General features: G+C 64.4%; 230 protein-coding genes, 2 tRNA genes and 1 riboswitch (1 of these 233 running past the window's edge). Of the genes, 110 read left to right on the forward strand and 122 right to left on the reverse strand.

Translation table 11 applies throughout. From position 1 onward, the window contains the following. Nucleotides 1–92 precede the first annotated feature (92 nt). Nucleotides 93–1,388 carry a bifunctional folylpolyglutamate synthase/dihydrofolate synthase gene (locus tag AAG612_RS06905; protein WP_342508655.1) on the forward strand — a complete coding sequence of 432 codons (1,296 nt, stop codon included), beginning with the start codon at nt 93–95 and terminating at the stop codon, nt 1,386–1,388. Between the two features lie 13 nt (nt 1,389–1,401). On the opposite strand, the gene AAG612_RS06910 is transcribed toward AAG612_RS06905, so the two are convergent. Both AAG612_RS06910 and AAG612_RS06915 read right to left on the reverse strand, forming a co-directional pair. Continuing rightward, a complete protein-coding gene (locus AAG612_RS06910; protein ID WP_342508656.1) occupies nt 1,402–2,154 on the reverse strand; it encodes a helix-turn-helix transcriptional regulator in 753 nt (250 codons plus the stop codon). Between the two features lie 4 nt (nt 2,155–2,158). Further along, complete coding sequence (locus AAG612_RS06915; protein WP_342508658.1) at nt 2,159–3,952, reverse strand: AmpG family muropeptide MFS transporter; 1,794 nt, start codon at nt 3,950–3,952, stop codon at nt 2,159–2,161. Nucleotides 3,953–4,463: 511 nt separating this feature from the next. Here AAG612_RS06915 and AAG612_RS06920 point away from each other — a divergent pair. Both AAG612_RS06920 and rsmD read left to right on the forward strand, forming a co-directional pair. After that, complete coding sequence (locus AAG612_RS06920) at nt 4,464–5,222, forward strand: pseudouridine synthase (RefSeq protein WP_342508660.1); 759 nt, start codon at nt 4,464–4,466, stop codon at nt 5,220–5,222. Then, nucleotides 5,222–5,773: a 16S rRNA (guanine(966)-N(2))-methyltransferase RsmD gene (gene rsmD / locus AAG612_RS06925; RefSeq protein ID WP_342508661.1), complete on the forward strand. Its 552-nt coding sequence runs from the start codon at nt 5,222–5,224 to the stop codon at nt 5,771–5,773. The genes AAG612_RS06920 and rsmD overlap by 1 nt, the downstream gene beginning before the upstream one ends. A gap of 88 nt (nt 5,774–5,861) precedes the next feature. On the opposite strand, the gene AAG612_RS06930 is transcribed toward rsmD, so the two are convergent. Then, the gene (locus AAG612_RS06930) at nt 5,862–6,353 is read right to left on the reverse strand and encodes a hypothetical protein (protein ID WP_342508663.1); all 492 of its coding nucleotides are present in this window, start codon (nt 6,351–6,353) and stop codon (nt 5,862–5,864) included. Nucleotides 6,354–6,486: 133 nt separating this feature from the next. Between AAG612_RS06930 and AAG612_RS06935 the strand changes: the two genes are divergently transcribed. After that, the gene (locus tag AAG612_RS06935; RefSeq protein WP_342508664.1) at nt 6,487–8,796 is read left to right on the forward strand and encodes an ATP-dependent helicase; all 2,310 of its coding nucleotides are present in this window, start codon (nt 6,487–6,489) and stop codon (nt 8,794–8,796) included. Nucleotides 8,797–8,959: 163 nt separating this feature from the next. Here the strand turns inward: AAG612_RS06935 and AAG612_RS06940 are convergent, their stop codons facing one another. The 3 genes from AAG612_RS06940 to AAG612_RS06950 form a co-directional block, all read right to left on the reverse strand. Further along, a complete protein-coding gene (locus AAG612_RS06940; protein WP_342508666.1) occupies nt 8,960–10,444 on the reverse strand; it encodes a diguanylate cyclase domain-containing protein in 1,485 nt (494 codons plus the stop codon). An 89-nt stretch (nt 10,445–10,533) separates the two neighbouring features. After that, a complete protein-coding gene (locus AAG612_RS06945; RefSeq protein WP_342508668.1) occupies nt 10,534–11,979 on the reverse strand; it encodes a DEAD/DEAH box helicase in 1,446 nt (481 codons plus the stop codon). A gap of 91 nt (nt 11,980–12,070) precedes the next feature. Further along, entirely contained in the window at nt 12,071–12,631 is a 561-nt protein-coding gene (locus AAG612_RS06950; protein ID WP_342508670.1) for a hypothetical protein, read from the reverse strand. 164 nt (nt 12,632–12,795) lie between these two features. Here AAG612_RS06950 and AAG612_RS06955 point away from each other — a divergent pair, with 164 nt between their 5' ends. After that, entirely contained in the window at nt 12,796–14,238 is a 1,443-nt protein-coding gene (locus AAG612_RS06955) for an FAD-binding oxidoreductase (protein ID WP_342510315.1), read from the forward strand. A 77-nt stretch (nt 14,239–14,315) separates the two neighbouring features. Next, nucleotides 14,316–15,101, forward strand: coding sequence for a SapC family protein (locus tag AAG612_RS06960; protein WP_342508672.1), 786 nt, complete (start codon nt 14,316–14,318; stop codon nt 15,099–15,101). A gap of 195 nt (nt 15,102–15,296) precedes the next feature. Here the strand turns inward: AAG612_RS06960 and AAG612_RS06965 are convergent, their stop codons facing one another. After that, nucleotides 15,297–16,241, reverse strand: a complete 945-nt coding sequence (locus tag AAG612_RS06965) for an N-formylglutamate amidohydrolase (protein ID WP_342508673.1) — start codon at nt 16,239–16,241, stop codon at nt 15,297–15,299. A gap of 99 nt (nt 16,242–16,340) precedes the next feature. Between AAG612_RS06965 and cpdR the strand changes: the two genes are divergently transcribed. The 6 genes from cpdR (at nt 16,341) to AAG612_RS06995 (ending at nt 22,332) form a co-directional block, all read left to right on the forward strand. Then, nucleotides 16,341–16,733: a cell cycle two-component system response regulator CpdR gene (cpdR, locus tag AAG612_RS06970; protein WP_342508675.1), complete on the forward strand. Its 393-nt coding sequence runs from the start codon at nt 16,341–16,343 to the stop codon at nt 16,731–16,733. Nucleotides 16,734–16,830: 97 nt separating this feature from the next. After that, nucleotides 16,831–16,905, forward strand: a tRNA-Val gene (locus AAG612_RS06975). Nucleotides 16,906–17,120: 215 nt separating this feature from the next. Next, entirely contained in the window at nt 17,121–18,353 is a 1,233-nt protein-coding gene (locus AAG612_RS06980; protein ID WP_342508677.1) for an NADP-dependent isocitrate dehydrogenase, read from the forward strand. 218 nt (nt 18,354–18,571) lie between these two features. Beyond that, nucleotides 18,572–20,227 (forward strand): GNAT family N-acetyltransferase, encoded by a 1,656-nt coding sequence (locus tag AAG612_RS06985; protein ID WP_342510316.1) that lies wholly within the window; start codon nt 18,572–18,574, stop codon nt 20,225–20,227. Between the two features lie 62 nt (nt 20,228–20,289). Continuing rightward, nucleotides 20,290–22,080: a cation:proton antiporter domain-containing protein gene (locus AAG612_RS06990; protein ID WP_342508679.1), complete on the forward strand. Its 1,791-nt coding sequence runs from the start codon at nt 20,290–20,292 to the stop codon at nt 22,078–22,080. Nucleotides 22,081–22,143: 63 nt separating this feature from the next. After that, on the forward strand, nt 22,144–22,332 hold the full coding sequence (locus tag AAG612_RS06995; RefSeq protein WP_342508681.1) for a hypothetical protein: 189 nt from the start codon (nt 22,144–22,146) through the stop codon (nt 22,330–22,332). 15 nt (nt 22,333–22,347) lie between these two features. Here AAG612_RS06995 and alaS read toward each other — a convergent pair whose 3' ends face one another. From alaS to smpB, 5 genes are all read right to left on the reverse strand, one after another. Beyond that, nucleotides 22,348–25,014: an alanine--tRNA ligase gene (gene alaS / locus AAG612_RS07000; protein ID WP_342508683.1), complete on the reverse strand. Its 2,667-nt coding sequence runs from the start codon at nt 25,012–25,014 to the stop codon at nt 22,348–22,350. A 181-nt stretch (nt 25,015–25,195) separates the two neighbouring features. Further along, a complete protein-coding gene (gene recA / locus AAG612_RS07005; protein ID WP_342508684.1) occupies nt 25,196–26,257 on the reverse strand; it encodes a recombinase RecA in 1,062 nt (353 codons plus the stop codon). A gap of 126 nt (nt 26,258–26,383) precedes the next feature. After that, the gene (locus AAG612_RS07010) at nt 26,384–28,819 is read right to left on the reverse strand and encodes a hybrid sensor histidine kinase/response regulator (protein WP_342508686.1); all 2,436 of its coding nucleotides are present in this window, start codon (nt 28,817–28,819) and stop codon (nt 26,384–26,386) included. Further along, complete coding sequence (locus AAG612_RS07015; protein WP_342508688.1) at nt 28,816–29,445, reverse strand: DUF2062 domain-containing protein; 630 nt, start codon at nt 29,443–29,445, stop codon at nt 28,816–28,818. Before AAG612_RS07015 ends, AAG612_RS07010 begins: the two co-directional genes overlap by 4 nt. A 176-nt stretch (nt 29,446–29,621) precedes the next feature. Then, nucleotides 29,622–30,104, reverse strand: coding sequence for an SsrA-binding protein SmpB (gene smpB / locus AAG612_RS07020; protein ID WP_342508690.1), 483 nt, complete (start codon nt 30,102–30,104; stop codon nt 29,622–29,624). Nucleotides 30,105–30,223: 119 nt separating this feature from the next. On the opposite strand from smpB, the gene AAG612_RS07025 reads away from it, so the two are divergent. Then, nucleotides 30,224–31,288 carry a succinylglutamate desuccinylase/aspartoacylase family protein gene (locus tag AAG612_RS07025; RefSeq protein ID WP_342508692.1) on the forward strand — a complete coding sequence of 355 codons (1,065 nt, stop codon included), beginning with the start codon at nt 30,224–30,226 and terminating at the stop codon, nt 31,286–31,288. Here AAG612_RS07025 and AAG612_RS07030 read toward each other — a convergent pair. Both AAG612_RS07030 and dapA read right to left on the reverse strand, forming a co-directional pair. Beyond that, nucleotides 31,285–31,533 (reverse strand): hypothetical protein, encoded by a 249-nt coding sequence (locus AAG612_RS07030; protein WP_342508694.1) that lies wholly within the window; start codon nt 31,531–31,533, stop codon nt 31,285–31,287. The genes AAG612_RS07025 and AAG612_RS07030 overlap by 4 nt on opposite strands. Beyond that, nucleotides 31,533–32,414 carry a 4-hydroxy-tetrahydrodipicolinate synthase gene (dapA, locus tag AAG612_RS07035; RefSeq protein ID WP_342508696.1) on the reverse strand — a complete coding sequence of 294 codons (882 nt, stop codon included), beginning with the start codon at nt 32,412–32,414 and terminating at the stop codon, nt 31,533–31,535. The genes AAG612_RS07030 and dapA overlap by 1 nt, the downstream gene beginning before the upstream one ends. A 104-nt stretch (nt 32,415–32,518) precedes the next feature. Here dapA and AAG612_RS07040 point away from each other — a divergent pair, with 104 nt between their 5' ends. The 3 genes from AAG612_RS07040 to AAG612_RS07050 are packed head-to-tail and all read left to right on the forward strand — an operon-like array spanning nt 32,519 to nt 35,483. After that, nucleotides 32,519–34,471 (forward strand): lytic transglycosylase domain-containing protein, encoded by a 1,953-nt coding sequence (locus AAG612_RS07040; RefSeq protein ID WP_342508698.1) that lies wholly within the window; start codon nt 32,519–32,521, stop codon nt 34,469–34,471. Between the two features lie 20 nt (nt 34,472–34,491). Further along, nucleotides 34,492–34,989 carry a transcription elongation factor GreB gene (greB, locus tag AAG612_RS07045; RefSeq protein ID WP_342508700.1) on the forward strand — a complete coding sequence of 166 codons (498 nt, stop codon included), beginning with the start codon at nt 34,492–34,494 and terminating at the stop codon, nt 34,987–34,989. Continuing rightward, nucleotides 34,986–35,483, forward strand: coding sequence for an invasion associated locus B family protein (locus AAG612_RS07050; RefSeq protein WP_342508702.1), 498 nt, complete (start codon nt 34,986–34,988; stop codon nt 35,481–35,483). The genes greB and AAG612_RS07050 overlap by 4 nt, the downstream gene beginning before the upstream one ends. A gap of 78 nt (nt 35,484–35,561) precedes the next feature. Here AAG612_RS07050 and AAG612_RS07055 read toward each other — a convergent pair whose 3' ends face one another. After that, nucleotides 35,562–36,230, reverse strand: coding sequence for an outer membrane protein (locus AAG612_RS07055; RefSeq protein WP_342508704.1), 669 nt, complete (start codon nt 36,228–36,230; stop codon nt 35,562–35,564). 226 nt (nt 36,231–36,456) lie between these two features. Between AAG612_RS07055 and rlmN the strand changes: the two genes are divergently transcribed. From rlmN to AAG612_RS07115, 12 genes are all read left to right on the forward strand, one after another. Continuing rightward, entirely contained in the window at nt 36,457–37,707 is a 1,251-nt protein-coding gene (gene rlmN / locus AAG612_RS07060; protein ID WP_342508706.1) for a dual-specificity RNA methyltransferase RlmN, read from the forward strand. Nucleotides 37,708–37,798: 91 nt separating this feature from the next. Then, nucleotides 37,799–38,350, forward strand: coding sequence for an MOSC domain-containing protein (locus tag AAG612_RS07065; protein ID WP_342508708.1), 552 nt, complete (start codon nt 37,799–37,801; stop codon nt 38,348–38,350). Nucleotides 38,351–38,430: 80 nt separating this feature from the next. Further along, nucleotides 38,431–39,411 (forward strand): acyl-CoA thioester hydrolase/BAAT C-terminal domain-containing protein, encoded by a 981-nt coding sequence (locus AAG612_RS07070; RefSeq protein WP_342508710.1) that lies wholly within the window; start codon nt 38,431–38,433, stop codon nt 39,409–39,411. 109 nt (nt 39,412–39,520) lie between these two features. After that, nucleotides 39,521–40,297 (forward strand): SDR family oxidoreductase, encoded by a 777-nt coding sequence (locus AAG612_RS07075; RefSeq protein ID WP_342508712.1) that lies wholly within the window; start codon nt 39,521–39,523, stop codon nt 40,295–40,297. Then, a complete protein-coding gene (locus AAG612_RS07080) occupies nt 40,294–41,019 on the forward strand; it encodes a cytochrome b/b6 domain-containing protein (protein ID WP_342508714.1) in 726 nt (241 codons plus the stop codon). The genes AAG612_RS07075 and AAG612_RS07080 overlap by 4 nt, the downstream gene beginning before the upstream one ends. Continuing rightward, a complete protein-coding gene (locus tag AAG612_RS07085) occupies nt 41,016–41,768 on the forward strand; it encodes a molybdopterin-binding protein (protein ID WP_342508716.1) in 753 nt (250 codons plus the stop codon). The genes AAG612_RS07080 and AAG612_RS07085 overlap by 4 nt, the downstream gene beginning before the upstream one ends. Before the next feature lie 70 nt (nt 41,769–41,838). Then, the gene (locus AAG612_RS07090) at nt 41,839–42,102 is read left to right on the forward strand and encodes a hypothetical protein (RefSeq protein WP_342508718.1); all 264 of its coding nucleotides are present in this window, start codon (nt 41,839–41,841) and stop codon (nt 42,100–42,102) included. Nucleotides 42,103–42,145: 43 nt separating this feature from the next. After that, a complete protein-coding gene (locus AAG612_RS07095) occupies nt 42,146–43,450 on the forward strand; it encodes a class I SAM-dependent methyltransferase (protein WP_342508720.1) in 1,305 nt (434 codons plus the stop codon). A gap of 84 nt (nt 43,451–43,534) precedes the next feature. Continuing rightward, nucleotides 43,535–43,798, forward strand: coding sequence for a DksA/TraR family C4-type zinc finger protein (locus tag AAG612_RS07100; RefSeq protein ID WP_342508722.1), 264 nt, complete (start codon nt 43,535–43,537; stop codon nt 43,796–43,798). Nucleotides 43,799–43,861: 63 nt separating this feature from the next. Beyond that, nucleotides 43,862–45,115, forward strand: a complete 1,254-nt coding sequence (locus AAG612_RS07105; RefSeq protein WP_342508724.1) for an argininosuccinate synthase — start codon at nt 43,862–43,864, stop codon at nt 45,113–45,115. Between the two features lie 123 nt (nt 45,116–45,238). Beyond that, complete coding sequence (locus AAG612_RS07110) at nt 45,239–45,832, forward strand: septal ring lytic transglycosylase RlpA family protein (protein WP_342508726.1); 594 nt, start codon at nt 45,239–45,241, stop codon at nt 45,830–45,832. A 64-nt stretch (nt 45,833–45,896) separates the two neighbouring features. Continuing rightward, nucleotides 45,897–46,538: a hypothetical protein gene (locus AAG612_RS07115; protein WP_342508728.1), complete on the forward strand. Its 642-nt coding sequence runs from the start codon at nt 45,897–45,899 to the stop codon at nt 46,536–46,538. Here AAG612_RS07115 and AAG612_RS07120 read toward each other — a convergent pair. The 5 genes from AAG612_RS07120 to uvrA all read right to left on the reverse strand — a co-directional run bounded on the left by AAG612_RS07120 (nt 46,486) and on the right by uvrA (nt 53,732). Further along, nucleotides 46,486–47,403, reverse strand: a complete 918-nt coding sequence (locus tag AAG612_RS07120) for a hypothetical protein (RefSeq protein WP_342508730.1) — start codon at nt 47,401–47,403, stop codon at nt 46,486–46,488. The two genes, AAG612_RS07115 and AAG612_RS07120, sit on opposite strands and share 53 nt — an antisense overlap. Nucleotides 47,404–47,677: 274 nt before the next feature. Next, complete coding sequence (locus AAG612_RS07125; RefSeq protein ID WP_342508732.1) at nt 47,678–47,902, reverse strand: hypothetical protein; 225 nt, start codon at nt 47,900–47,902, stop codon at nt 47,678–47,680. Between the two features lie 94 nt (nt 47,903–47,996). Further along, nucleotides 47,997–49,736 (reverse strand): ParB N-terminal domain-containing protein, encoded by a 1,740-nt coding sequence (locus AAG612_RS07130; RefSeq protein WP_342508734.1) that lies wholly within the window; start codon nt 49,734–49,736, stop codon nt 47,997–47,999. Beyond that, a complete protein-coding gene (locus tag AAG612_RS07135; protein WP_342508736.1) occupies nt 49,690–50,670 on the reverse strand; it encodes a DNA-methyltransferase in 981 nt (326 codons plus the stop codon). Before AAG612_RS07135 ends, AAG612_RS07130 begins: the two co-directional genes overlap by 47 nt. Nucleotides 50,671–50,732: 62 nt before the next feature. Beyond that, nucleotides 50,733–53,732 (reverse strand): excinuclease ABC subunit UvrA, encoded by a 3,000-nt coding sequence (gene uvrA, locus AAG612_RS07140; protein WP_342508738.1) that lies wholly within the window; start codon nt 53,730–53,732, stop codon nt 50,733–50,735. 198 nt (nt 53,733–53,930) lie between these two features. Here uvrA and AAG612_RS07145 point away from each other — a divergent pair, with 198 nt between their 5' ends. From AAG612_RS07145 to AAG612_RS07180, 8 genes are all read left to right on the forward strand, one after another. After that, nucleotides 53,931–55,064 carry a lipid A deacylase LpxR family protein gene (locus AAG612_RS07145; RefSeq protein WP_342508740.1) on the forward strand — a complete coding sequence of 378 codons (1,134 nt, stop codon included), beginning with the start codon at nt 53,931–53,933 and terminating at the stop codon, nt 55,062–55,064. Next, the gene (locus tag AAG612_RS07150; RefSeq protein ID WP_342508742.1) at nt 55,046–56,338 is read left to right on the forward strand and encodes a hypothetical protein; all 1,293 of its coding nucleotides are present in this window, start codon (nt 55,046–55,048) and stop codon (nt 56,336–56,338) included. The genes AAG612_RS07145 and AAG612_RS07150 overlap by 19 nt, the downstream gene beginning before the upstream one ends. A 232-nt stretch (nt 56,339–56,570) precedes the next feature. After that, nucleotides 56,571–57,173 carry an SDR family oxidoreductase gene (locus AAG612_RS07155; RefSeq protein WP_342508744.1) on the forward strand — a complete coding sequence of 201 codons (603 nt, stop codon included), beginning with the start codon at nt 56,571–56,573 and terminating at the stop codon, nt 57,171–57,173. Nucleotides 57,174–57,205: 32 nt separating this feature from the next. Further along, nucleotides 57,206–57,742 (forward strand): RNA 2',3'-cyclic phosphodiesterase, encoded by a 537-nt coding sequence (thpR, locus tag AAG612_RS07160; protein WP_342508746.1) that lies wholly within the window; start codon nt 57,206–57,208, stop codon nt 57,740–57,742. Between the two features lie 273 nt (nt 57,743–58,015). Further along, nucleotides 58,016–58,792, forward strand: coding sequence for a lysozyme (locus AAG612_RS07165; protein ID WP_342508748.1), 777 nt, complete (start codon nt 58,016–58,018; stop codon nt 58,790–58,792). After that, complete coding sequence (locus AAG612_RS07170) at nt 58,776–59,429, forward strand: hypothetical protein (protein ID WP_342508750.1); 654 nt, start codon at nt 58,776–58,778, stop codon at nt 59,427–59,429. Before AAG612_RS07165 ends, AAG612_RS07170 begins: the two co-directional genes overlap by 17 nt. 94 nt (nt 59,430–59,523) lie before the next feature. Continuing rightward, a complete protein-coding gene (locus AAG612_RS07175) occupies nt 59,524–61,791 on the forward strand; it encodes a M3 family metallopeptidase (RefSeq protein ID WP_342508752.1) in 2,268 nt (755 codons plus the stop codon). Nucleotides 61,792–61,942: 151 nt separating this feature from the next. Then, nucleotides 61,943–62,779 carry a serine hydrolase domain-containing protein gene (locus AAG612_RS07180; RefSeq protein ID WP_342508754.1) on the forward strand — a complete coding sequence of 279 codons (837 nt, stop codon included), beginning with the start codon at nt 61,943–61,945 and terminating at the stop codon, nt 62,777–62,779. On the opposite strand, the gene AAG612_RS07185 is transcribed toward AAG612_RS07180, so the two are convergent. The 4 genes from AAG612_RS07185 to AAG612_RS07200 are packed head-to-tail and all read right to left on the reverse strand — an operon-like array spanning nt 62,660 to nt 67,138. Continuing rightward, on the reverse strand, nt 62,660–63,406 hold the full coding sequence (locus tag AAG612_RS07185) for an ABC transporter ATP-binding protein (protein WP_342508756.1): 747 nt from the start codon (nt 63,404–63,406) through the stop codon (nt 62,660–62,662). The two genes, AAG612_RS07180 and AAG612_RS07185, sit on opposite strands and share 120 nt — an antisense overlap. Continuing rightward, the gene (locus AAG612_RS07190) at nt 63,403–64,368 is read right to left on the reverse strand and encodes a FecCD family ABC transporter permease (protein ID WP_342508758.1); all 966 of its coding nucleotides are present in this window, start codon (nt 64,366–64,368) and stop codon (nt 63,403–63,405) included. The genes AAG612_RS07185 and AAG612_RS07190 overlap by 4 nt, the downstream gene beginning before the upstream one ends. Next, nucleotides 64,365–65,186 carry an ABC transporter substrate-binding protein gene (locus AAG612_RS07195; RefSeq protein WP_342510317.1) on the reverse strand — a complete coding sequence of 274 codons (822 nt, stop codon included), beginning with the start codon at nt 65,184–65,186 and terminating at the stop codon, nt 64,365–64,367. Before AAG612_RS07195 ends, AAG612_RS07190 begins: the two co-directional genes overlap by 4 nt. Nucleotides 65,187–65,188: 2 nt before the next feature. After that, on the reverse strand, nt 65,189–67,138 hold the full coding sequence (locus AAG612_RS07200) for a TonB-dependent receptor plug domain-containing protein (RefSeq protein WP_342508760.1): 1,950 nt from the start codon (nt 67,136–67,138) through the stop codon (nt 65,189–65,191). Between the two features lie 96 nt (nt 67,139–67,234). After that, a riboswitch (cobalamin riboswitch) is annotated at nt 67,235–67,441 on the reverse strand. A gap of 226 nt (nt 67,442–67,667) precedes the next feature. Between AAG612_RS07200 and AAG612_RS07205 the strand changes: the two genes are divergently transcribed. From AAG612_RS07205 to AAG612_RS07280, 16 genes are all read left to right on the forward strand, one after another. Beyond that, entirely contained in the window at nt 67,668–68,726 is a 1,059-nt protein-coding gene (locus tag AAG612_RS07205) for a cell wall hydrolase (RefSeq protein WP_342508762.1), read from the forward strand. 153 nt (nt 68,727–68,879) lie between these two features. After that, complete coding sequence (locus AAG612_RS07210; RefSeq protein ID WP_342508764.1) at nt 68,880–69,194, forward strand: hypothetical protein; 315 nt, start codon at nt 68,880–68,882, stop codon at nt 69,192–69,194. A gap of 173 nt (nt 69,195–69,367) precedes the next feature. Then, on the forward strand, nt 69,368–71,257 hold the full coding sequence (locus AAG612_RS07215; protein WP_342508766.1) for a putative bifunctional diguanylate cyclase/phosphodiesterase: 1,890 nt from the start codon (nt 69,368–69,370) through the stop codon (nt 71,255–71,257). Nucleotides 71,258–71,467: 210 nt separating this feature from the next. Then, nucleotides 71,468–72,442, forward strand: coding sequence for a malate dehydrogenase (gene mdh / locus AAG612_RS07220; protein WP_342508768.1), 975 nt, complete (start codon nt 71,468–71,470; stop codon nt 72,440–72,442). A gap of 40 nt (nt 72,443–72,482) precedes the next feature. Further along, nucleotides 72,483–73,058, forward strand: a complete 576-nt coding sequence (locus tag AAG612_RS07225) for a hypothetical protein (RefSeq protein ID WP_342508770.1) — start codon at nt 72,483–72,485, stop codon at nt 73,056–73,058. Nucleotides 73,059–73,101: 43 nt separating this feature from the next. After that, a complete protein-coding gene (locus AAG612_RS07230; protein ID WP_342508772.1) occupies nt 73,102–73,635 on the forward strand; it encodes a hypothetical protein in 534 nt (177 codons plus the stop codon). Continuing rightward, complete coding sequence (sucD, locus tag AAG612_RS07235) at nt 73,632–74,522, forward strand: succinate--CoA ligase subunit alpha (protein ID WP_342508775.1); 891 nt, start codon at nt 73,632–73,634, stop codon at nt 74,520–74,522. The genes AAG612_RS07230 and sucD overlap by 4 nt, the downstream gene beginning before the upstream one ends. Before the next feature lie 55 nt (nt 74,523–74,577). Continuing rightward, nucleotides 74,578–74,865: a GIY-YIG nuclease family protein gene (locus AAG612_RS07240; RefSeq protein WP_342508777.1), complete on the forward strand. Its 288-nt coding sequence runs from the start codon at nt 74,578–74,580 to the stop codon at nt 74,863–74,865. 56 nt (nt 74,866–74,921) lie between these two features. Then, entirely contained in the window at nt 74,922–77,780 is a 2,859-nt protein-coding gene (locus AAG612_RS07245; protein WP_342508779.1) for a 2-oxoglutarate dehydrogenase E1 component, read from the forward strand. Nucleotides 77,781–77,786: 6 nt separating this feature from the next. Beyond that, nucleotides 77,787–79,082: a 2-oxoglutarate dehydrogenase complex dihydrolipoyllysine-residue succinyltransferase gene (gene odhB, locus AAG612_RS07250; RefSeq protein WP_342508780.1), complete on the forward strand. Its 1,296-nt coding sequence runs from the start codon at nt 77,787–77,789 to the stop codon at nt 79,080–79,082. Between the two features lie 106 nt (nt 79,083–79,188). Continuing rightward, nucleotides 79,189–80,607, forward strand: a complete 1,419-nt coding sequence (gene lpdA / locus AAG612_RS07255; protein WP_342508781.1) for a dihydrolipoyl dehydrogenase — start codon at nt 79,189–79,191, stop codon at nt 80,605–80,607. A gap of 113 nt (nt 80,608–80,720) precedes the next feature. After that, nucleotides 80,721–82,073, forward strand: a complete 1,353-nt coding sequence (locus tag AAG612_RS07260; protein ID WP_342508782.1) for a serine hydrolase — start codon at nt 80,721–80,723, stop codon at nt 82,071–82,073. A gap of 1 nt (nt 82,074) precedes the next feature. Continuing rightward, the gene (locus tag AAG612_RS07265; protein ID WP_342508784.1) at nt 82,075–82,887 is read left to right on the forward strand and encodes a hypothetical protein; all 813 of its coding nucleotides are present in this window, start codon (nt 82,075–82,077) and stop codon (nt 82,885–82,887) included. Continuing rightward, nucleotides 82,884–83,318 carry a VOC family protein gene (locus AAG612_RS07270; RefSeq protein ID WP_342508786.1) on the forward strand — a complete coding sequence of 145 codons (435 nt, stop codon included), beginning with the start codon at nt 82,884–82,886 and terminating at the stop codon, nt 83,316–83,318. The genes AAG612_RS07265 and AAG612_RS07270 overlap by 4 nt, the downstream gene beginning before the upstream one ends. Nucleotides 83,319–83,354: 36 nt before the next feature. Then, complete coding sequence (locus AAG612_RS07275; protein ID WP_342508788.1) at nt 83,355–84,068, forward strand: PepSY domain-containing protein; 714 nt, start codon at nt 83,355–83,357, stop codon at nt 84,066–84,068. Continuing rightward, entirely contained in the window at nt 84,055–84,825 is a 771-nt protein-coding gene (locus AAG612_RS07280; protein WP_342508790.1) for a trimeric intracellular cation channel family protein, read from the forward strand. Before AAG612_RS07275 ends, AAG612_RS07280 begins: the two co-directional genes overlap by 14 nt. Nucleotides 84,826–84,861: 36 nt before the next feature. On the opposite strand, the gene AAG612_RS07285 is transcribed toward AAG612_RS07280, so the two are convergent. The 39 genes from AAG612_RS07285 to AAG612_RS07475 all read right to left on the reverse strand — a co-directional run bounded on the left by AAG612_RS07285 (nt 84,862) and on the right by AAG612_RS07475 (nt 114,450). After that, the gene (locus tag AAG612_RS07285; protein WP_342508792.1) at nt 84,862–85,614 is read right to left on the reverse strand and encodes a hypothetical protein; all 753 of its coding nucleotides are present in this window, start codon (nt 85,612–85,614) and stop codon (nt 84,862–84,864) included. Between the two features lie 159 nt (nt 85,615–85,773). Beyond that, nucleotides 85,774–86,304, reverse strand: a complete 531-nt coding sequence (locus AAG612_RS07290; protein ID WP_342508794.1) for a hypothetical protein — start codon at nt 86,302–86,304, stop codon at nt 85,774–85,776. A gap of 321 nt (nt 86,305–86,625) precedes the next feature. After that, nucleotides 86,626–88,770 carry a prolyl oligopeptidase family serine peptidase gene (locus AAG612_RS07295; RefSeq protein WP_342508796.1) on the reverse strand — a complete coding sequence of 715 codons (2,145 nt, stop codon included), beginning with the start codon at nt 88,768–88,770 and terminating at the stop codon, nt 86,626–86,628. Nucleotides 88,771–88,837: 67 nt separating this feature from the next. After that, nucleotides 88,838–90,274 (reverse strand): serine hydrolase domain-containing protein, encoded by a 1,437-nt coding sequence (locus tag AAG612_RS07300; RefSeq protein ID WP_342508798.1) that lies wholly within the window; start codon nt 90,272–90,274, stop codon nt 88,838–88,840. Between the two features lie 101 nt (nt 90,275–90,375). Continuing rightward, nucleotides 90,376–90,930: a fasciclin domain-containing protein gene (locus AAG612_RS07305; RefSeq protein ID WP_342508800.1), complete on the reverse strand. Its 555-nt coding sequence runs from the start codon at nt 90,928–90,930 to the stop codon at nt 90,376–90,378. 248 nt (nt 90,931–91,178) lie between these two features. Continuing rightward, on the reverse strand, nt 91,179–91,601 hold the full coding sequence (gene rplQ, locus AAG612_RS07310; RefSeq protein WP_342508802.1) for a 50S ribosomal protein L17: 423 nt from the start codon (nt 91,599–91,601) through the stop codon (nt 91,179–91,181). A gap of 81 nt (nt 91,602–91,682) precedes the next feature. Continuing rightward, nucleotides 91,683–92,741 (reverse strand): DNA-directed RNA polymerase subunit alpha, encoded by a 1,059-nt coding sequence (locus tag AAG612_RS07315; protein ID WP_342508803.1) that lies wholly within the window; start codon nt 92,739–92,741, stop codon nt 91,683–91,685. A 109-nt stretch (nt 92,742–92,850) separates the two neighbouring features. Beyond that, entirely contained in the window at nt 92,851–93,240 is a 390-nt protein-coding gene (gene rpsK, locus AAG612_RS07320) for a 30S ribosomal protein S11 (RefSeq protein ID WP_010411181.1), read from the reverse strand. Nucleotides 93,241–93,299: 59 nt separating this feature from the next. Beyond that, nucleotides 93,300–93,668 (reverse strand): 30S ribosomal protein S13, encoded by a 369-nt coding sequence (gene rpsM, locus AAG612_RS07325; protein WP_029140271.1) that lies wholly within the window; start codon nt 93,666–93,668, stop codon nt 93,300–93,302. A gap of 394 nt (nt 93,669–94,062) precedes the next feature. Then, nucleotides 94,063–94,779, reverse strand: coding sequence for an SRPBCC family protein (locus AAG612_RS07330; RefSeq protein WP_342508809.1), 717 nt, complete (start codon nt 94,777–94,779; stop codon nt 94,063–94,065). Between the two features lie 91 nt (nt 94,780–94,870). Then, nucleotides 94,871–95,515 carry an adenylate kinase gene (locus AAG612_RS07335; protein ID WP_342508811.1) on the reverse strand — a complete coding sequence of 215 codons (645 nt, stop codon included), beginning with the start codon at nt 95,513–95,515 and terminating at the stop codon, nt 94,871–94,873. 74 nt (nt 95,516–95,589) lie between these two features. Beyond that, nucleotides 95,590–96,954 (reverse strand): preprotein translocase subunit SecY, encoded by a 1,365-nt coding sequence (secY, locus tag AAG612_RS07340; protein ID WP_342508812.1) that lies wholly within the window; start codon nt 96,952–96,954, stop codon nt 95,590–95,592. A gap of 105 nt (nt 96,955–97,059) precedes the next feature. Next, nucleotides 97,060–97,602 (reverse strand): 50S ribosomal protein L15, encoded by a 543-nt coding sequence (gene rplO / locus AAG612_RS07345; protein WP_342508815.1) that lies wholly within the window; start codon nt 97,600–97,602, stop codon nt 97,060–97,062. Between the two features lie 95 nt (nt 97,603–97,697). Beyond that, entirely contained in the window at nt 97,698–97,877 is a 180-nt protein-coding gene (gene rpmD / locus AAG612_RS07350; protein WP_010234707.1) for a 50S ribosomal protein L30, read from the reverse strand. A gap of 6 nt (nt 97,878–97,883) precedes the next feature. Continuing rightward, a complete protein-coding gene (gene rpsE, locus AAG612_RS07355) occupies nt 97,884–98,747 on the reverse strand; it encodes a 30S ribosomal protein S5 (protein ID WP_342508817.1) in 864 nt (287 codons plus the stop codon). After that, a complete protein-coding gene (gene rplR / locus AAG612_RS07360; protein WP_342508819.1) occupies nt 98,747–99,091 on the reverse strand; it encodes a 50S ribosomal protein L18 in 345 nt (114 codons plus the stop codon). The genes rpsE and rplR overlap by 1 nt, the downstream gene beginning before the upstream one ends. Before the next feature lies 1 nt (nt 99,092). Further along, complete coding sequence (rplF, locus tag AAG612_RS07365; RefSeq protein WP_342508821.1) at nt 99,093–99,626, reverse strand: 50S ribosomal protein L6; 534 nt, start codon at nt 99,624–99,626, stop codon at nt 99,093–99,095. Continuing rightward, complete coding sequence (rpsH, locus tag AAG612_RS07370; protein ID WP_115493165.1) at nt 99,626–100,021, reverse strand: 30S ribosomal protein S8; 396 nt, start codon at nt 100,019–100,021, stop codon at nt 99,626–99,628. Before rpsH ends, rplF begins: the two co-directional genes overlap by 1 nt. Before the next feature lie 11 nt (nt 100,022–100,032). Further along, nucleotides 100,033–100,338 (reverse strand): 30S ribosomal protein S14, encoded by a 306-nt coding sequence (gene rpsN, locus AAG612_RS07375; protein WP_342508826.1) that lies wholly within the window; start codon nt 100,336–100,338, stop codon nt 100,033–100,035. 41 nt (nt 100,339–100,379) lie between these two features. After that, entirely contained in the window at nt 100,380–100,964 is a 585-nt protein-coding gene (gene rplE, locus AAG612_RS07380; protein WP_342508829.1) for a 50S ribosomal protein L5, read from the reverse strand. Further along, the gene (gene rplX, locus AAG612_RS07385; protein WP_342508831.1) at nt 100,957–101,277 is read right to left on the reverse strand and encodes a 50S ribosomal protein L24; all 321 of its coding nucleotides are present in this window, start codon (nt 101,275–101,277) and stop codon (nt 100,957–100,959) included. Before rplX ends, rplE begins: the two co-directional genes overlap by 8 nt. Beyond that, complete coding sequence (gene rplN, locus AAG612_RS07390) at nt 101,277–101,645, reverse strand: 50S ribosomal protein L14 (RefSeq protein WP_342508833.1); 369 nt, start codon at nt 101,643–101,645, stop codon at nt 101,277–101,279. The genes rplX and rplN overlap by 1 nt, the downstream gene beginning before the upstream one ends. Before the next feature lie 77 nt (nt 101,646–101,722). Further along, nucleotides 101,723–102,022 (reverse strand): 30S ribosomal protein S17, encoded by a 300-nt coding sequence (gene rpsQ, locus AAG612_RS07395; protein ID WP_342508835.1) that lies wholly within the window; start codon nt 102,020–102,022, stop codon nt 101,723–101,725. A gap of 10 nt (nt 102,023–102,032) precedes the next feature. After that, a complete protein-coding gene (gene rpmC / locus AAG612_RS07400; protein WP_342508837.1) occupies nt 102,033–102,242 on the reverse strand; it encodes a 50S ribosomal protein L29 in 210 nt (69 codons plus the stop codon). Further along, a complete protein-coding gene (gene rplP / locus AAG612_RS07405) occupies nt 102,243–102,677 on the reverse strand; it encodes a 50S ribosomal protein L16 (RefSeq protein ID WP_342508839.1) in 435 nt (144 codons plus the stop codon). A 21-nt stretch (nt 102,678–102,698) separates the two neighbouring features. Continuing rightward, nucleotides 102,699–103,394, reverse strand: a complete 696-nt coding sequence (gene rpsC / locus AAG612_RS07410; RefSeq protein WP_342508841.1) for a 30S ribosomal protein S3 — start codon at nt 103,392–103,394, stop codon at nt 102,699–102,701. A 1-nt stretch (nt 103,395) separates the two neighbouring features. After that, nucleotides 103,396–103,773, reverse strand: a complete 378-nt coding sequence (gene rplV, locus AAG612_RS07415) for a 50S ribosomal protein L22 (protein WP_342508843.1) — start codon at nt 103,771–103,773, stop codon at nt 103,396–103,398. Next, the gene (gene rpsS, locus AAG612_RS07420; RefSeq protein WP_342508845.1) at nt 103,773–104,048 is read right to left on the reverse strand and encodes a 30S ribosomal protein S19; all 276 of its coding nucleotides are present in this window, start codon (nt 104,046–104,048) and stop codon (nt 103,773–103,775) included. The genes rplV and rpsS overlap by 1 nt, the downstream gene beginning before the upstream one ends. A gap of 7 nt (nt 104,049–104,055) precedes the next feature. Next, entirely contained in the window at nt 104,056–104,892 is an 837-nt protein-coding gene (rplB, locus tag AAG612_RS07425) for a 50S ribosomal protein L2 (protein WP_342508847.1), read from the reverse strand. A gap of 17 nt (nt 104,893–104,909) precedes the next feature. After that, nucleotides 104,910–105,218 carry a 50S ribosomal protein L23 gene (locus tag AAG612_RS07430; RefSeq protein WP_342508850.1) on the reverse strand — a complete coding sequence of 103 codons (309 nt, stop codon included), beginning with the start codon at nt 105,216–105,218 and terminating at the stop codon, nt 104,910–104,912. Further along, nucleotides 105,211–105,837: a 50S ribosomal protein L4 gene (rplD, locus tag AAG612_RS07435; RefSeq protein ID WP_342508851.1), complete on the reverse strand. Its 627-nt coding sequence runs from the start codon at nt 105,835–105,837 to the stop codon at nt 105,211–105,213. The genes AAG612_RS07430 and rplD overlap by 8 nt, the downstream gene beginning before the upstream one ends. 2 nt (nt 105,838–105,839) lie before the next feature. After that, nucleotides 105,840–106,691, reverse strand: a complete 852-nt coding sequence (rplC, locus tag AAG612_RS07440) for a 50S ribosomal protein L3 (RefSeq protein ID WP_342508853.1) — start codon at nt 106,689–106,691, stop codon at nt 105,840–105,842. Nucleotides 106,692–106,972: 281 nt separating this feature from the next. Then, complete coding sequence (gene rpsJ, locus AAG612_RS07445) at nt 106,973–107,284, reverse strand: 30S ribosomal protein S10 (protein ID WP_010234663.1); 312 nt, start codon at nt 107,282–107,284, stop codon at nt 106,973–106,975. 151 nt (nt 107,285–107,435) lie between these two features. Next, nucleotides 107,436–108,626 (reverse strand): elongation factor Tu, encoded by a 1,191-nt coding sequence (gene tuf, locus AAG612_RS07450; RefSeq protein ID WP_342508856.1) that lies wholly within the window; start codon nt 108,624–108,626, stop codon nt 107,436–107,438. Nucleotides 108,627–108,721: 95 nt separating this feature from the next. Further along, nucleotides 108,722–110,815: an elongation factor G gene (fusA, locus tag AAG612_RS07455; RefSeq protein WP_342508858.1), complete on the reverse strand. Its 2,094-nt coding sequence runs from the start codon at nt 110,813–110,815 to the stop codon at nt 108,722–108,724. Between the two features lie 73 nt (nt 110,816–110,888). Then, nucleotides 110,889–111,047 carry a hypothetical protein gene (locus AAG612_RS07460; protein ID WP_342508860.1) on the reverse strand — a complete coding sequence of 53 codons (159 nt, stop codon included), beginning with the start codon at nt 111,045–111,047 and terminating at the stop codon, nt 110,889–110,891. Nucleotides 111,048–111,055: 8 nt separating this feature from the next. Continuing rightward, nucleotides 111,056–111,526, reverse strand: a complete 471-nt coding sequence (rpsG, locus tag AAG612_RS07465) for a 30S ribosomal protein S7 (protein WP_342508862.1) — start codon at nt 111,524–111,526, stop codon at nt 111,056–111,058. Between the two features lie 183 nt (nt 111,527–111,709). Next, the gene (gene rpsL / locus AAG612_RS07470; protein ID WP_342508865.1) at nt 111,710–112,081 is read right to left on the reverse strand and encodes a 30S ribosomal protein S12; all 372 of its coding nucleotides are present in this window, start codon (nt 112,079–112,081) and stop codon (nt 111,710–111,712) included. A 578-nt stretch (nt 112,082–112,659) separates the two neighbouring features. Continuing rightward, on the reverse strand, nt 112,660–114,450 hold the full coding sequence (locus tag AAG612_RS07475; RefSeq protein ID WP_342508867.1) for an ATP-dependent nuclease: 1,791 nt from the start codon (nt 114,448–114,450) through the stop codon (nt 112,660–112,662). A 566-nt stretch (nt 114,451–115,016) separates the two neighbouring features. On the opposite strand from AAG612_RS07475, the gene AAG612_RS07480 reads away from it, so the two are divergent. Then, complete coding sequence (locus AAG612_RS07480; protein WP_342508869.1) at nt 115,017–115,157, forward strand: hypothetical protein; 141 nt, start codon at nt 115,017–115,019, stop codon at nt 115,155–115,157. A 68-nt stretch (nt 115,158–115,225) separates the two neighbouring features. Further along, entirely contained in the window at nt 115,226–115,546 is a 321-nt protein-coding gene (locus AAG612_RS07485; RefSeq protein ID WP_342508871.1) for a hypothetical protein, read from the forward strand. On the opposite strand, the gene AAG612_RS07490 is transcribed toward AAG612_RS07485, so the two are convergent. From AAG612_RS07490 to AAG612_RS07500, 3 genes are all read right to left on the reverse strand, one after another. After that, a complete protein-coding gene (locus AAG612_RS07490) occupies nt 115,543–116,283 on the reverse strand; it encodes a PilZ domain-containing protein (RefSeq protein ID WP_342508873.1) in 741 nt (246 codons plus the stop codon). The genes AAG612_RS07485 and AAG612_RS07490 overlap by 4 nt on opposite strands. Before the next feature lie 140 nt (nt 116,284–116,423). Beyond that, nucleotides 116,424–117,239, reverse strand: coding sequence for a LysR family transcriptional regulator (locus AAG612_RS07495; protein WP_342508875.1), 816 nt, complete (start codon nt 117,237–117,239; stop codon nt 116,424–116,426). 343 nt (nt 117,240–117,582) lie between these two features. Beyond that, nucleotides 117,583–118,215 (reverse strand): tyrosine-type recombinase/integrase, encoded by a 633-nt coding sequence (locus tag AAG612_RS07500; RefSeq protein WP_342508877.1) that lies wholly within the window; start codon nt 118,213–118,215, stop codon nt 117,583–117,585. A 337-nt stretch (nt 118,216–118,552) separates the two neighbouring features. Here AAG612_RS07500 and AAG612_RS07505 point away from each other — a divergent pair, with 337 nt between their 5' ends. Then, on the forward strand, nt 118,553–119,470 hold the full coding sequence (locus AAG612_RS07505) for an MBL fold metallo-hydrolase (protein WP_342510318.1): 918 nt from the start codon (nt 118,553–118,555) through the stop codon (nt 119,468–119,470). A gap of 6 nt (nt 119,471–119,476) precedes the next feature. On the opposite strand, the gene AAG612_RS07510 is transcribed toward AAG612_RS07505, so the two are convergent. Further along, nucleotides 119,477–119,956: an Lrp/AsnC family transcriptional regulator gene (locus tag AAG612_RS07510; RefSeq protein WP_342508879.1), complete on the reverse strand. Its 480-nt coding sequence runs from the start codon at nt 119,954–119,956 to the stop codon at nt 119,477–119,479. Between the two features lie 177 nt (nt 119,957–120,133). Between AAG612_RS07510 and AAG612_RS07515 the strand changes: the two genes are divergently transcribed. Then, on the forward strand, nt 120,134–120,721 hold the full coding sequence (locus AAG612_RS07515) for a LysE family translocator (protein ID WP_342508880.1): 588 nt from the start codon (nt 120,134–120,136) through the stop codon (nt 120,719–120,721). A 218-nt stretch (nt 120,722–120,939) separates the two neighbouring features. Here the strand turns inward: AAG612_RS07515 and AAG612_RS07520 are convergent, their stop codons facing one another. Then, on the reverse strand, nt 120,940–123,378 hold the full coding sequence (locus AAG612_RS07520) for a TonB-dependent receptor (protein WP_342508882.1): 2,439 nt from the start codon (nt 123,376–123,378) through the stop codon (nt 120,940–120,942). A gap of 246 nt (nt 123,379–123,624) precedes the next feature. Here AAG612_RS07520 and AAG612_RS07525 point away from each other — a divergent pair, with 246 nt between their 5' ends. After that, complete coding sequence (locus AAG612_RS07525; RefSeq protein ID WP_342508884.1) at nt 123,625–125,775, forward strand: TonB-dependent receptor domain-containing protein; 2,151 nt, start codon at nt 123,625–123,627, stop codon at nt 125,773–125,775. Between the two features lie 135 nt (nt 125,776–125,910). Continuing rightward, on the forward strand, nt 125,911–127,086 hold the full coding sequence (locus AAG612_RS07530) for an alpha/beta hydrolase family protein (protein WP_342508886.1): 1,176 nt from the start codon (nt 125,911–125,913) through the stop codon (nt 127,084–127,086). Nucleotides 127,087–127,316: 230 nt separating this feature from the next. Here AAG612_RS07530 and apaG read toward each other — a convergent pair whose 3' ends face one another. The 5 genes from apaG to AAG612_RS07555 form a co-directional block, all read right to left on the reverse strand. After that, nucleotides 127,317–127,715, reverse strand: coding sequence for a Co2+/Mg2+ efflux protein ApaG (gene apaG, locus AAG612_RS07535; protein WP_342508888.1), 399 nt, complete (start codon nt 127,713–127,715; stop codon nt 127,317–127,319). A 115-nt stretch (nt 127,716–127,830) separates the two neighbouring features. Continuing rightward, the gene (locus tag AAG612_RS07540) at nt 127,831–129,114 is read right to left on the reverse strand and encodes a Glu/Leu/Phe/Val family dehydrogenase (protein WP_342508890.1); all 1,284 of its coding nucleotides are present in this window, start codon (nt 129,112–129,114) and stop codon (nt 127,831–127,833) included. Between the two features lie 128 nt (nt 129,115–129,242). Continuing rightward, the gene (locus AAG612_RS07545) at nt 129,243–129,542 is read right to left on the reverse strand and encodes a GIY-YIG nuclease family protein (RefSeq protein ID WP_342508892.1); all 300 of its coding nucleotides are present in this window, start codon (nt 129,540–129,542) and stop codon (nt 129,243–129,245) included. A gap of 57 nt (nt 129,543–129,599) precedes the next feature. Continuing rightward, nucleotides 129,600–130,805 carry a trans-sulfuration enzyme family protein gene (locus AAG612_RS07550; RefSeq protein WP_342508894.1) on the reverse strand — a complete coding sequence of 402 codons (1,206 nt, stop codon included), beginning with the start codon at nt 130,803–130,805 and terminating at the stop codon, nt 129,600–129,602. A gap of 11 nt (nt 130,806–130,816) precedes the next feature. Next, nucleotides 130,817–131,380, reverse strand: coding sequence for a TetR/AcrR family transcriptional regulator (locus AAG612_RS07555; RefSeq protein ID WP_342508897.1), 564 nt, complete (start codon nt 131,378–131,380; stop codon nt 130,817–130,819). A 74-nt stretch (nt 131,381–131,454) separates the two neighbouring features. On the opposite strand from AAG612_RS07555, the gene AAG612_RS07560 reads away from it, so the two are divergent. Next, nucleotides 131,455–131,847, forward strand: coding sequence for a hypothetical protein (locus AAG612_RS07560; RefSeq protein ID WP_342508899.1), 393 nt, complete (start codon nt 131,455–131,457; stop codon nt 131,845–131,847). A 109-nt stretch (nt 131,848–131,956) separates the two neighbouring features. Then, nucleotides 131,957–133,240 (forward strand): phospholipid carrier-dependent glycosyltransferase, encoded by a 1,284-nt coding sequence (locus tag AAG612_RS07565; RefSeq protein ID WP_342508901.1) that lies wholly within the window; start codon nt 131,957–131,959, stop codon nt 133,238–133,240. 76 nt (nt 133,241–133,316) lie between these two features. Here AAG612_RS07565 and AAG612_RS07570 read toward each other — a convergent pair whose 3' ends face one another. From AAG612_RS07570 to AAG612_RS07595, 6 genes are all read right to left on the reverse strand, one after another. After that, complete coding sequence (locus AAG612_RS07570) at nt 133,317–134,399, reverse strand: glycosyltransferase family 2 protein (RefSeq protein WP_342508903.1); 1,083 nt, start codon at nt 134,397–134,399, stop codon at nt 133,317–133,319. A gap of 19 nt (nt 134,400–134,418) precedes the next feature. After that, a complete protein-coding gene (gene recO, locus AAG612_RS07575; protein ID WP_342508905.1) occupies nt 134,419–135,015 on the reverse strand; it encodes a DNA repair protein RecO in 597 nt (198 codons plus the stop codon). Between the two features lie 40 nt (nt 135,016–135,055). After that, nucleotides 135,056–135,292 (reverse strand): hypothetical protein, encoded by a 237-nt coding sequence (locus AAG612_RS07580; RefSeq protein WP_342508906.1) that lies wholly within the window; start codon nt 135,290–135,292, stop codon nt 135,056–135,058. Between the two features lie 109 nt (nt 135,293–135,401). Next, nucleotides 135,402–135,647: an accessory factor UbiK family protein gene (locus tag AAG612_RS07585; protein WP_342508908.1), complete on the reverse strand. Its 246-nt coding sequence runs from the start codon at nt 135,645–135,647 to the stop codon at nt 135,402–135,404. 54 nt (nt 135,648–135,701) lie between these two features. After that, nucleotides 135,702–136,256 (reverse strand): TspO/MBR family protein, encoded by a 555-nt coding sequence (locus AAG612_RS07590; RefSeq protein WP_342508910.1) that lies wholly within the window; start codon nt 136,254–136,256, stop codon nt 135,702–135,704. A 113-nt stretch (nt 136,257–136,369) separates the two neighbouring features. Continuing rightward, nucleotides 136,370–137,110 carry a TlyA family RNA methyltransferase gene (locus tag AAG612_RS07595; RefSeq protein ID WP_342508912.1) on the reverse strand — a complete coding sequence of 247 codons (741 nt, stop codon included), beginning with the start codon at nt 137,108–137,110 and terminating at the stop codon, nt 136,370–136,372. A gap of 53 nt (nt 137,111–137,163) precedes the next feature. On the opposite strand from AAG612_RS07595, the gene AAG612_RS07600 reads away from it, so the two are divergent. The 3 genes from AAG612_RS07600 (at nt 137,164) to AAG612_RS07610 (ending at nt 139,926) form a co-directional block, all read left to right on the forward strand. Beyond that, nucleotides 137,164–137,739 carry a hypothetical protein gene (locus AAG612_RS07600; protein WP_342508913.1) on the forward strand — a complete coding sequence of 192 codons (576 nt, stop codon included), beginning with the start codon at nt 137,164–137,166 and terminating at the stop codon, nt 137,737–137,739. Nucleotides 137,740–138,252: 513 nt separating this feature from the next. Beyond that, on the forward strand, nt 138,253–138,720 hold the full coding sequence (locus AAG612_RS07605; protein WP_342508915.1) for a hypothetical protein: 468 nt from the start codon (nt 138,253–138,255) through the stop codon (nt 138,718–138,720). Between the two features lie 108 nt (nt 138,721–138,828). After that, nucleotides 138,829–139,926, forward strand: a complete 1,098-nt coding sequence (locus AAG612_RS07610; protein ID WP_342508917.1) for a branched-chain amino acid aminotransferase — start codon at nt 138,829–138,831, stop codon at nt 139,924–139,926. A 51-nt stretch (nt 139,927–139,977) separates the two neighbouring features. Here the strand turns inward: AAG612_RS07610 and AAG612_RS07615 are convergent, their stop codons facing one another. The 7 genes from AAG612_RS07615 to AAG612_RS07645 form a co-directional block, all read right to left on the reverse strand. After that, entirely contained in the window at nt 139,978–141,204 is a 1,227-nt protein-coding gene (locus AAG612_RS07615; protein ID WP_342508919.1) for a GGDEF domain-containing protein, read from the reverse strand. Nucleotides 141,205–141,278: 74 nt separating this feature from the next. After that, entirely contained in the window at nt 141,279–142,166 is an 888-nt protein-coding gene (locus tag AAG612_RS07620) for a DMT family transporter (RefSeq protein WP_342508921.1), read from the reverse strand. A 117-nt stretch (nt 142,167–142,283) separates the two neighbouring features. After that, nucleotides 142,284–142,691 (reverse strand): hypothetical protein, encoded by a 408-nt coding sequence (locus tag AAG612_RS07625; protein WP_342508923.1) that lies wholly within the window; start codon nt 142,689–142,691, stop codon nt 142,284–142,286. Nucleotides 142,692–142,754: 63 nt separating this feature from the next. Then, nucleotides 142,755–144,815 (reverse strand): NAD(+) synthase, encoded by a 2,061-nt coding sequence (locus tag AAG612_RS07630; RefSeq protein WP_342508925.1) that lies wholly within the window; start codon nt 144,813–144,815, stop codon nt 142,755–142,757. Nucleotides 144,816–144,839: 24 nt separating this feature from the next. Further along, entirely contained in the window at nt 144,840–145,883 is a 1,044-nt protein-coding gene (locus AAG612_RS07635) for a sensor histidine kinase (RefSeq protein ID WP_342508927.1), read from the reverse strand. A 137-nt stretch (nt 145,884–146,020) separates the two neighbouring features. After that, nucleotides 146,021–147,022 carry a DNA topoisomerase IB gene (locus AAG612_RS07640; protein WP_342508929.1) on the reverse strand — a complete coding sequence of 334 codons (1,002 nt, stop codon included), beginning with the start codon at nt 147,020–147,022 and terminating at the stop codon, nt 146,021–146,023. A gap of 60 nt (nt 147,023–147,082) precedes the next feature. Then, on the reverse strand, nt 147,083–147,589 hold the full coding sequence (locus tag AAG612_RS07645) for a hypothetical protein (RefSeq protein ID WP_342508930.1): 507 nt from the start codon (nt 147,587–147,589) through the stop codon (nt 147,083–147,085). A gap of 239 nt (nt 147,590–147,828) precedes the next feature. On the opposite strand from AAG612_RS07645, the gene yghU reads away from it, so the two are divergent. Continuing rightward, nucleotides 147,829–148,689 (forward strand): glutathione-dependent disulfide-bond oxidoreductase, encoded by an 861-nt coding sequence (gene yghU, locus AAG612_RS07650; RefSeq protein ID WP_342508932.1) that lies wholly within the window; start codon nt 147,829–147,831, stop codon nt 148,687–148,689. 124 nt (nt 148,690–148,813) lie between these two features. Here yghU and argE read toward each other — a convergent pair whose 3' ends face one another. Next, nucleotides 148,814–149,965: an acetylornithine deacetylase gene (argE, locus tag AAG612_RS07655; RefSeq protein ID WP_342508934.1), complete on the reverse strand. Its 1,152-nt coding sequence runs from the start codon at nt 149,963–149,965 to the stop codon at nt 148,814–148,816. A gap of 101 nt (nt 149,966–150,066) precedes the next feature. Here argE and AAG612_RS07660 point away from each other — a divergent pair. Beyond that, nucleotides 150,067–150,141: transfer RNA gene (locus AAG612_RS07660), tRNA-Gln, on the forward strand. 10 nt (nt 150,142–150,151) lie between these two features. Here AAG612_RS07660 and glpK read toward each other — a convergent pair. Then, a complete protein-coding gene (gene glpK, locus AAG612_RS07665) occupies nt 150,152–151,645 on the reverse strand; it encodes a glycerol kinase GlpK (RefSeq protein ID WP_342508937.1) in 1,494 nt (497 codons plus the stop codon). Between the two features lie 170 nt (nt 151,646–151,815). Here glpK and glpD point away from each other — a divergent pair, with 170 nt between their 5' ends. After that, nucleotides 151,816–153,297 carry a glycerol-3-phosphate dehydrogenase gene (gene glpD, locus AAG612_RS07670; protein ID WP_342508939.1) on the forward strand — a complete coding sequence of 494 codons (1,482 nt, stop codon included), beginning with the start codon at nt 151,816–151,818 and terminating at the stop codon, nt 153,295–153,297. Here the strand turns inward: glpD and AAG612_RS07675 are convergent. From AAG612_RS07675 to AAG612_RS07700, 6 genes are all read right to left on the reverse strand, one after another. Next, nucleotides 153,294–154,718 carry a sensor histidine kinase gene (locus tag AAG612_RS07675; RefSeq protein WP_342508941.1) on the reverse strand — a complete coding sequence of 475 codons (1,425 nt, stop codon included), beginning with the start codon at nt 154,716–154,718 and terminating at the stop codon, nt 153,294–153,296. The genes glpD and AAG612_RS07675 overlap by 4 nt on opposite strands. 118 nt (nt 154,719–154,836) lie before the next feature. Next, nucleotides 154,837–155,526: a retropepsin-like aspartic protease family protein gene (locus tag AAG612_RS07680; RefSeq protein ID WP_342508943.1), complete on the reverse strand. Its 690-nt coding sequence runs from the start codon at nt 155,524–155,526 to the stop codon at nt 154,837–154,839. A 160-nt stretch (nt 155,527–155,686) separates the two neighbouring features. After that, a complete protein-coding gene (gene egtD / locus AAG612_RS07685) occupies nt 155,687–156,673 on the reverse strand; it encodes an L-histidine N(alpha)-methyltransferase (protein ID WP_342508945.1) in 987 nt (328 codons plus the stop codon). Continuing rightward, nucleotides 156,673–157,980 carry an ergothioneine biosynthesis protein EgtB gene (egtB, locus tag AAG612_RS07690; protein WP_342508947.1) on the reverse strand — a complete coding sequence of 436 codons (1,308 nt, stop codon included), beginning with the start codon at nt 157,978–157,980 and terminating at the stop codon, nt 156,673–156,675. The genes egtD and egtB overlap by 1 nt, the downstream gene beginning before the upstream one ends. 249 nt (nt 157,981–158,229) lie before the next feature. Continuing rightward, nucleotides 158,230–159,615 (reverse strand): class II 3-deoxy-7-phosphoheptulonate synthase, encoded by a 1,386-nt coding sequence (locus AAG612_RS07695; protein WP_342508949.1) that lies wholly within the window; start codon nt 159,613–159,615, stop codon nt 158,230–158,232. A gap of 92 nt (nt 159,616–159,707) precedes the next feature. Beyond that, nucleotides 159,708–162,725: a M16 family metallopeptidase gene (locus tag AAG612_RS07700; protein WP_342508951.1), complete on the reverse strand. Its 3,018-nt coding sequence runs from the start codon at nt 162,723–162,725 to the stop codon at nt 159,708–159,710. Between the two features lie 175 nt (nt 162,726–162,900). On the opposite strand from AAG612_RS07700, the gene AAG612_RS07705 reads away from it, so the two are divergent. The 11 genes from AAG612_RS07705 to AAG612_RS07755 all read left to right on the forward strand — a co-directional run bounded on the left by AAG612_RS07705 (nt 162,901) and on the right by AAG612_RS07755 (nt 170,758). After that, a complete protein-coding gene (locus tag AAG612_RS07705; protein WP_342508953.1) occupies nt 162,901–163,479 on the forward strand; it encodes a NifU family protein in 579 nt (192 codons plus the stop codon). Between the two features lie 53 nt (nt 163,480–163,532). Next, nucleotides 163,533–164,141, forward strand: a complete 609-nt coding sequence (locus tag AAG612_RS07710; protein WP_342508954.1) for a malonic semialdehyde reductase — start codon at nt 163,533–163,535, stop codon at nt 164,139–164,141. Between the two features lie 74 nt (nt 164,142–164,215). Next, on the forward strand, nt 164,216–164,851 hold the full coding sequence (gene tsaB, locus AAG612_RS07715) for a tRNA (adenosine(37)-N6)-threonylcarbamoyltransferase complex dimerization subunit type 1 TsaB (protein ID WP_342508957.1): 636 nt from the start codon (nt 164,216–164,218) through the stop codon (nt 164,849–164,851). Nucleotides 164,852–164,859: 8 nt separating this feature from the next. Then, a complete protein-coding gene (locus AAG612_RS07720; RefSeq protein ID WP_342508958.1) occupies nt 164,860–165,336 on the forward strand; it encodes a GNAT family N-acetyltransferase in 477 nt (158 codons plus the stop codon). 125 nt (nt 165,337–165,461) lie between these two features. Continuing rightward, nucleotides 165,462–165,905 (forward strand): Ros/MucR family transcriptional regulator, encoded by a 444-nt coding sequence (locus tag AAG612_RS07725; protein WP_342508960.1) that lies wholly within the window; start codon nt 165,462–165,464, stop codon nt 165,903–165,905. 99 nt (nt 165,906–166,004) lie between these two features. Further along, complete coding sequence (locus tag AAG612_RS07730; protein ID WP_342508962.1) at nt 166,005–166,427, forward strand: Fur family transcriptional regulator; 423 nt, start codon at nt 166,005–166,007, stop codon at nt 166,425–166,427. Next, nucleotides 166,399–167,337, forward strand: a complete 939-nt coding sequence (locus AAG612_RS07735) for a lysophospholipid acyltransferase family protein (RefSeq protein ID WP_342508964.1) — start codon at nt 166,399–166,401, stop codon at nt 167,335–167,337. The genes AAG612_RS07730 and AAG612_RS07735 overlap by 29 nt, the downstream gene beginning before the upstream one ends. A gap of 79 nt (nt 167,338–167,416) precedes the next feature. Continuing rightward, nucleotides 167,417–168,085, forward strand: a complete 669-nt coding sequence (gene gntA / locus AAG612_RS07740) for a guanitoxin biosynthesis heme-dependent pre-guanitoxin N-hydroxylase GntA (protein ID WP_342508966.1) — start codon at nt 167,417–167,419, stop codon at nt 168,083–168,085. Continuing rightward, nucleotides 168,082–168,672 (forward strand): DUF1989 domain-containing protein, encoded by a 591-nt coding sequence (locus tag AAG612_RS07745; protein ID WP_342508968.1) that lies wholly within the window; start codon nt 168,082–168,084, stop codon nt 168,670–168,672. Before gntA ends, AAG612_RS07745 begins: the two co-directional genes overlap by 4 nt. A gap of 51 nt (nt 168,673–168,723) precedes the next feature. After that, entirely contained in the window at nt 168,724–170,061 is a 1,338-nt protein-coding gene (gene miaB / locus AAG612_RS07750) for a tRNA (N6-isopentenyl adenosine(37)-C2)-methylthiotransferase MiaB (protein ID WP_342508970.1), read from the forward strand. A gap of 88 nt (nt 170,062–170,149) precedes the next feature. Further along, entirely contained in the window at nt 170,150–170,758 is a 609-nt protein-coding gene (locus AAG612_RS07755) for a hypothetical protein (protein ID WP_342508972.1), read from the forward strand. Between the two features lie 116 nt (nt 170,759–170,874). Here AAG612_RS07755 and AAG612_RS07760 read toward each other — a convergent pair whose 3' ends face one another. Next, nucleotides 170,875–171,510 (reverse strand): RcnB family protein, encoded by a 636-nt coding sequence (locus AAG612_RS07760; RefSeq protein ID WP_342508974.1) that lies wholly within the window; start codon nt 171,508–171,510, stop codon nt 170,875–170,877. Between the two features lie 236 nt (nt 171,511–171,746). Here AAG612_RS07760 and AAG612_RS07765 point away from each other — a divergent pair, with 236 nt between their 5' ends. Genes AAG612_RS07765 through AAG612_RS07775 form a run of 3 tightly spaced genes read left to right on the forward strand, consistent with a single transcriptional unit; the run spans nt 171,747 to nt 173,362 of the window. Beyond that, entirely contained in the window at nt 171,747–172,796 is a 1,050-nt protein-coding gene (locus AAG612_RS07765; RefSeq protein WP_342508976.1) for a PhoH family protein, read from the forward strand. Continuing rightward, on the forward strand, nt 172,797–173,054 hold the full coding sequence (locus tag AAG612_RS07770) for a hypothetical protein (RefSeq protein ID WP_342508978.1): 258 nt from the start codon (nt 172,797–172,799) through the stop codon (nt 173,052–173,054). It begins immediately after the preceding gene. Nucleotides 173,055–173,101: 47 nt separating this feature from the next. Continuing rightward, complete coding sequence (locus tag AAG612_RS07775) at nt 173,102–173,362, forward strand: GIY-YIG nuclease family protein (RefSeq protein ID WP_342508980.1); 261 nt, start codon at nt 173,102–173,104, stop codon at nt 173,360–173,362. Between the two features lie 112 nt (nt 173,363–173,474). Here the strand turns inward: AAG612_RS07775 and AAG612_RS07780 are convergent, their stop codons facing one another. Continuing rightward, nucleotides 173,475–174,383, reverse strand: a complete 909-nt coding sequence (locus AAG612_RS07780; protein ID WP_342508981.1) for an OmpA family protein — start codon at nt 174,381–174,383, stop codon at nt 173,475–173,477. Between the two features lie 317 nt (nt 174,384–174,700). Between AAG612_RS07780 and AAG612_RS07785 the strand changes: the two genes are divergently transcribed. Next, on the forward strand, nt 174,701–175,867 hold the full coding sequence (locus AAG612_RS07785) for an acyl-CoA dehydrogenase family protein (RefSeq protein ID WP_342508983.1): 1,167 nt from the start codon (nt 174,701–174,703) through the stop codon (nt 175,865–175,867). 6 nt (nt 175,868–175,873) lie between these two features. Here the strand turns inward: AAG612_RS07785 and AAG612_RS07790 are convergent, their stop codons facing one another. Both AAG612_RS07790 and AAG612_RS07795 read right to left on the reverse strand, forming a co-directional pair. Further along, nucleotides 175,874–176,365: a GGDEF domain-containing protein gene (locus AAG612_RS07790; protein ID WP_342510319.1), complete on the reverse strand. Its 492-nt coding sequence runs from the start codon at nt 176,363–176,365 to the stop codon at nt 175,874–175,876. After that, nucleotides 176,302–177,045, reverse strand: coding sequence for a hypothetical protein (locus AAG612_RS07795; RefSeq protein ID WP_342510348.1), 744 nt, complete (start codon nt 177,043–177,045; stop codon nt 176,302–176,304). The genes AAG612_RS07790 and AAG612_RS07795 overlap by 64 nt, the downstream gene beginning before the upstream one ends. A gap of 272 nt (nt 177,046–177,317) precedes the next feature. On the opposite strand from AAG612_RS07795, the gene AAG612_RS07800 reads away from it, so the two are divergent. Continuing rightward, complete coding sequence (locus AAG612_RS07800) at nt 177,318–177,905, forward strand: septal ring lytic transglycosylase RlpA family protein (protein WP_342508985.1); 588 nt, start codon at nt 177,318–177,320, stop codon at nt 177,903–177,905. Here AAG612_RS07800 and AAG612_RS07805 read toward each other — a convergent pair. Then, complete coding sequence (locus AAG612_RS07805; RefSeq protein ID WP_342508987.1) at nt 177,880–179,382, reverse strand: sensor histidine kinase; 1,503 nt, start codon at nt 179,380–179,382, stop codon at nt 177,880–177,882. The two genes, AAG612_RS07800 and AAG612_RS07805, sit on opposite strands and share 26 nt — an antisense overlap. A gap of 237 nt (nt 179,383–179,619) precedes the next feature. Between AAG612_RS07805 and ybeY the strand changes: the two genes are divergently transcribed. The 7 genes from ybeY (at nt 179,620) to AAG612_RS07840 (ending at nt 185,383) form a co-directional block, all read left to right on the forward strand. Continuing rightward, entirely contained in the window at nt 179,620–180,102 is a 483-nt protein-coding gene (ybeY, locus tag AAG612_RS07810; RefSeq protein WP_342508989.1) for an rRNA maturation RNase YbeY, read from the forward strand. A 24-nt stretch (nt 180,103–180,126) separates the two neighbouring features. Then, on the forward strand, nt 180,127–181,074 hold the full coding sequence (locus AAG612_RS07815; RefSeq protein WP_425341839.1) for a hemolysin family protein: 948 nt from the start codon (nt 180,127–180,129) through the stop codon (nt 181,072–181,074). A gap of 93 nt (nt 181,075–181,167) precedes the next feature. Then, nucleotides 181,168–182,052 (forward strand): LysR substrate-binding domain-containing protein, encoded by an 885-nt coding sequence (locus AAG612_RS07820; protein WP_342508993.1) that lies wholly within the window; start codon nt 181,168–181,170, stop codon nt 182,050–182,052. Nucleotides 182,053–182,164: 112 nt separating this feature from the next. Further along, nucleotides 182,165–182,755 (forward strand): 2OG-Fe(II) oxygenase, encoded by a 591-nt coding sequence (locus AAG612_RS07825; RefSeq protein WP_342508995.1) that lies wholly within the window; start codon nt 182,165–182,167, stop codon nt 182,753–182,755. A 16-nt stretch (nt 182,756–182,771) separates the two neighbouring features. Continuing rightward, complete coding sequence (locus tag AAG612_RS16310; protein ID WP_425341840.1) at nt 182,772–183,236, forward strand: DUF7684 family protein; 465 nt, start codon at nt 182,772–182,774, stop codon at nt 183,234–183,236. Nucleotides 183,237–183,399: 163 nt separating this feature from the next. Beyond that, the gene (locus AAG612_RS07835; RefSeq protein ID WP_342508999.1) at nt 183,400–183,870 is read left to right on the forward strand and encodes a DUF2141 domain-containing protein; all 471 of its coding nucleotides are present in this window, start codon (nt 183,400–183,402) and stop codon (nt 183,868–183,870) included. 31 nt (nt 183,871–183,901) lie between these two features. Then, on the forward strand, nt 183,902–185,383 hold the full coding sequence (locus AAG612_RS07840) for a carotenoid oxygenase family protein (protein WP_342509001.1): 1,482 nt from the start codon (nt 183,902–183,904) through the stop codon (nt 185,381–185,383). A 110-nt stretch (nt 185,384–185,493) separates the two neighbouring features. Here the strand turns inward: AAG612_RS07840 and AAG612_RS07845 are convergent, their stop codons facing one another. Continuing rightward, on the reverse strand, nt 185,494–185,955 hold the full coding sequence (locus AAG612_RS07845) for a peptidylprolyl isomerase (protein ID WP_342509003.1): 462 nt from the start codon (nt 185,953–185,955) through the stop codon (nt 185,494–185,496). Between the two features lie 110 nt (nt 185,956–186,065). On the opposite strand from AAG612_RS07845, the gene mgtE reads away from it, so the two are divergent. The 6 genes from mgtE to AAG612_RS07875 all read left to right on the forward strand — a co-directional run bounded on the left by mgtE (nt 186,066) and on the right by AAG612_RS07875 (nt 190,405). Further along, entirely contained in the window at nt 186,066–187,526 is a 1,461-nt protein-coding gene (gene mgtE / locus AAG612_RS07850; protein WP_342509005.1) for a magnesium transporter, read from the forward strand. A 101-nt stretch (nt 187,527–187,627) separates the two neighbouring features. Then, nucleotides 187,628–188,017: a hypothetical protein gene (locus tag AAG612_RS07855; RefSeq protein WP_342509007.1), complete on the forward strand. Its 390-nt coding sequence runs from the start codon at nt 187,628–187,630 to the stop codon at nt 188,015–188,017. A gap of 106 nt (nt 188,018–188,123) precedes the next feature. Next, on the forward strand, nt 188,124–188,513 hold the full coding sequence (locus AAG612_RS07860; RefSeq protein WP_342509009.1) for a DUF1489 family protein: 390 nt from the start codon (nt 188,124–188,126) through the stop codon (nt 188,511–188,513). A 50-nt stretch (nt 188,514–188,563) separates the two neighbouring features. Beyond that, a complete protein-coding gene (locus AAG612_RS07865) occupies nt 188,564–188,809 on the forward strand; it encodes a hypothetical protein (RefSeq protein ID WP_342509011.1) in 246 nt (81 codons plus the stop codon). Between the two features lie 135 nt (nt 188,810–188,944). Continuing rightward, the gene (locus AAG612_RS07870) at nt 188,945–189,292 is read left to right on the forward strand and encodes a DUF4168 domain-containing protein (RefSeq protein ID WP_342509013.1); all 348 of its coding nucleotides are present in this window, start codon (nt 188,945–188,947) and stop codon (nt 189,290–189,292) included. Between the two features lie 132 nt (nt 189,293–189,424). Then, complete coding sequence (locus tag AAG612_RS07875) at nt 189,425–190,405, forward strand: DUF2268 domain-containing putative Zn-dependent protease (RefSeq protein ID WP_342509015.1); 981 nt, start codon at nt 189,425–189,427, stop codon at nt 190,403–190,405. A gap of 61 nt (nt 190,406–190,466) precedes the next feature. On the opposite strand, the gene AAG612_RS07880 is transcribed toward AAG612_RS07875, so the two are convergent. The 4 genes from AAG612_RS07880 to AAG612_RS07895 all read right to left on the reverse strand — a co-directional run bounded on the left by AAG612_RS07880 (nt 190,467) and on the right by AAG612_RS07895 (nt 194,332). Further along, nucleotides 190,467–191,429 (reverse strand): hypothetical protein, encoded by a 963-nt coding sequence (locus AAG612_RS07880; RefSeq protein WP_342509017.1) that lies wholly within the window; start codon nt 191,427–191,429, stop codon nt 190,467–190,469. After that, nucleotides 191,426–192,118, reverse strand: a complete 693-nt coding sequence (locus tag AAG612_RS07885; protein WP_342509019.1) for a DsbA family oxidoreductase — start codon at nt 192,116–192,118, stop codon at nt 191,426–191,428. Before AAG612_RS07885 ends, AAG612_RS07880 begins: the two co-directional genes overlap by 4 nt. Continuing rightward, a complete protein-coding gene (gene nudC / locus AAG612_RS07890) occupies nt 192,115–192,927 on the reverse strand; it encodes an NAD(+) diphosphatase (protein WP_342510320.1) in 813 nt (270 codons plus the stop codon). The genes AAG612_RS07885 and nudC overlap by 4 nt, the downstream gene beginning before the upstream one ends. Nucleotides 192,928–193,021: 94 nt before the next feature. Continuing rightward, a complete protein-coding gene (locus AAG612_RS07895; protein WP_342509020.1) occupies nt 193,022–194,332 on the reverse strand; it encodes a serine hydrolase domain-containing protein in 1,311 nt (436 codons plus the stop codon). A 121-nt stretch (nt 194,333–194,453) separates the two neighbouring features. On the opposite strand from AAG612_RS07895, the gene AAG612_RS07900 reads away from it, so the two are divergent. Beyond that, nucleotides 194,454–194,675 carry a hypothetical protein gene (locus AAG612_RS07900; protein WP_342509022.1) on the forward strand — a complete coding sequence of 74 codons (222 nt, stop codon included), beginning with the start codon at nt 194,454–194,456 and terminating at the stop codon, nt 194,673–194,675. A 7-nt stretch (nt 194,676–194,682) separates the two neighbouring features. On the opposite strand, the gene AAG612_RS07905 is transcribed toward AAG612_RS07900, so the two are convergent. Continuing rightward, nucleotides 194,683–195,750, reverse strand: coding sequence for an A/G-specific adenine glycosylase (locus AAG612_RS07905; protein WP_342509023.1), 1,068 nt, complete (start codon nt 195,748–195,750; stop codon nt 194,683–194,685). Between the two features lie 41 nt (nt 195,751–195,791). Between AAG612_RS07905 and AAG612_RS07910 the strand changes: the two genes are divergently transcribed. From AAG612_RS07910 to AAG612_RS07930, 5 genes are all read left to right on the forward strand, one after another. After that, nucleotides 195,792–196,361, forward strand: a complete 570-nt coding sequence (locus AAG612_RS07910) for a DUF721 domain-containing protein (protein WP_342510321.1) — start codon at nt 195,792–195,794, stop codon at nt 196,359–196,361. Further along, nucleotides 196,361–197,053 (forward strand): thioredoxin domain-containing protein, encoded by a 693-nt coding sequence (locus AAG612_RS07915; protein WP_342510322.1) that lies wholly within the window; start codon nt 196,361–196,363, stop codon nt 197,051–197,053. The genes AAG612_RS07910 and AAG612_RS07915 overlap by 1 nt, the downstream gene beginning before the upstream one ends. Before the next feature lie 89 nt (nt 197,054–197,142). Next, nucleotides 197,143–197,925, forward strand: a complete 783-nt coding sequence (locus tag AAG612_RS07920) for a thioredoxin domain-containing protein (RefSeq protein WP_342509024.1) — start codon at nt 197,143–197,145, stop codon at nt 197,923–197,925. A 20-nt stretch (nt 197,926–197,945) separates the two neighbouring features. Continuing rightward, entirely contained in the window at nt 197,946–201,368 is a 3,423-nt protein-coding gene (gene smc / locus AAG612_RS07925) for a chromosome segregation protein SMC (protein ID WP_342509026.1), read from the forward strand. 8 nt (nt 201,369–201,376) lie between these two features. Next, a complete protein-coding gene (locus tag AAG612_RS07930; protein WP_342509028.1) occupies nt 201,377–202,162 on the forward strand; it encodes a nucleotidyltransferase domain-containing protein in 786 nt (261 codons plus the stop codon). Here the strand turns inward: AAG612_RS07930 and AAG612_RS07935 are convergent. The 5 genes from AAG612_RS07935 to rpmF form a co-directional block, all read right to left on the reverse strand. Continuing rightward, entirely contained in the window at nt 202,159–202,647 is a 489-nt protein-coding gene (locus AAG612_RS07935) for a MerR family transcriptional regulator (protein ID WP_342509030.1), read from the reverse strand. The genes AAG612_RS07930 and AAG612_RS07935 overlap by 4 nt on opposite strands. 1 nt (nt 202,648) lies before the next feature. Continuing rightward, nucleotides 202,649–202,972, reverse strand: coding sequence for an integration host factor subunit alpha (locus AAG612_RS07940; RefSeq protein ID WP_342510323.1), 324 nt, complete (start codon nt 202,970–202,972; stop codon nt 202,649–202,651). Nucleotides 202,973–203,082: 110 nt separating this feature from the next. Then, entirely contained in the window at nt 203,083–204,063 is a 981-nt protein-coding gene (locus AAG612_RS07945; protein ID WP_342509032.1) for a beta-ketoacyl-ACP synthase III, read from the reverse strand. Continuing rightward, nucleotides 204,060–205,142, reverse strand: coding sequence for a phosphate acyltransferase PlsX (gene plsX, locus AAG612_RS07950; RefSeq protein ID WP_342509034.1), 1,083 nt, complete (start codon nt 205,140–205,142; stop codon nt 204,060–204,062). Before plsX ends, AAG612_RS07945 begins: the two co-directional genes overlap by 4 nt. Before the next feature lie 31 nt (nt 205,143–205,173). Then, nucleotides 205,174–205,353: a 50S ribosomal protein L32 gene (gene rpmF / locus AAG612_RS07955; RefSeq protein WP_342509036.1), complete on the reverse strand. Its 180-nt coding sequence runs from the start codon at nt 205,351–205,353 to the stop codon at nt 205,174–205,176. 239 nt (nt 205,354–205,592) lie between these two features. On the opposite strand from rpmF, the gene AAG612_RS07960 reads away from it, so the two are divergent. Further along, nucleotides 205,593–205,991: an MAPEG family protein gene (locus tag AAG612_RS07960; RefSeq protein ID WP_342509038.1), complete on the forward strand. Its 399-nt coding sequence runs from the start codon at nt 205,593–205,595 to the stop codon at nt 205,989–205,991. Nucleotides 205,992–206,102: 111 nt separating this feature from the next. Here the strand turns inward: AAG612_RS07960 and AAG612_RS07965 are convergent, their stop codons facing one another. Together AAG612_RS07965 and AAG612_RS07970 are read right to left on the reverse strand one after the other, a co-directional pair. Next, nucleotides 206,103–206,747, reverse strand: coding sequence for an MBL fold metallo-hydrolase (locus AAG612_RS07965; RefSeq protein WP_342510324.1), 645 nt, complete (start codon nt 206,745–206,747; stop codon nt 206,103–206,105). A gap of 116 nt (nt 206,748–206,863) precedes the next feature. Further along, nucleotides 206,864–207,115, reverse strand: a complete 252-nt coding sequence (locus AAG612_RS07970) for a Flp family type IVb pilin (protein ID WP_342509040.1) — start codon at nt 207,113–207,115, stop codon at nt 206,864–206,866. Nucleotides 207,116–207,338: 223 nt separating this feature from the next. Between AAG612_RS07970 and AAG612_RS07975 the strand changes: the two genes are divergently transcribed. Next, entirely contained in the window at nt 207,339–207,731 is a 393-nt protein-coding gene (locus AAG612_RS07975) for a hypothetical protein (protein WP_342509042.1), read from the forward strand. Here the strand turns inward: AAG612_RS07975 and AAG612_RS07980 are convergent. From AAG612_RS07980 to AAG612_RS07995, 4 genes are all read right to left on the reverse strand, one after another. Next, on the reverse strand, nt 207,710–208,369 hold the full coding sequence (locus AAG612_RS07980; protein WP_342509043.1) for a glycosyl-4,4'-diaponeurosporenoate acyltransferase CrtO family protein: 660 nt from the start codon (nt 208,367–208,369) through the stop codon (nt 207,710–207,712). The genes AAG612_RS07975 and AAG612_RS07980 overlap by 22 nt on opposite strands. 77 nt (nt 208,370–208,446) lie before the next feature. Then, nucleotides 208,447–208,641, reverse strand: coding sequence for a helix-turn-helix transcriptional regulator (locus AAG612_RS07985; protein WP_342509046.1), 195 nt, complete (start codon nt 208,639–208,641; stop codon nt 208,447–208,449). A gap of 9 nt (nt 208,642–208,650) precedes the next feature. Beyond that, on the reverse strand, nt 208,651–209,073 hold the full coding sequence (locus AAG612_RS07990; protein WP_342509047.1) for a hypothetical protein: 423 nt from the start codon (nt 209,071–209,073) through the stop codon (nt 208,651–208,653). Between the two features lie 200 nt (nt 209,074–209,273). Further along, the gene (locus AAG612_RS07995; RefSeq protein WP_342509050.1) at nt 209,274–209,960 is read right to left on the reverse strand and encodes a S24 family peptidase; all 687 of its coding nucleotides are present in this window, start codon (nt 209,958–209,960) and stop codon (nt 209,274–209,276) included. 102 nt (nt 209,961–210,062) lie between these two features. Between AAG612_RS07995 and AAG612_RS08000 the strand changes: the two genes are divergently transcribed. Both AAG612_RS08000 and AAG612_RS08005 read left to right on the forward strand, forming a co-directional pair. Next, nucleotides 210,063–210,251 carry a hypothetical protein gene (locus AAG612_RS08000; RefSeq protein WP_342509051.1) on the forward strand — a complete coding sequence of 63 codons (189 nt, stop codon included), beginning with the start codon at nt 210,063–210,065 and terminating at the stop codon, nt 210,249–210,251. Further along, nucleotides 210,241–210,603, forward strand: a complete 363-nt coding sequence (locus AAG612_RS08005) for a hypothetical protein (RefSeq protein ID WP_342509053.1) — start codon at nt 210,241–210,243, stop codon at nt 210,601–210,603. The genes AAG612_RS08000 and AAG612_RS08005 overlap by 11 nt, the downstream gene beginning before the upstream one ends. Before the next feature lie 70 nt (nt 210,604–210,673). Here AAG612_RS08005 and AAG612_RS08010 read toward each other — a convergent pair whose 3' ends face one another. Together AAG612_RS08010 and cysS are read right to left on the reverse strand one after the other, a co-directional pair. After that, nucleotides 210,674–211,612: a D-2-hydroxyacid dehydrogenase gene (locus tag AAG612_RS08010; protein WP_342509055.1), complete on the reverse strand. Its 939-nt coding sequence runs from the start codon at nt 211,610–211,612 to the stop codon at nt 210,674–210,676. Between the two features lie 115 nt (nt 211,613–211,727). Further along, the gene (gene cysS, locus AAG612_RS08015; protein WP_342509058.1) at nt 211,728–213,272 is read right to left on the reverse strand and encodes a cysteine--tRNA ligase; all 1,545 of its coding nucleotides are present in this window, start codon (nt 213,270–213,272) and stop codon (nt 211,728–211,730) included. A 122-nt stretch (nt 213,273–213,394) separates the two neighbouring features. Here cysS and AAG612_RS08020 point away from each other — a divergent pair, with 122 nt between their 5' ends. After that, nucleotides 213,395–213,982, forward strand: coding sequence for a DUF998 domain-containing protein (locus AAG612_RS08020; RefSeq protein ID WP_342509060.1), 588 nt, complete (start codon nt 213,395–213,397; stop codon nt 213,980–213,982). Here AAG612_RS08020 and AAG612_RS08025 read toward each other — a convergent pair. From AAG612_RS08025 to fsa, 3 genes are all read right to left on the reverse strand, one after another. Next, a complete protein-coding gene (locus tag AAG612_RS08025; RefSeq protein WP_342509061.1) occupies nt 213,979–214,656 on the reverse strand; it encodes a nitroreductase in 678 nt (225 codons plus the stop codon). The genes AAG612_RS08020 and AAG612_RS08025 overlap by 4 nt on opposite strands. Nucleotides 214,657–215,050: 394 nt before the next feature. Beyond that, the gene (cobT, locus tag AAG612_RS08030; RefSeq protein ID WP_342509064.1) at nt 215,051–216,874 is read right to left on the reverse strand and encodes a cobaltochelatase subunit CobT; all 1,824 of its coding nucleotides are present in this window, start codon (nt 216,872–216,874) and stop codon (nt 215,051–215,053) included. A 12-nt stretch (nt 216,875–216,886) separates the two neighbouring features. Continuing rightward, nucleotides 216,887–217,540, reverse strand: a complete 654-nt coding sequence (fsa, locus tag AAG612_RS08035) for a fructose-6-phosphate aldolase (RefSeq protein ID WP_342509066.1) — start codon at nt 217,538–217,540, stop codon at nt 216,887–216,889. 59 nt (nt 217,541–217,599) lie between these two features. On the opposite strand from fsa, the gene AAG612_RS08040 reads away from it, so the two are divergent. Further along, nucleotides 217,600–218,241, forward strand: coding sequence for a DUF2490 domain-containing protein (locus tag AAG612_RS08040; RefSeq protein ID WP_342509068.1), 642 nt, complete (start codon nt 217,600–217,602; stop codon nt 218,239–218,241). 9 nt (nt 218,242–218,250) lie between these two features. On the opposite strand, the gene AAG612_RS08045 is transcribed toward AAG612_RS08040, so the two are convergent. Beyond that, a complete protein-coding gene (locus tag AAG612_RS08045) occupies nt 218,251–218,943 on the reverse strand; it encodes a DUF4197 domain-containing protein (protein ID WP_342509069.1) in 693 nt (230 codons plus the stop codon). A gap of 59 nt (nt 218,944–219,002) precedes the next feature. Here AAG612_RS08045 and AAG612_RS08050 point away from each other — a divergent pair, with 59 nt between their 5' ends. The 3 genes from AAG612_RS08050 to AAG612_RS08060 all read left to right on the forward strand — a co-directional run. Further along, on the forward strand, nt 219,003–221,180 hold the full coding sequence (locus tag AAG612_RS08050) for a primosomal protein N' (protein WP_342509071.1): 2,178 nt from the start codon (nt 219,003–219,005) through the stop codon (nt 221,178–221,180). A gap of 31 nt (nt 221,181–221,211) precedes the next feature. Next, on the forward strand, nt 221,212–222,714 hold the full coding sequence (locus AAG612_RS08055; RefSeq protein WP_342509073.1) for a hypothetical protein: 1,503 nt from the start codon (nt 221,212–221,214) through the stop codon (nt 222,712–222,714). 83 nt (nt 222,715–222,797) lie between these two features. Beyond that, nucleotides 222,798–224,126, forward strand: the 5' portion of a protein-coding gene (locus AAG612_RS08060; RefSeq protein ID WP_342509075.1) for a tetratricopeptide repeat protein. Its footprint extends 207 nt past the window's final position; the window shows 1,329 of its 1,536 coding nt (coding positions 1–1,329); it begins with the start codon at nt 222,798–222,800; its stop codon lies off the right edge, out of view.

The following is a 224,126-nucleotide window of genomic DNA, read 5'->3' on the forward strand; positions in this document are numbered from 1 at the left end:
CCCCGGGGGGGGGGGGGGGGGGGGGGGGGGGAAAAGCTGGGCGCGAGGCCCCTCCCCCAACCCCCTCCCCTGAAGGAGAGGGGGCTTACGAAATGAAAGACTTCGCCCGCTCAGACGACCCCGCCGTTCAGGCGCAGCTCGACCGGCTGGCCGCGCTCTCGGTGCCCGATGGACGGCTGGGGCTGGAAACGATCCGCGCGCTGCTCAGCAGGCTTGGCGACCCACAGGACCGCCTGCCGCCTGTGTTCCATGTCGCGGGCACCAACGGCAAGGGATCGACCTGCGCCTTCCTGCGCGCCATGCTGGAGGCGGACGGCAAACGCGTCCACGTTGCCACCAGCCCGCATCTGGTGCGCTATAACGAGCGCATCCGGGTCGCCGGCAAGCTGATCGAGGATGCGCAGCTCGCCGCGCTGCTGGCCGAGGTGCTCGATGCAGGCAGCGACTTGAGCCCGAGCTTCTTCGAGGTCACCATTGCCGCCACCTTCCTCGCCTTCGCGCGCGAACCGGCAGACGCCTGCGTTATCGAGGTCGGCCTCGGCGGGCGCTTCGATGCGACCAACGTGCTGCGCGCGGATGTGCTCGCCGCTTGCGGGATCGCCGCACTGGGGATCGATCACGAACGCTTCCTGCTCGCACCCGAAGAAGGCGTGCCCACCGAACCGATCGCGCGCATAGGGTTCGAAAAGGCGGGGATCGCGAAGCCCGGCGTACCACTGGTGACGCTCTCCTACCCAGAGGGCCCAACGCTCGAAATCGAGAGCGCGGCCCTTTCGCGCGAGGCGCTGCTCGCGATGCGCGCAGAGCACTGGCACGCGAGCAGCACCGAAATCGGGCTGCACTATGCCGACGAGCACGGCGAACTCGCCCTGCCCCTCCCCGCGCTGCCCGGCGCGCATCAGGCGGAGAATGCCGCACTCGCCATCGCCATGCTGCGCCATCAGGACCGGGTGAGCGTGTCGCGCGATGCGATGGCTCAAGGGCTGCGCACCGCCAGCTGGCCCGCGCGGCTCCAGCGCCTCCCCGCCTCTCCGCTGACGGGTGCGCGCGAGGTCTGGGTCGATGGCGGCCACAACCCCGATGCGGGCGAGGCGCTGGCGCGACATTTCTCCGGCCAGCGGCTGCACCTCGTGCTCGGCATGCTCGCCAACAAGCAGCCCCGCGCTTTGCTCGATCCGATGGAAGGTAGTATCGCAAGCATCACCGTTGTGCCCGTGCCGGGGCACGAGCATCACGCGCCCGGGGCTTTCGGGCCGGATGCGAACGCTGCGGAGACGGTCGCCAATGCGCTGGCTGGCCTGCCCGACGACGGCCTGCCGGTGCTTATCGCAGGCTCGCTCTATCTGGCGGGCGACATGCTTCGGCTCAGTGGCGCACTGCCCGATTGAACGGCCACCACAGTCAGTCCGCGCGGGTAAGGAAGACCGTGATCGTGCCCGGCTCTCCCTCGCCCATGAAGCGCATGTCGATCGTTTCGACTCCGCCGACACCAAGGTCGGCCAAACTTTCGAGAAAAGGCCGGTTGGCGACCGAACGGATCGCTGCCTGCCGGTCCTCCGCCGCCACGTGCGCGTTCACCTCGCACAGGGTCGTCCGGCAGCGCACGGCGACAATTCCGACGCCCTCGCGGCCCGTGAAGCGGCGGCCCAGTTCCTTCTGCGTGGTCAGAGCCCAGTCGGCATCGCTGCGCTGGCTTTCAAGCTGCTGGCGCAGCGCCATGCCGGGCTCGGCGAGCGGGGGCAGCCCCTCGTCGACGACAGGCTGGGGCTCCCCGCTGGAAAGCTGCGTCAACGCGACGAGCGTGGCGGTACCGAGTGCGAGAATGGACATGATGAGCAAACCTTTCGTGGTCGGCCACCCTGCCGGGATTGGCGAGCGGCGCAGCCCCTCGTCCACCAGCCCGGCATCATCCGGAACCACAGAAAGGTTGTCACAGGAAATTTGTAGGTCGCTCGGAAAGAGCGCGCGCGCCAGATCCCGGCTGCTCTGCGCGCCGGTTTTGCGGCGTGCGCTGCGCAGCCTCTCGTTCACCGCATTCTCGGTCAGACCGAGTTCGACGGCTGCCGTCTTGATCGTGTGCCCGGCGGAGAGCAGCTGGAGAACCTGTGCCTCGCCGTCGTTCAGCTTGGCAAGATCGTCGGGCGAGAGCGACAAGCCGCTATTCCGCCGGAGCGGCCTCCGGGTCGGGCGGCGGTGCATTCTGCGCCCGCCCCGAACGCGCCTGCCGCACCCACTCGATGATACACAGCACCACCGCGAACATGCCGATCAGCGTCGTCAGGATGAACACGTCGAAATAGCCGCGCTCTTCGATCATCTGGCCCAGCGCGCCGCGCCCCAGCGTGCCGACCAGCAGCGTCAGCGAGGACAGCAGCGCATATTGCACCGCCGAATATCCGCGCGACACGATGCTGGAGAGGTAGGCGACGAAGGCCGCCCCCGCGATGCCGACCGCGATGTTCTCGCCCGCGATCGCCATCATCAGCGTCGCCAGCCGCTCGTCACCGCCGAGTGCCGAGACCAGCCGGGTGAAGCCGATCGTATCACTCACCGCCTGGACCCGCACGCCGCCAATGGCGAGGTCGGCGTAGAGCAGGTTGGTGATCGCGGCGAGAAACGCGCCGAGCGTCAGCGTCAGCATCCGGCCTATCGCCGTCAGCATGTAGCCGCCCACGGCGAGGCCGAGGATCAGCGCGCCGACGCCGAAGAACTTGGAGGCAACCGCCACCTCGTCCTTCGTATATTCCAGCTCTCCGAGGTAGAACGGATAGGCAAAGGTGCCCCAGATCGCGTCGGTGATGCGGTAGGTCAGGACCAGCGCGATGACGATGATTATCGCCCAGCCGAGTCGCCCGACAAGGTCGGTCAGCGGCAGGACCAGCGCGCGGTAAAGGTGGTCCATCGCCCGGTCCATGCTGCTGGTCGCGGCGTAGGGCGACATGGTCTTGCCGGTCTGCGTGGTCGGCTCCGAACCGTCGAAGGTCGCGGGGATGACATGCTGCCCGCCGCGCTGCACGCGCACGAGCCATGCTGCGATCAGCGCGGGCACCACGACGGTCGCAATCACGATCAGCGGGCCCATGTTGCTGATGAACTCTACCGAATCGGGCCGCGCGTCCGGGTTGCTGGTGAGCGACCGGACCATGAAGATGCCGACCGTGACGAGCGCCCAGCCCCACAGCACGCCGACCGCGGCCAACGCCCATGCCCGGACGCGGGGCACGATCTGCCCGGTGACGCGCAGGCCATGCGGATCGGCGAGGTCGTGATCGTCCGCATCGAGCGTGGCGGAGGCATCGGTGTCGGGCGCCCACAGGCCGGAAATCCCGACCAGCAGCATGATCCCGCCCATTGTCAGGTAAACGGTTGGCCAGTCGGTCCGCTCCGCCATGAACAGCGCCAGTGCGCCGCCGACCAGCGCGGCGATGCGATAGCCCATCTGGTAGACGGTGGAGAGGATATCGATCGTCGCCACCTCGTCCGCCACGTCGACGCGCCATGCGTCGATCACGACGTCCTGGGTGGCACTGGCGAAGGCCGCGAGCCCGGCCAGCAGGCTGAAGAGGGCGATGGTCTCGTTCGAAGGCGCGATGAAGCTGAGCGACACCAGCGCTACCCCGATTATCATCTGCGCGGTGACGATCCACTGCTTGCGCTTGCCCAGCCTGCGCAGGCCGGGAATGTCGACCCGGTCGAGCGCGGGCGACCAGAGGAACTTGAAGGCATAGGCAAGGCCGATCAGCGAAAAGACGCCCATCGTCTCCAGATCGATCTCGCCGGAATCGGAGAGCCAGGCGTAAAGCGTGCCCAGCACCAGCGCATAGGGCAGCCCCGCAGCGAAGCCGAACAGCAGCATATAGGCCGTCTTGGCCTGACCGAGCGAACGCAACACGGTGCGCCAGCCCGGCTTCTGATTTTCGGCCCGAGTGGTGTCACTCTTCGCATCGGCCATGGGAACCCTCCTGAAATCGTCGGGCCTTCTGTAGCCCTTCTTCGTCCGGCCCGCCTAGCCCTGATAGGCACTCTCCCAAGCTACCCCTCGCCCGCAGCTCCATCGTGCAGTGCGAAAAGTTCGCCATGATTTCAGTCCATTCTTTGCGGAGCCGGAATTTTTGGGAGTTCGAAGGTTACTTGCGCCGCAATTGGGGATAAAACTGCTGCGGGATGGACAGGGGCGGTGCGCTATGGGGACCGAGAATCGGGGGCTTACCTTCGGGCGAATTCATTGCTGGTTGCGGGGACACAAGATAGACCGCCACCGCGTATGGTACGACGGGTTCGATCATCGCACCACCTGTCGGCGCTGCGGCACCCCGCTGATAAAGGGCCTGGAAAAATGGCGCCCCTTTGCTTCCGATACCGATCTGGATCCCCGCCGCAAACCGCACCCGCATTACTCCGAGACCGGCATCTAGGTCGCAATTCGGTTGGAGGATTGGCGGCGCGCCGTTAAGCGGGCCTGCATGACCGAAACGGAGAGAACCGGCGATCGCATCGCCAAGCTGCTGGCGCGCGCAGGCGTGGCAAGCCGCCGCGAGGTGGAGCGCATGATCGCCGACGGACGCATCGCCATTAACGGAGAGACGGTCGAGACGCCCAACACCCTGCTCGAACATCTGCGCGGTGTGACCGTGGACGGCAAAGCCGTCGCCAAACCGGAGCCAACGCGTCTGTTTGCCTTTCACAAGCCGACCGGGCTGCTCACGGCCGAGCGGGATCCGAAAGGGCGGCCGACGATCTACGATGCGTTGCGCAATGCCCTGCCCAAGGATGCGCCGCGGGTGATGCCGATCGGGCGGCTCGACTTCAATACCGAAGGGCTGCTGCTGCTGACCAATGACGGCGAGTTCAAGCGGTTGCTCGAACTGCCCGCCAATGCGGTCGAGCGCACCTATCGCGCCCGCGCACACGGCGCGGTCAGCCAGGAACAGCTCGAATCGCTGATCGAGGGAATCACCATCGATGGGGTCCATTACGGCCCGATCAACGCCAACCTGGAACGCCGCACGGGCGCGAACCAGTGGATCGAACTGACGATTACCGAAGGCAAGAACCGCGAGGTGCGCCGGGTGCTCGAACATCTCGGGCTCGAGGTGAACCGGCTGATGCGCACCGCCTTCGGGCCGATCGCACTAGGCGATCTGCCCCGCGGTCAGGCTGTCGAGGTGCCCAGGCAGGATATCGGCCGCTTCCGCTCCGCCGCGAAGAAAGACAAGCGCTGATGCGGATCGTCGCTGGCGATTGGCGGGGGCGCTCGATCAAGGCCCCGCAGGGGGAGACGACCCGCCCGACGGCGGATCGCACGCGAGAGACGCTGTTCAACATGCTGGCGAGCCGTCTCGGCAGTTTCGAAGGGCTGAGCGTGGCGGACCTGTTCGCAGGATCGGGCGCGCTGGGGCTGGAGGCGCTGTCGCGAGGATGCGCCTCGTGCCTGTTCGTCGAGGAAGACAAGCGCGCGATAGACGCGATCCGCGCCAATATCGCGGCGCTCGATGCCCGGCCCCGCTGCTCGATCCAGCAGGCGTCGGTGCTGCGGCTGGGGCCCGCCAAGGTCCCCCACGACCTTATCCTGCTCGATCCGCCATACGACACCAATGCAGGCGTCGTCGCGATCGACCGGCTGGCACGGCTCGGCTGGATCGGCCCCGCGACGCTGGTGTCTCTGGAGGTTTCCGCGAATGCCGATGTCGCCATCCGCAGCATGGAGATCGAGGCCGAACGGAAGGTCGGCAAGGCCAAGCTCTATCTGCTCCGCCTGGCGTCCGCCACTTAGCCGAACCGGAGCCCAAACATGCCAGTGGCAGCACCCGGACTTACCGAATGCTGCCACCTTGCAATTGTCTTGATCGTTAGCGTGGCGCTTAGCGTGCGCCGCGATTGATGCAGTTATCCTGCTCCATCGGCTCGCAGATCGGCAGGTTGGCCGGCGGAGGACCTTCATCGCCCGGCGTGGGCTGGACCACCGCATTGCTCTGGTAAGTGATCCGACCGCTGGTCGATGTCGTCGACGTCTGCGTAGCTGGCATGGAGCCGGAAAGCTGCGAGTTGATCGATTGCCAGGCGGCGGTGCGCTGTGCCGGCGCCATCTCGACGATGCGCACGCGCTGTTCGTTATTCAGGCTATCCCACCAGATCTTCTTCTGGCTGTCGTTGAGCGTCCAGTAATATTCCTGGGCTGCCTTAGGCCATGCCTGATAGGTCATGCGGTTCTCCGCCGACCAGTTCATGTACATGGCTTCCTGCGCATCGGTCATCATGTAGGACTCTGCCTCGTTATGATGATCGGCGAGCGCCGGAACTGCGGTGAGTGCGAGGCCGCAGGCGGCAGTCGAAGCGATAATCAGCTTTTTCATGTCTCTGTCTCCTTTTTCCCTCGTCCTTGCCCAACCAACGGGACCTCCGGGGCGAAGTTCCGAATGCGGTGGACGCATCGAAAAGCGCGCCTTGCCCCCTCCCGCTGCGTTCCCTACTTGTTCGGGCACAGCCATGAATAATGCTTTCCCCCTTGCCGAAGCCGCCGGAGATACGGACATTCCGCCCTATGCCGCGCGGTTGAACACCCCCCAGCGCGAGGCGGTGCTGACCACCGAAGGGCCGGTGCTGATGCTGGCGGGCGCGGGCACGGGCAAGACCTCCGCCCTCACCGCAAGGCTGGCACACCTCGTCGCCATGCGGCTCGCCTGGCCCAGCGAAATCCTGTGCGTCACCTTCACCAACAAGGCCGCGCGCGAGATGCGCGAACGCGTAGGCCGCCATATCGGCGATTCGGTGGAAGGCATGCCCTGGCTCGGCACGTTCCACGCGATCGGCGCGAAGATGCTTCGTCGCCATGCGGAGCTTGTCGGCCTGCAATCGAACTTCACGATCATCGATCCGGACGACCAGCTGCGGCTGTTGAAGACGCTGATCTCCGAGGCGGATCTCGACGAAAAGCGCTGGCCCGCGCGCCAGCTCGCCGGGCTGATCGACCGGTGGAAGAACCGCGGGCTCAACCCAGGCGATCTCGATACGGTCGAGAACGAATCCTATGCCAACGGGCGCGGTGCGCAGCTCTACAAGACCTATCAGAAGCGGCTGCAGGCGCTGAACGCGTGCGATTTCGGCGACCTGCTGCTCCACATGCTTAACATCTTCCGGCAGCATTCGGATGTGCTGGCGCAATACCAGAACCGCTTCAAATACATCCTCGTCGACGAATATCAGGACACCAACCAGGTCCAGTACCTGTGGCTGCGCCTGCTCGCGCAGACTCGCAAGAACATCTGCGTGGTGGGTGACGACGACCAGTCGATTTATTCGTGGCGCGGCGCGGAAGTGGCGAACATCCTGAAGTTCGAGAAGGATTTTCCCGGCGCCAAGGTCATCAAGCTGGAGCAGAACTATCGCTCCACCCCGCATATCCTTGGCGCGGCGTCGGGCCTGATCGGCGAGAACAGCCAGCGGCTCGGCAAGGAATTGTGGACCGAGGCCGACGGGGGCACGAAGGTCCGCGTCATCGGCGTATGGGACGGGCCCGAAGAGGCACGCCGCGTCGGCGAAGAGATTGAGAGCCTCGAACGCTCCGGTGTGGGCCTCGACGAGGTCGCGATCCTCGTGCGCGCCCAGTACCAGACCCGCGAGTTCGAAGACCGCTTCATCCAGATCGGGATGAACTATCGCATCATCGGCGGTTTCCGCTTTTATGAGCGCGCCGAGATCCGCGACGCCCTCGCCTATCTGCGGGTCATCGCGCAGCCGGCCGACGATCTCGCATTCGAGCGGATCTACAACCAGCCCAAGCGCGGCCTCGGCGCGAAGACGCTCGAGAAGATGTACCAGCATTCGCGGCGCACCGGCATGCCGCTGGCCGCTGCAAGCCTCGATCTGGCGGATAGTGACGAACTGCCCGCCCGGGCGCGCGGTACGATCGGCGCCTTGATGCGCCAGTTCCTCCAGTGGCGCGAACAGGCAGACAGCCTCGCCCCCGCCGAACTGCTGCGGCAGGTGCTGGAAGAAAGCGGCTACCAGGCAATGCTCGAGAACGAGCGTTCGGTCGAAGCCAAGGGTCGGCTGGAAAACCTGTCCGAACTCGTCCGCGCCGTGGAAGACTACGAGACGCTCGGCGACTTCCTCGAGCACGTCGCGCTGGTGATGGACAACGAGGCCAACGCCGAAGAGGCGAAGGTGACCATCATGACCATCCATGCCGCGAAGGGGCTGGAGTTCGATCACCTGTTCCTCGTCGGGTGGGAGGAAGGCGTATTTCCTTCGCAGCGTTCGCTCGACGAAGGCGGTCTTGCCAGCCTCGAAGAGGAACGCCGCCTCGCCTACGTCGCGATCACACGGGCGAAGAAAGCGTGCACGATCCTGCACGCCGCGAATCGGCGCATCTACGGCCAGTGGACCAGTTCGATCCCCAGCCGCTTCATCGAGGAATTGCCCGACGACCACGTCGAGAGCGAAACCACCATGTCGGGCGGCGCTTCGCTATGGCGCGCGAACTGGAGCGAGAGCGACGATCCCTTCGCGCATGTCACGCGCGACCGGCCCGATCGCTCGCAAAAGCGCGGCCCTGGCTGGCAGCGTGCCCTCGCGACCGGATACGAGACGAAGCCTGCGCGGCTGCAAGAAAGCCGCCGCTCGGCTGCCAGTTTCGCGGCCAAGCCGCGCACCGATGTGGCGCTGGGCGCGCGCGTTTTCCACGACAAGTTCGGCTATGGCACTGTGATGAGCCAGGAAGGCAACAAGCTGGAAATCGAATTCGAGACCAGCGGGACCAAGCGCGTGATCGACAGCTTCGTCAAGCTGGCGGACTGATGTTCGATCTGCTGGACGTGTTTGACTTTCTGATCCGCGGCCTCAAACCACCTATCGGCAAGCATTAGGGATGGTGGGTGCTGTGGGCGCCACTCGCTGGCCTGTGTTTCGCTGGCATCGCGTTTCTTGCCTGGATTGTGGCAGTGCTCTTGGGGCTGGTCGATTAGCCCACTGCGCGCAGGTGCGGCTTGGCGCGCACCCTATCGCCCGCGATCGCATCGGGGCAGATTGATGCCGTACCACGCTCGGCTCGCTTGGCCTGGTATAGTGCATGATCCGCGCACCGCAGCAGAGCGCTGCGCTCGTTATTGTTTTCGGTCAGCCAGGTCGCGCCGATTGTCGCGCTGACGATCAGCGGTTCGCCTTCGCGCACGACCTCGAAACGCAGTCGGCCCAGCAGGGCCGACAACGCGCCTTCAAGATCGGCGAGCAGATCGGCGTTCTCGATCACCATCACGAATTCATCACCGCCAAGGCGCGCGCAGAACTGGCCGGTAAAGGGCTCGCTAACCAACTGCGCGGCGACGTCCGTCAACACATGGTCGCCCGCTTCATGGCCGAACCGATCGTTCACCTCCTTGAAGTAATCGAGATCGATCAGCAGCAGCGCCATGCCGGTACGGGCCTTGCGCGCATTCTCCAGAAGATCGTCGAGATACTGGTTCAGCCGCGCGCGGTTCGGCAGGCCGGTCAACTCATCGACATGGGCTGCGGTTCGAAGCCGCGTCTCGAGATGGTAGCGATCGGTAATGTCCTGGATCACGCCGATCATCGCGACCGGCGTGCCTTCTTGCATTTCGATCTCGCCTTGGGTGTGGACCCGTTTGAGCGTGCCGTTGGCATCGCGGAAATCGAGTTCGAGATCGTAGGGCGTGCCGTTTTCGCGGCATTCGCGAATGGCGGCCTCCATGCGCGCGCGGTCGTGCGGAAGGAAGAATTCCAGCGCGCTAGCGAGAACCTTCTCGTCCGCGAAATCGACCCCGTGAATTTCGCACGTCTGCTTTGACCAGAACACTTCATCGGTCGCCAGGTCGAGCCGCCAATGGCCAATTTGTGCCATCTGTTCGGCCAGCTCGAACTGACGTTGCGTACGGCGCATCTCTTCGAACAGGTCCTTGCGCTTGACGAGAGCACTGTTCGCCAGCCTCGCATCGAGACGCGTCCGGAACAGCGATTCGATCACAAGGGCCAGTTGGCGCAGCTCGGCGAGTTCGGACCCGGTCGCCACCCGCGGCGTATCGTCGATGACGCATAGCGTCCCGATTGCAGCGCGGGCACCGTCGATTTCGGGACCCTTGAGCGGAATGGTCGCGAAGAAGCGCAATTCGGGCATTGCGGCAATCTCGGCCCGGGCGCCGAACACGCGATGCGCCTGAAGATCATCGACCACGATTTCGCGATCCTGTTCGACGGCGACGGCGCAGAGCGAACATTCGCGCGCGATCTGGTCGGGATCGAAGTTCTCGCGTGCCTTGAACCACTGGCGACGGGTATCGATCAGCGAGATATAGGAAGTGCGGCAACCGAATATGCGTCGCGCTGCCCGGACAATGGCGTCGAATTCCTCTTCGGGCGCGGTATCGAGAATCTCCAGCGCAGCCAGCGTCCGCTGGCGCAGCGCCTCGACGTGAATTTCTTCGGTCGACATTTGGGCATCCCTCCTGCGCGGGAGCGATGCACGATGTTGGTTAATACCGGCCTAAGCCGCGCGCAAAAACGCCTGCCGGGGCAGTGCGGTCAGAGCGCGCTGACCGATAGGAAATCGGGCTTCGGCCCGTTCCACTCACCGGCCGGGATCACTTCGCCGTCGCCGTCGCGGCGACGCCCGCCACCACGCCCGCGGCTCGGCTTGTCGTCGCTCCTGCGTGCGGAGTGCGAATCGTCGCTCTTGCGCGGCGCACGCGAACGCTTCGGCCGATCATCGTCGCGGTCGGCTTCCCGGCTTTCGGGCTGGTCGGTACCGCGCTTCTCATCTCGATCGTCGTCTTTGCGCTGCGGCTTGGCCTTCGGCTTCGACTTTTTCTCAGCCTTGTCTTCCGGCTTGCCCTCGATCAGCTCGACCCGCACGTCTTCCTTGCCGAACGGCTTGATCTTCGTCTCGGTCAGCTTTTCGACATTGGCAATCGCCTCCGCATCCTCTTCGGTGACGAAGGTGAAGGCACGGCCCTTGGCCCCGGCGCGACCCGTGCGACCGATCCGGTGGACGTAATCGTCCGGATGCCAGGGCGTGTCGAAATTGAAGACATGGCTGACACCCTTCACGTCGAGCCCGCGAGCCGCGACGTCCGAAGCGACGAGGATATTGATGTCACCGGACTTGAAACGGTTGAGCTCGGCGATCCTGCTCGACTGGTCCATGTCGCCATGAATCTCGCCGCTGGCAAAGCCGTAGCTCTGCAGGCTCTTGTTGACTTCGCGCACGGTCGTTTTGCGATTGGCGAAGATGATCGCGGTCTCGACCAGATCGTTGGCGAGCAGCCAGCGCAGCGTCTCGCGCTTCTCACGCGGCTTTACGGGGATCTTGAACGCCGTGATGTTCTCGTTGGTAGAGGCCGCGCGACTGACCTCGATCCGCTTCGGGTTCTGCAGGAACTTCTGCGCCAGCTTCTCGATCGGCGGCGGCATCGTCGCGCTGAACAGAAGCGTCTGGCGCGGCTCGGGCAATTTCGAACAGATCGTTTCGATATCGGGGATGAACCCCATGTCGAGCATCCGGTCGGCTTCGTCGATCACCAGCAGCTCGCAGCCGTTGAGCAGGATCTTGCCCCGCTCGAACAGGTCCATAAGCCTCCCGGGGGTGGCTATGAGGACGTCGACCCCTTCGTTGAGCGCCTTGATCTGGTCGCCCATCTGCACCCCGCCGATCAGCAGCGCCATCTGGAGGTCGTGATCGGCCCCGTATTTCTCGAAGTTCTCTGCCACCTGTGCGGCCAGCTCGCGCGTCGGCGCAAGGATCAGGCTGCGCGGCATCAGCGCGCGGCGGCGGCCGCTGGCGAGGATATCGATCATCGGCAGCACGAAACTGGCGGTCTTGCCGGTCCCGGTCTGCGCGATGCCGATGATGTCCTTCATCATGAGCACGGGCGGGATGGCCTGCTCCTGAATTGGAGTAGGCTCGGTGTACCCGGCGGATTCTACCGCCTGCAGCAATTTATCGGAGAGGCCGAGATCGGCAAATTTCATTCAGGTTTCCGGATGTGGTGATGATCGCGGACCAACCCACGACAGCGCGCGCGCCTTCGCGCAAAGCCCGCCAAATGTCAAGAAAATGCGCCTATTCGGCGGGGACCAGCTCGCGAATGCCGCCGATCTTGCAGGTCGCGCCGTTCCGCGCCTTGAGCGTATCGCGTCCCACACACAGCTCGCCATCCTCGGTCGGCTCAAGATAGAAACCGAGATAGAAGTCGCGTGCATTGCACGATTTGCGCAGTTGCGCGCGGATCATCCGCTTGTCCGACAGGTGCAGGACCAGATCGCGCGAAGAGACCGTCTGCACCGCCACGATGCTGCGCGCAGGCAGGCAATTGCCGATCTTGCGCTGATCGTACCGTAGCGGAAGGACCCTGCGCCAGTCGGCTACGAGTTCCTGCGAATTGGGGCGCCGGGGGGAGACGCGAATCATGATCTCCTGCCGGATACGCACCTGCCTCGCCTCGCGATCGGTTCGCCAGGCGTCCGCCGCGAGCCAGCCGGGTGCCGGACGCGGCCTGCTTTCGATCGGCGCCTCGCCCGTATGCGCAGCCGCTTCGATAGCGAACGGCGGAAGGGGCATCTCGCCCTTGCCCGCCGGAGCGAGGGCTAGCGCTGGTGCCAGAAATGCGGCGATGAAAAGCATATTATCTGCCGTCTTCCCTAGAGGTGTATCGCTCTACCGACCCACCCGGTTCGATCGTCCCGAGCGCATGACATAGGCCCGGCGTTTGAATGTCGGCTTAATTGCGGCGGGGCCGCCCGCCAATGCTCTGGCAATTCGTCGTCCCGGTGTGGCATGGCGATCACATGAGCGATGCCTTTATCGATGCCGCCGCCAACCTTCTCGGGCCGCGCGGCCTCACACGCGATGCGCAGATTGTCGAACCGTGGCTGACCGATTGGCGCGGGCGCTATACCGGCCGCGCGCTCGCCCTCGCCTCCCCCGCGACCACCCGCGAAGTCGCCGATCTGGTTCGGCTGTGCGCGCAGCATCGCGTGCCGATCGTGCCGCAGGGTGGCAATAGCGGCATGTCGGGCGGCGCCACGCCGGACGAAAGCGGCAATGCGCTGATCCTTTCGCTCAGGCGCATGGACGCAATTCGGCGGTGGGACGATGACGCCGGACAGGTCGTGTGCGAGGCCGGCGTCGTCCTGCAGACGCTGCACGACGCGGCGGCAGAGCGGCGGCTGCGCTTTCCGCTGACACTAGGCGGCAAGGGATCGGCAACCATCGGCGGGCTGGTTTCGACCAATGCTGGCGGCACGCAGGTGCTGCGCCATGGCACGATGCGCGCGCAGGTGCGCGGCATCGAGGCCGTGCTGCCCGATGGCACGGTGCTCGATAGCCTAGCCGCGCTGAAGAAGGACAATCGGGGGTTCGACCTCAAGCAGTTGCTGATCGGGTCCGAAGGGACGCTGGGGATCGTCACCGCCGCCACGCTCGCGCTGTTACCGCAGATCGCGGCGCGGCGAGTGATGTATGTCGGCGTGCCCTCGGCCCAGCATGCCCGCCGTCTGCTCCTGCTCGCGCAGGAGCGCGAAGGCGATGCTCTCGAAGGGTTCGAGATCATGCCCCGCGTCGCGCTCGAATCGGTGCTCGCCTACGAGCCCTCGGCCCGCGATCCGCTGCACTCGCCGCACACCTGGTACGCACTGCTGGAACTGGTCGCGGACGAAGCTCGCGCTGGCGATCTCGAAACGCGCGCAACCGCGCTGCTGGAGACGGCGCTGGAGCGCGATCTGGTCGAGGACGCAACCATCGCCGCCAACGAAACGCAGGCCGAGGCCCTGTGGGCCTTGCGCGACGCGATCTCTTCGGCCGAGCGGGCGCATGGGCCGGCCCTGCAACACGATATCTCGGTCCCGGCAGAAAAAATGCCCGACTTTATCGATACCGCCAGCGCCGCCATCGAAGAAGCCTTTGCGGGCACCAGCGCGCTCGCCTTCGGGCACCTGGGCGACGGCAACGTCCATTTCCATGTCCGCGCGCCAGAAGGTGCGAAGGCCGGTGAGTGGGAGCGCGCCGAGGGCAAGGCGATCAGCGCGATGGTTCACGATCTGGTGACCGAATGGAACGGGTCGATTAGCGCAGAACACGGTATCGGCCAGGTCAAGCGCGACGAGCTGGAACGCCTCGCCGACCCGGCCACGCTGACCATTCTGCGCAGCGTCAAGCAAGCGCTCGATCCGCTGGGATTGATGAATCCGGGCAAACTGGTCCCGCTTGCCAGCGACGCGCCCGCCGCCTAAAGGCCCGGTTTCTCGCTGAGGGAGCGGTGCGATGGCACGCGCCCCCCGACTTTTCAGCCCGCTTGACGGAGAGACCGATGGCCAGCGCGCCGCAACAGCCCCAGCTTCCCATGTTCTATCAGGACCTCATGCCGCTCAACACGCGGGATCACATGAAATTTCGCAACCGTTTGCGCGAATCGGCTCCCTGGCTTGCGAACCAGCATGTCGTGCCGCTGACGGCGGACGAATTCGTCCAGGCCGCGCGTCATTACCCGATCATCTTTTCGGCAGGCGAAAACCCGCTGCCGCTTGCCCTGTTCGGCCTGAACGAAGGCGTGAACACCTTTTTCGACGACAACGGCAAGATGATCGATCCGGTCTATGTGCCGGCCTACGTCCGCCGTTATCCGTTCATTCTCGCAAAGCTCTCTTCGGAAAACGAAGATCTGTCGCTCTGCTTCGATCCGACTGCGGATTCGGTCGGTGAATTCGACCAGGGCGAACCTTTTTTCAACGAAGACGGTTCGACCACCGATCAGACCAAGGCGATTCTCGATTTCTGCGAAAAGTTCGAACAGGCTGGCGCGCGGACCAAGTTGCTGACCGACGAACTGCAGAAGCACGACCTGCTGATGGACGGCGAAGTCGGCATCCAGCGCAACGACGCGCCCGACCAGCCCTATCTCTACCGCGGCTTCCGGATGGTGAATCAGGAGAAGTTGCGCGAGCTGGACAAGGATGTGCTCGAAAAGTGGAACAAGGATGGCATGCTGCCGATCATCTACGCGCACATTTCCTCGCTTGAACTCATGCGCACGATTTTCGGGCGTCAGGATCAGCAGGGCACCGTGCCCCCGATTCCCGAGCAGCCCGCCGGTTGATGCGGTCATTCCCGAAAAGGGGTTTGCGCGGCGTCTTGACAATGTTGCAGCGCACCCCAAATCGGGATCGTCCGGGCGGCCCTCCCCCCTCATAGCCGCCCCGGATAGGCGCGCTTTCGAGCGCGCTTCCTCCCTGAACCTTGGCCACCTCGTGCATCGTGCACGAGGTGGTTTTTTCTTGTCCGGAGCCCGCGCCTATTCGGCGGCGAGCGGCAGGCCCTGCTCGCGCCGACCGGACAGGATTTCCTCCGCCAGCGTGCCGACGAGATCGGCTAGCAGGCGTGCGAGCGCAGGCATGCGAGCGCTCTCGCTCTCGAAACGGGCATCGAGATAGAGCGACCGACACACCTCCATCTGCACGGCATTGATGCCCAGCGCGGGCTTGCCATGGCGATCGAGCACATAGCCGCCTGCATAGGGCCGATTGTGCGCGACGCCGCGATCGAGCGTGCCGAAGAAATGCAGCGCACGCGCGGCGATCCCCTCTTCGCAAGAGGCGCCGAAACGGTCGCCGATCACGAAGTCGATAGGCCGTTCGCCCGGATGACGGGGGCGTATCGGGGGCATCGAATGCAGGTCGATCAGCAGCGCAACGCCCCATACACGGCGAATATCGTCCAGCGCACGGGCGAGGGCACGATGATAGGGCGAGTGAATACCGACGATCCGGTCGGATACGTCTTCGCGTCGGAGGGGCCCACGCCAGATTTCGCCCACCCCCGCGACCCGGCGCGGGATGAGGCCGAGCCCGCTGCGCGCCCGCCGATTCGCACTGGAATGCTTGCGCTCCGTCGGCGCGCCATCGCCCACCATCGACCAGTCGAGATCGTCCGCCGCGCGATTGAGGTCGAGCATGGCGCGCGGTGCATGCGCAACCAGCGACGCGGCGCCAACCTGATCCGCAATCGCTAGCGCCACCCGGTCGATCAGTCGATCCTCGAGCCGTATTTTCGCGACGACCGGATTGCGCATGTTCGATTCGATCTCGGCGGGATAGGCGCGCCCGCCATGCGGGGCTGCAATCAGCACCGGAAGCCGCGCATCACGCACCCCCGCAAGGGTAAAGGCCGGCGCCCCGCTGCCCGGGATCATCCCACCCCGAATTTTGCGCTGCGAATCGTTGCCCAAACCTGCCTCCATCGCCGGAACGCTGGACGCTGGGAAAGTGTGTGTCAAAGCAGGGCAAGGGCTTGTCGCGCCAAAGATTCCTTAAGGCCCGCACGCTATAGGAAGACGTCTATGAGCGAACCCACAGCATTTCGGCGGATCCTCCTGGCGGAGGACGAAGAAGCCATGCGGACCTATCTGGCCCGCGCCCTCGAAAAAGCCGGCTACGCAGTCGATTCGGTCAACTGCGGCACCGCCGCGATCCCGCTGCTCGAAAGCGGCGGATACGATCTGCTGCTGTCGGATATCGTGATGCCGGAAATGGATGGTATCGAGCTTGCGCAGCGCTGCAACGAGATCAGCCCGGATACGAAAGTGATGTTCATCACCGGCTTCGCGGCGGTCTCCCTTCGGGCGAGCGCCGACCAGCCTACGGCCAAGGTTTTGTCCAAGCCGTTCCACCTGCGCGACCTGGTGCTGGAGGTCGACCGCACCTTCGCCGACGCGCGTGAGGCGCGGCTTTAGAACGACTAACGCGGGAGCAGGAGCAAAAGCTCTTGTAACGGTGACCCAGCGCGGCTATCTGGCGCGTCCGCCGTGACAGCGGCATTCCCCATGGTGCGGGCGTATAGCTCAGGGGTAGAGCACTATGTTGACATCGTAGGGGTCGGAGGTTCAAATCCTCCTACGCCCACCATTGGGGTTTTCGGGATGAGGCGTCGCAGGGAGCGGCGCCTTTTTTCGTTTCTCCCTCCATTCCCTGTCCGTGCCGCGCCCAGGCAGCCGCGCGATGATCACCTCACCTCCGGGGAACGCTTTGCGTCTGCGATCCTTGCACGCTCATCACCCTCTGCTAAAGCCGCGCCAGATTTTACCTCCATCCAGAAACATGCGGACCTACAGGGACGAATAATGGCAAAAATTCAGGTCAAGAACCCGGTTGTCGAAATCGACGGCGACGAAATGACGAAGATCATCTGGCAGTGGATTCGCGAGCGGCTGATCCTGCCCTACCTCGATATCGACCTGAAATATTACGATCTCTCGATCGAGAAGCGCGACGAGACGGACGACCAGATCACCGTCGATGCGGCCAACGCGATCAAGGAACACGGCGTCGGTGTGAAATGCGCAACGATCACCCCGGACGAGCAGCGTGTCGAGGAATTCAGCCTCAAGAAGATGTGGGTCTCGCCCAACGGCACGATTCGCAACATCCTGGGCGGCGTGGTCTTCCGCGAACCGATCGTGATCGACAACGTGCCGCGGCTGGTGCCCGGCTGGACCGACCCGATCGTGGTCGGCCGCCACGCCTTCGGCGACCAGTATCGCGCCAAGGACACGCTGATCCCCGGCAAGGGCAAGCTGCGCCTCGTCTTCGAAGGGGAAGATGGCGAGAATATCGACATCGATGTGTTCGAATTCCCCAGCCCCGGCGTCGCGATGGCGATGTACAACCTCGACGATTCGATTCGCGACTTCGCGCGCGCCAGCTTCCAGTACGGCCTCGACCGCAAGTGGCCGGTGTACCTCAGCACCAAGAACACCATCCTCAAAAAGTACGATGGCCGCTTCAAGGACCTGTTCCAGGAAGTGTTCGACGCCGAATATGCGGACCAGTTCAAGGCCGAGGGCATCACCTACGAACATCGCCTGATCGACGACATGGTGGCCGCCGCGCTCAAGTGGAGCGGCAAGTTCGTGTGGGCCTGCAAGAATTACGATGGCGACGTGCAGTCGGACATCGTCGCGCAGGGCTTCGGCTCGCTCGGCCTGATGACCTCGGTGCTGATGACGCCCGACGGCAAGACCGTGGAAGCCGAAGCCGCCCACGGCACCGTGACCCGCCACTATCGCCAGCACCAGGAAGGCAAGGCGACCTCGACCAACCCGATCGCCAGCATCTTCGCATGGACGCGCGGCCTCATGTATCGCGGCAAGTTCGACGAGACGCCCGATGTGGTGAAGTTCGCCGAAACGCTAGAAAAGGTCTGCATCAAGACGGTCGAAAGCGGCCAGATGACCAAGGACCTGGCGCTGCTGATCGGCCCGGGCCAGAGCTGGCTGACGACCGAGCAGTTCTTCGAAGCGATCGTGAACAACCTCGAAACCGAGATGAAGAAGCAGGGCCTCGCCCGCGCGTAATTGCGGAAACTGCGCTTCCAGCATTACGTAAGCCCCGGCGCCTCATTCGCAGGCGTCGGGGCTTTCTGTAGGCGGGCGGTCAACCCCATGGCGAATATTCCCGCCGAGCCTTGCGCCCAAACTCATCCCAGGCAGTTCGGAACCGCGCGGCACTTTTGAAGCCTTTCCTTGTTCAGGCACTAGTGCCTATTGCACCCGATTTTACAGGAGACGATCCGATCGCCACTACCGCCAAGACCAAGGCCCGGCTCGAAGTCCGCCAGGCGAAGCTCAACGATGTGCGCGCGATCGCGGATCTGGTGCGGCGCGCCTATGTCGATCTTCCACCCTACACGCTGGGCGAGATCCGCGGGCAGTTGAACAATTACCGTGAAGGCTGTTTCGTCGCCAAGCTGGACGGCGAGATCGTCGGTTACTGCGCGTCGATGCGGCTGAAAGCCAATGTGGCGCTATCGGACCACACCTGGGACGAGGTGACCGGCAACGGTTTCGGATCGCGCCACGACCCGACCGGCGACTGGCTCTACGGCTACGAGATGTGCGTCGATCCGAAGGTGCGTGGGACGCGCCTTGGACGGCGCCTCTACGAGGAACGCCGGTCGCTTGCCGAGCGGCTCGACCTTGCAGGCATTGTCTTCGGAGGCCGGATGCCCGGGCTGGCGAACGCCATGCGCCGCAAGCGCAATAATGCCGAGGGGCCGCAGGATTACCTCGACAAGGTAATCGACAACAAGATCCACGACCCCGTGCTACGCTTCCAGCTCGCCAACGGGTTCGAGCCGCAAGGCATTCTTGAAAACTACCTGCCCGAAGACAAGAAATCGAAGGCCTTCGCGGTCAAGATGGTCTGGCGCAATCCATATGTGGACGCCGACGCGCCGCGCAAGCACCGCCTGCCGCGCGATGTCGAAAGCGTCCGGATCGCAACCTGCCAGTTGCAGGCACGCGCGGTTTCCGGGTTCGACGAGTTCATGCGTCACGTCGAATATTTCGTCGACGTCGCAGCGGACTACGAAAGCGATTTCATCCTCTTCCCCGAGCTGTTCACTTTGATGCTGCTGAGCGCGGAGGAAAAGGAACTGAGCCCGATGGAAGCGATCGAGGCGCTGAGCGACTATACCCCGAAAATTCGCCAGAAACTCTCAGAACTGGCGCTCAGCTACAACATCAACATCATCGGTGGCTCGCACCCGACGCGGATGGACGATGGCGACATCCACAACGTCGCCTATGTCTGCCTGCGCGACGGATCGATCCACGCGCAGGAGAAGATCCACCCCACCCCCAACGAAGCCTACTGGTGGAACATCAAGGGCGGCGACAGCATCGACGCCATCCCGACCGATTGCGGCCCGATCGGCGTGCTGATCTGTTACGATAGCGAATTTCCCGAGCTTGCCCGCCGACTGGTCGACGAAGGCGCGCGGATCATCTTCGTGCCATTCTGCACCGACAGCCGCCAAGGCTACATGCGTGTGCGCTATTGCGCGCAGGCCCGCGCGATCGAGAACCAGTGCTTCACCGTGCTCAGCGGGAATGTCGGCAACCTGCCCAACGTCGCAAACATGGATATCCAGTACGCCCAGAGCTGCATCCTGACGCCCTGCGACTTCCCCTTCGCGCGCGACGGCATTGCTGCCGAGGCGAGCGAGAATGTGGAAACGCTGACCATCAGCGACGTGAATTTGGCGGATCTCAGCTGGGCGCGTGCCGAGGGCACGGTGCGCAACCTCGCGGATCGCCGCTTCGATCTTTATCAGATCGAGTGGGACAAGCGCGTTGGCCAGGTCTCCCCCCGCATCGGCGAGGACGAGTTCGAAGCAGCAGGCCAGGACAGCAAGCCGGTCGGTCCCAAATCTCCGGGTGGTGGCTAACGCCGCACAATTAATGCGCCTGCGCCCCTTCATTGCGGGCGCAAGCTTGCTAAGGTTTCAGCGTGGCGGGTGAACTTGAACCGACAACAGCGATTTCGGATGCGCTGGTGATCCTGGGCGCGGCGGGGATTGTGATCCCGCTGTTCGCTCGGTTTCGCATTACACCCGTCATCGGCTTTCTGCTCATCGGGATTCTCGTCGGGCCTTACGGCCTTGGCGCGCTGACGCCCGAAGTGGCGTGGCTCACCCATGTCACGATATCCGAACCGGACTCGCTCGACATCTTCGCCGAGTTCGGGATTATCCTGCTGCTGTTCACCATCGGGCTGGAATTATCGTTCAACCGGCTGTGGCAGATGCGCAAGCTGGTGTTCGGTCTCGGCGCGCTGGAATTGCTCATCATCGGTTCGTCCATCGCGATGGTGCTTGCGATGATGGGGCAGTACTGGACCGGTGCGATGGCGCTGGGCCTCGCGCTCGCCCTGTCCTCCACTGCCATCGTGTTGCCGATTTCAGGCACTGCGTCTCCGGTCGGCAAGGCCGCGCTCTCGATGCTGTTGTTCGAGGATATCGCGATCGTTCCGATCATCTTCATGCTCGGCGCGCTGGCACCCTATGCGCAGGCTGACGGACTGACCGGCATCTGGACCACCTTGTGGCAGGGCGCTGCGGTGATCGCGGTGCTGCTGATCGCGGGCCGCTATGTCCTGCCGATCCTCTTCGCGCAGGCCGCCCGTACCAAGAGCCCCGAGGTATTCCTCGCCGCGACGCTGGTGGTTGTGATCGGCGCCAGCCTTGCGACAGGGGTCACCGGGCTCTCGCCCATCGTCGGCGCACTGATCGCCGGACTATTGATTGCGGAAACCGATTTCCACGGCGAGGTCGAGGCGATAATCGAACCCTTCAAGGGCCTTGCGCTGGGTATCTTCCTCATCACCATCGGGATGAGCATCGATCTGGAGGCGCTGAGCGACAATCTCGGCATCATCCTCAGCGCGGTCGTGCTGGTCCTGACCTTCAAGGCCGTGGTGACTGGCGTGCTGCTTCGGATGATGGGCGCGCGGCGTAACACCGCGACCGAAACGGGCATCCTGATGGCGAGCCCGTCGGAAACCACCCTGATCGTGCTGTCCGCCGCCAGCTCGGCAATGTTGATCCAGCCCGGCACGACCCAATTCTGGCAGATCGTAACCGCAATCGGCCTGACCGTGACCCCGTTGCTGGCGCTTGTGGGCAGGTCGGTGGCGCGCCGGGTGGATCCGGTGCCCGATCCCACGCAAGACGAATCCGCGCCGGTGGGCCGGGTCATCGTGGTCGGCGGGGGGCGTGTCGGCCGCTTGGTGGTCGATATGCTGCGCGTTCACGACAAGCCCTACGTGGCCATCGAATCCGACGCCGACCTGGTGATGCAGAACAAGCGCGCCGGCTACAACGTTATCTATGGCAACGCCGCGCGGCTCGAGAACCTTCAGGCGTTGCGGGTACAGGATGCGTCGGCGATCGTGCTGACGATGGATGCTCCGGTGCTTGTCCAGCGGCTGGTGGCGCGCCTTCGCAAAGCCTATCCGGACTTGCTGATCGTCAGCCGCGCGCGCGACGCCGCGCACGCCGCTGCGCTCTATCAGGCAGGCGCCAGCCATGCGGTGCCCGAAACGCTCGAAAGTTCGCTCCAGCTATCCGAAGCGGTGCTGGTCGATATCGGTGTCGCGATGGGCCCGGTGATTGCCTCGATCCACGAAAAGCGGGACGAGATGCGCGTGCAGATACAGACCGATGGCGCACTGGAACATGCGCCCAAACTTCGCACCAGCACGGCATCGCCCAGCACGTCAGCAGCCGCACCTGCCGATTAGTACCGACGTCGTTCTCGGACCTTCTGCCCTGCCCAATCATTGGTAAGGAAAGGAGAAAATCTTATGTCCGATATCGATCCGACCAAGCCGATTCCCAATGACGAGAAGTTCAAGCCGCAAAATGTCGAAGGCAATGGCAAGATGAAGCCGTCTGCGCGACGCGATGCTGCGAAGCCCGCCGACACGGATGGCCAGGGCCTCAACCGGGGCAGCGAGGCCGATGCCCGGCGTGCGGGCAGCGGCGCGCGCTAATCGCCCCCACGGCGTCTAGACGCCGACTGCTTCGCGCATAGCATTGCGAACAGCATCCAGAGCGGCCTCGGCGTTTTGTGCGTCGGGGCCGCCGCCTTGTGCCATGTCGGGACGCCCGCCGCCACCTTTCCCGCCCAGTTCGGCCACTCCGGCACGCACCAGATCGACAGCGCTGAAACGTTCGGTCAGATCGTCCGTGACTGCGACGGCAAATGCCGCCTTGCCTTCATTGGTCGCACAGATTGCTGCCACGCCCGTGCCGATCCGCTGCTTCGCTTCGTCGAGCAGAGGCCGTAGTTCCTTGGGGTCGAGCCCTTCGACGATCTGCCCAGAGAATGCGACATCGCCGACCTTCTCGACCGCCGAAGGCGACGCGGTGCCCCCACCGCCGCCCAGAGCAAGTTGCTTCTTCGCAGTGGCGAGATCCCGCTCGAGCTGCTTGCGCTCTTCCAAGAGCGCCTGAACCCGTGTCGCGACATCCTCCGGCGTCGTGCGCAGCGCCGAGGCGGCAGACTTCAGTGCTTCGTCGCGTTCGACCAGCCAGATACGCGCCGCTTCGCCGGTCAGTGCTTCGATCCGGCGAACGCCGGAACTGACAGCACTTTCGCTGACGATCCGGAACAGCTGGATATCGCCTGTCGCCTCGACGTGCGTGCCGCCGCACAGCTCGACCGAATAGTTGCGGCCTTCGTCACTGGCACGACCCATCGACAAGACGCGCACCTCGTCGCCGTATTTTTCGCCAAATAGTGCAAGTGCACCGGCCTCGACTGCCTCGTCAGGCGACATCAACCGCGTGCCTACTGTTTCGTTAGCACGGATTTCCGCATTCACCTCGGCCTCGACCGCAGCAATATCCGCTGCCGTCAGCGGTGCAGGGTGGGAAAAGTCGAAACGCAGCCGGTCTTCGGCAACCAGCGACCCTTTCTGCGTGACATGCTCGCCGAGGCGGTTGCGCAGTGCCGCATGAACGAGATGGGTGGCCGAATGGTTTGCGCGGATGCGGTCGCGCCGATCCGCGTTGATCGACATCCGCACTTCGTCACCTACCCGCACTTCTCCGGCCTCGACCGTGGCGTGATGGGTATGCAGGCGACCAAGCGGTTTGCCCGTGTCCCGCACCGCGATCCGCAGGCCCTCATGCGTCGAGATCGTTCCGCTGTCGCCCGACTGGCCGCCGCTCTCGCCATAGAAGGGCGTCTGGTTGGTGAGGATGGTTACCTCGTCGCCGGCGGCGGCAGACGCAATCTCCGCGCCATCCTTGACGATGGCGATGACCCGCCCCTCACCCTGGGTGGCGGTATATCCGGTAAACTCGGTCGCCCCCTCGCGTTCCGCGATCGCGAACCAGACCTCGCTGTCGGTCGCTTCGCCACTGCCTTTCCAAGCTGCGCGCGCCGCCTGGCGCTGGTTGGCCATTGCTGCGTCGAAGCCTTCGCGGTCGACCGAGATGCCCTGAGCACGCAGCGCGTCTTCGGTAAGGTCGTACGGGAAGCCGTAGGTGTCGTAGAGTTTGAAGGCGACCTCGCCGTCCAGTTCGTCGCCCGCGCCAAGCGACTGCGTCGCGTCATCGAGCAGGCGAAGCCCTTTGTCGAGGGTTTCGCGAAACCGCGTCTCTTCACGCTCGAGCGTTTCTTCGATCAGCGTCTGGCCGCGAACGAGTTCAGGGTAAGCCTGGCCCATCTCGCCGACAAGCGTCGGCACGAGGCGATGCATCAAGGGCGTTTGCGCGCCGAGCAAGTGGGAATGGCGCATCGCGCGGCGCATAATCCGGCGCAGGACATAGCCGCGGCCTTCGTTCGAGGGCAGCACCCCGTCGGCGATCAGAAATCCGGTTGCGCGCAGGTGATCGGCGATAATCCGGTGGCTCGCAATGGTCGCGTCGGTGGCGGCTTCATGCAGCTGCGATTCGGCCGCGTCGATCAGGGTCCTGAAGGTATCGGTGTCGTAGTTGTTATGGACGCCCTGCAGGACGGCGGAGATCCGCTCGAGCCCCATTCCGGTGTCGATGTTACGGTTGGGAAGTTCGCCGACGATCTCTCCGCCCCGTTGTTCGTTCTGCATGAACACGAGGTTCCATATCTCCACGAACCGATCGCCATCCTCGTCGGGTGACCCCGGAGGGCCGCCGGGGATGTGATCACCGTGATCCCAGAAGATTTCCGAACACGGGCCGCATGGGCCATCATCGCCCATTGCCCAGAAGTTATCCTTGGTCGCAATGCGAATGATGCGATCTTCCGGCAAGCCGGCGATCTTTTTCCAGAGCGCGAAAGCCTCGTCGTCGGTGTGGTAGACCGTCGCAAGCAGCCGGTCCGGGTCGAGGCCGAACTCTTTGGTCAGCAGCGTCCAGGCCTGCTCGATCGCCTGTTCCTTGAAATAGTCGCCGAACGAGAAGTTGCCGAGCATTTCGAAGAAGGTGTGGTGCCGGGCCGTATAGCCGACATTGTCGAGATCGTTGTGCTTGCCGCCAGCGCGCACGCATTTCTGCGCGCTCACGGCGCGCGGCGAAGGCGGGGTTTCCAATCCGGTGAACACGTTCTTGAACGGGACCATGCCGGCGTTGACGAACATCAGGCTCGGGTCGTTGTGCGGAACCAGTGGGGCGGAGGCCACGCGGGCATGGCCCTTCTCTTCGAAGAATTCGAGGAAAGTCCGGCGGATATCGTTGGTGCTCGTCATAGGGTGCGAGTTAGGCAAGAACCGCCGGATCGACAAGCGTTCGCGCGCATTACCTCGCGGTTCGCCCGCAGTCGCAGCAGACAACGGAAAAGCCGGCCGCGATGCCTCCTGAAAGGAGCTTTCGCGACCGGCCATCCGGGTTTCCGGGCACTGTCTTCGCACCCGCTTGAGAAGAAAGCGATCAGTCCTCCGCGTCAGGACCGACCATCATCTCCTCGGCGACATCGTCGGTCTTGCCGCGGATCGCAGCCTCCAACTTGTCGCAAATTTCGGGGTTTTCCTTGAGGAAGGTCTTCGCGTTCTCGCGGCCCTGGCCGATCCGGGTGCTGTCGTAGGAGAACCACGAGCCAGATTTTTCCACGATGCCGGCCTTCACGCCGAGATCGAGAATCTCGCCGATCTTGGAGATGCCCTGGCCATACATGATGTCGAACTCGACCTGCTTGAACGGCGGAGCGACCTTGTTCTTGACCACCTTGACCCGCGTGGAGTTGCCGATGATCTCGTCGCGATCCTTGATCTGTCCGGTGCGGCGGATGTCGAGCCGGACGGATGCGTAGAACTTGAGCGCGTTGCCGCCGGTGGTGGTTTCGGGATTGCCGTACATCACGCCGATCTTCATCCGCAGCTGGTTGATGAAGATGACCATGCACTTGGAACGGTTGATCGACCCGGTGAGCTTGCGCAGGGATTGGGACATCAGGCGCGCCTGCAGGCCGACATGGCTGTCGCCCATCTCACCTTCGATTTCGGCGCGCGGCACAAGCGCGGCCACCGAGTCGACCACCAGCACGTCGATCGCGTTCGAACGTACCAGCGTATCCACGATTTCGAGCGCCTGTTCGCCCGTGTCGGGCTGCGAGACGATCAGTTCGTCGATGTCGACGCCCAGCTTGCGGGCGTAAACCGGGTCCAGCGCGTGCTCCGCATCCACGAAAGCGACGGTTCCGCCAGCCTTCTGGCATTCGGCCAGCACATGCAGCGCGAGCGTCGTCTTGCCAGAGCTTTCGGGCCCGTACACCTCGATCACGCGGCCCTTGGGCAGCCCGCCCACGCCGAGTGCGATGTCGAGGCCGAGCGATCCGGTCGAAATCGATTCGACGTTCATCGCTTCCTTCGAGCCCAGCTTCATGGCCGAACCCTTGCCGAAAGCCCGATCTATCTGGGCGAGAGCGGCATCGAGCGCTTTCTGACGATCCACGTTGGTTTCCTTGTCCACCAGCTTGAGTTTCGCAGCAGCCATCGCACGCTCTCCTTCAGGTTCCTAGGGGGGCGATCCCCTTATCGACATGAGCAGCTTGTACTGCGTATGTTCCGAAAGAACAAGTGGGGAACGTGATTTTTCTCAAGAACCCGAAAAGCTAGGTTTTCAGGCGTTAGCGGCGCTCAGGACCTCGCCGACTTTGCGCGAGATCTGTTCCACGCTGAACGGCTTGGCGATGAAATGCATGTTATCGATGCTGATTTCGTTGCGCAGCGTTTCCTCGGCATAGCCCGACATGAACAGGATCGGGATGTCGGGCTTCAGTTTGCGGATCGCACGGGCCATCGCGGGCCCGTCCATCCCCGGCATGACGACGTCCGACACAACCAAATCGAACTCGCCTCCATTGGCGATTTCGGCCAGGCCATCCTCGCCATCGGGCTGCGCGGTGACCGTGAAGCCCGCGCGGACCAGCGCGCGTTCGGCGACGGCACGCACCATGTCCTCGTCTTCGACCAGCAGCACGCGTCCGCCGCTGGACCATGCGCGCGCTGGCTCCTCGGCTTCGCCGCGGCGCCCTGCTCCGGCGGCGGCCCCGTGGTGGACCGGCAGATAGATTGCAAAGAGCGCGCCTGCGCCCAGTCCGTCGGCGGGGCCGACATTCTCGGCATGGATGTAGCCGCCCGACTGGCGGATAATGCCGTAAACGGTCGACAGCCCCAGCCCCGTGCCCTTGCCCTGCTCCTTGGTGGTAAAGAAGGGATCGAAGATCTTGCCGATCACCGTCGGGGGAATTCCGCCTCCGGTGTCGCGCACCAGCAGCGCGGTATATTCGCCCGGTGCCATATCGATCGCGTGGCTGCGGGTTTCCTTTACCGTCACCTTGCGGGTCGACATCGCCAGCGTGCCCGTACCATCACCTTTGGCGGCCATCGCATCGCGCGCGTTGACCGCGAGGTTGACGATCACCTGTTCGAGCTGCCCCGGATCGGCGCGGACCGGGCCGAGATCGCGATCGTGCCGCACACGGAACTCGATCTTCTCGCCGAGCAGGCGCTTCAACAGCTGGCTCACCTCGGAGACGACATCGGGCAGCTGGAGGACCTCGGGCCGCAGGGTCTGCTGGCGACTGAAGGCGAGCAGCTGTCGCGTAAGGCTCGCCGCCCGGTTCGAATTGGCGCGGATCTGCTGGATATCGTCGTAGTCGCTGTCGCCCGGCATGTGGCGCAGCAGCATCAGGTCGCAATAGCCGATGATCGCGGTCAGCACATTGTTGAAATCATGCGCGACGCCGCCCGCCAGCTGGCCGATCGCCTGCATCTTGGTCGCCTGTGCCATCTGACGCTTCAGCTCGGTTTCCTCTTTCGAATCGGCCAGTGTCAGCAGCACCGCCGGCTCGCCCATCCCGCGCATACTGGCGAGGCCGACCGAAACGGGCTCTTCGGGCGAAGAGGCCAGCCGCACGGCGACATCCCCGCTCGCCAGCCCGCCCTTGCCGAACCGGCGCACGGCATCGGAAATCGCGCTCTTGTCCTCACGCACCACCAGGTCCGAGGGGAAAGTCGGCAGGCCCTTATCGGGCCGCCCGATGGCGCGCAGAAAGGACGGGTTGGCGAACAGGAAGCGACCGTCGCGGTCGGTCATCGCAAGGCCCAGCGGCAGCGCCTCGATCAGCTTTTCGAGCTTGGGCGTCGCATCGCCAGCGTGATTGTCGGCCAACGCGGCATGCGCCTCTATCAGCAGCATCAGCGAAGGCGCGTCCTGCGGGCCCGCCAGCCAGTCTTCGCCTGGATTGTTAAGTGAAACGTGGATCAGCTGGTACGGCTCTCCTTCGCGTCCCGCGCGGGCGAAGAAAATGCGCTCTCGCTCGTCGAGCCGCAGGAAATCGGCAAAGTCGCGGCCTGCCAACGTCGCAGTAGGATCGCCCGCCGCACATTCGGCAAAGGCGGGCGATGCCGCACGCACGACTCCTTCGGGCGAAACCAGCGCCGCGACGACGCCCGCCCGGTCGAGCATCTTGCCCAGCGGCCCGGCGACCAACTGGCCCACATCAGTGGCGAGATCTTCGCTCGATTCGGGGCGGAAACGCCAAACGAGGTGGTCTTCGCCGCGCCCCGCGCGCTGCGCCTCGACCTCCCAGCGCAAGTCGTCTCTTCCCAGTGTCAGATGCGAGGCATGCGCGCGTCCTTCGCGCCACGCTTCGCGCGCGGTCTTCAACAGCGCTTCGTCCGCGTCCTCTTCGCTCAAGGCCAGATTGGGCGGTGCCTTCTCTACGCCGAAGCGTGAGGAAAACGCGGCGCTGGCGCACACCAGCCGGTTCGCGCGGTCGGTAATCGCGACCAGCACGCCGGGCTGATCGATCGCCGCGAGGGTCACGCTCCAGTCGGGCGGCGCGAGCGCGTCGACCTCGCTCCCGCGCGCTTTTCCGCGCAGAAGAACGAGCAGCGCCATCAGCGTGGCGAGCCCGCCAGCGTAAGCGGCAGTAAGGATCGGCAGCCCGCTCAGCAGCCAGACCGCGCCGATGCTGACAGCGAGCGCCAGCAGCAAGACGACCCAGCCGAGCGGCGTGCTGTTCTCGGCAGGCTCGGCAAAGGGGCTCATTCGCCCCCGCTTTCGTCCGCCATGCCATCTGCCGGAGCGTCGTCGACCCGTGCCTGGCGAGCCACCGCGAATCGCCTCAACCGCCGCTTGCGCCGGCGGCCCATGGCAAACCGCCAGAACCACTTGGTCAGGAAATAGCCGAGGGGGGGGAAGATAGCGGCGAACAGCATGAAGCCGAGCACGGTGGCCCCGGCGGCTTCGAACAATCCAGGGACGGACCACAGCGCCTGCGGCTGCATCAGCGCCTTGCTGGTTTCGGGTGCGAAGCTCAGCACCTTGTGGCCCGTGCGGTTGGCGGCCCAGAGCCAGAAGGGGAAGGTGAGCGGATTGGTGACCAGCGTCACTCCGCTCGCGATGGGGACATTGGCGCGCACGGTAAAGGCCATCACCAGCGCGAGGAAAATCTGCCCGACAGGGATGACGAAGCCCGCAAACAGGCCCAGCGCCACGCCGCGCGGCACGTTACGCCGGGTGAAGCGCCATAATTCGGGGCTCAGGAAACGATGCGCGATGGGCTTGAGGAGGCGGTGGGTCGCCAGCCATTCGCGATCGGTATAGCGCCGCACATAGCCGAGCACGGCGGAGCGTGCGTTCGGCTTGTCGAGGCTGTCTGATCCCTGGCTCATGGCGCGTCTTCGATGATGGTGACCGGTGGTGCGAAGGGCAAGCCGAGACGCACGAAAATCGGGAGAGAAAATCGACGAGCCATCTGCCGGACCCGACTAGCGCGGAGAGCATGGCCGGTACGTTAATCGATCGCCCCGCTCACCGCAAAAATCGCGCGCCCCGTCAGCGCCTCGCGTCAGCCACGCTCCCGCATTATTCGCGCCTTGTCGCGCTGCCAGTCACGATCCTTGAGGTAATCGCGTTTATCCTTGGTCTGACGTCCCTTGGCGAGCGCCAGTTCGACCTTCGCGCGGCCCTGACCGTTAAAGTACACACTAAGGGGCACAAGCGTCATTCCCTTGCGCTCAACCGCACCAAGCAGCTTTTCGATCTCTCTTTCGTGCAACAGCAGCTTGCGCGGGCGCTTGGGCTCGTGGTTCAGGCGGTTGCCATGGGTATATTCGGGGATGTTGGCATTGATGAGCCACGCCTGCCCGTCGCGCACCTCGGCATAGGATTCGGCAATCGCCGCCTCGCCCGACCGGAGCGACTTCACCTCGGTGCCCTGCAGCGCGATGCCCGCCTCGAACTTCTCTTGCACCTCATAGTCGAAGCGCGCGCGCCGGTTCTCGGCGACGACCTTGCGCTTGTCGAAGGTGGTGGGTTTGGGGCGAGCCATAAGGGGGCGCGATGTAGGCGCGTCGTGCGCCAATTGGAAGGGTCGGCGCAGCAATGCGCTGGGGGATGACGCCGGGTCGCCGCTTGCGCAGCGCGCCATGCCCGTGGCTATGCTGGGAGATGGACCAGCCCGAACCCTTCGCCATCCACGATGTCGAGATTGCGCCCGGCACTGCGGAAATCCTCAAAATCCCGGTCAGCCAGCAGGTCACCGGGCTTGAGGCGTCGCTGGCACTCAAGGTGCTGCACGGCGCGAAGCCCGGCCCGGCAGTGTTCGTCAGCGCGGCGATCCATGGGGACGAGATCGTCGGGACCGCGATCATCCAGCGGCTGCTCGACCACCTGATGCCCGGCGCGATGGCGGGCACGCTGATCCTTGCCCCGGCGGTCAATATCTACGGCTTCGCCTCGCACAGCCGCTACCTGCCCGACCGGCGCGATCTCAACCGCAGCTTTCCGGGTTACGAGAACGGCAGCCTCGCCGCGCAGCTGGCGCATACTTTCCTCGAACAGGTGATCGACCGCTGCTCGCTCGGCATCGATCTGCACACCGCCGCGGTGCATCGCTACAACCTGCCGCAGATCCGCATCGCCTCGGGCAGCCCGTACCTCACCGAACTGGCGATGGCCTTCGCCCCGCCGATCATCATCGAAAGCCCCTTGCGGCCCGGATCGATGCGCGCGCTCGCGGCGGATCGCGAGGTGCCGATGCTGCTGCTCGAAGCGGGCGAGGCGCTGCGGTTCGACCGGCATGCGATCAGTGTCGGCGTCCACGGCGTGCTGCGCGTGCTGGCGCATATCGGGATGCTCGAACGGCACGGCGGAGCGGACCAGGTGGAAGTGCCGATCCGCGCCAACCGCTCGACCTGGGTCCGCGCGCCGAGGGGCGGCGTCTCGCGCCGCGTGCGAAAATCGGGCGACATCGTGAAGCAAGGCGGCCTGCTGGCGGTGGTCGGAGGCCTGTTCGGCGAGGACGGGATGGAAATGGCGAGCCCGGTCGATGGCGTGGTGATCGGCCATGCGACGCTGCCGGTGGTCAACCAGGGCGATGCGATGTTCCATGTCGCGGAGGTCGAGACGCCGGATCGCGTCGGCAAGGATGCGCGCAGCATCGTGGAAGCAATGGCGGTCAGCCAGCCGCCCCACCCGCCGACGACGCTGCTGGACGAGGACGAGGTGCTTTAGGAGACGACGAAGACGTCGAGCGTGACAAGCACAACACCGCTTGCCATCACGAACCAGCCGCCGCGTTTGATCTTCGAGGGATTGCGAAGTTGCGGGTAGGCTTCGAGTTCACGGCGTTCTTCGAAATAACGGTCCTTGCCGGATTGCAGACGTTGCTGCGCATCCCTTGCCGACTTTGCGGCAGTGAACACCGTAAAGGCGCCCATCAAGATCAACGCGATTCCGAACCAGCCAGACGTGCCCATCACACCAGCCCCGCATGCTCCAGCGCCTTGTCGACGGCATATCGCGCCGCCTCCGAGCACGCAGTCAAAGGCAGCCGCACTTCGTCGGTCATCCAGCTCTGCGTGCGCGATAGCGCATATTTGACCGGCGCGGGGCTCGAATCCTCGAACATCGCATAGTGCAGCGGATACAGCCGGTCGTTGAGTTCGCGCGCGCGTACCAGGTCGTTATCCGCGCAGGCCTGCTGGAATTCGGCGCACAGCTTGGGCGCGACGTTGGCGGTCACCGAGATGCAGCCCGATCCACCCGCGGCGTTGAAGGGCAGCGCCAACTCGTCATTGCCCGACAGCTGGCAGAAATCTCTGGAGATGCCCATGCGGTGGTCGGCGACGCGCGACAGGTCCTCGCTCGCGTCCTTGATCGCGATAATTACGTCGGGGAATTTCTCCGCCAGCTCGCAGACCGTTTCAGGCAGGATGTCGGTCACCGTGCGGCCGGGCACGTTGTAGAGCACGATCGGCAACTCGCCATGTTCGGCCAGATGGCTGAAATGCGCGATCAGGCCCGCCTGGCTCGGCTTGTTGTAATAGGGCGCAACGCACAGGCCTGCGGTCACCCCCGCCTTTTTCGCGAATTTCAGATGCAGCAGCGCGTTGTTCGTATCGTTGCTGCCGCACCCGGCGATGATCGGGACGCGGCCAGCCGCCTGCTCCACGCACAATTCGATCACCCGGTGGTGTTCGGCATTGGACAGAGTTGAGGCTTCGCCGGTCGTCCCGCACGGCACCAGCGCGGCGCTGCCCTGCTCGATTTGCCAGTCGACCAGCGTGCGAAAGGCGGCTTCGTCCAGCGTGCCGGCCCGAAACGGGGTTACCAGCGCCGGGATAGAGCCTGAGAACATTTGAAGCGCTCCTGCATTGGGACTATATAAGGGGCGACAAACACGGGGTTTCGCACCCTGTTCCACCCATTCGTTCAGTGCCTGATAAGGAGCCAGTGGCCATAATGTCCAGCATGACCCGACTTCCCTTTCTGGCGCTTGCCCTCGTTTCCACCACCTCGATCACCCCGCCTGCATTCGCCCAGGATGCCGCAAGCTGGGACCGCGCCCGGGTGGAGCTGATTGCCAGCGCCCCGACGCAAATGGCGCAGGTCATCGATCGATGGGAATACCTGATCGAGCAGCGCGAGCTGCCCTTCACCGAATATGCGAGCTTCCTGCTTGCCTATCCCGATTTCCCGCAGGGCGACCGGCTGCGCGAACGCGCCGAGAACCGCCTCGACGAAAGCGTCGCCTCGCCCGAGAGCCTGGTGGCCTATTTCGACGCCAATCCGCCGGTCACAAATGCCGGCAAGGCACGCTATGCGCTCGCGCTGGCCTCCGTATCGCGCCCCGAAGCCGCCGAGGTCGCGCGCGAGGCGTGGCGTGGCGGGCAGATGAGCGCGACGAGCGAGCCCTATCTGCTCTCGCTCTTCGGGTCGCAGATCACCCCCGCCGACGACGATGCGCGGATGGATGCACTGCTGTGGCAGAGCTCGCTCGAAGCGGCGCAGCGCCAGATCAACCGCGTGTCGCCCGCAAAGCGCAATCTGTTCACCGCGCGGCTTGCGCTGATCCAGGGCTATACGCCCGAGAGCCAGGGCCTCGCCACGCCGCCCGATGCCAATCAGGACCCGGGCTATATTTACAACCTTGCGAAGTATTACCGCGAAAACGGCCAGCTGCCGCAGGCGATTTCCCTGCTCGCCAACCGTCCGTCCTTCGCCAAGCCCGCTTTCGACCCCGAAGATTTCGTCGGCGAGGCGCTGCGCGTGGCGCGCGGAGCAGGCTCCGATCCTTCAGCGCAGATCGCGGCCAAGGTCGACGATCTGTTCGCGCCCGGTACCGATATCAGCAAGGAAGCCTATCGCTTGCGCGACGACTATACCTCGCTGATGTGGCTGGGTGGGACCAACGCCTACTGGAACCTCGGCCAGCCGGGGCGCGCGGCCCCGCTGTTCTATCGCTACGGCGCGGCGGCACAGACCCCGCAGACCCGGTCCAAGGGTTTCTACTGGGCGGGCCTCGCCTCCGAACGCGCGGGCGAGAGCAGCGAAGCGACCCGCTATTACGAGATGGCAGCGCGCTATTCCGACCGTTTCTACGGCCAGCTCGCGCTTGCCAAGCTGGGCCGCGAAATGCCTTCGCTGGGCGGCAACAGCGTCGCCCTGCCGACTGCGGAGCAACGCGCCGCCTTCGAACGTGCGCCGCTGACCAATGCGGTGCGCGAAGTGGCGCGCGGCGCACCGTGGCGCACGGGCATCCAGTTCTACCAGGAAATCTCCGATCAGGCCGAAACGCCCGAAGAGCACGCGCTGGTCGCCGAACTGGCGCGCGAAACGGGCCGCCGCGATCTCGCCGTCAATGTCGCCGAGGCGGCGGCTGCCGATGGCCACCGGGGCTTCGTGACCCAGGGCTTCCCCACGATGACACCTCCCGGCGGGGCCAACTGGACGATGGTCCACGCGATCTCGCGGCAGGAAAGCCAGTTCGCCGCCAACGCGATCAGCCATGCCGGCGCACGCGGCCTGATGCAGCTGATGCCCGCTACTGCGCGTGAACAGGCGGGCAAGCTGGGCCTTGGCTATAGCCGTGACAACCTGATCGCGGACCCGGTCTACAACATGCAGCTCGGCAATGCCTATTTCGCCCGCATGCTGGACTATTATGGCGGTGCCTATCCGCTCGCCATCGCGGCCTATAACGCCGGGCCGGGCAACGTGAACAAGTGGCTGCGCGCCAATGGCGACCCGCGCCAGGGCGGGATCGACTACGTCACCTGGATCGAGCGAATCCCGATCTACGAGACCAAGAACTACGTCCAGCGCGTGATCGAGAATGCCGCCATCTACGAGCAGCTCAATCCGAACCGTGCGATGACGGGCCGCCCCCGGATGGCGGGTGACTTCCTGCGCTAAGGCAGGCTAGTCTGCCGGGCATGGCTGCAGACAATCCGATCACGCCCGCCGGATATTCGGCAATGAAGGCGCGCTACGACCACCTGCTCGGCACCGCGCGGCCCGAGATCGTGGAGATCGTCAGCTGGGCTGCGGGCAATGGCGACCGCTCGGAAAACGGCGATTATATCTATGGTCGCAAGAAAATGCGCGAGATCGACCGCGAGCTGGCGCATCTCGCCCGGCGAATGAAGGCCGCGCGGGTGATCGATCCGGCAGACCAGCCCAACCGGGACCGCGTGTTCTTCGGCGCGACGGTTACCCTGGTGGACGAGGACGACCGCGAGAAGGTGCTCACTCTGGTCGGCAACGACGAGGCGGAGGCGAGCGAGGGCCGCATCGGCTGGGGCTCCCCCATGGCGCGCGCGCTGCGCGGGGCCGAAGTCGGCGATACCCGGATGGTCAAAGGCCCAACGGGCCTGCGCGAGTGGGAAGTGCTGAGGATTTCCTATCCCGACAAGTCGAGTCAAGCAGCATGAAGCGCGCCGCAATCCTGATCGCGACTGCGGTAAGCCTGCTGGCGGTTCCCGCGCCGATCCTCGCCCGCGCGTCGCTCGGCGTGTTCGATGACTGGGGCGCCTTCCGCGATCCGCGCCTGCCGCGCTGCTACGCCATATCGAAGGGTGAACGCACCCGGGGCACGCGCGATTTCGAGCCTTATGCGACGGTCGGCACCTGGCCCAGCCGCAAGATCCGCAACCAGGTCCATCTTCGCCTTTCGCGGCGTCTGGCATCGAACGGCACGGTCACCTTGCGGATCGGCGGAGACACCTATCGGCTCACCGCTGGCGAGGCCGATGCCTGGGCACAGGACAAACGCATGGATGCGGCCATCGTCGCGGCCATGCGCGCGGGCAGCCGGATGAGCGTGATCGCGACCGACAGGGGCGGCAACCGCTTCACCGATCGCTACAGCCTGTCGGGCGTCGCCACCGCGATCGACGCGGCGAGCATTGCCTGCGCGCGGGATTAGCCCTCGGTAGAGTTCAGACACAAAAAGGGCGCGGCCATTGCTGGCCACGCCCTCTCGTCAGTCGATATCGGACTACGCTTAGAAGCGCGCGCCGACGCCGACCAGAACCTGGTGACGGTCCGTATCGACATCGAAACGCTCGCTGTCTGGCAGGGTGCCGTCGAAATCCACCTCGGCCTTCGAGTAGTTCGAATAGCGATATTCGACATTCGCAAAGAGGTTGTTGCCGAAGGCATATTCGAGACCGCCGCCAACGCGATAGCCATCGAGGTCGTAATCGTCGTTGAACTCGGTCGTGCCGTCATTGCTGCGCACGTTGAGCTTGGCGTTGGTGTAGCCGCCCTTGGCGTAGAACATCATGTTCGGGTTGGCCTTCACACCGATGCGTCCACCCAGATAGAGGTCGCGACCGGCCGAGACGTTGCCGAAGCCGAAGCCTTCGAAGTCGCCGTCGTCGAAGTCGGTATCGGCGGTCGAGCCTGCGAATTCGGCTTCGGGGCCGATCACGACTTTGCCGAGATCGACGTCGTAGCCGACGCTCGCGCCGTAGAAGACGCCTTCCGCGGACTGGTCGTTGTTGTCGTTGCCATCGTCATCGATCGAGCTGCCGGCCTTGAGCTGGTCGTAGCCCGTCGTCGCCTGCACGCGCAGGCCGCTGAACGGCGTGTCTTCACCAACCTGCGCTGCGGCAGGTGCGGCCATCGCAACGAGCGAGCCGGTGGCGAGGAGTGCAAACATCTTGGTCATTCTGATTCTTCCTTCTTTCAAGTGCCGCCTGCGATTGCGGCACGCAGAGAAGGAATGTGCGAGGGCACCGCGAAGTTTCATTAACGTGACACAACAAGAAACTGTGGCATACGCGCAACAATCGTTCGTCCAACAGCCCCGATCGAGCGACGAGCGACAGGAACGAACGTGTGCCGAGCGGGGGTGCTGGAACTGAACGCAGAAAACGACTATGTGCCGCTCTCTCATGGCCGATACAGACCTCATGCCCTCGCCCGGACATATCGATCCGGTGCCGACCCCTCGCGACATCACGCCGCGCGCCGATGGGCGCGTGGACCTGATCGGCCTGCCCAAGCGCCGCATTGCCGAACTGTTCGAGGCCGCCGGGCTCGATCCGAAAGCCGCCAAGCTGCGCTCCAAGCAGGTGTTCCACTGGCTTTACCATCGCGGCGTGACCGACTTCGATGCGATGACCGATATCGCCAAGACGATGCGCCCGTGGCTCACCGAACGGTTCGTGATCGGCCGCCCCGAGGTGGTCGAGGCGCACCATTCGACCGACGGCACGCGTAAGTGGGTGCTGCGGACAAGCGACGGCAATGATTTCGAGATGGTGTTCATCCCCGATGCGGATCGGGGCACGCTGTGCATCTCCAGCCAAGTCGGCTGCACGCTCAACTGCACCTTCTGCCACACCGGCACGATGCGGCTGGTGCGCAACTTGACCCCGGGCGAGATCGTGGGCCAGGTGATGCTGGCACGCGATGCGCTGGGCGAATGGCCCAAGGGCCGGATGGATGTCGCCGAGGTCGAGGACGAGGCCGAATATACCGCCGATGGCCGCCTGCTGACCAACATCGTGCTGATGGGCATGGGCGAGCCGCTGTATAATTTCGACAATGTCCGCGATGCGATGAAGCTCGTGATGGATGGCGACGGGCTCGCCCTGTCGAAGCGCCGCATCACGCTTTCGACCAGCGGCGTGGTGCCGATGATGGCGCGCTGCGGCGAAGAAATCGGCGTGAACCTCGCCGTGTCGCTGCATGCGGTGAACAAAGAGGTGCGCGACGAGATCGTACCGCTCAACCGCAAATACGGGCTCGAAGAACTGCTCCAGGCCTGTGCCGATTATCCCGGCGCCAGCAACGCGCGGCGGATCACCTTCGAGTACATCATGCTCAAGGACAAGAACGATAGCGACGAGGATGCGCGCGAACTCGTCCGCCTGCTCAAGAAGTACGATCTGCCGGCCAAGGTGAACCTGATCCCGTTCAATCCGTGGCCCGGCAGCAATTACGAAACCTCGCTGCCCGAACGCATCCGCGCCTTTTCGGACATTGTCTTCGAAGGCGGGATCAGCGCGCCCGTCCGCACGCCGCGCGGGCGCGACATCGGCGCGGCCTGTGGTCAGCTGAAGACCGCGGCGGAAAAGAAGAGTCGCGCCCAGCGTGATCGGGAAGCGGCGGAGGCTGCAGCAGAGGTCGGCGCCGCGTGAGCTGGATCGTCGAGGCGATCTGCGCGGGACGCGCAGCCTCGCTTCGGGTGGAAAGCACAGCGCGATTGCCAAGTCGCCGCTCGATGGCCCGGTGGAGATCGGGCTCAGCGGCATTGCGGGAGACGAGCAGGTCGATCGCCGTCACCACGGTTTTCCGGCGATGGCCGTCCATCTCTACCCCGCCGATCACTATGCCTGGCTGAGACGCCAAGTCGGCGAACTGCCCGTGCTGGCTTCCGCAGGGGGCTTGGGCGAAAACCTGTTCGTCCATGGCATCGACGAAACCATGGTCTGCATCGGCGGTCGTTACCGGCTCGGCACCGCAATCCTGGAAGTCACCCAGCCCCGCCAGCCCTGCGCCACGATCGAGCGCCATCTGGGCCGCAAGGGCATTGTAAAAGCGGTCGTCGAAAGCGGGCGGTGCGGGATATTCTTCAGAGTGATCGAGCCTGGCCTGGCTGAAGCCGGCGACATATTGAATCCGATAGAGCGAGGCGAAACCGTCTGGCCTGTGCGGCGCGCCTTTCACCTCGTTTATGGTGGAGGCAAGCCGGATCGCAGCGAGCTTCAAGAACTTGCCTGCCTGCCCCGCGTTTCCGATCGGCTGATCCGCGACATTCGCCGTAAGCACCCTGCCACCTGATCGGCTCGGTCAGCGATCGGCATCTTGAAAAGAGCCACTCGAGGTGTAACACTCCAATAACACACCAAGGGAGGTTCTGCTTGCGTACGTTTCTGACAATTCTCGCCGCGTTCGGCCTGGGGCTCTCGACCAGCGCCGCGGCCGATCCCGGCCCCCCGGTCGCCCCGACCGAGATCATGGTCGGCGACGAACTGCCCTATGCTTTTTTCGCCACGCCCGAGGGTGAGGGCCCCTTTCCTGTCGTGATCGTGCTCGGCGGCAGCGAAGGGGGCGACATGGGATCGCGCAGCTCGGCCCCACGTTTCATCGAACAGGGCTACGCGGTGCTGGGGCTGCCCTACTACTCGCCCGGCTATCTTCCCCCCGCTCGACAGCTGCCCGAACTGCCCGAAGCCTTCGACTCGATCCCGCTCGAAAAGCTGGCCATCGCGCGCGACTGGCTCCGGGCGCGCGGTGATGTGCAGGGCGATACCATCGGGCTCTACGGCGTTTCCAAGGGGGCGGAATTCGTGCTTGCCGGTGCCAGCCGAATCGACGGATTTGCAGCCGTGGTTGCGATCGTGCCCAGCGATGTGGTCTGGGAAGGCTGGGGCCCGCAGGCGAAGCCGGGTGAGGTCAGCAGTTTTTCGTGGCAAGGCGAAGCACTGCCCTTCGTGCCCTATCTCGGCATGGAAGAAGAGTTCGCGAAATACGCGATCCCCGGGGCAGTCGTGCGCCTGCGCACACCGCAGGACGCCGGACGCCGCGCCAATCCCGAGCGCGTGCCAGCCGCACGCATTCGCGTCGAGGAGATTGACGAGCCGGTGCTCGTCGCGGGCGGCGATGCCGACAACACCTGGAACTCGGGCGGAATGGCGCAGAATGTCGCCGAACGCCGGGCCGAAGCAGGCGGGCTGGAAACGGTCGCGCTGATCTATCCGGACGCAGGCCACGCGCTGTCGGGCACCGGCGTCCAGCGGACCGAGGGCGAGTTCCGCTACGACGAAGCGACGCTTGCCGCGCAGCGGGAAATCTGGCCCGCCACGCTCGCCTTCCTCGCCGAGCACCTGAAGGGCGATTGAGCGTCGAAAGCGCGCGGACGGGGTGGTCCTCGGCTCGATTTCCAAGACGTTTCGAATGTCCGTATCGAACGCTCTTTAATCCGACGCGACAGTGTGGTCTTATCGCACAGTGAAAAGACCCGCCGTCCTCGTCACCGGAGGCGCCCAGCGCGTCGGCGCGGCTTTCTCGCGGGCGTTCGCCGCTGCGGGCTGGCATGTCATTATCCATTACCGCTCGTCCGGGGACGCGGCCGCCAAGCTCGCAACCGGGCTTCCGTCGGCGGAAACCGTGCAGGCGGACCTGGCGCAGGACGGCGCGCCCGACCAACTTGCGCGCAGCATCGCCGCACGGATGGGCGACTGGCGGTGCCTCGTCAACTCGGCATCGGTTTTCATCCCGGACGATGTCACCGCGCTCGATCCCCAAACATTCGACACCTCGATGCGCGTCAACGCCCGCGCCCCCGCCCTGCTCGCGCAGAGCTATCTCGCGCATGCCCGCGCACCCGGTGGACGCCGGGTGATCCAGGTGACCGACCAGAAGCTGGCCAATCCCAATCCCGATTTCTTCAGCTACACCATGAGCAAGCATGCGCTCGACGCGACGATCCGGATGCTGGCCCAGACGCGCGACAATGGGGGTGCTGCGCGCAGCGAAGACCGCGTCTACGGCGTCGCGCCGGGAGCCATCCTCGCCAGCCACGACCAGAGCGAGGACGAGGCGGAGCGATCGCACCTGCTCAACCTGCGCCGCCGCAGGACCACGCCGCAGGACGTGGCCCAAACGGCGGTGATGCTGGCGCAGGGCGATCTGGCGAGCGGCGAGACCGTATTTGTCGACAGCGGCCAGCACCTGCTAAACCAGCCGCGCGACGTGATCTATCTGGAACGGGAAGGTGTGCGATGAGCTTACGCAAGTCACCGCGGCATTTCATCTCGACCCGCATCTGGCACTGGATCAACCTGATCGCGATCGTCGTCCTGTTCATGAGCGGGCTCAATATCTCCAACGCGCACCCCTATCTCTACTGGGGCAACTACGGATTCACTCCCGAACAGGCGTGGCTCGAAGTGCCGCGCTTCCCCGGCTGGATGACCATTCCGGGGTTCTACAGCCTCGCCAAGGCGCGCGACTGGCACCTGCTGATGGCCTTTCCCTTTGCCTTCGGCCTGCTCTTCATGTGGATCGCCATGCTGTGGAACGGCCATTTCCGGCGCGACCTGAAAACCGGCAAGCGCGAATGGCGCTGGTCCGCTATCCGGCAGGATATTGTGCAGCACCTGCGCTTCGATTTCAGCCACGAGGGCAGCGGGAAGTATAACTTCCTCCAGAAACTGGCTTACGGCGGCGTGCTCGGCATCCTGCTGCCCGGCATGATCCTCACCGGTCTCGCGATCAGCCCCGGGATAGAGCCGACGCTGTGGTGGCTGGTCGATATCCTCGGCGGACGGCAGAGCGCACGCTCGATCCATTTCCTGTTCGCCTGGGGCCTCGCCGGGTTCTTCGTCCTGCACGTGCTACTGGTGCTGCTGACCGGGCCGCTCGGCCACTTGCGCGCGATGACGCTGGGCGGCGAGCACGAGCCCACCAATCCGCCCTTCGCCAAACCCAAGGGAGATGCGGCATGAGCTTGCTGATCGAACGCCGCACCGTGTTGCTCGGCTCGGGCGCCATGATGCTGGGCGCGTGCTCCAAAGTCCACGAGAGCGCACCGGGACAGCGCCTGTTCGATGCCGTGGACGATTGGCATCAGGGCCTTCAGCGCAGCCTCACCGCGCGCAATGCCCTCGCCCCGGAGTTCTCGCCCGAGGACATCTCGCCCACATTTCGCGGCAACGGTTCCACCGATCCACAGAACGACGGCTATCCCGAACACGCCGCGAACAACTTCGCCGACTGGCGCTTCACGGTGAGCGGGCTCGTCCAACGCCCGCTATCGCTCTCGCTCGACCAGATCATGCGACTGCCCCAGCGCACCCAGATTACGCGGCACGACTGCGTGGAAGGGTGGAGCGCGATCGGCCAGTGGACCGGCCCGCAGCTTTCCACCTTCCTCGATCTGGCGGGGCTGCGCGACACCGCGAAGTACATCGTGTTCCGCTGCGCCGACGATTATACGCGCGGGCGCTATTACGAGAGCATCGACATGATCGACGCGCTCCACCCGCAGACGATTATCGCCCATCGCCTGAACGGCGAACCGCTGCCGATCAAGAACGGCGCTCCCCTGCGCGCCCGGGTCGAGCGCCAGCTGGGCTACAAGCATGCCAAGTATCTCACCGGGATCGAAGCGGTCGCGTCGCTCGACAGTATCGGGCTCGGGAAAGGCGGGTATTGGGAAGATTACGGTGGCTATCAATGGTACGCCGGGATGTGACCGGCTTGTCCGCCAAACTCCCTCCCGGTATCAGCGCGGCCTATTCACGCAATCGGGAAAAAGGCGGATCATGGCCCAGAGTTGGAGCGACGAAGAGGTACGGGTGCTGGTCGGCTGGACAGCGGACGATCTCGGCGCAAGCATGATCGTGAGGCTGGAGACGGTCAATAATCTGCCCGAAAGCGAGGACGATGTGCTGGTCTCGCGGATGGTCCTGAACAAGGATCAGGCCGTGCAGCTGGGGAACATGCTGTACGAGCTATCGGGCAAGCTGCCGCCCAAGATGGCCAAGCCGTCGCGCCTCGAAAAGATGTTGTCGCGCAAATCCGACTGACTATCGCCCCGAAAAGGACAATCGCGAAGGGTATAAGCACCTCATGTCGAGCAAGACGAACACCGCCGATCGGGCCGGCAACTCCGGCTCGCGCGGCCCCGCAACGCTGTTGCTCAGCCGCTATTTCGAAAGCCTCATCACGTTCGGCAGCCTGGCGGTGGAATTCGCCGATGGAACGCGCAAGCGCTTCGGCGAGGCGACGCCGGAACTTGCAGAAGTCGCGGTCCGCTTCGCCGATGAACGCGTACCGCGCGAAATCCTGCTCGACCCTGCGCTGGGCGCTGCCGAGGCTTTCATGGATGGCCGGCTGGTAATCGAGCGCGGCGATGTGATGGGGCTGATCACGCTATTCGCGCGCAACGCCCCGTGGGAGGCAGGGGCAAGCTACACCCGGCCAAGCACGATCAAGAAGATCGCCAACCAGATCGCCTTCCGCGGCGAACAGCTCAACAATGCGGTGCGCAGCCGCGCCAATGTCTCCCATCATTACGACATCGGCAACGATCTCTACCGGTTGATGCTCGATGTCGAGCACATGCAGTATAGCTGCGGCTATTGGCCGGACGACGACATGACGCTGGGCGAGGCACAGGAGGCGAAGCTGGCGCATATTGCCGCCAAGCTGGCGCTCGAGCCGGGCCAGCGCGTGCTCGATATCGGCTGCGGCTGGGGCGGCATGGCAATCTTCCTTGCCTCGCGCGCAAATGTTCACGTCACCGGCATCACGCTGTCGGAAGAACAGGCAGCGCTGGCGCGCGAGCGGGTGGCGGCCGCCGGCCTTTCGGACAAGGTCAGTATCGAACTGGTCGATTATCGCGACCATGCGGATGCGGGCGCGAAGTACGACCGGATCGTGTCGGTCGGCATGTTCGAGCATGTCGGCCAGCCGCAGTTCGACGGCTTCTTCCGCTGCACGGGCAAGATGCTGAAGACCGACGGAGTCATGCTGGTCCATACCATCGGCCGGATGGGTTCGCCCGGGTCGACCGACGCCTTCACCCGCAAATACATCTTCCCCGGCGGCTATATCCCGGCGCTGAGCGAAACGCTCGCCGCGAGCGAGAAGGCGCGGCTGATCGCGACCGATGTCGAAACGTGGCGGCTGCATTACGCCCGCACGCTGCGCGCATGGTACGCCAACAGCGAAGCCCATCGCGATCGCATCGTGGCGATGTACGACGAACGTTTCTATCGCATGTGGATGTTCTATCTGGCGGGAGCGGCAGCGTCGTTCGAGAATGGCGCGATGTGCAACTACCAGATCCAGTACGCCCGCCACCGGCACGCCCTGCCCTACACCCGCGACTATATGGGCGCGGCGGAGAAAGGCTTGCTGGCGAAAGGTTAGTCCGCCCGCACGCCTGGCCAACCGATTGAAATTCGGGGGTTCCGACCCCACATCGGCCGCTTCGGAAGCTCGAAGGAAAAGGCCATGGCAGGCGGATGGACGCGCGACGGCGCGGTGCAGGATCAGATCGACGACACGGTGTCGGACGCGGTGAGCGCGGCGCGCTCGCGCATGCCGAGCGGCGAGAGCGAGCAGTGGTGCGTCGAATGCGGCGAGGAAATTCCCGAGAAGCGCCGCGTCGCGCTGCCCGGAGTAAAGCGCTGCGTTCACTGCCAGTCGGGCCGGGATGCCGCGACCCGCAGCGCCGGCATCAATCGCCGGGGCAGCAAGGACAGTCAGCTGCGCTGACGCCAGACGCATCCGGCAGTAATCCGCGTTGCGCGTCTCGCAACCCGCTGCTAGCCGCGCCTCATGAGCAGCGAAACCAAGAACAACCGCCCGCATAACAACAAGGTCGTCCTCGCCTATTCGGGCGGCCTCGACACCTCCGTCATCGCCAAGTGGCTCGAAGTCGAGCGCGGACTGGAAGTCGTCACCTTCACCGCTGATCTCGGCCAGGGCGAAGAGCTGGAGCCCGCACGCCGTAAGGCGCAGGCGATGGGCATTCCGGACAAGCACATCTTCATCGAGGATTTGCGCGAGGAATTCGTGCGCGACTTCGTGTTCCCGATGATGCGCGCCAACGCCCGCTACGAAGGCGACTACCTGCTCGGCACCAGCATCGCCCGCCCGCTCATCTCCAAGCGTCTGGTCGAGATCGCACACGAGACCGGCGCCGGCGCCATCGCGCATGGGGCAACCGGCAAGGGCAACGACCAGGTTCGCTTTGAGCTCAGCGCCTACGCGCTCGCCCCCGATGTGACCGTGATCGCCCCGTGGCGCGAGTGGGACCTGACCAGCCGCACCGCGCTGATCGCGTGGGCCGAGGCGCACCAGATCGAGGTGCCCAAGGACAAGCGCGGCGAGAGCCCGTTCTCGACCGATGCGAACCTCCTCCACACCTCGTCTGAAGGCAAGGTGCTCGAAGACCCGTGGGAGGAGACGCCCGACTACGTCTACTCGCGCACGGCCAACCCCGAGGATGCGCCCGACACCCCCGAATACATCACGATCGCCTTCGAACGCGGCGACGGGGTTTCGCTCAATGGCGACGCGATGAGCCCGGCCGAGCTGCTGACCGCGCTCAACGATCTGGGCCGCACGCATGGGATCGGGCGGCTCGATCTGGTAGAGAACCGCTTCGTGGGCATGAAGTCGCGCGGCATGTACGAAACGCCGGGCGGCGAGATCTACGCCCGCGCGCATCGTGGGATCGAGCAGATCACGCTCGATCGCGGGGCGGCGCACCTCAAGGACGAACTGATGCCCAAATATGCGGAGCTCATCTACAACGGCTTCTGGTTCAGCCCCGAGCGCGAGATGCTGCAGGCGGCGATCGACCACAGCCAGGCGCGTGTCACCGGCGAGGTGCGACTCAAGCTGTACAAGGGCAATGCCGACGTCGTCGGCCGCCGCAGCCCGCACAGCCTCTATTCCGAAGCGCACGTCACATTCGAGGACGATGCCGGCGCATACGACCAGCGCGATGCGGCAGGGTTCATTTCGCTCAATGCCTTGCGCTTGAAATTGCTCGCAAAACGGGACCAGCGTACGCCGGAGGGCTGAATTCGGGCAACAATCGACAAGGCCCGCGAAAGGTCCGAAGCTATCGGCCCAAATGTGGCGAAAGCGCGGCGAGCTGCCTGCGTCCATGTTCCGCTTTAGGATTTCCCGTCTAAATTTCCTGACATGGACGGGAAACACAACACCCTTCGCCGCGCCGCGCTGCCCGGGCTTGCCCTGGCCGTACTCGCCCTGCCGCTCGTCGGCGCGATCGCGCAGGACGCGCCGGGCCAGCAGGCACTGGTGGCCAAGCTTGCGTCGCCGGTCGAGCCTGCGAAGCTGACCGACGAGATCGTGCCTGTCGCAGCGGCCGAGCCTGACTTCGAAGTCAGCTTCGCACGCTTCGACATCGATCCGCCCGAGCCCGCCGTCGGCCCGCGCGCGGTCGACCTCGGCACCTTCGATCCGCCGGTCGAGGCCGAGCCCGACCTCTGGCGCAGCGGCGTCGCCTCCTATTACGGCCGCCGCTTTCACGGTCGCCGCACCGCCAATGGCGAGCGGTTCGACATGAATGCGATGACCGCCGCGCACAAGACGCTGCCTTTCGGCACCAAGGTGCGCGTCACCAATCCGCGCACGGGCAAGAGCGTGGTGGTCCGCATCAACGATCGCGGGCCCTATGCCCATGGCCGCGAGATCGACGTCAGCCGCGCCGCCGCCACCCAACTGGGCCTGATCCAGCGCGGCCATGGCACGGTGGAGCTCGCGCTGGTCGACTGAGACCGCTTGCCCTGCGCGCCCCGCCCGGCATAATGCGCCGGGGTTTTTCGGGGGGCACGGCGGCATGAATCCGCAATTCGACTACATCTTCGAGCTTTTCACGCTGCTCATCAGCCTCGCCGTGGCGGAGATGCTGATGGGCTTCTCGCGCATCCTCAAGCTGCGTGCGCGGCGCAAGGCGGGGGTCGATCCCACCGCGATCGAGGTCCGCGTGGGCTGGCTGGTCCCCATGCTCGGCCTGCTGGTGCTGGTCGACCTCGCGACGTTCTGGAGCATCATCTGGTCCATGCGCGGCGTGCTCGACATGCGGATGGCGACGATCTTCGGCGTCCTCGTCCTGATCGGCGGCTACTACCTCGTCGCGACGCTCGTCTTTCCCGACGAGCCCGAGCTATGGCCCGATTTCGACGCCTATTTCTGGCAGCAGAAGCGCTGGGTGGTGGGCGGCATGCTGCTGATCAACCTCGCCACGGCCACCGCCTCCTTCCAGCTGGGTGCGCAGACGCAGGAACAGGGCGAGCTGATGGCGCAGGCCGCGCAGCAAAACCCGCCATTCGCGATCGCCATGCTGATCCTGCTGTTCAACTACCCAGCCTTCCTATGGCTGGCGTTGACCAAGGGGCGGCGGCGCAGCATCGTGCTGATGGTCTTCTTCACCCAGCTGTTCTTCGCTGCCACGTCGTGGGGGATCGAGGGGCTCTTGTAGCCGCGCGCGCGCCCTCGTGGTTGGGGCGCGCACCCACCGATGCCTGCGCCCGATCGCGTCGCTGCCCGGGTGCGTTACCCGACGCTCCTGACACACCTGACACAGTGTCCTGGGACGAAAAGATTCCGCCCACGCAGGCGCCTTGCGAACGAACCTGCTGTTGCCCGGCGTCGGGTAAGCAGGCCGCGTGTTCGCCTGCATCCTCCACCGACGACCCACGCGCGTCTGCGGGCGCTTGCTCCGGCTCCGCCGCGCCCCCGCCGTCCGGTACGGGTTCGGCTTCGTCCTCATCGGGTTGCGGCGCGTCCCGCGCCTCCTCCCGCTGCTCCTCGACGCGCGTCCCGGTGTCGTCCTGCGCCGCCCCGCCCGCGGCGACGAAGGTGATCTCCCTCGCGCTCTCCAGCGCGTTCAGCGCGCGCTCGAAATCGGCGGGCGAAGCGCCCTCCCCGTGCCGCTCGGCCAGCCGGTCGAGCCGCGCGAGGTGCGCGAGCAACAGGCGCGAATCGTAGCGGCGGCGCGTGGCGATCGCCTCGCCATGGTAATAGACCGTCTCCTCCACCCCGTTGATCGCGCGGTCGGCCAGCACCGCCTCGACCTGCGGCCGTGCGAGCAGCAGCGCCGCGTCCCACAGGTCCGCGAAGCGCGGGCACGCACGCCGCATCCGGTACACGGTGGAGCGCGAGACGCCCGTACGCCGCGCGGCGGCGAGCACGTTGCCGCACTGGGCGAGGCAATCGAGGAAGAAGGCCTGATCCTCGCGCGCGAATTGCGGCGGCGCGTCGTCCCCGCCGAAGCGCGGCAGGCAGGCGAGCGGATCGGGCATCCGCGCGCGGGTGTCGGTGGGGCGGCGATCGGCGGGGGTCATGAAGCGGTCCTTCATCGGGGGTGAGGGACCGATCCATCTATACGCGTGACGGCGTGTAGGACAGGTTTTGCAAACTGCGCGCCCATCCCCTCCCCCTCTCGTCGCCCCGGACTTGATCCGGGGCAAGGCTGCCTTCGCTCACTGCAAGGATAGCCGAACAGGCGAGCCGAAGCCTAATCCTCAAAGGCCTGCCAACAGGCAATGGTAGCGCAAGAGAGAAGCCTAAGCCCGGATCAAGTCCGGGCCGACGATTGAGAGAATGCAGCGAGAGCCCCTACCGCCCCCGCAAGTCCTCCCGCACATGGACCTTCACACTCACCGCACGCCCGAGCAGCACCTCTTCATTGCGCATATGGCGCAGCAGCTGTGCAGGCGTGGTCGAAGGCCGCTTCCCGATCCGGCCCGCATCGACATGGGCCTGCCACTCCTCATACGCGACACGCGCCGAGAGCGGCGGCCCGCCCATAAGCTCGGGGTGTTGTGGGGAGGGTTTGGACATGGGGCTGCCTCTCGGGTTCGTGGGTGGGGACCGGGGAGGCTAGTGGGGGAGAGGGGTGTAGGACAGAGGCTATTGTAGTCCAAAAATTCTGAAGTCACTTCACCTTTGATCGCAGTATTGTCGCCAAATCTGCATATTGAGATGACTTATAGCTCTTAAAATCGACGCTATTAATCCCGCCGAGGTTCAAATTAGATGGAACACCGCTGAATTTTCCGTCAGCAATGAGCTTTCTAAGAAGAATTATCAGTCCATTCACGACGGTCACCGATAGTATCCCCCCATCATCTCCCACGAGTTTCCACTTTCCTGAATCTAGCGCCGTTCTGCATTCGGCCAAGAAACCGCTGATAGTTGATACACAAAAATCGATATATGCATCTAAATCGTCGTTTGTCGCTGTGCCATCAGCGAACCTCGCCTTGGCGTCATTCTGATCCCAGATTGAAAATAGCGAGTCATTCCCGCTCCTCTTTGTTAACGGCTGAAGCCCATAAGCGACGATAGATGCCGTCTTTATCCTACCGGAGTCTAAGCTACTCCGAGCTAACCTTCCCGCCAGTGGTTGCGTAACAGCCAGACGATTCACAACAACACGGGAAACAGAGATTGGTTTAAACGGATCCAAGAGAACCCATATCGCCTGAATAATATCCGAGGCCGCGCTGGCTTGGGTAGAATTAATCTCCAGAAATAGCCCCGCCTCGAACCTCTCGCGCTCCTGATCCTTCATGCCAGACGGATAAATTATCCCCGTTGCCAGTAAATTTTGCTGAAGCCTATACTTATCTATTTTTTTGTCGGGCGTTATGTCGGCATAGTAAGAAAAAACTCTATGCTGACCATCGATTATACCAACTGAGTTTCCACGCTTTTTCAATTTGAGCGTTGCAGGGGTAGGCTTCGAAATATCCTCGTCTGACAGCACATGGCCGGATACGTCTTCAATCTTCGCATCGGCAGGGAGTGTGATGACGATATTATTTGCAAACACCCTCTCCTTTTCGCGAAGGTGAGCTCTTATCGCCTTTATCTTGGAAGGAATAATTAGGCGTTGATATAGATTCAAAGAGTCGCGCCAGCCGTTTCTTCTTAGGACGTATGCGCGTCTAAGAAGGGCATCCGGATCTATATAGAAGGAGACGATCCGAAATCCATCCGGAAAATGGGACTGCTCTCTTGGAAGTAGTAGGGCCTGGTAATCATCCTCCGGCGTGGTCGTCGAAATCACCCCATCCTGCCCAACGTTATTAGGGTCCACTCCCAAGAACTCAAGGACTTCTTGTCTAGCGGAAATTTTTACAACCCTAGTAAGGTTATTAAAATAGCTTCTTTCCGCCAAAGACATGAATTTGCTCGATTTGAAGAGCGCCTTATGATGATCCTCTAGAGAATCGATAGATGCGTATATTATGCGCACCTCAAGCTGTTTCGGAGTGTAGTTTACGTCACGGAACCACTCATCCAAGCCTGTAGATTTCTTACGGAAGAACTCTAGAAATTTAACCGGATTTTCGGCGATCTTGCTGTGTACACCGCCCTTTCCTTTGGCGTGCTTTGCTAGTCCCGCTCCACTACTACGAGTATATTCAGCCAACACGACAACGTTTTCGAAAACAAAAATATCGTCAAGCTCGCTCTTCAAACCCTCGAACTCGAAATGAACCCCATCAACAGGCGTAATTCTCGAGAATCCAATACGTTCGAAAATCACACGATGGGAACGCAGGAATGAGCGCTCGCGCGCCCTTTCTCTCCTGCGTTTCGCCAACTCTTCTTTTGACAGCTTAGGCTTCGGTAGTTTCCTTACCGATTTCTTCGTTCCCTGCGCCAAGATCCCCCTCCATGTCTTGCCTCCACTCTTCTGGAAGAGTGGAAACCCGCTCTCCCGGCTTTGGAGTTCTCGGTTCCATCCCTGAACGTCGAAGAATCAATCGCCCCTCGCGTGCAAGCTCAAGCCTTCTATTCGCGTCAGCAGCATAGCCATCGATAATCTCGAAGCCCAACCCAACACGATTATGCAAATCAGCACATATGACAGAAGTGCCGGTCCCCACAAAAGGATCTAGAACCACGTCTCCACTGTCGGTCATTGCCAGAACACACCGCTCCACGAGCTCGCTTGGAAATTGGCAAGGGTGGTCAGCAACCTTCTCAGGGTGGTTAGCTTTCACATTCGGAATATTCCAAACCGGCTCCCCAAAAAACGCGCTTTCCGGGTCGAACTCCCAATAATCTGACGGGTTCTTACCTCGGGGATTCCCACTAGGCTTTCCCGCCTTATCACCTTTGCTGGCCGAGTGTCTTTTGCCCGGATAAAGCTGCTTAACCCGAATTGGGTCGAGATTAAATTTGTATTCACCGCCCTTTGTAAACCAAAGGATTACCTCGTACCGTCCGGACAGCCGTTTTACCGCATTATATCCAAAATTATATCGCCATATGATGCGATTTCTGAAAGTCAGACCAATCTCAATTAGGAATGGATAGAACTCATAATCTAAGGGAACCAGAATTCCATCCCTGACATGCGAACCCAGCTGCAGACAAAGACTTCCGCCGTCTACAAGCGTACGCTCTACTTGCTGCAGAATCTCCTTGAGCCAAGCACTATATTCGCTAAATTTCTTGGGGTCATCTTTTTCGTAGGACTTGCCAATATTGTAAGGTGGGGAGGTGACACAAAGCTGGACTGAATTGTCTGGGATTTGAGCAAAAAGATCGAGCGCATCACCGGCAAAAATTTTGCTACCTGATAAATTCATCATCTAAAGCACCCAGCCCTAATTAGGTTGTAAACAGCAAATGCGATGGCAGTTTGCAAGCACAACTAATCCGCCGGCTCCTTAGCGTGCGCGTCGCTACGCTCTAGCATCGGTTTCAGATAGTGGCCGGTGTAGCTCGCCTCGGTCGCGGCGACCTCTTCTGGGGTGCCCTCCGCCACAATCTCCCCACCCCGCACACCGCCATCCGGCCCAAGGTCCACCAGCCAGTCAGCGGTCTTGATTACATCGAGATTATGCTCGATCACCACGACCGAGTTCCCCTGGTCGACCAGCCGGTGGAGCACTTCCAATAGCTTGCGCACATCCTCGAAGTGCAGGCCGGTGGTCGGCTCGTCGAGGATATAGAGCGTCTGCCCCGTACTGCGCTTGCTCAGCTCCTTGGCCAGCTTCACCCGCTGCGCCTCGCCGCCCGAAAGCGTGGTCGCCTGCTGGCCGACCTTGATATAGCCCAGCCCCACCTCGTTCAGCATCGCCATCTTGTCGCGGATCGGGGGGACCGCCTTGAAGAAGCTTTCCGCATCCTCGATCGTCATGTCGAGCACGTCGGCGATCGAGTGGCCCTTGAACTTCACCTCCAGCGTTTCGCGGTTGTAGCGTTTGCCGCCGCATTCCTCGCAGGTGACGTAGACGTCGGGCAGGAAGTGCATCTCGATCTTGATCAGGCCGTCGCCCTGGCATGCCTCGCACCGGCCGCCCTTGACGTTGAAGCTGAAGCGGCCGGGCTTGTACCCGCGCGCCTGGCTTTCGGGCAGGCCGGCGAACCAGTCGCGGATCTGGGTGAAGGCGCCAGTGTATGTGGCAGGGTTACTACGGGGCGTGCGGCCGATGGGCGACTGGTCGATCTCGATCACCTTGTCGCAATATTGCAGGCCGGTGACCTTGTCGTGCGCGCCTGCGATCACCCGCGCGCCGTTCAGCTCGCGCGCGGCGGCGGCGTAGAGCGTGTCGATGGTGAAGCTCGACTTGCCGGAGCCGGAGACGCCGGTGATGCAGGTAAAGGTGCCCAGCGGCAGCGACGCGGTGACGTTGTTCAGGTTGTTGGCGCGCGCGCCGTACACGGTCAGCTTGTGCCCGTTGCCCTTGCGGCGCGTGGCCGGGACTTCGATCTCGCGCGTGCCGTTGAGGTAGGCTGCGGTGAGCGACCTCTTGCTCTTGAGCACTTGCTTGAGCGTGCCTTCGGCCACGATCTCGCCGCCGTGGACGCCCGCGCCCGGGCCGAGGTCGACCACATAGTCGGCAGTGCGAATCGCGTCCTCGTCATGCTCGACCACGATCACCGTATTGCCGAGGTCGCGCAGGCGTTTCAGCGTTTCGAGCAGCCGGTCATTGTCGCGCTGGTGCAGGCCGATGCTCGGCTCGTCGAGCACGTAGAGCACGCCCGACAGCCCGCTGCCGATCTGGCTGGCGAGCCGGATGCGCTGGCTTTCGCCCCCACTCAGCGTGCCCGACTTGCGGTCGAGGTTGAGGTAGTCGAGGCCTACGTTGTCGAGGAAGCCCAGCCGCTCGTTGATTTCCTTCAGGATCGCGCGGGCGATCTGCTGCTGCTGGTCGGTCAGGCGTTCGGGCAGGTTCTCGAACCACACCTTCGCGTCGCCCACGCTCATCTGCGACGGGGTCGCGATGTCTATCGCGTCGTCGCCGGAGCCGGGCGTCCCGCCGATCTTCACCGCCAGCGCCTTCTCGTTCAGCCGCTTGCCGCCGCACGTCTCGCACGGCTGCGCGGTCTGGAACCTGGCCAGCTCGTCGCGCATCCACGCGCTCTCGGTCTGCAGCAGGCGACGGTTGAGGTTGCCGATCACGCCCTCGAACGGCTTGTTGCCCGTGTACTGCTTGCGGCCATCCTTGAAGGTCAGCGGCACGCGCTTGCCCTTGGTGCCGTAGAGGATGACGTCCTGGTTTTCGCGCCCGAGATCCTGCCACGGGGTGGTCAGGTCGAAGCCGAATTCCTTCGCCAGACTGGCGAGCACCTGCATGTAATAGGGCGAGGGCGGATTGCTCTTCGCCCACGGCATGATCGCGCCCTGCTTGAGCGTCAGCGCCTCGTTCGGCACGACCAGCTGCGGGTCGAAAAGCTGCTTCTCGCCGATCCCGTCGCACGTCGCACACGCACCCTGCGGCGCGTTGAAGGAGAACAGCCGCGGCTCGATCTCCTCGATGGTGAAACCGCTGACCGGGCAGGCGAACTTCTCGGAGAACACGATCCGGTTGGCGGGCACGCCTGCGCCCTTGAGCTTTTGCCCATCCTGAGTCCCAGCGGAAGCTGGGACCTCGTCCGGTTGCGCTCCACCGCCTGAGGTCCCAGCCGTCGCTGGGACTCGGTCGAGGTCCGCGAGGTCCACATAGGCCAGCCCCTCGGCCAGCCGCAGCGCGGTTTCGAACGAGTCCGCCAGCCGCGTCTCGAGCCCTTCCTTCACCGCGAGGCGATCGACCACCACTTCGATGTCGTGCTTGAACTTCTTGTCGAGCGCGGGCGCGTCTTCGATCGGGTAGATCTCCCCGTCGATCCGCACGCGGGTGAAGCCCGCCTTCTGCCACTCGGCCAGTTCCTTGCGGTATTCGCCCTTGCGCCCACGCACCACCGGCGCGAGCAGGTAAGCCCGAGTGCCTTCGGGCAGCGCCATCACCCGGTCGACCATGTTGGAGACGGTCTGCGCCTCGATCGGCAGGCCCGTCGCAGGCGAGTACGGCACGCCCACGCGCGCCCACAGCAGCCGCATGTAGTCGTAGATCTCGGTGACGGTCGCCACGGTCGAGCGCGGGTTCTTGCTCGTCGTCTTCTGCTCGATGCTGATCGCGGGCGAGAGCCCCTCGATATGCTCGACATCGGGCTTCTGCATCATCTCGAGAAACTGGCGCGCATAGGCAGACAGGCTCTCGACATAGCGCCGCTGCCCCTCGGCATAGATCGTATCGAAGGCGAGCGAACTCTTCCCCGAGCCCGAGAGCCCGGTGATGACGATCAGCGAATCCCTCGGCAGGTCGATATCGACGCCCTTGAGGTTATGCTCGCGCGCACCGCGCACGGAGATTTTGGTAAGTGCCATAGGGCGCGTGTTCCGGAAATGTTCGTTAGGGTCAATGGCGTGAAGCCATAAGATGTAGCCGACCGATCGCAGATTCAACGATCGCCCCGAGGGTATCGACCATCATAATAGAACTCATTTCGCCCAGTTTATTTCTTCCGCTTCAAAAATACATGAAGTTGATGTATGAGGCTGGAAGGGGTCGGGGGAGAAAATCCGATGCTGCGTATAAGTCAAATGCTGTGGGTGTTCGCATTTGCGGCTTTCAACGCGACGGTAGCGGCGCAAGCCGGCGGGCCGGACGAGATCACGGTCTTTGAAGAAAACGACGTCATCAACCCTTTCAGCGAAGGGACAGACCGTTTCTACACTCAGGGCCTTCGGATCGAATGGTTTGACCATCATCGCAAGGCGGACGATGATTTTCTTCCCGCAGTCAGCAACGAAGCCTGGTGCAGCCTTTTGTGCGGAGATGGCGGAGATCGCGCGACCTTCCATTCCGGCTTCGCCATCCAGCAAACGATGTACACGCCCGAACGGATCGACATCGCGAGACCTCAGCCTTTCGAGCGGCCGTGGGCGGGTCTGTTGTCGGTTTCGCGTATCGCCCGCGCCACCTACCCGTCGTCCCACGGTGCGACACGTCGCGATACCATCGAGGTGTCGCTCGGCGTAACGGGGCCCCCTTCGCTTGCTGGCGACACCCAGATCTGGTGGCACGATGTGATCGGTGCTCAGCGACCGAACGGATGGGAAAATCAGATCGGCACCGAGCCGATCTTGCAGACCCGCTACGAATCGAGCCTGCGCTGGCCTCGGGAGAGCGGGGGCAATGCGGATTTCGTCGGCCGGGTGGGCTTCAATCTCGGCAATGCGCTGGTTTCGGCAGAATCGGACGCAATATTTCGGATTGGCTGGAACCTTACCGGGTTCGGGCCAAGTTCGATCCCCGGACCCAAGTCCTTCACTCTCCCTAACGCAGAGGCCCGTGCAAAAGTGGAGGACAAGAGATCGAGAACGAAGCGATCTGGTCGCGCGTCGGGGGCTGCTCCAAACGGCAACAGACGGACAAAATGGTTCGACAGCGGCAACCTTTTCGTGCGGGGCGGGCTCAGCGTAATCGCACACAGCATCGTCCTTGATGGCAACACCTTCGCAACGAACGACATCAGGATCGACCGCAAACTGCTGGTGCCCGAAGTGGCGATCGGCGCGCAGCTCAACCTGGTGGACGGGTTCTGGCTGACGGGGCAATTCGTCCATCGCGGCAGCGAATACCAGAGCATTCGTGGGCGTGACGCCGATCCGCAGGAATTCGGAGCGATCACGCTCGCATGGATCAGGCCGTTTTAGGAACCCCCAACAAGACTCAGCCCGATGCCCCGGGCCTATTTGGTGGAGAGAATGGGATGAGAAGAGTTTCGACAGGGCTGGGCTTTGCTGCCGCGCTAGCTTTCGCAGTCGTCCCGATATCCGTGGCACAGGCCGAGGATCAGGACGCGGCTGACGATAGCAATGCCGATGAGAAGTCCCCCCTCGAAGAGTTGACCGATTTCCTGAAGGCGCTTCAAGACGTTCGCGGGACTCAGACAAATCAGGTTACCGGCGACGACGAGAAAACCGGAAATTTCGAAATCCAGTTGCTCGGCATGAGCGCCGGAGCGAGCATCGCTAAGACTGTCGCAGACAACGCTTGCGAGAGGATAAATTGCGAAAAAGGGGAAAAGAAAGTTCTTGTACTTTCTCAGGGTGAGAATTTCTACTTCGGCCTGCCCAGTCGTATTGAAAAAATAATGGACGAATTGGTCGCTTCCGCTCCCGTTAAGGATGGGCCGAACGGACAGAAACTCATGCCCGACGAAACTCCGGTCACGAAGGTTTTCGGCGGAGACTTCATCGCAGCATTCGGTGCAATCACCGCCCTTTTGCGAAGCGATCGCACCCTCAAGGAACTCGCGATAAGCTCAGTATCGGCCCGTATGCTGGCTGACGCGGTAGCAGCCAATATCAGGGGTAAAAAAAGGAAGGTCACTGCCATCACTCTGGCCGGGTCGCCCGGAATCAGGTTTGACACTCACCAGACCGGTGACGGCGACTCGATCGCACTGCGAATGATCGAGAAGTACGGCGAATTACTGGACCTGCGAAGCGCCCTGTCGAGCTACGTCAAAACAGACGGTCTCGGTGATGAAGAGGTTAAGGAGATCACCGCTTGGCTCGAGAGCTTCAAGGCATTCAATGACGAAGCCATCGCTCTTACAGATGGCAAGCAAGCGCCATTGATCGTCGCAATTGAGACCGCCGATATCGAGCAAGATCTCGACTACATTCTGTTTGTCAATCTGCCGCTCAAGGGAGGAACACGCACCCAGTCCACCAATTTCGGGACCACTGTGCTCGGACTCGATCCCTATCGGGTGACAGGAGGCCTCGGTGCCACCTACCTGCTGTACGAGACACCGGCCAATGATCGGGCGGTACCCGTTGCCTGGGGCGCAATTACCTGTTCGACCGACGAACTGCGTCTGGATCAGGTGAGGGGAGCAGACTTCACCAAAGATAAAGAAGCGCGTTGCCAAACGGTAGGCCGGGCTCCCCCAGAAGAAGACAAGAAGAAGGAAACGTAACCAAAGAAGAAACCGACTGACAGGCGGCGCCGGAACTAGATTCCTCGAAATACTCATGCCGCCCCCCCGGCTGGCGCCATACACCTGTTTCAAAGCCCTCAAGTGATCGATATGACGAATCGATCGATGTCGAGCGCTCGCTATCGAGCGCGGCAATCTGGTCTCCACCCCGGAACCACCCTGCCACCCATCCGCTGATCCTTCGAAAGCCAAACTCGAAGGACCCACCCCCATGAACGTACTCGTCTCCGGCGCGACCGGGCACACCGGCCAGCGCCTCATCCCCCAGCTCATCCTAGCCGGCCATTCGCCCATCGCCCTCGTCCGCGACGGCTCCGACACCTCAACCCTCCCCGAGGGATGCGACACGCGCAAGGGCGACTTGACCGACCTGCCCGCCGATGTCTGCGAAGGCATCGACGCAGTGATCTTCGCCGCGGGATCGGGCAGCAAGACCGGGCCGGACATGACCGACAAGGTCGACCGCGATGGCGCGAAGGCGCTGATCGAACGGGCCAAGGCCGCAGGCGTGAAGCGCTTCGTGATGCTGAGCGCGCGCGGGGTGGACGATCCCGATCCGGACTCGGACCTCTATCACTACGCACTCGCCAAGAAGGCGGCTGACGAGCATCTGATCGCCTCGGGCGTGCCCTATGCGATCATCCGCCCCGGCGCGCTGACCAAGGATGATGGCAAGCGCGACATCCGCCTTGGCGACGATGTCGAAGGCGACGGCACCACCGCACGCGGCGACCTCGCCGCAGTGCTGGCGCGCGCGGTGGATGATGCTGCGCTGGAAAACCGCATCGTCCCGATGGAATCGGTCGGTATTTGACCTGACGCGCGGGACGACGGACAGAGGCTGCCATGCACCGCCTATTCGTCGCCCTGCGCCCGCCCCCGGAAATCCGCGATGCGCTGATCGATACTATGGAAGGTGTCGAGGGCGCGCGGTGGCAGTCGGACGAGCAGTTGCACCTCACGCTGCGATTCGTGGGCGAGGTCGACGTGGCGCAGGCCAATGATCTGGTGAGCGCGCTGGAGGCCGTCACTGCGCCGCCCTTCACGCTGCAACTGCGCGGGCTGGGCACGTTCGTGCACAAGGGACGCGCCAGTGCGCTATGGGCGAAGGTGGAGGAGAGCGAACCCCTCGCCATTCTGCATCGCCGGGTCGAGCGGGCCTGCCGCGCTGCCGGGCTGGCACCCGAAACCCGCAAATTCGTGCCGCATGTGACCATCGCGCGGCTCAACGCCTCGACCAGGCCGATCGGCGGCTGGCTCGCCACGCACGGGCGGCTCGCACTGCCTGACTGGCGGGTCGATGCCTTCGCGCTGTTCGAAAGCCGGTTGGGGCGTTTCGGTTCGGACTATGCCCCTGTCGCGCGCTTCGCGCTACGCGACTGACGCCGGGTCCACGCAGAACCGCCATTCGCGAGCCCGCTTCGCTTCAAACCGTTGGACTCGCCGGACGAGTTGCGGACCCTATCGCGTGCCTGCCCGTTGATGGGGTGAAGGCGGCGGCGGTGCGCACTCCCCCTCCCTCCCCCAATCGCGCACCGCCGTTGCCCACACACCAGAAGAACAACCGCGAGGTACGCGGGCGTCAGGAGCAACAGGGATGATCGCCATAAAGGCGACAGGCAAAGCAGGTCGCGTCGAACGCCGGGATGGCGGACGATGAGCGGTACTGCATCCTCCCTCGGCGCTCCGCGCGACCATTCCGGCCCCTCGATCGCCCGCCGCCAGCGCGATCAGCGCGCCCGTTTGCGCTCGATGCGCAAGTCCGACAGTAGCGAACGCCGCCGACGTTGGCGCAAACGCCTGCTGCGGCGTGCGCCCATTGCAATCGCGGCGGTCTCGGTCGCGGCGGGATCTCTGGGAGCCTATGCCCCATCGCAAACCGCGAGCGACATTGACGGATGGTCCTACGAGACGAACCTCAAGACCAATCCCAACTTCACGCGCATGAACGCCTCGCTCCTCACCACAAGCGAGAAGATGCACAAGGCGCTCGCACAGGAAGAAGGCATTCGCCTGACCGTCTATCGCGATGTCGCAGGCTATCCCACGGTCGGGATCGGGCACCTCGTGCTACCCGAGGACAACCTGCGCGTCGGCGACCGGATTACCAGGCAGCAGGCCATGGCCTTCCTCAAGGCCGATCTCGCAAAGGCGGAAGCGGCGGTGGCCAGCGTGGTCGGCGATCTGAAGCTCTATCAGCACGAATTCGATGCGCTGGTCGATCTGGCCTATAATGTCGGCGAAGGCACCCTATCTCCCCGCAAGAGCCCGGCGCTGAACCGGGCCATCGAACGCAGAGATTATGACGGGATTGCACAGGAACTCGATTACCGTTTCGCCGACGGGCAAGTGGCTGGCGGGCTCGTCCACCGGTCCGAACGGCGCGCGCAGATATTCCTCGAGGCGAATTATGCGGATGTCCGCCCGGGCTAGGCTGGCGATCTTCGCCGGCGCGCTCGCGCTCGCCGCATGCACCCCCGCCACCGATGGCACGAACGGCGAAACCGTGGCCGAAGGCGGCGCCGTTGCAGCGAGCGAAATCGGTGAGGCGCAGGATAATTGCCTGCTGCTCGTCTGGCAGGAGCAGGAAAGCCGCAACGAACAATTCGATCTCGCGCACGACCTCGCCAACGGGGGCGCGATTTCTTGCGCGACCGGCACCAGCGCCAGCCAGTTCGACACCGCGCTCGCCGCCATCCGCGCCGCCGCGAGCAGCCAGGACAAGGCCGCGATCCTCGATGCGACCGGCCTCCCGCTGCTCTATATCGACAAGGACGGCAATCGCCGCGAGTTGACCGATCCCGACGATGTCGACGCCGCCTTTTCGGAAGTGTTCGACCAGGAGGTGCTGCAACTGCTGCGCGAGGTCGACCTCGATGCGATCACGGTGGTGCCCGACGAGGGCGCCTTCGTGCAGCTCGGCTCGGTCTGGCTGGTGGTCGAGCGCAATGGCGGCCGCCCCCGCATCGTCACGGTCAACAAGCAGGCGCTGGGCGAAGCCGCCGAGGCGGTGCGCGAAAGGGCGCAGGCAGGCGGGGGAACCGAAGCTCCCGCGAAATCGTCCGAATAGAGCATGAACAATCGGCCAGCCACTGTTCAACTCCACGCTGCTAGGCCATGAGCCAACGCAATTTTCATCGATAACCAAACCGGAGACCCGCAGAATGCGCATTCTTCTCGCCACCGCCGCAAGCCTCGCCTTGAGCGGCGGTTTTCACGGAGCGGCCATAGCCCAGACAAATACCAGCACCACCGTCACCACGCAGGATAGCCTCGAGGGCGCCAACTATTTCGAGCTGGAAAGCAGCCTGCCGTTCAAGGCGCCCGATTTCGATGCGATTTCGGAAGACGACTACATGCCCGCTTTCGAGAAGGCGATGGCGATCCAGAAGGGCGAAATCCAGCGGATCGTCGACAATCCCGCCCAGCCGACGTTCGAGAACACGATCGTCGCGCTCGAAAAGTCGGGCCGCATGCTGAGCCGCGTGGGCGCGGTGTTCTTCCATCTCACCGGCACCAACACCAATGATCGCCTCGACGAGATCAATACCGAGATCAGCCCCAGGCTTTCCGCGCATTCGGACAGCATCGTCCTGAACCCCGAACTGTTTGCGCGGGTGAAGGCGGTGTACGACAATCGCGCAGCTATGAGCATGACGCCCGAAGACGCCAAGCTGTTGGAAGAAACCTACAAGAGCATGGTCCATGCGGGCGCGGAACTGACCGACGCCGAGCGTGAGCGGGTCAAGGAAATCAACACCGAGCTTTCGACCGTCACCACCGAGTTCGCGCAGGAAGCGCGCAATGCGATGGCGGATCAGCCGGTGTTCTTCGACAGCCGCGAAGATCTGGCCGGCCTTTCCGAAAGCGACATCACCTCCGCCGCCAAACTGGCCGAGGAAGAAGGCCAGCCCGGCAAGTACGCGATCGCGCTCCAGAACACGACGCAGCAACCGCTGCTGCCGAGCATGGAAAACCGCGCCGCGCGCGAGAAGCTGTTCATGGCGAGCTACCACCGCGCCGACGGCACCACCGATGTCGACACGCGCGAACTGGTCGCCAAGATCGTCGAACTGCGCGCCGAGAAAGCCGCGCTGTTCGGCGAGCCCGACTGGGCCAGCTACACCATGTATGACCGGATGGTCGAAAGCCCGCAGGCCGCACTCGACTTCATGGGGCAGATGGTCCCCGCGCTGGCCGAAACCCAGCGTCGCGAAGGCGCGCTGCTGACCGAGAAGATCGCCGAAGAGGGCGGCGATTTCGAGGTCCAGCCGTGGGACTGGTATCGTTATGCCAACCAGATCAAGGCCGAGCAGTACCAGGTCGATGACGACGAAGTGATGCAGTATTTCCAGCTCGACAAGGTGCTGGAAGACGGCGTGTTCTACATGGCCGAGAAACTCTACGGCCTGACATTCGAACGGCGTACCGACCTGCCCGTCTATCACCCCGATGTGTGGGTCTACACCGTGAAAGACCGCGACGGTTCGGATCTGGGCGTGTTCTACTTCGACCCGTTCCAGCGCCCGTCAAAGCGCGGCGGTGCATGGATGAGCAACTTCGTCGACCAATCCTATCTGTGGAACGAGAAGCCCGTCATCTACAACGTGCTCAACATTCCCAAGGCGCCGGACGGCGAGCCGCAGCTGGTCAGCTTCGACTGGGTGAACACCGCCTTCCACGAATTCGGGCATGCGCTGCACGGTTTCTTCGCGGATCAGACTTATCCCAGCCTTTCAGGCACGGCGACCGCGCGAGACTTCGTGGAATACCCGAGCCAGGTCCACGAAATGTGGGCGACCTACCCCGAAGTGCTGCGCAACTACGCCAAGCACGTCGATACGGGTGAAACGATCCCGACCGAGCTGGTCGACAAGATCGAGGCATCGTCCAAGTTCAACCAGGGCTACGACTTCGGCGAAGTGGTCGAGGCCGCGCTGCTCGACATGAAATGGCACGCGCTCTCGAAAGCAGAGGCTGCGGCGATCGACACGCCGGAGAAGGTCTCTGCCTACGAAGACAGCGCGCTGCGCGATCTGGGGCTGGAGGTCGATCTGGTGCCGCCGCGTTACCGCACGACCTACTTCAACCACATCTTCTCGGGCCCTGCAGGCTATTCGGCCGGGTACTACAGCTATCTGTGGACCCAGATGCTGGACCGCGACAGCCGCGCTTGGTTCCTCCAGAACGGTGGCCTGACGCGCGAGAATGGCGATCACTATCGCGAGACCGTGCTCAGCCAGGGCGGCACGCGCGATTATAGCGAGATGTATCGCGACTTCGCAGGCCGCGATCCGGATGTGCAGTACATGCTGATCGCGCTGGGCCTGGCGGAAGAACAGCCCGGCACGCCCGAGCAGACCGCCGGGGACTCCTCCGACGGCAAGCTGCCTGCCGGGGCGGTGGACGGCGGCGCATCGAGCGCAAACTAGGCGCGCGGCGCTTCGGCGCCCGCACTATCCGATTGAGGAAAGGCCGGGTCTGCGCACCCGGCCTTTTCATTTCGACCAAAGACATGGTTCGACCTGCCTCATGCTGTATTGGTGTATTAGATTGCTAAACCAGCAGCGGAGGGAAAGTTGCATGAGATGGGTTGGAATTGCCGTCGGTTCGATCGCACTGGCGGGGGCGGCACCGCTCATGGCCCATGGCATGAGCGCGGAACAGGCGCGCCAGACGCTCGATGCGAATGCGCCCGGCCTGCTCGAAGCGAACGACGTGCCGAGCGTGGCGGTCGGTTATATCGTGGATGGCGAGGTTGCCTGGACTGCGGTCTATGGCGAGCGTGCGCCGGGAGAACCCGCCGACGCGAACACGCTCTACAATATCGCCTCGCTTACCAAGCCGCTGGTGGCGGAGACCTTCCTGCGCATGGTCGCCAGGGACACGCTCGACCTCGATACCCCGCTGGCGACGCAGTTCGTCGATCGCGACCTCACCGACGACCCGCGCGCGCAGAAAATCACGCTGCGCCACGCATTGTCGCATCGCACCGGTATTCCCGACAACTGGCGCGATCGCATGGAGGGCGGCAAGCTCCGCCTCGACTGGGAGCCGGGCACGCGGGCACAGTATTCGGGCGAGAACTACGTCATGGCGGCCCACTATGCGACGGCCGCGATCGACACCCCGCTCGATCGCCTTGCACAGCAGGCCCTGTTCGTTCCGTTCGGGATGAACGACACCTTCTTCACGCCCGTCGAGGCATGGCAGGGCCGGGTCGCAGGCGTACCCGAACGGGCGCGGCGGGGAGGTTTCTCGCCGCTTCGCCTGACCGATAACGACGGCGGTTGGGCGCGCCTACCGCGTCACCGCCAGCACCCGCGCGCCTTCTTCGCCCAGCCAGTGCGCGTCCACGCCGAAGACCGCGCGCAGGTTCTCGGTCGAGAGCGCCTCGGCAGGCGGGCCGTCGGCGTGTAGCTTGCCATCCTTCAACAACAGCACCCGGTCCGCGATTTTGTGCGCAAGCCCCAGATCGTGGGCCACCGCGACCACCCCCCTGCCCTCGTCAGCCTGAGTGCGAAGATGCCGGGCGAGCGAGGCCTGAAACGCAAGGTCGAGCGATGCGAACGGCTCGTCCGCGAGGATGAAGCGCGGTTCGCCCGCCAGCACCCGCGCCAGCAGCACCCGCGCCCGCTCGCCACCGGAGAGCGTCGAGACCGGGCGATCCGCGAAATCCTCCAGCCCCATCGCCGCCAGCGCCGCATCGATCGGTTCGCGGCGTGCATCGCCATGCGCCAGCCGACCGAGCGAGACGAGATTGCGGACCGACAAGTCCCAAGCGATCTGCGGCTCCTGCGGCAGGTAGCCGATCGCGCGCGCGCGGGTTCGCGGATGCATGTCGTGCATGCGATCGCCATCGAGCAGCGCCTCGCCAGCGGACGGCACCAGCGCCCCGGCCAGCAGCCGCAGCAGGGTCGATTTGCCCGCCCCGTTGGGCCCGCAAATCGCGGTCACCTGCCCCTTGAGTATCCGCGTGGATACGCCGTGCAGCCGACCGTCCAGCGCAAGGTCGCGCACGTCGATCGCGGTCTTCTCATGCGTCATGTCAGACCCAACCCGCCGCCACGGCGCAGGCGCAGCAGCAGCCACAGGAAGAACGGCGCACCGATCAGCGACAGCGCAATGCCCAGCCGCAATTCGCTGACCAGCGGCAGCATCCGCAACACGCTGTCCGCCACCAGCACCAGCAGCGCGCCGCCAAGCGCGCTCGGCACGATCAGCGAGGACGGGCGGCGATCGGTCAGCGGGCGGACCAGATGCGGCACCATCAGGCCGACGAAGCCGATGATCCCCGCGACCGCCACACCGCTACCGATGGTCAGGCCCACGCCGAGCACCAGCAGCAGCAACAGCCGTTCCATGTCCACGCCCATCGAACGCGCCGCATCCTCGCCCAGCGTCAGTGCATCGAGCGCGGGTGCGGCGCGCGTCAGGATCGCGATGCCCAGCAGCGTCATCGGCGCGGCCAGTGCGACGTCGGCCCAGCTGCGATCGGTCAGCGCGCCCATCAGCCAAGTCACGATTTCGCTGAGCGCCCAGGGGTTGGGCGCAAGGCTGATCACGAGGCTGGTCAGCGCGCCCGCGAGGCTCGCGATCATCAGCCCCGCGAGCGTGAAGAGCGCGATCCCGCCGCCCCTGCCCGCCAGCAGCGCGAGCAGCGCCATCGCGCCGCCGGCGCCGACCAGCGCGAGCATGGGAAGGAGGAGACCGCTCGCCGTGTAGCCGAAGGAAAAGCTCAGCACCGCGCCCAGCGCCGCTCCGGGCGCGATGCCGAACAGGCCCGGATCGGCGAGCGGATTGCGCAGGTAGCCCTGCATCGCCGCCCCCGCCGCGCCGAGGCCCGCGCCAACGGTCACTGCGAGCAGCGCGCGCGGCAGCCGCAGTTCGGTGACGATGAGCAGCGCGCGTGCTTCGTCGAGCGAAAGGATGGCGGCGCGCCCCGCGACCAGCGACAGCGGGATCGCGACCAGCAGGCATACGAGCAGGATTGCCGAGGCGCGGCTCATGTCTGCTCATCCCGGATCGCGGCGAGGCGCTCGGCGGCGCGGATCAGGCTCGGCCCGCCGCAGAAATAGAGCTGCGGGGCAAACTCGGCGCGCCGCGTCGTCAACTTGCGCAAGGCGGGGTGCTGGAGCGTGCGCGATTCCTCGTCGCCCGATGGACCTGCGTGCAGCAACAGCTCGGGCGGGTCGATCAGCACGGCTTCCAGAGGCAGGCGGTCGCCCTGCCCCAGCCCGCGCGTCGCCGCGGCGGGTTGCAGGCCGACGCGGCGCATCAGATCGACCACCAGCGCCCCCTCGCCCGGCACGATTCCGCCCGGCTGCCACAGGATCGTCTGCGGGCCTTTGCTGTCGGTGGGAGGCGCGGCGGCGGCCAGCGCGGTTTCGATCCGTGCGACCAGCGCTTCGCCCGCCTGCGCTTCGCCGACCGCATCGGCCAGCTCGCGCACCTGCGCGAGGTTCTCCTCGACGCTGTTCGACATGCCCAGCACCACCACCGGAATCCCGAGCTGGTCCAGCGCGGCGCGGGTCGCGGGCGGCAGGAAGCTCGACGCGACCGCCATATCCGCATGGGCCGCGAGGATTTCCTCCACCGAGCCACTCGTGGCGGGCCAGCGGCGCGCCTCCTCCACCGGCATCGACCCGGCGGAGGGATCGTGGCTGTAGTGCGAGACCGCGACGAGCTTGTCGGGCGCGACCTCGGCGAGGATCGCATCGCTGCACGGGTTGAGGCTGACGATGCGCAATTGCCCCTCGGCGGGCGGCTCGGCCGGAGCCGAGCACGCTGCCGCCGCTAGTGCGAAACCTAGCGCGAGGCCGCGCATCGTCACAGCCCCACCCGGACTCCGGCAAACACCCCGCGCGGCGTCTGGTTGTACCCGGCGGCGGTCTGGTAATCCTCGTCGAAGACATTCTCGACCCGGCCGAAGAGCTCGACCGGGCGCTCGCCCGCAACCAGCCCCAGCGGCACCGCGACCCGCAGGTCGAGCACCGTGTATCCATCCAGCCGTCTCACGTTTGCCGCATCGTCGAAGGCCCGGCCCACGATCCGCAGGTCGCCGCCGATCACCGGCACGCCGACACTCTCGGGCGCAAGCGCCCAGTCGACCGACAGAGTGCCCGCGTGCTGCGGACGGCGGGCCAGTTCGTTGCCGAAATTGGCGGTGCCCTCGCTGCGATCCACGGCCTGCGTATAAGCATAGGCCGCACGCAGCATCAGGCCGTCGAACGGCGATGCGCCCGCTTCCACCTCGATCCCGCGAGCGCGCGCCTGCGCCACGTTATCGTATGTTCCGAAGGGCCGGTTCTCGCAAATGCCGGTGAGCGGCGCCGAGCAGCCGATGAAGCCGATCAGGTTCTCGCTATCGCGCTGGAACGCCGTGACGCTGGCATAGACCGGCGAAATCCGCGTGCCGTAGGCGATGCCCAGATCGTAGCTGGTGCTCTCTTCAGGCTGGAGCGTCGCATTGCCGTAATCGGAGAACAGCTGGTAGAGCGACGGAGCTTTGAAGCCCTCGCCCACGCTGGCACGCAGGCGCAGTCCGTCCGCGATTTCATAGGTCAGGTCGCCGCCGAAGCTGGTTGCGCCGCCGAAATCCTCATGCTCGTCCTGCCGCACGCCGACATGGCCCGAGAGCCCGCGAAACTCGATACCGAGCTGCGCATATGCACCGAAAATGCCGGTCTCCTCTCCGGTCGCCGCCCCGTAGGAAACGCTCTCGTATTGCGACCACAGGTTCTCCGCCCCGAAATTGACGATCAGCGGCCCGATCGGGCGCCATTCGCCGCGCAGTTCGACGCGTTCGGATTCGCCATCGCTTTCGAAGGTCGGCGCAGCGCCCGCACTCGGCAGGTTGTCGCGCTGCGTGTCCGAAAAGCTGTAGGCACCGCGCAAGTAGAGCGGCCCGCTATCGTAGATCGCGCCGATGCTGCCCGACTGCTGGCGCGTTTCCTGCACCTCGAAGGTGTCGGCCAGCGCGTAGGTGGGCGCAGGGAAGCCGTCGACCTCCAGCGTGCCCTCGGCATAGCGGTAGCTGCCGAACAGTTCGAACTGGCGCGAGATGTAGGCACGCGCGCGCAGGTTGCCCGCGAATTGATCGTACCCGTCGGCCTCGGTCCCGTTCGCAGCAGCGGAGAAACCGTTGGTGGTGAGGTAATTCATCGATCCGCCGATGAAGCCGATATCGCCCGCGATCCCGCCCTCGACGCTCGAAGAAACGGTATTGCGCGACCCTGCCTCGACCGATCCGGCAAGGCCGGTGCGTTCGATCGTGGAGGCGACCAGCACGCCTGCGAGGGCATCCGCCCCCCAGACGACCGAGTTGGAGCCGCGCAGCAGCTCGACCTTCGCGAGGTTGCTGGCCGAGAGCGTGCCGAAATCGAACGCGGTCGACGGGGCGGCCGTATCGGCGACGCGCACCCCGTCGATCAGCACGAGCAGCTGGTCGCTGGCCGCGCCGCGCACCGAAACCCCGGTGGTCGCGCCGAGCCCGCCATTGCGGTTGATGGTGACGCCGGGCACCCGCTGGAGAACGCGCGTGAGGTCGGGCCCCTGAATGTCGGCGATTTCCTCGTAACCGATCACCGTTACCGGCTGGCCGGAATCCTCGACCTCGCTGGGGTTGCCGGTGACCGTGACCGTAATCGATTCTTCGGGCGTCTCGTAGGCATCCGAAGCCAGCACGAGCGGTTCGTCGGCAGGGGGCGCCGCATCCTGCGCAAAGGCAGGCGCCGTCAGACCCAGGATCGAGCCACCCAGAAACAGAAATGTACGCATAATTCCTCCATCACAAGCATCACTGTCGCTCATGACGGAAGGCGTGGAATGACCCCGCGCCTTTCCTCCGCTGCCCCGGTGCACCCCGCCCGTGGCTCGAACGACGCATCGCGGGCAGGTCTCCTGGCTCCCGGATCGCTGGTCGCTCCCGCCTTCCCGCCAGCCCCGTAAAGGGCGCAGCAGTGGCCTGGTTGGGGCAACCTCCCCGGTCACAGTTGCGGGGGCAGCCGAGGCATTGGACCTCGTTCCCTCTTAGGCGAACGGCCACTGCTGACCGGTCGCACCTGCGATACCTGGCCGCCCTTAGAGGCTTGGTTGCGGGCGCGCAACATTGCGGAGACATAGGCAGGCTGGCGTTAACCCTGGCTCTTAACGCTTCGCACCGGGGTGTCCCGTTAGAATACGGTGCGCCCGGCCGACCGCGCATCGCGAAACCTTAACGCCTAGGCTGGGAGCGCCCCCCGCTCCGCCCCAAGTCAGGACCCGCTTGCCCCACCTCCGCCGCCCGAAACTACAGACGAAACGCCCCGTGCCCGCCCGCAAGGCCTGGCGCGGCGTGGCCGTGCTGCTGGCTGCGGTAGCCATTCCGGGAATGGCGGCGCAGGCGGAGTGGCGCCTGCCCGAAATGGCCCCGCAGGCGAGCGAGATCGTGGCCGACAGCCTGATCGAACCGCTGCCCTTCGAACAGCCGGGCGCGAGTTTCCCCGGATCGGCGCTCTATTTCCTCGCCGATCCGCCCGCTGCCGCCAGCACCGCGAATGTCAGCGTAGAGCCCGGCAAGGGGATCAACCCGATCGAGGCATGGAACGGCGACCCCGACGCGGCGATCGCGATCCAGTCGGCAGGCCCAGCCGCGCGCGGCTTCGTGAGCCGGGGTACGGGCATCGACAAGGCGCGCGCGCTCGATTGCCTCGCCAAGGCCGTCTATTACGAAGCGGCGAGCGAGAGCGAAGGCGGGCAGCGCGCGGTGGCGCAGGTCGTGCTCAACCGCGTGGCGCACCCAGCCTATCCCAAGACGGTATGCGGCGTGGTCTATCAGGGATCGCAGCGACGCACCGGGTGCCAGTTCAGCTTCACCTGCGACGGGTCGCTGGCGCGCAAGCCCTCGGCAACCTACTGGGCGCGGGCGCTCGCGGTGTCGCGGCGCGCGCTGTCAGGCCAGGTCTACGCGCCGGTCGGGCTCGCGACCCATTATCACACCACCTGGGTCAACCCGTACTGGGCCCCCAGCCTCGCCCATATCGGCACCATCGGCGCGCATCGCTTCTATCGCTGGCCCGGCGCGGCGAGCCGCCCCGACGCGTTCAGCGATTTCTACAGCGGAGGCGAGCCTTCGCCCGCGCCCGCCCGGGCTGCACAGGCAAGCGAGCCCGCCCCCGATCCGGTCGCCATCGCGCGCGAATACGAGGCGGGGACCATGACAGCCGCCACGCCCGCCGCCGATACCGAACGCGCCCGGTCGGAGCAGGGCACCGCACCCGCGCAGCCGCAGTCTCCCAGGCAGCAAAGCCAGCCCCCGCGCGAGGGACCGGGCAGCGTCCGGCCCGAATATTCCAATAGCGGGCAGTGGATCGCCCAGCCCAACTGAGCCGTCGTCGAGGAGGCCACTTTCCCGGCAGGTCTCCGGATAGCGACGCCGTGGTTAATTGGCGGAAACCCTGATTATCCGCGAAAGATTCACGCGCAGCACGCTATTGCCGTCAGCATTGATCCCATCCCCCAACGCAGGATCCCCATACGCATGCATCGTGGCCTTGCCCCCAGCCGCCCCACCTATCGCCTCTCGCAGGGCGGCCCCCTGCCCGTCCGTATCCCCGAACCGGCCAACGACAACCTCGCCCCCGGGCGCGAGCCGCAGAGCGAAGAGGAAATCCACGCCGCGCTGACCCATTTCGCGCAGCATCATCTGAATGCCGCGCGCGACGCGCATGCGCGGGCCCGCGCCGCACTGGAAACGGGCGATCAGGCGGGCTTCGATTTCTGGGCCAATGTCTGCCGCGCGCTCGACCGGAGGCTGGCAGGAACGCTCTGCGCTGGATGGGGGAGCGCCGTCTGAGAGGCGGATCGCCCGAACATTTTCTAGCAGGGCGCGGATTTCCGGGCACCGGCGTGGTAACGCGCGCGTTAAGCATTTCGTGACGGTTAATGCGTACTCCGGTCGTCACGATGATGCCGTATAAGATCCGGGCCGCCTTTGCGAAATGGCAGCGTCTGCTTTCGGGCGACGAAATGAGCGAACGCGCCAGGCGCACGCTCGTATCGAGCCTCTATACCCAGCCTCTCAGCCTCGCAGTGGGTGCCGCCATCGGCATCGTGACGGCCGTCGTGACCGCGTTCTTCGTGCCCACCACGCCAGTCATCGTCGCGGTGGTCGCCATGACGGTCATCGTGATCGCGCGGGTGCTTGCCTCCTATGCGTTGGCAACGACGACCAGAGCGTCTACCCGCATGCTCGAATTGACCTTCGAGATCGGTGCCTTCAGCCATGCCCTGCTGTTCGGCCTGCTGGGCGCCATGACGATCTATTACGGCGCGCCGGTCGAGGTGGAAGTGATGATGGTCTCGTGCGCGCTGTGCTATGGCATGGGCATCGCCTCGCGCAACGCCGGTCGGCCGATGATCGCGCTCGGCCAGATGCTGCTCAGCTTCATCCCGGTCATCATCGCCTGCCTGCTCGACGGGTCGATCGCGCTGCTGATGCTCGGATTCTCGATCCTGATCGCGATCCCGTCGACCGCCAGCGTCACTTTGAACGTGCAGCGCGTGCTGCACAATTCGATCGCGTCCGCCCAGACGAGCGAGCGGCTGGCCCGCAAGATGGAGGTCCTCGCGCATACCGACATCGTCACCGGCCTGAGCAATCGCGCCGGGTTCAACGATCTGCTGGTCAGCCACCTGATGCAGATCGACCCGCAACAACCGCTGGCGCTGTTCTGGCTCGATCTCGACCGCTTCAAGGAGGTCAACGACCTGCTCGGCCACCAGATCGGCGACCGTGTGCTGTCCGAAGTGGCCCGCCGCCTGCGCGACAGCCTGCCCGAGGGTGCGGGGATAGCGCGCTTCGGCGGTGACGAGTTCGTGTTCTTCTGCAACGTCCACCATCGCAGCCAGTGCGAAGCGCTGGCTAGACGCATCCTCGAACAGATCATGCGGCCGATGCATTTCGACAAGGAGCGGATGGAGCTCAGCGGTTCGATGGGCATCGCGCTGATGCCCGACGACGGGACCGATGCCGATCGCCTGATGCAGGCCGCCGATCTCGCGCTGTATCACGCCAAGCTCGGCGCGCGCGGCGGCCATCGCTTCTTCGACCCGTCGATGACCCGCGAACTCGCCAGCCGCCGCGAGATCGAGGCCGAGCTGCGACAGGCGATCAAGCGCGACGAATTGTCGCTGTTCTACCAGCCGATCGTCGATCTCGAAACCGGTCGCATCCGCTGTTTCGAGGCGCTGCTGCGCTGGTTCCACCCGATCAAGGGGGAGTTGCGCCCGGCAGAGTTTATTCCGGTGGCCGAGGAAACCGGCGTGATCGTGACGCTGGGCAACTGGATCACCCGTCAGGCGGCCCTTGCCTGCGCCCAGTGGCCCGAGGACATAAGCGTCGCGGTCAACCTTTCGCCGCTGCAGATCAAGGCCCCGGGTGCGGTGCTGGCGATCGAACAGGCCCTGCGCGAGGCGAAGCTCGACCCTTCGCGGCTGGAGCTGGAAGTAACCGAAAGCCTGTTCATCGAAGACAGCGTACAGACGGCCGCCTTCATCGAGGAACTGGCCGCCAAGGGCGTGCGCTTCGCACTCGACGATTTCGGCACCGGCTATTCCTCGCTGTCGTACATCCACAAATTCCCGTTCTCCAAGATCAAGGTCGATCGCTGCTTCGTTTCCGGAGAGGACGCGGGCCCGCGTGCGCATGCCATCATCCGGGCGGTCGCCGCGATGGGGCGTGGGCTGGAGATGGAGATCGTGGCCGAGGGCCTCGAGGAACAATGCCAGGTCGAAACCGTCCGCGAAGCCGGCTGCACGCTTGGCCAGGGCTATTTCTTCAGCCGCGCGGTGCCCGATTATCTCGCTGCGATGCTGCTGGCGCAGGACCGCGATGGCGACGGACTGCGCGCTGCGTGAGACGAGAAATGCGGTTGAGAAGCATTATCGCAAAAGCCTGACTTCTGCGTTCTTTTGCCGGTTGCAATCCCCCCATACCGGGCCTAGGTCCACCGCCAGAAAGCGGCCTTTTGCGCGTAATCCCTCGGGGACGCCGATGGAGCGCATAGGGCCCGCGATACGTTACTGGACTCCCTGGCGTCCCCGGCAACCCAAGGACTGATACCCCCCATGGCCAATTCCGCAGGACGCAAGAAAATCGCCCTCATCGGCTCCGGCATGATCGGAGGCACCCTCGCCCATCTCGCGGCGAAGAAGGAAATGGGCGACATCGTCCTGTTCGACATTGCCGAGGGCATGCCGCAGGGCAAGGCGCTGGACCTGTCGCAGTGCGGCCCGGTCGAAGGCTTCGATGCCAAGATCACGGGCACCAACGATTATGCCGACATTGCCGGTGCGGACGTCATCATCGTCACTGCCGGCGTGCCGCGTAAGCCCGGCATGAGCCGCGACGACCTGCTCGGCATCAACCTCAAGGTGATGAAGGCGGTCGGCGAAGGCATCAAGAACAACGCACCCGACGCGTTCGTGATCTGCATTACCAACCCGCTCGACGCGATGGTCTGGGCGCTGCGCGAATTTTCCGGCCTGCCGCACAACAAGGTGGTCGGCATGGCGGGCGTGCTCGATAGCGCGCGCTTCGCGACCTTCCTCGCGTGGGAATTCGACGTGTCGGTGAAGGACGTGAACGCCTTCGTGCTCGGCGGCCACGGCGACACGATGGTGCCCGTCACCAGCTACACCACGATCAACGGCATCCCGGTCAACGACTTCGCCAAGATCAAGGGCGTCGATCAGAGCCGCATCGACGAAATCGTCGACCGCACCCGCAAGGGCGGCGGCGAGATCGTCGGTCTGCTCGGCAACGGCTCCGCCTACTACGCCCCCGCCACCAGCGCGATCAGCATGGCCGAGGCGTATCTGGGCGACCAGAAGCGCATCCTGCCCTGCGCCAGCTATGTCGAGGGCAAGTACGGCCTCGACGGTCTTTACGTGGGCGTCCCCACCGTGATCGGCGCGGGCGGCACCGAGGACGTGATCGAGATCGAGCTGTCGGACGAAGAAAAGTCCAACCTCAAGGTCAGCACCGACGCGGTCGAAGAGCTGCTCGAAGCCTGCAAGGGGCTGGATAGCAGCCTTGCTTAGGTTTGGCTCTCTCCTGCCAATTGCCCTTGCAGTGCCGTTGGTGACTGCACGCAGCGCCGCTTCCGAACCAAGTCAGGAAGACCTTGCGGCTGCGGCGGCGGCCGACGCGGGAGCGCTCGAAGCATTTGACGAGGCTTGCCTTGGGGAAGGCGACCTGAGCGCGAGCCTTCCCAAAGCCAAGGAAAATGGGTGGGTCGAATTCACCCCTCCCGCCGAGAGCATGATGGGTAAGCACCGAGAGATGCTCCGTGATGGCCCTGCTTTCGACCGGCCCGAGACCGCATTCCTGCGAAAGAACTCCAATCGAGCCGAGATAGCGATGTGGGAGACGACGACCCTGTCGGGCTCGGATTACATCTTCGAGTGCGAGGTTGTTGAGGCAGACGCGGCGGAACTTGATCTCGCGGCCCTGGAAGCTTGGGCTGAGGTGCCGATAAAAGAACGCCAGATAGATGATAGCCCGGTATATTATGACTTGGAGGGTGGTCGTTTCTCCGACGGTCTCGGCGGCAACGCCACCGCCTATTTTTCCGCAAATACTTCAGAATACCAGACACTTCGCGGCTTGATTGTATCGACCAATCGCAGCAGCTTTTCAGAAGAAGAGGTAAACTGATGTCCAGCCTCGCAACCAAAGACACCAAGGTCGTCACCCAACAATGAACGCCCCCACAAAATTTCTTATTCTCGGACCGCTCGTTGCTCTCGCCGCAGCGCCCGCTGCCGCAGCGGAGGACGAAGTCGCCACCCCCGCGCAGATCGCCGAGGCGATCGATGCGTGCGAGGCTGTCACCAGCACCGACAAGGTCGAATTCCGCCGCCTCGAAAGCCTCGGCTTTCCGACCGCGGAAAAGCGCGGCGCCAACCGTGGGCGCAACAAGGTGATCGGCGCACACCAGAAGCCGGGCAACCCGGTGCTGGTGGTGATCGCGGACGAGCAGGTCGAGAACAAGACCTGCCTTGTGCGCGTGAAGCTGGCGCAGACGACCGACTATGCGCCGACGCTGCAGGGCCTGTCGGAAATCATCGGCATGCCCGTCCGCGCCGAAGCAAACAGCTATTTCTGGACCCTCGAAGGGCACGAAATGCGCGTCGATCCGGCGGGCGACGCCAAGGAACCCGTGGCGCGATTCGAGATTTCCGCCACCCAGACACCCGCAACCCCCGCCGACCAGCAGGAGACGGCCGAATGAGCATCCTCGTAGACAAGAACACCAAGGTCATCACGCAAGGGATGACCGGCGAAACCGGCACTTTCCACACGCAGCAGGCGCTCGATTACGGGACGCAGATGGTCGGCGGTGTCACGCCCGGCAAAGGCGGCACCACGCACCTCGGCCTGCCCAACTTCAACACGGTGAAGGAAGCCGTCGCCGAAACCGGCGCGACCGCCAGCGTGATCTACGTGCCGCCGCCCTTCGCCGCAGACGCGATCTGCGAAGCGATCGACGCGGGCGTGGAGCTGATCGTGACGATCACCGAAGGCATCCCCGTGCTCGACATGGTGCGCGCCAAGGCCGCGCTCGCGGGCAGCAACTCGCGCCTGATCGGTCCGAACTGCCCCGGCGTGCTGACGCCCGGCGAATGCAAGATCGGCATCATGCCGGGCTCGATCTTCAAGAAGGGCAGCGTGGGCGTGGTCTCGCGCTCGGGCACGCTGACCTATGAAGCGGTGCACCAGACGACCAATGCGGGCCTCGGCCAGACGACGGCTGTCGGCATCGGCGGCGATCCCGTAAACGGCACCAACTTCATCGACGTGCTCGACCTGTTCCTCGACGATCCGGAAACCGAGAGCATGATCATGATCGGCGAAATCGGCGGCAGCGCCGAAGAAGAAGCCGCGCAGTTCCTCGCCGACCAGAAGGCCAAGGGCCGCTGGAAGCCGACCGTCGGCTTCATCGCGGGCCGCACGGCGCCTCCGGGCCGCCGCATGGGCCACGCAGGCGCGATCGTCTCGGGCGGCCAGGGCGGCGCGGACGACAAGATCGCGGCGATGGAAGCTGCCGGCATTCGCGTGGCGCAGAGCCCAAGCGAACTGGGCACGACTTTGGCCGCGCTGCTGAAGGAAGACGCCTGACGCCAGCGTGTGAGCCCCAGCTGAATGCTGGGGCTCACACCGCGAGGAGGAACGCTTGAGGGAGGGCTTCGTCTATATCCTGACGAACCGGAAAAACGGAGTTCTCTACATCGGGTCGACGAATGATCTTGCGAGACGCCTCGAACAGCATCGGGCTGGAAGCGTGCCCGGCTTTGCAAAGAAATACCAATGTCGGCGCCTCCCATGGTTCGAACGGTTCGATAATATCCACGATGCCCGCGTCGTGGAGCGGCGGATGAAGGCTTGGAAACGCGACTGGAAGATCGAGCTGATCGAGAAGACCAACCCGGGGTGGTCGGATTTGAGCGATCGCTTGGTCTAGGACGTACTTGACGGAAGGAGGTCCCAGCATTCGCTGGGACTCAGAAGTGACAAAGAATGGGTAACGAAAACCAGTCATTCCTGCCGGAGCTCGGCGATCAGGACGGTGCGCAGCAAGGGCCTAGTTGGGCCAACCCGCGCTGGCCGTTGACCGATTCGGCGAGCGAGACCGACCTTACGCAGGCACTCGACCCGACCGCGATGAAACTCGCGGTCAAGCAGGCGGCGCAGAAGGCGGGCAAGCCGACCGACGAGGCGAGCATTACGCAGGCCGCCGAAGACGCGATCCGCGCCATGCTGCTGATCCGCACCTTCCGCGTCCGCGGGCACCTTGCCTCCGATCTCGATCCGCTGGGTCTGTCCAAGCGCGATTTGCCCGACGATCTGAAGCTGGAGTGGCACTTCCCCGAAGATGCGATGAACCGGCAGATCTATGTCGGTGGCAATCTGGGCCTCGACTGGACCACCCCGCGCGAGCTCTATGCCTGCCTCAAGGCCAATTACTGCGGCAAGGTCGGCCTCGAATACATGCATATCTCCGACGTGGAGGAGCGCCGCTTCCTGCAGGACCGGATCGAAGGCCCCGAGGCCGTCATCCAGTTCACCCCCGAAGGCAAGCGCGCAATCCTTTCCGCGGTGATCCGTGGCGAGGAGTTCGAAAACTTCCTCGGCAAGAAATACGTCGGCACCAAGCGTTTCGGGCTCGACGGCGGCGAAGGGATGATCCCCGCGCTCGAAGCGGTCATCAAGTATGGCGGCCAGATGGGCGTGCGCGAGATCATCTACGGCATGGCCCACCGCGGCCGCCTGAACGTGCTCGCCAATGTGATGGCCAAGCCGTACCGCGTGATCTTCCACGAATTCTCCGGCGGCAGCGCCAATCCGGAAGACGTCGGCGGTTCGGGCGATGTGAAATACCACCTCGGCACCAGCACCGATCGCGAATTCGACGGGATCAAGGTTCACATGAGCCTGGTGCCCAACCCGAGCCACCTCGAAGCGGTCGATCCGGTGGTGCTGGGCAAGGCCCGCGCGCAGCAGGCGTTCCGCGACGATCTGGCGCAGCACGAGCAGGTGCTGCCAGTGCTGATCCACGGCGACGCGGCCTTCGCAGGCCAGGGCATCGTGTGGGAGACGCTCAGCTTCTCCGGCATTCCCGGCTACAACACCGGCGGCGTCATCCACTTCATCATCAACAACCAGATCGGCTTCACCACCAGCCCGAAGTTCGCGCGTTCCTCGCCCTACCCGAGCGATGTGGCGAAGGGCGTGCAGGCGCCGATCCTGCATGTGAACGGCGACGATCCCGAAGCGGTCACCTTCGCCTGCAAGCTGGCGATCGAATACCGTCAGAAATTCCGTCGCGACATCGTGATCGACATGTGGTGCTACCGCCGCTTCGGCCACAACGAGGGCGACGAGCCAAGCTTCACCCAGCCCCAGATGTACGATGCGATCAAGCAGCATCGCAAGATCAGCGTGATCTATTCCGACCGCCTGCTGAGCGATGGCGTGATCGAGGACGGCTTCGTGGAAGAGCAGCGCAAGGACTTTACCGCGCATCTTCAGGAAGAGTTCGAAGCGGGCAAGAACTACAAGGCGAACGAAGCCGACTGGTTCGGCGGTCGCTGGGCGGGCCTCAACAAGCCGGTCGATCCGGAAACCGCGCGTCGCAACGTCGAAACCGCGCTTCCGAAGAAGCTGTTCGAAAGCCTCGGCCGCACGCTGACCACCGTGCCCGACGATGTCAGCATCCACCGCACGCTGGGCCGCGTGCTCGATGCCAAGCGCGAGATGTTCGAGCATGGCGAGGGCTTCGACTGGGCGACCGGCGAAGCGCTGGCCTATGGCAGCCTCGTGACCGAAGGCTACGGCGTGCGCCTGTCCGGCCAGGATTCGGGGCGCGGCACGTTCAGTCAGCGCCACGCGGTGTGGCACGATCAGAAGGAAGAGGGGAAGACCTACATCCCCCTCACCACGCTCCCGCACGGCAAGTTCGAGGTCTACGACAGCCCGCTATCCGAATACGGCGTGCTCGGCTTCGAATACGGCTTTGCCCTCGCAGACCCCAAAACGCTGGTTCTCTGGGAAGCGCAGTTCGGCGATTTCGCCAACGGTGCGCAGATCATGATCGACCAGTTCATCGCCAGCGGCGAGGTCAAGTGGCTGCGCGCCAACGGGCTCGTAATGCTGCTGCCGCATGGCTACGAAGGCCAGGGGCCGGAGCACAGCTCCGCGCGGCTCGAACGCTTCCTGCAATTGTGCGCGAACGACAATATCCAGGTGTGCAACATCACCATGCCGCACAATTACTTCCACGTGCTGCGGCGGCAGATGCTGCGTCCGTTCCGCAAGCCGCTGGTGATCATGACGCCCAAGAGCCTGCTTCGCCACCCGATGGCAAAAAGCGCGGCGAAGGACTTCATGGGCGACAGCCAGTTCAAGCGCATCCTTTCCGATACGAAGGAGATCGCGGAAGAGAAGGTAAAGCGCCTCGTCCTGTGTTCGGGCAAGGTCGCTTTCGACCTGATCGAACGCCGCGACGAGGAAGAGCTGGACGATGTCTCGATCGTGCGGATCGAACAGCTCTATCCCTTCCCTGGCGACCCGCTGGCGGATCGCATCGGGCGGATGAAAAATCTCGAAAGCATCGTGTGGTGCCAGGAAGAGCCGCGCAACAATGGCGCATGGTTCTTCGTAAACGAGAGGATCGAAGCCGCGCTCTCCAAAGCCGGCAAGGACGGCATGCGCCCCAGCTATGCAGGCCGCGAAGAAGCCGCATCGCCCGCCACCGGCCTCGCCAAGCGGCACCAGGCGCAACAGGAAGCGCTGGTCACCATCGCGCTGGGCCTCGCCGATGGCGGCGCAGCCAAGCGCGCGCTCAAGAAAACCGAACTCGCCGAAAAGAAGGTCTGACGAAACATGGCTACCGAGATCACAGTCCCCCAACTCGGTGAATCGGTCACCGAAGGCACCATCGCCGAATGGCTCAAGCAACCCGGCGATGCCGTGGCTGTAGACGAACCGATCGTCAGCCTCGAAACCGACAAGGTCGCGGTTGAGGTGCCCTCTCCCGTCGCAGGCGTGATCGAGGAACTGCGCGCCGAAGTGGGCGACACGGTGGAAGTGGGCGCAGTGCTCGCCACCGTCTCCGAAGGCGGTGCCCCTGCCGCCAAGGGCGACGAGGCCAACCGCGATCAGGGTGCCGGAGAACCCGGAGGCGGCAAAAAGGGCGCGGAACCTGCCAAGGCAAAGGACGCTGACAGCGGGCAGGCCGCTTACGGCAACCACGACGAGGGCACCGGAGAAGGCAACCAGACGCTCTCCCCCGCCGTGCGCCGCGCTGTGCTGGAATACGGGGTCGATCCGAGCAGCATCAAGGGCACCGGCAAGGACGGCCGCCTGACCAAGGAAGACGTGATCGCGGCGGCCCAGTCGAAAGAGGGTGGGAACAAGGGCGATAGCGCTTCGCCTGCGCCCTCGCCCTCTTCTACGCCTGCAACCGTCTCGTCTGGCGAACGCCGCGAGGAACGCGTGAAGATGACGCGCATGCGCCAGACCATCGCGAAACGTCTCAAGGGCGCGCAGGACAACGCCGCGCTGCTGACCACGTTCAACGATGTGGACATGAGCGCGGTGATGGAAGCGCGCGGCAAGTACAAGGATCTGTTCGCCAAGAAGCACGACATCAAGCTCGGCTTCATGGGCTTCTTCGCCAAGGCCGCGTGCCTTGCGCTGAAGGACGTGCCGGCTGCCAACGCCTACATCGAAGGCGACGAGATCGTGTACCACGACTACGTCGATATCTCCGTCGCGGTGTCTGCGCCCAACGGCCTCGTCGTGCCCGTGATCCGCGATGCCGACAAGAAAGGCTTCGCGCAGATCGAGAAGGACATTGCGGACTTCGGCGCGCGCGCCAAGGACGGCACGCTGACGATGGAAGACATGAAGGGTGGCACCTTCACCATCTCCAACGGCGGCGTGTTCGGTTCGCTGATGAGCACCCCGATCATCAACCCGCCACAGAGCGCGGTGCTGGGCCTTCACCGGATCGAGGATCGCCCCGTGGCGATCGACGGTAAGGTCGAAATCCGCCCGATGATGTACATCGCATTGAGCTACGACCACCGCCTGATCGACGGACGCGAAGCCGTGACTGCGCTCAAGATCATGAAGGAAGCGATCGAAGATCCGACCCGGATGCTGATCGACCTGTAAGACTATTTGCCGTCACCCCCGCGAAAGCGGGGGTCCCGCTCCCTATATCGGGAGCACAACGGAGAAGGTGGGATACCCGCCTTCTGGGGGATGACGAGAGAAGAAAATGGCTGACCACAACTACGATTACGACGTCCTTGTCATCGGCGCTGGCCCGGGCGGCTATGTCGCCGCGATCCGCGCCGCGCAGCTGGGCCTCAAGACCGCGTGTGCCGAAGGGCGCGAGACGCTGGGTGGGACCTGCCTCAATGTCGGCTGCATCCCCTCCAAGGCGATGCTGCACGCATCGGAATATTTCGACGCGGCCAAGAATGGCGCGATGAAGGAGCTGGGCATCGACGTCAGCCCCAAGCTCAATCTCGACCAGATGCACGCCCAGCGCCGCGACGCGGTGAAGGGCCTGACCGGCGGGATCGAATTCCTGTTCAAGAAGAACAAGGTCGACTGGAAGAAGGGCTACGCCACCTTCCAGGATGCGCATACGGTTAAGGTCGGCGACGAGACGGTCACCGCGAAGGACATCGTGATCGCGACCGGTTCCTCGGTCACTCCGCTGCCGGGCGTCGAGATCGATAACGACAATCACGTCGTGGTCGACTCCACTGGCGCGCTGGAACTGCCCAAGGTGCCCAAGAAAATGGTCGTCATCGGTGGCGGCGTGATCGGGCTGGAGCTCGGTTCGGTCTGGCGGCGTCTGGGTGCCGAAGTCACCTGCGTCGAATTCCTCGACGAAATCCTTCCCGGCATGGACGGCGACATTCGCAAGGAAGCGCGCAAGATCTTCAAGAAGCAGGGTATCGAGTTCAAGCTCGGCACCAAGGTCACCGGTGTTACCGTCAAGGGCAAGACCGCCACGCTGACGCTCGAACCCGCCGCGGGCGGTGACGAAGAGACGATGGAAGCCGATTGCGTGCTCGTCTCCATCGGGCGCAAGCCGAACACCGACGGCCTCGGCCTCGATGCGATCGGGCTGGAAACCAACAAGCGCGGCCAGATCGAAACCGATCACGATTTCCGCACCAAGGTCGATGGCGTGTGGGCCATCGGCGACTGCGTCCCCGGCCCGATGCTCGCCCACAAGGCCGAGGATGAAGGCATCGCGGTGGCAGAGAACGTCGCCGGGCAGACCGGCATCGTGAACCACGCGATCATCCCGAGCGTCGTCTACACCTGGCCCGAAATCGCGGGCGTGGGCCTGACGACCGAGGAAGCCATCGAGAAGATGGGCGGCGACAAGAAAGCGGTGAAGGTCGGCAAGTTCCCGATGGTGGGCAACAGCCGCGCCAAGACCAACCACGATCCCGATGGCTTCGTGAAGGTGATCGCCGAAGCCGAGAGCGACCGCGTGCTGGGCGTGTGGGCGATTGCCGTGCCCGCCGGCACGATGATCGCCGAAGCCGCGCTGGGCATGGAATTCGGCGCGACATCGGAAGACATCGCCTATACCTGCCACGCCCACCCGACGCATTCCGAAGCAATGAAGGAAGCGGCGATGGCGGTTCAGGGCAAGCCGATCCACGTCTAGGGCTCTGCTCCGGCGCGCCGCCCGACCGCCCGGCGGCGGTGGCGCGCCGACCAATGACATTGCACGGCCTCCCCTGGTGTCTTAAGGCATCAACACACTAGGGGAGATAAATCATGTTCCGCCACACCATCGCGGCCGTTGCCGTTCTGTTTGCCACGCCCGTCCTTGCGCAGGATGTCGAGCGGATGGACGAGGTCGTGTCCGCCGATGCCGACCAAGGCACCTTCATGGGCGCCGCACTGGTCGCGATCGGCGACGATATCGTGTTCGACGAGGCCTATGGCAGCGCCAATCTCGAATGGAACATCGCCAATACGCCCGCAGCGAAGTTCCGCATCGGCTCCGTCACCAAGCAGTTCACCGCCGCCTCGATCCTCCTGCTGAAGGAACGAGGGCTGATCGATCTCGATGCGCCGGTGAAGACCTACTGGCCCGACGCGCCACCAGCGTGGGACGCGATTACCGTGCGCAACCTGCTGCAGCACACATCGGGCATCACCAACGTCACCAATCTGGACGAGTTCGCGACGGTCAAATTCCTGCCGACGACGCGCGAGGAGCTGATCGCAAGGTTCGCGGACAAGCCGCTCGAGTTTACGCCCGGCGAGAAGTGGGACTATTCCAATTCGGGCTACGTCCTGCTGTCGGCAATCGTCGAGCAGGTCAGCGGGCAGGACTATGCCGACTTCGTGAAGGCGAATATCTTCGATCCGCTGGGGATGGCCGACACCGCGATCGACGTCACCGCCGACATCGTGCCCCGGCGTGCATCGGGCTATGCCCCGTCGGCGGACGGCATCGTCAACGCCGAATATGTCAACATGGCGATCCCGACTGGCGCGGGCGCGCTCTATTCCACCACCCACGACCTGCTCAAATGGCAACGCGCCCTGTTCGGCGGACGCTTGCTCGAGCCGGCAAGCCTGACCGAAATGACGGGCCCCGGTGTCCCCGCGATGGCCGGTGCGACTTACGGTTTCGGCGTGCTGCGCACCGAGGACGAGGACGGCACGATGATCTGGCACGGCGGCGGGATCGAAGGGTTCAACGCCATGCTGATGCACGATCCCGATCGCGACATCACGGTGGTCGTCCTCGCCAATCTCAACGGTGGCCAGGCCAACGATCTGGGTCGGAGCCTGCTGCAGCTTGCGCGTGGAGGCGAAGTCATCCTGCCTAGCGAGAGAGCGGCAGCCGAAACCGACGTTGCCGCGCTGGATGCCTACGAAGGCACCTATGCTCTCAGCCCCAGCTTCAAGATCAAGGTCTTCGTCGAGGATGGGAAGCTGATGACCCAGGCAACCGGACAAGCCGCTTTCGAGCTGTTCGCGCAGGAGGGTGAAGAGGATTTCTTCTTCCTCAAGGTCGTCGATGCGCAGCTGCGCTTCAATCGCGACGCCGCCGGTGACGTCCGCTCCCTGACGCTCTATCAGAACGGGCAGGAAATCACCGGCACCAAGGAATGAGATGAACCGACTGCCTGCCCTGCTTGCGTTGGCGATACCGACGCTGGCGGGGCTCGCCTACATGGCGCTGTTCGGCGCGCCGGATGCGTATCCGATCGTCAACGGCGCAGCGCTGGTCCTCGCCGCGCTGATCGTGCTGATCGGCCTGCCCGAGTTCGGCGAACGGGCGCGCCGGATCGCGAGCCTTCTATTGCTGGTGCTGTTCGCCTTGCCGCTGGTTACCGGGCCCAGCGTGAACGACATTGCCCGCTGGCTGCCGCTCGGGCCGTTCATTCTCCATGCTGGCATGCTCACCATCCCGGCGCTCGCGGTGCTGGCGGCACGCGAGCCCATGCTCGGCCCGGCCGCCCTCGTGGCCGCGATCGTCGTTGCGCTGGTCCAGCCCGATTTTGCCAGCGCCTTCGCACTCACCGGCGGCGCGATCGGGCTCTATCAGGTACGGGCGGACTGGCGGGCCGGTCTCGTCGTCATTCTCGGCTTTTTCGCCGCGATCTCGGCTGCGTTGCGCGGCGAACTGCCTCCCGCCCCGTTCGTGGAGCGGGTGTTGCACGATGCCACCAACGCATCGCCAGCCATCGCTGCGCTGCTTGCCCTATCGCTACTGGCATCGGTCCTGCTGATGCTGTTCGGCACGGGCTTGCCTCGTTCGGCCCGTTACCCGCTGGGCATGAGCCTGTTCGGCTTCCTTGTCGCAGCGCTGATCTCCAACTACCCCACCCCCCTGGCAGGATACGGCGCGGCCGCGATAATCGGCTTCGCGCTGGCCCATGCCATAGCCTTCGCCCTGCCCGATCCCAACGAGGCACCCAAATGACCATTCCCCCCTTCCACCTCGCCTTTCCGGTCCACGATCTCGACGCGGCGCGAAATTTCTACGGCGCCCTGCTCGGCTGCCGCGAGGGGCGATCGGACAAGGACTGGATCGATTACGACTTCTTCGGCCATCAGATCGTCGCCCATGTCGCACCCGCCGCGGTCGCCGCGCGCGCGGCTGGCGAGGATCGCAATGCGGTCGATGGAGAGGCAGTGCCGGTCCCCCATTTCGGCGTCGTGTTGCCGATGGACCAATGGCAGGCGCTGGCCGACCGGCTGACCGAAGCGGGCCTGAAGTTCATCATCGAACCGACCGTGCGCTTCCGCGATGCGCCGGGCGAACAGGCGACGATGTTCTTCCGCGATCCCAGCGGCAATGCGCTGGAAATCAAAGCTATGGCAGACCCCAAGAAACTCTTCGCCACGGACTGATTGTGCCCCGCAGCGCGGCGCGATAGAGGCGCGGCCATGGCTCGCCCCCGCATCATGCAGCGCCTCGCGCGATGGCACATCTGGCTCGGTTGGCTGATCGGCCTGCCGCTGCTGATGTGGACGCTGACCGGGCTGGTCATGGTTTCGCGCCCGATCGACGAAGTGCGCGGCGAACACCTGCGCGCCGAAGTGGTCGAGCGTGCCTTGCCCGCCCAGCTCGCCCTGCCTGCAATCCCCGAAGGCCAACCGCGCCCGGTCGAGGTGACGTTCGTCACGGGCACTCAAGCACCGGTCGCCCTCGCCCGTTTTGCCGACGGCACGACGCGGCGCTTTTCAGGAGAGACCGGTGCGGTGCTGCCCGATCTCTCTGCATCCGATGCCCGCGACGTGCTTGCACGAAGCATCGTCACCGACAGCCCGCTGGTCGAGGTGCGCAAGTTCGACGCCGACGAACCACCGTTCGATTTCCGCCGCCCGGTCGACGTCTGGCGCGCCGAATACGGGGACGGCACGCGGGTCTATATCGGGCGCGCGAGCGGCGAAGTGCTGGCGGTGCGCACACGTTTCTGGCGTGTCTTCGATTTCATGTGGGGCCTGCACATCATGGATCTGCAGACCCGCGAGGATAGCAGCCACCCGATCCTGATCCTGTTCGCCGCACTCGGCGTGCTCGGCTCGCTGATGGGGATCGTCCTACTGTTCAGACGCCGCAAGGTCCGGCGCAGGGAGTCCATTCATGCCGGTCGCTGAAGCTGCGGTGATCCTGACGCCAGTGCTCGACTGGCTCGATCTGATCGGGGTCGCGGTGTTCGCGCTCTCGGGCGCGCTGATCGCTGCGCGCGAACGCCAGACCTTCGTGACGATGAGCTTCTTCGCGCTCGTCACAGGAGTCGGTGGCGGCACGGTGCGCGACCTTCTGATCGATGCGCCAGTCTTCTGGGTCAAGCACCCCTGGTACTCGATCGTATGCATCGCGATGGCGCTGATCGTGTGGAACACGCCGACCCGCTGGTGGCAGGGCAAGCTGTTCGACTATGCCGACGGCATCGGTCTGGCCGCCTATTCTGTGCTCGGGTCGGCCAAGGCGATGAGCTACGGCCTGCCGCCCGTATCGGCAGCGATCATGGGGATCATCACCGGCATTGTGGGCGGCACGATCCGCGATGTGATCGCCGGTCGCCCGTCGATCCTGATGCGGCCCGAACTCTATGTGACGGCGGCTGCGCTGTCGGCATCGCTGTGCAGCTTCGGGATGTGGCTGCTCGAGCCGCGCGGCGTCTTCGACTGGACGATCTGGGCGGTTTCCGCCCTCGCCGGGATGATGCTGCGGAGCGCGGCGATCCGGTTCAATCTCGGCCTGCCCGCGTTCCACGAGCGCGAACGGGCGAGTTCTCGCGAGACCGAACTGGGTGCCGAAGCTCTGGCCGAGGCAGCTGCCGAGCCCGAAGTCGACGGGCTCTATTTCGAAGAGGCGGAGTTGGCGGACGAAAAAGGCCCCGGAACCTGACGCTCCGGGGTCTTCTACAATAACTGACAGCAGGGCCTAACGGTAAGGCTCGGCCTGCGAATAGCCGTCGTCGTAATCGTCGCCATAGCCGTCGTCGCCATACGCACCGGGGTCGTATCCATCATCGCCGGGAATAGGGCCGCCCGGGTAAGCTGGCTGCGCACGGCTGTCGGGCGTGGAATAGGTGCCCGCGCGCGCCCGCGCATAGACGTCGTCCGAGTACTGGGGGTCCGAGTAGCCCGGGTCGCCATAGACATCGCCACCCGACTGATAGGACACCCCGCCGCGCCCGTAATAGATGTTCGTTACGCGGCCAGCGCCGGTGACATCGCAGCTGAAATTCGTTCCATTCGCGAGCGTTCCGCTGACCGAATAGCCGGTGCGGGTGCGCCCGACATTGTCGACCGAGCCGATCCTCTGGTCGCGCTCGACCCGGTTGACGCAGGAATCGACCGCATTGTCGAACGCGTCATCGGAAACGTAGTCCGTGTCGTAGCGCTCGCTGCGGTCGTTGCTGCTGTTGTTGCTGGCCGCGAGGATCGCGAAGACCCCGCCGATGATCGCCGCGCCTACGAGGATATCGCCCACGTCGGTCCGGTCGCGATGGCGGCGGTAGCGGTAGCGGCTGCGATGGTCGGCCTCGTCCGCTCCATCGTTGAGCACGGTTTGCACAGCGTAGTCGGTCTGCACGGCAGGCGCCCCGACACGCGGCATGTCCGCCGCCTGCACGGGTGAAAGAGCCATCGCGGCAAGCGCGCATCCGGCCGAGAACTTCGCGAGATTGGTCATTTCGAACACCCATGCTGTGTCACGCGAGATGACGGCAAAGGGCCGGTTCGGGTGACGTTGTGCCAAAAAAATAGGCGGCCAGCCCTGTCAAAGGGCTGAACCGCCTTCCCCTGTCGCCTTACCCACCAGATGATTTGGCAGGCGTGACGAAAGCCTGTGTCAGATGCGGTTCAGTCCACGAATGCCGCGATAGTCGATGTCGACCACCCGTCCGCGACGGATCTGGCAGCTGAAGCGGCCTTCGTCGCCCCGACGGTTGTATCCGCGACGCTGGTCACGATAGCCGCGTTGGCCCTGGACTTCGATCCGGCCGGTGATGTTCCAGCCCCGGCGCGTATCGCGCACCCGGTTGATGTCGACGACATTGGCATAGCGATAGCCATTGCGCTGGGCGGTCCGTTCGGCGACGCGCACGCACTTGTCGATCGCGCGGCGCGGATTGCCGTTGGAACGGTAGTAATTGTCGCGGTAGCGGTTGTCGCGATACCGATCGCGGTCACGATCGCGGTTCGAGGCCGAGGCGATCGCCGCGATGCCGCCGATGATGATCGCGCCGGCGATCACTTCGCCCGCGCTGATACCGTCGTTGTCACGATCGCGATAGCGCTGGGCTTCGGCCGGGGCGGCGGAAGTGATGGCCATGGCACCCGCAGCTGCGGTGCACAGGGCGGCCTTGGTGAAGTTTAGCATACTGGGTCTCCTCACGGTGGGTGCCGAGCGCGATTGCCCGAACACCAACTGTTCTAGGGACCCGCCAGTGAGGTGGGACTGAATTGCTACGAAAGCACTTGTTAATACAAACGGCGACAAACCTGAACGAATAAAAAGCTCGGTTTTCCGTCGTAATTCAATCGCTCGCGCGCTGCCAGCCGCTCAAGAAGCGGCTATTCGTAACAGAATGCGAAATCGCATCTGCAGCGTCGGTTCAGCCGGGGTAGCCGCGATCGGGTGCCTGGTGGCTCGCGGTAGCTGGCATGGCGGCGAGCCCGGATAGCCCCGCCGCCGCTGCCCTCATTCGCTCAGATCAAGGCCGGTAAACGCCGCGAGGAAGGCGAGAATGTCCGACGCTTCCTCGATCGCCTTGTCGGTCGGCTTGCCCGAACCGTGGCCCGCGCGGGTCTCGATCCGGATCAACTGCGGCCGCTCGCCCAGCTCCGCCGCCTGCAGCGCCGCGGTGTATTTGAAGCTGTGGCCCGGGACCACGCGATCGTCGGTATCGGCGGTCGTCACAAGCAGCGCGGGGTAATCCACCCCGTCCTTCACGTTGTGATAGGGCGAATAGGAACGCAGCACGCGCCAGTCCGCTTCCTTGCTGGGATAGCCATAGTCGTCGACCCAGTAGCGACCGGCAGTGAACTGGTCGAAGCGCAGCATGTCCATCACGCCCACTGCGGCATTGCCCGCCGCGAAAAGATCGGGCCGCTGGTTGGTCACCGCGCCAACCAGCAGGCCGCCGTTCGATCCGCCCTGAATGGCGAGGCCGTCTTCGGGGGTGATCCCCTCGGCGATCAGGTATTCGCCCGCCGCGATGAAATCGTCGAACACGTTCTGCTTGTTGTCCAAGCGTCCGCCATCGTGCCACGCCTTGCCGTACTCGCCGCCGCCGCGGATATTGGCCACGGCATAGGCGCCGCCGGCTTCGATCCATGCGAGGCGCGAGGGGCTGAAGCCCGGGGTGAGCGAAATGTTGAACCCGCCGTAACCGTACAGGAGCGTCGGAGCGGCATCGCCGCTTTGCGCCACCGCCTTGCTGCGGACGAGGAACATCGGCACGCGGGTGCCATCCTTCGAGGTGTAGAACTTCTGCTCGACCACGAAATCGTGCGGGTTGAAGGCAACCTCGGGCTGCGCCCACACTTCGCTCTCACCCGTTTCCACATCGTAGCGATAGACGGTCGACGGGCGGTTGTAGCTGGAGAAGGAATAGAAGGTCTCGCTTTCGTCCGGCGATCCACCGAAGCCGCCCGCGCTGCCGATGCCCGGCAGGGCGACCTGCCGTACCGGAGTGCCGTCGAGCGCGAAAACCTCGATCAGGCTCTTCGCATCCTTGAGGTAGCTGGCGACCAGATGCCCGCCCACCAGCGAAACGCCGCCGAGCGTTTCCTCGCGTTCGGGAATGACGGTGGTCCACTCGGGCTCGGCAGCCGAGACATCGGTCTTGACCACCTTCTTGAGCGGCGCGCCGTCGTTGGTGACGAAGTAGAACGCGTCACCGGAATTGCCGACATAGCTGTAGTTGTTGTCGAACCCGGGGACGAGCACGCGCGGAGTGGCGCTTTCGTCCTCCAGATCGATCAGCGTCACCTCGTAGCGATCGTCGGTGCCGCTGGAACTGGTCACGATCAGCCAGCGACCATCGTCGCTCACCTGTGCGGTGTGGTTCAGTTCGGGCTGCTCGGGCGTTTCGTAGATCAAGCCGTCCTGGGCCTGCTCAGTCCCCAGACGATGGAAATAGACCTGCTGGTTGGTATTGAGCGCCTGGAAGGTTTCGCCCTCGCCCGTGGCGGGGAAGCGGCTGTAGTAGAAGCCGCTGCCGTCCTTCGCCCAGTCGAGGTTGGAGAACTTCACCCATTCGATGGTGTCATCCATCACCTCGCCGGTCGCGACGTCCATCACCTTGACCGTGCGCCAGTCGCTGCCGCCATCCTGAATGGCGTAGAGCAGCTTCGAACCATCTTCGGTGATGGCATAATCGGCGAGCGCGGTGGCCCCGTCGTCCGCCCAGGTATTGGGGTCGATCAGCACGCGCGGCTCACCATCGAGCCCGTCGCGCACATAGAGCACCGACTGATTCTGCAAGCCGTCATTGCGGGTGTAGAAATAGCGTTCGCCCTTTTCGGTCGGCAGGCCAAAGCGCTCGTAGTCGGTCAACTGCGTGATGCGCGCCTGAAGCTTTTCGCGGCCCGGCAGGCGGTCGAGGAAAGCATTGGTGACCTCGTTCTGCCGTTCGACCCAGTCGGCAACCTCGGAATCGACGCGGACGTCGTTCTCGAGCCAGCGATAGGGATCGGCGACCTGCTCGCCGAATTGCTCGTCGACCACGTCGCCGCTGCGCGTTTCGGGATAGTCAGGTACGGTCAGGTCCTGCGCCGATGCGGGGGTTGCGCTGGCGACCAACGCGGTGGCGGCTCCGGTAAGGAGAATGTTGCGAAGCATGATGGGGGCGTCCTCTCGTCGCTGAAATCCGGGTTCTCTATCTAGGTCGCGGCGGGCGGCGTGCAACTCACTCGAGCGAGGCGAGTACGTCGCGCGTGAAGGCGACGATATCGAAACGGCTGCCGGTCGGGTCTTCGCCGCGGCGCACGATTACGACGTCGCGACTCGGCACCACCACCACGAATTGGCCGCGATTGCCCATCGCTGCAAAGGTATCGGCGGGGATGCCCTCGTGATTGTTGAACAGCCACCAGCTCGCGCCGTAGCCGAAACCATTATCGGGCTGCGGGCCGCTGGGGGTGGAGACATATTCACGCCAGTTCTCGGGCAGCAGACGTTTGCCATCCTGCGTCACGCCATCGTCGAGATAGAGCTGGCCGAGCTTCGCGAGGTCTTCTGCGGTCGCCCAGACCTGGCTGGAGAGGATGTAGTCGGTGCCCCAGTCCGTCTCCGCGACCGTGCCGGTCATCCCGATATCGGCGAACAGATCGGCGGGGTCGTAGCTGTCGAAGGTGTCCTCTATGGCCTTCACCGCCATCAGCGTGTCGTTGTTGGCATAGCGGAACACGGTGCCCGGCTCGTGGAGCAACGGCCACCCGGTCGCGCTCTCGGCCACCAGCGCGCCGCCCATGTAGAGCGGATCGGTGCGGTTGCCGGGCGTATCGCTATACCGGCCGGAGGCCATGCGCAGGAAGTTGTCGATGGTGATCTCGCGCCGGGCGTCCCACCGCCAGTCGTCGAAGGCGAGCGCATCGGTGACCTTCGCATCGCCCCGCTGCACCGCCGCACCAATCAGCGTGGCGGCGATGCTCTTTGCGACCGACCATGTGCGCTGGGGCGTATCGGGACCGAAGCCGGGGGCGTATTGCCCCTGCCCGATCACTCCATCGCCGCGGTCACCGTGGCGAAGCACCACGGCGGTCGTCCTTGCGCCATCGCCATAGTCCGGGGTGAAGGCACGTTCGATCACCTTGTCGAGCGCGCTCGGCTGTTCCTTCGTCGTGCCATCACCCGTTTCGATCGCCACCATCGGGATAGTGAGCCCGCCACCCATCTGCGCCGTGCCCGGGTTCGCCTGCTTTTCACCCGGTATGGGCGGCACGCGCATCTCGGGCATCGGCGCATCGAGCCCGATGGGCGCGAGCCGGCAGCCCGAATCGTGCGAGCCTTCGGCGAAGCGCGGCGGCATGTCGTCCGCCCAGTCCACCTGCACCAGCGCGACGCGCCCGGCGGCATCGGGCAGGATCGTGTAATCGAGATCGCCGATAATATCGGCAATGCGCGGATAGACCCCGGTCAGCTCCCATTGTTCGACACTCTCAGGCGTCCGCTCCACCCCATTGCGCTGTGCGTTGGCGAGCGCGCTGCACAGGAACAGCGCCTTGTATCCTGCCGCGAGCGCGCGATCGTAGCGTGCGTCGAGCTGGTCCTGAGTGGTCGTCTGGGCGGCGAGCGTGGCAGGCAGGGCGAGAGCCGCTAGCGCGGCGAGGCTGGTCCGGATCATGGCGAGGCACTGTGCCACAGGTGGCCGCAAAGAAAAGGGATTGGCGCCCGAGGGAAGCCGAAGAATTCTCGGCGCAGCCCCGCGCTTTTGTTTTAGCGGGCTTAGCTGCGGGGCGGGATAAAGCCGTCGATCACGTAGACCACGCCGTTCGACGCCGATTTCGAGATACCCGTGAGGCGCGGGGCATCGTCCCCGTCCCCCACGAGGATTTGCCCGTCGACTTCACGCAGAAGGATCGGCTTGTCCGTGACGCTCGTCAGTTCAAGCGAACCGCCATTGATTTCGAGCGCCGTATCGAGGTCCTCACGCGCGATCGCCCCGGTCGCAATGTGCGTGCTCAGGATAGCGATGACGCCCTCACGCCCCTCTTCGCTCCGCAACCGCTCCAGCTCACCCTCGGGCAAGTCCTCGAAAGCCTCGTTGCGGGGGAGAAAGATGGTGTAGGCGCCAGCCCCACCGAAAGGATCTTCCAGCTCGGCATTGCCGATCACCTCGCTGGCAATCGAAAGCGCGTCGATGGTACCGATCACGGCGCCCAGCGTGCTGTCGCCCGCCTTCGCGGTGGTCTGTTCGCCTTCGCCCGCCGCATCAGGATCGCTGCACCCTGCAAGCAGGAGGGTCAGTGCGCCGAGAGCGAACCCGATCGTCCTTTTCATCGTCATCCTCACATCAAGAGGCAGATCGCTGCCCCGCCGGGCAGGCCCGCCGATTGCCTCCATACACATAGCGGTCGCCATAGCGATAGGGCGCTGCGAACTCCCCGACCCGATTGCGGCACGCACCGCGCTATGCCTCGGGAATGATGCCAAGCGATCCGGGCTGCTTCACCTACGAATGGCGCCCACGAAAAAGGGCCGCGCGGCACATGCCGGCGGCCCCCTTGTGTGTTTGCTGCAACGTCCGCTTACGCGTCGTCGAATTCATCCTCGTCGGTCATCACCGGGCCGCTATCCTGGCCCTTGGCATCTTCGTCGCGGTCGACGAATTCGATGATCGCGAGCTGCGCGCTGTCGCTGGCACGATAGCCGGCCTTGATGATGCGCAGGTAGCCACCTTCACGATCCGCATAGCGCTCGGCCAGAACGTCGAACAGCTTCTTGAGCTGCGTTTCGTCCTGCAGGCGGCCCATCGCGAGGCGACGGTTGGAAAGCCCGCCACGCTTGGCCAGCGTGATCAGCTTTTCGGTATAGGGGCGCAGTTCCTTCGCCTTGGGCAGCGTGGTGAGGATCTGCTCGTGCTTGATCAGCGCGGCCGACATGTTGCGGAACAGGGCCGTACGGTGGCCCGACTTGCGGTTCAGCTTACGCTGCGAAATTCCGTGACGCATTCTCTTTTCCTTCGTTTGTAAGGGGCCCGTACGAGGTAGCCCGGTACTGGCGGCGCTTCGGGTGCGCCGCCGGAACCCATGTTAGCCGAGCAGCTCTTGTTCGAGCTTCTTGGCCATTTCCTCGATGTTCTCCGGCGGCCAGCCAGGGATGTCCATCCCGAGGCGCAGGCCCATGCTGGAGAGCACTTCCTTGATCTCGTTGAGCGACTTGCGGCCGAAATTCGGCGTGCGCAGCATCTCGGCTTCGGTCTTCTGGACCAGATCGCCGATATAGATGATGTTGTCGTTCTTGAGGCAGTTGGCCGAACGCACCGAGAGTTCCAGTTCGTCGACCTTCTTGAGGAGGTAGCGGTTGAGCTGGTTGGCGTCCGATTCCTGCGGCTCTGCGGCCATCCCGATCATCGGGCTGGAGGGCTGCGGAATGCCATCTTCGAAGTGGACGAACAAAGTCAGCTGGTCCTGCAGGATGCGCGCGGCATAGGCCACGGCGTCTTCAGGGGTAACGGTGCCGTCGGTTTCGATGGTCAGGTTGAGCTTATCGTAGTCCAGTTCCTGGCCCACGCGAGCATTCTCGACCTTGTAGCTCACCTGCTTGATAGGCGAATAGAGCGAGTCGACCGGGATCAGACCGATCGGCGCGTCGGCCGGGCGGTTCTGCACGGCGGCGACGTAGCCTTTGCCAGTATCCGCGGTCAGTTCCATGTTGAGGTTCGCGCCCTCGTCCAGCTGGCAGATCACGAGATCCTTGTTGAGGATTTCGATGTCGCCCGAAACGGCGATGTCGCCCGCCTTCACGGCACCCGGACCGGTTGCGGAAAGCTGCAGGCGCTTGGGGCCTTCGCCTTCCATCTTGAGCGCGATCTGCTTCACGTTCAGGACGATGTCGGTCACGTCTTCACGCACGCCGGCGAGGCTGGAGAATTCGTGCAGCACGTTCTCGATCTTGATCGAGGTGATCGCGGCACCCTGGAGCGACGAAAGCAGAACCCGGCGCAGCGCGTTGCCGAGCGTCAGGCCAAAGCCACGCTCGAGCGGCTCGGCCACGAAGGTCGCCTTGCGCTTTTTGTCGGAGCCTGTGTCTTTCAGTTCGAGCGAGGTGGGCTTTTTCAGTTCCTGCCAGTTCTTGGTGTTGACGGCCATGGATGTCCCCTAGGAATTCAAGATCGGCTGGGGCCGGACACTTTCGGATGAAAGCGCGTCCGGCCCAAAAATGGTCGGCGGAGGGAAAGGCTCCCACCGCCGGGCAGGATCAGACGCGGCGCCGCTTGGACGGGCGAACCCCGTTGTGCGGGATCGGCGTCACATCGCGGATGCTGGTGATGGTGAAGCCCACCGCCTGCAGCGCGCGCAGTGCGCTTTCACGACCCGAACCCGGGCCCTTCACTTCGACTTCGAGCGTGCGGACGCCGTGTTCGGCGGCCTTCTTGCCCGCATCGTCGGCAGCGACCTGCGCGGCATAGGGCGTCGACTTGCGGCTGCCCTTGAAGCCCATCATCCCTGCGCTCGACCAGCTGATCGCGTTGCCCTGCGCATCGGTGATGGTGATCATGGTGTTGTTGAAGCTGGCGTTCACATGCGCGACGCCGCTGGAGATGTTTTTCCGCTCGCGGCGCCTAACGCGGCCTGGTTCGCGTGCCATTGGTAATTCCCCTTAAGGAAAGAAGTCAGAAGAGAGACGAAGGAAGCGCTGTTACGCGCTTACTTCTTCTTGCCGGCGATCGGCTTTGCCTTGCCCTTGCGGGTGCGCGCATTGGTGTGCGTGCGCTGGCCGCGAACGGGCAGGCCGGCACGATGGCGCAGGCCGCGGTAGGAACGAAGGTCCATCAGACGCTTGATGTTCATCGCGGTCTGACGGCGCAGATCGCCTTCCACCGTATGCTCTTCGTCGATCGTTTCACGGATCCGCAGCACTTCCTCGTCGGTGAGGTCCTGCACGCGGGTCTTGTGATCAATGCCGAGCTTGTCGGCGATCTCGACGGCCTTGGTTCGACCGATTCCGTGAATATAGGTAAGCGCGATGATCACGCGCTTGTTGGTGGGGATATTGACCCCGGCAATACGAGCCACTTACTTCTCCATGCTCCACAGAGAGCTTACCGCACCCGATCGGGCAAGGTGCCTCTATCTCATCGCTAGTCTCATCGAACCGCCGCGGCCCCGCCATCCTTGACGGACAAAAACCGGCAGGCACAAAACCGGGCCGGTGATGCAGGGATGCATTGGTTCGGACGAACGGCGCACATAAGCGCAAGGAGACGCAGCGTCAACAGCTGCGCAAGAATAATCGCGCGACCAACGAATGGTCCGCGTCGATTGCTTCGATATTCGGGAAATTACCGTGCGCAGCGCCCGCTGTCAAAACCTGCGTCGGCGTTTTCCCTCAGCGGAACAACTGGAACACGCTGTCAGAAGCGGCGCCGCGCCCCGCATGCTGTCGCCTGAAACGATTCGGCCCGCAGGCCTAGCGCCCCTCTCCGGGCTCGAAGGGGGTTTCGCCATCCTCGTCCGCGTCTTCGTCTGCGGCGCTGTCGCCTTCCTCGGCATCGGGCCCGAAGGCTGCGTCGAAGTCGCTCGCGCCGGCCTCCTCGTCCTCTTCGGCCATCGCACCGCCGAGTGCTTCGGCAAGCCCCATCGCCTGTTGGCCGATGACACCATCGACCGCTTGCGAAATCGCCGGGATTTCGAATCGCATGGTCCCGCCGACGACATACTCCCAGACGAATCGGGTCCCGGTAATGTCGCCTTCGTCGCCCTCGATCGGCTGCATGGTGATGGTGAGCACGCCGTCGACCGGCTCGCTCTGCAAAGGCCCCAGCGCGCCGCGCATGCGCAGCACCTTGCGCGGCACGGCCTGCACCACGACCATATGCTGCGCACTCCCTTCGAGGCCGAAGCTGTCGTCATCGTCCTCGGCGGGCATTGTCTCACAGAAGCAGCCGCCCGCCTGCGGGGTGAGGGAAAGGTTCGATGCATCGGCGGACCACGTGTGGCTGTCGTTCCACCAGTCGGCAGGCGCGATCAGCGCGAGCCAGGCATCCTTTGGGGGGGCCGCGACTTCGACCGCGTGGCGGCTGACGAAATGCGTGTCCGAGCTTTCGACGACCTCGCCCTGTGCCGGCGCGGCCAGCAGGGCAGGTGCGACAAGCATCAGGGCGGCGGGGCGGGTGAAACGGATCATCGGTGCGGCTCCCAGGCGTGCGTCGGCACTCATGCCGCAAGCTATTCCACGAGCGGGGACGAAAGGGAACCGCCCGCGAGCGGTCCCGGCGCTATTGCAGGAGCGAATCGATGCTCGAGGAAACCTCTTCGATCGAGCCCATGCCATCGACCCGGGCAACCAGCCCACGCTCTTCGTAATAGGGCAGGATCGGCGCCGTTTCGGAGCGGTAGACGCTCATCCGGTGACGCACGGTTTCCTCGTTATCGTCGGGACGCCGCTTGAACTCGGTGCTGCCGCACTTGTCGCACACGCCTTCGACTTCGGGTTGCTTGTGGCGATCATGGTATCCCTCGCCGCACTTGGCGCAGGTATAACGCCCGGTGATCCGATCGACGAGCGCTTCCTCATCGACCTGCAGCTCAATCACGCGGCCCAGCTTTCGCTCGTGTTTGGCAAGCAGCGCATCGAGCTGTTCGGCTTGCTGGCGGGTCCGCGGATAACCATCGAAGATCGCGCCGGTATCTTCCGCCATCGCCGACAGCTCATCGTCGATCAACGACGAAACAATATCGTCCGAAACGAGCCCGCCCGCATCCATGATCGCCTTGGCCTGCATGCCGACGTCAGTCTGCGCCTTCACCGCAGCGCGCAGCATGTCGCCGGTCGAAAGCTGACGCATGCCGTATTGTTCGACCAGACGATGAGCCTGCGTGCCCTTGCCCGCGCCGGGAGGTCCGAGAAGAATGATGTTCATCGCCTATCCCTGTAGCCGCGATGCCCCTGTGGCAAGGGCACACCCTGGCACCCTTCCACATTATCGACGCGGGGCTATCGCATCCGGCCCTTGAGTTTGGCCTTCTTGATGAGGTCGCCATACTGGTGCGCCAGCAGGTGCGACTGGATCTGACTGATCGTATCGACCGTCACGTTGACCACGATCAGCAGGCTGGTGCCGCCGAGGAACAGCGGGATGCCGGTCTGCGCGATCATGTATTCGGGAACCACACAAACCACGGTGAGGTAGGCCGCACCGACCACGGTGATCCGGGTGAGCACGTAGTCCAGATATTCCGACGTGCGCTTGCCGGGACGGATGCCGGGAATGAAGCCGCCATTGCGCTTCAGGTTTTCCGCCGTCTCCTCCGGGTTGAAGACAACCGCCGTGTAGAAGAAGCAGAAGAACACGATCAGGACCGCATAAAGCAGCATGTAGATCGGCTGTCCGTGCTGGAGGTAGAAGTTCAGCGTGTTGATCGTCTGCCCCGCGGTGCTGTCCGGATCGACCGAATTGCCCGCGAACTGGCTGATCGTCAGCGGCAGCAGCAGCAGCGAACTGGCGAAGATCGGCGGGATCACACCCGAGGTGTTGATCTTGAGCGGCAGGTGGCTGCGATCCGCCTGCATCATGCCGCGCTGCGTGGCGCGCTTGGGATACTGGATCAACAGGCGCCGCTGCGCACGCTCCATGAAGCTGATGAACAGGATCAGGGCGACGATCATGACGATGAAGCCGATGATGATCCCGGCACTGATCGCACCCGTCCGACCGCCTTCGAACATGTTGCTCGCGAAGCTCGGGAACTGGGCGACGATGCCCGCCATGATGATCAGCGAAACGCCGTTGCCGATCCCGCGCGCGGTGATCTGCTCACCGATCCACAGCAGCAGCATGGTGCCGCCGACGAGGCTGATGACCGCGCCGATGCGGAACATGATGCCGGGGTCGACGACCGCCTGCAGGCCGCTCTGCGCGCCGTAGCTTTCGAGCCCGGTGGCGAGGAAGTAGCCCTGGATGACGCACAGGAACACGGTGCCGTAGCGCGTGTACTGGTTGAGCTTCTGGCGCCCGGTGGCACCTTCCTTCTTCAGCGCCATCAGCGTCGGGTGCAGCGCCGAGGCCATCTGCACCACGATCGACGCGGTAATGTAGGGCATCACGCCGAGCGCGATGAGACTCATGCGCTCCAGACTGCCGCCCGAAAATGTATTGAACAGATCCAGCACGCCGCCGCGCGTCTGGTCGTAGAGGTCGCCCAAAATCTGCGGGTTCACGCCAGGCAACGGAACGAAGCTGAGGAACCGGAAGACGATGAGCGCCACAACCGTAAACCAGATGCGCTGGCGCAGCTCGGTTGCCTTGGAGAAGTTGGCCAAGCTGAGGTTGGACGCGAAATTATCGGCGCGTGATGCCATGGGAAATCATCGATCCTGCATATGTCAGCGGCCACTGCCGCTCCCGTCGCGCAGTAGATAGGGTGCGGACAGGCCCTTGTCGAACCCCCGCACCCCAAATGTCTGTTAACCGGCTTTCTTGCCCGCCTTGGCGGCCTTGTTGGCTTCCGTACGAGCCGACTTCTTTTCGCTCTCGGGCTGAGCCGCAGCGATCACTTCGACCGAACCGCCGGCCTTCTCGACCGCTTCGATCGCGCCCTTGCTGGCACCGGCGACGACGAACTTCGCCTTCGCGGTAAGTTCACCCTTGCCGAGCAGGCGCACGCCATCCTTGCCGCCACGCGCCAGGCCTGCGGCCTTGAGCGCTGCGTGGTCGATGTCCTTCTTGGCATCGATCTTCTTGGCGTCGATGAACTTCTGGACCATGCCCAGGTTCACTTCGGCATAATCCTTGCCGAACGGATTGTTGAAGCCGCGCTTCGGGATCCGCATGTGGAGCGGCATCTGGCCGCCTTCGAAGCCCTTGATCGCAACGCCTTCGCGGCTCTTCTGGCCCTTCTGGCCGCGAGCGGCGGTCTTGCCCTTGCCCGAGCCGATGCCCCGGCCCACGCGCATGCGCGACTTGCGGGCACCTTCGTTGTCTTTGATGTCGTTGAGTTTAAAAGCCATGTTGCACTCGCTTTCGCTTTTCTTCGCGCTGATAAAAATGGAAACGGCCCGCTACTATGAGCGGGCCGCCGCCGTCAATGTATGTTGGTGAAGGCTTAGCCTTCCACCACCTCGACCATGTGCGGCAGCTTTGCAATCGCGCCGCGCACTTCGGGGGTGTCTTCCAGTTCGACCACCCGGTGCATCTTGCCCAGGCCTAGGCCAATCAGGATCTTCTTCTGCGATTCGGGGCGCCGGATGGGCGAGCCGATCTGCTTGAGCTTGATCTTAGCCATCGGTGATTACTCCACTACAGCCGCGGCATCTGCCTCGGCTTCCGCTTCGCTCATGCCCGGATTGCCGCGCGACAGCAGGTCGGCGACCTTCTTGCCGCGACGCTGAGCGACCGACTTGGGCGAGCTTTGATCCTGCAGCGCGTCGAACGTTGCACGGATCATGTTGTAGGGGTTCGACGTGCCGACCGACTTGGTCACAACGTCGGCCACGCCGAGGCTTTCGAACACGGCACGCATCGGACCACCGGCGATGATGCCGGTACCCGCAGGTGCCGAACGCACGGTCACCTTGCCCGCACCGAAACGACCCTTGCCGTCGTGATGCAGCGTGCGGCCTTCCTTCAGCGCGACGCGGATCATGTGCTTGCGCGCAGCGGCCGAAGCCTTGCTGATCGCCTCGGGCACTTCGCGCGCCTTGCCGTGGCCGAAGCCAACCCGGCCCTGGCCGTCGCCGACCACCACGAGTGCGGCGAAGCCGAAACGCTTACCACCCTTCACAGTCTTCGAGACGCGGTTGATGTGCACCAGCTTCTCGATGATGCCATCGTCTTCTTCCTGACGACCACGGTTGCCATCGCGACCGCCACGGCCGCGCCCACGGCCACCACCATCGCGGTTGCCGCCGCCGCCACCGCGACCGCCACGGCCCTGCCGCTCGCGCGGTTGGCCTTCGGCGCCCTGTGCGGGGCTCTGGTTGTCGGCTGCTTCGGAAGGCGTGTCGGCAATGGCCGGCGCTTCCTTCTTCACACCATGATCGGTTTCCGCTTCGGCGACGCCACTGGCGGCCTTCGCCTTCGCGACCTCGGGCGTTTCCGGAACGCCCGGAGCCTGCTCCGGGGTTGCTTCGGTGTTGTTTTCGTCAGCCATCATCAGAACTCCAGCCCGTTTTCGCGGGCGGCATCGGCCAGCGCCTTGACGCGGCCATGGAACAGGAACCCGCCGCGATCGAACACGACCGTGGTCACGCCCGCCTTCTTGGCGGCATCCGCGATATTCGAACCGACCGTCTTGGCGGCGTCGATATTCGCGGTCGAGCCTTTCACGCCCAGCGTCGATGCACTGGCGAGCGTCTTGCCCGCCGCATCGTCGATGATCTGCGCGTAGATGTGCTTGCCCGTGCGGTGGACCGACAGGCGCGGCTTGCCGCCGGCATGCTTGCGAAGCGCGGTGCGCACGCGCTGGCGGCGGCGTTCAAAGAGAGAAAGCTTTGCCATCTTACTTCTTCTTCCCTTCCTTGCGGAAGATATACTCGCCCTGGTACTTGATACCCTTGCCCTTGTAGGGTTCGGGCTTGCGCCAGCGGCGGATTTCGGCGGCGAACTGGCCAACGGACTGCTTGTCGATACCGCTGATGATGACCGTGGTCTGGTCGGGCGTCTGCACGTCCAGGCCCTCGGGCACATCGAGATCGACGTCGTGCGAATAGCCGAGCTGAAGCTTGAGCTTCTTGCCCTGCGCCTGCGCACGATAGCCGACGCCCGAGATCTGCAGCGTCTTGGAAAAGCCCGCCGTCACGCCCTCGACCAGGTTCGAAACCATCGTCCGCTGCATGCCCCAGTGGCTGCGCGCGGGCTTGGTGTCGTTGACCGGGTCGACCGCGATCGAGCCGTCTTCCAGCTTGTACGAAACGAGGTCCGACAAACCCATGGTGAGCGTGCCCTTGGGGCCCTTCACCGACAGGACGCCGTCGTCGATCTTGGCTTCGACCCCGCTCGGGATCTCGACCGGACGTTTACCGATGCGGCTCATCAGAACACCTCCGCCAGCACTTCGCCGCCGACGTTCTGGCTGCGCGCCTCGGCATCCGAGAGCACGCCGCGCGGCGTCGAGACGATGGTGATGCCAAGGCCGTTGCGCACCGTCGGCAGCTCGCGGCTGGCCGAATAGATACGCCGTCCCGGCTTGGACACGCGGGCGACATGCTTGATCGCAGGTTCGCCTTCGAAATATTTCAGTTCGATCCGCAGCGCCTTGTGCTTGCCGCTGTCGTCTTCGCTGTAGCCACGAATGTAGCCTTCGCGCTGAAGCACTTCGAGCACGTTCGCGCGCAGCTTGGACGCCGGCGACAGGACGGAGTCCTTCTTCGCCTGCTGGCCGTTGCGGATGCGGGTGAGCATGTCACCCAGGGGATCGGTCATTGCCATCTATCGATTCCTCACCAGCTCGACTTGGTCAGGCCAGGGATCAGACCCTTGTTGCCCAGGTTCCGCAGTTCGATACGGTTGATGCCGAACTTGCGGTAATAGCCACGGGGGCGACCGGTGGTGGAGCAGCGGTTGCGGACCCGGGTCGGGTTCGCGTTGCGCGGAATTTCGGCCATCTTGAGCCGGGCCATCAGGCGCTCGGTCTCGTCGGCGTCCTTATCGTCCGCGATAGCCTTAAGCTTCGCGTACTTGTCCGCGTACTTCTTGACGAGAGCCTTGCGCTTCTCGTTCTTGTTGATGGAACTCAGTTTCGCCATTGGACTTAAGCTCTCTTACTTCTTTGCGTTGCGGGGGCAGCTCACGCTGCCTCCTTCTCTTCGTCGGCCTTCGTTTCGGCCGGGAACGGGAAACCGAACAGGCGCAGCAATTCGCGTGCTTCCTCGTCGGTCTTCGCGGTGGTGGTCACGATGATATCCATGCCCCGGACCTTTTCGATCTGGTCGTAGGAAATCTCGGTGAAGATGATCTGCTCCTTCAGACCCATGGCGTAGTTGCCACGGCCGTCGAAGCTCTTCGGGTTCAGACCACGGAAGTCGCGAATGCGGGGCATTGCGATCGTCACCAGACGGTCGAGGAATTCGTACATCCGGTCGCGGCGCAAGGTCACCTTGCAACCGATCGGCATGCCTTCACGCAGCTTGAACTGCGCGATCGACTTCTTCGCCTTGGTGATGACGGGCTTCTGGCCCGCGATCAGCGCCATTTCCTCGGCTGCGGTCTGGACCTTCTTCTTGTCCTGGCTCGCTTCGCCCACGCCCATGTTAAGCGTGATCTTTTCGAGCCGCGGGACTTCGAGACGGTTCTTGTAGCCGAACTTCTCGGTCATAGCCTTGACGATCTGGTCGTCGTAGCGGGCCTTCATGCGGGGGGTATAATCAGCCATCGATGGTCTCTCCGGACTTGACCGCAACGCGCACTTTCTTGCCGTCGCGCTCTTCGATACGCACGCGGGTGGGCGCGCCGTCCTTGGGATCGGCGACCGCCACCTTGGCGATGTGCATCGGCGCTTCGTAGCGATCGATGCCGCCCTGCGGGTTCGCCTGGCTCGGCTTGCGGTGACGGGCGATCATGTTGACGCCTTCTACCACGACCTTGCCTTCCTTCGGCATGACCTTGGCGACCGTACCGGTCTTGCCCTTGTCCTTGCCCGAAAGCACGACGACGTTGTCGCCCTTCTTGATCTTCGCCATGCCCATTACAGCACCTCCGGTGCGAGCGAGATGATCTTCATGAAGCCACGGCCACGCAGTTCGCGGACCACCGGCCCGAAAATACGGGTGCCGATCGGCTCTTCGTTCTTGTTGACGAGCACCGCTGCGTTCGAATCGAAGCGGATCACGCTGCCGTCGGGACGGCGCACGTCCTTGCGGGTGCGCACGATCACCGCGCGGTGAACGTCGCCCTTCTTCACTTTCGCACGCGGCTGGGCTTCCTTGACGGAAACCACGATCACGTCCCCGACACTCGCGAAACGACGCTTCGACCCGCCCAGCACCTTGATGCACTGGACGCGCTTTGCGCCGCTGTTATCCGCGACGTCGAGATTGGACTGCATCTGGATCATCGATCCGGTTCCTTCTCTTGGCTTGTCGGGACGGCTCCCTTCCAGGGCGCCCGACAGTTCCTTCGTCTAGTTCGTTGTCAGCTGTTGCTGGCGTCGGCCGCTTCTACGTCCAGATCGGCTTCCACCGCCTGCACGCCGCCCGACACGACCCGGTCCTTCACGGCCCAGGTCTTGGTCTTCGAGATCGGCTTGGTTTCCTCGATCCGCACGATGTCGCCGAGTTCGTACTCGTTCTTCTCGTCGTGGGCGTGGTACTTCTTCGAACGACGGATGATCTTCCCGTAAAGCGGGTGCTTCACCTTGCGTTCGACCAGCACGGTCACGGTCTTGTCGGTCTTCGTGGAAGAGACCGTACCGATGAGAATACGCTTGGGCATGGTCTACTCCTTACGCCTTTGCCGCCGCGGCGCGCGTGCGCTCGCTCTGCAAAGTCTTGATGCGCGCGATCGTGCGGCGGACTTCCTGAACGCGAGCGGGACGCTCGAGCTGGTTGGTCGCTGCCTGAAAGCGCAGGTTGAACGCTTCGCGCTTGAGCTCGGTAAGCTCCGCGCTCAGCTGGTCGTCGCTCTTCTGGCGAAGGTCTTCGGTGTTGCTCACTTATTCGCCTTTCAGATGCGACTGGTCGCCGAGACGTGCGACAACCTTGGTCTTGATTGGCAGTTTCATGGCGGCACGTTCGAACGCTTCGGCGGCCAGCGGGCCGGACACGCCGTCCAGTTCGAACAGGATACGGCCCGGCTTCACGCGCGCGGCCCAATATTCGACCGAGCCCTTGCCCTTACCCTGCCGGACTTCGGCAGGCTTCTTCGACACGGGCACGTCGGGGAACACGCGGATCCAGAGGCGCCCCTGGCGCTTCATGTGACGCGTAATCGCACGGCGAGCAGCCTCGATCTGACGGGCAGTAATACGCTCGGGCTCGAGAGCCTTCAGGCCGTAGGACCCGAAGTTGAGCTCGGTTCCGCCCTTGGCAGCGCCCTTGATCCGGCCCTTGAAGGCCTTGCGGTACTTGGTGCGTTTGGGTTGCAGCATGGTTCTTTCCTAATCCTGCAATCAGCGCGCCGGACGCACGCCGGAAGTCTGCGCTTCCATCATGAGGCGGTCCTGCGCGGTCGGATCGTGCGCCAGAATCTCGCCTTTGAAGATCCAGCACTTGATACCGATGATGCCATAGGCGGTCAGCGCCTCGGCTTCGGCATAGTCGACATTGGCGCGCAGCGTGTGAAGCGGAACGCGACCTTCGCGATACCATTCCACGCGGGCGATCTCGGCACCGCCGAGGCGGCCACCGCAGGTGATCCGGATGCCTTCGGCACCCAGACGCAGCGCGGACTGCACGGCGCGCTTCATCGCACGGCGGAAAGCCACACGACGCACGAGCTGATCGGCAATGCCCTGCGCGACGAGCTTCGCATCGATTTCCGGCTTGCGGATTTCAACGATGTTGAGCTTCACTTCGCTCGCGGTCATCTTCGCCAGCTTGGCGCGCAGCTTTTCGATGTCCGCACCCTTCTTGCCGATGATGACACCGGGCCGTGCGGCATAGATCGAAATGCGGCACAGCTTGGCCGGACGTTCGATCACCACCTTCGAGATCGCAGCCTGCGGCAGCGAGTTCACGATGTGCTTGCGGATCTCGATGTCTTCCTTGAGCAGCTGCGCATAGTCACGCCCTTCGGCGTACCAGCGGCTGTCCCAGGTGCGGTTGATCTGCAGGCGCAGACCGATCGGATTGCTCTTCTGACCCATCTTACGCTTCCTCTTGCTCGCGCACGACGATGCGCAGGCGGCTGAAGGGCTTCAGGATGCGGGTCGACTTGCCGCGACCGCGCGTATGGAAGCGCTTCATCGTGATCGATTTGCCCACGCTGGCTTCGGCGACCACCAGGGCGTCGACGTCCAGATCGTGGTTGTTTTCGGCGTTGGCGATCGCGGAGGCGAGCACCTTGCTCGCGTCCTTGGCCATCGCCTTCTTCGAAAAGGCGAGAATGTTCAACGCCTCTTCGGCCTTCTTGCCACGGATCAGTTCCGCAACGAGGTTCAGCTTCTGGGCGGAGCCACGGATCGTGGTACCGACAGCCAGCGCCTCGTTATCGGCGACGCGGCGGGGAGCTTTCTGCTTGCTCATCAGCGCTTGCCTTTCTTGTCGGCGGCGTGACCCGGGAAGGTGCGCGTGGGCGCGAATTCACCGAGCTTGTGACCGACCATCTCTTCCGAGACGGACACGGGAATGAACTTGTGGCCGTTGTAGACGCTGAACGTCAGCCCAACGAACTGCGGCAGGATGGTGGAGCGGCGCGACCAGGTCTTGATCGGAGCCTTAGCGTTCTTGTCCTGCGCGTCCTCTGCCTTCTTGAGAAGGCTGAGTTCCACAAACGGACCTTTCCAAACGGAACGTGCCATGATGCGATTACCTCTTCTTCTTCGCGTGGCGCGAACGGATGATCATCTTGTCCGTCTGCTTGTTCTTGCGGGTACGGGCGCCCTTGGTCGGCTTGCCCCACGGGGTCACCGGATGGCGGCCACCGCTGGTCTTGCCTTCACCACCGCCATGGGGGTGATCGACCGGGTTCTTGGCGACACCGCGGGTCAGCGGGCGACGGCCCTTCCAGCGCGTGCGACCGGCCTTGCCGAAGTTCTGGTTCTGGTTGTCGGGGTTCGAAACCGCGCCAACCGTGCCCATGCAATCGGCCCGCAGGTAACGCTGCTCGCCCGAGTTCAGACGAACGATGACCATGCCGCGGTCGCGACCGACCAGCTGCACATAGGCACCTGCCGAACGTGCGATCTGGCCACCCTTGCCCGGCTTCATCTCCACATTGTGGATGATGGTGCCGACCGGCATGCTACCCAGCGGCATCGCGTTGCCCGGCTTGGTGTCGACCTTCTCGCCCGCGATCACCTTGTCGCCAACGGCGAGGCGCTGCGGTGCGATGATGTAGGCCAGCTCTTCGTCGGCATACTTGATCAGTGCGATGAAGGCGGTGCGGTTGGGATCATATTCGATCCGCTCAACGGTGCCTTCAACGTCCCACTTGCGACGCTTGAAGTCGATGTAGCGATACTTCTGCTTGTGCCCGCCCGCGATACCGCGGCTGGTCACGTGGCCCTTGTTGTTGCGACCACCGGTCTTGCGCTTACCTTCGGTAAGCGCCTTGACCGGCTTGCCCTTGTAGAGGCCGGACTTGTCGACCAGGATCAGGCCGCGACGGGCCGGGCTGGTCGGTTTATAGTTCTTGAGTGCCATGGTCCTGTCCTAGCTCCTCAGATGCCGCTCGTGACGTCGATGGAATCGCCGTCCTTGAGGGTCACGATCGCCTTCTTGGTGTCGTTGCGACGGTAGGGCTTGCCCCGCCAGCGCTTGACCTTGCCCTTGCTGACGATGGTGTTCACGCCTGCGACCTTCACGTCGAACAGCGCTTCTACCGCGTCGCGGATCTGCGGCTTGGTGGCATCGTTCGACACCTTGAACACGACCGCATTGTTTTCGCTCGCAAGCGTCGACTTCTCGGTGATGTGCGGTGCGAGGATCACGTCGTAGTGCCGCGCGTCGATTGCGTCTTTCTTAGCCATTGAAACGCGCCTCCAGCTTTTCGACCGCGTCCTTGGTGAGGACCAGCGTGTCGTGCTTCAGGATGTCGTAAACGTTGGCGCCCATCGCCGGCATCACATTGATGCCATGCAGGTTGGCCGAAGCGCGGGCGAAACCTTCGTTCACGCTCTCGCCGTCGATTACCAGCACCTTGCCGTTCCAGCCCGCCTTGTCGAAGTGGGCCTTGAGAGCCTTCGTCTTGGCGTCCTTCAGTTCCAGCGAGTCGACGACGACGAGGCCGTCCTTCGCCTTGCTGCTGAGCGCCATCTTGAGGCCGAGGGCACGGATCTTCTTGTTGAGCGACATGTTGAAGTCACGCTTGCGCGCACCATGCGCCTTACCGCCGCCGATGAAGATCGGTGCGCCGCGGTCGCCGTGGCGAGCGCCGCCCGAACCCTTCTGCGGGCCGAACTTCTTGCCGGTACGGGCCACGTCCGAACGCTCACGCGTCGGGCGTGCGGTCGCACGGCGGTTCCACAGCTGCCAGGTGACAACGCGGTGAAGGATGTCGGCACGCGGCTCGACCCCGAACACGGCATCGTTCAGCTCGATATCGCCCGACGCTTTACCGCCGTCGATTTTCTGTATCGCGATCTTCACGATCAGGACTCCTTGCCCGAATTGTCTTCAGAGGTGCCGCCGTCGGTCTCGGCGCCAGCATCCTGCTGCTGCATCAGCTTTTCCTGCTGCTCGGGCGTAACCTCGGTGTGAACCTCGTGCTCCGCCGCGCTTTCGACCAGGCCCGCATCCACATCTTCCGACTTCGTTTCGTCGGCGTTGCGACGCATCGCACCGGGGAACGGAGCATCCGAAGGCATCGGCAGCTTGACCGCGTCGGCAACCAGCATCCAGCTGTTCTTCGCGCCGGGCACCGAGCCCTTCACGAAGAGCAGGCCGCGATCCGTATCCGTGCGGACGATTTCGAGGTTCTGCTGCGTGCGCAGACGGTCGCCCATGTGGCCGGCCATCTTCTTGTTTTTGAAGACGCGGCCCGGATCCTGGCGGTTACCGGTCGAACCATGCGAACGGTGCGACAGCGAAACGCCGTGCGTCGCGCGCAGACCGCCGAAGTTCCAACGCTTCATGGCACCCGCAAAGCCCTTGCCCTGCGTATAGCCCTGCACGTCGACCTTCTGGCCCGCAATGAAGTGATCGGCGGTGATCGTCGCGCCGACGGGAAGGAGGCCTTCCTCGCTCTCGACGCGGAATTCCGCCACCTTCATCTTCAGGCCCACTTCCGCCTTCGCGAAAGCTTCGCGCTGCGGCTTGTTGACATTCTTTTGCTTTGCCTCGCCCGAGCCGACCTGAACGGACCAGTAGCCGTCGCGGTCGTGGGTGCGGTTGGCGGTGACCTGACAACCTTCCAGAGCAAGCACGGTCACGGGCACGTGCCGGCCATCCTCCTGGAACAGGCGGGTCATTCCGACCTTTTTGGCGATTACGCCAGTGCGCATCATAAAACTCCTAAACAGAGGCACCCCGGCCCATCCGGGGTGCGTGACAGGCCGGTTTCAACCGACCCCAGCCCAAGTTTTGATGCATCGCCCCGTCCGGGCTGATTGCGCGCCTAGGGAAAGGAGCGCGAGACGGGGGACGCAGCCCGGCCAAAGTCGAACGACCTGTCCGGCGGTATCCCGATGTCTTGCCGGGCCTTGCGGCCTGGCGGGGCTATCGAGCGCCCCGAAACTTCCCTGCCCGCTTAACGTCCGGCAGGAGGACGGAGAACCCGGCTCGGTTAGGCGAGCTTGATCTCAACGTTTACACCCGCGGCGAGGTCCAGCTTCATCAGCGCGTCGACCGTCTGGGCGTTGGGCTGCACGATGTCGAGCAGCCGCTTGTAGGTACGCACCTCGAACTGCTCGCGCGACTTCTTGTCGATGTGCGGGCCGCGGTTCACGGTGAACTTCTCGATGCGCGTCGGCAGGGGAATAGGTCCACGGATGAGCGCGCCGGTGCGGCGTGCAGTATCCGCGATCTCGCCCGTTGCCTGGTCGAGCACGCGGTGATCGAAGGCCTTGAGGCGAATACGGATATTCTGTGCGTCCATGTCCTAGTCTACCGATGCGAAAGAGCCAAGGGAGGTCCACCTCCCAAAAAATAAAGAACCGCCCCACCAAACCGAATGCTTCGGTGAGGGGCGGCCCTCGTGAAATCTGACCGGCGGAGGAGCGAATCCCCCGCCGGTGCAGGCGCCTATATTAGACGGTGATCTTGCTGACAACCCCCGAACCGACGGTGCGGCCACCTTCGCGGATTGCGAAGCGCAGGCCTTCATCCATCGCGATCGGCGCGATCAGCTTGACCGAGATGGTCACGTTGTCGCCCGGCATCACCATTTCCGTGCCTTCGGGAAGAATCACTTCGCCGGTCACGTCGGTGGTGCGGAAGTAGAACTGCGGGCGGTAGTTGGCGAAGAACGGCGTGTGACGGCCACCTTCGTCCTTCGACAGCACGTAGACCTCGGCGCTGAACTCGGTGTGCGGCGTAACCGAACCGGGCTTCGCGAGGACCTGACCGCGTTCCACGTCTTCACGTGCAACACCGCGGATCAGGGCACCGATGTTGTCGCCGGCCTGGCCCGAATCGAGCAGCTTGCGGAACATTTCGACGCCGGTCACGGTCGTCTTGGTGGTGTCCTTGATGCCGACGATTTCGACTTCGTCGCCAACATTCACGATGCCGGTTTCGACACGGCCGGTCACAACCGTACCACGACCCGAGATCGAGAACACGTCTTCGATCGGCATCAGGAACGCCTGGTCGACCGGACGGTCGGGCTGCGGGATGTGCTCGTCAACGGCCTTCATCAGCTCGATGATCGAATCCTTGCCGATGTTGTCGTCGCGGCCTTCGAGAGCGGCCAGAGCCGAACCCTTGATGATCGGAATGTTGTCGCCATCGAAGTCGTACGCGCTAAGCAGCTCGCGAACTTCCAGCTCGACGAGCTCGAGGATTTCCTCGTCGTCGACCTGGTCGACCTTGTTCAGGTACACGACCAGCGCGGGCACGCCGACCTGACGCGAGAGCAGGATGTGCTCACGGGTCTGCGGCATGGGGCCGTCGGCAGCGTTCACCACCAGGATGGCGCCGTCCATCTGCGCCGCACCGGTGATCATGTTCTTCACATAGTCGGCGTGGCCGGGGCAGTCGACGTGCGCGTAGTGGCGGTTCTCGGTTTCGTACTCGACGTGCGCGGTCGAGATCGTGATCCCGCGCTCACGCTCTTCGGGAGCCTTGTCGATGTTGGCGAAATCGACGGCGGCGCCGCCGTAGACTTCCGCCATGACCTTGGTGATCGCAGCCGTCAGCGTGGTCTTGCCATGGTCAACGTGACCGATGGTGCCGATGTTGCAGTGCGGCTTGTTGCGCTCGAATTTTTCCTTCGCCATGTCTCTCAATACCTCTGTCTTAAATGGTAATTTGTGCGGGGAAGAAGGCGGCGCCCGCTCAAAATCAGGCGCCGCCCCTAAACCGATCGCTCGCCTTAGGCAAGCTTCTCCTTGACCTCGGCTGCGACGTTCGCGGGCACTTCATCGTAGTGCGAGAACTGCATCGAGTATTGTGCGCGGCCCTGGGTGAACGAGCGCAGCTCGTTCACGTAGCCGAACATGTTGGCCAGCGGCACGAATGCCTCCACCGCCTGCGCGTTACCGCGGGTGTCGGTGCCCTGGATCTGGCCACGACGGCTGTTCAAGTCGCCGATCACGTCGCCAAGATAATCTTCCGGGGTGATGACTTCCACCTTCATCACCGGCTCCAGCAGCTTGATGCCTGCCTTCTGCGCGGCTTCACGCATCGCACCGCGACCGGTGATTTCGAATGCCACCGTGCTCGAGTCGACGTCATGGTACTTGCCGTCGATCAGCTCGATCGTGAAATCGATGATCGGGAAGCCGACCAGGTGACCGCTCTCCGCCTGCTCGCGCATGCCCTTCTCGACCGAAGGAATGTACTCGCGGGGGATGTTGCCGCCCTTGATCTGGTCATCGAAGATGATGCCCTGGCCACGTTCGCCGGGGACCACGCGGACCTTGGCTTCACCAAACTGGCCCGAACCACCCGACTGTTTCTTGTGGGTGTAGGTCACTTCGACTTCGCGGCCGAGCGATTCGCGGTAAGCCACCTGCGGCGCACCGACATTGGCTTCGACCTTGAATTCGCGCTTCATGCGATCGACGAGGATGTCGAGGTGAAGCTCGCCCATGCCCTTGATGATCGTCTGGCCCGATTCGTGATCGGTGCTGACGCGGAACGAAGGGTCCTCGGCAGCCAGGCGGTTGAGCGCGACGCCCATCTTTTCCTGGTCGGCCTTGGTCTTGGGTTCCACGCTCAGCTCGATCACCGGCTCGGGGAATTCCATCCGTTCGAGAATGATCGGGTTCGACGGATCGCACAGCGTATCGCCGGTCGTGGTGTCCTTCATGCCCGCGATGGCAACGATGTCGCCAGCGAACGCCTCTTCAATGTCTTCCCGGTTGTTGGAATGCATCAGCAGCATGCGGCCGATCTTTTCCTTCTTGTCCTTCACCGAGTTGAGCACCTGGCCCTTGGCCAGCTTACCCGAATAAATGCGGGTGAAGGTCAGCGAGCCGACAAAGGGGTCGTTCATGATCTTGAACGCCAGCGCCGAGAACGGCGCATCGTCGGACGACGGGCGCGATTGTTCTTCATCGCTGTCGGGCAGCACGCCCTTGATCGCCGGAACGTCGAGCGGCGAAGGCATGTAGTCGACCACCGCGTCGAGCAGGGGCTGCACGCCCTTGTTCTTGAACGCGGAGCCGCACAGCACGGGCACGAATGCGCGCGCCATGGTGCCCTTGCGGATCAGGGCCTTGAGCGTTGCCGCGTCGGGCTCTTCGCCTTCGAGATACTTCTCCATCACGTCGTCGTCCTGTTCGACGGCGGTCTCGATCAGCTTCTCGCGATATTCGGCGGCCTTGTCCTTCAGGTCGTCGGGAATGTCGACATAGTTGAATTCCGCGCCGAGGCCTTCGGATTCCCACACGATGCCGCGATTGTTGACGAGATCGACCACGCCCTGGAGATCGCTCTCTGCGCCGATCGGCAGATAGAGAACCAGCGGCGTCGCGCCGAGGCGTTCAACGATGCTGTCAACGCAGTAATAGAAATCGGCGCCGGTGCGGTCGAGCTTGTTGACGAAGCACATGCGCGGGACGCCGTACTTGTCGGCCTGGCGCCACACGGTTTCGGACTGCGGTTCGACGCCGGCGACGCCGTCAAAGACCGCCACCGCGCCATCGAGCACGCGCAGCGAACGTTCGACTTCGATGGTGAAGTCGACGTGCCCGGGGGTGTCGATGATGTTGATGCGGTGCTTTTCGCCCTTGCCGTCGTTGTTCGCCCAGAAGGTGGTCGTCGCGGCGGACGTGATCGTGATCCCGCGCTCCTGCTCCTGCTCCATCCAGTCCATCGTCGCGGCACCATCGTGCACTTCGCCGATCTTGTAGGACTTGCCGGTGTAATACAGAATACGCTCGGTCGTGGTGGTCTTGCCGGCATCGATGTGCGCCATGATGCCGATATTGCGGTAGCGCTCCAGCGGATAGTCGCGGGCCATTGTCAATTCCTCGAAAGGTCAGAGTGAGGGGGAGCCGGGTAAGCCGCCCCCATATGGGGTTTTGTGTGACCGGTTAAAGACGGCCATCGACGAGCAGGGCCGCCAGCGCCACCAGCGCCGCCACGATCCCGGCCGAGACGCCGATCCTCGCCGCCCGCACCTGCTCCGAAGAGTCGGGCGAGCGCAGACCGGCGACGAAGCCGAAGCGCAGCTGGCGCAGGCGGTCGCTCACGCGCGATCCTACCAGCGGTAGTGCGAGAAAGCGCGGTTCGCGTCCGCCATGCGGTGCGTATCTTCGCGCTTCTTCACCGCGTTGCCGCGATTGTTCGCCGCATCCATCAGCTCGCCCGAGAGGCGCGCCGACATCGTGGTTTCGGGGCGCCCGCGCGAGGCGGAGATCAGCCAGCGGATCGCCAGCGCCTGCGCACGTTCGGGACGCACTTCGACCGGCACCTGGTAGGTCGCACCACCGACACGGCGGCTGCGGACTTCGACCTGCGGTTTGATATTGTCGAGCGCGGCGTGGAACAGCTCCACCGGGTTCGCCTTGGCCTTCGCTTCGACCGTGTCGAGCGCGGTGTAGACGATCTTCTCGGCGACAGCCTTCTTACCGTCGTACATCATGTTGTTCATGAACTTCGACAGCACCAGATCCTTGAACTTGGGATCGGGCAGGATTTCGCGCTTCTCTGGGCGACGACGACGACTCATGTCGTTATTCCTTCTGTTGGGCCCTCCCCATGCCGTCACCTCGAACTCGTTTCGGGGTCCAGTTTTCGGCGTGGGGCGGACCTTTCAAATCACATTGCACACGTCACAGCGGAGGAAGGCTGGATCCTGAAACTGCGGTCGCCCGAGGGCGACCTTTTCAGGATGACCTACCCCCCGGACAGGTCACTTCGGCCGCTTGGCACCGTACTTGGAACGGCTCTTGCGGCGATCCTTGACACCCTGCGTGTCGAGCACGCCGCGCAGCACGTGGTAGCGCACACCGGGAAGGTCGCGCACACGGCCGCCGCGGATCAGCACGACCGAGTGCTCCTGCAGGTTGTGGCCTTCGCCCGGGATGTAGCTGATGACTTCGCGCTGGTTGGTCAGGCGAACCTTGGCCACCTTGCGCAGAGCCGAGTTCGGCTTCTTCGGGGTCGTCGTGTAGACGCGGGTGCAAACGCCGCGCTTCTGCGGGTTCTGCTCCATCGCAGGGACCTTCGACTTGGCCTTCTGCGGCGTGCGGCCCTTGCGGACCAGCTGGTTGATGGTGGGCATTAAATTCTCTCTTCGTTCGTTATCTGTGGCGACGGATTGTCGCCACAGGGTCACCTCATCCGGGCGCAAAAGTGGTGCCCACTTTTGCATGATGAGGTTCCGGCGCTCTCAGACGAACAATACGCCTGCGGGAGCCACCTCATCCGTTCGTGCTGAGCCTGTCGAAGTGCGAATGGATCGCGCCACGCCGGCCCGGCTGGATGGCTTCGCGCTTGCGATCGAATGGAGTGTATCGGGGCCGTGCCAAGCGCCCCATAAGGGAGGCCGTTCGTCCTGAGCCTGTCGAAGGGCAACGGCCTCTCGACTGGCAGGCGAAACATCGCACGAGCCTGAAACGCTCCACCCGAACGCGCCCGCAAGGGACCACCCGGATTACTTTGACGGCTGCCCGCTTCCTTCTTGCGCGAGTCCCAGCGAAAGCGGGGACCTCCACGCGGCCCGGAAAAACAAATGAGGCCATCGCGACTCGCGACAGCCCCGGGACAAAACCGGCAATGTTCAGCTCTATAAGCCTTGGCGGGGCTGGGCCTCGCCTCGGTTGGTGGTGCGCTTAGTTGGATTTGGGGTGGGGGTCAAGACTAGTCCGGCGGGGCTGTCACTGCAAATTTCTCAACTTGGTCGATGAGCATCCGCATATCATCAGGAACCTCATGGACGTGCATGACATCAACAATTCCCGATGCGGAAACACTGACCTTATAAGTCGGTTGAAGCTGGGAATTAAGCCACGCCAATGCCTCTTTTCCAGGTATCAACTTTAAGCGCTCCTTAGGATCGCCCCATCGCGCGTCAAATTCTTCCAGCGCCTCCTGTATCAGCGTCGCCTCATGAGCCGACCGACGCTTACGCTCGTATGCCTTGTATCGCTCAGTAAACTGACTCAAAACATAAGACTTCTTCTGAGTACAAAACTGATCAAGCAATTTTTCCGCCGAATCTGAGTAATTGGTGACCACCCCACCCCTACTACGTCGCTCCTCAATCCTTTTTTCGATCAACCTATCAATCGCGGTCGGGACAAGAACGAAGTTCTCAATTTCCTTACACGGATGAATCCTGCAAAACTCTGAGATTTCGGAAAGGTTTTTCCACACCTCCTCGCATTCAGCATCTCCTCTATAATCCCGATCTAGTACGACACCACACAGGACAGTCCGACCCAACGGATGCTCCATGCCTTCCTTCAGGCTTCGAACTTTTTCAGGATTGAATCCTTCTGTTGCCACGACGGCAAAATCGGATCGCACAGCAATGCGCCTCTTGGACAGCTTCCGCGCAAACTGCCCAAGAAGCTTAAAGTCCAAGCCTTCCACGAACAAGACGCGCCTAGTCTTAGCCAGCTGCGTCAATATTGGATTCGCAGACGAGCCTAGCAGAGCAAACACCCCACCAAGCTCAAGGGGCGAACGAAGCCTCTTAGCCCGTGGTCTCTCCTTCGACACCAAAACGATATCGTCGGTTTCACACTCAGAAATAATCTCGGTTGAATGTGTCGCCAAAAGAATATCCGGCCCAAGCCCCTTCAATATTTCAACAAGCTGCCGCTGGAGATCAGAATGAAGGTATACATCGGGCTCATCTATCAGGAATATCGAAGATCCATGCGATTGAACTATATGCGTAAGCATCTGACACCAGACCTGAAAGCCGAAGCCTGACCAGAATATTTCTCGATCTTTTCGATTTTCAGGACAATACATGTACAGGTGAGGCTCGCCATCTCTTGGCGCAATCTCCGGCTTTTGAATGCTCATCCCGGGCCATGTGGCCTCGACAAAGCCGCGGAAATCGTCAAACTTTTCAGGAAAATGGTACCAAATATTCCTGAAGTTTCGGGATGCCTGATAATTTAGCAACGCGCGACGAGCGGTTTCCTTCTTAAATAGCTTTTCGTGGTGATCCACCGGACTAAGGATTGGCGCGAAGCCAACTTTGCATCTGAAATTTTTCGCAAATGTTGCTGGAGAGGCGCAGGGTCGCCCCTGCGCATTCGGAATGAGGTAGCAAGATTCTCGTTCGGGAAAATATAACGTCAGCGTATTCCCGTTGTGCAGATAGAAGACAATCTGTGCCGGCTCTTCGTCGTGATAATCAAAAAAGATGTTTTCCTCTGCGACAAATGCGTTCCGCAGGTCGAATGAATGGCCAAGTGCCCTTCCGTTTGGAGCAGGAACCATTTCGGCCTTCTTGCTATTAGCCTTACGCATGGCCTCTGCAAGTATGCGAAAAGCCCCGACAACGGTAGATTTTCCAGCATTGTTCGGGCCGACAATTACGTTAAATGGCTTCAAGTCTATGCGAAATCGCTCAAACGCTTTAAACCGCGTGAATTCTATTCGAGTAAACCGATCAACGTTGTCCTGTGCCATGGAGGTTAACTACTCGTTGGCGGCGTTGTGAAAAAGCCAAAAGGTTGGTTTCACTGTGGAGTAATGAAGAAAGGGAGGGCTGTCCTACTCCCCTGCAATCTGCAATCTGCCTGCGGCTATGCCCGCAGATGAGTCTTTCGATGGGTCCGCCGAGGACCGTCGCCCGAACACGCGCGTTTGTTTGTTTGGCCTCAAGCGCCGGCGCTCGCATCCGCTCGCTTGGCTACCGCGCCATACGGCGCGACGGGCGGTCGCCCTTGCCTCGCCTGCGGCTCGGAAGTCAGCGCCATGACCGTAAACAAGCGCAAGATACCCCGCCAGGCGACCTCCGCCGTGGCCTGGACCGGCGATCCGCCCGAGGACGACGATCCGCTGCTGGCCTTTGCGCCCTACCTGCACGCAGCTCCGCGCGGCAACTCGATCACGCCCGAGCGGCAGCGGCGCCCTTCGACAGGCTCAGGACAGGGTTTGTCGCGACGCTCGCGGCGACGGGGATCGTCACGCAGGCGGCGCGCGAGTCATCTTTCTGCCTACCGCTCCGCTACATAAGGCGACGCGGCAAGAGCATGGAGGCGCTCTACCGCCTGCGCGCCAAGCCGGGGGCGGAGGGGTTTGCCGGCGCGTGGGATGCGGCGCTGGAGCACGGGGTGCAGCGGCTGGAGGATTGTGTGCGTTTTTTTGCCAGGCCTACCGCTTCCGCTGCTTGAGGCCTGTTGCGCGCGCCAAACGACATTCGCAGAAACGAGGGATTTTTTTGCCCATAACAGTGTGTCAGGTGTGTCAGGCGACCGCCCTCAAGCAGCGGAAGCGAAGCTGGGCATTAGCCTTACCGGTAGGGCAACCAAGGACTCACAAGCCCGACAACGCGCTGCTGCGCTTCCTCCTCCGGCATCGCCTGCCCGCGCGCTACGCCGCCGACAGCCATGTCGCGCCCGGGCATCCGCTCTACGAACGCATCCGTGAAGAGGTGCTGGAGCCGAAGCGGCGCCAGAGGAAGAGAGACGAGGCGGCGATCTTTGCGTCGATCGATGCGAAGCTCGCGAAGATCCGTACGCGGCGCACCGCAGCACGCGAAGAGAGGGCCGGATCCGTCTAGAGGAAGCGGCGCAGCGGGATCGGGGCGTTGGCGGGCGGGCCTTCGACCGGGTCCGGGTCCGGCTCGCCGTCGGGCGCAGAGGGCGGGTCGGCGCCCTTGCCCGGCGCCACCGGATCGGTCGGCACGCGGCTGGCGGGGCCGACTCCTTCGAGCAGCTCCATCAGCCGGGTCGGCGGCAGCGGGCGTTCGAAGCGGATGCCGGTGATGCCGTCCTCGGTCCGTACGACGCTGGCATTGTGCAGCGCCTGGCCGCCCAGCTCGATCGTGCACAGCGTGCCGGGGGCGATGCCCTCCAGCCCCGTCACCGCGATCCCGGACATGGAGATATTGTGCATCTCCGCCCAGCAGCCCGTGCAGCCCGACCAGATGCGCACCTGCAGGCGTGCGGGGACGCGCGTGGCGCGCGGGCGGGGCACCTCGATCTTGTGCGCGGGGCCGGAAAGGTTGGCGACGCCGATGCGGTTGCCATCGACCCACGCGACCCGCGCCTCGACCGGGTCGATCCCGTCCCACCAGTAGGTGACGTGCGTGCCGGGATCGACGTCCAGCAGCGCCTCGAACATCGCGCCGCCGTTGCTCATGTTGCGCAGGATGGCGGGGTGCGCGACGCCGTCGAGCATCACGCAGCAGGTGCGGAAGGTCGCGATCTGGCGCTCGTTCTCGCGCCGATCGGCGGGCGGCGGCGTGGGGGAAGAATCCCGATGCGGAAAATCCACGATGTTGACCGGCTTCGACATTCTTGCGCAAGGCCCCGAGTGTTGCTCCGGGTCCCGGCTTAGGCAGAACATCCCTACCGATTCATGTGCGAGGATGGTTAATGGCGCGGTAGGAAGTGCGATTTCCGCCGGGGAATCCTGCCGCGAAGCTCGGCAGGGGCTCAGAGCGTTGTCTTGAGGTAGTCGACCAGCGCGCGGACCTTCTTCTGACGCCACTGCGGCGGCGGGGCGAGCAGCCAGTAGGATCGGCGACCGTCCTCGGGCCCCTGCGCAACCGCGACCGTGCCCGCCGCGATGGCTTCGGCGGCGAGCGCATGCGGCACCCGCGCGGCGCCCATCCCCGCGACCACGCAGGCGAGCGCCTGCCCCGCGCTGCCAACCGCGATGCACGGTTCGCCCGCGGCCTCGGCCCCTTCGTCCCGCCCATCCCCGGGCCAGCCGATCGTGCGGCCCTCAGCCTGCGGCGCGTTCTTCGGCGCCACGGTGACCCACTCGGGCCGGGTCAGCTGTTCGCCGGGGCAGTCGCCCGGCCCCTCCGCCAGCCAGATCGCGAGGTCGAGATTGGCTTCGGAGAAATCCGCCTTCTCCCGCTCGCGCAGCTGGAAGCGCACCCCGGGCTGCCCGGCCTGAAACGCGGCGAGGCGCGGGGCGAGCCAGTGTTCGAGGATCCCGCGCGGGGCGGCAATGGCATAGCGATCGACCGACTGGCCCGCCTGCATCGCCGCCACGCTTTCCTCGAACCGCAGGAAGCCGTCGCGCAGCGCGTCGAGCCCCGCGTGCCCTTCCTCGGTCAGCTCCAGCCCCTTGCTCGTCCGGCGGAACAGCACCGTGCCGAGATGATCCTCGAGCGCGCGGATCTGCTGGCCCACGGCAGCCGGCGTCACCGCCAGCTCGTCCGCCGCCTTGGTGAAGGAGAGGTGCCGCGCGGCAGCATCGTAGACGCGAAGGGCGTTGAGGGGCAGGAGCGTGCGCTTCATATCGCGCCAACCGCTAGCCAGCGAGGGCGCGTGCGGCAAGCCGGGTTACGCGAACGGGGCGCCCGGGCTGCGCGAGAGCGCGAACCCGGAGCTTGCCGAAGGACATCGATTCAGCGCGCGCTATTGCGAACTGTGGGGTGTGAGCAGCCTCTCGATACCCGCGCTCCGCGCGGCGGCTTCTGGGCCGGTAGCGGCCTGACCGGTTTAAGGCGCGACAATGGGCAAAGCTGCCGTTCGGTGGTGCAGATGCCTTAGTCAGCAGCTCCCCACGACGGTGGTACGGTTTTGCGAGGCAGCTGCCCCAAGGCGGTCGACCAGCGCCGTTGGCCGACTGCTTAATGCATCAAATTTCGGTGCGCTCTGCCAAGAGCAAGGCGTCTTCGACATCGACGCCGAGATAGCGAACCGTGTTCTCGATCTTGCTGTGGCCCAGCAAAATCTGGATAGCACGAATATTGCCGGTGGCCCGATAGATCATCGCCGCTTTTGTCTGGCGAAGCGAGTGCGTCCCGTATTCGGACTTCCGAAGCCCGATTGCAGTCACCCATTCATCGACGAGGCGGGCATACTGGCGCGTGCTCATGTGCCTCGCAGGATCGACGCGGCTGGGGAAGAGATAATCGCCCGTTGAACCGCCCCGTCGCTCCAGCCAAGCTAGTAGTGTCGCTCGCACATCGGCAGTAATCTCAAACTGCACCGGTCGACTGGTCTTTTGCTGAATGACAATCGCACGATTGCGGATGTCAGCGCCGGCAACCACGTCGCCAATCTTGATCTTCACCAGATCGCAGCCGCGTAACTTGCTGTCGATGGCGAGATCGAAGAGAGCCTTATCCCTCAATCGGCCTTCGCGATCGAGGTGGAAGCGAATTGCCCATATCTGCTTCTGCGTTAGCGGTCGCTTCGTTCCAACATTCTTACCAGCGTTCCATGCCACACGTCCCTGAATGGCAGAGTCAAATCGTGAATATCCCATCGTTCATCTCCTTGGCCGATATTAGCCAAGGAGGTAACGCTGAGAGTGGCGCCATTTTGGGCCGGAGCGAACAGTCTGGCTTCAGGTGGTCAGCACGTAAGGCTTCTTACCCGACTTGACACATGCCCGAACCCCAATGCCAAATTCGACGAGTTCATCCGTCGCCGCTGGACGAAGGCTGTGTGCCATCGCTGGTTGGCATCGATCGCCAGGTCGCGGGAAGGGTATCGAAAGCCCTTCCTGCTCAAAGCGGCACGTGATGGGCCGTTTGTCTTGGCACGGGAACATCGCTCTTCGCCCCGGTGTTAACGACAATAGTGGTTACCGATTGGAATTGATGTTGCGCCTCGTTTTTTTGTTTTTCGCCAGTCTGTTCGTTATCGGCGCTTCCTTCCTCTTCCAGATCCCCGTCGCACACGCGCAGGACCTCGAGGCAAGGGCGATCGAGCAGGTCGATGAAGACCTCTACCGATGGACCGCCGGCCCCTATCATTCGGTCTTCCTGGTTCACGATGCCGGGATCGTGGTAGGCGACCCGCTCAGCCGGGATGCCGCGTCTTGGCTGCGGACCGAACTCGCCGAGCGGTTTCCTGGTCTGCCAGTTACGCATGTCATCTATAGCCATAGCCATCCCGATCATGCCTATGGCGGCGAAGCGCTGGATGATGGACGCACGCAATTCATTGCTCATGAACTGGCCGCACAGACTTGGAAGCTGAATCGCGCCAAGGTTCGCATGCCGGATATCACCTTCGCCGACACCTTCTCGCTGGATCTGCCCGGGGGCAGTAATGTCGAACTGGCCTACTGGGGCGCGAACAATGGCAAGGGCTCGGTCTCGATGCGCTTTCCCGCGCAGGATGTGCTGCATGTCGTCGACTGGATCGTGCTCGGACGCATGCCCTATCAGTCGCTGGATGGATATGACATCCTCGGCATGATCGCATCGACCCGCGCCGTGCTGGCAAGGGTTCCTTTCGAAACATTCGTGGGCGGGCATGCGGACATCGGTTCGCGCGAGGACGTGGAGTTCTATCTGGGCTACATCGAAGCGCTGCATGACGGTGTCCTGACCGGCATCATCGAGGGACGCTCGCTGGAGGAAATCCAGAAAACGATCGATCTGTCGCGCTGGTCATCGCTCAAGCAGTTCGATGCGTGGCGCGACGCGAATGTGGAAGGCGTCTATCGCCAGCTGATCGACGATCATTATCTCGACATGCGACCGGAGATCGAAGAACCGGCTGTCTCGTAAGAGAGACTAGGTTTCCCGGCGCGCTCCACGAATGGGCAGTTCGGGACCTGACTTGATTTCGCGGAGAACGATCGAGGATTTAAGCGCGGTCACTCCCCCCGTGATGGCGATAAGGCGGTCGATCAGATCCGCGAGCTCGCCAAGGTCGCTCACGGCCACTTTCAATATCAGGTCGACCTCGCCACTTTGCATGAAGCATTCCAGCACTTGAGGCGTGTCACGTACCCAGCGCTGAAAAGCGTCGTTCTGATCCCGCGTATGTTCGCGCAAGCCCACCATTATGTGTGCGAGGATCGCGAGACCAAGGCGCTCGCGGCTCAATATCGCCACCGTCCGCTCAATATGGCCATCGCTGCGAAGGCGGTCGAGCCGACGCGCACATTGGCTGGCGGAGAGATGCACATGTTCAGCAAGCTTGGCGTTAGTCAGGCTGGCGTCACGCTGGATCGCATCCAACAGGCGGAGATCATAGGAATCTAAAGTCACCTACGCTCCATGCAACAATTTCGCATGGGAATCTATTAATCTGCGTGTTTGACGCATCTTTCGAGTAATCGACTAGGATAATCGCGGCCTATCACCGGGCGGCTGCACATATCATCGCAGACCCAACCTCAAGGACCTGCCATGATAGTGATCCCATCCGACCTTCCCGCCTTCGTAATGGCATCTTTGGTGCTTGCATTTGTGCCGGGGCCCGACCTTGTGTTCGTACTGACCGAATCGATGGTTCGCGGGCGCAGAGCAGGTCTGTTGGCGACCGCTGGCCTGTGCAGCGGACTGATCGTGCACACCGCCGCCGTCGCACTGGGCGTGGCTGCGCTGGTTCAGGCATCGCCCACCGCCTTTGCCGCACTGCGCTATCTCGGCGCAGGCTACCTCCTCTACCTTGCCTGGCGGGCCTTCCGCACAGCCAGCATGCCGATAGGAGAGAAGGAAGCGGGGAGCGTAGTCGACAGAGCAATCTACCGACGTGCCGCCATCATGAACGTAACCAACCCCAAGGTATTGATCTTTTTCCTCGCATTCCTCCCGCAATTTGCGGAGCCAGCGAGGGGAAATGTGGCAGGGCAAATGATGGTGCTCGGCGCGATCTTCATGGCATGCTCTGCCCTGTGCTTCTCGCTCGTGTCGTGGATGGCGCATCCCGTCGGTGCCTGGATCAGGCGCGCACCCATGCGCCAGGCCCGCCTGAATCAGGGTGCGGGGCTGATTTTCGTGGCGCTGGCGGTGAAGCTGGCCTTCATTTGACACGACGCAGAGGCAATTCCGCTTGGCCGATGGGATAGATGATAGTGCAACAAAGGCCAGTAAAAGCCCTTAACCTGTGGCGGCGCGACGATGCGTGGCCATAGGTGCCAAACCTACAGACAAAGCGCGCGCAACCTCGCTATGCCGACCCTTTTCGAGTCAGTTGGAGAGCCGGGCAGCGCCAAATCACGCGCCCGGCCCTCCAACGCAATCCAGCCTTAGAAGCTGGTGCGAGCGCCTATAAGGACGACACGGCCGGGCGCGATCGTGGTGGTCGAGCGATCCGAGTCCTGGTCTTTCAGAACGTTGTCGACCTGGCCGAACACGCTCAGCCAGTCGTTGACCGGCATCTCGCCGCGCAGGTTCAGGCGCCAAAGCGTCGGAACGTCGACGTAATAGTCTCGCGTCGTGGGCCGATCGGGCTCCAGGCCGTACTGGGCGCGGGTTCTTGCCGCGCCGTCCAGTTGCCGCCGAGGACCAAGCCAGAATGCGTTTGCACTTACGCTTCCGCCCAGCACCGAAACCGTAGCGGTTACCCCAGCGATAAACTTGGGCACGCTGAGCCGCCGGTCGCCCTCCTGGTAGAGCGGATCCTCCTCGTCCTGATAGAAGTTGCTGAGTTCCTTGATCCGATTGTCGATGAAGGTCAGGTTGCCGCGAAGGGACAAGGGACCGAAGGATGCATTGCCCTCGAATTCCCAGCCCTTGTTCGTGACGACCCCGAAATTCTGATACTGTGCGACCCTTGGACGCAAATCCACTGGCATGATCAGATCGCGGCCTTCTTCGTCGAAGCGCGTCGCCGACAGGGTGCCGATACCGGCCCACGTGAGATCGAAGCCGGCATCCCAACCAACTTTCCTCTCGGGACCGACATCGGGATTGGGCAGATAATAGACATTGAAACCATAGCCGCCGTTGATCGCCCTTTCATCGATCGGCGGGCGAACGCTTTCGCCCCATTGTCCGCGCAATTTCAGGGTGGCAGGCCCCTCGTCGAACACATAGGCAAGCCCCACGCGAGGCTGGAACTGGCTGGTTTCAGAATCGCCCACAAAGCGGATGCCATTGTCCACCCGGCCTGCCAGCGTCAGGTAGGCCTGGTTGCGAAAACCGAGTTCGGCAATGCCGAAATAGCCGAAATTGTCCCAGCTATCCGCGTGATTATCGACGAACTGGGCGGTCGACAGGTCGGGCTTCCCATCCACGTAGGTGAACGAATTGATGGAAAATTCCCGGTCCTTGTAGAATACGGCGTCCGCACCCGCCGTCATCTTCAGGTCGAAATCGCTGCTGATGTCGAGATCGTAAACCGTCGAGTAGCGAAGCGTCCGGCGGGTATAGTCGGTATTCTGGTAATAGTTACGCGTCTCGCTGTAGCCGCCTTCGTACCCGAAAGACTGCTTGTCCTGACCGAGAGTGACGGTGTGCTGCCAGTTCGGCGCCGCCTCGTAGTTGAGGGTAAGCGCGACCAGCGTCTCGGTCATCGGGTAGTGGAGGCCCCGTTCCTTATCGCCGGGCTCACGGTAGCGCAGGCAGGACGCGGTGTCCGCGCGGTTCGGCAAGGTGCACGAATAGGAAAAGTTGGCGGTGTAGAGTTCGCGGGTGTTGTGGAACGCACTCAGGCTGGCAGTGAACGGTCCGCGCCGCGCGCGGATGCCGCCGGAAAATGCCAGGCTTTCCGAATCGTAGCGCTGCGCCCATTCCCCGATGGACTGATAGCTCGCGCCCAGCCGATAGCCGAGATCGTCGTCACCGCCCGAAAGCTGAACCGAGTGGTCATGCACGTAGGGCGTGACGCCATCGGGCGTGTAATCGCTGTCCATGACACCGACTGATGCCTTCGCATCGACGCGCAGGCGACCGTCGTTGCTGCCTTTCTTCGTAACGATCTTCATCAGGCCCGTCGCGCCCTCGGCACCATACATGGTGCCCGCCTGCGGGCCGCGAACGATCTCGATACGCTCGATCGTCTGGGGGTCGAGGGTCGACAGCAGTGTCGGCCGGGCAAGTTCGACGCCGTCGATGAAAATCTTCATGTAGTCGCCGTTGAGGTCGCTGGTGCCGTAGTTCCAGGACGTCTCGCCACGCGTAATGACCTGCGTGGTCCAGTCGTTGAGCCCGGAATTGAGAGCGAACACCCCGGCGAATTCACCCCGAAGCAGGTCGGTCATGTTCCTGATCTGCTTGCGCTCGATATCCTCGGCGGTGATGATGGATACCGGTGCCGAAGTGCTCCTCTGGGTGCTCAGGGCATTCCCGGTCACGACGATGACATCGGCGTCCGCGCCGGAAATTTGCGCAATTTCCAAATTGGCGATCGCCCCTTGCGTATCGGAAACGCGTACCGTTCGCTCACCTTCGACGAATCCCGACCGGCGGAACGAGACGGTATGCTCGCCCGGAGCAACCCCGATGATGCGGTACGTACCATCGGCCTCGCTCTCTGCGGTGTAGCGTGTGCCATCCACCGATACCTCGACGTCGGCCAGCGCCGTGCCATCGGCCGCGTTCGTAATCCGACCGGAGATCGTGCCCGGGTCGGCAGCGACGGTCTGTGGCCCCTCATCCGACAGCTCAGCTTGGGATGGGGAGGTTTGCGCGCTGGCGCCCGAAGCGAAAAGCGCCAGCGAGAGCGCCACAATCGAGCACGACACGCCGGTGCGCACTGCGCGACCGAAAACCGTATCGAGGGCTGTCGCGTGGGCGGCGTTCCTGGCGGCCTTGCGCCGGTTTGAGATATTATTATGTAACGTCAGTTGTGACAACGTCGATCCCCATTCTGGCTGGTCAGATGCACATTCGCACCGGTCATGTGCATCACATAGCCGGTGAATTGATGGTTGTAATGAGATAACGTCTCCCTTAGGCGGCGCTCTCCAGCCACACAAGGGATAAATCGAATGTTTCGCACCGCGCTGCTCAGTTCAGCCGCCATCACGCTGACCATGACCGCTCCGGCTTTCGCGCAGGATACTGTTGCGACCGGTTCGGCTTCCTCCACGCCCGAGCAGGACTCGGCGGATCGGACAGGCCTCCATGATGTTGCGGGCGAGGAAATCATCGTCACGGCACCTTTTGCACGTGCGCAGACCGATGTTTTGTCGGGCACTTCGGTGCTTACCGGAACCGAGCTCACGCGCGAGCTTCGCCCCACCGTCGGCGATACGCTGGCGAGGCAGCCTGGCGTGTCGGCCACCAGCTTCGGCCCCAACGTGTCGCGCCCTGTTCTGCGCGGGTTTCAGGGTGAGCGGATCCGTATTCTGACCGATGGCATCGGCAGCATCGACGTGTCGAACACCTCGGCTGACCATGCCACGGCGATCAATCCGTTGACCGCGGAGCGGATCGAGGTCTTGCGCGGACCGGCATCGCTGTTGTTCGGTTCATCGGCGATCGGCGGCGTGGTGAACGTCATCGACAACCGAATTCCGCGCACCGTACCCGCCGCGCCCGCGCATTTCGACGTGATTGCCACTTACGGCAGCGCGGCTGACGAAACGTCGATCGGCGGTGTGATCAACATACCGGTGACCGAGAACATCGTGTTCCATGCCGATGGATCCTATCTCAATACCGCCGATCTGCGCACCGGCGGCTATCTCTATTCCCGCCAGATTCGCGCCGAAGCGGCCGAGCATGCGCGCGAATTCGACGAACCCGAACTTCTCGAGGAAGCCGAGGAGCGGGGCAAGCTGGCAAACAGCGCCGCCGAAACGACCGAAATCTCCGGTGGTCTGTCCTATATTGGTAGCGGCGGCTCGATCGGTTTCGCCGTGACCCGCTATGACAACCTTTACGGTGTGCCGGGGCGCTTCGAGCTCGAAGGCGACCATGGCGGCGGTGGCGGCCATGATCACGATCACAGCGGCGTCCGCCTCGACTTGCAGCAAACGCGGGTCGACGTTCGCGGCGAACTCGAAACCGGCGATGGCTTCATAGAGCGGATCAGCGTCCGCGCAGCCAGAGCCGATTACCAGCATGACGAAATCGAATCGGACGGCGGCATCGGCACGAGCTTCTTCAATGAAGGCTACGAAGGTCGCATCGAGGCCGTGCAGTCGGAACGCGATGGCTGGACTGGCGCGATCGGTGGACAGTTCTTCATCCGCGATTTCGATGTGGAGGGCGAAGAGAAATTCCTGCCCGCCAACAAAACACGTCAATTCGGCATCTTCACCCTGCAATCGAAGGATTTCGGAGCGTTGCGGGCGGAAGCAGGCGCCCGGTATGAGCATAGCAATATCGACGCAGATGCGGATGCCGACCTCGGCAATGGAAACATCGCGCGCAGCTTCGATGCTTTTTCCTTCTCTCTTGGCGCGAGCTACCCGCTGATGGACGGGCTGCGCATCGGCCTCAACGGCTCGCGCAGTGAACGTGCGCCCTCGGCAGAGGAACTCTTTGCCAATGGTCCCCATATCGGGACGCAGGCATTTGAAATCGGCGATCCGGATTTCGAGAAGGAATCGAGCTGGGGGCTTGAGGCAACCCTGAAAGGGCAAGGCGAAGGCTATCGCTTTGCCTTGTCCGCCTACCATAACTGGTTCGACAACTATATTTACGACTATCAGCCGGGCACGTTCGCTGATGGCCTACCGGTGTTCCAGTACGCACAGGCCGATGCCCGCTATTACGGACTGGAGGGCGAGTTCTCGGCGAGGCTTGCACAGGTCGGCGGCACGGAGATCCGCGGCGACATTCTGGGCGACTATGTCCACGCGACGATCGACGATTCCAACCCGGCTCCGCGCATTCCGCCGCTGCGACTGCTCGCAGGGCTGGAGGCAAAGGCCGAGAAATTCGGCGCTCGGGTCGAGGTGGAGCATGCATTCGAACAGGACCGCGTTGCCGAATACGAGACCACGACCGACGCCTATACGATGGTCAACGCATCGATTGTTTGGACGCCAATGGCGGACAATGCGACCAGCTTCATCCTGTCGGCGAACAACCTGCTCGATGTAGAGGCGCGGCGGCATGCGAGCGTGCTGAAAGACTACGCCCCGCTGGCGGGACGCGACATACGTGTCACCGCTCGCTTCCACTTCTGACGGGCAAAGATGTGGCGCCGACCGATGGCGGTCGGCGCCATGAAGGGCCGTTCCTGGAACCGGATTGCCTCTGAAACGCGATTGCCTTTGGGCGCTTGTGGCACATTGCTTCCTTGGTAATCCGGAACCACCCGGTTGGGTTTGCTGGACAACCATTCGCGCACGAGGGGCTTGGTGTTCATCGAGGCGTTATTGTCACCTTCGCGAAAGAGTTTTGCGGCCATGACTTCACGAGTGGTCGCGTCGCAGGCGCGTCGGGAAAGGTCGTCGATTTCAGCGCGCAGAGTCGGATTGCAGCTGTGCGGTTCCATCTACCTTGCATGGATGCTCTGGACGCTCATCGTGGGTATGGGGTTTTTCGCGGCTCATGCTTCCGTGCCCGATAAAGCGGATATGCCTTTCACTTCTGTCGAGCGATACGAACTGCCGTTCGAGACCCGCGTCCAATGGCTTGATTTCATTCGCTCCGGACCGGGGGGAGAGAAAGCGGCCGAGGAGTACGCCACGGCTTTCCCCGATGATCTCTACAGGCGAGCGGCCACCAGCACCGATGCCGAGATATACCGTATTCAATACCGAAGCGACGATTTGAGCATTCGCGGCTTCATGGTCGCGCCGCGCGATGCCGGGCCACACCCGGTCATCATTTTCAACCACGGCGGAACGATGCAATGGGGCCGCATCGTTCTCGCCGATCTGCTCGAATTCGTCCGCCTGGCAGAGCGTGGCTACATCGTCTTCGCCTCTGCCTACCGCGGCGAAGGCGGCAGCGACGGAGAGCCGAGCTTGGACGGCGGTGCCACACGCGATGTGCTATCGCTAATCGAGTTGATCGACCATGTGCCCGCCGCCGATGCAGACCGTATCGGTGTCTGGGGAGCGAGCCGGGGCGGGAGCCTTACCTACGATCTCCTTGCCCGAACGGACCGGATCGATGCTGCCATCATTCAGGCCGGGCCGACCGATCTCGTCCACGCGCCGCGACGCGCCGAGTTCGACGAACACGTCTATCCCTTTACGATCGCCGACTACGAGAGCGACAAGGATGGAATTCTCGCCGCGCTCTCACCGATTGAGTGGCCCGAGCGCTTGTCGCCAAGAACGCAGATCCTCCTGCTGCACGGCACTGCGGACGAGAGGGTTCAACCGGAGGACACAATCCGCATGGCGCTGGCACTTCAAGGTCTTGGCCGACCATATCGCCTCAAAATTTACGATGGCGGCTCCCATTCGCTCATCGAGAACTGGAACGACGTCCGTGCAGAGATGGACAGCTGGTTCGACCGCCATCTAAGAACCAGCGAGAAGTAATTATAGGGCGCGACGATCGCTTACGACCAAGATTGGCGCGTAAAGCTGCTATCCCCGGTTGGCTGGGTGAATGACCGCTTTCGGGCCTCTGCGATAAACGGTGGAACGACCAAAATGGGGGCGCAGAACGGTCGCAGGTTCCGACTTCGCTCTCCCTCGCCCCGCGATTGCTTCGTCCCGACCTGCGGCGGCCGGACCTCGCAACGACGATTATCGAGCGCGCCCCCGCCTCAATGCGCCGTCGCAGGCGCCGCCAGCGGGAAGAAGGGGATGCGCACCTCGATCGGCGATCCGTCCTCGCGGTGGAAGGTGTAGAAGCCTTCCATCGAACCGAACGGCGTCGTCAGCGGGCAGCCCGAGACGTAGTCGTGGCTGCGGCCAGGCGTCAGCACCGGCTGTTCGCCGACCACGCCTTCACCATCGACATGACGGACCAACCCTTGCGAATCGGTGATCCGCCAGTGGCGGGTCATCAGCTGCACCCGCTCGCGCGAAGCGTTCTCGATCCGAATATGATAAATCCAGAACCACTTGCCGTTCGCGGGATCGCTCTGCTCAGGCAGAAAATTGACCGAGACGCGAACGGTGATCTCGTCGGTCGTGGCGGCATGATCGAACAGGTTCTTCATCGTGATTCGGGAGCGTAATGGGATTCGGGGCGAGGGCAAGGCGGCGCGCCCCACCTTGCCCACACCTGTTGCGCCAAAACATCAGGCACCAGGCGAGAGGGGGCCCGCCCATCGGTTACCCCTGGCCGAAATCCGCGCGTGTGCCGTGGGCAGAGATCGCGGCGCACAGGCGCTTCAACGCTACCGCATAGGCGGCGGTGCGCATGTCGGTGTCGTGGTCCTGCATCACTTCGCGCACATTATCGGCGGCGTCGGCCATGGTATCTTCCAGATAATCGTCCACATCGTCGGCGCTCCAGTCGATGCCCTGGCGGCCCTGCACCCACTCGGCGTGGCTGATCGTCACCCCGCCTCCATTGGCGAGGATATCGGGCACCACCTCGATTCCTGCATCGGCCAGCGCCTTGTCGGCAGCGGGTAGCACCGGGCGGTTGGCAAGCTCGACGATCGCCTTGCACTTGAGCACCTTGGCGTCGTCCTCATCGGCGATCACCCCGCCCAGCGCGGCGAGCACCAGCACATCGCATTCGGTAGTCAGCACTGCCTCGGCATCGTCCGAGGATTGCGCGCCCTCACCCTCGCCGTCTCCGGCGTAAGCGGTGACCTTGCCTTCTTCGTCCTTCGCCTTGGCCAGCGCGTCGATATCGAGCCCGTCGGAGTCGCTCACGGTGCCCGAGGAATCGGCGACCGCAACGATTTTGTGGCCGGCTTCCTCGGCCGCATGCGCGAACCAGCGGCCGGCATTGCCGAAACCCTGCAAGGCGATCGCCAGCGAGCCGTCCTCGCCCAGCCCCACCAGATCGCGCATCTCCTCCAGCGCGATATGCGCGCCGCGTCCGGTCGCGGGCGTGCGCCCGGCCATGCCGCCGAGCGCAACCGGCTTGCCGGTGAAGGCATGCGGCTGGATCGAGCCCGCGATCTCGGAATATTCGGAGACCATCCACGCCATCTCGCGCTCGCCGGTGGCGACGTCGGGCGCGGGCACGTCGCGGTCGGGCCCGAGGATTTTCGCCATCGCGCGGACATAGCCGCGCGCCACACGCTCTTTCTCCATCGTCGAGAGGTCGTGCGCATCGACCTCCACGCCGCCCTTCCCGCCGCCGAAGGGCAGGCCCATCAGCGCGCATTTCATGGTCATGAGGAAGGCGAGCGTCTCGACCTCGTCGAGATGGACGCTGGGGTGGAAGCGGATGCCGCCCTTGGTCGGCCCGAGCGCGGAATTGTAGCGGCAACGCCACCCTTTCAGCGCCAGCGCCGAGCCATCGTCGCGCCGGATATTGACCGAGGCAGAGAGCGTCTCGATCGGGTTTTCAAGGTGGGCGACGACCTCTTCGTCGAGGCCGACCAGCTTCGCCGCGCGGGTCATCCGCCCCTGTGCCGCCTTCAGATATTCGCCCATCGCCACCGTCTCCTGTCGTTTGGTCTCACCCCAAACAACGTGAGCGCACGCGCGCGTTCCGGCGGGTGCCTAAAGGACTATGGTCTATCCCCCTCGTCACCCCGGACCTGATCCGGGGTGGTGCTTCTTCAGAGGAGCTTGTCGAAAAGATCGTCATAGTTCGGATTGCCCTTCTCGATCAGATCGAATTTCCACGCCCGATGCCAGCGCTTGAGGCGTTTTTCGTGCGCGATGCAGGCCTCAATGGATTCCCCATGTTCTGCCCACACGAGCCGGGTGAGGCTGCGACGGGCACAATAGTCGGAACCCATTCCGCTGCGATGCTGCATGACCCGATGCGACAGGGCGCTCGTCACCCCCACGTAGAGCGCACCGCGGTAGCGATTGGCCATGATGTAGACCCAGCCACCTGATGACGCTCTATCCATGGAGAAAGTCGAAGACAGCACCGGCCCCGGGTCAAGCCCGGGGCGACGTGGAGACTGTCAGAGCCCCACCGCCTTGAGCGCCCGGTCCATGTCCTCGCGCAGGTCCTCGATATCCTCCAGACCCACGTTTATCCGCACCAGCCCTTCGGTCACGCCCATCTCGGCACGGGCTTCCTCGCTCATGCCGGCGTGGGTGGTGCTGGCCGGGTGGCAGGCGAGGCTGCGCGAATCGCCGATATTGTTCGACAGGTCGATCAGCTGCAGCGCGTCGAGCAGCGCATGCGCCTTCTCGCGGCTTTCCAGATCGAAGGCGAAGATCGGCCCCGTCGCGCGCATCTGTTCGAGCGCGAGCGCATGGCGCGGATGGCTGTCGAGCCCGGGGTGGAGCATGCGCGGCACGCGCGGTTCCATCATCCGGCCCAGCATCACCGCATTCTCGCTCTGGCGGAAGGCGCGCAAGGACAGCGTCTCGAGCCCCTTGTGGACCACCCAGGCGTTGAAGGGCGAAAGGTTGGGCCCGGTGTTGCGCTGAAACGGCAGCAGCACCTCATCGATCCATTGCTTAGTCCCGCAGACCGCGCCCGCGAGCACGCGGCCCTGCCCGTCCATCAGCTTGGTCGCGCTGTAGGCCACGACGTCCGCGCCGTAGTCCATCGGCTTTTGCAGCGCGGCGGTGGCGAAAGCATTGTCGACCACGGTGGTGATGCCGTGCGCCTTGGCCAGATCGCAGACATGCTGGAGGTCGACGATGTCGAGCGTGGGGTTGGCCGGCGTTTCGAAGAAGAAGACCTTGGTGTTGGGCCGGATCGCGGCTTCCCATGCGTCGTTATCCGCGCTGTCGACCACCGTGGTCTCGATTCCGAAGCGCGGCAGAAGGTGGTCGACCAGCCAGCGGCACGAACCGAACGCGGCGCGCGCGGCGACGCAGTGGTCGCCTGCCGAAAGCTGGCACAGCAGCGCGGCGGTCATCGCGGCCATCCCGCTCGCCTGCACGCGGCATGCCTCAGCCCCCTCCATCAGCGCGATGCGTTCTTCGAGCATCGCGACGGTCGGGTTCTGGAGCCGCGAATAGGTCATCCCCTCGGCCTCGCCCGCAAAGCGCGCGGCGACTTCGGCCGCGTTGTCGTAGGTATAGCCCGAGGTGAGGAACATCGCCTCGCTCGTCTCGCCATGCTCGGATCGCCAGGTGCCTCCGCGCACGGCCTGCGTGGCGGCACGCCATTGCGAGGTGACGGAGCGGTCCATTCCGGTGGTCTTCTTCATGGGGCTAGCGCTTAGGGCGGCGACAGGTCGCCCGCAAGCAGCGCATCGCGCGCAGTGCCCGTATGGCCGACCGCGCCGAGCATCAGCGATCCCTCCATGAGCGTGAGCAGCAGCCGCGCGCCGCCTTCGGGATCGGGATCGTCGGCGGGCATCTGGCGGATGAGCCAGTCGAGCTGGCGCGCGATCATTTCCTGCGCGGCCACCTCGTAACCCGGCAGATCGCGCGCGGCGCCAGCGACGATTTCCCACCACAGCACCATGAAGGGGCGCATCGCCGGATTGGCAGCCTGCGCCATCACCCGGTCGAAGCATTCGCGCCGGGTCGCGGGCCGCGTATCGCCCAGCGCCATGTCGAGCGCCGCAGAATAGATCCCCGCGATGTGGTCGAGCAGTTCGACGATCAGCGTTTCCTTGTTGCCGAAATGATAGACCAGCATCCGGTCGCTGGTCCCCGCAGCCTTGGCGAGCGGACGCAGGCTCGCCCCGCCCAACCCGTGTTCGAGCACGTGCGCGGCGAGCCGCGGCAGCAGGGTTTCGCGGGAAAGCTTTTCGGAGCGGGAGGGTGCTGGGGACATTTCTCTCTTGTAGCGCTCGCTACATTTCACTAGGGCGAAGTGTAGCAAGTGCTACACAACCGGGGAATTCCATCATGACCGCGCTCGAAATCGTCTGGATCGCAAGCCTTATCGGTGGAAGCCTCGGCCTCCTTACCATCCTCGCCGCCAAGCGCGAGACTGGCAATGCTGCCCTCGCTGCGCTTCTTTGCGGGGCATTCGCGGCTTATACGGCCGCGCAGATCGCCAGCGAGGGCGTGGTCGGTTTCTACACCAACCATACCGCCAACCTCACCGGGTTGCAGGTGTGGATCGACCTGATCATGTGCGCCGTGCTGGCAATGTTCTTCATCGCGCCGCGCGCGCGGGCGGCGGGGATGAACCTGCTGCCGTGGGCGCTGCTGGTCGGCTGCACCGCCAGCATCGGCCTGCTCGCGATGGTCGCGCGGCTGTTCTGGCTCGAACGCAAGGCACAAGCTGGCGGTTGACCCGCGCGCGGGGCGTGGCGCTTCGGCAACGCTCGCGAGGCATCGGCACCACCAAAGGTATCAGGCGCGCTTGATGGGCGGACCAAGCGCCCCTAACCCCGCAGCCACGATGACCGCCGAGCGCGAACAGACAAGCGACCCCTTGCTGGCCTGTCTCGGCCTGACATTGGCGTTTTTCCTGCTCTGCCTGTGGCGGCTGTGGCTGCCGAGCGGCGCCTATTTCGACGAAATCCACTATCTTCCAGCCGCGCGCGACCTGCTGAGCGGCGCCGAGTATCGCAACCCCGAGCATCCACCGCTGGGCAAGGAGATCATCGCGGCAGGCATCGCGCTGCTGGGCGACAATGCGGGGGGCTGGCGGATCTTTTCCGCACTGGCGGGCGCGCTGGGGCTGTTCGCGGGGATGCGTGCGTTGTGGCATGCGAGCCACAGGCGCGATGCGGTGCTGGCCTATGGGGTGTTGCTGGCGACCGGTTTCCTGCTGTTCGTCCATGCGCAGATAGCGATGCTCGACATCTTCATGGTCGCGTTCTTCCTCGCCGCGCTGTGGCTGTTCGCGAGCGCATGCCGTCAGCGCAGCGTGGCCCGTGCGCGGATCGATCTGGGCCTGGCCGGGATCGCGCTGGGCCTGTCGATGGCTGCCAAATGGAACGCCGCGCCGCTCGCCCCGCTGCTCGGCCTGTTCTTCCTCGCGATGCGGCTCGACGCGCTGCGTTTGCGCGACACTTTTACCGATGAAGATGCGGGCCCATTGCGCGGGGTTTCGCTGGTCGAAGCAGCGCTGTGGCTCGGCGTGCTGCCGCTGGCGGTCTATTCGGCGACCTTCTGGCCTGCCTTCCAGGTGGAGAACGGGCCGTTTGCAGGAATGGACCTGTTCGGCGCGCATCTGCACATGCTCGAACTTCAGGAAAGCGTGAAGCAGGCGCACCCCTACCAGTCGACCTGGGGCCAGTGGGTGCTGAACAGCCGCGCGATCTGGTATCTCTACGAGGTGACCGACGGCACGCAGCGCGGGGTCATGCTGATCGGCAATCCGCTGACCATGTGGCTCGGGCTTGCAGGCCTCGCATGGTGCGGCTGGGCGGCGCTGGCTTCGCGCCGGGGCGATGCGGCGGCGGTCTTCGTCCTCTATGCGCTGAGCATCGGCTTCTGGATCGTCGCCGCCAAGCCGATCCAGTTCTACTACCACTATTTCCTGCCGAGCTGCTTCCTGCTCGCGGGGCTGGCACTGGCGATCGAGTGGCTGAAGGCGCGCGGGATCGGCTGGGCATATTGGGCGGTGCTGGCGGGCAGCGTGGCGGTGTTCGCGTGGTTCTACCCGATCCTGAGCGCCGCCGAGCTGGGCGACGTGCAGGCGTTCAATACGTGGATGTGGCTGGATGGGTGGAGATAGTTTGACCGGTGCCGGGTGAGGGCTTGTGGCGGGCGCAGCCGCTGACGAAGGCAGCTGGGAACAGACGCCACATTAGCTAAACCCTCCCCCACACAAACCGGTTCGACAGCGCGTAATTCCACACCGCGCCGACCACGATGCCCGCCAGCGCGGCGAGCACCCAGCCCACCCCGCGCATTTCGAGAAAGCTCGCCAGCGCGACATTGGCGAGCGCGCCGATGGCGCAGGCCGCGCAGAACACCGTCCAGCCGCGCAGCCATGCGGGCACGGTCTTGAGCCGCTTGTCGCGGTAGGTCAGCCAGTTGTTGAGCCAGAAGTTGAAGGTCATCGCGGCGAAGGTCGCGATGGCCTGCGCCTTCCAGAAAGTGGCAGTCATGTCCGGGTAGAACAGCGCGAGGATCGCCATGTGCACCAGCACGCCCACGCCGCCGACCGTGCCGAACAGCATGAAGCGCGTCGGGACGATCTGGCCGAGGTAGCGCTCATACAATCCGACGAGGAATTCGAACGCCACCGCGCGGTCGAGCTTGCTTGTCCCGCTGCGCCGCTCGCCGAACCGCATTGGCACCTCGGCCACGCGCAGCCGCTCGGGCGAGACGGAGAGGATATCGAGCAGGATCTTGAAGCCGATGCCCGACAGCCGCGGGGCGAGCGCGCGCACCCGCGCGGTCTCGATCAGGAAATAGCCGCTCATCGGATCGCTAAGCTCGACCCCGGTCAGGATCCGCGCGAGCCGGTTGGCGAGGCGCGAGCCCTTTTCGCGCCGCGCGCTCGACAGGCCATCGGCACTGGCTCCGTCCGCAAAGCGCGAGGCGACGACCAGATCGGCGCCTTCGAGCATTTCCAGCATCTGGGGGATCAGCGCGGGGTCGTGCTGGTGGTCGGCATCCATCACCGCGATCACCGGCGCAGGCGTCGCGCAGGCCCCTTCGATCACCGCCGAGGCGAGGCCGCGTCGGCCGATCCGCTGGAGCACGCGCACGCGCGGGTTTGCCTGAGCCAGCGCGCGCGCTTCGTCCGCCGTACCATCGGTGCTATCGTCGTCGACCACGATCGCTTCCCAGTCGAGCCCGCCTAGCGCCTCGCCCAGCCGGTCGACCATGGAGCCAAGGTTCTCGCGCTCGTTGAGCGTGGGCAGGATGACCGCGATTTCCGGCACTTGCGCTTGCCTCGCCCCTCTATGCTATCCGCGCCAGCCGCTCGAGCAGCCGACCGCGCGCGGCCATAGCATCGCCCCGCCGGTCGGCAAGCAGGTAGCGTTCGAGCGCGGGCGCGATCCGGCGCAGCGCGTCGAGCGTTTCGGGAAGTTCGCCCGGCTCGGGTTTCAGACCGCCATAGCCCAGATCGCGCAGCAGCAGCGCTTCGTAGGATAGCAGTGCGGGGGCCCAGCCGCGTGCCGAGGGCGCATGGCAGATCGCATCGAGCAGACCGCCCAGCGCCTCGTACAGGCGGGGATAGGGATTGCGCTCGGGCAGCGCGGACGCGGTGAGCGCGGTGACCCACAGGATCGCGGCGGCGGGCAGCGGTTCATTGAGCCATGGCGCACGGCTGGTGACCAGCTCGACCTTGCCGAAGGGCAGCTGGCTGGCGGAGCGCGCGCGGATATCGGCCTCCACGACGTTGCCGGGGATCACCACGGGCCGCAGCCGCCGCCCCTGCCCGCCCGCGACATAGGCCGCGACCATGCCTGCCTCTGCGGTCAGCGCGCGCAGGATCACGGCGTTCTCGCCATGCGCGCGCGCCGCGAGAACGATGGCGGGGGCCTTCAACTGCATGACGGCTAGCTAGGCAGAGCGCCCGGCGATGGGAAGCGGTTTACCCCGCCATCGCTTCCTTGGACGCCTTGACCGCCATCGAGCGTGCGCGGCCCATCGACCAGTTGGCCTGCATCCGCACTTCGGGGTTGGGCGCGCACCAGATTTCGCCGGTGGCATCGATGGCGGTCACCCACAGCAGGTTGTGTTCCTGCCCGTAATCGATGACGCCGAGCGCATAGCCGTCTCCCTTGCCGAGGACATGGAGCGGGATCGGGGGATCGAGTTGTGTAAACATGGCGCGAAGACCTCTCTTGCGGCAATTGAACGCGCAAAAGGGTCGGGCGCACCCGATCCATCATTTGGTAGATTTCGATGTGAGTCAGGCGCTTTTACGCCAGCGCGGTTTACTTGCGCTTGGCTTCCAGCGCATCGAGCCGCTTGGCCAGCGCGTCGTTCTCGGCGCGGGCCTTGGCGGCCATTTCCTTCACCGCCTCGAATTCCTCGCGGCTGACGAAGTCCAATCCGCCGACGGTTTCCTTGATCCGCTCGCGCGCGCCTTCCTGCGCCTCGCGCGTCATCCCGGCGAAGGTGCCCGCGGCACCGTTCACCAGCTTCACGAAATCGGCGATCATGGGGTTCTGGCTCTGCATAAGCTCAGAAATGGCGTGCGGACCCCGGTTTGTCCAGAGCCCGCAGCGCGCGCCTTACAAATCTATCCGCTGCACCGCGCCGGTGGTGTCGGCGCCGTCGGCTTCGGGGTTCATCTGCTGGATCTCGTAATTGAGATAGCCCGCGAAGATCGACCAGGCGAGATACGGGATCAGCAGCACCGCCGCGAGTTTGCGCACCCGGGCAAACAGGATCATCGTGATCAGGATCATCACGTTGAGCGCGGCGATCAGGTACAGCGCATAGGTAATCTCGTGCTGGCCGAAGAACAGCGGGGTCCACGCAAGGTTCAGCGCGAACTGCACGATGAAGGCGACTATCGCGATCCCGCGACCCTTCGCGCCCCAGGCCGAGCAGACCAGCGCAAAGGCGAGGCCCATCATCACGTAGAGAATGCCCCACACGATCGGGAACAGCTGCGCATCGGGATAGAAGTCGGGCTTGGCCAAGGCAGCGAACCACGGGTCGCCCTCCCCCGTGCCGGCAAGCTGGCCTGCCAGAAAGCCGAGCAGCACGATGGCGGGCACGATGAACAGTGCCCAGCGAATGAAACTGGCGCGCAGTTGCGCGCGCGAAGCCAGTGTCGTCATTGATCCTCCCGACGGAAAAGTGCGACTCGCCTTGTCTCGCCCCTCCCGCAGCGACAAGCAAGGTGGCAGACCCATACCGAATTGGCACGGCGCTTTCACCTTTTGCTAACGCTTTAGTCGCCTCTTTTTGCAGCAATAAGAAATTCGATGTTTCCCTTGGGCCCCGTGATCGGGCTTTCGACGATACCCTGGACGACCCAGCCATCGTCTTCGAGCCAGCCGCGCGCCTCTTCGCAGACTCGCAGGTGCAGCGCGGGATCGCGCACCACGCCGCCTTTACCGACCTCTTCGCGCCCGACTTCGAACTGCGGCTTGATGAGCGAGACGAGCTGGCAATGCGGCGCGGCCAGCTCCAGCGGGCGTTCGAGCACCTTGGCCATGCCGATGAAGCTCGCATCGCACACGACCCAGTCGCAGGGTGCATCGATCTGCTCGGGCGTGAGGATTCGCGCGGACGTCTGTTCGAGCACGGTCACGCGCTCGTCCTGCCGCAATTTCCACGCGAGCTGGTTGGTCCCGCTATCGACCGCGAACACCCGCGCCGCGCCGCGTTGCAGCAGCACATCGGTGAAGCCGCCTGTCGAGCTGCCGATATCCATCGCGGTGGCGCCCGCGGGATCGAGCGCGAAGGCATCGAGCGCGTGGGCGAGCTTCAGCCCGCCCCGGCTGACCCAGGGATGGTCGCGTCCGCGCACCTCGAGCGGAGCGTCGCTCGCCATCGCCAATCCGGGCTTGGCAATCTTGCTCTCGCCCGAAAAGACCACGCCCGCCATCACCAGCGCCTGAGCCCGGGCGCGGCTTTCCGCCAGCCCGCGCTCCACCAGCATCTGATCGACCCGCATCTTCTTTGTCATGGGAAGCGCATTAGCCATGGACCCCCATCGGCTCCAAGCGCATTAATAGCGGTATGAACAAACCCCGCATCGCCACCCCCGCCCGTATCGCGCTCGCCCTGTCGCTGCTTGCGGTGACCTGCTGCCAGACGCCCGAGCCGCCGCCGCCGCCTACACCCACGCCCGCGCCCCCTGCCCCCGTCGCAACGCAGGCGCCCGCGCCCAAGCCGGTCCCGGTCGAGCGCAACTGGATCGACCGTCCGCAGACGCCGGGCGACTGGAGCTATGTGGAAGAGCCGGGCGAAACGCTCGCGCTGTTCGGATCGCCCGGTGCGATCAAGCTGGTCTTCGCGTGCGACCTCGACACCCGCAAGGTGAGCATGGTGCGGCCCTTGTCCGCCATCGGTCCGGGCGATGTCGCGATGCGGATCAGCGCCGAGACGACCTCGCGCCCGCTGATGGCGGCGCGCGTGGCGGGCTCGCCCGGACAGGCCCCGGCGCGGGCGATCGCGACGCTCGACGCGCGCGATCCGCTGCTCGACGCGATCGCGATCACGCGCGGGCGCTTTGCCGTGGAAGTGGAAGGCGAGCCCGGCCTCTACGTGCCCGCCTGGGCCGAGGTGACGCGGGTGATCGAAGACTGCCGCTGACGACAGCGCGCCCCAGACCTGAAATCCGCGCCCTGAAATCCGCGCCCTGAAATCCGCGCCCTAAAGTCCGCGTCCTGAAAACCGTATCCGGGGGATGGCGAATTCCCTGCCGCCCCATCGCTTCGTGTGGGCGACCGGGGGTCTTTTCGCGAGCGCACAATTATGACGGGGAAAAAGATATTTACAAGGCTTGTGCTGGCGAATCAGGTGACTCACAAAGGGTCTTGAGAGCGGCGGTGCACGACGCTTCTCGGCCCCCGGTGATACGGTGCGGGTCTTGGCTTACAAGCGCGAAAGGAGGTGATCCGATGTCTCATGGTTCAGCAGAGAGGTCGGCAAGTTTCCGCGCGAGGCACTATCGGTAAAGTCGCATACCTTTAGAGGCTTCGTGAGCGGCACTTCCTGGCCGCTGACCATGCGAAGGGCAGTACTCCGACGGGCAGTGCTGCCCTTCACATTTTTGGGCAGCACGATAAGATTCGCATCACGCAATGGGCCGGAGGAAGTGAACACATGGCGATTTTTGTTGGGATGAGCGCAGCGGCGCTGGCGATGGCGCTGCAGGCACACGGCACCGGCCCGCAATTCGACACCGATACCGAAGCAGCGACCGCGCCCTGCGTCGGGGGATATGGCGAAGATAGCACTCCGACCGCTGCCCAGTGGCAAGAGATCATCGCCTGCGTCTTCGGCAACACGGCAGCGCAGATGGATGCCCAACTGCCACAGAAGATCGACGAGATCACCACACTGGTGTCGGTCTCTTCGAACGGCCCGACCTTCAATTACACCTACGTGCTTGATGTCGCGACGGCAGAGGTCGGGCAGGCGAACATCGACTCGCTCGAAGCCGCGACACGGCAGAATGCCTGCACCGAGCCATCGATGAAGCAGACGATCGGCCTCGGCGGGGCGTATTCCTATCGCTGGGTCGACCGGAGCGGCACGCAGATCACCACCCTGCGCATCGACGCCTGCTGACGCGCAACTTATGAAAAGTTTACAGCCAAGTTTCTGAAATTTTTTGCCAGACCCCTTGCCCCATCCGGCCCTTGGCAATAACGGCCTCCTCCACAGGAGAACCCACCAATGGCCGACGCGCCGATGATCGATTTCGCACACCTGCCCCACCCCGCGCCGGTGCCGTCCGCAACCCGCGACCAGGCGCTGGCTGATCCCGGATTCGGATCGCTGTTCACCGATCACATGGTGACGATTGCTTTCGATCCCGAGCATGGCTGGCACGATGCCAAGCTTTGCCCGCGCGCGCCGATCCCGCTCGATCCGGCAGCGGCCGTGCTCCACTATGCGCAGGAAATCTTCGAAGGGATGAAGGCGTACCGATGGGAAGACGAAACAGTCGCGCTGTTCCGTCCGCTGGAAAACGCCCGCCGCCTCAATGCGAGCGCCCGGCGCATGGCGATGCCCGAGCTGCCCGAAGAGCTGTTCATGGAAAGTCTGCGGCTGCTGATCGAGACCGATCGCGACTGGATGCCCACGGCCGAAGGCAGCTCGCTCTACCTGCGGCCCTTCATGTTCGCCACCGAGGCGTTCCTCGGCGTGCGGCCTGCGCGCGAGTATCTCTATTGCCTGATCGCCAGCCCGGTCGGCAGCTACTTCAAGTCGGGCGTGAAGCCGGTCGACGTTTGGGTGAGCCGCGATCACACGCGCGCGGCGCCCGGCGGCACGGGCGCGGCCAAGACCGGCGGCAACTACGCGGCCAGCCTCAACCCCCTCGCCGTAGGGGTCGAGAATGGCTGCCAGCAGACCGTGTTTCTCGACGCGATCGAGAAGAAGTGGGTCGAGGAACTGAGCGGGATGAACCTGTTCTTCGTGTTCAAGGACGGCAGCGCGATCACCCCGCCGCTGACCGGCACGATCCTGCCCGGCATAACCCGTGACAGCCTGATCCAGATGCTGCGCGAAGAAGGGCTGCAAGTGCGCGAGGAGCCCTATTCGATCGACCAGTGGCACGCCGATGCCGAAAAGGGCGACCTGGTCGAGAATTTCGCCTGCGGCACCGCCGCGGTCGTCACCCCCATCGGCAGCGTCAACGGCCCGGACGGGAAATTCGTGATCGGCGATGGCGGGACGGGGCAGCTCACGCAGAAGCTGCGCGACCAGCTTCTCGGCATCCAGATGGGCACCGCGCCCGATCCGCATGGCTGGGTCGTGAAGCTGGACTGAGTACGCCAGGCGGGGCGAAGCCCGTAGCGCGCTCAGGTGCTTTTCTTGAGCTTAGCCGGCAAACCCCGGGGCGCCCACACGGTCCGCCAGCCGCACGACGTTCCGCCCCGCAGTCTTCGCCGCATAGAGTGCCTCGTCGGCGCAGTCTATCAGCGCATCCGTGGACGGACCGACCTTCTTTCGCATCGCCACGCCGATGCTCACGGTGATCGATACGCGTCCGCCGATTTCGAGCGCGACGGGCCGCTGCGCCACACTGTGCCGCGCCCTCTCGGCAAGGCTCAGCGCTTCCTGCTCGGTACAATGCTCGACCACGGCGACGAATTCCTCACCCCCGACACGGGCCACCGTTGCGCCGGATGTCACGAACTGTTTCTCGAGCTCCTTCGCGACCTGCTTCAGCGCGCGATCGCCTGCGGTATGCCCATGGGTATCGTTGAATAGCTTGAAGCGATCGACGTCGATCATCATCACCGCCAGATCCTCGCCATTGATCACCGACGCGTGAAAGGCAGTATCGAAGATCCGCTCGAAATAGCGGCGATTGGGCAGGCCGGTCAGGTCGTCGCGGTGCGAAAGCTCGCGCAGCTGCTCGTTCGCTGCAAGGAGACGCTCCGAGGCGAGCCGCCCGCGTATGGCATAGAGGAAATTGCGGTCCTTCAGCGTCGCGGTACGGAACGGCACGGTGAGCGCGACGAGACTGATCGCAGAAAGATAAGCCAACACCCCGAAGGCTTCTTGCTCGGCAGCGGGCGGCAACGCCGCCCAGATGGCCCACATCGTCGCAACCGAAAGGAAGGCCATAAGGGCGATCGATGCCACCCGCAACGGCAGGATTACGGTTGCCAAGACGACGATCATTGCCGCCCCCATGACATAGCCGCCCTCCGCTGAGGCACCGTTATGCATCCCGATATATCCTGCCACGCCCGCGTAGCACACGACCGGCAGGATCGAGGTCCAACGCTGGATCACCCACCCCCCTCGCAGCGCGGCATAGATTGCGACACAATACGCGGGAACCACCAGGCCGAGGCGCAGAACCAGGCCCTGTTCGAAGATCTGCGGGCCATTCGTATAGTCGAGCGGCAGGCACAGCAGGCAGGAGATAAGCGCAATTGCATTGATGAATGCCAGCTCGCGCCGGCGACGCGGCGCCTGTTCGGAACGCCACATCTCTTGCAGGACGGCAGGCCATCTGCGGAAGGGCAGGCTCTGGTCGGCAGCCTGCTCGACCATGGCTTCAATATCGTGCGGGAGTTTGGGGTCGGGCTTCACAGCCGAAAGATTACGCGCGAGTGGTTAATATGCCCCTTTGACCCGTCAGAATTGCGACGGGGGCTGCCCCGAGCCTACAGACGCGAGCGGACCAGCAGCCGCTTGGTAAAGGTCTCGCTCGGCCGCAGCACCAGGATCGCGACTCCGGCAACGGCAACCGCGCCGCCTACCAGCAGGGGCACGCCGACCGAATCGCCGGTCAGCCACGCGCCGAGCGCCACGGTCATCAGCGGGTGGAGCAAGGTGAAGGGCACCACGAGGTTCGCGTCATGCTCTTTGAGCGCGTTGAAGTAGATGACGTGCGCGTAGACCGATACAACCAGCCCGGCGAAGATTAGGCAGCCTAGGACCTTGAGCGGATTGGCCATCAACGGCTCGACCGGGGCGGGCTCGGTGACGAAGGCGAAGGGCAGCAGCACCACGAAGGAGGCGAGCGCGGACCACGCCTGCAATGGCTTTCCGCCGACGTCGATTTTCTTGACGTAGACCGACCCCAGCGCCCCGACGAGGCATGACAAGGCGATCCAGCCGAGCCCGGCGGAGCTTTCCCAGCCCGAGGGCGAAGCAATGGCGATCACCACCCCGAGGATCGCCAGCGCGATGCCGACACCGCGCCGCCAGCCGACGTTCTCCCCCAGCAGCACGATCGCCAGCAGCACCGTCATCGGCGCACCCGACAGGCTGACGATGCCTGCGGTGGAGGGGCTCGCATTGGCCAGCCCGATGGCGAAGAGCGCGAAGGACCCGCCGCCGATGGCCAGCCCCACGGCGCTTACCAGCGGCCAGTTCCTGGGCAGTGGGCGCAGCAGCGGTGCCAGCACGATGACCGTCAGCAGAGCGCGCAAGGCGGCGTAGAAGATGGGCGGCATGCCCAGGTCGTCGACCGCGACCTTGCTGACGACGACATTCAAAGCCCACAGCAGGTTGACGAGGATCAGGAGCGCGATGGTCCGGGCGGGCATTCGCGGCCCCATAGAGAGCGTCGCGGGTCGGCGCAAACCCTCAGATTGCACTAAACCGCGCCGATCTTTCGACCGACCGCGTGGCTGCTTCGGACGCCCGGATAAGCGGGCTTGCGGCTACTTGCGTTTTTTCGTCTTGTCGCGCGGCTCTTCGGGCGGATCGAACAATGCGGCGGCGTCGGCCTGATCCTGCAGAATGCGCGAGCGGGTTTCGAGGAAGCGCCGTTCGCTGTCGGTCATTTCGCCGTCTGCGGCGTAGGCCGACGCGAGCAGCTCGATCTGGCCCTGCTGCCGCCGGAGCGAGCGCCGCTCGCTCCGGGTAAGTTCGCCATTGTCGCGGCGCCGGTCGATCTCGGAGTCGTTCTCGCGCAACTCGCGCGCGACCGCGACGGTGTTTTCGTCGGGGCCGTCAGCCACGGGCATCGGGTCGAAGGTGCCCGTCTGCGGGGAGGACGTGTCGCCCATGCTCATGCACGCGCCCAGCGGGGCCGCGAGAGCGATCAGCAGGAAATGACGGGCTTTCATATCTGTTCTCCCCTTGCCGATATGCTCTGCCCGAGCGCCTGAATTGCGGATGAATTGGCCGCGTCAGCCTTCGGGCACATTGTCCCGCAGCTGCGCCAACCACACGTCGGCCACCGCATCGCTCGGCGCGCGCCAGTCGCCCCGCGGGGATAGCGCCCCGCCCATTGAGACCTTGGGTCCGTTGGGCATCGCGCTGCGCTTGAACTGGCTGAAACCGAAGAAGCGTTGGCAGAACACCTCCAGCCATTGGCGTATCTCGCCGAGCGAGTAGGCGCGCTTGCCATTGTCCGGAAAACCGATCGGCCATTCACCGGCGTCCGCGTCTTTCCAGGCGTGATACGCGAGGAAGGCGACGTGGCTGGGCGACTGGCCGTAGCGGGCGATGTGGTGGAGGAAGAAGTCGTGCAGCGCGTAGGGGCCGATCTGATCCTCGGTGCTCTGGATCGCGCCATCCTGACCCGCCGGGACCAGCTCGGGGCTGATCTCGGTCCCCAGCACGTCGTCGAGCACTTCGTTGAGCGCGGGCGTGAACTGGTCGGTCTCCATCATCCAGCGCATCAGGTACTGGATCAGCGTCTTGGGCACGCCCGAGTTGACGCCATAGTGGCTCATCTGGTCGCCCACGCCATAGGTACACCAGCCCAGCGCCATTTCGGAGAGATCGCCGGTGCCGATCACGAAGCCCTTGTGATGGCCTGCGAGGCGGAACAGGTAGTCGGTTCTGAGGCCCGCCTGCACGTTCTCGAACGTGGTGTCGTAAACCTCTTTCCCGGCGGCATAGGGGTGGCCGATATCCTCCAGCATCCGCTCCGCCGCGGGGGTGATGTCGATCGTGTCGGCGGTGATCCCCGCCGCTTCCATCAGCAGAATCGCGTTGTTCTTCGTCCGGTCCGAGGTGCCGAAACCCGGCATCGTATAACCGCGAATGGTCGTGCGCGGCAGGCCCAGCCGGTCGCAGGCGATGCACGCGACCAGCAGCGCATGGGTCGAATCGAGCCCACCCGAAATGCCGAGCACGAGCGACTTGGCGCCAGTCGCCTCGATCCGCCGCATCAGCGCATCGACCTGGATGTTGACCGCCTCGTAGCAATCCTCGTCCAGCGTCTTGGGGTCGGCGGGGACGAAGGGGAAGCGGCGTACGGCGCGCAGCAATTCGCGGTCGCCCGGCTTATGGTTATGTTCGAAGCGCACCCGGCGATACCAGTCCTCGGGGCGGCCCGCGGCCTCCGCCGCGTCGTGGAAGGTGCCGTTGCGGGTGCGATCGTTGACGATGCGCTGCGTATCGATGTCGATCGCGCACAGTTCGGCCGTCAGGTCGAAGCGCACGCTCTCCTTCACCAGCGCCCCCAGTTCGTAGATCACGCCCTGCCCGTCCCACGCGAGGTCGGTGGTGCTCTCGCCATGCCCGCTCGCCGAATAGGCGTAGGCGCACATGCCCCGGCTGGAGCTGGACTGGCAGTGCGAGTGCCGGTCCGTCGCGCGCCCGATGGTGACGGGCGAGGCGGAAAGGTTGCACAGGATATGCGCGCCCGCCATCGCGGCCATCATGCCGGGCGGTTGCGGAGCCCAGAAATCCTCGCAGATTTCCATTCCGAAAGTGAAACCGGGCAGATTGTCCGCCGCGAAGATGACATCCGTGCCGAAGGGCGCCTCGTTCCCTGCGATCGTCACATCGAGCCCGTGGCAGTTGCGGCCATGGGTGAACTGCCGTTTCTCGTAGAATTCGCGGTAATTGGGGAGGTAACTTTTGGGCACCACACCCAGCAGGCGGCCATCAGCAATAGCGAGCGCGCAGTTATACAGCCGCGCACCGCGCTGGATCGGGGCGCCGACCACCAGCACCGTCGTCAACCCCGCGCTTTCCTCGACAATCCGGCCGATCGCCGCTTCCGCCGCGTCGATCACCGCCGCCTGCAAATGCAGGTCGTCGATCGCATAACCGGTGACGCACAGCTCGGGATAGACGGCGAGGTCCACGCCCGCCTCGTGCGCGTGGCGCGCCTCCTCCAGGATACTATCGGTGTTGCCGGTGACATCCGCAGGGCGCACGCGCGGCGTGCAGGTCGCGACGCGCACGAAGCCGTGCGTGTGCAGATCGTAGAAGGGGTGCGCGCGGTCAGCCATTACAGGCCAGCGGCTGTGCCCCGCTCACGCGCCCGACACAAGGGGGACGCCCCCGTTCTTGTCGCTGGCGGATCGAATCCGCGTCAGGCTGACCCGGCAGCCGCGCTCGCCCACCTCGACCGAATGATCGGCCTCGGCCTGGTTGGCAAAGGTCCGCATCAGGCTCTGGCCGAGCCCGCCATCGGCATCGCTTGCCGCGCCCGTGCCCGCGCCATCGTCGCGCACTTCGAGCCGCCAGTCCGCTGCCGTGCCGTCGAGCAAAATGTCGAGCGTGCCCTTCCGCCCGTCGCCGAAGGCATATTTCGCGGTATTGGTCAGCGCCTCGTTGAGGAACAGGCCGACGGCGACCGCCTGTTCGCGCGGAAGCGAGATCGGCGCGATCCGGCGCGTCACGGTCACGTTATCGTCGAAGGAGGCATCTACTAGATGGTCGATGACGTCGCCGAGGTAGCTGTCCATGTCGATATCGCCCTCCTGCCGGTCGGCCTCGTCGACGGCGAGCTGCGCATAGGCGCGGCTGAAAGAGAACACGCGGTTGGCGGCATCTTCCAGCGCGGCGGCGGCGGCGGGATTGTCCTGCCGCCGCTTCTGCAGTTCGATCATGCTGGCAACCAGTGCGAAGTTGTTCTTCGTGCGGTGCTGCAGCTCGGCCATCAGCCAGCGCCGACGATCGAGCGAATCATGCAGCTCCGCCTCGCGCACGCGCACGGCCCTGCGAAACACCTCCGCCAACACGACGACCACGCAACAGGCGAGGAAATTGATGAATACCCGAGCCGGATCGCTTTCCTGCGCGAAGGCGAACGACCAGCTGTCAGGCAGCACAACGTACCATGCCCACAGGAACGATGCGATCAGGCACACGATCCCAGCCCACAGCCGCCCGAACAGCGTGGCAATAAGCACGGTGGGATAGACGAGCGCAAAGGGCCCCGAAGTAGGCGCGATCATGTCGATCAGCGTGCGCAGCCCGATCATTGCGACCGCAAGCAACAGACCGAAAACGATCTGTGGGACAAGCGGCGGAACGCTTGCCGGTAAGAAATTCGCCGCGTCGATCGCGGTCATCTTGTGGTTGGGCAACTGCGCTCTCTTCTCAAGCCATGGGGCCGTGCCGGGTCTTCGCCACACGAATGGGCGGAGAGCTTTTAGCACCCGCCAGAAAAGGAAGCGACTGATCTATATCAAGTCCGCGAGCAAAAGAGTCAGGCCGCCACCAGATCGGCAATGGGCGGAGCGTCTTCCAGAAAGGCGATCAGCCCGCGCTCTTCGCGGCCGAGCCACCTGGTGGTACGGGGCAGGATCAGGTCTTCGCGCCATGCGCCCTGCCGACCCATCAGATCGAACACTGCAGGGTGGATATAGCTCTTGCGGGTGATCGCGGGCGTATTGCCCAGCCGCTCTGCCACGTTTTCGGTCACGGTCTTGATCGTCAGATCGTCCTTCGCGCCCGCCAGCATGCCAAAGGCCATCACGCTTGCGTGCCAGGTGCGGAAGTTCTTCGCGCTGAAAGCACCGCCCATCGTCTCGCGCAGGTAGGCGTTGACGTGGCTCGAGGTGACATCGCGCACCACTTCCCCATCGTCGAGGAAAGAGAACAGGTCCTGCCCGTCGAGATCCTGCATCTGCCGCACGATCTTGGCGAGGTGCGTGTCGGTCAGTTCGAGGTCGCGCTCCTTGCCTGACTTGGCGCGGAAGCGGAACCGCAGCGTCTTGCCGCGCACGGTCACATGGTGGCTCTTGATCGTGGTCGCGCCGTAGCTGCCATTGTCGCGCGCATAGGCGTCGTTGCCGACGCGGATCGCACCGAGATCGAGCAGGCGCACCACCCCGGCCAGTGCGCGCGGCAGGCCCATGTCGCGCGCGCCCAAATCCTCTGCCACGCGCTTCCTCAGCAGCGGCAGGCGGTTGCCGAAGGCGAGGCAGCGGTCGAACTTCTCGCTCTCGCGCGTGGCGCGAAATGCGGGGTGATAGCGATATTGCTTGCGCCCCTTCGCGTCGTATCCGGTGGCAAGGATATGGCCGTTGGGCGCGGGGCAGAACCAGCAATCGACATAGGCCGGGGGCAGCGCGATGGCATTGAGCCGCTTGCGCTCTGCCGGGTCGCGGATCAGCCCGCCGTCGGGGTCGTAATAGGCCCAGCCCGTCCCCGCACCCTTGCGGGTGATGCCGGGCAGGCCATCGTCGACGAAAATGAGCTTTTCCATGAGGTTACGTCCGCAGTTGGCTGCTGCATGGACGACTCCCACAAGGCCCGGCGGTTCCCGCTATTCGCTGTTCGCCTTCAGCGCGGCGCAGGGGCTTGGGTATTTCTGCCCCTTGAAGGAATAGCCCATCGGATAGGCGACCGGGCGGCCGTCGATGCCGTTCTTCATCTGCTCGCAATCCGCCATGGCGAGCGCGAGGTCGCCGGCATCGCGGCGCTCCGCGATCTTCGCAGCGCTCTGGTCGCGCGCAACCTTGCGCGCGCGCTCCGCAGCGATTGCGCTCTCGACCGTGGTTTCGCTGTAGCGATCCTTGTCCCGCGTCCTCAGCGCGCCGCTGGCGAGCAGGGTCTTGCCGTACATGAAGCCAGTGAACATCGTGCGGTCGGGGTAGTCGCCCTCTTCGGACAAGGTCGCAGCGATCCGCTCGATCCCGGCCTGGTCGTCGATCGCCGGTAGCGGCGTTCCCGTCTCCTGCACGGCCTCCGCCCCCGGATCGGCCTCCGCCACCGAGCCACCGCACGCAGCGACCGGCGCCACCATCAGCGCGACAACGAACATAGGCTTCACGAGTCTCGTCTCCTCTGGGCAGCGGGCTTCGTCCGGCAGGCTAGCGAGTGGATCGGCGAGCGCATCACACAAACCCCGTTAGGTTTGGCGAAATGGCGCGCGAGGGGCGGGCGGAAAAGGAATCATTGTGCGCCCGTCAGATCATCTTGCCCGTCGATCCGCCGCGCCGCGCTTGCGGTTCCCCCGCCCGCGCCCACATGCACTCCCGGACGGGTCGCACCGCAGTCAGGAGCATTTTCATGAGCCAATATACGCCGCCGAAGGTCTGGACACACGACGCCGAGAACGGCGGCAGGTTCGCCAATATCAACCGCCCGACCGCGGGCGCGCGCGAGGACAAGGTGCTGCCCGCGGGCCAGCACAAGTTCCAGCTCCACTCGCTCGCCACGCCCAATGGCGTGAAGGCGACGATCATGCTGGAGGAATTGCTCGAGGCCGGTCACGCGGCCGAGTATGACGCCTACACGATCAATATCGGCGAGGGTGAGCAGTTCGGCTCCGGCTTCGTCGCGATCAACCCCAACTCGAAGATCCCCGCGCTGGTCGACCGGACGGGCGAAGCGCCGATCCGCGTGTTTGAAAGCGGCGCGATCCTGCTGCATCTGGCGGAGAAGTTCGACGCGTTCCAGCTCACGGGGCCGAAACGCGCCGAAATGCTCAGCTGGCTGTTCTGGCAGATCGGCAGCGCGCCCTTCATCGGTGGCGGGTTCGGCCACTTCTACGCCTACGCGCCCGAGAAGTTCGAATACCCGATCAACCGCTACGCGATGGAAACCAAGCGGCTCTTCAGCGTCGCCGACGAGCGGCTCGGCGAAGCGCGTTTCCTTGCGGGCGACGACTATACCATCGCCGATATTGCGGCCTTCGCGTGGATGGCACCCTTCGTCGAAGGCAATATCTACGAAGACGCGAAGACCTTCCTCTCGATCGACGAATACGAAAACGTCGCGCGCTGGGTCGGCGAAATCGGCAAGCGCCCGGCGGTGAAGCGCGGGCGGATCGTTAACAAGGTGTGGGGCGACGAGAACTCGCAGCTGCGCGAACGCCACTCGGCAGCGGATTTCGAAGGCAAGGTGCTGGAACCCAGCAAGCCGGAATAGGCATCTCCTTTCTCCCCATCGTCATCCCAGCCCCCGAGCCGGGATCCCGCTTTCTGCAGGAGTTGCTCCGATAGAAGCGGGACCCCGGATCAAGTCCGGGGTGACGAATAGCCTTTCGGCTGGTTCAGCCCAACCGATCCGCCAACCGCGCCATGAACGCCGCGCCCTTTTCCAGTTCGGAAAGCGCAATCCACTCGTCCGGCTGGTGCGCCTGTTCGATCGAGCCGGGGCCGCAGATCACGGTCGGGAAACCCGCCGCCTGGAATTGCCCGCCCTCGGCAGCGAAAGCGACCTGACCGGGCGCGGCATTCTCCCCCGTCAGCGCGCGGACGAAGGCCACCGCGTCCTCGCTGCCCGCTGGCGTCATCGGGGGCGTGCTCGCATGCTGCTCCACCCGCACGCCCGCTTCGGGGAAGCGTCGCTTGAGCTGCGCATCGAGCTCGGCACAGCGCGCCTTGAACGGAGCGAGTATCGCCGCCGCATCCTCGCCGGGCGGGCAGCGCAGATCGAACTGGAAACGGGCGTGCTCGGCAAGGATGTTGGACGCGGTGCCGCCCTCCATGATGCCCACCGTCAGCGTCGCCTGCGGCGGGTCGAAACCGTTGTCGGCGTCGGCGCGCGCACGCAGCTCTTCGGCCAGCGCCAGCAGATCGTGCATCAGCCCGATCGCGACCGCATTGGCCGAAATCCCGTGATCGACCAGCGAGCTATGCGCCGCGTGTCCGCGTACGGTGACCTCATGCACCGCGATGCCTTTGTGCCCGGTGATGATGCCCATCAGGCTTGGCTCGCCCACGATGGCGAGGCGCGGCGCAGGGATCGTCTCCGCCATCCGCGCGATCATCGAAGGCGCGCCCTTGCAACCGACCTCCTCGTCGTAACTCAGCGCAAGATGCACCGGCAGCCTGCCCGCCACGAAGCGCGGCACGAATGCCAGCGCAAGGGCGATGAAACCCTTCATGTCCGCGACCCCGCGCCCGAACAGCCGCCCGTCCGCCTCGCGCACCGTCCACGGATCGCTGGACCACGCCTGCCCGTCGACCGGCACGACGTCGGTATGGCCCGACAGGATCACCCCGCCCTCAACCGCAGGCCCGCAGGTGGCGAACAGATTGGCCTTGCGCCCATCCTCGTTCGCCACCCGCTCGGACGCGACGCCATGCTGCGCAAGGTAATCCTCCACCCACTCGACCAGTGCGAGGTTGCTGCCCCGCGAGGTGGTGTCGAAGCCGACCAGCGTTTCGAGGATGGAGCGGGCGGTGGCGAGATCGGTCATGGCAGAAGGTCTAGCGCGAGAGAGTCTCCATGCCACCCCTTCACATTGTGGCCCCTTCACATAATAGCAATCGTCGCTATAGGGGCGGTCCGCCTGCATGTTGGGGTGTAGCCAAGTGGTAAGGCAGCGGTTTTTGGTATCGCCATTCGCAGGTTCGATCCCTGCCACCCCAGCCAGGCTTTCCGCCTAGCCGCCGCCCGAGAAGCGCTTGGTCGCTGCGATGGCATCCTGCCATCGGGCGAGCTTGGCCTTTCGAACGTCCACCTCCATCGCAGGTGCAAAGCGCGCGGCTTCTCCGCCTTTGCGTGCCGGACGAAACTCCGCATCGATCAGCCCGGTCGCGCGCCCGGCGATATAGGCCGCACCCACAGCGGTCGTTTCCAGATTGGCGGGACGCTCGATCGGCACGTCGAGGATGTCGGCGAGGAACTGGCACATCCAATCGTTGCGGGCCATCCCGCCATCGACCCGCATCGTGCCCGCCTCCATCCCGTCGCTCGCCATCGCGGTCATCAGGTCGGCCGTCTGGTAGCCGACCGATTCGAGCATCGCGGTCGCGATCTCCGCCGGGCCGGTCGAGCGCGAAATGCCAAAGATGCTGCCGCGCGCATCGGGCAACCAGTGCGGTGCGCCCAGGCCCGTGAGCGCAGGCACGAAGACGATGTCGGTCTCTTCCTCCAGACTGCGCGCCATCGCCTCGCTTTCGGACGAGGTTTCCACGATACCGAGCCCGTCGCGCAGCCACTGCATCCCCGCCCCCGCGATGAAGATCGAGCCTTCCAGCGCATAGGCCAGCTCGCCGCCGAGCCGATAGGCGACGGTCGAAATCAGGCGATGCTCCGATCGCACGATCTCTTCGCCGGTATTGAGCAGGATGAACGCGCCGGTTCCGTAAGTCGCCTTGGCCTCTCCGGGCACGAAGCACTGCTGGCCGATCAGCGCCGCCTGCTGGTCGCCCGCGATCCCGCGAATGGCGATCGGCGCATCGCTACCGGCGAGCTGCGCCATGCCGAACTCGGCATCGCAGTCGCGCACTTCGGGAAGGATGCCCGCCGGGATGCCGAACAATGCGAGCAAATCCTCGTCCCATGCCATGGTGCGGATGTTGAACAGGCTGGTGCGCGAGGCATTGGTCACATCGGTCGCGTGGACCTTGCCACCGGTCAGGCGGCACAGAAGAAAACTGTCGATCGTGCCGCAAGCGAGGCGCCCTTCCTCCGCCGCAGCGTGCGCGCCGTCCACATTGTCGAGCAGCCAGGCGACCTTGGTGGCAGAGAAATAGGGGTCGAGCAGCAGGCCGGTGCGCTCCGCGATCAGCGCCTCCGCACCATCCGCGCGCAGCCGGTCGCATTGCGGCGTGGTGCGCCGGTCCTGCCAGACGATCGCATTGTGGATGGGCTCGCCCGTCTCACGGTCCCACACCACCACCGTCTCGCGCTGGTTGGTGATGCCCAGTGCCTGCACCGCGAACCCCTTGTCCGCCGCCGTGCCCAGCGCCTCACGCGTGGTGTGGAGCGTCGCGCGCCAGATTTCCTCGGCGTCGTGTTCCACCCAGCCGCCGGACGGATAGATCTGCCGCAGGTCCTGCTGGCTGGTCGCGATCACCTCCATCGTCCCGTCGAACACGATGGCGCGGGTGGACGTGGTGCCCTGGTCGATGGCGAGGATGGCAGGTTTCATGAGCGTATTTCCGGATTGGCGACGTGGGCGCATTGGTCGATCAAAGGCGGCCCAATGGCAAGGGCAGGGGCAAGATTGGTCCCAAGGCCCCCTTCTTGCGGGCGATGCGTTGCCCTATCTGAGTGGAAAGCCCCAGGACCGGCCTCGACACGAGCCAGCGAGCAGAGACAATGCCCAATCCCTCACCCACCTACGACATTGCCATCATCGGGGGCGGCATCAATGGCTGCGGGATCGCGCGCGATGCGGCCGGGCGCGGGGCGAGCGTGCTGCTGCTGGAAGCGGGCGATCTGGCGCGCGGAACCTCGTCCGCCTCGTCCAAGCTGATCCACGGCGGGCTGCGCTATCTCGAACATTACGAGTTCGGCCTGGTGCGCGAGGCGCTGGGCGAGCGCGAGCGGCTGTGGGCCATCGCGCCGCATATCATCTGGCCGATGCGTTTCGTGCTGCCGCATGTGAAAGGCCTTCGCTCGCGCTGGCTGCTGCGGCTGGGACTGTTCCTCTACGACCATATCGGCGGGCGCGAGAAGCTGCGCACCGCAAAGAGCGTGGATCTGCGCAGCCACGAAGCGGGCGCGCCCCTGAAGCCGGAATTCGCGCACGGCTTCATCTATTCGGATTGCTGGGCAGACGATGCGCGGCTGGTGGTATTGAACGCGCGCGACGCAGCGAACAACGGCGCGGATATCCGCACGCAAGCCCGCGTCACGCATTTCGAGCGCGAGGGAGAGCGGTGGCGCGTCGAGGCGGGCGGAGAGACCTTCCACGCCCGCGCGCTTGTCAACGCCGCCGGGCCTTCCGCCGTCAGCGTGCTGGGCGAAAGCGACATCGAGGAAGATCGACGCATGCGGCTGGTGCGCGGATCGCATATCGTGACGCGCAAGCTGTTCGATCACGCATTCTCGTACTTCTTCCAGCTGCCCGACGGACGCATCTTCTTCGCGATTCCCTACGAGGAAGACTTCACGCTGATCGGCACGACCGATGCGGATCACGAGGGCGACCTCGCCGATGTCGAGGCGAGCGAGGCGGAGATCGCCTATCTATGCGAGGGCGCGAACCGCTTCTTCAGCCGGTCGATCACGCCCGAAGACGTCGTATGGAGCTTTGCCGGCGTGCGCCCGCTGGTCGACGATGGCTCGGGCAAGCCCGAGGCGGCAACGCGCGGCTATCAGCTCGCGCTCTCACCTGAAAACGAGGGCGCGCCGCTGCTCAACGTCTTCGGCGGCAAGCTGACGGTCTATCGCCATCTCGCCGAAGACGTGCTCGGCAAGCTTTCCTCGCGGATGGAGTTTTCCCAGCCCGGCGCATGGACCGCGACCAGGCCTCTACCCGGCGGCGATTTCCCGGCGGGCGAGGCCGATGCACTGATCGGAAAGATAGCCGCGCGCTATCCCTTCTTCGATGCGCGCACCCACCGCCGCCTCGCGCATTCCTACGGCACCGACGCCTTCGCGGTTTTTGGCGACGCTGCGAGCCTGGGCGACTGCGGCGAGCATTTCGGCCACGGGCTGACCGCGCGCGAGGTCGAGCATCTCGTCAGCCGGGAATGGGCGCGCACGGCAGAAGATATCCTGTGGCGGCGGACCAAGCTCGGGCTGCGTCTCGACACCGGTGAGGTGGCTGCGCTGGAGCGCTTTCTGGCGGCCTAGGACGCGGGCTCGGCACCCTTGGGCAGCGGCATGACGAGGCGGAAGGCGGTGCCGTTCTCGGTTGGCACATAACCGCCATCGGCGTGCAGCTGGGCGGACAGCGCCTGGACGATCCGCATGCCCAGCCCCGTCCCGTCCGGCGCACGCCGCGTCGAATCGATGCCGACACCATCGTCTTCGATGGTCAGCGTCAGATGATCGGCTTCGACCCGGGTGCTCAGCGTGACCGTGCCCTTCTCGCCGGCGGGGAACGCATATTTGGCCGAATTCATCGCCATCTCGACCACGATCAGCGCCAGCGGCACCGAATATTCGACGCCCAGTTCCACCCGCTCTCCCGCATGTTCGAAGGCGTAGCGGACATCGCCCTCGGCATGGCCGATCGACTGCACCACATTGGTCAACAGGTCTTCGAGATAGCCAACAATCTCGACCCGGTCGTGCGCGCTGGTATCGTACAGCCGCTCGTGCACGCGCGCGACGGTTTCGACCCGGCTGCGCGCCTCGCGCAGGTGCCTCGCCAGCACGTCGTCGCCCATCCGCTCCTGCAGCTTGAGCAGCGAGGTGATGATCTGCAGGCTGTTCTTCACCCGGTGATTGACCTCGTGCAGCAGCGCATCCTTGGTCTGCAGCGCGGTTTCAAGATCGCGTTCCATCTCCTTGCGCGAGGTGATGTCGAGCGAGGCGAGGAACACGCGCTTGGCGGAATTGCGCATCGGGGTGATCGTGGCCACGAACCAACGGCGCACGCCGTCGGTTTTCCAAGGATATTCGACGATCGTCGGCTCCGCGGACGCCTGCGCGCGGCGGAAGCCCTGCATGATCCACTCGGAAAACTCGTCACCCACGATGGCGCGGCCCGACTGGCCACACAAGGTCTCCAGCCCGAAGGCCGTCGCCATCCGTTGATTGCCCATCACCAGCTTGAAATCGTCCTCCTCCACATCGATCACCGCAGTATAGACGCCCGCAGTTTCGAAGAAGGCGCGCACGGTTTCTTCGCTCTCTCGCAGTTCGTTGCGCGCGTGCATCGTCTCGGTCATGTCGCGGATGGTCAGGACCGCGCCAATCTGTTCACCCGCCTCGCCCAGCAGCGGCTTGGCGCTGCCCACAGCCCAGATCTCGGTGCCGTCTGGCCGACGGATGATCCATGGCACGTCGAACACTTCCTCGCCCCGCACCGCGCGCGCCAGCGCCAGGTCTTCGAACGGGTGGGGATCGCCCTCGACGGTGAAAAGATGATAGCGATCCGCGTAGTCTTCCGGCTCGACATGCAGATCGGCCACGCCATGCATGTCGCGCGCCGCATTGTTGACGTAGCGGATGGCGCCCCTGACGTCGGCGACGATGATCCCTTCCGCCAACTGGTCGAGGACGGGGGCAGAGGCGAGCTGGTCGAGATCGAAAATGGTATGCGGCATCAGTGGGCGCTATTCCTGGAACAACGTCCTTCGCGCCACCACTCGCAACCGGACAAATCGCGGCGCGGGTATCACAAGCAGGCGGGTTGCGAAAGTTCTTGTGAAGCCGGTGCGCCGCCTAGTCAGCGGAGGTGCCGGTGGTCCCGACCTGCGCGTCCTGCGGATTGTTCGGCACGAGGATCAGCGTGCCTCCTTCCACCCGCCACTGCGCCAGCCGGCTAAGCAGGTTCATCCCGATCACGTTGGTTTCGCCGATATTGGGCGCGATCACCGCGTCGAGCCCGAAGGCCGCGACATTGCCGAAGCGCAACTCCTCCACCGTCGTCGTGCCGACCGAGATCGTGCCGTTGGCGGTTGTCATCATCACCGGCAGGCGGTCCGCGCGCGGTTCCAGCCCTGCGGCGCGCGCGGTCGGCTCCGAAATCGCGGTCAGCGTCGCGCCGGTATCGACGAGGAAGCGCGCGGGCACGCCGTTGACCTCGGCGTTGAGCCAGTAGTGCCCGTCGGGCGCCAGCTCCACGCGGGTTTCGCCGCCGACCACGCTCTGCTCGGCGAGGCCGACATCGGACATCGCGACATCGAAGCGCGGGTCGAGCCGCGCCAGTTGCAGCACGATCAGCACCAGCACGCCGCACAGCACCAGCGTGCTGCCGGTACTGAGCAGGCGACCGATGAACAGCTCGCGCCTGGCCAGCGCGCCGCCCAGCCAGCCGAACAGCAGCGCCGCAACCGCGATGACAAGCAGCCCGCTCTGCGGGATGCTGCCGATAGTCGCGGCGAGCTGGTCGAACACGGGCTTGATGTCCATGCGCGTCATATAGTCGCTTGCGCCGGACTATTCCATGAATGAGGGTTGCTTGCCTGACCACTGGTCGACGTTCCGTTCGTGGTGAGCCTGTCGAACCGCGAACGTTGCGCTGAGTTCGCCCTTCGACAAGCTCAGGATGAACGGGAAGGAGCGTCGGTGCTCACGGCGCGTTGCTGGCCTCTCTCGCCTCGGCGAGAACGACACTGAAGCGCTCCTCGGCGTCGAGCCACCGTCCAACCGGTGTCCAGCCGCCTGCCAGCAGCTGCTTGTCCGCGCTGCGCCGGTCGAACTTGTGGCTGTTTTCGGTATGGATCGTCTCGCCCGCCTTCATCGCGAAACGCTCGCCCGCGATCTCGAAGGCGATGGCCTCACGCGCGACGAGGTGCATTTCGACCCGTGCATACTGATCGTTCCAGCGTGCGGCATGTTCCAGCTTGTCGATCGGAATGGTCCCGTCAAGCTCGCGGTTGATTCGCCGCGCGAGGTTCAGATTGAACTCCGCCGTCACCCGCCCGGCATCGTCGTAGGCTGCTTCGAGCACGCTCTGGTCCTTGATCAGGTCCATGCCGACCAGCAGCATCGAACCTTCGCCAAGCGTCTCGCGCATGGCGCGCAGCAGATCGGTCGCGGTGCGCGCGACCATGTTGCCCAGTGTGCCGCCGGGGAAAAAGCCGAGCTTGGCGAGATGCGCGACCTCATGCGGCAGCTCGACCCGGCGCATGAAGTCCGCTTCTACCGGATAGACCGGCAGGCCGGGGAACTTCGCGGAAAGGTCGGCCGCGGCGGCGCGCAGGAAATCGCCCGCAATGTCGAGCGGGACGTAAGCAGCGGGGCCAATCGCCCGAAGCAACGCAGGCGTCTTGACCGACGAGCCGCTGCCGAATTCGACCACCGCGCGCCCCGATCCGATCGCCTTGGCGAAGTCCGCTCCGCGCGATTTGAGAATCTCGGTCTCGGCGCGGGCCGGGTAATATTCGGGCACCTGGGTGATGTCTTCGTACAGCTGCGATCCCGCATCGTCGTACAGCCAGCGTGCTGGGATCGCCTTTTGCGGCCCCCGCATCCCTTCCAGCACATCGGCACGAAAGGCCCGGTCGACCCCGCTCTCGTCGAGGTCGACCAGTTTCAGCCCTGCATTATCGGTCATCAGATATCCTTCGCGAGCCTGAGGCCGGTGAATTGCCAGCGCTGGTGCGGATAGAAAAAGTTGCGGTAGGAGGCGCGCGAATGGCCGCGCGGCGTCGCGCAGCTGGCACCTTTCAGCACGAACTGCCCGCTCATGAACTTGCCGTTATATTCGCCAACCGCGCCCGCGGCAGGCTGGAAGCGCGGAAAGGGCAGATACGCGCTGCGGGTGAATTGCCAGCAATCGCCGAACAGGCCGTCCGACCCGACGGGCTGGGGCGGTCCTGCCGCATCAAGCTGGTTGCCTTCGTCGGGTTCGTGGGCAGGCGCCTCCTCGGCGTGCTGGCCGCGCGCAACCGCTTCCCATTCGAACTCGGTCGGCAGGCGCGCCTTGTCCCACTGGGCACAGGCCCAAGAGGCAAAGGCATCGGCCTCGAAATAGGAAATGTGGGTGACCGGTGCATGCGGATCGCGCGGCTGCCATCCGGCAAGCGTGAAATGCTCCGCGCCCTTATCCGCATCGCGCCAGTAAAGCGGCGCGCCCACGCGGTTGTCCTGCACCCATGCCCAGCCATCGGAGAGCCACAGGGCAGCATTTTCGTAGCCGCCATCGGCGATGAACGCGTCCCACTCGGCATTGGTGACGAGCGTGTCGGCAAGCGCGAAAGGTTCCAGCAGCACGCGATGGCGCGGGCTCTCGCAGTCGAAGGCAAACGAGGCGTCTTCTCCGGCACCCTCATGGCCGATGGCCCCGATGCCACCGGGGTGCCCGGTCCAGCCACGCTCGCGCGCCTGTGCCCGCGGTAGCTGTGCATCCCACATCGCCGGGCCGAGAGGGTTCTGGAACAGCGCGTGCTTGATGTCGGTCAGCAGCAGTTCCTGATGCTGCTGTTCGTGTGCGATGCCCAGCTCGATCAGTGGCGTGAGCGCCGGATCGTCGAGCATGGAGGCCATCACGTCGGTCACATGCGCGCGCCAATCGAGCACTTCGTCCAGCGTTGGGCGCGACAGCATTCCGCGCGAAAAGCGACCGATCCGGTCGCCTTCGGCCTCGTAATAGGAATTGAACAGAAACGCCCAACGCTCGTCATGCAGCGCGTAGTCGCTGCGGTGGTCGCGCAGCAGGAAGGTTTCCCAGAACCATGTCGTATGCGCGAGGTGCCACTTGGCGGGCGAGGCGTCTTCCATCGACTGGATGGTCGCGTCGCTGTCGCTCAACGGCTCGACGAGCGCCTCGGTCAGCGCGCGCGTCGCATGGAAGCGCTCTGCGAGCGAATTGTCCGCACCCACCGGGTGGGGCGAAACGGAACGTGATTGGGACTGGGCCACGGGTCCTCTCCTGCCGGGCAAGCAATCCTGACTCACCTTGAGGAAAGGAACACACGAAGGAAACCCCGGTTTCCGGAATTATCCTTTGCTTGGACCAAAGCAGGTGGTGGGAGGGGCTTTTGCTGGGGGCCGTCAGCCGCCCAACCGGTTTACCTTCTGACCGCCCGCCCCGCCTCCCCACCCGGCCACCATATCCTGGGTGTACCCTTGGTGGCCGGGTGGGGAGGCGGGGCGGGAGACCGGAGAAAACTAAGCCGCCGCAGCCGCGCGATCGACCTGCGGTTGCAGCATCTCGGCAATCGCGAAGGCCAGTTCCAGCGCCTGCCCCGCATTGAGGCGCGGGTCGCAGTGCGTGTGGTAGCGGCTCGAAAGCTCGGCATCGGTGATCGCGACCGCACCCCCGACGCACTCGGTCACGTTCTGACCGGTCATCTCCAGATGGACCCCGCCCAGATAGCTGCCTTCGGCACGGTGGACCGCGAACACGCTGCCCAGCTCGGTCTTGATCCGGTCGAAGGGCCGCGTTTTGTAGCCGCTTTCCGACTTGACCACGTTGCCGTGCATCGGGTCGCTCGACCACACCACCGGATGCCCTTCGCGCCGGACGGCACGGATGAGGCCCGGCAGGTGCTTTTCGACGATATCGTGGCCGTAGCGGGTGATGAGCACGATCCGCCCGCTCTCGCGGTTGGGATTGAGCGTATCGAGCAGCTTGAGCAGCACATCCGGGTCGAGGCTCGGCCCGCATTTGACCCCGATCGGATTGCGGATGCCACGCATGAATTCGACATGCGCGCTACCTTCGAACCGCGTGCGGTCGCCGATCCAGACCATGTGCGCGCTGGTGTCGTACCATTCGCCATTATTGGGATCGCGGCGGGTCATCGCCTGCTCGTAAGGCAGCAGCAGCGCCTCGTGGCTGGTGTAGAAGGTGGTGCCCTGCAACTGCGGAATGTCCGACGGATCGACCCCGCACGCGGCCATGAAGTCGAGCGCTTCGGTGATCCGGTCGGCGGTCGCGACGAACTTTTCCGACCAGGGCGAGCGGCCCATGAAATCCAGTGTCCAGTCGTGCACTTGGCGCAGGTTGGCGTAGCCGCCGCCGGCATAGGCGCGCAGCAGGTTGAGCGTGGACGAAGCCTGATAATAGGCGCGCACCATGCGCTGCGGATCGTTGCGCCGCGATTCGGGCGTGAAGTCGATGCCGTTGATATTGTCACCGAAATAGCTCGGCAGGGTAACGGCGCGCCCGTCTGCATCCTTCTGCGTCTCGGTATCGCTGGAACGCGGCTTGGCGAACTGGCCCGCCATGCGGCCCACCTTCACCACCGGCAGCGATCCGGCGTAGGTCAGCACCACCGCCATCTGCAGGATCACGCGGAAGGTATCGCGAATCGTGTCGGGCGCGAATTCGGCGAAGCTTTCCGCGCAATCGCCGCCCTGCAGCAGAAAGGCCTCGCCCTTCTCGACCCGCGCGAGTTCGCTTTTCAGCGCATCGGATTCGCCCGCGAAGACCAGCGGCGGGCAAGCGCCAAGCTCTGCCTCTGCCTGGGCGAGCGCAGCGGCATCCTCATAGCGCGGCAGGTGCTTCGCTTCGAAATTCGTCCAGCTGTCGGGGCTCCAGTCGGAAGCCATGGCAATCAATCCTGCGAGTTCTTGTCTGACGGTCCACGAGGGAGTGGCGGCTCGAACCGTACCACGCAAGCTTATTTCTCTTTACCGCCCCCTTACGGAACTTGTGTTCCCTCGGGCACGATCGCGATCTCCAGCGGCGCGCGCGCGCCGAGGTATTTGGCCGCCAGAGCCTGCATGCGTTCGGGCGTGGATTGCGAATAATCGTCGAGCAGCGAACCGATGACCCGCAGGCGCTGGGCATCCCGGGTCGAGCCGCGCAGCTGCCACATCCAGAAGCCGTTGCCGGTGGTCGCGCGCAGGATCGTCTGGCGCAGCGGCTCGGTCACCCGGGCCAGTTCGTCGGCATCGGGGCCATTGGCCGCCAGATCCTGCACGATCTCGTCCGCCGCGGCGTAGAAGGCGGGCAGGTCCTCGGGGCGCAGCTGGGCGAGCGCGATCAGCGTGCCCCCGCCAACGTCGTCCATCGGCCAGTCGACCCGCACCTGCGGGGCATAGCTGGCACCCGCCCGCTCGCGCATTTCGTCGAACAGGCGGTTCATGACGAGCTGGCCGAGAATCTCGAGCTGCCGGCCTTCCGAGATGTCGGTCAGACCGCTGCCGACCGGCCACGCGACCACGGCCGCCGCTTGGTTCGCATCGCCGCGATGGTAGAGCACCTCGCGCGCGCCAGCCTTGGGCGCGCCGGGGCGCGCGGCGAAGCTTGCGGGGTCAATCGGTGCGCGGGGCGGCAATGCGCCGAAGCTGGTCCGCAGTGCCTTGATCGCGACGTCGCGCTGGAAATCGCCGAAGATCAGGACTTCGATCTCGCCCTTGTCGAGCAGCGGCTCCCACACTTCACGGAAGCCTTCCGCACTGGTGGCCTCGATCATTTCCGGGGTTGGCGTCGCGAAGCGCAGGTCGCCGCCGCGGATGATGGTTTCGAGATCGCGGTTGAGCAGGCCTGCGGGGCTGGTGACATAGGTGTCGTAGGCCAGGCTCGAGCCCGCCTTCGCACGCACCACCGGCCGCTCGTCCCACTCGGGCAGCGCGAGCTTGGCCGCGAACAGATAGAGCTGGTCGGCCAGATCCGCCTCGCGCGTATTGGCGGAGAAGGTGAACGCCGCCTGCCCGACGGAGAAATCGAAGCCCAGCTTGCGGCCCGTCGCCAGCCGGTCGAGATCTTCCTGATCGAGCCCTGCGAGGCCCGAGCTTATCAGCGCGGTTTCGCCAAGCGTGATATAGGCTGCATCATCGGCGTCGAAGGCGCGCATGCCTGCACCGAAATGCACGTTGACCGCGACCCGGCCCGGCTCGGCGCCATTGGGCCAGAGCAGCGCGGTAACGCCATTGGCAAGCTGGACCCGCTCGATATCGAGCACCCCGAGGGATCGGGCCGAAAGAACCTCGCCGGGTTCGCCGAGCGAGGGAAGCTGATCGAAATCGACGGTGCTTGCCGCGATCCGGGCCGATCCATCGGCTTCGACCGGGGCGGCCAGTTCGGCGCGCAGGGCCTGCGCGCTCGCCTCGCCATCCTGCGGCGTCACGTAGACCGCGCGAACGACCTCGCCTGAAAACAGAGCTTGCGTGCGCTCGAGGATCGCGGCGGGGGTCACCCGCTCGCGCATGCCGCGAAACACGTCGAGCACGGTTTGCGCTGAGGCGACCGTTTCGCGAATGTCGACCGCACCGATCAGCGTGTCGGCAAGGTCCGAGCCCGGTTCGACCTGCGATTCCTCGACCCCGGCGACGAAGGCGACGTCGAACTCGGCGATCTCGCGCGCCAGCTCTTCCTCGGTCGGCGGATTGGTCGTCGCGTCGGCGATGACCGCGCGCACGTCGGCCAGCGCAGCCTGCCAGTCTTCGGTCAAGGGCGCGAAGCTGACGAAGGTGGCGTCGGTGCTGCGGCTCACATCCTCCTGCTCGACCTGCGCATAGAGATAATCGCCCCCGCCGCGGGCCCGCGATTCGAGGCGCCGGTTGATGAGCGACTGGGCCAGCGCGTCCATCAGCAGGCCCTCATTATAGGCAATCGTGTCCTGCACCGGCTCCCATTCGCGCAGCCACGCGAAAGTCAGCGAACGCGGCAGGTCGGCTTCGACCAGCACCGACGTCTCCCCCACCGGATTGGCGGGATCGGCGCCTGCCGGAGCCACGGGATCGCCGAAATCGGGTTGCGGGGACACATCGCCCGCGACCTGCCAGTCGCCGAAATATTTCTCGATCAGGCGCGCGAGCGCGACCGGATCGGTATCGCCGGCAACCGCGATCACCGTGCCCTTCGGACGATACCAGCGCTCATGAAACGCCTCGACCGCTTCGGCTTTCGCGCCCAGCAAGGTTTCCTCGGCGCCGATCGGCGGGCGGCTGGCGAGCAGCTGGCCGTGGAACAGGGTCTCGCGGCTCTCGCGCCCCACCCGCTCCGCCGCGCCTCCGCGCTCGCGCTTTTCGGCGAGCACGATGGGCACTTCGGTATCGACATTGGCCTGGCTGAGGACGGGAGCCTGCACCATGCCCGACAGCAGGCGAAAAGCTTCGTCGAGCTTGGCGGGATCGGCTTCGGGCAGGTCGAGCTGATAGACGGTCTGCGTCGGGCTGGTCACCGCATTGGTGTCGTTGCCGAAGGTCGCGCCCAACCGCTGCCAGGTGGGGATCGTCTCGCCCACTCCGAGATAGCGCGACTGGCGGAACAGCAGGTGTTCGAGCAGGTGGGCAAAGCCGCGTTCGTCCTCGGCCTCGTACAGCGAGCCCGCGTCGATGCGGATGCGGATCGAGACCTGTTCGGGCGGCACGCCGTTGGCGCGGGTCGCATAACGCAGCCCGTTGTCGAGCACGCCGAAGCGCCACTCGCGGTCGACCGGGATATTGCTGCCTTCGTAGAGCCACGGCGTCTCGTCGGGCGACTGGAGCGATGCGGGCTCCGCTGCGGCCGACGGTTTCGTGGAGAAGTCGGTCGGGTGCGGCTGAACGGTCGCCGCATCGGCGGGATCATTGGCGGCCTCGGCCTGCGGCGGCTCGGGAGGGGTCCTGACCTCGTCTTTCGGCCCGAAGATCGCGCAACCGCCCAGCAGGATCGGAAGAAGCAGGGCAAGATGCCGCCCAGTGGGGCGAGGGGCGCGGAAGGCTGGATTCATAAGACAGGCCTATAGGGGGCGGAGAAGTGAAGGTCGGGTGAATGCGCGCCCAATGTGGTGCGCCCCGTCCGAAGCAAAAGCCGAAAGCAAAAGTGGCGCGGGCCGGATCGCGGCTCCATTCGAGGACGGTCGACCGCTTGCCGCGTTCCCACCGCACCCCTACATCGCACGCATCATGTATATAGAAACCGAAACCACGCCCAATCCCGCCACGCTCAAGTTCCTGCCCCAGCGGCAGGTGATGCCCCAGGGCACGCGCGACTTCGCGAACCCAGAGGATGCCGAGGCAAGTCCGCTCGCTCAGGCGCTGTTCGACACGGGCGAGGTGACCGGCGTGTTCTTCGGCCACGACTTCGTGTCGGTAACCAAGGGCGAAGGCGCGCAGTGGACCGAGCTCAAGCCGCAGGTCGTCGCCGTGCTGCTCGATCATTTCGTGTCCGAGGCACCGCTGTTCCACGGCGGCACTGCTGCCGGGATCGCGGTTCCGGCGGAGGATACGCTGGTGGTGGAAGAAAACGCGGACGACGCGGACATCGTCGACCAGATCAAGGAATTGCTCGAAACCCGTATCCGCCCCGCAGTGGCGGGCGATGGCGGCGACATCGCCTATCGCGGGTACAACAAGGGCATCGTCCACCTGCAGTTGCAGGGCGCGTGCGACGGCTGCCCCTCGGCCACCGCGACGCTCAAGCACGGGATCGAAGGCCTGCTGAAACATTACGTGCCCGAAGTCGTTGAAGTCCGCGCGACCTGATCGCGCTGACACCCCGACAGCCGGATACCCCCAGACAGAAAGCCTCCGCACCTATGACCAAGCAGTTCCACGGCCACACGCTCTCGCACGAAGCGCTCGAGCAACTCTTCCTCGAAGCGCGCAGCTATAACGGCTGGCTGGAAAAGGATGTGTCCGAGGATCAGATCCGCAAGGTCTACGATCTGCTCAAAATGGCGCCGACCTCGGCCAACCAGCAGTCCGCGCGGTTCGTGTGGTGCCGGTCGGACGAGGCGAAGGACAAGCTCGCGAGCCACGCGATGGACGCTAACAAGGACAAGATCAAAACCGCGCCGTGGTGCGTCATCATTGGCTACGACATCGATTTTCACGAACATCTGCCCGAGCTGTTCCCGCATACCGATGCCAAGAGCTGGTTCGAAGGCGATGTCGAAGGCCGCATTACCCAGGCCAAGCGCAATTCCGCGCTTCAGGGTGCCTACCTGATGCTGGCGGCGCGCGCGCTCGGCCTCGATTGCGGGCCGATGTCGGGCCTCGATCTCGACAAGGTGACCGAAGACTTCTTCGCCGACCAGCCGCAGTACCGGGCCGACTGGGTCTGCTCGATCGGCTATGGCGACAAGGAATCGATCTTCGATCGCAGCCCGCGCCCCGACTTCGACAAGTTCAACCGCATCGACTGATCGCGACCCTCCCGCGCGGCCACCGCCCGGCAGGGGTCTTGCGCGGGCTATGCGGCTGGGGCATCGCCGCAGGCATGCGGATGCTAGGCATAGAGACGGCGAGCGAGGCCTGCTCGGTCGCGCTGTTCGAGGACGGCGCGCTGGTCGAGCGCGATCACCGCGTCCTCGGGCGCGGCCACGCCGAACAGCTGGTGCCGATGATCGCAGGCCTGCCTGACAAGGGCCGCGCCGATGCGATCCGCGTATCGCTCGGCCCCGGCAGCTTCACCGGTGTGCGGATCGGCATTGCGACCGCCCGCGCGCTGGCATTCGCATGGCGGGCCGAATTGCTCGGCTACCCTACCCTCGCGCTGGTCGCGGCAATGGCGCTGGCCGACCGCCGCGAGCCGGTGACGGTCTGCGCGACCGGCGGCCACGGCGAGTGGTTCGTGCAGGATTTCGATGCCGCGGGCGCCGCCACCTCCGAACTCGAATCGCTACCGCCCGAAGCGGCCGCCGCGCGCCCGGTCCACGAACATATCGCAGGCTCGCAGGCGCAGGCTCTGGCAGAACGTCTCGCATCTCCGGATAGCAGCGTGGCTGTCGATCTGCTGCCCGATGCGCGTGCAATCGCCGTGCTGGGCACCTCGCACTTCACCCCTGGCCTCGCGCCGATCTATGGCCGCGCGCCCGATGCACGGCTGCCCGCCAGCCCGGTGGCCCCGGCATGACAGGCCCCATGAACGACGCCGCGATCGACGCGATCATGCGGATCATGGACGCCGCATTCGACCCGCAATGGGGCGAGGCGTGGAACCGCAACCAGCTTTCCAGCGCGCTGGCACTGGCCAATACCCACGCGACCCTTATGACGATGGATGGCACCGCCCCGCTCGACCCGATCGACGCCGTCGGCTTCGCGGTGGTCCGCGCCGCGCCGGGCGAAGAAGAGATCCTGCTGATCGCCGTCGCGCCGTCCGCACGCCGCCGGGGGCTTGGCTCCGCGCTGCTCGCAATGCTGGTCGCGGCGGCCAATCTGCGCGGGGCGGAGCACCTGTTCCTCGAAATGCGGGAGAACAACCCGGCACGTTCGCTGTACGAACAGCACGGCTTCACCCCTATCGGCCGTCGGCGCAACTATTACGACCTTGGCGACGGCGCGCGAATGGATGCGATTACGTTCGGTCTCGATCTGGAACAGACGTTAAGGTCTTGAACACCAATAACAGCCGAAAAAAGAATTGAGACACCATTGCATTTCGCAAGTGAATGCGACAGGGGATTTTGCGTATGCAGCCCATCCCCCAGGGTCTTGCATATGAAAAACCCCAGAGGAATTTGATGGAAGACCAAGATCTCGAAATGACGCAGACGCTGATCGCGTTCACGTCCAACATTGTCGAAGCATATGTCGCCAATAACTCGGCCGAGCTCGACGAAGTCCCCGTGCTGATCAACAATGTCTATTCTGCCCTGTCCGGCCTTTCGGCTGCGGGCGAGCAGGAAGAGCCGCGGCCCGAGCCTGCGGTGTCGGTGCGCGCTTCGGTGAAGCCCGACTACCTGGTGTGCCTCGAAGACGGCAAGAAGCTGAAAATGCTCAAGCGTTATCTGCGCACCAATTACGACATGAGCCCCGAAGAATATCGCGAGCGCTGGAATCTGCCGAGCGATTATCCGATGGTCGCCCCCAACTACGCCGAAAAGCGCCGCGAACTGGCAAAGAAGATCGGCCTTGGCCGTGCGCCCGGCCAGAAGCGTGGTCGTCGCAAGAAAACCGCCGAATAATCCACTTCTCGCCGGTCGATCGGGAAAAGGCCGACCGGCGAGACTTGAGTGGTCCGCCCCTCCCGCCTATGCCGATTGGCGAAAGCTTGAGGATTGCGCGTGCCCCATAAAATCGATCTCGAACAGCTCTGTGCCGACAAAGGCCTGCGCATCACCGAACAGCGCAAGGTCATCGCACGTGTCCTTTCCGACAGCGAGGATCACCCCGATGTCGAGCAGTTGCACGCCCGCGCGTCGAAGATCGACCCCAAGATTTCCATCGCCACCGTCTATCGCACCGTCCGCCTGTTCGAAGAGGCGGGTGTGCTCGACCGGCACGATTTCGGCGATGGCCGCGCCCGTTACGAACCTGCGCCCGAAGCGCACCACGATCATCTGATCGACGTGGAAAGCGGCAAGGTGGTCGAATTCGTCGACCCCGAGCTGGAAGCGCTGCAGAAACAGATCGCAGAAAAGCTCGGCTATCGTCTCGTCGACCACCGGATGGAGCTTTATGGCGTCCGCCTCGAACGCGACAACTGACCCCCGCACCGACTGGGAAACGCGGCAGGCCGCCGCGCGCGGCGAAAAGACGCCGATCTCCTTCATGGGGTGGGTTCGCCTATGGACCCGCACGATCACGCTGGTGATCGTGATGCTGCTGTTCGTTGTCCCGCTCTACGTCACCCGCATCTTCACCTACGGATCGCCGTGGCCGAAATGGTATCTCGCCATCGCCGCCTGGATCGTGGGCGCACGGGTGGAACGACGCGGCACGCCGCTGCGACGCGACGTATTCTTCATCGCCAATCATGTCAGCTGGGTCGATATTCTGGCACTGGCCGGCGCCAGCGGCACCGCCTTCGTCGCCAAGGCGGAACTGGCCAAGGCGCCGCTCGTCGGCTGGTTGTGTTCGCTCAACCGCACGGTCTTCGTCCAGCGCGAAGACCGCTTGCGCGTGGCGGACCAGATCAATGCACTGCGCGAGGCGTTGATGGACAACTGGTCGGTCACCGTCTTCCCCGAAGGCACCACGACCGACGGGCATTCGCTGCTCCCCTTCAAATCCTCGATGCTGAGCGTGCTCGAGCCGCCGCCGCCGGGGGTGCTGGTCCAGCCGGTGGTGCTCGATTACGGCGCGATGGCCGAATGGATCGGCTGGATCGGCGAGGAAGATGGGCTCAACAACTTCAAGCGGGTGATGGCGCGCAAGGGCACCTTCCCGGTCAAACTGTTCTTCCTCGAACCCTTCAGCCCGATCGAGTTCCGCGGCCGCAAGGCGATCGCCACCGAAGCACGCGTGCGGATCGAGGAAGCCTTGCGCGAAACGATGGGCCACGAACTGCGCCCGTTCGACCACGACGTCGCGCCGATCCGTTATAGCAAGGCCAAGCTGCCGCCTGTCGCTGCACCGGTCGACCGTGCCGACCCGGAGGACCCTCCGGCGAGCTGACCGGGCTGCCCTGCGCGCCGGGGTTTCTTAGCGAAGGTTGATTTCGCAACCGCTTGCAGGGCGGCGTGTTGTGGCTCCCATGGATGCCAACACCGTAATCGACGAACGGGTCGAACAATTCGAAGACGTCATCAAGGGCCCGGACTTCCCCTGCGTGGGTGCCAAGTCGGCGCTGGCGACGGGGAACATGGAATTCGTGCTCGCGCGCGATCTCACCAGCGCGTGGAACGACCTCAAGATTCACGAGGCGCTGATGGCGTGGGCGAAGCGCGATCTGCCGCCCGAGCAGTTGCGCAGCCTCGTCGTCATCTTCGACGGGCCGCTCGATCTGGACGAGGTGCAGTTCGAGCACGCGATGTGGGAGCGGATACAATCGCTCTCCGACAAGGACGAGTGGCTGTCGCAAAAGCCCGACCCAACCGTCAGCAGCAACCCGGCCGAGCCTGACTTTTCGCTCAGCTTCGGCGGGCAGGCATTCTTCGTGGTCGGCCTGCACCCCAATGCCTCGCGCCCTGCACGCCGCTTCCCGAAACCATCGCTGGTGTTCAACCTGCACAAGCAGTTCGAATGGCTGCGCAATAGCGGGGTTTACGAGAAGATGCGCCAGCGTATCCTCAGCCGCGACAAGTCGCTCGCGGGCGATCTCAATCCGATGCTCGCCCGCCACGGCGAGAGCAGCGAGGCACGGCAATATAGCGGGCGCGTGGTCGAAGACGACTGGGCGTGCCCTTTCAGGGGTCGCACATGAGCGAAACAATCGAGATTCCACCGCGCAGCGGCACCGCCTTCGTCGTCGCCAAGGGTCAGGCCTTCACCGTGATCGACCCGCAAGGGACGCAGGTGTCGGACATGGTCGCCTATGCGCAGGGAGACGTGCGCGAGGTCATGTCTAACGGGCGCACTTTCGATTACGAGGAAACCATCCACCTCACCGCGGGCAACCGGCTGTGGTCCAACCGGTCGAACGTGATGCTGGAGATCGAGGAGGACAGCCTCGGCCAGCACGACTACCTGCTGACCCCGTGCAGCGAGGATACGTTCCGGCATTTCTACCCCGACAAGCCGGTCCATCGCGGATGCATGGGCAATCTCGCCGAAGCGCTGGCACCCTACGGGATCGAGCGCGACGCGATCCCGACCGCGTTCAACGTCTTCATGAACGTGCCGGTCGATGGGGCCACGGGCACCCTGTCGGTCGATCCGCCCGCCAGCAAGCCGGGCGAGGCGGTGCGCTTTCGCGCGAAGATGGATCTCGTCATCGGTCTGACCGCCTGTTCGGCCTATGCCTCGAACGGCGGCAGCTTCAAGCCGATCCATTACCGGGTTGAGGGCTAAGAAGGCGGACGATTGAAGCGCGTTGCAAGATGCAGTAAATGCGCGCTTCTCATGAAACCGACTGAAAAACCCAAGACCTACCGGGTCAAGAGCTTCGGCTGCCAGATGAACGTCTATGATGGCGAGCGGATGGGCGAGCTGCTCGCCGCGCAGGGCATTACGCCCGCGCCCGATGGCGAGGACGCCGATCTGGTGGTGCTCAACACCTGCCATATCCGCGAGAAGGCGACCGAGAAGGTCTATTCCGACATCGGCCGTCTGCGGCGCGACGACGGCACCAGCCCGCTGATCGCGGTCGCAGGCTGCGTCGCACAGGCCGAGGGGGAAGAGATCATGGCCCGCGCGCCTGGCGTCAGCATGGTGGTCGGCCCGCAGGCCTACCAGAACCTTCCCGCAATGCTGGAGCGCGCCACGAACGGCCAGCGAAGCACCGAGATGGACCTTGCTGCCGAAGCCAAGTTCGCAGGGCTACCGGCGCGCCGCACCGCGCCCCCTGCGGCCTTCCTCACCATTCAGGAAGGGTGCGACAAGTTCTGCACTTATTGCGTGGTGCCCTATACACGCGGCGCGGAGATCAGCCGTCCCTTCGCCGAGCTGGTTTCCGAGGCACAGCGGCTGGTCGAAGGCGGTGCGCGCGAGATCACGCTGCTCGGCCAGAACGTCTCCGCCTGGAGCGGAGAGGACGCCAAGGGCCATCGCACCGGGCTAGCCGGGCTGGTCCGCGAGCTGGCGAAAGTGGATGGCCTCGCGCGCATCCGCTACACCACCAGCCACCCGGCGGACATGGATGAAGAGATCATCGCCGCGCATGGCGAGATCGAGAAGCTGATGCCCTTCCTCCACCTGCCGGTGCAGGCGGGCAATGACCGCGTGCTCAAAGCCATGAACCGCAGCCATACGGTCGAAAGCTACCTCAAGCTGATCGAGCGTTTCCGCGCCGCGCGGCCCGACCTCGCGCTCTCAGGCGATTTCATCGTCGGCTTCCCGGGTGAGACCGAGGCCGAGTTCGAGGACACGCTGAGCGTGGTCGACGAAGTGGGTTACGCGCAGGCGTTCAGCTTCAAATATTCGCCCCGCCCCGGCACGCCTGCCGCCGGTATGGACGGACAGGTTTCGACCGAGGTTATGAAAGACCGGCTCGCCCGCTTGCAGGATCGCCTCAACCGCGATCAGCACGCGTTCAATACGGCGAGCGTCGGGAAAACGTGCGAAGTGCTGGTCGAACGCAAAGGCAAACTGCCGGGCCAGTGGCTCGGCAAGTCGCCCTGGCTGCAATCGGTGTTCTTCGAAGATGCGGATGTGCGGATCGGCAATCTCGTATCCGTCGAACTGGCCGAGGCTGGCCCCAATTCGCTGCGTGGCAGGCCGCTGATCGGCGCGTTTGCGTGACGCCGCCGTTCTGGCAGGATGGATACCGGCTGGTCGAAGGATTGCCCGACCCCAGCACGATCGTTCGAACGACGGAGACCAATCCGCAATGACACGGGGCGACGCCGATCCGACCGAAGCCTGCGAGGCTTTCTGGCGGAATGGCTATCACGTGTTCGAAGGCCTCGCCAGCCCGTCGCAGGTTGCCCTGATGGCGCGCGGCATGGAGGTTGCCGAATCTCGCGGCGACTTGCTCGACCAGACCTATTCGAGCGCGTCCGACGCTGTCGGTGCCTACGGGCCGGTGCCGGGCGAAATGTTGCTGCGTCATTGTCGCAGCCGCGTCGAGGCGGTGCTGGGGCGCGAGTTGATCGAGAATTATTCGTACTGGCGACGCTATAACAGGGGATCGGTCCTGCGCCCCCACAAGGACCGGACAGGGTGCGAAATCACCGTGACCGTTACCATCGATACGCCGGGGGGCGGCAAATCGTGGCCTATCTGGCTCGTCGATCTGGAAGGATCCACCCGAGCGATCGACCTGCCGCCGGGAGCTGGCCTGGCGATGCTCGGAAGTCAGCTGCTCCACTGGCGAGAACCTCTTGCGGCGGCCTGGCAAAAGCAGCTTTTCCTGCATTACGTAGTGAAGGATGGCGAATTCGCCGACTATGCGCATGACAAGAGCGGCACCAATCCGCTGATCCGGACGGCCGTCTGATCCCGATCCGGTCGCGGAGCCGAGCCAGGGCGCGCTGTCGCAATCCGGCCCGCCCAAACGAAAACGCCCGACCCCATCCTGGAGCCGGGCGCTTTGCACCACTCAACCGGTAGCAATCACCAGAAGAAGTTGTCGTACACCACCAGCACGCGGCCGTTGCGGGTGTCGATCAGCAGGACGTCGTTGCCGTAGCGGATCCAGCGCTGATAATAACGGCTGGGCTGCGGCAGGTAGTAGTCGTAAGGGTCGATCCAGTAGCGCTGGCCCAAGAAAACGCTCGCGGAGAGCAGGCCACCGACCCGGACCGGGCGGTAGTAATAGCCGCGCGGCGCGTAATAGGCTCCGCGCCGGAAGGCCTGTCGCTCCGCCTGACGATAGGCGCGCCAGTCGCGATAGGCACGGCGGGCCTGGCGCTGGTCGCGGCGGACGTCCTGGCGATATTCGCGCCGGTCCTCCCGGCGGTCCTGTCGCCAGTCGCGCCGATCATCGCGGCGATCATCGCGTACGTCCCGGCGATCATCGCGCCGGTCTTCGCGGCGATCCTGTCGCCGGTCGCGCTGCTCGGCGCGGCGCTGCTGCTCCGCATTGGCGACCTGCGCGGCGATACGATCGCCCATCGAACCCTGATTGCCGGCACGCAGCTCACGCGCTTCGGCCTGCGGGCCTCTGCGATTCTCGGGACCACGCTGGGCATTCGCCGCGGTCGGCAGGACGAGCCCCGCGGCCACCGCCAACATCACAAAATTACGCATCACGGTAACTCCTGAAACATGCCCGCGATCGAGCATGCATTCATATTTAATCCGTTCAATATGAACGAATGGTCGCTCGATCCGTTCATCGAGAGAGGCTTTTGCAAATATTTTCGGTAGGCCTTCCGATGACACTCGCGTGACTTTCCACCGGGGCGAATGGCGCAAGCGCTTGCCACCCTTCCCCCACAGCCTACACTCCCGACTCGCAACCCTGTCATGCACGAAGGAGACGCATGGGCCGCAGACCTACCCGCGCGGAAACGCCAGCGCTTTCACAGCCGCCGCACCCCACCCGCGAGGTGCGCCGTGCCAAGGTGGACATGGAGTTCGAGAATCAGTCGCTCCTCGTGCCGCTGTTCGGGCAGTTCGACGCGAATCTGGTGCAGGTTGAAAACCGCCTGTCGGTGTTCATCTCCGCGCGCGGCGACAAGCTGATGATCGAAGGGCCCGAAGATTCGGTGGCCCGCGCGCGCGACGTTCTGCAGGCGATGTACGACCGACTGGCGCTGGGGCAGGACCTGGACGAAGGCGCGATCGAGGCGATCATCGCAATGACCAACGAACCCACGCTCGACGGGATCATCAAGGGCCGCAAGGCGGGCGAGGATGGCGGGCCGCCGATCATGATCCGCACCCGCCGCAAAACGATCGTCCCGCGCAGCGCGGTGCAGGCGCATTACATGCGGTCCTTGAGCCGCGACGATATCATCTTCGCACTGGGCCCCGCAGGCACCGGCAAGACCTACCTCGCGGTCGCGCAGGCGGTCAGCCAGCTGATCTCCGGCAGCGTGCAGCGCCTGATCCTCAGCCGCCCGGCGGTGGAAGCGGGCGAGAAGATCGGCTTCCTGCCGGGCGACATGAAGGAGAAGGTCGATCCCTTCCTGCGCCCGCTGTACGACGCGCTGTACGACTGCATGCCGCCCGAACAGGTCGAACGGCACATCGCCAGCGGCGTGATCGAGATCGCACCGATCGCCTTCATGCGCGGGCGTACACTGGCCGATGCTTTCGTGATCCTCGACGAAGCGCAGAACACCACGCGTGAGCAGATGAAGATGTTCCTCACCCGCTTCGGCCAGAACGCGCGGATGGTGATCGCGGGCGACCCGCGGCAGGTCGACATCCCCGGCGGCGACCGCATGAGCGGCCTCGCAGACGCGGTCGACAAGCTGGAGGGGATCGAGGGCTTCGGCACCATCCGCTTCACTAGCGCCGACGTGGTACGCCACCCGATCGTCGGGCGGATCGTGGATGCGTACGAGGGGACGGGGGCGGAAGGCTAGTTGCGGTTCCTGCTCTTTAATTTGTGGTTTATTACCGCATCGCTGGGCATCGGCATCGTGCTCTGGCACGTTCTCTTTGGTTTCTTTCCCACGCTTTCCTTTCCAGCCGCGATCGCTCTGGCGACGATTTCGCTGATCGCGTATTTCGCCCTCTATGGCTTGGAACGGCCATGCGGGCACTCGACCGTGCTGAACCGACGGTGGTATTGGTTCACGCCAATTGGGAAGCGCTGCCCGGTGTGCGGGGACGAGCTATGACACCCTTCAGTCGTCACCCCCGCGAAGGCGGGGGTCCCGCTGACTGAATGAAGGGGGGCTGGGTATACCTCATGGCCGACCGCTATCGCGGCACGGTATATATCGGCGTGACGGCGGACCTTGCGGCTCGCGTTCACCAGCATCGCAACGGAGAAGGGTCGGATTTCGTAAGACGGTACGGGCTCACCCGACTAGTCTGCGCCGAGCACCATGACCGGATCGAGAATGCCATCGCGCGCGAGAAGGCGATGAAGAAGTGGCGGCGTGAGTGGAAAATCCGCCTGATCGAAGAGCAGAACCCGGACTAGCTCGACCGGTTCGGGGATATTCTGTGATGGTGAAAGGAAGCGGGATCCCCGCCTTCGCGGGGAGGACGGGGAAGGAAAAGGGGCGGACCTTGCAGCCCGCCCCCACCATCCCTCAGCCGCCCATCCCGTCGACAGCCTTGCTGACAAGGATGTTCACCGCCACGCGGCGGTTCTGCTGCTTGCCGTAATCGGTGCTGTTGTCCGCCACCGGGTCGGCCTGCGCCATGCCCGTCGGCGTGAGCATCCGGTACGGCTTCCAGCCGCATTGCTGCTGCAGGTAGTTGACCACCCGCTCGGCCCGCTTCTCGCTCAGCTCCTGGTTGATCTCGTAGCTACCCGTGGAATCGGTGTAGCCGACCACCAGCAGCAGCGCGTTGTCCATCGCGTCCGCCTGAGCGGCGGCGCTGCACAGCTGCGACTGCGCCTGACCCGACAGGGCGTATTCGCCGGTGTCGAAATAGACGTTGGTCGTGCCCTTGACGTTGTAATTGTCGATATCGGCCACGCGCCCGCGCAGCGCCTCGGTCGCGGCGGTCTGTTCGGCGAAGCCCTGTTCGGTTCCGCGCTGGATCATCGCTGCGGTCTTGAGATCGCTGCTCTTCATGCTGATCCGCTGGGCGATCAGGCCATCCTCCCACTGCACGGTGCGCACGGTGACCGGCACGCCGTTAAAGAGCTGGTTGTCTTCCAGCGAGGTTCGACCGAGCCCAAGGAAGCCGCCGCGTGCCTTGATCTCGGTGTCGTCGGCCACGAACAGCACGGTCCGCGATCCGTCCTCCGCCGTCACCTGAATGCGATTATCGCTGCGCGCGGAGATGAAGCCGTCGATCTCGGGGCCTTCGGGCAGGCCGGAAATGTCGGCAGGCAGGTTGCCGGTGACGGTCAGCGTGGTCTCTTCCTCGGCGAGCTGGGACCATTGCTCCTGCGCCGAAACGCTCGCCGGAAGGGCAAGGGCCGCAATCCCGCAGACGAGCGCGGCCTTGGTGGAAGTGAAGGTGGCGGTAAAAGTGCTTTTCATCATTGCGACTCCATCGGTTGTCGCCCGCGCGCCGAACCCGGCCCGCGAGAGTGGAGCCGGTCACCCCTTGATGAGAGACCGGCGAGTGAAGCCCCCGTCAGTGTGGTGACGAACGTCGACTGACAGGCACACGCAATGCCGCCTCCTGCCGGGCGGTTCCGGGCAGGCTCGATCGAAAGCGCAGATTTACGATGGCGCGAGGCGTCGCAGGGACGGGCCGAAGCGATCGCACGGCTTCGGTGCGGGGCAAGCGACGCTTTTCCCGCGCGGCAGGATGTGGCTTAAGCGGGGAAGATAGAGTCGCAACAGGACCAACCGCCTTGCCCATTCCCGCCGCCCGTAACGACTACCCCGAAATCCGCGATGCGGTGCGCGCGCTGGTGCGCGGCTTCGGCGACAGCTATTTTCGCGAGAAGGACGACGCGCGCGAATATCCGCAAGAATTCGTCGAGGCGCTGACGAAGGAAGGCTGGATGGCCGCGCTGATCCCCGAGGAGTTCGGCGGCGCGGGGCTTGGCCTCACCGAGGCCAGCATCATCATGGAAGAGATCAACCGGGCAGGCGGCAATTCGGGCGCGTGCCACGGGCAGATGTATAATATGAACACGCTGCTGCGGCATGGCAGCGAGGAGCAGAAGGCGCAGTTTCTCCCCGCGATCGCCAGCGGCGCGCTGCGTCTGCAGAGCATGGCGGTGACCGAGCCGACCACCGGCACCAACACCACCGACCTGAAAACGCGCGCTGTGCGCAAGGGCGATCGCTACGTTATCGACGGCCAGAAGGTGTGGATCAGCCGCATCCAGCATTCGGACCTGATGATCCTGCTCGCCCGCACCACCCCTCGCGAGGAGGTGAAGCGCAAATCCGACGGGCTCTCGATCTTCCTCGTCGATCTGCACGCCGCGATCGGCAACGGCATGGAAATCCGCCCGATCCGCAACATGGTCAACCACGAAACCAACGAGGTGTTCTTCGATGGGCTCGAGCTGCCCGCCTCCTCGCTGATCGGCGAAGAGGGCAAGGGTTTTCGCTACATCCTCGACGGGCTGAACGCCGAACGCGCACTGATCGCGGCCGAATGCATCGGCGATGGCTACTGGTTCGTCGAGAAGGCCGCCGAGTACGGCAGCGAACGCGTGGTGTTCGACCGGCCCATCGGTCAGAACCAGGGCGTGCAGTTCCCCATCGCGCAGGCCTATATGGAAGTGCGCGCGGCGGACCTGATGCGCTACGAGGCCTGCCGGTTGTTCGATGCTGGCGAGGCATGCGGTGCGGAGGCCAACATGGCGAAGCACCTAGCCGCCGAAAGCAGCTGGAAAGCCGCCAACGCCTGCATGCAAACCTTCGGCGGTTTCGGCTTCGCGGCGGAATATGATGTCGAGCGCAAGTTCCGCGAAACGCGGCTCTACCAGGTCGCGCCAATCAGTTCGAACCTGATCCTGAGCTATGTCGGCGAACATATCCTGAGCATGCCACGCTCGTTCTGACGCGCGTCAGGCGCGCGACACCAGTTTGAGCGAGGGCGCACGCGCGGCCGGTACAGCGAGATAATCGCCAACCGCCGCGGCCTCGCACCGATTGCGGCCCCGTTCCTTGGCTTGGTAGAGCGCCTGGTCGGCCCGGCGCAGCACCGCGCCCATCGGCTCTCCCGGCATTGCTTGCGACAGGCCGATGCTGATGGTCACCGCCTCCGATTCGGCAAAGGTGAGGCGCGAGATCGCCAGCCGCATGCTTTCGCAACTGTGCAGCGCCGATGCCTCATCCTTCGGCAGCAGGGCGACGAATTCTTCCCCGCCCAGCCGCGCCAGCCGGGCGGCGGATGGTCGATTGCGATCGAGACAGGTGGCGACCGCCCGCAGCACCTCGTCGCCGACATCGTGGCCAAACCGGTCGTTGAACTGCTTGAAGCGATCGATGTCGATCACCGCGACGGCGACCGGTTCATCCCCGTCGTCGGGCGCCTGTGCGTCGAACCACTCGTCGATCGCACGCCGATGGGCAACCCCGTCAAAGCGTCGGAATTCGCCTGTTGCTGCGTGTTGTGAACCACTTCCTGCAACAGGCCGATCAGGATCACCAGGCCCCCGGCGATCATCAACACGCCGCTCGTCGTCTGCGAAATCACGGCATACAGCGTGCTGGAATACTCGGACTCTGTCTGGCCGTTCCCCAGATAGAGCGCGCCGAACGCCTTCAGCGGAAAATGCACCATCCACAGCAGGAACAACAGATAGAGCATGGAGTTCAGCGGCGAAGGCGTTGCATGCCGTCGGGTGGTATAGGCACACAGGGCGGACCCCAGGGCATACCAGCCCTGGAACGCCAGCAAGTGCATCAGATCATCGCGGGGCGCACCAAGGCTCAACAGACGATAGGTAAACCCTGCCAAGACGATTGCCGCCGCCACTTTCCACATCGGTTTGCGACCATAGTAGTGCGACAGGGCAAGCGAAATGCCGACAAGCCCGATCAGGAAGGCGGTGAAACCCACCAGCCGCATCGCCTGCTCGGGCGCGCCGAGCCAGACACACAGATTGGCGACCGGCTCGGCCATGCCGAACAGAAAGCACAGCGCGAACCAGCGCGCCTTCCGGACGATCGGATGGGCATGCGCAACCGCCATGAAACCGGCGACGAACATCACCGCCACCAGCAGGTTCATCATCAAGGGTAGTATTGCCTGTGGCATCTGCTCGGACGCTGTCCGCACCTCCCGGTTGTGCCGCATCATGCGGGCAAAGCGAGTGCATGGTGTGAGCAGACTTGCTTGAGATCGGGTAAATCCGGGGCGCAGAACCTGGCAGATGCAACACGCGCCGGAGCCCGCTCGCTCGCCCGACATCCCGCTATGCCGCAGCTATCATGCGCCAGAGAACCCCTTTGCGCACGAATATTGCTTTCTCGGAACAAGGGCTTCGGCCAGCCCCTTCTTTAGACATGAGCATTTCTGGCCCAACCGAGTCCCCACCCCATCACATGCCCAGCCGCCGCGAGCGGTTGCGCACATTCATGCGACTGAAGTCGCAGCGGCGCTATCTCATCGCGGGCGTCGCGGCTCTGGGAGTGTCGACAGCCGCCTTCGCGGGTGCCTTCGCCAACGAAAGCGCATCGCCCGATGCGGTGAAGCTCGGCGCCGGTAAAGCCAGCATCGAAGCGGAACCGGTCGCAGCTTATCGACCGCTACCCGCACGATCCGCGGGGCCAGCGCCGACACCCTCGACGTCCGAAAGCCCGATGGCCGATGGCGAAGCGAGTTTTTATGGCAATGAGCTGGCCGGCAACCGCACCGCCAGCGGCGAAATCTTCGATCCGCAAAAACTCACCGCCGCGCACCGCACGCTGCCCCTGGGCAGCAAGGTCCGCGTGACCAACCCGCGCAACGGCAAGACCGTGGTCGTGCGGATCAACGATCGCGGGCCGTTCCATGGCAACCGCGTGATCGACCTGTCGACCGCTGCCGCGCGCAGCATCGGCCTGATCCGGTCGGGCACGGGGCGCGTCAATCTGGCTTTGCTGGTGAACTGACACCGCCCGGTGCACCGCCCGGATCGTCACGACATTCCAGCATGACCCGCAGTTCGCATACGACGCCACCGGGCTCGTACCGCAGGTCGACCTGCGTGCCGCGTTTGGACGTGATGCCGCTGCGGATCAGCCGGGTGCCGAACCCCGGACTGTCGGGCGGCGTCACTTCCGGCCCACCCGCTTCGCTCCACGTCAGCGAAAACTGATCGCAAACCTCGCCGTCCATCCGCGTCTCGGCGACCGCCCAGTCGACCGTCACCCGCCCTTCCTCGTTCGATAGCGCGCCGTATTTGATGGCGTTGGTCGTCAGCTCGTGGACGATCATCGTCAGCGCCAGCGCGACCTCGGGACTGAGTTCGAAATCACCGGAGCCGCGCAGCTCGACTCGCCGCAGGTCTTCCCCGGCAGCCGCCTCCACCGTCAGCGCCACTACATCTTCGACCTTCGCCGGGCTCCAGCTCGACGCGGTCAGCAGGCCGTGCGCGGCAGCGAGCGCCTGCAGCCGCGCCTTGTAGGTCGCCATTGCACCTTGCGCCTCGTCGATCCCGCGAAAGGTCTGCTGCGCGAGCCCCTGCACGACGGCGAGCGTATTTTTCACCCGGTGGTTGAGTTCCTGGATGAGCAGCACCTGGCGATCTGCGTATTCGACCTCTTCGGTCACGTCATTGCCCTGCACGATGATGCCGGTCACGTTCCGTTCGGTGTCGAAGATCGGCTGGAAGACGAAATTGAGCACCCGCCTGCTTTCCGCCGGGCTGTTGCTCCCTTCGAGTACGACCGGTTGACGCCTGCCGAAATAGACCTCTCCGGACGCGTAGACTTCGTCCAGCACGCCAATGAAGCCCTGGTCCACGACTTCGGGCAGGGCCTCGTGCACAGGAAGACCAACGATATCGGTCCTGCCAACCAGGTGGAGATACGCGGTGTTCGCCATCTGAAACACATGGTCCGGCCCGCCCAGAACCGCGACGAAACCGGGGGCCTGGTTGAAGAATTCGAGCATCCGCTCGCTTTCCCGCTCCAGATCGCGATTGCGCGCCTGGATCGCCTCGGCTCGCCGCACCAACCCCATCTCGTCGCGCAATTGGCGCAGCTTGTGCAACTCGGTCACGTCGACCGTATGCTGCAGGATGTATTGCAGCTTGCCATCCCCGTCGGTCACCGGCGTGTGCGTCGCGCTCCAGTAGCGGGTATCCATCGTCCCGTCCGGCCGGGCGATATCGTAGCGGATCAGTGCGATTTCATCCGCCTCTCCCGTATCGAGGACGTGGCGCAGCGATTCGTCGAGCTGGCGGTAGCTTTCCGAAGCGGGATCGGCGGGGAAGGCATCGAACATGCGCTTGTCGGTGATGTCCTCGCGCGAACGCATCGTCACCGCGAGATAGGCCTGGTTCATCCAGACGAGGCGCAGGTCGCGGTCCATCAGGACGTACGGATTAGGCGATATCTCGGCCAGCTTCAGGTCAACGATGTCCAAGCTTGCCTCTCCGCCCACAGGCACAATCCAGATCCGCCGTCTACAGCAAGCGCTGGCCGCGAGTCACGCAAACACTGTGCCCCAACGCTCGCCCCGGAAACGGCGGGCATGCCTCGGCGTTCCTGCCGTTGTCTCAGCATGTTTCGCGATGGTTCGGAGAGGGTGCCGGACGATTAAGTCTTGCACGGCGGGGCAGGTGTGTCAGGCGCTCGTCGCAGGCGACGAACGGAGCGATCGATGCAGCTTGAGATCGAAGTGAAATTCTGGCCCGCCGCCGATTGGGCCACGATTGCGACTCGCGCGGCCGAAGCCGCCGCGTCGGTCGAGCCAGCGCTCGGCAATCCACGCCTCGAAACGAGCATCCTGTTTACCGACGACGAAAGCGTGCACGACCTCAACCGCGACTGGCGCGAGAAGGACAAGCCCACCAACGTGCTCAGTTTCCCGATGCTCGAGCGGGACGAATTGCTGGCGCTGCAGGCCGCCGGCCCGCCCGTTCTGCTGGGCGACATCGCGCTGGCGCACGGGACTTGCGCGCGCGAGGCGGACGAGAAGGTCATCGCGCTGGAAGCCCATGCAACCCACCTTATCGTGCACGGCCTGCTTCATCTGGCGGGGCTCGATCATGAAATTTCCCCACATCATGCCCGGGAAATGGAAGCGCTGGAGGTGAAGGCGCTTGCGAAACTGGGCCTGCCCGACCCATATGGGGACGCTTGAGAAACAGGAGAGCATTTCAGGGCCATGCCCGAGACTGATAGCGATAGGGGTACTGGCGCAGGAGATGCGGACAGTAGACGCGGGCTTTGGCTCGCGATGCGCAGATTCTTCGATCAGAATGGCGGCGAGCGCAGCTTGCGGCGCGAGATCGAGGACAAGATCAACGAGCGTGATCGCGAAGAGGGGAACGACGACGACGCCGACGGCGATTCGCCGGGTGACGGCGACCTGTCGCGCGAAGAGCGCGAGATGGTGCGCAACCTCCTGCATTTCAGCGAGCACGACGCGGACGATGTCGCGATCCCGCGCGGTCAGATCATCGCGGTCGAAGCCAGCGCATCCTGGGCCGAGCTGCTCGAAGTGTTTACCGAGCACGGCCATTCGCGCCTGCCGGTCTACCGCGAGCAGCTCGACGATGTGATCGGGATGATCCACATCAAGGATGTCTTCCCGTACCTGACCGGCGGCAAGCCCGCACCCGCCGACTGGACCAGCCTGATGCGCCAGCCGCTCTACGTGCCGCAGAGCCGCGGCGCGCTCGACGTGCTGGCCGACATGCGCGGCAAACGCATCCACCTCGCCATCGTGGTCGACGAGTTTTCGGGCACCGACGGGATCATCACGATCGAGGATCTGGTCGAGGAAATCGTCGGCGAAATCGAGGACGAGCACGACGACGCTGCGGAGGAATGGATCCAGCAGCTGGGCGAAGGGCTGTGGGAAATCGACGCGCGCGCCGAACTGGAAGACATCGCCAAGCAGATCGATCCGGCGCTGGCCGAGGTCGAGGAATCGGTCGACACGATGGGCGGCCTCACCTTCATCCTCGCCGAGCAGGTTCCGCAGGTCGGCGCGCAGGTCGAACATCCCAATGGCTGGATGATCGAGGTGATCGAGGGCGACGAGACTCACGTGAAACGGGTGCGCCTGCATGCTCGCCCCGAAGCGGCCACCGCAAGCGAAGAGGAATAGCGCGAGGCATCGGGCAAGGTGCGTTTCGCGCAACACCCCCCTAGCCCAAAATAACGCTTTTGTGCGGCGCGGCAATTTGCAAAGGTCGCCGCAATGGCCAATCGTCGCTTGCCTCCGTTGCGTTCGCTCGAAGCGTTCATGTACACCGTCCGCCTCGGCTCGGCCCGGGCGGCGGCGAACCAGCTCAGCCTCAGCCCTTCGGCACTCAGCCGGCGGATCGCCACGCTCGAAGAATTCATCGGCAAGAAGCTGTTCACCCGTGCGCGCCAGGCGATGCAGCTGACCGACGAAGGCGCGGCGTTCCACGAGGCGGTGCTGCCGCATTTCGAAGCGCTGGCCCGGGCGGTGGAAGGCCAGTCCGAAAGCACCTCGCTGCTGCGCCTGCGCCTTGGCGTGCTCCCGCTGTTCGGCACCCAGCGGCTGTTCCCGCGCCTCGCCGAACTGCGCCGCCTGCACCCGATCCTGCACATCGACATCGATACCGGTCCCCATCTGGAGGACCGGGTGGGCGATGTGCTGGACGCCGCGATCATTCTCACCCGGGGCCCGTCGAGCGGTCTGCATGCGGTGCGGCTGGATGAAAACAAGGTGCACGCTATCGCCAACCACGAACTGGCGAGGACGATCGGGTCAGTGCCCGATGCGGAGGTTCTGGCGAAGCAGACCTTCCTGATTCACAATGAGCTGCCCGAAAGCTTCACCGCGTGGAAAAGCGCGCTGCACCTCAACGATCTCGAACCCGCCGCGATCGACCATTACGATTCGGGCCAGCTGATCCTCGAGGCTGCGGCCCAGGGGCTCGGCATCGCGATCATGCATGACGATCACCTGCGCCGCGCGTCCGATTCGCGCCTGACCGACCTTTTCGATATCGAGGTCGACAGCCCCTATTCCTACTGGTTCGTCTGCAAGCCCGGCGCGCTGGAAGAACGGCCCGTACGCATGTTCCACGACTGGCTCGTGAAGGCCGGGCTCTAGCGCGCAAAGGGCGGACGCTGTCCGCTCTCCGCCTCTTGCCCACGCGCACACGGCGCGGCATAAATGCGCGCCAAACATCTATGGATTTGGGGAGGTTAGGTTGGAAGCGACCATGTTCCGCCGCGCGCGCGATCTCGATGGAAAACCGATCGGCGTGGCCGAGGATTTCATCACCGAGGCTGAGCGCAAGCAGCTCTTGTTCTTCGCCACCAATCCGAATGCGCCGTGGGAATACGAGCTGCCCAAGGGCGACGTGTGGAACGGGCGGATGATCAACCCGAAGAGCATGCCGCCCAAGGTGCTCAAGCTGATGGCGAAGATCCGCCGCCGCGCCGGCAAGCACATCGCGAAGGATTACGGCATCGAGCAGCCGATTTACGCCGATACGCTGCAACTGGTGCGCTGGCGGCCGGGCGACAACCAGGCCCCGCATGCCGATTGCGAGCAGCCCAACGGACGCCCCAACGAATTCCCGTGGCGCGCCTTCGCCTCGATCATCTATCTGAACGACGAATATGAAGGCGGCCGGATCCACTTTCCCAAGCTCGGCATCGAACCCGAAATCAAACCGCGCACGCTGGCCTATTTCCCCTCGACCGCGAGCTACCTCCACGGAGTCAAGGAAATCACCAGCGGCATGCGTTATACCTTCAGCTGCTTCTACACCTTCGACGAGCGCATGCACGACGGGCACAAGATGTGATTGGCGGGCCGGGTTCGTGACGCCGGTATATGTTCATGTCCGCCCCGGCGAAGCGATGCCGGATCTGGGGCCCGAGCCGTACCTTCTTCTGCTGGTCGCCGAACATAGCGTGGAGCAAGGATGGCGGAACGACCTGTCCGACACTCTCGTGGCTACTGGCTGTCTGTATTTTTGCGCATGGGGAGTCGATTGCAGCATTTGGCATGATTGCGTCGATGGGGCCGTGCTCCAGAAATTCGACTTCGAGGAGGAACCCGACGAGGAGTCGGTCTGGACCACCTGGCACGAGAACGAGCCACTAGAAGGCGCAATGTGGTTCGCCCACCATTGTGCCAGCCATCCACATGTTGCGCTGAAGCGCTCCTATATACTGCATCTCGCCGAGAGCGCAGATGCCGAGCGAATGCTTGCCCGCTACGATGCTGCAATCCACGCGCCGCTCGATGAAGAAGGCAATGCGCCGTGGGAACGCGATAGCTAGAACACGCGCCTGGCACACCATTTGCCAGTTCACGTATCGCGAATGGGCCATTGGCGCCCATCGGCGCATGCGGGCGTCCATTTCCGCATAGGGGCGCGACAGGCGCATCCGGCGAACGCATCTTCCGGTGCATCGGCCACTTCCGGTCACCAGGAGATCCATCATGCGCCTCGTCACCCTCGCAATTGCATCCACCGCCATCGCCCTGATCGCGCTGCCTGCCACGCAGGCTCCTGCTCTGGCACATGCCGCACAGACCGAAGCCGCGCCGGATCGGGCAGCTACGCTGACGATCACCTTCACCGGCTACTCGACCGCCGAGGGTAAGATTCTCCTCGGCATCTACGACGAAGCAGGCTGGAACGGCGGAGAGCCGGTGCGCGGCGGCACAGTGGATCTTGCCGCAGGTAAGACCACAATCACGATCGAAGGGCTCCCAGTCGGCCGCTACGGGATCAAGGCGATCCACGATGCCAACGGCAATGGCGAGATGGACATGAACCCCTTCGGCATGCCGACCGAGGCTTTCGCCTTTTCCAACAACGCAGTCGCGTCGATGGGTCCGGCCACGTGGGCGGACGCCGCCTTCGAACTGACCGCCTCGGGCGCCGAGCAGACGCTCACGATCCGCTGACGCCAGGACCGTTCAAGGGGAGCTTTCCACCATGACCACTGCACCGCCCCATACGCTGTCGCGCCGGAGCATGCTCGCCGGGCTTGGCGTTGCCGCCGGAACCACCATCGCCGCCTCGCAGCTTTCGATCGAACGCGCCTTTGCCGCGACAATGCCCGCCGACTGGCAGCTCGGCTTCCGTGACGTCGAAAGCGACATCGCGCCCCACACGATGGAGCTGGTGCAGGGCCGGATGCCCGCCGGGCTGGCCGGCGATCTCTATCGCAACGGCCCCGCCAAATTCCGCAGGCCGGGCGGCGATGTGGGCCAGTGGTTCGATGGCGACGGCATGATCCGCCGCTATCGGCTCGACGGTGCGAGCGCGACGATGTCCGCGCGGTTCGTCGATACGCCCAAGCGGCGCGTGGAAGCGCAGGCGCAGGCGATGATTGTGCCCGGCTTCGGCACCGAGCCGGGCGCAGGCGTGCCGCTGAGCAACAACGACGATGCCTCGTCCGCCAACACCAATGTCATACCCGTCGGCAAGGAACTCTGGGCGCTGTGGGAAGCGGGATCGCCGATGCGCGTCGCTGCCGACACACTGGAAACGCGCGGCTTCAAGACGCTGGGCGAGGGGCTGGCGCACATGCCCTTCCTCGCGCACCCCCGGATCGAGGCCGACGGGCGGATCTGGAATCTCGGCCAGTCCGGCTCGCAGGCGATCGTCTGGCGCCTGTCGGCCGACGGATCGCTGGAGGCGGCAACTCCGCTCGCCCTGCCCCGCGCAAGCTACATCCACGATTTCACGGCGACCGCGCGGCATCTGGTGATCGTGCTCCAGCCGTGGATCTACACCCAGAACACCTTCCCGATCGTCGACGGCCTTTCATGGCAGCCCGATCTGGGCACGCAGGTCCTCGTGCTCGACAAGGACGACCTCAGCCAGCAGCGCCTGTTCGAGCTGCCGCCCTTCGCGTTCTTCCATCTGGGTGACGCGTGGGAGGAAAGCGACGGCACGATCCGGTTCGAGGCATGTATCGAGCCCGACCCCACCTTCGCGACCACGACCGCACGCGCCCTGGTGGCAGGGCAGCGCGGCCCGGTGACCCTGCCGATCCTCGCGCAGATTGCGCTCCATGCCGACCGGCGTGGCGAGATGGTGCGAACGGGAATCGCGGCGGAGTTTCCCCGCGCAGACCACCGGCGCGCCGGGCTGGCGCGGCGCTACACCATCCACACGGCCCTCTATGGCCAGGGCCCGGTGGCGCGCGGCGTCGGCCTGTTCGACTGGAACAGCGGGACCAGCACGATCCACGATTTCGGGCCGGGCCAGATGGTGGAGGAATTCGTCTTCGCCGCAGACGGCGCGGGCGAGGCCGATGGCTGGCTGGTCGGCACCACGCTCAACCTCGCCGCAGGCGCCACCGAATTGCACGTTCTGCGCGCTGGCGATGTAGCGGGCGGGCCGGTGGCGACATGGCGCGGAGGCCATGCGCTGCCGATCTCGTTCCACGGGTCGTTCGTGGCGGCTTGAGCCAATAAGCCGAAGGCTCCGCTCTCCCTGAGCCTGTCGAAGGGTCGTTCTTATTCTTCAAGAAGAACGGTGCTTCGACAAGCTCAGCACGAGCGGGGAAGGCTACCAGATCAGGAAACGGCTGCCTTCACGATCTTGCCCGGGCTTGCGGGCGGTTCGCCCTTGGGCAGTGCGTCGACATGCTCCATGCCGCTCTCGACCTGGCCCCACACGGTGTACTGCCCGTCGAGGAATTCGGCGTCGTCGAAGCAGATGAAGAACTGGCTGTTCGCGCTGTCGGGAACCTGGGTGCGTGCCATCGAGCAGGTGCCGCGGGTGTGTGGTTCGGAATTGAACTCGGCCTTCAGGTCGGGCTTGTCGCTGCCGCCCATGCCCGTGCCGGTCGGGTCGCCGCCCTGTGCCATGAAGCCGGGGATCACGCGGTGGAAGACCACGCCATCGTAGAAGCCTTCGCCGACCAGTTCGGTAATCCGCTCGACATGGCCGGGGGCCAGATCGGGCCGCAGCTTGATGACGACATCCTTGTTCTCGCCATCGCCGGTATCGAGGGTGAAGGTCAGTTTCTCGGCCATTGCGCAGTCTCCTAGAGTTTCGTTGCGCCCCGGCTAGCGGCCCTGCGCGCGCCTGTCACCCCGTAGCCCGCGCTTGCTTTTATGGCATCGCAGCTTAGGGGCCGGAACGCATGAGCGCCGATCCTCTCCTCGACGAAACGATCGACACCGCCAATCTGGCGGACGAGGATGCTGCTCACGAAGGGGGGCGCCCAGACGACCGCGTCGATGACGAGCGGCACGACGAGGAAAACCGGCTCAAACCCGAATATGTGCGGGCCGTGCGCCTCGCGCTGGAGGAAGACCGGCGCGGCGAAGTCTACGAGTTGGTCGAACCGCTCCACCCCGCCGACGTCGCCGACCTGCTCGAACTGCTCGACAACGACGAGCGCGGCTTCCTGACCATCGCGATCAGCGACCTGATGACCGGCGAGGTCGTCGCCGAGCTGAACGACTGGGTCCGCGAAGAAATGATGGAGGGGATGCCGGCCGAAGCCGTCGCCCTGATCGCCGAGCAGCTGGAAACCGACGACGCGGTCCAGATGATCGAGGATATGGGCGCGGACGAACGCGAAGCCGTCCTCGCCGAAATGGAGGCGGAAGACCGCGCGGCCATCGAAAGCGCGCTGTCCTACCCGGAAGAAACCGCCGGTCGCCTGATGAGCCGCGAGTTCGTGGCCGTGCCAGAACATTTCTCCGTCGGCGACCTGATCGATTACCTGCGCATCCACGGCACGCTGCTGGGCGATTTCTTCGAAGTGTTCGTAGTCGACGACTCGCATCATCCGGTCGGCACCTGTGCGCTCAGCTGGATTCTCACGACCCCGCGCCACATCGCGCTGACCGACGTGATGAAGCGCGACCAGACCGTGATCCCCGTGATGATGGATCAGGAAGAGGTCGCGCTGATGTTCCAGAAATACGCGCTGATCTCGGCTGCGGTGATCGACGGGACCGGGCGGCTGGTCGGCCAGATGACGGTCGACGACGTGGTCCACATCATCTCCGAGGAAGCGGGCGAGGATGCGCTGCTGCTCTCGGGTGCGGGCGACGGCGACATCAACGAGCCGATCCGCGAGGCTTTCTCCAGCCGCGTGCGCTGGCTGGTCGCCAACCTCGGTACCGCGCTGGTCGCCTCGCTGATCATCGCCGCGTTCGGCGCAGCGATCGAGCAGCTGGTGGCGCTCGCGATCCTCATGCCGATCGTTGCCAGCATCGGCGGCAATGCGGGCACGCAGACCATGGCGGTGACCGTCCGCGCAATCGCCACCAACCAGCTGACCCGCGCAAACACCGGCAAGATCCTGTGGCGCGAGATGCGCGTCGCGATCCTCAACGGCGTGACGATCGCCGTGCTGGTCGGCCTCGCGACCGCGCTGGTGTTCGACTGGAAGCTGGGCGGCGTGATCGCGCTGGCGATGGTCATCAACGTGGTCACCGCGGGGCTGGCAGGCGTGATGGTGCCAGTGCTGTTCGAACGCGCCAAGCAGGACCCGGCTGTGGCGTCCTCGGTGTTCGTGACGATGGTGACCGACTCGATGGGCTTCTTCGCGTTCCTCGGGCTGGCGGTGGCGAGCGGGCTGGTAACCTGATCCTTCTCCCTATGGGGAGAAAGGCGGTGGATAGAGATTGGCCCCGTTCACATTCGCAGTGCAAGATTTGCCTCAGGCCGATACCACACGACTACACCGACATGGCCTCCAACGCAGACAGCCCGATGCCAGCCCTCATAAGAAGATTAGCAGCGATCCTGTTGCTCATTTCGACATTCGTCTACCTGGCTGGCTTGGCTTCGGTGCTCTACGTGAGAAGTGCGATAGCAGACGGCGCGCTCGAAAACAGAATGGCGTGCATCAGTCCGGCGGACAGGGCGAAACTTGAGGGGGGCCCGCAGCAGGCCACCGCCGACTGGTATATCTGGCGAAGCGTTTACGAACATCGCGTCGGCGAAAACCGTCGCCCGAATGTCGGTTGGCGCGGTGCCTTCGCATATTGGGGAACGAAGCTTGCCATGTCCCCGGCCGAACGCGTCGACCTCGCCAGCGCGGCCCGCCTTTGCGAGGGCCGGACCCAAGCAGCTTGAGCGCCCAAGATGGCCGTGCGGGACTTCCCCAAAGGACCGCATCGAATAGCGCCCGCCCGGCCCACCCTGGCTTGCCCCGCCGCCACCCCGCCCCTACCTCACCCCCATGCCGCTCAACCTGACCAAGATCGCGTTCGGCGCGCAGTCCTTTGCCGACCTCGAAAGCTGGTACGCGAACCGGCGCAGCCCCAATCTCACCACGCGCTATCGCCCCACCCGGTGGGAGGAGTGCATCGGCGGATCGCTGTTCTGGATCCATCAGCACAACCTCGTCGCGCGCAGCGAAATCCTCGGTTTCAGCGAGACCGATAACGGTCGCTGGTCGATCGACCTCGAGCCGCGCCTGATCCCGGTCTATCCGCAGCCCAAACGCGCGCACCAGGGCTGGCGCTACCTCAAGGGCGAGCCGCCGCGCGATCTGGCGCAGGGCGAAGAGGTCGGCGACGTCCTGCCGGGCAAGCTCGCGACCAAGCTCCAGCGGCTCGGGCTGATCTGAATCGGAACTTCCGCCCCTCCTTACCCATTGAGAGGGAAAGGAGAATTTCTATGCCCGAACGCCAATCGCGCCACCCCGACAACGAACTGATCGACGAGATTACGGAAGACGCCGCGCCCGACCAGCAGGGCTCTGCCGGCGGCGATGTCAACACTCGCGTCGGCGCGCGCGCCGATCTCAATCGCGCGACCGATCCCGACAATCGCGAACCGACTGTCGGCTCGGACAATCCCGAGCAGGACGCACGCAAGGGCGAAAAGACCATGCGCGCGATCAAGAACGGCAATCAGGCCTGATCCCGATCGCTCTATGCGTCGGGCAAACGCCCGGCTCGTCCAACATCATTCACGGCCCGCCGCGCTTCGCTTGAAGTCGGCGGGCCGTCTCGCGAGTCGCGCGCCCCTATCGACTCACTCGAACGGGAAAATCTCATGAAAATCGCACTTTACGCAGTCGGCGCGGCCGCGCTTGCTTTCGCTTCGCACCCCGCATCCGCGCAGAACGCGCAGCCGCAACCGGAAGCTCAGGCCGAGGCAAAGCCCGTCACCGACGCGGAGCTTGAAACCTTCATCGTCGCCGCATCGCAGATGCAGCGGGTCAGCGAGGATGCCGAGATCGCGCCGGCGCAAAAGCAGCAGGCAATGATCCATATCCTTTCGCAGGCACAGATGACGCCGCAGCGCTTCAACACCATTGCCGCCGCGCTCGAGAGCAATACGCAGTTGCAGGCCCGTGCGGACCAGGCAATTTCGAGGCTGCGCGCCGAAGCCCAGGGCTGAGCCAGGCCCCGCCAACCCGAGAAGCCCCGCCCCCACCGGCGGGGTTTCTTGTATCGGCAACCTTCCCCGCCACCCGGCGCAGCGCACCATTTCGCAAATTGCCGGTTCGCGCGAAGCGAGGTATCGGGCCGCATGGTCCGAAAACTGTTTCCAGCCCTGCTCGCGCTTGGCCTCGCTCACCCGGCATTGGCCCAGCAAGCCGCTCCCGAGCGTGCACCAGACGCCAATCCGCTGACTGCGACAATCCACCTCGAAGATGTCGCGCGGTTCGTAGCCGTGTTCAGGGAGAGCGGCGGCAATCCCACGGCAGAGCAGCTGCAACAGCGCTATCTCGAACCGGGCAGCCTCGGCGTCCGCGTCTTCATCCCCTACCGTATCGTATCGGCAGAGAATCTCGCGGCGGCGATTGCCGACGATCCGTCTCGTTATGCCGAGGCGATCGACCGCTGTCTCCCGCTCGTGCGCAAGGCCGATAAAGACCTGCGATCGATTTATCTGGGCCTGCACGGCGCGTTTCCCGAAGCACGCTTGCCGCAGATCTATATCGTTTTCGGGGCAGGCACTTCGGGTGGTACCGCCAAGCCGGGCGCACAGGTTCTGGGCCTCGAAGTGCTGTGCGCAATCTCACCCGACGACGAAGCATTTCGCACTACGCTACGGCATTTCTTTGCGCATGAGACGGTCCATTCGCTTCAGGGCGATTATGCGCGAGGCGGTATCGAAAACCCGCTGCTTAAAAACGTGCTGATGGAAGGAGCAGCCGATTTCATCGCCGCTCTGGTGACCGGCGAAACCCCCGATGCAAGCCGCGCGCAGTGGGCCGAGCCGAAGGAGGCCGAGCTGCGCGCGATGCTCTCCGCGGACATCGCGCTGATCGACCGGGCGCTGTCCGACCCGTCGCTGGGTGGCGAGGCCAACGCCGCTTACCTGCGGTGGATCGGCAATTACGGCGAGGCACCGGAGGGCTGGCCGAACGAGCTCGGCTATTGGATGGGTATGCGGATCTGGGAGGATTACTACGCCGCCGCGCCCGACAAGCACGCGGCCCTTCTGGAGATGCTAGCACTGAGCGATCCCGGCTCGGTCCTCGCGGCGGCGGATTTCTCTTACTGAGCCACCCTTTTGCGCATTTGGCAAACCTTACAAACTCCGGCGGGGCTTTCGTAATCGGAGCCTACTCGCGAGCCAGCCAGGGTGCCTCCACGCTCCAGAAGATCACGTCCACACCCAGGTAATCGCGCGCGAAGGCGACGAATTCTTCGCGGGTGTATTTCCGGCCCGTCTCGGGATTGGTGTAGGTCAGCGTCGGCTCTTGTATGGCCATCGCGATCAGCGGCAGCTCGTCCTTATGGCGATTGAAGAAAGGATAGGCATTCTTCATCTGCGCGCGCTTGTGCGGGACAATGTCCGGCCCGCCGGCGCCGATGCCTTCTTCCACCGCGAGCGCGAAGGCGCGCTCCATAAAAGCGTGGTCGTTGTTCCATTCGCATGGCCAGAAGTTGAGATACTGGACAACTTCGGTTTTCGCGAAGGCCGCGCGCGCGGCGCGCATATTGTCGAGCGTCGCAGCGAAATAGGCGTCGCAGGTAAAGCCGTTCCGGTCCCCGTCTTCGGTCAGCGGGTCGAACGAACTTTCGGGCAGGTTCACGCCGTAGAGCCGCCCGTCGAAGCGCTCGCCCAGTGCTTGCAGGAGCGCTTGGAAGCGGGCCCGCACCGCAGGATTCCAGTGCATCGCGGTCCAGCCCTGCCCGACCGGCTCGCCCTCTCCCGGATTGTCGTACTGGCGCGCCAGCCCGCCTCCGTATTCGGGATCGTCGAGCATGTATTGCGGAATGCGCCGCGCTTTGGCGAGGAAGAAGCGATCCTGAATCTGCGCGAAGAGCTGCTTGCCCGCCGCATCGGCGAGCGCCAGATCGGCTTCGATCGCGCTGAAATCGTAGACGCCCTTCTCGGGCTCGAGCATCCGCCAGGGATAGACGACCTGCGCGCCATCGATATCGGCGCGGTCGAGCAACTCGAGGTTGGTCTCCAGCTCGCCGGGTCCGGTATAGATGAAGTTGCGCGGGTCTTCGGCTGCTGCGGGCGCGGCGGCCAGGAGGCCCAGCCAGCATAGCAGGATCGCCGCGAATCGCGTCATCCGTCGAGCTTCTCCGCCACGCGGCGCAGCGCGTTGACATAGGCCTCGGGCGGCTGGGCGCCGGGGATCATGAACTTGCCCGCCACGATCATCGCAGGCACGCCGGTGATGTTCATTTCGTAGGCCGCGCGCTCCTCGGCACGGACGTGCCGGGTATAGTCGTCGCTTTCGAGCGCGGCCCGCGCAGCGTCGCGATCGAGCCCGGTCTCTTCGGCAATGTCGAGCAGCACCTCGTGCTCACCGATCCGGCGGCGCGCGTTGACATGCGCGGCGAACAGCGCGAGCTTGAGCTCGGTCTGCTTCTCCGGCCCGTGCGTCTCGCGGGTCCACGTCAGCAGCTTGTGCGCGTCCAGCGTGTTCCACATCATCGCGGGCGGAGCGGGTTCGTCGCCCCCATCTTTCCCAGGCTCGTAATCGAGCGAGACGCCCGCCGCCGGCGCCGCCTCGCGCATCTGGTCCTGCACCCCGCGCGACTGCTCGAGCGTGCGGCCGTATTTGCGCGCGATATGCGCGGTACGCTCTTCGCCCTCCGGCGGCATGTCGGGATTGAGCTCGAACGCGTGCCAGCGCACCTCCGCCTCGATCTCGCCTTCCAGCGTATCGAGCGCCTGGCGCAAATTGCCCCAGCCGACGAGGCACCATGGGCACATGACATCGGACCAGATGTCGATCGTCAATTTCGTCGTCATTGCGCGATCCACCAGCGGAACAGCTGGTGCGCGATCGTGTGCGGCGGGGGCGATACCATCGGCGCATCGTCCCGCCCTTCGAGCGAGGCGATCACATCGTCGCGCGTGTACCAGTGCGCTTCGGCCATTTCGGTTTCGTCGAGCGTAATTTCGGTCTGGTCGGTATAGCCGATGCAGCCGATCATCAGCTGGCTGGGGAAGGGCCATGGCTGGCTGAGAATATAGCGCACATCGCGCACCACTATGCCGACTTCCTCCAGCACTTCGCGCGCCACGCCTTCCTCGATCGTCTCGCCCGGCTCGACGAACCCGGCGAGCGCGGAAAAGCGCCCCTCGGGCCAGCCGAGCCCGCGGCCCAGCAGCAGCTTGCGCTCCCCGTCCCGAACATGCTCGACCAGCATGATCGTAACCGGATCGGTACGCGGGAAGTGGTCCGCGCCGCATTGCGTGCAGGATCGCTGCCAGCCGCCCTTGGCAATCCTGGTCGCCCCGCCGCACTGCGCGCAGAAGCGATGCCGCGCGTGCCAATCGACCAGACTGCGCGCGCCGCCGTAAAGCGCCAGCTGATCGGGCGCGAGCGCGGTCATGAGCGACCAGAGCTGCGGGTTCGCCATGCGCGGGCGCGCATCGCCTTCGGGTGGGACGCAGGCGAAACAGGCTTTCTCGCCGCCATCCGACCGGTCGAGCCCGAGGAACACCAGCTCCGCATCTTCGGGCGCATCGGCGAGCGTGCCCCACGCAAGCATGCCGCCTTCGTCCATCGACGGGGTCAGCCCGTCGAGCACCAGCAGCCGCGCCTTCCAATCCATCCGCGCCGCGAGCGCATCGGGATCGGCACGCAGGTTATCCGCCCGGTCGAGCGGCGAGCCGGAAAACGCGATCGGCCTTGCCGGCACGGTCGGCTCAGACACCGTATTTCGCGGCGAGATCGGCCTCGAGAAGCTCGTAGAACTTGGCTTGGGCCGGGTAGGCCTCGCTCGGCATGTACTGGGTAAACAGCTGCGCGCGCAGGTCGCGCTTGAAGTCGACCATCGCGGCAGTGCCGGCCGCGCCGCCCCAGCCATAGGTACAGCCGACCACGCGCCCGCCCGCGCCATAGCCCTGTCCCTCGGTCCAGCTGCCGGTCAGATCCACCGTATCGGGCAGGATGTTCGAGGTGCCGACCATCACCGCGCCCTCGCTCAAGACCCGGGTGCCGTCGATCATGCCCTTGCCCAGCAGCATGCGCAGGAAGCGGTCGTAATCATAGGGCGATGAGACGAGGCCCGCGCCGCCGAAGGGGAACGCAGGCTTGTCGAGATAGATGGACGATGCCGCCGGATCGATCGGGATCAGCTGGTCGCCGAACACCGCATAATTGGCGGTGAGGCGCCCGACTTCGCTCTTCGGCACGGTGAAGAACGTGCTCGTCATTCCGGTGGGGCCGAGAATCCTGTCCTGCATCACCCGGTCGAACGGCTTGCCTTCGACCACCTCGATCACCCGCCCCATCAGGTCCAGGCTGACCGAGTAGGACCACTTGGTGCCCGGCTGGTAGACCAGCGGCACGGTAGCCAGCCGATCGGCAAAAAGTTCGAGGCTTTCCGCAGGTTCGATGGTGGGAATGCCGGGAATGGGCATGCGACTGACCTGCCCGGGAGCGAGGCCCAGCCGGTAGTATTCCTCCATGATCGGGCCCTGCTGGATGATCTGGTAACCGAGCCCGGCGGTGTGCGTCAGCAGCTGGCGGATGGTGATCGGGTTCTTCGCAGGCTCCAGATTCTCTTCGGTGATCGCGCCGTCGTATTCCTTCTGCACCTGCATGTTCGCAAAGGAGGGCAGGATATCGGACAGCGGCTGGTCGAGCCCCATCTTCCCTTCGGAAATCAGCTGCATCGCCAGCATGCCGGTGATCGGCTTGGTCATCGAATAGATGCGGTAGAGCGAGTTCTCGTCGGCCTTGGTGGCGCCGCCCATCGACAGCGTGCCGCCGCCTACGGTGTGCAGCTTGTCCTGATTCCACCCCAAGGTAGCGATCATGTTCGCGACCTTCTTTTCCTTGAGATATTTCTCGATCTCGGCGGCGACACGGGGCCAGGCTTCGCCGACATCGTGCGCCTGCAGCGCGCTGCCGAAGGGCAGCGTGGCGAGCATGCCGCCACCAGCAAGGGCCGCGCCGCCGCGCAGCAGGCTGCGCCGCGAAAATTCGTGCCCGGTGAAGTCGCTATATGCCATCGATCCGCTCCCAGATGCGTTCTTCGAATACGTTTTGCGGTGAAACTAAAGCACGCCCCGCCCGCGTCAACGCAGCATTTACCCTCTTGCAAGCCGGCACTGCCTTAGTCATATAAGACACATGCTGAACATACTCTCCTGGCTGTTCGGGCTCGTCGGCCTCGTCATCGTGATCCTCGGTCTGGTTCCCTTCATCGGAATCCTCAACTGGATCGCCCTGCCCTTCCTCGTCATCGGGACGATCCTGGGCTTCCTCTCGTCGAGCACGAGCGGACGGACCTTCTGCATCATCGTCATGATCATCTCGATCGTGCGGCTGGTGCTCGGCGGCGGCCTCCTCTGATCGAACGCTAGAGCAGGCGCTCCGGCGCTGTCTGGGCAAGCCGGGCAGCCTTGGCGAACACGGTCGGCAAGCCTGCCTCGTCGAGGTGGCTCACGGGCCACCACTCGCCGTCACCGAGCGGCGCGTCGGGCGCGGTTTCGATCCTGAGCACCGCCAGTTCGATCGTGAAATGCGTGAAGGTGTGGCGGACCGTGCCGGTCTCCGCCCATGCGCCTTCCAGCGATAGCTCGCCCGACCCATCGGCCCTTGCCGACCAGCCATCGTCGGGCAAAGCGCGCATCCCGCCGAGCATGCCGCTCGGCGCGCGCTGGACGAGCCACACCTGCCTGCCCTGTGGCCCCTCGCGTTCGATCCAGAAGGCGCGCCCCTGCCGCACGGGCTTGGCCTTCTTGGGTGCCTTGACCGGCAGACGCTCCGGCGCGTGACCACGCGCCATGCAGTCGCCCGCCAGCGGGCAATCATCGCACCGGGGGCTGCGCGGCGTGCAGATGCGCGAGCCCAGATCCATCATGCCTTGCGCAAAGTCCCCCGCGCGCCGGTCGGGCGTGATCTGCTCTGCCGCCTCGCGGATCGCCTTGCGTGCCCCCGGCAACGGCTGTTCGATCCGGAACAGTCGCGACACCACCCGCTCGACATTCGCATCGACCACCACCGCGCGCCGCCCGAAGGCGATCGCGGCGATCGCGGCTGCGGTATAGGCGCCCACGCCAGGCAGTTCGCGCAGCCCCTCTTCGGTATCGGGGAAGCCGCCCATCCCGGCGACCACGCGCGCCGCCTTCACCAGATTGCGGGCGCGCGAGTAGTAACCCAGCCCCGCCCACGCGGCGAGCACGTCTTCCTCGGGCGCGGCGGCCAGCGCCCCGACATCGGGCCAGCGCGCCGTGAAGGTCTCGAAATACGGTTTCACCGCCGCGACGGTGGTCTGCTGCAGCATGATCTCGGACAACCAGACGCGGTAGGGGTCGGGGGCTGGTTCGCCCGCCCTTTCTCTGGCGGGTGGCGTACGCCAGGGCAGCGCGCGGGCGTGCGCGTCGTACCAGGCGAGCAGATTGCCCGGGATTTGCGATGGGTTCATGCTGGCAGTCCCGCGCTGCCTATGGCATCGGTGGCCATCCGATGGAACGCCAGCCACCCAAGAAACCCGCCTCGGCGAAGGCGCCGAAGAAACGCGGCGCCAAGGGGAGCAATGTCCGCCCGTTCGAGCGGCCGCGCGGCGGCGGTCCGAAGGCGGTCGGCGATCTGATGCCGCAGGTCGGGCGCACCGCCTTCAGGCGCTATGGCTTCGTGCAAAGCTCGATCGTGACCCGCTGGCCCGAAATCGTCGGGCCCGAACATGCCAAGGTCTGCGCGCCCGAGGCGATCCGCTTTCCGCCCGGCGAGCGGTCCGATGGCGTGCTGCATCTGGTCGTCGCACCGGCCCATGCGCCGATCATCCAGCATGTGATCCCCGAGATCATCGAACGGGTGAACCGCTTCTTCGGCTATCGCGCCATCGCGCGGGTCAAGATGCGGCAAGGCACGGTTCAGCATCGCAGCGTAGAGGCAAAGGCCAGCAGGCCGCCCGAACTCAAGCCGATTTCGATGGAACTGGGCGAGAGCTTGCGCGATATTGGCGATCCCGAATTGCGCGCCGTGCTCGAAGGGCTGGCGCGCACGCTGGGCGACGAGGACGGAGAACCGAATTGATGAAGGCGTTGTTTGCCGCATTGCTGGCGGCGCTTGCCGCAATGGCGAGCCCCGCGCTGGCGCAGAACTGGCTCGGCACGGTCGAGCGCACGCCGGTGTCGCACTTCGTCGGCAATCCCGATGCGCCGGTCACGCTGACCGAATATATCAGCTATACCTGCCCGCATTGTCGCGAATATGAATTGCAGGGCGGAGAAGCCCTCAAGCTGGTCTATGTCAGCAAGGGCGATCTGCGTATCGAATATCGCCATGCCGCGGCAAACCCGGTGGACATTACCGCCAGCATGATGGCCCGCTGCGGCCCGGCAGACAAATTCCCCGGCAACCATGCCGCGCTGATGGCCGGCCAGCCGCAGGTCAATGCCCTGCGCAATCTCGCGACCAAGTCGCAGATCGATCGCTGGACCAATGGCGACCCGGCTGCACGCCGCCGCGCAATCGCGAGCGATCTCGGCCTTTATGCGATCTTCGAGAGTCGCGGCTATTCGGTGGTCGATATCGACCAGTGCCTCGCCGATCAGGCGCTTGCCGATCGTATCGTGAGCGCGGCCGACGCGGATTACGAGGAGAAGGGCGTCAACGCCACGCCCAGCTTCGCGGTCAACGGCACGCTGTTGAAGGACGTCCACAACTGGCAGGCACTGCAAGCCGCGCTGGCCGGCCCGCTATCGCCACGCAAGGCCACCGAATAGCGCCACCGGTGGAGAACCGCGCGCACCCTACTTCCGAATCGCTCGCCAGAGCGCCTATCCTTGCCAATCGGCTTCTCAAGAAGGACCGTATGATGATCGTCACGAAGACCGCTCGAACAACCTCCAGGACCCTCGCACTCACCGCCCTTGCCCTGCCGATCGCGCTGGGGCTTGCCGCATGCGGTTCGAGCGACGAGGGCGAAGCGGCGCTGAGTGGAGAGCCGGTGGCGGCGGTGCCCGCGCCCGATGGCCAGGCTTGGTCCGAAACCGCCACGATTACCGATCGCAGCGGCTTCCTCGTCGGGAACCCCGAAGCGCCGATCAAGCTGATCGAATACGGATCGCTCACCTGCCCGACCTGCGCCGCCTTCTCGCAGGCAGCCGCCGAGCCGTTGATGAACGACTATGTCGATAGCGGCCGGGTCAGCTTCGAACTGCGCAGCTTCGCGATCCATGGCCCGATCGACCTTGCCCTGACCCTGCTGATCGATTGCGGCCAGCCCTCGCAGGCGGTGCCGCTGGCCGACCAGGTCTGGGCCAATCTGCCGACCATTCTCGATCAGTATCAGGCCGCCGGGCCCCAGCTCGAACAGGCGCTTGCGCTGCCCGAAGACCAGCGTTTCGTCGCCTTTGCCGAAACCATTGGCCTGCTCGATTTCTTCGCCTCGCGCGGGATCAGCCGCGATCAGGCGCGCACCTGCCTTGCCGATACCGACCGGATTACCGAACTGGCCGAAGCTTCGGAATCCTATGGCTCGCAGGATGATATCTCCGGCACGCCGACCTTCATGCTGAACGGCCAGATTCTCGATGTGAACAGCTGGTCGAAGGTCGAAGCCGCTCTCCAGCGCGCGGGTGCGCGCGACGAGTAATGGCCAGCTAAGGCGCCTCGATGGAGATACGGCGACTTCGCCTTTCCGGCTTCAAGAGCTTTGTCGAGCCCGCCGAACTGCGCATCGAACCGGGGCTGACCGGGGTCGTCGGCCCCAATGGCTGCGGCAAATCGAACCTGCTCGAAGCGATCCGCTGGGTGATGGGGGAAACCTCCGCCAAGTCGATGCGCTCGGGCGGGATGGAAGACGTGATCTTCGCCGGGACCGAGGATCGCCCCCCGCGCCAGTTCGCCGAAGTGGTGCTGAGCGGTGCGGGCGACGATGGCGACGAGCTGGAAGTCGTCCGCCGGATCGAACGCGGCGCGGGTAGCGCCTATCGCGTCAACGGCAACGATGTGCGCGCGAAGGACGTCGCGCTCGCCTTTGCCGATGCGGCGACCGGCGCGCATTCCCCGGCGCTCGTCAGCCAGGGCAAGATCGCGCACATGATCGCGGCCAAGCCCGCCGAGCGGCGGCAGATGCTGGAGGAGGCGGCGGGGATCGCGGGGCTGCACGTCCGCCGCAAGGATGCCGAGAGCAAGCTGCGCTCCACCGAAAACAATCTTGGCCGGCTGGAAGACCTGCTCGCCGGGCTCGACAGCCAGATCGCGAACCTGCGGCGACAGGCGAAGCAGGCGGAACGCTATGCCCGCCTGACCGACGAGATCGGTGTCGCCGAAGCGCGGCTGGTCTTCGCTCGCTGGCGCGATGCAGCGGCCAGCGCGGAGGCGGCGCGCAAGGCGGCAAGCGAGGCGACCAATGCGGTCGAGGCGGCCAAGACGCGCGCGGGCGAAGCGGAAACGGCGCAGCGCGACGCCGCGGAAAAGCTGGCCGATGCCCGCGATGCGCTGGTCGCCGCGCGGACCGATGCGGGCGCGCAGGAGCAGCGGCTCTCGGCCATCGAGAAAGAGCGCGATGCGGCGCTCGCCCGGCTCGCCGATCTCGACCGCCAGGCCGCGCGGCTGGAAGAGGATCGCGAGGATTACGGGCGCACCGGACGCGATGCGGCCGATGCGCTCCAGCGGCTCGAAGCCGATCTGGCGGCGAGCGAGGCCGCGCGGGCCGAAGCCGAGAAGGCTCTGCCGCAGATGATCGCCGACGCGGAGCGAGCGGAACAGGCGGAGCGGACCGCCGAACTCGACCTCGCCCGCGCCAATGCCGAACACGCCGCGCTCGATGCCGAATGGCGGGTCGCGCGCGCGGCGGTGGAGCAGGCCGAAAGGCGGGTCGCCAATCTCGCCCGCGAGGCCTCGCGGCTGGAGGAGACCGCGCGCGCGCAGGATGGCGAGGAGGATCCGGCCCAGGTGCTGGCAGCAGCACAGGCGGCTGCGAAGGAGCTTTCCGAAAAACGCGAAGGGCTGACGAGCAAGATCGCGGCAACGCGCGAGGCACGCGATGCGGCGCGGCAGGTGGTCGAGGAGGCGCAGCAGGCGTTGGCCGGAGCACGCGCCGAGCTTTCCGGCGTCGAACGCGAGCATGCCGCGCTCGAAAAGGATCGTGCGGGGCGCGACAAGGCTCGCGCGGCAAAGGCCGGCTTGCCGGTCGCGCTCGACAAGGTGCGCGCAGCGCCCGGCTACGAGGCCGCGCTCGCCGCAGTGCTGGGCCGCGACGGGCGCAGTCCGCTGGGGGCCATGCCCGAGGCGGACGAGGGGCGTTTCTGGACCGGTGCCCCGCAACCCGATCCGGTGGCCGACAATCTCCTCGATCATGTTTCCGACTGCCCGTCCGAGCTGCGCGCTCGACTTGCGCGGGTTCAGGTTGTCGAGCGCGATGATTTGCGCTCCCTCGACCCCGGGACGTGGCTGGTCACGCTTGGCGGCGCATTGCGGCGGTGGGATGGGCTGGTGGTGCGCGGCGAAGGCGGGGCCGAGGCCGCGCGTCTGGAAGCCGCCAACCGGCTCGCCGCACTGGCCGAGCGTCTACCCGACTTGCAGCAGGCGGTGGCCGATGCGGAGCGCCGGGCAAACGACGCGCGCGAAGGTCTCGACACCGCACAGGGCGCGTTCTCCCGTGCCGAGAGCGAAGCCGAGATTGCCGCGCAGGCCGAGCGCGAGGCGCTTCGCGCGCTCGATCGCGCCGAAGCCGCGCTCGCCAGCCATGCCGACAAGGCGCGCCAGCTCGAACAGGCGCAAGCGGACCTGGCGGACCAGCGCGCGACCGCCGGCCGCGAGTTGGAAGCCGCACGAACCCGGATCGCCGAACTGACCGATCCCGAAGCGCTCGCGAGCCGCCGCGATGCCGCGCGGGAGAGCTACGAGACGGCGCGCGGACGCCTCTCCGCGGCGACCGCCGCACGCGCCGCGCAGGAACAGGCGCTGGCTGTTGCGAAGGAGCGGGTTTCGGCCCACCGTGCCGACCGCGCGCATTGGGATCGCCGGGCGGACGAGGCCGCGCGCCGGCTCGCCGAGATGGATAGCCGCGTCGCCGAAATCACCGCCGCGCGCGAAGGGATCGGCGATCAACCAGAAAGATTGCTGGCCGACATCGAGGCTGCGCGCGCGAGCCACGCGGAAACCGCCGCACGACTCGCCGATCTGCAGGACAAGCTCGATACCGCGCAAGCCACCGCCGACGAGGCTGACAGTGCGCAGCGCGCCGCTAACGAGACGCTGTCCGAAGCGCGCGAACGGCGGGCCCAGCTGGCCAACCAGGCCGAGAACGAGGATGCCCGCCGCGCGGAGATGGCGCGCGTCTCGGGCGAGCGGTTCCAGAAGCCGCCGCCGCTGCTGCCCGCCGCATTCGAGTTCGGCGAGGCGGACGTGGCCGACCGCGACGCCGAGGCCGAGGCGCTCGACAAGCTGACGCAATCGCGCGAGCGGATCGGTCCGGTCAATCTCGTTGCGGCGGAAGAACTCGCGAAGATCGAAGAAGAGCACGGCTCGACCGCTGCCGAGCGCGAGGAGCTGACCGAGGCGGTGCATCGCCTGCGCGGCTCCATCGGCCAGTTGAACCGCGAGGGTCGCGAGCGGCTGAAGGCGGCGTTCGAGCAGGTTGACGCGCACTTCCAGAAGCTGTTCGCGCGGCTCTTCCAGGGCGGCCATGCCCACCTTGCGCTGATCGACAGCGACGATGTGTTGGAAGCAGGGCTGGAGATTTACGCGCAGCCTCCGGGCAAGCGGTTGCAATCGCTCACGCTGCTCTCGGGCGGCGAGCAGGCGCTGACGGCCATCGCGCTTACCTTCGCGCTGTTCCTCACCAACCCGGCACCGATCTGCGTGCTCGACGAGGTCGATGCGCCATTGGACGATGCCAATATCGACCGCTTCTGCGACCTGCTCGACGCGATGTCGCGCGAGACGAGCACGCGCTACCTGATCGTCACCCACAATGCCGTCACGATGAGCCGGATGCACCGGCTATTCGGGGTGACGATGATCGAGCAAGGCGTCAGCCGCCTTGTCAGCGTCGACTTGCAGGCCGCCGAACTGCTGGCAGCGGAGTAGCACGTGCGATGGCGATAGAGGCGAGCGCCCGCGCCGAGATAGAGCGGCGGCTGGAAGCCATCCGGCACGAAGAGGATATCAGCTACCTGCTGGCGATCGAATCGGGTTCGCGGGCTTGGGGCTTCTCCTCGCCCAACAGCGATTACGACGTGCGCTTCATCTATAATCGAGGCGCGCGGAACTATCTTTCGCTTCAGCCCCAGCGTGATGTCGTCGAACGGCCGATCGTCGACGATTTCGATGTGAATGGCTGGGATATCGCGAAGACGCTGCGCCTGTTGTTGAATCACAATGCGGTGGTTTCGGAGTGGCTCGATTCGCCGATCCGCTATCTGGCCGAAGCGCCCGGGGTGGCCGGGTTGAGGTCGCTGGTAGATCGTTTCTTCAACGCCCGGGGCTACGCGCTGCACTACGCAAATCTGGGCGCGAACCAGGTGCAGCGCTGGTTGAAAGACGAACCGAGCGTTCCGGCCAAGTCTTACTTCTACGCGCTTCGGCCCGCGCTCTGCATCCGCGCGCTGCGCCTCGATCCCGCACGGCGACCACCCATGCGACTGCAGGATCTGATGCTCGCCACCGATCTCGACCCGGAGCTTGTCCGGATAATCGAGGACCTGATCGAGGTGAAGGCGAATGCGCGCGAAAAGGCGCCGACGCAAAGATCGGCCCGGCTCGAAGCGCTCGTTACCGACGAATTGCAACGGGCGGACGAAGTGCCCGAAAGGTGCGACGATGCCGCCTTTGCTCGGGAGGTCGACGCGTTTTTCGTGGAGCTGGTACTGGCGCGAGCCTAGTCCGCGATTGCGTCCGCCAGAGCGTCGCGGATCGACTTCAGTTCGCGCAGCACCTTGTCGCGCGAGGCATCCGATGCGCGGCGCAGTGGCGGGCCGGCTGGCGGCGCGGGTGGCTCGTCACGGTCGGGCAGGTCGCTCGCGGTGAGATAGCGACGCATCCCTTCGCGCGGAGCTTCGGCGGGTTTGTCGCCTGCCCGCTGGATGCCGTTCCGGTCCATTTCGGCCCGGCCCTGTTCGATCGCGGAGCGCGCACCTTTCAAGGTATAGCCTTCCTCGTTCACCAGCCGGTCGATCGTCTGAACCAGCGCAATGTCCTCTGCACGGTAATAGCGGCGCCCTCCACTGCGCTTCAAAGGTTGAAGCATCGGGAATTGCTCTTCCCAATAGCGCAGCACGTGAGGCTTGAGGCCGAGAGCGCGGCAAAGCTCACCGATGGTGCGAAGCGCGTCGTCTTCCTTGCCATCGTCGAATTGGCCGCCGATCATCTCAGCTTTCGTTCGCGATCCGGTCGCGAAGGTTCTGGCTCGCCCGGAAGGTCATCACCCGTCGCGGAGTGATCGGCACTTCCACACCCGTTTTGGGGTTGCGGCCGATCCTTTCCTTCTTGTCGCGCAGGATAAAGCTGCCGAAGCCGGAGATCTTCACATTCTCGCCTTCCTTCAGCGCATCGCACATATGCGCGAGAACCGATTCGACGAGCGCGAGCGACTCGACCCGGCTGAAGCCGAGCTTGCGATTGATCGTTTCGGCCAGATCGGCCCTGGTCAGCGTACCCGCCGAACGCGACATGGTTTGAACCTCCTGGTTTATGTTCTTGGTTCTTGCTCTGCGACCCGTTGCAACAGCTTCTAACAATTAGCAATTACCGCATAATCCCGCAATCGCGGGGGGCAAGTTTTTTACCCCATGCCGAAACGATGTCACATGCGGACGAGACTGGCACCCCAGGTGAAGCCACCGCCCATTGCTTCGAACAATACCAGATCGCCCGGCTTAATGCGCCCGTCCGCGCGCGCGGCGGCGAATGCCAGCGGCACCGATGCGGCCGAGGTGTTGGCGTGGCGGTCCACCGTCACGATCACCTTTTCAGGCGGCAGGCCCAGCTTTTTGGCGGTTCCTTCGAGGATGCGGATGTTGGCCTGGTGCGGCACGACCCAGTCGATCTCGCCGATTTCGACGCCCGCCTTGGCAACCACGTCGGTCAGCACCTGAGCCAGATTGACCACCGCGTGACGGAACACTTCGCGTCCCTTCATCCGCAGGTGACCGACGGTCTGCGTGGTCGAGGGCCCGCCATCGACATAGAGCAGATCGTGGTGGCTCCCATCGGCGTGGAGTTGCGAAGTGAGGATGCCTGGCCCTTGCGTGGGCCCGGTATCGTCCGCCACTTCCTGCGCTTCGAGCACGATAGCGCCTGCGCCGTCGCCGAACAGCACGGCGGTGGTGCGGTCTTCCCAGTCGAGGATGCGGCTGAAAGTCTCCGCGCCGATCACCAGCGCGCACTTGGCCTGCCCGCTCGCCAGCATCGCGTCCGCGGTGCTCATCGCATAGAGAAAGCCCGAACATACCGCAGCGATATCGAAGGCGGGGCAAGGCGCGCAGCCGAGCGCGGCCTGCACCTTGGTGGCGGTGGCGGGAAAAGTGTTATCGGGCGTCGCGGTGGCGAGGACAATCAGGTCGATGCCATCGGCGTCGATGCCGGCGTCGGCCAAAGCGGCGCGTGCAGCCTCGATCGCCAGGGTCGAGGTCGTTTCACCCTCGCCCGCGATGTGGCGCTGGCGGATACCGGTGCGTTCCACGATCCAGTCGTTGCTGGTTTCGAGGCGGTCGGCCAATTCCTCATTGGTGACCACGCGCGGCGGGAGGGCGGCGCCCGCCCCGCGGATGACGGATCGAATCACTTCGCCCCGCTCTCGATCTTGCCCGACGCGGCGCTGCTCCCGCTCGTGTTGACCAGCATGCCATCACCCAGTTCGCCGAGGTCTTCGCCGATGCGCGCGGTGAGGTCTTCTTCGAGCAGCCGCGCGGCGACCGTCACTGCGTGGGCGACCCCCTTGGCATTGGCGCTGCCGTGGCTCTTCACCACCACGCCATTGAGGCCGAGGAAAACGGCGCCGTTGTGATTATTGGGGTCGAGGTGGTGGCGCAGCAGCTCGGTCGCGGGGCGCGACACGAGGAAGCCGACCTTGGACCGGAAAGATGAAGCGAATGCCGTCTTGAGCAGGTCGGTCACGAACCGCGCCGAGCCTTCGATCGCCTTCAACGCGATATTGCCCGAGAACCCGTCGGTCACCACCACGTCGACATCGCCGCGGTTGATCTTGTCGGCTTCGACGAAGCCGTCGAATTCGAGCGCCAGCGTATGCGCGCCGCGCAGGTGCTGCGCTGCGGCCTGTACGTCGTCGGTGCCCTTGATGTCTTCGGTGCCGATATTGAGCAGGCGGACCCGCGGACGCGCGCGCCCGGTGACGATTCGGGAATAGGCCGCACCCATGATCGCGAACTGGACGAGGTTGCGCGCATCGCACTCGGTATTCGCACCGAGGTCGAGCATGATCACATCCTGCTCTTCCAGTGTCGGCAGCAGCGCGGCGAGCGCGGGTCGGTCGATCCCGGGAAGCGTGCGCAGGGCAACCTTGCTGATCGCCATCAACGCGCCGGTATTGCCTGCGCTGACGGCCGCGCCGGCTTCGCCGCGTTTTACCGCAGCGACCGCTTCGCCCATCGAGGTGCCCTTCGCGCGGCGCAGCGCCTGCGAAGGCTTGTCCTCGCCTGCGATCATGCTGTCGCAGTGGCGGATTTCGGTAGCCCCGGCGAGCCCGGGATGGCCTTCCAGCGCGCGCTCGATCTGCGCCTGGTCGCCCATCAGGAGAAAATTGAACTTGTCGTGCTGACGGCGGGCGAGGGCTGCACCCTCGACCATGACGCGCACGCCTTCATCGCCGCCCATCGCGTCGACAGCGATACGCGGCAAGCTCATGTCATTCTCCGGTACAGTTCAGAAGGCGCGATCAGAGACCTACGGCGACGACTTCGCGGCCGTTGTAGAACCCGCAATGCGAGCACAGGTTATGCGGGCGCTTCAATTCACCGCAATTGTCGCATTCGTGGAAGGCTTCGACCTTCAGCGAATCATGCGAGCGCCGGTTGCCACGGCGATGCGGCGATACTTTTCTTTTTGGGACAGCCATGGCGGCACCTAATCCTGCGTTTTTTCAAAATACTCGTGAGCCGCCTTAAGCGAGGGGCAAGGCCTGCACAACGGCTATGTCGTGCGGCACTTACGCTCCGTCAATGGCGGTAAGAGGCGCGCGCTATACCGATTTCGCGCGCCAATGCAAGCGATGCGTGGCCTGCGCGCTTCGTGCTAGGGGTGGCGGGCCATCGTGCTAGAACCGGGCAAAGAGAACGCCTTAGAGGGGAATTGACGATGGAAGTTGTGCTGCCGGTCTCACTCACAAGCGCCGCCATGTTCGGCCTGCTGGCGTTGTGGCTGGCCGTGCGCGCCGGACGCGCGCGGCTCAAGGCGCGAGTCGGGCATGGCGACGGCGGCGATGCATTGCTCGCGCGCCGGATGCGTGCGCAGCTCAATTTCGTGGAGACCGCCCCCTTCGTGCTCATGCTGATCGTGGTGATCGAGTTGGCGGGGCGCGGCGGAATGTGGCTGCACCTGCTCTCGGTCGCGTTCGTCGTCGGGCGCGTGCTGCATGGATTCGGCATGGACGCCGAAAAGGCGGGTTTGCCGCGCCAGGCCGGTATCGTGATCACCATGCTGACCTTGCTGGGGCTGAGCATCGTGGCGGTACTGGTGGGGCTTCGCGTCCTTTAAAACCGCCGCTCGTGCTGAGCTTGTCGAAGCACCGGCCTGCTATTTTCATGGCCATGCTAAAATGCGATCTTTCGACACGCCCAGAATCAGCGAGTGGGGGAGGCGGGCTAGCTACCCCGCCAGCGCCGCATCTCCGACGAAGGGATTGGTGCGACGTTCCTGACCGAAGGTGCTGGTCGGCCCGTGGCCGGGAATGAAGGTCACATCGTCGCCGAGCGGCCACAGCTTCTGGGTGATCGCATCGATGAGGCTCTGGTGATCGCTCATCGGGAAATCGGTCCGCCCGATGCTCCCCTGGAACAAGACATCGCCGACGATCGCGAATTTGCGTTCGCGGTTGAAAAAGATCACATGGCCGGGCGTGTGGCCGGGGCAATGGATCACTTCGAGCGTGAGATTCCCAACGGTGACGGTATCGCCATCCTCCAGCCAGCGGTCGGGTTCGAAACTCGCGGCCTCCATCTGGAAGCGCGCGCCGTCTTCATCCAGCCGCGAAATCCAGAACCGGTCCGCCTCGTGCGGGCCTTCGATTCTCAGGCCCAGCTCCTTCGCCAGCATGCCCGCCTGCCCGCAATGGTCGAGATGGCCATGGGTGATGAGGATCTTCTCCAGCTCCACCCCGGCCTTGGCGACGCCCGCCTTCAGCTTGTCGAGATCGCCGCCCGGATCGATCAGCGCGGCCTTGTTGGTCTGGGTGCACCAGATCAGCGAGCAATTCTGCTGCAGCGGCGTCACCGGCAGGATCGCGGCTTTCATGGGGGAGGCTTGGGGCGAGGTGGCTGAGTCGGTCATGCGCTTCAGTTGGTCGACGCCACCTGCCATTGCAAGCGTGCCTGGCGAGACCCTGCACCCGGCAGGCGGCGCATTTGCCCCTACCGGCGCGGCACGCGGTTATCTCCGCCACCGCGAACGGGCACGCGCGCGGGCGGGTCTGCCGGCGGAGCGTCCCCACCGTTATCTGCGGAGCCAGCTAGCCCGGCTGCGGCGTTGGAATAGGCGTTCGAAGTGTTCGAACCCAGCGGCGTCAGAGCCGCGACGAGACTCACGGCGATCAGCGTCATGATGATCGCGTATTCGATAGCCGAAACGCCGGACTCATCGCGGAGAAGTACTCGATAGACCATGCTCGCCCCCTAATGCGTGCCGTCTGCCTGCGCGCGGAAAGTGAATATTTCCAAAAATCGGGCCAATTGGGGGAGCGCTCTGCCGCTCGATAACGGGCGACTCAGGGTTAACGGCCGACATTAGCCGAAGCTGATTTTCATTCGGCGGGCGCGATGCGTTTGCTCCTCTTGCCGGGCGGGCCTATCCCGGAGGAGGACCGACACAACGAGAGGAAGAGTCGCGATGCAATCCTACCTTGTCATGCTCGGCGCGGCGGCCGCGCTCGCGCTCGCCGCCTGCCAGTCGGGCGATGCGAGCTCCGAGACGACAACCTCGACGAGCCGTGCCGCCCTGGCCGAAACCGACGAAGACGGCGTACCGATGCTGGTGAATGCGGTGTGCGGCAGTTGCCACGCCGTGACGCCCGATACGCTCTCGCCCCTCCCGCAGGCGCCGACTTTCCCCGCGATCGCCAACCGCGAAGGGCTGACCCGCGAAACGCTGACCGCGTACCTGCGCGATGCGCACAACTACCCCGATATCATGGATGTCGGCCTGACCGACGAGGATGTTGCACTGATCGTCGACTACATGGTCTCGCTGCAGGACGAGGATTACCGCCAGCGACCTTCCTGACTGCGCGTGGCCGCCTGACGACGCGCGTCGCGCTCTTCAAGCGGCCGCAGGCGGGCCCGCGTATGGCGTTGGACCAGCACCGGGTAGAGATTGCCCAGCACGTTCGCGACCAGCATCGCGCCCGCCCAGCCCCACCAGCCAATCAGCGCCGCATAGAAACAGGCGACCAGCCCCGCGATCAGGCATACCAGATGCGACCGCTCGCTTTGACGTGCGGTCCGCGCCGCCGCTGCGACAACCTCGCCATGGGGGTAAACCCGATAGTCGCGGTAGCGGCGCGTCACGATGCGGTTGATATGGTCGCCATTGGTCACGAAAGCGCGAAACGCCTTTGCGCCGAGTGCTTCGTGCAACCGGCCGGAACGCTCGAACCCGCGCAGCCGATAGAAACCTTCGGGAAGGGCGAGGACCAGCGCAGCGCCAAGGATCGAGGCGGCGAACCACGGCCACGCAGCCATGCCCGGCGGCGGCGTATCGAAGCTGCGCAGCGGCCCGTGCGCCTGCCCCCAGAACAAGGCGAACGCGGCCAGCCACAGGCAGAACACCGCGATGGGCAAAAGGTTCAGCCGGTCGGCCAGGCGCCGTGCCGCTGCGCTGTGGCCATCCATGCGGTGTACCCTGCGTTTCTCCTTGCCCATTCCTCTCCCCTTGGATGCTCCGGCTCAACTGGTGCCCGTTCTGCGCCAGCACGAGGCTAGGCCGCTGCTGCGCAGCATTACTTCTGACGCAGGAAGACGTCCTCCACCCCCGTCTCGAACGCATCGGCGATGGCGTAGGCGAGCGACAGCGAGGGGTCGAAGCGCCCGTTCTCGATCGAGTTGATCGAATTGCGCGAGACCCCGACCCGCTCTGCCAGTTCGGCCTGGCTCCAGCGCCGTTCTGCGCGCAATACCCTGATGGTGTTGTTCATGGCGGCGCCCTACGCCGCCCGCGATTTGCGCGCGCGCCACACGATGCTCAGCACGACAGTACACGCCATTTGCGCGACGACGACCGCCATGAAACCCAGCGTGAAAGCGATCAGCGCCAGCGTCCGATCGGGATCGGCGACCCCGGCCACGGCTCCTGCCACGCTCATCACCAACCCGTGGAACGGGGGCAGCGACAGGAGCAGCGCGACAAGCCCGCTGCCTGCGATCCAGCCCCACTGGTTGGAAAACCCCGCCGCGGCGCGATGCCATTCGTCGAGCTTCCGGTGCTCGTAAATGGCGACCACGAAGCTGCCCACGACGGTGATCGTCGCGGCGATCCCGGTACACAGGTAGACCAGCGCATCGGGCTGGTTCTGCAACCAGGGGAGCGAGGCGACAAACACGATGGGTGCGGCGATGGCTGCAATCATCGCCTATATCTTGATGGCGGGTGTCGAGTTCGAAGTCATGGCAATGCCCTTTCTATCCGGCCTCCCGCCTCGCGTTGATACCCAGTTCGCTTGGCTTAATGAGAAGCTGCCTTGTCTTAGTGACAAGTTTGTTTTGCATCACAAGGCAGAATTCGCAAGGCCAAAAGGTTCTGCCCCCGCCGCGCCCGGCTCCGCCCATCTCACAACCGCCCGCTCTTCCACACGACGCGGCCCAGCACCTCGACCTCGTCCAGTGCGACCTCGATCGGCGGGTAGGCGAGGTTCTGGCTGAGCAGCGCGATGCGCCCCGCGCCCGCGCTCGCCAACCGCTTGACCATCAGCGCATCGCCCATCCGCACGACATGCACCCCGTCCCGCTCGAACCGGGAGCCGCGATCGATCAGGATTTCATCACCGTGTCGCAGCAACGGCTCCATTGAATCGCCTTCGACGCTGAGGGCAGAGAGCATCTTGGGATCGAAACCGTTCTCGCGCAGCCAACGACCCGAAAAGCCGAAATTGTCGAACGGAGCCTCGCCCCCTGCGAACTGGCCGGGCCCCGCAGCGACCGCGAGCGAGAGACGCGGGATCGCATGGAAATCCTCGTCCCGCAGCGCCTCGACCCGCGATGATGCGTAGGATTTTTCCGCTTCGCCACCCAGCTCGCTTTCCTCGACCCCGAAGAACTCGGCCAGCGTCCGCCGGTCCCGCTCTTCCAGACGGCGCGGGCTGCCCTTGCGGATAAACTGCTGCAAATAGCTGGAATTGCGACCGATCAGCGCCGAAAGTCCGGCAAGGCTGGAGCCGCGCTCCTTCGCCAGTTCGAGCAACCGCGCGCGGGGCGCATCGCCCGTCGGGGCGGACACAGCTGTAGGATCATCTGCCATACGCATTTTCCTATATCAAAGATTTTTCCTAGACAAGTAGGATTTCGCGAGCGAGCAATCCTTCACCGCGGCGGAAGATTCGATCTTGAGTGAGGGAAAAATATGCTGATTCGAAGGATAGAGAAGTTCCTGCGTGAGTTCGACATGCCTGCGACAAAATTCGGTCGGCTGGCGACGCACGATCCGCGCTTCGTGCTCGATCTGCGCAACGGGCGCATGCCCCGCACCGGGACCGAGCGCCGCGTCGATGGCTTCATGTCGCAATGGCGGGAGACGCAAGATGCGGGCTGAACCGATTGCCACACCCGCACCGCCCGCGCTTCCGCAGCGGCGCGGTGGCGCCGCCCGGCTAGAACGTGCAGTGCTCGCGCTCGCTGGCAATCATGGCCGGGTCGTCGAACATCGTGAGCGTAGCTGGGCGAGCATCACCTTCGCCGGCACGCGGCACACCCTGCGGATCGTGTTCGATACGCCCGACGCGATCGCAGGCGGCGAAGCGCTGATCGCTTCTTTGCCCGACCACGAGTTCGCCCTGCCCGCGCGACTGGTCGCCGATGCCACGGTCAGCGCGGTCGATCATGTGCTGCAACCCGCTCCGCAGCTCACCGTCACCTGCGAAATACTGCTGCTGGAGGACAGCTGATCGCGCACCCGGATGGCGCGCCGGTTTTTGCCTCTAGGACACTGTGTCAGGTGTGTCTGGCGCGCGGCGATCAATAGCCCAGCGAAAGATCCATCTGCGGCTCGACCCTTTCGCCCGCATGCCATTTGCCCAGGTTCTCGATGAAACGGTCGGCGCTGCGCTGGAACATCCCGGTCTGCGCGCGGCCCGACAGGTGCATGGTGACCTGCGCGTTATCGAGGCTCCACAGCGGATGATTCTCGGGCAGCGGCTCGGGCTCGGTCACGTCGAGCATTGCGGCCTCGATGCCCTTGGCCTCCAGCGCATCGACCAGCGCGGCCTGATCGACCACGTCGCCGCGCGACACGTTCACCAGCACCGCGTTGGACTTCATCGCCGCCAGTTCGTCGGCGCCGATCATGTGGTGCGTGTCCGGCGTCGAGGGCACTGCGAGCACCACCCAGTCGAATTCGCTCAGCTTGCCCCGCCACTCATCGGGGCCCAGCGCACCATCCGCGCCCGAGCGGCGCACGGGCACCACCTCCATGTCGAAAGCTTCGAGCCGGGTCTTCACCAGTTTGCCGATCGCACCGAGGCCCTGAAGCAGCACCCGTTCGCCCGCCAGTTCGCGCTTGCCGGGGCTGTCCTGCAGCCACTCGTGCCGGTCCTGCGCACGGACCACCTCGCGGTACCCCTTGGCGTGGGCGAGCATGAGCATGACGACATATTCGGCAATCGTGATCGCGTTGATCCCCGCCCCGTTGGTGACGATGGTGCCGCGCTCGTTCAGCAGGTCGAGCGGCAGGAAGTCGAGCCCGGCATAGATCGAGTTGAGCCATTTCAGGTTGGTCGCAGCGGTCACAACCTCGCACATCGGGCCGGGCTGGTTGAAGTCGAACCAGCCGATCTCGGCCCACGGCGCGAGTTCGATCGCCTCCTCCTTGCTCATGAACCACAGCGGCTCGACCCAGTCGGGCAGGCGCGCTTCGACGAGCGGGCGGATCAGGGAGGAGAGGACGGCGGTGGTCATGGCTTTTTGTTACCCTCATTCGTCATCCCGGACTTGATCCGGGATCCAGCTTCCTTTTTGCACAGCACAGGAAGAAGCGGGACCCCGGCTCGGCGGCCGGGGTGACGGTGTGTCTTCAACCCAGCTTCCACTCCCAGCCGAGGGGATCGCCGTCCATCACCTCGACGCCCTTGGCAGCGAGCTCGTCGCGGATGGCGTCGGAGGTGGCGAAGTCCTTCTGTGCCCGCGCAGCCTTGCGGCGCTCCAGCGCGTCTTCGATTTCGGCTTCGGTGAGGATGGTATCCTTCGGGCGAATGCGCAGATCGGTCCGCGCGAGGCCGAGCAAGCCAAGGCCGAGGACCGCGTCCATCGCGGCAACGGCCCGCAGCTTTCGCGCCGGTTCGACCTTCTTGATCGTCAAAGCCTCTTCGAGCGCAGTCAGTGCGATCGACGTGTTGAGGTCATCGGCCAGTGCCGCCTGAAACTTCTCGATCGCCGGCGCGAGCTTCCCCCAATCGTCACCCTGAACTTGTTTCAGGGTCCAGCTTTCATCCTGCACGCTCGGCTCGGGTTGCTCGCTGGATGCCGGAGCCGAAGGCCTGCTTGCAGAAACGAGTTCGGCATGACGAGCTTTGACGGTATCCACCCCCATCACCATCCGCTTCAGCCGCGTCAGCGCCGCACCCAGCCCTTCCCACGAAAACTCCAGCTCGCTGCGGTAGTGCGCCTGCAGACACATCATCCGGTAGGCGAGCGGATGATAGCCCTTGTCGATCAGCAATTGAAGCCGCAAGAACTCGCCCGACGACTTGCTCATCTTGCCCGTCCGATCGACGAGGAAGTTGTTGTGCATCCAAGTCTTCGCGCCCGAATGCGCAGCATCATCAAGCCCGCCACAACCGCAGAAGGCCTGGTTCTGCGCGATCTCGTTGGGGTGATGGATCTCGCGGTGGTCGATCCCCCCGGTGTGGATGTCGAACGGGAAGCCGAGCAGCTTGCCACCCATCACCGAGCATTCGAGATGCCAGCCGGGCGCGCCGCGACCCCACGGCGAATCCCATTCCATCTGCCGCGTCTCGCCTGCAGGCGTGGTGCGCCAGATCGCAAAGTCGGCGGCGTTGCGCTTGCCCTCGACCGTATCGATCCGCCCTTCACCCTCTTCCGTGACCGCGCGCGCCAGCCGCCCGTAATCCTCGACCGTCGAGACATCGAAATAGAGCCCGCTTTCCAATTGGTAGCAGTGCTCCGCTTCGATCTTCTTCGCAAAATCAATCATCGCTTCGATGTAGTCGGTCGCGACCGACCACTCCGCAGGCTCGCGGATGTTGAGCGCCTTTACATCGGCCTTGAACGCCTGCGTGTAATGCTCGGCAATGTCCCAGATCGACTGCTTTTGTCTGGCAGCCATCTTCTCCAGCTTGTCCTCGCCCGCGTCCGCGTCGTCGGTCAGGTGGCCGACATCGGTGATGTTGATGATGTGGGTGAGCTTGTAGCCGCGCCAGCTCAGCGTGCGCCCCAGCACATCGGCGAACACATAGGCGCGCATATTGCCGATATGCGGATAGTTATACACCGTCGGCCCGCAGGTATAAACGCGCGCCTCGCCCTCATGGACCGGAACGAAGGGTTCCAGCTGACGGTTGAGAGAATTGAACAGCTTGAGTTGCGGCGCGTCGGTCATGGCGGCGCAGATGCGCCAAGCGGCCTGGCGACGCAACAGGCCAACGCTACACCCGCCACACGAAAGGCACCACCATCAGCAAGGATTCCGGAACCGACCCGCTTTCGCGCACGCTCGGCGGCGTGGCCATCGCGGGCTGCGCAATCGCGGTCGTGTGCGACCTTCTCGGCGCGAGCCTGTCGGACCGGGTGGGGCTGGCGAGCGACACGATCAGCAACCTTGCCGCGGGCGAGTGGGACATTCTTTCCGACCTCGGCATCTATGCCTTCGTCGTCGGTGTGCTGGCCGTGACCATCGGCCTGCTGCGCTGGCGCGTCACCCGGTGGGACTGGCGCCTGGGCGCTGGCCTGCTGGTGCTGCTGGCCATCGATTACACGCTGATTGCGGCCTACGAAGCCTACTCGACCGGCGAGGGAATGCAGATCCACTACAAGCTGGTCTATTTCATGGGGGCCGCCTTCCCGCTCACCGTGTTGCTGACCGCAGGCCAGTTCTACGAGATCGATCGGCGGTTGGGCATCGCGCTGTATGGCGGCGGCGTGGTGTGGGCGATCGCCGCGCCCTTCCTGTTTCTGGTTCCGACCGCGTGGGACGGGCTCTACGAGCGCGGGCTGGCGCTCGGCAAGCTGGGCTGGTTCGTCTTCATGGGCGTGATGATCTGGCGCGATCCCGATATTGTGCGGCGGATACCGAAGGAAGAGCGCAGCTAGCTCCAGCCTTCGAAGCGCACATGCTCTTCCAGCGGGACGCGGTTGCGTTCGAAATTGTTCACGGGCGCATCCGGGTCGCGATAGCCGATGCCCATGCCGCAGAAGAAGCGGTGCGTTTCGGTGCTAACCCCGATGTGTTCCATGATCGGATCGGCGTAGTAGGCCATGAATTCCTGCGGGCAGGAATCGAGCCCTTCCTCGCGCAGCAGCAGCATGATGGTCTGGAGCCACATGCCCGTATCGGACCATTGCGCCTCCTTCATCAGCCTCGGGAAGTAGCAGAGCAGCAGGACGGGCGCGCCGAAGCTGACCACGTTGCGGCCCATCGCTGCGGCGCGGCCCGCCTTGTCCTCGCGCTCGATCCCGAGCGATTCGAACATGCTGGCGGAAAGATCGTAGAGGCGCTGCTTGTAGCGATCCTCCTGCTTGGGCGCGTCCCAGTCGTAATCGGGCTGCTTCATCTCCGAACTGCGCAGCTTATCGCGCAGCTGGGCGAGCGGCTCGCCGTTCAGAATCGTCGCCTCCCACGGCTGGTAATTGCAGCCCGAGGGCGCCCAGCGCGCGGTGTCCATGACGCGGCGGATGGTTTCCGGCGGCACGGGCGTATCGAGAAATTCGCGTACGGAGCGGCGGGTGCGGACGGCTTGGCTGACGGATCTTGTTGGTTCGCTCATGCTCGCGTGGCTAGCGGATCAGCCGCTATGCGCCAAGGGCCGCTTCAGAACGCGACCGCCTCGCCAGTCCTCGGCCGACTGCGGGACGTGATGGTCGAGCAACCGGCGAGGGGGGCCTCAATCGAAGAGCCCAAGTCCAATCAGGCATGCGCCGGCAACCATTATTGCCGCACCAGACAGGGCGATAGTCCGCTGAGAGACGTGAACTTTGGGAGGGTATGCCTCAAGGGCCCGCCGCTCTTCGAAAAAGTCTTCGGACGCGCCAGCATCCAGCTCCCGCAGTCGCCTCTGCCGGTGTTCCGACGATCCAAATTGGCGACTGTGGGGCCAAAAGAACGACACGGCGCCGGAGATCAGAAATACCACGCCTGTGCTGACCGTACCGCCGTCCATCTCACCCCTCCACCTCGAACAGGTCCGCCATCTGCCCGATCATCGTGCCGCCGAGCTGCTCGACATCCATGATCGTCACCGCGCGCTTGTAATAGCGGGTCACATCGTGGCCGATGCCGATGGCGACCAGTTGGACCGGCGAGGCTTTCTCGATCCACTCGATCGTCTTGCGCAGGTGCGCTTCGAGGTAGCCTGCGCGGTTGACCGACAGGGTGGAGTCATCGACCGGAGCACCGTCGGAGATCACCATCAGGATGCGGCGGTCTTCGGGCCGGGCGAGCAGGCGCTGGTGCGCCCATAGCAGCGCCTCGCCATCGATGTTTTCCTTCAGCAGCCCTTCGCGCATCATCAGGCCGAGGTTTCGGCGGGCGCGGCGCCAGGGCTCGTCGGCCTGCTTGTAGACGATATGGCGCAGGTCGTTGAGGCGGCCGGGGTGCGGCGGCTTCCCGTCGGCGAGCCATTTCTCGCGGGTGTGACCGCCCTTCCACGCGCGGGTCGTGAAGCCGAGAATTTCGGTCTTCACCCCGCACCGCTCCAGCGTGCGCGCGATGATGTCCGCGCTGATCGCGGCGATGGAAATGGGCCGCCCGCGCATCGAACCCGAATTGTCGATCAACAGGGTGACGACCGTGTCCTTGAACTCGGTCTCGCGCTCGCGCTTGTAGGAAAGCGAATGGCCGGGGCTGACGACCACGCGGGCCAGCCGCGCGGCGTCGAGCATGCCTTCTTCCTGGTCGAAATCCCAGCTGCGGCTCTGCTGCGCCATCAACCGGCGCTGGAGCCGGTTGGCGAGCTTGGTGACGATCGACTGCAGACCGGTCAGCTGGCTATCGAGATAGGCGCGCAGGCGATCCAGCTCTTCGGCGTCGCATAGCTCGGTCGCGGCGATCTCTTCGTCGAACTTGCGGGTATAGACCTGATAGTCGAAATCGTCGGGAATGTCGGTCCAGTGGCGGTTGGGGCGCACGGGCATCATGCCCTCTTCGCCATCCTCGCCTGCGTCGTCGCTGTCGCCTTCCTCTTCGGAAAGCTCGCCCTCGCCGTCGTCGTCCGCATCGCCTTCGGCCATTTCGGAGGCGGCTTCGGGGCTCTGCTGGGGCGACTGATCGCCCGCGTCTTCCTCGTCGGTATCGTCCTCGGGCGTTTCGCCCTCGTCGTCGTCGCCTTCCTCGTCCGCTTCATCGGGCGAGGTGTCCGCGCCCTCGATCAGGTCGAGCTGACGCAGCATCTCGATCGAGAGGTCCTGGAAGGCTTTCTGGTCGTCGAGCTTGTCCGCCAGCGCGGAGAAATCGCCGCCGGTGCGCTCTTCCACGAAGCTGCGAACAAGATCGACGCCCTTGCGTGCGCGCTGAGGGATCGGCTTGCCGGTCAGCGCCTCGCGCATCATCAGCGAGACTGCGGTGGAGAGCGGGACATCGCGGGACTCGGTGGCGCGGGCGATGGGGTCGCTGGCAGCGCGCAGCTCGGTCGCGGCGGCGAGGTTATCACCTACGCCAGCAAAGCCCCGCGCGCCCAACGCCTCGTAGCGAACCTGCTCGACCGCGTCATAGACCGCGCGCGCCACAGGATCGCCGGGCGCACCCGAATCGTGCAGCGCATTGTCGTGGAGGCGGATTTTCAGCGCGAAGCTATCAGCGAAGCCGCGCGCCTCGGCGGCCTGTTCGGGCGGCAGCTGGCGGCCGGGAAGCGGCACGCGGAAGTTCTTGCCTGCCGCGCCGGGGCGGTCCGCGCTCCACGCGACTTCCACCTCGGGCTCGCGCGCGATCGCTCGCGCGCCGCCAGTCAGCGCGCGTTTGAACCGGTCGAGAGGGGTTTCTTCGCTCAACTCGGGGCCTGCCTAGAGGATGCTTTGTCCGGTGGACTGCCAGTCCTTCAGAAAGCCTTCGATCCCCTTGTCGGTCAGCACGTGGTTGACGAGGCCCCGGATCACCTTGGGCGGCGCGGTCATCACATCGGCACCGATCTTCGCCGCTTCGAGCACGTGGGTCGCATGACGCACGCTGGCGACGAGGATTTCGGTATCGAAGTCGTAATTGTCATAAATCAGCCGGATATCGTCGATCAGCTTCATCCCGTCGAAGCCGTTGTCGTCGTGGCGCCCTACGAAGGGCGAGACGAAGGTCGCGCCGGCTTTCGCGGCGAGCAGCGCCTGGTTGGCAGAGAAGCACAACGTCACGTTGACCATCGTTCCGTCGTCGGTCAGCGCGCGGCAGGTCTTCAGCCCGTCGAGCGTTAGCGGCACCTTGATGCAGACATTATCCGCGATTTTGCGCAGCTTGTCGGCTTCCTTCATCATCGTCTCGTGATCGAGCGCGACCACTTCCGCGCTGACCGGACCATCGACGATCCCGCAGATCTCCTTGGTAACCTCGATAAAGTCGCGGCCCGATTTGTGGATCAGCGAAGGATTGGTGGTCACGCCATCGATCAGGCCCGTTTCGGCGAGGTCCTTGATGTCGGCGATGTCGGCAGTGTCGGCGAAGAACTTCATTTTCGTTACAAACCTGTCATATGGGCGTCACATTCGAACCCCGGACATCAGGATTCTCTATGCGATCAGTTAGCCGTCTGGCGCGTCTCTCTCCACTTGCCGCCGTGCCTCTGCTTTTGCAACCGAGTGCGGCGCTCGCGGACGAGACCGAGTTCTGGGTCGAGCTGGCCGCGAAGGGCGAGATTGCGCCGGGGACCAGCTTCAAGTTCGAGCTGGAGGAGCGGCGCAAGGATGGGCCGAACGAATACATCGTGGGCGCGGTGGTCGATCGCGATGTCGGCGACGGGTTCTCCATCGGCGGCGGGATGGAGGTGCACGACACCGGCGGCTTCACCGAAATCCGCCCCTATCAGCAGGTCGGCTACAAAACCGGCATCCTGTCGCTGCGCACGCGGATTGAGGAACGCTTCTACGACGATGCAGACCGGATGGCGCTGCGCCTGCGCCAGCGCGTTCAGATCAGCGATTCGATTGCGCCCAAGCTGAAGGCGGCGGGATCGGTCGAGCTGCTATACCAGCTGCGCGATCGCAATGACGGCGGGCCACAGCGGATTGACCAGTGGCGCTTCAATGCCGGGCTGACCTATCGCGCCGCCGACAAGCTGGAGATCACCGGCGGCTACCTGCTGCAACTGCGCCCGCGCCCCGGCGGCGACACCTATACACACGTGCCGCAGGCGAGCCTCGCGTATCGGTTCTAACGCCCGCGGCTACCGCTGCCCGGCGAGGCCGAAAGCGCCGATCAGCACCGGGTCGTTCGTGCTGCGCGGGTCGGCACGAATCGCGGCTTCCTCGCGGGCGATCTCGGTCCAGATCGTGTCGTTGACCTCGTTCGCCACGCGGCCTGCGACGCCACCGACATCGATTCCGGCGAGGCTGGAGACAATCTGGCCGACCAGCGGATCCTGCGCCACGCGCATCGCGTCGCCCAGTTCGGGCACCATCGCATCGATAACCCGGTTACCGGCCTGAGCGCGCAGGTAAGCGGTCGCTGCGGTCGGCCCGCCAGTGATGAGGTCGATCGTGTTGCGTACGCCGATCACCTGAATCGTATCGAAGATGACCGGCGCGGCACGCTCGCTCGCGTCCACCGCGAAGCCTGCAAATTCGCGCTCAAGCCGTGATTTAACGAGGCCGGAGGTGAGGATTGAGGCGAGCACGTTGCCGCGCGCGCCGAGAAACCCGTCGAGCCCGATCTGAGCGACCTGCCGATCCCAGAAGCCGCCCGGCGCGGTCAGGCGCGCAAAGGCGCGCTCGCTGGAAAGGAGCAGCAGCCGCTCGATCACGTTGGTCACGCGGTCTTGATACGTCGCGCAGCCGCCCAGCATAAGCGCCCCCGTCCCGATACCCAGCGAGCCGAGCAGCTTACGGCGGTCGAGGCCCTTTTGGAGAATTCCGTTCATCATCGTGCCTTCCATGCTTGTGGCGAGGTAGCTCCCACGCCCATATTGGCGGCCGACCCATGCGCCGTATCCGCCTCCTAGTATTCAACGCCGCGCTCGGCGTGCTCGATTACCGCGTCCCCGACGGGATAGCGGTCGAGCATGGCAGCGTCGTTCTCGCGCCGCTGGGCCCGCGCCGGATCACGGGCATCGTGTGGGAGGAAGAACGGCTTCCGGCGCAGTCGGTGCCCGAGGAAAAGCTGCGCCCGATCATCGAGGTGCTGCCCGTGCCGCCGATCCGGGCCGAACTGCGGCGGCTGATCGAATGGACCGCCGACTATTACTGCGCGCCGATGTCGTCGGTCGCACGGATGGTGCTGGCGAGCGGCGGCGCGCTCAAAGGCGAGGTGACGATCACCGAATACCGGCTGTCCGGGCAGGAGCCCGACCGGATGACGCCGCAACGCAAGGTCGCGCTGGAAAACCTGACAGACCGGCAGGGGACGATCCGCGAATTGTCGGCGCTGGCAGGCGTATCCGAAGGCGTGCTGCGCGGGCTCGTTTCGCAGGGCGTGCTCGAAGCCGAGGAGGTCGACGCCGACCGCCCCTACCCCCGCGCCCAGCCCGACCATGCCGAGCCGGTGCTGTCGCCCGACCAGGCGGCGGTGGCGGACGAATTGGTAAAGGCGGTCGAGGCGGGAGAGTTCGCGCCGATCCTGCTCGACGGGGTGACCGGCTCTGGCAAGACGGAGACCTATTTCGAACCCGTCGCCGCCGCGATCCGCGCCGGGAAACAGGTGCTCGTGCTGCTGCCAGAGATTGCGCTGACCGAGAATTTTCTGCGCCGGTTCGAGGATCGCTTCGGCGTACCCCCGGTGCTGTGGCACTCCTCGCTCAAGTCGTCCGAGAGGCGCAGGGCCTGGAATGCCATCACGCGGGCACCGCAGAACAATGGTGCGCAAGTCGTGGTCGGCGCGCGCTCGGCGCTGTTCCTGCCCTATGCCAATCTCGGCCTGATCGTCGTCGACGAGGCGCACGAGATCAGCTTCAAGCAGGACGACGGCGTGCGCTATAATGCCCGCGATGTCGCAGTGATGCGCGGCCATTTCGAGCGGATACCGGTGGTGCTCGCCAGCGCCACGCCCGCGCTGGAAAGCCTGCACATGGCGGAGACGGGCACCTACCGGAAGCTCGACCTGCCGAGCCGCTTCGGCGGCGCCACGCTGCCCACGATCCGCCTGCTCGATCTGACCGAGGAACCGCCAGAGCGGGGCCGCTGGCTCGCGCCCAGCCTTGCGCGCGAGCTGTTCGCGCGGATGGAGCGTGGTGAGCAGACGCTGCTCTTCCTCAACCGGCGCGGCTATGCCCCGCTAACGCTGTGCCGCACTTGCGGGTATCGCTTCCAGTGCAAGCAGTGCAGCGCGTGGCTGGTCGAGCATCGCTTTTCGCATCGGCTCGCCTGCCACCATTGCGGGCACGAGGAACCGACGCCCGAAGCCTGCCCCGAGTGCGGCGAGAAGGACAGCCTCGTCCCTTGCGGTCCCGGCGTGGAACGCGTCGCCGACGAGGTGCGTGAGATCGCGCCCGAGGCCCGCATCGCGGTCGCCACCTCGGACACGTTGAACAGCCCCGCGCGCGCCGCCGAATTCGTCGCGATGGCGGAAAGCGGTGCAATCGACGTGATCGTGGGCACGCAGCTGGTCACCAAGGGGTTCCATTTTCCCAACCTGACGCTGGTCGGCGTGGTCGACGCGGACCTCGGTCTGGAGGGCGGAGACCTGCGCGCGGCCGAGCGGGTCTATCAGCAGATCGCGCAGGTCGCGGGGCGCGCAGGCCGGGCGAGCAAGCCCGGCGAGGTGCTGATCCAGACACGCCATCCCGAAGCCCCGGTAATCGCGGCGCTGGCGGCGGGGGATCGCGACGCCTTCTTCGAGGCGGAGCTGGAGGCACGCCGCCACGCCAATGCCCCGCCCTTCGGTCGCTGGGCGGCAATCATCGTGTCGAGCGAGGACGACAAGGAAGCGCGCCTCGCCGCCGCGCGGATCGGCGATGCGCGCCCCCGGCTGGACGACATCATGATCCTCGGCCCCGCGCCCGCCCCGCTCGCGCAGCTGCGCGGTCGCTATCGCTACCGCCTGCTGATCAACGCCAAGCGCACCGCCGCGCTGCAGGACGCGATCCGCGACTGGCTGAGCCCGCTCGACCTGCCGCGCGGCGTGCGGGTGAGCGTGGACGTCGACCCCTATAGTTTTGTTTGACAGGCGTTTTTTTCGGACCATGATCCGGGCGATGCTGCTCCGCCTTGCCCTGCTGCTGATCGCGCTGAGCCTCTCCGTCGAAGCGAGGGCGTCCGACTGGCTGCGCGCCGAGACCGAACATTTCGTGATCCACGCCGACCTAGAAGAAGAGGATATCCGCGCGCTTGCGGTGCGGCTGGAATCGTTCCTCATCTTGCTCGATCGCCAGGTGCCCCACCAGGTCGCGCCAGCTCGCAAGCACCACGTGTTTCTCGACAAGCACGACGGCCGGATTTCCAGCGTCACCAACAGGCATTTGGGCGGTTACGCCGAGTCGTGGCCCGAAATCGACGCCTCCTTTTCGGTGTTTTCGACGAGGTACGGCGACCAGTTCAGGCATCTTCACGTCTCCGATGCCGCTGCCAAGCTGCGCTTGTCGGGTTCATTCATCCGGCCGATGGTGCCCTGGCTCAGCCACGGTCTTACAGGGTACTTCAGCACCGCGATGCTCGGCAGCGTTGGCAAGTTCGTGCTGGGCGTGCCCGATGTGTGGTACCCGATGACGGGGAAGCCGACGAAACGACGCTTCACGGACGTGATGCTGGTGCGCGCCCACCCTACCGACTCGAGTTACGCCGATTTCAAACGGACCAGCGGGGAACTGGTACGCGGTCTGCTGTCGGACCCCGCCAACGACGCGAAGATCGAGAAATATCTCCAGGCCTATAACGCCGGCGGTTCGATGGAGGATGGCGTCGAGATCATCGGCGACCTCGCCCCGGTCCTGAAGAGCGCGCGGTCCATCGCACGTGGCAGGCCAACGCTGCACGCGGTTGCAATCGGGCTCGACTGGAATGGTCCGGTCACGGTGCGCGCCATGGGCGACGACGAGATCGCGCTGGTCGACATCCGCTTCCGGCGGCTGCTCGATCACGAGAGAGAGGATGTCGCCCGCGATCTTCTACGCATGACCGAGCGCTTCCCCGACAGCGCGGACGTCTGGTACGAATACGCCGCAGCCGAGTTCGCGCTCTACGAAGGCGGTCTCTACGGGCCCGACCGGGTTTTTCGCGGGCTCGGCAATACCGGGGGTGTCATCGTGGTGACTGCCCGGAAATATTCGGATGAAAACGCCTGGCGCGCCGCCAACCGGGCACTGGAGATCGACCCGGACCAACCGCAGGCCCGTCGACTGAAGGCGGAGATCATGCTGGCCCGCATGGTCCGCAATGGCGAATTCGAAAATGCGGAAGGGTTCGAAGAAGTCCGGGCAGTGCTCGCTCCGCTGGTCGCAGAGCCGGGCAAGCATCCACTCGCCGCGGCGCTCAATTACGAGAGCTTTGTCGAACAGGGCATCGCACCGCCGCAAGACGCCTTCGACGCGCTAGGCCGCGCGTTCATCGGCAATGCCGGCGTCGAGGAGGTGCGCTATGCCTACGCGGTCGCGCTCGCGCGGCGGGGCGAGCGCGAACTGGCCCGTACGTTGCTGGAATCCATGCTCAACAATCCAGACTATCGCGAGGCCGCACAAAGCGCGCTCGATCTCTCGAGCTAGCGGTCCGCAAATCTGTTTGGCGGGACGAGGCAGGTAGGAGCCTGTTTGACACGACGCATCGCAACAAGGGATAGGTTTCATCCATGATCTGGCGACTGGTGTTCATTCTCGCCCTGTTGACCCTCCCCGTTCGCGCCGGAGCAACGGACTGGCTGCGTGCGGAAACCGAGAATTTCGTCCTCTACGGCGACCTCGAAGAAACCGAGATCCGCGATCTTGCACAGCGGCTGGAGGCATTTCGGCTGCTGATGCAACGCCAGTTCCCGCAGCAACTCGAACCGGCGCGCAAGCATCACATCTTCCTCGACGATGATGACGGGCGGATAACCTACGTCGCGGGACAACCGCTTTCTGGCCTGACCCGACTGCGCTCGGAAATCGACACCACCTTCGCGATGTACGATCCCGATCGCGATATCCGATACCGCGACAGCAGCGTTTTCTTCGCGGCTGCATCGGTCCACCTCAACCATGCTTTCGTTCGCCGCCTTCCACCCTGGCTCAATGTCGGGCTTCCGGCTTTCTTCGGCACGACGATCCTGCAGGAGGCGGAAGAGGGAGCTCAGGACGACGTCTTCCTGCTCGGCGTGCCCGATTTCACCCGCCCCTCCGACGGCAAGTTCTCCGAAATCCGCTTTCGCGCGGTGCTGGAAGAGAAAAAGGCCCCCGTCGGCGACCGGCTCTACGGCGAATTCTACCGCATGAGCCGCGAACTCGTGCGCGCCCTGCTTTCCAATCCGAGTAACGATGCGCGAATTCAGAATTATCTAGCCATCTATGCCAGTGGCGGCACGCTGGAACGGGCAGCTGCAGAACTGGGCGATCTGCAGGCGCATGCTGAGGAGGCGCGCGGCCTCTATCAGCAAGCAAAAAAGGGGCGGGTATCGCTCCGGCAGGTCCCGGTGCGCTTCGGCGAGCCGGTTCCCGTCGCCTTAAGTCCCATGGAAGAAGACGAAGTGGCGCTGATCGTCCCGCGGCTGCGTCGCCTCGAGAACAGGGATGTCGAGGACGTGGCGGGCGATCTCGAGAAACTGACCCGCCGCTTCCCGGACAGCGCGGACGTCTGGTACGAATACGCCGCCGCAGAATTCGCGTTGACAGAGAGCGGGCGCTACGGGCCCGACCTCATGCTGGGTGGGTACGGCTTCCAGAACGGCGTCATCGTCGTCACCGGACGCACATATTCGGACGAGAAGGCGTGGCAAGCCGTCAACCGGGCGCTGGAGCTCGATCCGGCGCTACACCCCGCGCTCCGCCTGAAGGCCGAACTCATGCTCGCGCGCCAGCTTCGCACGGGAGAGCTGGACGACGATGCCGGCTTCGATGCCATCCGCGAGCTGCTGGCTCCGGTAGCCGCCGATGCCGGTGAGGAACCCCTCGCCGCTGCCATCTATTACCAGACCTTCATCGAA

The organism is Citromicrobium bathyomarinum (assembly GCF_038594605.1).
Classification (GTDB): Bacteria; Pseudomonadota; Alphaproteobacteria; order Sphingomonadales; family Sphingomonadaceae; genus Alteriqipengyuania; species Alteriqipengyuania bathyomarina_B.

Coding starts and splice junctions, on each gene's coding strand:
- AAG612_RS07050 (WP_342508702.1), top strand. CDS start 34,986: ATGAAGCGCGCCGCAATCCTGATCGCGACTGCGGTAAGCCTGCTGGCG.
- AAG612_RS06940 (WP_342508666.1), bottom strand. CDS start 10,444: ATGTCGACCGAAGAAATTCACGTCGAGGCGCTGCGCCAGCGGACGCTG.
- AAG612_RS07755 (WP_342508972.1), top strand. CDS start 170,150: ATGACACGGGGCGACGCCGATCCGACCGAAGCCTGCGAGGCTTTCTGG.
- AAG612_RS07700 (WP_342508951.1), bottom strand. CDS start 162,725: ATGAATCCAGCCTTCCGCGCCCCTCGCCCCACTGGGCGGCATCTTGCC.
- AAG612_RS07880 (WP_342509017.1), bottom strand. CDS start 191,429: ATGACGCGATTCGCGGCGATCCTGCTATGCTGGCTGGGCCTCCTGGCC.
- miaB (WP_342508970.1), top strand. CDS start 168,724: ATGAAACCGACTGAAAAACCCAAGACCTACCGGGTCAAGAGCTTCGGC.
- AAG612_RS07305 (WP_342508800.1), bottom strand. CDS start 90,930: ATGAAAAGGACGATCGGGTTCGCTCTCGGCGCACTGACCCTCCTGCTT.
- rpsH (WP_115493165.1), bottom strand. CDS start 100,021: ATGGCAATGACCGATCCCCTGGGTGACATGCTCACCCGCATCCGCAAC.
- AAG612_RS07590 (WP_342508910.1), bottom strand. CDS start 136,256: ATGACGACACTGGCTTCGCGCGCGCAACTGCGCGCCAGTTTCATTCGC.
- AAG612_RS07430 (WP_342508850.1), bottom strand. CDS start 105,218: ATGGCTAAGAAAGACGCAATCGACGCGCGGCACTACGACGTGATCCTC.
- glpD (WP_342508939.1), top strand. CDS start 151,816: ATGCCCAATCCCTCACCCACCTACGACATTGCCATCATCGGGGGCGGC.
- AAG612_RS07040 (WP_342508698.1), top strand. CDS start 32,519: ATGTCCAGCATGACCCGACTTCCCTTTCTGGCGCTTGCCCTCGTTTCC.
- lpdA (WP_342508781.1), top strand. CDS start 79,189: ATGGCTGACCACAACTACGATTACGACGTCCTTGTCATCGGCGCTGGC.
- AAG612_RS07120 (WP_342508730.1), bottom strand. CDS start 47,403: ATGACCCCCGCCGATCGCCGCCCCACCGACACCCGCGCGCGGATGCCC.
- glpK (WP_342508937.1), bottom strand. CDS start 151,645: ATGAAACCTGCCATCCTCGCCATCGACCAGGGCACCACGTCCACCCGC.
- rplX (WP_342508831.1), bottom strand. CDS start 101,277: ATGGGCATGGCGAAGATCAAGAAGGGCGACAACGTCGTCGTGCTTTCG.
- AAG612_RS07335 (WP_342508811.1), bottom strand. CDS start 95,515: ATGAACATCATTCTTCTCGGACCTCCCGGCGCGGGCAAGGGCACGCAG.
- rplP (WP_342508839.1), bottom strand. CDS start 102,677: ATGCTGCAACCCAAACGCACCAAGTACCGCAAGGCCTTCAAGGGCCGG.
- AAG612_RS07920 (WP_342509024.1), top strand. CDS start 197,143: ATGATGATCGTCACGAAGACCGCTCGAACAACCTCCAGGACCCTCGCA.
- rpsQ (WP_342508835.1), bottom strand. CDS start 102,022: ATGCCCAAGCGTATTCTCATCGGTACGGTCTCTTCCACGAAGACCGAC.
- AAG612_RS07870 (WP_342509013.1), top strand. CDS start 188,945: ATGAAAATCGCACTTTACGCAGTCGGCGCGGCCGCGCTTGCTTTCGCT.
- AAG612_RS07195 (WP_342510317.1), bottom strand. CDS start 65,186: ATGCGCGGCCTCGCGCTAGGTTTCGCACTAGCGGCGGCAGCGTGCTCG.
- AAG612_RS07865 (WP_342509011.1), top strand. CDS start 188,564: ATGCCCGAACGCCAATCGCGCCACCCCGACAACGAACTGATCGACGAG.
- AAG612_RS07635 (WP_342508927.1), bottom strand. CDS start 145,883: ATGACCGCGATCGACGCGGCGAATTTCTTACCGGCAAGCGTTCCGCCG.
- AAG612_RS07675 (WP_342508941.1), bottom strand. CDS start 154,718: ATGCCGCATACCATTTTCGATCTCGACCAGCTCGCCTCTGCCCCCGTC.
- AAG612_RS07905 (WP_342509023.1), bottom strand. CDS start 195,750: ATGAACCCATCGCAAATCCCGGGCAATCTGCTCGCCTGGTACGACGCG.
- AAG612_RS07500 (WP_342508877.1), bottom strand. CDS start 118,215: ATGGGATATTCACGATTTGACTCTGCCATTCAGGGACGTGTGGCATGG.
- AAG612_RS07150 (WP_342508742.1), top strand. CDS start 55,046: ATGGATCAGGCCGTTTTAGGAACCCCCAACAAGACTCAGCCCGATGCC.
- argE (WP_342508934.1), bottom strand. CDS start 149,965: ATGACCGATCTCGCCACCGCCCGCTCCATCCTCGAAACGCTGGTCGGC.
- AAG612_RS07200 (WP_342508760.1), bottom strand. CDS start 67,138: ATGCGTACATTTCTGTTTCTGGGTGGCTCGATCCTGGGTCTGACGGCG.
- AAG612_RS07820 (WP_342508993.1), top strand. CDS start 181,168: ATGGCCAATCGTCGCTTGCCTCCGTTGCGTTCGCTCGAAGCGTTCATG.
- AAG612_RS07210 (WP_342508764.1), top strand. CDS start 68,880: ATGCATCGTGGCCTTGCCCCCAGCCGCCCCACCTATCGCCTCTCGCAG.
- AAG612_RS07895 (WP_342509020.1), bottom strand. CDS start 194,332: ATGGCATATAGCGACTTCACCGGGCACGAATTTTCGCGGCGCAGCCTG.
- AAG612_RS07620 (WP_342508921.1), bottom strand. CDS start 142,166: ATGCCCGCCCGGACCATCGCGCTCCTGATCCTCGTCAACCTGCTGTGG.
- dapA (WP_342508696.1), bottom strand. CDS start 32,414: ATGTTCTCAGGCTCTATCCCGGCGCTGGTAACCCCGTTTCGGGCCGGC.
- AAG612_RS07975 (WP_342509042.1), top strand. CDS start 207,339: ATGCAATCCTACCTTGTCATGCTCGGCGCGGCGGCCGCGCTCGCGCTC.
- AAG612_RS07935 (WP_342509030.1), bottom strand. CDS start 202,647: ATGATCGGCGGCCAATTCGACGATGGCAAGGAAGACGACGCGCTTCGC.
- rplV (WP_342508843.1), bottom strand. CDS start 103,773: ATGAGCAAGCAGAAAGCTCCCCGCCGCGTCGCCGATAACGAGGCGCTG.
- AAG612_RS07055 (WP_342508704.1), bottom strand. CDS start 36,230: ATGACCAAGATGTTTGCACTCCTCGCCACCGGCTCGCTCGTTGCGATG.
- AAG612_RS07125 (WP_342508732.1), bottom strand. CDS start 47,902: ATGTCCAAACCCTCCCCACAACACCCCGAGCTTATGGGCGGGCCGCCG.
- AAG612_RS07910 (WP_342510321.1), top strand. CDS start 195,792: ATGGAACGCCAGCCACCCAAGAAACCCGCCTCGGCGAAGGCGCCGAAG.
- AAG612_RS07930 (WP_342509028.1), top strand. CDS start 201,377: ATGGCGATAGAGGCGAGCGCCCGCGCCGAGATAGAGCGGCGGCTGGAA.
- AAG612_RS07540 (WP_342508890.1), bottom strand. CDS start 129,114: ATGGGCGAATATCTGAAGGCGGCACAGGGGCGGATGACCCGCGCGGCG.
- apaG (WP_342508888.1), bottom strand. CDS start 127,715: ATGAAGAACCTGTTCGATCATGCCGCCACGACCGACGAGATCACCGTT.
- mgtE (WP_342509005.1), top strand. CDS start 186,066: ATGAGCGCCGATCCTCTCCTCGACGAAACGATCGACACCGCCAATCTG.
- AAG612_RS07720 (WP_342508958.1), top strand. CDS start 164,860: ATGAACGACGCCGCGATCGACGCGATCATGCGGATCATGGACGCCGCA.
- AAG612_RS07625 (WP_342508923.1), bottom strand. CDS start 142,691: ATGAAAGCCCGTCATTTCCTGCTGATCGCTCTCGCGGCCCCGCTGGGC.
- AAG612_RS07855 (WP_342509007.1), top strand. CDS start 187,628: ATGGCCTCCAACGCAGACAGCCCGATGCCAGCCCTCATAAGAAGATTA.
- AAG612_RS08050 (WP_342509071.1), top strand. CDS start 219,003: ATGCGCCGTATCCGCCTCCTAGTATTCAACGCCGCGCTCGGCGTGCTC.
- AAG612_RS07710 (WP_342508954.1), top strand. CDS start 163,533: ATGACCAAGCAGTTCCACGGCCACACGCTCTCGCACGAAGCGCTCGAG.
- AAG612_RS07885 (WP_342509019.1), bottom strand. CDS start 192,118: ATGACGACGAAATTGACGATCGACATCTGGTCCGATGTCATGTGCCCA.
- AAG612_RS07515 (WP_342508880.1), top strand. CDS start 120,134: ATGGCATCTTTGGTGCTTGCATTTGTGCCGGGGCCCGACCTTGTGTTC.
- AAG612_RS07555 (WP_342508897.1), bottom strand. CDS start 131,380: ATGTCCCCAGCACCCTCCCGCTCCGAAAAGCTTTCCCGCGAAACCCTG.
- AAG612_RS07760 (WP_342508974.1), bottom strand. CDS start 171,510: ATGCGTAATTTTGTGATGTTGGCGGTGGCCGCGGGGCTCGTCCTGCCG.
- alaS (WP_342508683.1), bottom strand. CDS start 25,014: ATGACGAGCACCAACGATATCCGCCGGACTTTCCTCGAATTCTTCGAA.
- AAG612_RS08040 (WP_342509068.1), top strand. CDS start 217,600: ATGCGATCAGTTAGCCGTCTGGCGCGTCTCTCTCCACTTGCCGCCGTG.
- AAG612_RS06930 (WP_342508663.1), bottom strand. CDS start 6,353: ATGAAAAAGCTGATTATCGCTTCGACTGCCGCCTGCGGCCTCGCACTC.
- AAG612_RS06950 (WP_342508670.1), bottom strand. CDS start 12,631: ATGCTTTTCATCGCCGCATTTCTGGCACCAGCGCTAGCCCTCGCTCCG.
- AAG612_RS07010 (WP_342508686.1), bottom strand. CDS start 28,819: ATGAGCCCCTTTGCCGAGCCTGCCGAGAACAGCACGCCGCTCGGCTGG.
- fsa (WP_342509066.1), bottom strand. CDS start 217,540: ATGAAGTTCTTCGCCGACACTGCCGACATCGCCGACATCAAGGACCTC.
- AAG612_RS07780 (WP_342508981.1), bottom strand. CDS start 174,383: ATGATGAAAAGCACTTTTACCGCCACCTTCACTTCCACCAAGGCCGCG.
- AAG612_RS07605 (WP_342508915.1), top strand. CDS start 138,253: ATGGCGATTTTTGTTGGGATGAGCGCAGCGGCGCTGGCGATGGCGCTG.
- rpsC (WP_342508841.1), bottom strand. CDS start 103,394: ATGGGTCAGAAGAGCAATCCGATCGGTCTGCGCCTGCAGATCAACCGC.
- AAG612_RS08000 (WP_342509051.1), top strand. CDS start 210,063: ATGCTGATTCGAAGGATAGAGAAGTTCCTGCGTGAGTTCGACATGCCT.
- rplN (WP_342508833.1), bottom strand. CDS start 101,645: ATGATCCAGATGCAGTCCAATCTCGACGTCGCGGATAACAGCGGCGCA.
- AAG612_RS07490 (WP_342508873.1), bottom strand. CDS start 116,283: ATGTCGAAGCCGGTCAACATCGTGGATTTTCCGCATCGGGATTCTTCC.
- AAG612_RS07765 (WP_342508976.1), top strand. CDS start 171,747: ATGGGCCGCAGACCTACCCGCGCGGAAACGCCAGCGCTTTCACAGCCG.
- AAG612_RS07860 (WP_342509009.1), top strand. CDS start 188,124: ATGCCGCTCAACCTGACCAAGATCGCGTTCGGCGCGCAGTCCTTTGCC.
- AAG612_RS07680 (WP_342508943.1), bottom strand. CDS start 155,526: ATGGACATCAAGCCCGTGTTCGACCAGCTCGCCGCGACTATCGGCAGC.
- AAG612_RS07080 (WP_342508714.1), top strand. CDS start 40,294: ATGAGCTTACGCAAGTCACCGCGGCATTTCATCTCGACCCGCATCTGG.
- AAG612_RS07705 (WP_342508953.1), top strand. CDS start 162,901: ATGTATATAGAAACCGAAACCACGCCCAATCCCGCCACGCTCAAGTTC.
- AAG612_RS07970 (WP_342509040.1), bottom strand. CDS start 207,115: ATGGTCTATCGAGTACTTCTCCGCGATGAGTCCGGCGTTTCGGCTATC.
- rpsK (WP_010411181.1), bottom strand. CDS start 93,240: ATGGCACGCGAACCAGGCCGCGTTAGGCGCCGCGAGCGGAAAAACATC.
- AAG612_RS07640 (WP_342508929.1), bottom strand. CDS start 147,022: ATGGAAAAGCTCATTTTCGTCGACGATGGCCTGCCCGGCATCACCCGC.
- AAG612_RS07245 (WP_342508779.1), top strand. CDS start 74,922: ATGGGTAACGAAAACCAGTCATTCCTGCCGGAGCTCGGCGATCAGGAC.
- AAG612_RS07155 (WP_342508744.1), top strand. CDS start 56,571: ATGAACGTACTCGTCTCCGGCGCGACCGGGCACACCGGCCAGCGCCTC.
- AAG612_RS07265 (WP_342508784.1), top strand. CDS start 82,075: ATGAACCGACTGCCTGCCCTGCTTGCGTTGGCGATACCGACGCTGGCG.
- AAG612_RS07990 (WP_342509047.1), bottom strand. CDS start 209,073: ATGATTGCAGCCATCGCCGCACCCATCGTGTTTGTCGCCTCGCTCCCC.
- AAG612_RS07600 (WP_342508913.1), top strand. CDS start 137,164: ATGAACAAACCCCGCATCGCCACCCCCGCCCGTATCGCGCTCGCCCTG.
- rplO (WP_342508815.1), bottom strand. CDS start 97,602: ATGGCTTTTAAACTCAACGACATCAAAGACAACGAAGGTGCCCGCAAG.
- nudC (WP_342510320.1), bottom strand. CDS start 192,927: ATGGATTGGAAGGCGCGGCTGCTGGTGCTCGACGGGCTGACCCCGTCG.
- AAG612_RS07165 (WP_342508748.1), top strand. CDS start 58,016: ATGAGCGGTACTGCATCCTCCCTCGGCGCTCCGCGCGACCATTCCGGC.
- AAG612_RS07815 (WP_425341839.1), top strand. CDS start 180,127: ATGCCCGAGACTGATAGCGATAGGGGTACTGGCGCAGGAGATGCGGAC.
- plsX (WP_342509034.1), bottom strand. CDS start 205,142: ATGAGCTTGCCGCGTATCGCTGTCGACGCGATGGGCGGCGATGAAGGC.
- rpsS (WP_342508845.1), bottom strand. CDS start 104,048: ATGGCACGTTCCGTTTGGAAAGGTCCGTTTGTGGAACTCAGCCTTCTC.
- cysS (WP_342509058.1), bottom strand. CDS start 213,272: ATGACCGACGCGCCGCAACTCAAGCTGTTCAATTCTCTCAACCGTCAG.
- AAG612_RS07995 (WP_342509050.1), bottom strand. CDS start 209,960: ATGGCAGATGATCCTACAGCTGTGTCCGCCCCGACGGGCGATGCGCCC.
- AAG612_RS06980 (WP_342508677.1), top strand. CDS start 17,121: ATGGCAAAAATTCAGGTCAAGAACCCGGTTGTCGAAATCGACGGCGAC.
- AAG612_RS07900 (WP_342509022.1), top strand. CDS start 194,454: ATGCTGAACATACTCTCCTGGCTGTTCGGGCTCGTCGGCCTCGTCATC.
- AAG612_RS06965 (WP_342508673.1), bottom strand. CDS start 16,241: ATGGAGGCAGGTTTGGGCAACGATTCGCAGCGCAAAATTCGGGGTGGG.
- rsmD (WP_342508661.1), top strand. CDS start 5,222: ATGCGGATCGTCGCTGGCGATTGGCGGGGGCGCTCGATCAAGGCCCCG.
- rpsL (WP_342508865.1), bottom strand. CDS start 112,081: ATGCCCACCATCAACCAGCTGGTCCGCAAGGGCCGCACGCCGCAGAAG.
- AAG612_RS07695 (WP_342508949.1), bottom strand. CDS start 159,615: ATGGCTTCCGACTGGAGCCCCGACAGCTGGACGAATTTCGAAGCGAAG.
- AAG612_RS07980 (WP_342509043.1), bottom strand. CDS start 208,369: ATGGGCAAGGAGAAACGCAGGGTACACCGCATGGATGGCCACAGCGCA.
- AAG612_RS07285 (WP_342508792.1), bottom strand. CDS start 85,614: ATGACCAATCTCGCGAAGTTCTCGGCCGGATGCGCGCTTGCCGCGATG.
- AAG612_RS06915 (WP_342508658.1), bottom strand. CDS start 3,952: ATGGCCGATGCGAAGAGTGACACCACTCGGGCCGAAAATCAGAAGCCG.
- AAG612_RS07960 (WP_342509038.1), top strand. CDS start 205,593: ATGGAAGTTGTGCTGCCGGTCTCACTCACAAGCGCCGCCATGTTCGGC.
- AAG612_RS07180 (WP_342508754.1), top strand. CDS start 61,943: ATGAGATGGGTTGGAATTGCCGTCGGTTCGATCGCACTGGCGGGGGCG.
- AAG612_RS07275 (WP_342508788.1), top strand. CDS start 83,355: ATGGCTCGCCCCCGCATCATGCAGCGCCTCGCGCGATGGCACATCTGG.
- rpsE (WP_342508817.1), bottom strand. CDS start 98,747: ATGATGGCTGACGAAAACAACACCGAAGCAACCCCGGAGCAGGCTCCG.
- AAG612_RS07025 (WP_342508692.1), top strand. CDS start 30,224: ATGGACCAGCCCGAACCCTTCGCCATCCACGATGTCGAGATTGCGCCC.
- AAG612_RS07550 (WP_342508894.1), bottom strand. CDS start 130,805: ATGAAGAAGACCACCGGAATGGACCGCTCCGTCACCTCGCAATGGCGT.
- AAG612_RS07330 (WP_342508809.1), bottom strand. CDS start 94,779: ATGATCCGTTTCACCCGCCCCGCCGCCCTGATGCTTGTCGCACCTGCC.
- AAG612_RS07525 (WP_342508884.1), top strand. CDS start 123,625: ATGTTTCGCACCGCGCTGCTCAGTTCAGCCGCCATCACGCTGACCATG.
- AAG612_RS07090 (WP_342508718.1), top strand. CDS start 41,839: ATGGCCCAGAGTTGGAGCGACGAAGAGGTACGGGTGCTGGTCGGCTGG.
- AAG612_RS06955 (WP_342510315.1), top strand. CDS start 12,796: ATGAGCGATGCCTTTATCGATGCCGCCGCCAACCTTCTCGGGCCGCGC.
- AAG612_RS06920 (WP_342508660.1), top strand. CDS start 4,464: ATGACCGAAACGGAGAGAACCGGCGATCGCATCGCCAAGCTGCTGGCG.
- smc (WP_342509026.1), top strand. CDS start 197,946: ATGGAGATACGGCGACTTCGCCTTTCCGGCTTCAAGAGCTTTGTCGAG.
- gntA (WP_342508966.1), top strand. CDS start 167,417: ATGGATGCCAACACCGTAATCGACGAACGGGTCGAACAATTCGAAGAC.
- AAG612_RS08045 (WP_342509069.1), bottom strand. CDS start 218,943: ATGAACGGAATTCTCCAAAAGGGCCTCGACCGCCGTAAGCTGCTCGGC.
- AAG612_RS07135 (WP_342508736.1), bottom strand. CDS start 50,670: ATGATGAATTTATCAGGTAGCAAAATTTTTGCCGGTGATGCGCTCGAT.
- AAG612_RS07015 (WP_342508688.1), bottom strand. CDS start 29,445: ATGAGCCAGGGATCAGACAGCCTCGACAAGCCGAACGCACGCTCCGCC.
- tuf (WP_342508856.1), bottom strand. CDS start 108,626: ATGGCGAAGGAAAAATTCGAGCGCAACAAGCCGCACTGCAACATCGGC.
- AAG612_RS07565 (WP_342508901.1), top strand. CDS start 131,957: ATGACCGCCGAGCGCGAACAGACAAGCGACCCCTTGCTGGCCTGTCTC.
- rpmD (WP_010234707.1), bottom strand. CDS start 97,877: ATGGCTAAGATCAAGCTCAAGCAGATCGGCTCGCCCATCCGGCGCCCC.
- AAG612_RS07110 (WP_342508726.1), top strand. CDS start 45,239: ATGGACGGGAAACACAACACCCTTCGCCGCGCCGCGCTGCCCGGGCTT.
- uvrA (WP_342508738.1), bottom strand. CDS start 53,732: ATGGCACTTACCAAAATCTCCGTGCGCGGTGCGCGCGAGCATAACCTC.
- AAG612_RS06945 (WP_342508668.1), bottom strand. CDS start 11,979: ATGAAATTTGCCGATCTCGGCCTCTCCGATAAATTGCTGCAGGCGGTA.
- tsaB (WP_342508957.1), top strand. CDS start 164,216: ATGCGGATGCTAGGCATAGAGACGGCGAGCGAGGCCTGCTCGGTCGCG.
- AAG612_RS07190 (WP_342508758.1), bottom strand. CDS start 64,368: ATGAGCCGCGCCTCGGCAATCCTGCTCGTATGCCTGCTGGTCGCGATC.
- rplR (WP_342508819.1), bottom strand. CDS start 99,091: ATGGCAAAGCTTTCTCTCTTTGAACGCCGCCGCCAGCGCGTGCGCACC.
- sucD (WP_342508775.1), top strand. CDS start 73,632: ATGAGCATCCTCGTAGACAAGAACACCAAGGTCATCACGCAAGGGATG.
- rplQ (WP_342508802.1), bottom strand. CDS start 91,601: ATGCGTCACGGAATTTCGCAGCGTAAGCTGAACCGCAAGTCGGGCCAC.
- AAG612_RS07480 (WP_342508869.1), top strand. CDS start 115,017: ATGGAGGCGCTCTACCGCCTGCGCGCCAAGCCGGGGGCGGAGGGGTTT.
- AAG612_RS07735 (WP_342508964.1), top strand. CDS start 166,399: ATGGCGTCCGCCTCGAACGCGACAACTGACCCCCGCACCGACTGGGAA.
- AAG612_RS07965 (WP_342510324.1), bottom strand. CDS start 206,747: ATGAAAGCCGCGATCCTGCCGGTGACGCCGCTGCAGCAGAATTGCTCG.
- AAG612_RS07825 (WP_342508995.1), top strand. CDS start 182,165: ATGTTCCGCCGCGCGCGCGATCTCGATGGAAAACCGATCGGCGTGGCC.
- rplB (WP_342508847.1), bottom strand. CDS start 104,892: ATGGCACTCAAGAACTATAAACCGACCAGCCCGGCCCGTCGCGGCCTG.
- ybeY (WP_342508989.1), top strand. CDS start 179,620: ATGCAGCTTGAGATCGAAGTGAAATTCTGGCCCGCCGCCGATTGGGCC.
- rpmF (WP_342509036.1), bottom strand. CDS start 205,353: ATGGCTGTCCCAAAAAGAAAAGTATCGCCGCATCGCCGTGGCAACCGG.
- AAG612_RS07185 (WP_342508756.1), bottom strand. CDS start 63,406: ATGACGCATGAGAAGACCGCGATCGACGTGCGCGACCTTGCGCTGGAC.
- thpR (WP_342508746.1), top strand. CDS start 57,206: ATGCACCGCCTATTCGTCGCCCTGCGCCCGCCCCCGGAAATCCGCGAT.
- AAG612_RS08025 (WP_342509061.1), bottom strand. CDS start 214,656: ATGAGCGAACCAACAAGATCCGTCAGCCAAGCCGTCCGCACCCGCCGC.
- AAG612_RS07585 (WP_342508908.1), bottom strand. CDS start 135,647: ATGCAGAGCCAGAACCCCATGATCGCCGATTTCGTGAAGCTGGTGAAC.
- AAG612_RS08005 (WP_342509053.1), top strand. CDS start 210,241: ATGCGGGCTGAACCGATTGCCACACCCGCACCGCCCGCGCTTCCGCAG.
- AAG612_RS07630 (WP_342508925.1), bottom strand. CDS start 144,815: ATGGCTGACCGCGCGCACCCCTTCTACGATCTGCACACGCACGGCTTC.
- AAG612_RS07270 (WP_342508786.1), top strand. CDS start 82,884: ATGACCATTCCCCCCTTCCACCTCGCCTTTCCGGTCCACGATCTCGAC.
- AAG612_RS07260 (WP_342508782.1), top strand. CDS start 80,721: ATGTTCCGCCACACCATCGCGGCCGTTGCCGTTCTGTTTGCCACGCCC.
- AAG612_RS07610 (WP_342508917.1), top strand. CDS start 138,829: ATGGCCGACGCGCCGATGATCGATTTCGCACACCTGCCCCACCCCGCG.
- fusA (WP_342508858.1), bottom strand. CDS start 110,815: ATGGCCCGCGACTATCCGCTGGAGCGCTACCGCAATATCGGCATCATG.
- AAG612_RS07580 (WP_342508906.1), bottom strand. CDS start 135,292: ATGTTTACACAACTCGATCCCCCGATCCCGCTCCATGTCCTCGGCAAG.
- AAG612_RS07985 (WP_342509046.1), bottom strand. CDS start 208,641: ATGAACAACACCATCAGGGTATTGCGCGCAGAACGGCGCTGGAGCCAG.
- AAG612_RS07290 (WP_342508794.1), bottom strand. CDS start 86,304: ATGCTAAACTTCACCAAGGCCGCCCTGTGCACCGCAGCTGCGGGTGCC.
- AAG612_RS06995 (WP_342508681.1), top strand. CDS start 22,144: ATGTCCGATATCGATCCGACCAAGCCGATTCCCAATGACGAGAAGTTC.
- AAG612_RS07835 (WP_342508999.1), top strand. CDS start 183,400: ATGCGCCTCGTCACCCTCGCAATTGCATCCACCGCCATCGCCCTGATC.
- AAG612_RS07495 (WP_342508875.1), bottom strand. CDS start 117,239: ATGAAGCGCACGCTCCTGCCCCTCAACGCCCTTCGCGTCTACGATGCT.
- recA (WP_342508684.1), bottom strand. CDS start 26,257: ATGGCTGCTGCGAAACTCAAGCTGGTGGACAAGGAAACCAACGTGGAT.
- AAG612_RS08055 (WP_342509073.1), top strand. CDS start 221,212: ATGCTGCTCCGCCTTGCCCTGCTGCTGATCGCGCTGAGCCTCTCCGTC.
- rpsN (WP_342508826.1), bottom strand. CDS start 100,338: ATGGCGAAACTGAGTTCCATCAACAAGAACGAGAAGCGCAAGGCTCTC.
- rplE (WP_342508829.1), bottom strand. CDS start 100,964: ATGGCTGATTATACCCCCCGCATGAAGGCCCGCTACGACGACCAGATC.
- AAG612_RS07800 (WP_342508985.1), top strand. CDS start 177,318: ATGAGCATTTCTGGCCCAACCGAGTCCCCACCCCATCACATGCCCAGC.
- AAG612_RS07875 (WP_342509015.1), top strand. CDS start 189,425: ATGGTCCGAAAACTGTTTCCAGCCCTGCTCGCGCTTGGCCTCGCTCAC.
- AAG612_RS06905 (WP_342508655.1), top strand. CDS start 93: ATGAAAGACTTCGCCCGCTCAGACGACCCCGCCGTTCAGGCGCAGCTC.
- AAG612_RS07475 (WP_342508867.1), bottom strand. CDS start 114,450: ATGGCACAGGACAACGTTGATCGGTTTACTCGAATAGAATTCACGCGG.
- AAG612_RS07230 (WP_342508772.1), top strand. CDS start 73,102: ATGAACGCCCCCACAAAATTTCTTATTCTCGGACCGCTCGTTGCTCTC.
- AAG612_RS07295 (WP_342508796.1), bottom strand. CDS start 88,770: ATGCTTCGCAACATTCTCCTTACCGGAGCCGCCACCGCGTTGGTCGCC.
- AAG612_RS07915 (WP_342510322.1), top strand. CDS start 196,361: ATGAAGGCGTTGTTTGCCGCATTGCTGGCGGCGCTTGCCGCAATGGCG.
- AAG612_RS07725 (WP_342508960.1), top strand. CDS start 165,462: ATGGAAGACCAAGATCTCGAAATGACGCAGACGCTGATCGCGTTCACG.
- AAG612_RS07545 (WP_342508892.1), bottom strand. CDS start 129,542: ATGGATAGAGCGTCATCAGGTGGCTGGGTCTACATCATGGCCAATCGC.
- cpdR (WP_342508675.1), top strand. CDS start 16,341: ATGAGCGAACCCACAGCATTTCGGCGGATCCTCCTGGCGGAGGACGAA.
- AAG612_RS07845 (WP_342509003.1), bottom strand. CDS start 185,955: ATGGCCGAGAAACTGACCTTCACCCTCGATACCGGCGATGGCGAGAAC.
- AAG612_RS07840 (WP_342509001.1), top strand. CDS start 183,902: ATGACCACTGCACCGCCCCATACGCTGTCGCGCCGGAGCATGCTCGCC.
- AAG612_RS07745 (WP_342508968.1), top strand. CDS start 168,082: ATGAGCGAAACAATCGAGATTCCACCGCGCAGCGGCACCGCCTTCGTC.
- secY (WP_342508812.1), bottom strand. CDS start 96,954: ATGGCATCACGCGCCGATAATTTCGCGTCCAACCTCAGCTTGGCCAAC.
- AAG612_RS06960 (WP_342508672.1), top strand. CDS start 14,316: ATGGCCAGCGCGCCGCAACAGCCCCAGCTTCCCATGTTCTATCAGGAC.
- rpsG (WP_342508862.1), bottom strand. CDS start 111,526: ATGAGTCGTCGTCGTCGCCCAGAGAAGCGCGAAATCCTGCCCGATCCC.
- AAG612_RS07595 (WP_342508912.1), bottom strand. CDS start 137,110: ATGACAAAGAAGATGCGGGTCGATCAGATGCTGGTGGAGCGCGGGCTG.
- AAG612_RS07315 (WP_342508803.1), bottom strand. CDS start 92,741: ATGGCCGTCAACACCAAGAACTGGCAGGAACTGAAAAAGCCCACCTCG.
- AAG612_RS07280 (WP_342508790.1), top strand. CDS start 84,055: ATGCCGGTCGCTGAAGCTGCGGTGATCCTGACGCCAGTGCTCGACTGG.
- AAG612_RS07775 (WP_342508980.1), top strand. CDS start 173,102: ATGAAGGGGGGCTGGGTATACCTCATGGCCGACCGCTATCGCGGCACG.
- recO (WP_342508905.1), bottom strand. CDS start 135,015: ATGCAGTTGAAGGCCCCCGCCATCGTTCTCGCGGCGCGCGCGCATGGC.
- egtD (WP_342508945.1), bottom strand. CDS start 156,673: ATGACCGATAATGCAGGGCTGAAACTGGTCGACCTCGACGAGAGCGGG.
- AAG612_RS08010 (WP_342509055.1), bottom strand. CDS start 211,612: ATGACCACCGCCGTCCTCTCCTCCCTGATCCGCCCGCTCGTCGAAGCG.
- AAG612_RS07085 (WP_342508716.1), top strand. CDS start 41,016: ATGAGCTTGCTGATCGAACGCCGCACCGTGTTGCTCGGCTCGGGCGCC.
- AAG612_RS07170 (WP_342508750.1), top strand. CDS start 58,776: ATGTCCGCCCGGGCTAGGCTGGCGATCTTCGCCGGCGCGCTCGCGCTC.
- AAG612_RS07115 (WP_342508728.1), top strand. CDS start 45,897: ATGAATCCGCAATTCGACTACATCTTCGAGCTTTTCACGCTGCTCATC.
- AAG612_RS07215 (WP_342508766.1), top strand. CDS start 69,368: ATGAGCGAACGCGCCAGGCGCACGCTCGTATCGAGCCTCTATACCCAG.
- rlmN (WP_342508706.1), top strand. CDS start 36,457: ATGGCCGATACAGACCTCATGCCCTCGCCCGGACATATCGATCCGGTG.
- odhB (WP_342508780.1), top strand. CDS start 77,787: ATGGCTACCGAGATCACAGTCCCCCAACTCGGTGAATCGGTCACCGAA.
- AAG612_RS07505 (WP_342510318.1), top strand. CDS start 118,553: ATGTTGCGCCTCGTTTTTTTGTTTTTCGCCAGTCTGTTCGTTATCGGC.
- AAG612_RS07145 (WP_342508740.1), top strand. CDS start 53,931: ATGCTGCGTATAAGTCAAATGCTGTGGGTGTTCGCATTTGCGGCTTTC.
- AAG612_RS07030 (WP_342508694.1), bottom strand. CDS start 31,533: ATGGGCACGTCTGGCTGGTTCGGAATCGCGTTGATCTTGATGGGCGCC.
- AAG612_RS07095 (WP_342508720.1), top strand. CDS start 42,146: ATGTCGAGCAAGACGAACACCGCCGATCGGGCCGGCAACTCCGGCTCG.
- AAG612_RS07175 (WP_342508752.1), top strand. CDS start 59,524: ATGCGCATTCTTCTCGCCACCGCCGCAAGCCTCGCCTTGAGCGGCGGT.
- rplF (WP_342508821.1), bottom strand. CDS start 99,626: ATGAGCCGCATCGGTAAACGTCCGGTCGAGATCCCGAGCGGGGTCGAA.
- AAG612_RS07560 (WP_342508899.1), top strand. CDS start 131,455: ATGACCGCGCTCGAAATCGTCTGGATCGCAAGCCTTATCGGTGGAAGC.
- rplC (WP_342508853.1), bottom strand. CDS start 106,691: ATGCGCACTGGCGTAATCGCCAAAAAGGTCGGAATGACCCGCCTGTTC.
- greB (WP_342508700.1), top strand. CDS start 34,492: ATGGCTGCAGACAATCCGATCACGCCCGCCGGATATTCGGCAATGAAG.
- AAG612_RS06935 (WP_342508664.1), top strand. CDS start 6,487: ATGAATAATGCTTTCCCCCTTGCCGAAGCCGCCGGAGATACGGACATT.
- yghU (WP_342508932.1), top strand. CDS start 147,829: ATGAGCCAATATACGCCGCCGAAGGTCTGGACACACGACGCCGAGAAC.
- mdh (WP_342508768.1), top strand. CDS start 71,468: ATGGCCAATTCCGCAGGACGCAAGAAAATCGCCCTCATCGGCTCCGGC.
- smpB (WP_342508690.1), bottom strand. CDS start 30,104: ATGGCTCGCCCCAAACCCACCACCTTCGACAAGCGCAAGGTCGTCGCC.
- rpsJ (WP_010234663.1), bottom strand. CDS start 107,284: ATGGACGCACAGAATATCCGTATTCGCCTCAAGGCCTTCGATCACCGC.
- AAG612_RS07795 (WP_342510348.1), bottom strand. CDS start 177,045: ATGATGAACCTGCTGGTGGCGGTGATGTTCGTCGCCGGTTTCATGGCG.
- AAG612_RS07100 (WP_342508722.1), top strand. CDS start 43,535: ATGGCAGGCGGATGGACGCGCGACGGCGCGGTGCAGGATCAGATCGAC.
- AAG612_RS07105 (WP_342508724.1), top strand. CDS start 43,862: ATGAGCAGCGAAACCAAGAACAACCGCCCGCATAACAACAAGGTCGTC.
- AAG612_RS07300 (WP_342508798.1), bottom strand. CDS start 90,274: ATGATCCGGACCAGCCTCGCCGCGCTAGCGGCTCTCGCCCTGCCTGCC.